169 protein-coding genes and 10 pseudogenes are annotated in these 180,352 nt (G+C 70.8%); 94 read left to right on the forward strand and 85 right to left on the reverse strand.

The features are described from left to right. From AB0K34_RS06805 to AB0K34_RS06815, 3 genes and pseudogenes are all read right to left on the reverse strand, one after another. Positions 1-97: pseudogene (locus tag AB0K34_RS06805) on the reverse strand (glyoxalase/bleomycin resistance/dioxygenase family protein); the annotation flags it as partial. Between the two features lie 108 nt (positions 98-205). Next, positions 206-607 (reverse strand): SgcJ/EcaC family oxidoreductase, encoded by a 402-nt coding sequence (locus AB0K34_RS06810; protein ID WP_301174091.1) that lies wholly within the window; start codon positions 605-607, stop codon positions 206-208. Between the two features lie 69 nt (positions 608-676). Next, complete coding sequence (locus AB0K34_RS06815) at positions 677-1,519, reverse strand: NmrA/HSCARG family protein (protein WP_301174092.1); 843 nt, start codon at positions 1,517-1,519, stop codon at positions 677-679. Positions 1,520-1,616: 97 nt separating this feature from the next. Between AB0K34_RS06815 and AB0K34_RS06820 the strand changes: the two genes are divergently transcribed. Beyond that, the gene (locus AB0K34_RS06820) at positions 1,617-2,276 is read left to right on the forward strand and encodes a TetR/AcrR family transcriptional regulator (RefSeq protein WP_138638571.1); all 660 of its coding nucleotides are present in this window, start codon (positions 1,617-1,619) and stop codon (positions 2,274-2,276) included. 158 nt (positions 2,277-2,434) lie between these two features. On the opposite strand, the gene AB0K34_RS06825 is transcribed toward AB0K34_RS06820, so the two are convergent. From AB0K34_RS06825 to AB0K34_RS06865, 9 genes and pseudogenes are all read right to left on the reverse strand, one after another. Next, positions 2,435-3,043, reverse strand: coding sequence for a recombinase family protein (locus AB0K34_RS06825; RefSeq protein WP_240808054.1), 609 nt, complete (start codon positions 3,041-3,043; stop codon positions 2,435-2,437). 115 nt (positions 3,044-3,158) lie between these two features. Then, positions 3,159-3,458, reverse strand: a complete 300-nt coding sequence (locus tag AB0K34_RS06830) for a Tn3 family transposase (RefSeq protein ID WP_205719416.1) — start codon at positions 3,456-3,458, stop codon at positions 3,159-3,161. Positions 3,459-3,464: 6 nt separating this feature from the next. Beyond that, positions 3,465-4,121, reverse strand: a complete 657-nt coding sequence (locus AB0K34_RS06835; RefSeq protein WP_301174093.1) for an IS3 family transposase — start codon at positions 4,119-4,121, stop codon at positions 3,465-3,467. Beyond that, positions 4,106-4,354, reverse strand: a pseudogene (locus AB0K34_RS06840) (IS3 family transposase); the annotation flags it as partial. The gene AB0K34_RS06835 and the pseudogene AB0K34_RS06840, both read right to left, overlap by 16 nt. Continuing rightward, complete coding sequence (locus tag AB0K34_RS06845) at positions 4,351-4,686, reverse strand: transposase (RefSeq protein WP_240808057.1); 336 nt, start codon at positions 4,684-4,686, stop codon at positions 4,351-4,353. The gene AB0K34_RS06845 and the pseudogene AB0K34_RS06840, both read right to left, overlap by 4 nt. Before the next feature lie 130 nt (positions 4,687-4,816). After that, complete coding sequence (locus tag AB0K34_RS06850; protein ID WP_138638572.1) at positions 4,817-6,604, reverse strand: serine/threonine-protein kinase; 1,788 nt, start codon at positions 6,602-6,604, stop codon at positions 4,817-4,819. Between the two features lie 282 nt (positions 6,605-6,886). After that, the gene (locus tag AB0K34_RS06855; protein ID WP_138638573.1) at positions 6,887-7,519 is read right to left on the reverse strand and encodes an isochorismatase family protein; all 633 of its coding nucleotides are present in this window, start codon (positions 7,517-7,519) and stop codon (positions 6,887-6,889) included. 230 nt (positions 7,520-7,749) lie between these two features. Continuing rightward, positions 7,750-8,046 carry an LLM class flavin-dependent oxidoreductase gene (locus AB0K34_RS06860; protein ID WP_356948722.1) on the reverse strand — a complete coding sequence of 99 codons (297 nt, stop codon included), beginning with the start codon at positions 8,044-8,046 and terminating at the stop codon, positions 7,750-7,752. A 34-nt stretch (positions 8,047-8,080) separates the two neighbouring features. Further along, positions 8,081-8,548: pseudogene (locus AB0K34_RS06865) on the reverse strand (LLM class flavin-dependent oxidoreductase); the annotation flags it as partial. 43 nt (positions 8,549-8,591) lie between these two features. On the opposite strand from AB0K34_RS06865, the gene AB0K34_RS06870 reads away from it, so the two are divergent. Continuing rightward, the gene (locus tag AB0K34_RS06870; RefSeq protein WP_138638574.1) at positions 8,592-9,056 is read left to right on the forward strand and encodes a MarR family transcriptional regulator; all 465 of its coding nucleotides are present in this window, start codon (positions 8,592-8,594) and stop codon (positions 9,054-9,056) included. Positions 9,057-9,196: 140 nt separating this feature from the next. Here the strand turns inward: AB0K34_RS06870 and AB0K34_RS06875 are convergent, their stop codons facing one another. Then, positions 9,197-10,078, reverse strand: a complete 882-nt coding sequence (locus tag AB0K34_RS06875) for an enoyl-CoA hydratase (RefSeq protein WP_138638575.1) — start codon at positions 10,076-10,078, stop codon at positions 9,197-9,199. A 545-nt stretch (positions 10,079-10,623) separates the two neighbouring features. Here AB0K34_RS06875 and AB0K34_RS06880 point away from each other — a divergent pair. From AB0K34_RS06880 to AB0K34_RS06920, 9 genes are all read left to right on the forward strand, one after another. Next, on the forward strand, positions 10,624-11,073 hold the full coding sequence (locus AB0K34_RS06880; RefSeq protein WP_138638576.1) for a cysteine dioxygenase family protein: 450 nt from the start codon (positions 10,624-10,626) through the stop codon (positions 11,071-11,073). Continuing rightward, entirely contained in the window at positions 11,067-11,606 is a 540-nt protein-coding gene (locus tag AB0K34_RS06885; protein ID WP_240808058.1) for an NAD(P)H-dependent oxidoreductase, read from the forward strand. The genes AB0K34_RS06880 and AB0K34_RS06885 overlap by 7 nt, the downstream gene beginning before the upstream one ends. Before the next feature lie 34 nt (positions 11,607-11,640). Continuing rightward, entirely contained in the window at positions 11,641-11,946 is a 306-nt protein-coding gene (locus tag AB0K34_RS06890) for a HEAT repeat domain-containing protein (protein WP_240808059.1), read from the forward strand. Positions 11,947-12,297: 351 nt separating this feature from the next. After that, entirely contained in the window at positions 12,298-13,125 is an 828-nt protein-coding gene (locus AB0K34_RS06895; protein WP_138638578.1) for an ABC transporter permease, read from the forward strand. Next, positions 13,098-13,889: an ABC transporter ATP-binding protein gene (locus tag AB0K34_RS06900; RefSeq protein WP_301174094.1), complete on the forward strand. Its 792-nt coding sequence runs from the start codon at positions 13,098-13,100 to the stop codon at positions 13,887-13,889. Before AB0K34_RS06895 ends, AB0K34_RS06900 begins: the two co-directional genes overlap by 28 nt. Further along, a complete protein-coding gene (locus AB0K34_RS06905; protein ID WP_138638580.1) occupies positions 13,886-14,872 on the forward strand; it encodes an ABC transporter substrate-binding protein in 987 nt (328 codons plus the stop codon). The genes AB0K34_RS06900 and AB0K34_RS06905 overlap by 4 nt, the downstream gene beginning before the upstream one ends. Positions 14,873-14,876: 4 nt before the next feature. Then, positions 14,877-16,034, forward strand: coding sequence for an LLM class flavin-dependent oxidoreductase (locus AB0K34_RS06910; RefSeq protein ID WP_138638581.1), 1,158 nt, complete (start codon positions 14,877-14,879; stop codon positions 16,032-16,034). Between the two features lie 119 nt (positions 16,035-16,153). Continuing rightward, positions 16,154-17,008, forward strand: a complete 855-nt coding sequence (locus tag AB0K34_RS06915; protein ID WP_138638582.1) for an FAD/NAD(P)-binding protein — start codon at positions 16,154-16,156, stop codon at positions 17,006-17,008. Next, complete coding sequence (locus AB0K34_RS06920; protein ID WP_138638583.1) at positions 17,005-17,478, forward strand: flavin reductase family protein; 474 nt, start codon at positions 17,005-17,007, stop codon at positions 17,476-17,478. The genes AB0K34_RS06915 and AB0K34_RS06920 overlap by 4 nt, the downstream gene beginning before the upstream one ends. 24 nt (positions 17,479-17,502) lie before the next feature. Here AB0K34_RS06920 and AB0K34_RS06925 read toward each other — a convergent pair whose 3' ends face one another. Then, positions 17,503-17,685, reverse strand: a complete 183-nt coding sequence (locus AB0K34_RS06925) for a hypothetical protein (protein ID WP_138638584.1) — start codon at positions 17,683-17,685, stop codon at positions 17,503-17,505. Between the two features lie 1,293 nt (positions 17,686-18,978). Between AB0K34_RS06925 and AB0K34_RS06930 the strand changes: the two genes are divergently transcribed. Then, a complete protein-coding gene (locus AB0K34_RS06930; protein WP_138641457.1) occupies positions 18,979-20,283 on the forward strand; it encodes an aromatic acid/H+ symport family MFS transporter in 1,305 nt (434 codons plus the stop codon). Positions 20,284-20,607: 324 nt separating this feature from the next. Here the strand turns inward: AB0K34_RS06930 and AB0K34_RS06935 are convergent. After that, positions 20,608-20,907 (reverse strand): annotated as a pseudogene (locus AB0K34_RS06935) (RNHCP domain-containing protein); the annotation flags it as partial. A 153-nt stretch (positions 20,908-21,060) separates the two neighbouring features. Between AB0K34_RS06935 and AB0K34_RS06940 the strand changes: the two are divergent. The 5 genes from AB0K34_RS06940 to AB0K34_RS06960 all read left to right on the forward strand — a co-directional run bounded on the left by AB0K34_RS06940 (position 21,061) and on the right by AB0K34_RS06960 (position 26,931). After that, positions 21,061-22,404, forward strand: a complete 1,344-nt coding sequence (locus tag AB0K34_RS06940) for an MFS transporter (protein WP_138641456.1) — start codon at positions 21,061-21,063, stop codon at positions 22,402-22,404. A gap of 151 nt (positions 22,405-22,555) precedes the next feature. Continuing rightward, on the forward strand, positions 22,556-23,482 hold the full coding sequence (locus tag AB0K34_RS06945) for a 2-dehydropantoate 2-reductase (RefSeq protein ID WP_138641455.1): 927 nt from the start codon (positions 22,556-22,558) through the stop codon (positions 23,480-23,482). A gap of 4 nt (positions 23,483-23,486) precedes the next feature. Beyond that, a complete protein-coding gene (locus AB0K34_RS06950; RefSeq protein WP_205719677.1) occupies positions 23,487-24,581 on the forward strand; it encodes an enolase C-terminal domain-like protein in 1,095 nt (364 codons plus the stop codon). 107 nt (positions 24,582-24,688) lie between these two features. Further along, the gene (locus AB0K34_RS06955; protein ID WP_301174096.1) at positions 24,689-25,672 is read left to right on the forward strand and encodes a fumarylacetoacetate hydrolase family protein; all 984 of its coding nucleotides are present in this window, start codon (positions 24,689-24,691) and stop codon (positions 25,670-25,672) included. Then, positions 25,669-26,931 (forward strand): RidA family protein, encoded by a 1,263-nt coding sequence (locus AB0K34_RS06960; protein WP_138632213.1) that lies wholly within the window; start codon positions 25,669-25,671, stop codon positions 26,929-26,931. The genes AB0K34_RS06955 and AB0K34_RS06960 overlap by 4 nt, the downstream gene beginning before the upstream one ends. Positions 26,932-26,986: 55 nt before the next feature. Here the strand turns inward: AB0K34_RS06960 and AB0K34_RS06965 are convergent, their stop codons facing one another. From AB0K34_RS06965 to AB0K34_RS06975, 3 genes are all read right to left on the reverse strand, one after another. Then, a complete protein-coding gene (locus AB0K34_RS06965) occupies positions 26,987-28,636 on the reverse strand; it encodes an FAD-dependent monooxygenase (RefSeq protein ID WP_171068774.1) in 1,650 nt (549 codons plus the stop codon). After that, positions 28,633-29,286, reverse strand: a complete 654-nt coding sequence (locus AB0K34_RS06970; RefSeq protein WP_171068775.1) for a TetR/AcrR family transcriptional regulator — start codon at positions 29,284-29,286, stop codon at positions 28,633-28,635. The genes AB0K34_RS06965 and AB0K34_RS06970 overlap by 4 nt, the downstream gene beginning before the upstream one ends. 170 nt (positions 29,287-29,456) lie before the next feature. Then, positions 29,457-30,074, reverse strand: coding sequence for a PadR family transcriptional regulator (locus AB0K34_RS06975; protein WP_138632219.1), 618 nt, complete (start codon positions 30,072-30,074; stop codon positions 29,457-29,459). A 191-nt stretch (positions 30,075-30,265) separates the two neighbouring features. Here AB0K34_RS06975 and AB0K34_RS06980 point away from each other — a divergent pair, with 191 nt between their 5' ends. From AB0K34_RS06980 to AB0K34_RS07000, 5 genes are read left to right on the forward strand one after another with little or no spacing between them, the layout of a single operon-like run. Further along, on the forward strand, positions 30,266-30,934 hold the full coding sequence (locus AB0K34_RS06980; RefSeq protein WP_138632221.1) for a cupin domain-containing protein: 669 nt from the start codon (positions 30,266-30,268) through the stop codon (positions 30,932-30,934). A gap of 4 nt (positions 30,935-30,938) precedes the next feature. Next, positions 30,939-31,664, forward strand: coding sequence for a dienelactone hydrolase family protein (locus AB0K34_RS06985; protein ID WP_138632224.1), 726 nt, complete (start codon positions 30,939-30,941; stop codon positions 31,662-31,664). Then, on the forward strand, positions 31,661-32,011 hold the full coding sequence (locus tag AB0K34_RS06990; protein ID WP_171068776.1) for a Rieske (2Fe-2S) protein: 351 nt from the start codon (positions 31,661-31,663) through the stop codon (positions 32,009-32,011). Before AB0K34_RS06985 ends, AB0K34_RS06990 begins: the two co-directional genes overlap by 4 nt. Next, entirely contained in the window at positions 32,008-33,084 is a 1,077-nt protein-coding gene (locus tag AB0K34_RS06995) for a mandelate racemase/muconate lactonizing enzyme family protein (RefSeq protein ID WP_138632230.1), read from the forward strand. The genes AB0K34_RS06990 and AB0K34_RS06995 overlap by 4 nt, the downstream gene beginning before the upstream one ends. 50 nt (positions 33,085-33,134) lie before the next feature. Continuing rightward, entirely contained in the window at positions 33,135-34,031 is an 897-nt protein-coding gene (locus AB0K34_RS07000; protein ID WP_138632233.1) for a fumarylacetoacetate hydrolase family protein, read from the forward strand. A 52-nt stretch (positions 34,032-34,083) separates the two neighbouring features. On the opposite strand, the gene AB0K34_RS07005 is transcribed toward AB0K34_RS07000, so the two are convergent. Further along, the gene (locus tag AB0K34_RS07005; RefSeq protein ID WP_171068777.1) at positions 34,084-34,875 is read right to left on the reverse strand and encodes an IclR family transcriptional regulator; all 792 of its coding nucleotides are present in this window, start codon (positions 34,873-34,875) and stop codon (positions 34,084-34,086) included. Positions 34,876-35,174: 299 nt separating this feature from the next. Between AB0K34_RS07005 and AB0K34_RS07010 the strand changes: the two genes are divergently transcribed. The 5 genes from AB0K34_RS07010 (at position 35,175) to AB0K34_RS07030 (ending at position 40,116) form a co-directional block, all read left to right on the forward strand. Further along, positions 35,175-36,053 carry a methylenetetrahydrofolate reductase gene (locus AB0K34_RS07010; RefSeq protein ID WP_205719033.1) on the forward strand — a complete coding sequence of 293 codons (879 nt, stop codon included), beginning with the start codon at positions 35,175-35,177 and terminating at the stop codon, positions 36,051-36,053. Beyond that, positions 36,050-36,946 carry a formyltetrahydrofolate deformylase gene (gene purU, locus AB0K34_RS07015; protein WP_240807036.1) on the forward strand — a complete coding sequence of 299 codons (897 nt, stop codon included), beginning with the start codon at positions 36,050-36,052 and terminating at the stop codon, positions 36,944-36,946. The genes AB0K34_RS07010 and purU overlap by 4 nt, the downstream gene beginning before the upstream one ends. A gap of 40 nt (positions 36,947-36,986) precedes the next feature. Beyond that, positions 36,987-38,414 (forward strand): aminomethyltransferase family protein, encoded by a 1,428-nt coding sequence (locus AB0K34_RS07020; protein WP_138632239.1) that lies wholly within the window; start codon positions 36,987-36,989, stop codon positions 38,412-38,414. Between the two features lie 238 nt (positions 38,415-38,652). Then, positions 38,653-38,982, forward strand: coding sequence for a hypothetical protein (locus tag AB0K34_RS07025; RefSeq protein ID WP_301174098.1), 330 nt, complete (start codon positions 38,653-38,655; stop codon positions 38,980-38,982). 504 nt (positions 38,983-39,486) lie between these two features. Beyond that, the gene (locus tag AB0K34_RS07030) at positions 39,487-40,116 is read left to right on the forward strand and encodes a PadR family transcriptional regulator (protein ID WP_138632246.1); all 630 of its coding nucleotides are present in this window, start codon (positions 39,487-39,489) and stop codon (positions 40,114-40,116) included. 64 nt (positions 40,117-40,180) lie between these two features. On the opposite strand, the gene AB0K34_RS07035 is transcribed toward AB0K34_RS07030, so the two are convergent. The 4 genes from AB0K34_RS07035 to AB0K34_RS07050 form a co-directional block, all read right to left on the reverse strand. Next, complete coding sequence (locus tag AB0K34_RS07035; RefSeq protein ID WP_138632249.1) at positions 40,181-42,412, reverse strand: xanthine dehydrogenase family protein molybdopterin-binding subunit; 2,232 nt, start codon at positions 42,410-42,412, stop codon at positions 40,181-40,183. Further along, the gene (locus tag AB0K34_RS07040) at positions 42,409-43,281 is read right to left on the reverse strand and encodes an FAD binding domain-containing protein (protein WP_138632252.1); all 873 of its coding nucleotides are present in this window, start codon (positions 43,279-43,281) and stop codon (positions 42,409-42,411) included. The genes AB0K34_RS07035 and AB0K34_RS07040 overlap by 4 nt, the downstream gene beginning before the upstream one ends. Further along, positions 43,278-43,775: a (2Fe-2S)-binding protein gene (locus tag AB0K34_RS07045; protein ID WP_138632255.1), complete on the reverse strand. Its 498-nt coding sequence runs from the start codon at positions 43,773-43,775 to the stop codon at positions 43,278-43,280. Before AB0K34_RS07045 ends, AB0K34_RS07040 begins: the two co-directional genes overlap by 4 nt. Before the next feature lie 80 nt (positions 43,776-43,855). Further along, positions 43,856-44,860 carry an asparaginase gene (locus AB0K34_RS07050; protein WP_138632258.1) on the reverse strand — a complete coding sequence of 335 codons (1,005 nt, stop codon included), beginning with the start codon at positions 44,858-44,860 and terminating at the stop codon, positions 43,856-43,858. 176 nt (positions 44,861-45,036) lie between these two features. On the opposite strand from AB0K34_RS07050, the gene AB0K34_RS07055 reads away from it, so the two are divergent. From AB0K34_RS07055 to AB0K34_RS07090, 8 genes are all read left to right on the forward strand, one after another. Next, complete coding sequence (locus AB0K34_RS07055) at positions 45,037-46,002, forward strand: MBL fold metallo-hydrolase (RefSeq protein ID WP_205719035.1); 966 nt, start codon at positions 45,037-45,039, stop codon at positions 46,000-46,002. Between the two features lies 1 nt (position 46,003). Then, positions 46,004-46,654, forward strand: a complete 651-nt coding sequence (locus AB0K34_RS07060; RefSeq protein ID WP_138632265.1) for an SRPBCC family protein — start codon at positions 46,004-46,006, stop codon at positions 46,652-46,654. Further along, positions 46,651-47,745 carry a mandelate racemase/muconate lactonizing enzyme family protein gene (locus tag AB0K34_RS07065; RefSeq protein ID WP_138632268.1) on the forward strand — a complete coding sequence of 365 codons (1,095 nt, stop codon included), beginning with the start codon at positions 46,651-46,653 and terminating at the stop codon, positions 47,743-47,745. The genes AB0K34_RS07060 and AB0K34_RS07065 overlap by 4 nt, the downstream gene beginning before the upstream one ends. An 8-nt stretch (positions 47,746-47,753) precedes the next feature. After that, the gene (locus AB0K34_RS07070; RefSeq protein ID WP_138632271.1) at positions 47,754-49,109 is read left to right on the forward strand and encodes a dihydroorotase family protein; all 1,356 of its coding nucleotides are present in this window, start codon (positions 47,754-47,756) and stop codon (positions 49,107-49,109) included. 330 nt (positions 49,110-49,439) lie between these two features. Beyond that, positions 49,440-49,631: a hypothetical protein gene (locus tag AB0K34_RS07075; RefSeq protein ID WP_138632274.1), complete on the forward strand. Its 192-nt coding sequence runs from the start codon at positions 49,440-49,442 to the stop codon at positions 49,629-49,631. 287 nt (positions 49,632-49,918) lie between these two features. Then, a complete protein-coding gene (locus AB0K34_RS07080) occupies positions 49,919-50,794 on the forward strand; it encodes an endonuclease/exonuclease/phosphatase family protein (protein ID WP_138632277.1) in 876 nt (291 codons plus the stop codon). 500 nt (positions 50,795-51,294) lie between these two features. After that, a complete protein-coding gene (locus tag AB0K34_RS07085) occupies positions 51,295-57,423 on the forward strand; it encodes an RHS repeat-associated core domain-containing protein (RefSeq protein WP_138632280.1) in 6,129 nt (2,042 codons plus the stop codon). A gap of 137 nt (positions 57,424-57,560) precedes the next feature. Beyond that, a complete protein-coding gene (locus AB0K34_RS07090) occupies positions 57,561-60,551 on the forward strand; it encodes a VCBS repeat-containing protein (protein ID WP_364546243.1) in 2,991 nt (996 codons plus the stop codon). A gap of 41 nt (positions 60,552-60,592) precedes the next feature. Here the strand turns inward: AB0K34_RS07090 and AB0K34_RS07095 are convergent, their stop codons facing one another. Next, positions 60,593-61,348 (reverse strand): helix-turn-helix domain-containing protein, encoded by a 756-nt coding sequence (locus AB0K34_RS07095; RefSeq protein ID WP_138632283.1) that lies wholly within the window; start codon positions 61,346-61,348, stop codon positions 60,593-60,595. Between the two features lie 491 nt (positions 61,349-61,839). Here AB0K34_RS07095 and AB0K34_RS07100 point away from each other — a divergent pair, with 491 nt between their 5' ends. Further along, positions 61,840-62,547, forward strand: a complete 708-nt coding sequence (locus tag AB0K34_RS07100; protein WP_240807046.1) for a response regulator transcription factor — start codon at positions 61,840-61,842, stop codon at positions 62,545-62,547. A gap of 308 nt (positions 62,548-62,855) precedes the next feature. Continuing rightward, complete coding sequence (locus AB0K34_RS07105; RefSeq protein WP_364546245.1) at positions 62,856-63,929, forward strand: hypothetical protein; 1,074 nt, start codon at positions 62,856-62,858, stop codon at positions 63,927-63,929. 237 nt (positions 63,930-64,166) lie between these two features. Here AB0K34_RS07105 and AB0K34_RS07110 read toward each other — a convergent pair whose 3' ends face one another. From AB0K34_RS07110 to AB0K34_RS07125, 4 genes are read right to left on the reverse strand one after another with little or no spacing between them, the layout of a single operon-like run. Then, positions 64,167-64,652 carry a flavin reductase family protein gene (locus tag AB0K34_RS07110; RefSeq protein ID WP_138632289.1) on the reverse strand — a complete coding sequence of 162 codons (486 nt, stop codon included), beginning with the start codon at positions 64,650-64,652 and terminating at the stop codon, positions 64,167-64,169. Further along, positions 64,642-65,748, reverse strand: coding sequence for an LLM class flavin-dependent oxidoreductase (locus AB0K34_RS07115; protein WP_364546247.1), 1,107 nt, complete (start codon positions 65,746-65,748; stop codon positions 64,642-64,644). The genes AB0K34_RS07110 and AB0K34_RS07115 overlap by 11 nt, the downstream gene beginning before the upstream one ends. 20 nt (positions 65,749-65,768) lie before the next feature. Next, complete coding sequence (locus tag AB0K34_RS07120) at positions 65,769-66,542, reverse strand: TetR family transcriptional regulator (protein ID WP_138632295.1); 774 nt, start codon at positions 66,540-66,542, stop codon at positions 65,769-65,771. Positions 66,543-66,582: 40 nt separating this feature from the next. Then, positions 66,583-69,345, reverse strand: a complete 2,763-nt coding sequence (locus AB0K34_RS07125; protein ID WP_138632298.1) for a LuxR family transcriptional regulator — start codon at positions 69,343-69,345, stop codon at positions 66,583-66,585. Positions 69,346-69,520: 175 nt separating this feature from the next. On the opposite strand from AB0K34_RS07125, the gene AB0K34_RS07130 reads away from it, so the two are divergent. After that, on the forward strand, positions 69,521-70,201 hold the full coding sequence (locus tag AB0K34_RS07130; protein ID WP_205719037.1) for a carboxymuconolactone decarboxylase family protein: 681 nt from the start codon (positions 69,521-69,523) through the stop codon (positions 70,199-70,201). A gap of 34 nt (positions 70,202-70,235) precedes the next feature. Further along, the gene (locus AB0K34_RS07135) at positions 70,236-71,723 is read left to right on the forward strand and encodes an aldehyde dehydrogenase family protein (protein ID WP_138632301.1); all 1,488 of its coding nucleotides are present in this window, start codon (positions 70,236-70,238) and stop codon (positions 71,721-71,723) included. 105 nt (positions 71,724-71,828) lie between these two features. On the opposite strand, the gene AB0K34_RS07140 is transcribed toward AB0K34_RS07135, so the two are convergent. The 3 genes from AB0K34_RS07140 to AB0K34_RS07150 all read right to left on the reverse strand — a co-directional run bounded on the left by AB0K34_RS07140 (position 71,829) and on the right by AB0K34_RS07150 (position 74,354). Further along, on the reverse strand, positions 71,829-72,692 hold the full coding sequence (locus AB0K34_RS07140; protein WP_138632304.1) for an SDR family oxidoreductase: 864 nt from the start codon (positions 72,690-72,692) through the stop codon (positions 71,829-71,831). 83 nt (positions 72,693-72,775) lie between these two features. Beyond that, positions 72,776-73,399 carry an FAD-dependent monooxygenase gene (locus AB0K34_RS07145; protein ID WP_138632307.1) on the reverse strand — a complete coding sequence of 208 codons (624 nt, stop codon included), beginning with the start codon at positions 73,397-73,399 and terminating at the stop codon, positions 72,776-72,778. After that, positions 73,377-74,354, reverse strand: a complete 978-nt coding sequence (locus AB0K34_RS07150; RefSeq protein WP_138632310.1) for an aromatic ring-hydroxylating dioxygenase subunit alpha — start codon at positions 74,352-74,354, stop codon at positions 73,377-73,379. Before AB0K34_RS07150 ends, AB0K34_RS07145 begins: the two co-directional genes overlap by 23 nt. Positions 74,355-74,718: 364 nt before the next feature. Here AB0K34_RS07150 and AB0K34_RS07155 point away from each other — a divergent pair, with 364 nt between their 5' ends. Next, positions 74,719-74,967, forward strand: coding sequence for a hypothetical protein (locus tag AB0K34_RS07155; protein WP_171068780.1), 249 nt, complete (start codon positions 74,719-74,721; stop codon positions 74,965-74,967). Between the two features lie 695 nt (positions 74,968-75,662). On the opposite strand, the gene AB0K34_RS07160 is transcribed toward AB0K34_RS07155, so the two are convergent. The 3 genes and pseudogenes from AB0K34_RS07160 to AB0K34_RS07170 all read right to left on the reverse strand — a co-directional run. After that, complete coding sequence (locus tag AB0K34_RS07160) at positions 75,663-76,001, reverse strand: hypothetical protein (RefSeq protein WP_138632316.1); 339 nt, start codon at positions 75,999-76,001, stop codon at positions 75,663-75,665. 128 nt (positions 76,002-76,129) lie between these two features. Then, positions 76,130-76,741, reverse strand: coding sequence for a TetR/AcrR family transcriptional regulator (locus AB0K34_RS07165; RefSeq protein ID WP_171068781.1), 612 nt, complete (start codon positions 76,739-76,741; stop codon positions 76,130-76,132). Positions 76,742-77,003: 262 nt separating this feature from the next. Beyond that, positions 77,004-77,255 (reverse strand): annotated as a pseudogene (locus tag AB0K34_RS07170) (helix-turn-helix domain-containing protein); the annotation flags it as partial. Positions 77,256-77,873: 618 nt separating this feature from the next. Between AB0K34_RS07170 and AB0K34_RS07175 the strand changes: the two are divergent. Further along, positions 77,874-78,077: a DUF1918 domain-containing protein gene (locus tag AB0K34_RS07175; protein WP_138632322.1), complete on the forward strand. Its 204-nt coding sequence runs from the start codon at positions 77,874-77,876 to the stop codon at positions 78,075-78,077. A gap of 85 nt (positions 78,078-78,162) precedes the next feature. Here the strand turns inward: AB0K34_RS07175 and AB0K34_RS07180 are convergent, their stop codons facing one another. Beyond that, entirely contained in the window at positions 78,163-79,518 is a 1,356-nt protein-coding gene (locus AB0K34_RS07180; RefSeq protein ID WP_138632325.1) for a nicotinate phosphoribosyltransferase, read from the reverse strand. A gap of 313 nt (positions 79,519-79,831) precedes the next feature. On the opposite strand from AB0K34_RS07180, the gene AB0K34_RS07185 reads away from it, so the two are divergent. Further along, a complete protein-coding gene (locus AB0K34_RS07185; protein ID WP_171068782.1) occupies positions 79,832-80,089 on the forward strand; it encodes a histidine kinase in 258 nt (85 codons plus the stop codon). 76 nt (positions 80,090-80,165) lie between these two features. On the opposite strand, the gene AB0K34_RS07190 is transcribed toward AB0K34_RS07185, so the two are convergent. The 3 genes from AB0K34_RS07190 to AB0K34_RS07200 form a co-directional block, all read right to left on the reverse strand. Further along, the gene (locus tag AB0K34_RS07190; protein ID WP_205719039.1) at positions 80,166-80,816 is read right to left on the reverse strand and encodes a CBS domain-containing protein; all 651 of its coding nucleotides are present in this window, start codon (positions 80,814-80,816) and stop codon (positions 80,166-80,168) included. Positions 80,817-81,009: 193 nt separating this feature from the next. Next, positions 81,010-81,855, reverse strand: coding sequence for a universal stress protein (locus AB0K34_RS07195; protein ID WP_138632334.1), 846 nt, complete (start codon positions 81,853-81,855; stop codon positions 81,010-81,012). Between the two features lie 133 nt (positions 81,856-81,988). Continuing rightward, on the reverse strand, positions 81,989-82,873 hold the full coding sequence (locus AB0K34_RS07200) for a universal stress protein (protein WP_138632337.1): 885 nt from the start codon (positions 82,871-82,873) through the stop codon (positions 81,989-81,991). A gap of 459 nt (positions 82,874-83,332) precedes the next feature. On the opposite strand from AB0K34_RS07200, the gene AB0K34_RS07205 reads away from it, so the two are divergent. The 4 genes from AB0K34_RS07205 to AB0K34_RS07220 all read left to right on the forward strand — a co-directional run bounded on the left by AB0K34_RS07205 (position 83,333) and on the right by AB0K34_RS07220 (position 87,280). Continuing rightward, positions 83,333-84,925 (forward strand): DUF1214 domain-containing protein, encoded by a 1,593-nt coding sequence (locus tag AB0K34_RS07205; protein WP_205719040.1) that lies wholly within the window; start codon positions 83,333-83,335, stop codon positions 84,923-84,925. A 196-nt stretch (positions 84,926-85,121) separates the two neighbouring features. Continuing rightward, positions 85,122-86,546 (forward strand): DUF1254 domain-containing protein, encoded by a 1,425-nt coding sequence (locus AB0K34_RS07210; RefSeq protein WP_171068783.1) that lies wholly within the window; start codon positions 85,122-85,124, stop codon positions 86,544-86,546. A 10-nt stretch (positions 86,547-86,556) separates the two neighbouring features. After that, positions 86,557-86,745, forward strand: a complete 189-nt coding sequence (locus AB0K34_RS07215; protein ID WP_364546257.1) for a hypothetical protein — start codon at positions 86,557-86,559, stop codon at positions 86,743-86,745. A 283-nt stretch (positions 86,746-87,028) separates the two neighbouring features. Next, positions 87,029-87,280, forward strand: coding sequence for a DUF1876 domain-containing protein (locus AB0K34_RS07220; protein WP_138632346.1), 252 nt, complete (start codon positions 87,029-87,031; stop codon positions 87,278-87,280). A 328-nt stretch (positions 87,281-87,608) separates the two neighbouring features. On the opposite strand, the gene AB0K34_RS07225 is transcribed toward AB0K34_RS07220, so the two are convergent. Together AB0K34_RS07225 and AB0K34_RS07230 are read right to left on the reverse strand one after the other, a co-directional pair. Next, positions 87,609-87,815 carry a hypothetical protein gene (locus AB0K34_RS07225; protein ID WP_138632349.1) on the reverse strand — a complete coding sequence of 69 codons (207 nt, stop codon included), beginning with the start codon at positions 87,813-87,815 and terminating at the stop codon, positions 87,609-87,611. A 482-nt stretch (positions 87,816-88,297) separates the two neighbouring features. Next, positions 88,298-88,594, reverse strand: a complete 297-nt coding sequence (locus AB0K34_RS07230) for a hypothetical protein (protein ID WP_138632351.1) — start codon at positions 88,592-88,594, stop codon at positions 88,298-88,300. A gap of 174 nt (positions 88,595-88,768) precedes the next feature. Between AB0K34_RS07230 and AB0K34_RS07235 the strand changes: the two genes are divergently transcribed. From AB0K34_RS07235 to AB0K34_RS07260, 6 genes and pseudogenes are all read left to right on the forward strand, one after another. Further along, positions 88,769-89,983 carry an NAD(P)/FAD-dependent oxidoreductase gene (locus AB0K34_RS07235; RefSeq protein ID WP_138632354.1) on the forward strand — a complete coding sequence of 405 codons (1,215 nt, stop codon included), beginning with the start codon at positions 88,769-88,771 and terminating at the stop codon, positions 89,981-89,983. A gap of 215 nt (positions 89,984-90,198) precedes the next feature. Then, positions 90,199-90,429 carry a DUF2945 domain-containing protein gene (locus AB0K34_RS07240; RefSeq protein WP_138632357.1) on the forward strand — a complete coding sequence of 77 codons (231 nt, stop codon included), beginning with the start codon at positions 90,199-90,201 and terminating at the stop codon, positions 90,427-90,429. A gap of 241 nt (positions 90,430-90,670) precedes the next feature. Continuing rightward, positions 90,671-91,072 carry a sigma-70 family RNA polymerase sigma factor gene (locus AB0K34_RS07245; protein ID WP_240807048.1) on the forward strand — a complete coding sequence of 134 codons (402 nt, stop codon included), beginning with the start codon at positions 90,671-90,673 and terminating at the stop codon, positions 91,070-91,072. A gap of 143 nt (positions 91,073-91,215) precedes the next feature. Further along, a pseudogene (locus AB0K34_RS07250) lies at positions 91,216-91,347 on the forward strand (DUF1722 domain-containing protein); the annotation flags it as partial. A gap of 214 nt (positions 91,348-91,561) precedes the next feature. Continuing rightward, positions 91,562-92,476, forward strand: coding sequence for a universal stress protein (locus AB0K34_RS07255; RefSeq protein ID WP_138632360.1), 915 nt, complete (start codon positions 91,562-91,564; stop codon positions 92,474-92,476). Then, positions 92,409-92,717 (forward strand): annotated as a pseudogene (locus tag AB0K34_RS07260) (hypothetical protein); the annotation flags it as partial. The gene AB0K34_RS07255 and the pseudogene AB0K34_RS07260, both read left to right, overlap by 68 nt. A 296-nt stretch (positions 92,718-93,013) precedes the next feature. Here AB0K34_RS07260 and AB0K34_RS07265 read toward each other — a convergent pair. From AB0K34_RS07265 to AB0K34_RS07290, 6 genes are read right to left on the reverse strand one after another with little or no spacing between them, the layout of a single operon-like run. Continuing rightward, a complete protein-coding gene (locus tag AB0K34_RS07265) occupies positions 93,014-94,141 on the reverse strand; it encodes a 4Fe-4S dicluster domain-containing protein (RefSeq protein WP_138632363.1) in 1,128 nt (375 codons plus the stop codon). Beyond that, on the reverse strand, positions 94,138-94,638 hold the full coding sequence (locus AB0K34_RS07270; RefSeq protein WP_138632366.1) for a hydrogenase maturation protease: 501 nt from the start codon (positions 94,636-94,638) through the stop codon (positions 94,138-94,140). Before AB0K34_RS07270 ends, AB0K34_RS07265 begins: the two co-directional genes overlap by 4 nt. Next, the gene (locus tag AB0K34_RS07275) at positions 94,635-95,906 is read right to left on the reverse strand and encodes a nickel-dependent hydrogenase large subunit (RefSeq protein ID WP_364546263.1); all 1,272 of its coding nucleotides are present in this window, start codon (positions 95,904-95,906) and stop codon (positions 94,635-94,637) included. Before AB0K34_RS07275 ends, AB0K34_RS07270 begins: the two co-directional genes overlap by 4 nt. 20 nt (positions 95,907-95,926) lie before the next feature. After that, the gene (locus AB0K34_RS07280) at positions 95,927-96,706 is read right to left on the reverse strand and encodes an oxidoreductase (RefSeq protein ID WP_138632369.1); all 780 of its coding nucleotides are present in this window, start codon (positions 96,704-96,706) and stop codon (positions 95,927-95,929) included. A gap of 2 nt (positions 96,707-96,708) precedes the next feature. Then, complete coding sequence (locus tag AB0K34_RS07285; protein ID WP_138632371.1) at positions 96,709-97,581, reverse strand: FAD/NAD(P)-binding protein; 873 nt, start codon at positions 97,579-97,581, stop codon at positions 96,709-96,711. Next, a complete protein-coding gene (locus tag AB0K34_RS07290; protein WP_205719041.1) occupies positions 97,578-98,060 on the reverse strand; it encodes a cyclic nucleotide-binding domain-containing protein in 483 nt (160 codons plus the stop codon). The genes AB0K34_RS07285 and AB0K34_RS07290 overlap by 4 nt, the downstream gene beginning before the upstream one ends. Before the next feature lie 712 nt (positions 98,061-98,772). Here AB0K34_RS07290 and AB0K34_RS07295 point away from each other — a divergent pair. After that, the gene (locus tag AB0K34_RS07295; protein ID WP_138632374.1) at positions 98,773-99,618 is read left to right on the forward strand and encodes a universal stress protein; all 846 of its coding nucleotides are present in this window, start codon (positions 98,773-98,775) and stop codon (positions 99,616-99,618) included. Positions 99,619-100,053: 435 nt separating this feature from the next. Here AB0K34_RS07295 and AB0K34_RS07300 read toward each other — a convergent pair whose 3' ends face one another. After that, positions 100,054-100,803: a hypothetical protein gene (locus tag AB0K34_RS07300; RefSeq protein WP_301174100.1), complete on the reverse strand. Its 750-nt coding sequence runs from the start codon at positions 100,801-100,803 to the stop codon at positions 100,054-100,056. A 380-nt stretch (positions 100,804-101,183) separates the two neighbouring features. Here AB0K34_RS07300 and AB0K34_RS07305 point away from each other — a divergent pair, with 380 nt between their 5' ends. After that, positions 101,184-101,924: a transposase gene (locus AB0K34_RS07305; RefSeq protein ID WP_138632439.1), complete on the forward strand. Its 741-nt coding sequence runs from the start codon at positions 101,184-101,186 to the stop codon at positions 101,922-101,924. 358 nt (positions 101,925-102,282) lie between these two features. Here the strand turns inward: AB0K34_RS07305 and AB0K34_RS07310 are convergent, their stop codons facing one another. Continuing rightward, entirely contained in the window at positions 102,283-103,161 is an 879-nt protein-coding gene (locus AB0K34_RS07310; protein WP_138632380.1) for a universal stress protein, read from the reverse strand. Positions 103,162-103,471: 310 nt separating this feature from the next. Between AB0K34_RS07310 and AB0K34_RS07315 the strand changes: the two genes are divergently transcribed. Next, on the forward strand, positions 103,472-103,921 hold the full coding sequence (locus tag AB0K34_RS07315) for an OsmC family protein (RefSeq protein WP_364546269.1): 450 nt from the start codon (positions 103,472-103,474) through the stop codon (positions 103,919-103,921). Positions 103,922-104,100: 179 nt separating this feature from the next. Here AB0K34_RS07315 and AB0K34_RS07320 read toward each other — a convergent pair whose 3' ends face one another. Beyond that, positions 104,101-104,706, reverse strand: a complete 606-nt coding sequence (locus AB0K34_RS07320) for a CBS domain-containing protein (RefSeq protein ID WP_138632383.1) — start codon at positions 104,704-104,706, stop codon at positions 104,101-104,103. Positions 104,707-104,847: 141 nt separating this feature from the next. Then, entirely contained in the window at positions 104,848-105,264 is a 417-nt protein-coding gene (locus AB0K34_RS07325) for an Hsp20/alpha crystallin family protein (protein WP_138632386.1), read from the reverse strand. Positions 105,265-105,502: 238 nt separating this feature from the next. Between AB0K34_RS07325 and AB0K34_RS07330 the strand changes: the two genes are divergently transcribed. Further along, entirely contained in the window at positions 105,503-105,841 is a 339-nt protein-coding gene (locus AB0K34_RS07330) for a universal stress protein (protein ID WP_171068784.1), read from the forward strand. Positions 105,842-105,910: 69 nt separating this feature from the next. Here the strand turns inward: AB0K34_RS07330 and AB0K34_RS07335 are convergent. After that, positions 105,911-106,096, reverse strand: a pseudogene (locus tag AB0K34_RS07335) (LuxR C-terminal-related transcriptional regulator); the annotation flags it as partial. 456 nt (positions 106,097-106,552) lie between these two features. Between AB0K34_RS07335 and AB0K34_RS07340 the strand changes: the two are divergent. After that, positions 106,553-106,804, forward strand: coding sequence for a dsRBD fold-containing protein (locus AB0K34_RS07340; RefSeq protein ID WP_138632392.1), 252 nt, complete (start codon positions 106,553-106,555; stop codon positions 106,802-106,804). Continuing rightward, on the forward strand, positions 106,801-107,103 hold the full coding sequence (locus tag AB0K34_RS07345) for a hypothetical protein (protein WP_138632394.1): 303 nt from the start codon (positions 106,801-106,803) through the stop codon (positions 107,101-107,103). Before AB0K34_RS07340 ends, AB0K34_RS07345 begins: the two co-directional genes overlap by 4 nt. 41 nt (positions 107,104-107,144) lie before the next feature. Here the strand turns inward: AB0K34_RS07345 and AB0K34_RS07350 are convergent, their stop codons facing one another. Beyond that, on the reverse strand, positions 107,145-107,699 hold the full coding sequence (locus tag AB0K34_RS07350; protein ID WP_138632397.1) for a flavodoxin domain-containing protein: 555 nt from the start codon (positions 107,697-107,699) through the stop codon (positions 107,145-107,147). Positions 107,700-108,239: 540 nt separating this feature from the next. On the opposite strand from AB0K34_RS07350, the pseudogene AB0K34_RS07355 reads away from it, so the two are divergent. Then, a pseudogene (locus AB0K34_RS07355) lies at positions 108,240-108,611 on the forward strand (ATP-binding cassette domain-containing protein); the annotation flags it as partial. A gap of 480 nt (positions 108,612-109,091) precedes the next feature. Here AB0K34_RS07355 and AB0K34_RS07360 read toward each other — a convergent pair. Together AB0K34_RS07360 and AB0K34_RS07365 are read right to left on the reverse strand one after the other, a co-directional pair. Next, positions 109,092-113,807 carry a lysylphosphatidylglycerol synthase domain-containing protein gene (locus AB0K34_RS07360; RefSeq protein ID WP_301174101.1) on the reverse strand — a complete coding sequence of 1,572 codons (4,716 nt, stop codon included), beginning with the start codon at positions 113,805-113,807 and terminating at the stop codon, positions 109,092-109,094. A 3-nt stretch (positions 113,808-113,810) separates the two neighbouring features. After that, positions 113,811-115,403 (reverse strand): polysaccharide deacetylase family protein, encoded by a 1,593-nt coding sequence (locus AB0K34_RS07365; RefSeq protein ID WP_205719042.1) that lies wholly within the window; start codon positions 115,401-115,403, stop codon positions 113,811-113,813. A gap of 161 nt (positions 115,404-115,564) precedes the next feature. On the opposite strand from AB0K34_RS07365, the gene AB0K34_RS07370 reads away from it, so the two are divergent. Beyond that, the gene (locus AB0K34_RS07370) at positions 115,565-115,861 is read left to right on the forward strand and encodes a hypothetical protein (RefSeq protein ID WP_138632403.1); all 297 of its coding nucleotides are present in this window, start codon (positions 115,565-115,567) and stop codon (positions 115,859-115,861) included. Between the two features lie 1,417 nt (positions 115,862-117,278). Here AB0K34_RS07370 and AB0K34_RS07375 read toward each other — a convergent pair. Beyond that, entirely contained in the window at positions 117,279-118,634 is a 1,356-nt protein-coding gene (locus AB0K34_RS07375; protein WP_138632406.1) for an MFS transporter, read from the reverse strand. Positions 118,635-118,778: 144 nt separating this feature from the next. Here AB0K34_RS07375 and AB0K34_RS07380 point away from each other — a divergent pair, with 144 nt between their 5' ends. Beyond that, positions 118,779-119,414, forward strand: coding sequence for a TetR/AcrR family transcriptional regulator (locus tag AB0K34_RS07380; protein ID WP_138632408.1), 636 nt, complete (start codon positions 118,779-118,781; stop codon positions 119,412-119,414). A 302-nt stretch (positions 119,415-119,716) separates the two neighbouring features. Here AB0K34_RS07380 and AB0K34_RS07385 read toward each other — a convergent pair whose 3' ends face one another. Further along, complete coding sequence (locus AB0K34_RS07385; protein WP_301174102.1) at positions 119,717-120,250, reverse strand: hypothetical protein; 534 nt, start codon at positions 120,248-120,250, stop codon at positions 119,717-119,719. Positions 120,251-121,135: 885 nt separating this feature from the next. Further along, positions 121,136-121,879, reverse strand: a complete 744-nt coding sequence (locus AB0K34_RS07390; RefSeq protein ID WP_205719755.1) for a helix-turn-helix domain-containing protein — start codon at positions 121,877-121,879, stop codon at positions 121,136-121,138. Between the two features lie 64 nt (positions 121,880-121,943). On the opposite strand from AB0K34_RS07390, the gene AB0K34_RS07395 reads away from it, so the two are divergent. Then, on the forward strand, positions 121,944-122,513 hold the full coding sequence (locus AB0K34_RS07395; RefSeq protein WP_364546279.1) for a TIGR03086 family metal-binding protein: 570 nt from the start codon (positions 121,944-121,946) through the stop codon (positions 122,511-122,513). Positions 122,514-122,776: 263 nt separating this feature from the next. Here AB0K34_RS07395 and AB0K34_RS07400 read toward each other — a convergent pair whose 3' ends face one another. From AB0K34_RS07400 to AB0K34_RS07415, 4 genes are read right to left on the reverse strand one after another with little or no spacing between them, the layout of a single operon-like run. After that, positions 122,777-123,220, reverse strand: a complete 444-nt coding sequence (locus tag AB0K34_RS07400) for an ATP-binding protein (RefSeq protein ID WP_338072566.1) — start codon at positions 123,218-123,220, stop codon at positions 122,777-122,779. Continuing rightward, positions 123,217-123,534: a hypothetical protein gene (locus AB0K34_RS07405; RefSeq protein WP_274704622.1), complete on the reverse strand. Its 318-nt coding sequence runs from the start codon at positions 123,532-123,534 to the stop codon at positions 123,217-123,219. Before AB0K34_RS07405 ends, AB0K34_RS07400 begins: the two co-directional genes overlap by 4 nt. Beyond that, entirely contained in the window at positions 123,531-123,842 is a 312-nt protein-coding gene (locus AB0K34_RS07410) for a hypothetical protein (RefSeq protein ID WP_205719324.1), read from the reverse strand. Before AB0K34_RS07410 ends, AB0K34_RS07405 begins: the two co-directional genes overlap by 4 nt. Before the next feature lie 5 nt (positions 123,843-123,847). After that, positions 123,848-124,114, reverse strand: coding sequence for a hypothetical protein (locus tag AB0K34_RS07415; RefSeq protein WP_205719325.1), 267 nt, complete (start codon positions 124,112-124,114; stop codon positions 123,848-123,850). 905 nt (positions 124,115-125,019) lie between these two features. Between AB0K34_RS07415 and AB0K34_RS07420 the strand changes: the two genes are divergently transcribed. Continuing rightward, positions 125,020-125,253, forward strand: coding sequence for a hypothetical protein (locus AB0K34_RS07420; protein WP_138637554.1), 234 nt, complete (start codon positions 125,020-125,022; stop codon positions 125,251-125,253). Between the two features lie 66 nt (positions 125,254-125,319). Then, a pseudogene (locus AB0K34_RS07425) lies at positions 125,320-125,733 on the forward strand (ISL3 family transposase); the annotation flags it as partial. Positions 125,734-125,847: 114 nt separating this feature from the next. Here AB0K34_RS07425 and AB0K34_RS07430 read toward each other — a convergent pair. Then, on the reverse strand, positions 125,848-126,567 hold the full coding sequence (locus tag AB0K34_RS07430; protein WP_138637555.1) for a TetR/AcrR family transcriptional regulator: 720 nt from the start codon (positions 126,565-126,567) through the stop codon (positions 125,848-125,850). Between the two features lie 130 nt (positions 126,568-126,697). On the opposite strand from AB0K34_RS07430, the gene AB0K34_RS07435 reads away from it, so the two are divergent. From AB0K34_RS07435 to AB0K34_RS07475, 9 genes are all read left to right on the forward strand, one after another. Next, positions 126,698-128,254, forward strand: coding sequence for a bifunctional 3-(3-hydroxy-phenyl)propionate/3-hydroxycinnamic acid hydroxylase (locus tag AB0K34_RS07435; protein ID WP_138637556.1), 1,557 nt, complete (start codon positions 126,698-126,700; stop codon positions 128,252-128,254). Positions 128,255-128,279: 25 nt separating this feature from the next. After that, positions 128,280-129,221, forward strand: a complete 942-nt coding sequence (locus tag AB0K34_RS07440) for a VOC family protein (RefSeq protein ID WP_138637557.1) — start codon at positions 128,280-128,282, stop codon at positions 129,219-129,221. Further along, positions 129,221-130,072, forward strand: a complete 852-nt coding sequence (locus AB0K34_RS07445; protein WP_138637558.1) for an alpha/beta hydrolase — start codon at positions 129,221-129,223, stop codon at positions 130,070-130,072. The genes AB0K34_RS07440 and AB0K34_RS07445 overlap by 1 nt, the downstream gene beginning before the upstream one ends. 104 nt (positions 130,073-130,176) lie before the next feature. Further along, entirely contained in the window at positions 130,177-131,058 is an 882-nt protein-coding gene (locus AB0K34_RS07450) for a VOC family protein (RefSeq protein WP_138637559.1), read from the forward strand. Positions 131,059-131,182: 124 nt separating this feature from the next. Continuing rightward, on the forward strand, positions 131,183-132,169 hold the full coding sequence (locus tag AB0K34_RS07455; protein WP_138637560.1) for a dihydrodipicolinate synthase family protein: 987 nt from the start codon (positions 131,183-131,185) through the stop codon (positions 132,167-132,169). A gap of 11 nt (positions 132,170-132,180) precedes the next feature. Then, on the forward strand, positions 132,181-133,698 hold the full coding sequence (locus AB0K34_RS07460; RefSeq protein ID WP_301175697.1) for an aldehyde dehydrogenase family protein: 1,518 nt from the start codon (positions 132,181-132,183) through the stop codon (positions 133,696-133,698). A gap of 11 nt (positions 133,699-133,709) precedes the next feature. Then, positions 133,710-133,994, forward strand: coding sequence for a Dabb family protein (locus tag AB0K34_RS07465; protein WP_171069082.1), 285 nt, complete (start codon positions 133,710-133,712; stop codon positions 133,992-133,994). A 49-nt stretch (positions 133,995-134,043) separates the two neighbouring features. Further along, positions 134,044-134,790, forward strand: coding sequence for a class II aldolase/adducin family protein (locus AB0K34_RS07470; protein ID WP_138637562.1), 747 nt, complete (start codon positions 134,044-134,046; stop codon positions 134,788-134,790). Positions 134,791-134,797: 7 nt separating this feature from the next. After that, positions 134,798-136,708, forward strand: a complete 1,911-nt coding sequence (locus tag AB0K34_RS07475) for an FAD-dependent monooxygenase (protein WP_138637563.1) — start codon at positions 134,798-134,800, stop codon at positions 136,706-136,708. Here the strand turns inward: AB0K34_RS07475 and AB0K34_RS07480 are convergent. The 9 genes from AB0K34_RS07480 to AB0K34_RS07520 form a co-directional block, all read right to left on the reverse strand. Beyond that, a complete protein-coding gene (locus AB0K34_RS07480; RefSeq protein WP_338072565.1) occupies positions 136,623-137,174 on the reverse strand; it encodes a Tn3 family transposase in 552 nt (183 codons plus the stop codon). The genes AB0K34_RS07475 and AB0K34_RS07480 overlap by 86 nt on opposite strands. A gap of 186 nt (positions 137,175-137,360) precedes the next feature. After that, the gene (locus tag AB0K34_RS07485) at positions 137,361-137,972 is read right to left on the reverse strand and encodes an amino acid transporter (protein WP_138637564.1); all 612 of its coding nucleotides are present in this window, start codon (positions 137,970-137,972) and stop codon (positions 137,361-137,363) included. A 596-nt stretch (positions 137,973-138,568) separates the two neighbouring features. After that, entirely contained in the window at positions 138,569-139,834 is a 1,266-nt protein-coding gene (locus AB0K34_RS07490) for a PQQ-binding-like beta-propeller repeat protein (protein WP_138637565.1), read from the reverse strand. A 4-nt stretch (positions 139,835-139,838) separates the two neighbouring features. Next, positions 139,839-140,435 carry a class I SAM-dependent methyltransferase gene (locus tag AB0K34_RS07495; protein ID WP_240807772.1) on the reverse strand — a complete coding sequence of 199 codons (597 nt, stop codon included), beginning with the start codon at positions 140,433-140,435 and terminating at the stop codon, positions 139,839-139,841. A 9-nt stretch (positions 140,436-140,444) separates the two neighbouring features. Continuing rightward, positions 140,445-141,881 carry an aminotransferase class V-fold PLP-dependent enzyme gene (locus AB0K34_RS07500; protein WP_138637566.1) on the reverse strand — a complete coding sequence of 479 codons (1,437 nt, stop codon included), beginning with the start codon at positions 141,879-141,881 and terminating at the stop codon, positions 140,445-140,447. 18 nt (positions 141,882-141,899) lie between these two features. Then, the gene (locus AB0K34_RS07505) at positions 141,900-142,733 is read right to left on the reverse strand and encodes an AraC family transcriptional regulator (RefSeq protein WP_240807774.1); all 834 of its coding nucleotides are present in this window, start codon (positions 142,731-142,733) and stop codon (positions 141,900-141,902) included. 10 nt (positions 142,734-142,743) lie between these two features. After that, the gene (locus AB0K34_RS07510) at positions 142,744-143,130 is read right to left on the reverse strand and encodes a hypothetical protein (RefSeq protein ID WP_138637567.1); all 387 of its coding nucleotides are present in this window, start codon (positions 143,128-143,130) and stop codon (positions 142,744-142,746) included. Between the two features lie 41 nt (positions 143,131-143,171). Next, positions 143,172-144,557: an amidase gene (locus AB0K34_RS07515; protein ID WP_301175698.1), complete on the reverse strand. Its 1,386-nt coding sequence runs from the start codon at positions 144,555-144,557 to the stop codon at positions 143,172-143,174. Next, complete coding sequence (locus AB0K34_RS07520) at positions 144,554-145,360, reverse strand: IclR family transcriptional regulator (RefSeq protein WP_171069488.1); 807 nt, start codon at positions 145,358-145,360, stop codon at positions 144,554-144,556. The genes AB0K34_RS07515 and AB0K34_RS07520 overlap by 4 nt, the downstream gene beginning before the upstream one ends. 104 nt (positions 145,361-145,464) lie before the next feature. Here AB0K34_RS07520 and AB0K34_RS07525 point away from each other — a divergent pair, with 104 nt between their 5' ends. The 16 genes from AB0K34_RS07525 (at position 145,465) to AB0K34_RS07600 (ending at position 160,904) form a co-directional block, all read left to right on the forward strand. Continuing rightward, on the forward strand, positions 145,465-146,397 hold the full coding sequence (locus AB0K34_RS07525) for a cyclase family protein (RefSeq protein ID WP_138641890.1): 933 nt from the start codon (positions 145,465-145,467) through the stop codon (positions 146,395-146,397). After that, complete coding sequence (locus AB0K34_RS07530; RefSeq protein WP_138641891.1) at positions 146,394-147,170, forward strand: SDR family oxidoreductase; 777 nt, start codon at positions 146,394-146,396, stop codon at positions 147,168-147,170. The genes AB0K34_RS07525 and AB0K34_RS07530 overlap by 4 nt, the downstream gene beginning before the upstream one ends. Further along, positions 147,167-147,895 (forward strand): DUF4286 family protein, encoded by a 729-nt coding sequence (locus AB0K34_RS07535; RefSeq protein ID WP_171069489.1) that lies wholly within the window; start codon positions 147,167-147,169, stop codon positions 147,893-147,895. The genes AB0K34_RS07530 and AB0K34_RS07535 overlap by 4 nt, the downstream gene beginning before the upstream one ends. Beyond that, complete coding sequence (locus tag AB0K34_RS07540) at positions 147,892-148,362, forward strand: DUF3830 family protein (RefSeq protein WP_138641892.1); 471 nt, start codon at positions 147,892-147,894, stop codon at positions 148,360-148,362. Before AB0K34_RS07535 ends, AB0K34_RS07540 begins: the two co-directional genes overlap by 4 nt. After that, positions 148,359-148,712, forward strand: a complete 354-nt coding sequence (locus AB0K34_RS07545) for a DUF4286 family protein (RefSeq protein WP_138641893.1) — start codon at positions 148,359-148,361, stop codon at positions 148,710-148,712. The genes AB0K34_RS07540 and AB0K34_RS07545 overlap by 4 nt, the downstream gene beginning before the upstream one ends. After that, a complete protein-coding gene (locus AB0K34_RS07550) occupies positions 148,709-149,860 on the forward strand; it encodes an alpha/beta fold hydrolase (protein WP_301175699.1) in 1,152 nt (383 codons plus the stop codon). Before AB0K34_RS07545 ends, AB0K34_RS07550 begins: the two co-directional genes overlap by 4 nt. A 31-nt stretch (positions 149,861-149,891) precedes the next feature. Further along, complete coding sequence (locus AB0K34_RS07555) at positions 149,892-151,502, forward strand: ABC transporter substrate-binding protein (protein WP_138639098.1); 1,611 nt, start codon at positions 149,892-149,894, stop codon at positions 151,500-151,502. Positions 151,503-151,507: 5 nt separating this feature from the next. After that, a complete protein-coding gene (locus AB0K34_RS07560; RefSeq protein WP_240808212.1) occupies positions 151,508-152,470 on the forward strand; it encodes an ABC transporter permease in 963 nt (320 codons plus the stop codon). Further along, positions 152,467-153,351, forward strand: coding sequence for an ABC transporter permease (locus tag AB0K34_RS07565; RefSeq protein WP_205719462.1), 885 nt, complete (start codon positions 152,467-152,469; stop codon positions 153,349-153,351). The genes AB0K34_RS07560 and AB0K34_RS07565 overlap by 4 nt, the downstream gene beginning before the upstream one ends. Then, positions 153,348-155,228: an ABC transporter ATP-binding protein gene (locus tag AB0K34_RS07570; RefSeq protein WP_240808210.1), complete on the forward strand. Its 1,881-nt coding sequence runs from the start codon at positions 153,348-153,350 to the stop codon at positions 155,226-155,228. The genes AB0K34_RS07565 and AB0K34_RS07570 overlap by 4 nt, the downstream gene beginning before the upstream one ends. A 15-nt stretch (positions 155,229-155,243) precedes the next feature. Next, positions 155,244-156,785: a long-chain fatty acid--CoA ligase gene (locus AB0K34_RS07575; protein WP_138639096.1), complete on the forward strand. Its 1,542-nt coding sequence runs from the start codon at positions 155,244-155,246 to the stop codon at positions 156,783-156,785. After that, on the forward strand, positions 156,782-157,969 hold the full coding sequence (locus tag AB0K34_RS07580; protein WP_138639095.1) for a lipid-transfer protein: 1,188 nt from the start codon (positions 156,782-156,784) through the stop codon (positions 157,967-157,969). Before AB0K34_RS07575 ends, AB0K34_RS07580 begins: the two co-directional genes overlap by 4 nt. After that, on the forward strand, positions 157,969-158,718 hold the full coding sequence (locus tag AB0K34_RS07585) for an SDR family NAD(P)-dependent oxidoreductase (RefSeq protein ID WP_138639094.1): 750 nt from the start codon (positions 157,969-157,971) through the stop codon (positions 158,716-158,718). Before AB0K34_RS07580 ends, AB0K34_RS07585 begins: the two co-directional genes overlap by 1 nt. A gap of 53 nt (positions 158,719-158,771) precedes the next feature. Next, positions 158,772-159,233 carry a nuclear transport factor 2 family protein gene (locus AB0K34_RS07590; protein ID WP_171069235.1) on the forward strand — a complete coding sequence of 154 codons (462 nt, stop codon included), beginning with the start codon at positions 158,772-158,774 and terminating at the stop codon, positions 159,231-159,233. Continuing rightward, a complete protein-coding gene (locus tag AB0K34_RS07595; protein ID WP_171069234.1) occupies positions 159,230-160,081 on the forward strand; it encodes an NmrA family NAD(P)-binding protein in 852 nt (283 codons plus the stop codon). Before AB0K34_RS07590 ends, AB0K34_RS07595 begins: the two co-directional genes overlap by 4 nt. A 202-nt stretch (positions 160,082-160,283) precedes the next feature. After that, positions 160,284-160,904, forward strand: a complete 621-nt coding sequence (locus AB0K34_RS07600; protein ID WP_138639092.1) for a GrpB family protein — start codon at positions 160,284-160,286, stop codon at positions 160,902-160,904. A gap of 106 nt (positions 160,905-161,010) precedes the next feature. On the opposite strand, the gene AB0K34_RS07605 is transcribed toward AB0K34_RS07600, so the two are convergent. Further along, complete coding sequence (locus AB0K34_RS07605) at positions 161,011-162,039, reverse strand: phosphodiester glycosidase family protein (protein WP_138639091.1); 1,029 nt, start codon at positions 162,037-162,039, stop codon at positions 161,011-161,013. Positions 162,040-162,047: 8 nt separating this feature from the next. Further along, the gene (locus tag AB0K34_RS07610) at positions 162,048-162,311 is read right to left on the reverse strand and encodes a hypothetical protein (RefSeq protein ID WP_138639090.1); all 264 of its coding nucleotides are present in this window, start codon (positions 162,309-162,311) and stop codon (positions 162,048-162,050) included. A 120-nt stretch (positions 162,312-162,431) separates the two neighbouring features. Between AB0K34_RS07610 and AB0K34_RS07615 the strand changes: the two genes are divergently transcribed. Beyond that, on the forward strand, positions 162,432-164,642 hold the full coding sequence (locus AB0K34_RS07615) for a LuxR C-terminal-related transcriptional regulator (RefSeq protein WP_364546301.1): 2,211 nt from the start codon (positions 162,432-162,434) through the stop codon (positions 164,640-164,642). Here the strand turns inward: AB0K34_RS07615 and AB0K34_RS07620 are convergent. The 6 genes from AB0K34_RS07620 to AB0K34_RS07645 all read right to left on the reverse strand — a co-directional run bounded on the left by AB0K34_RS07620 (position 164,636) and on the right by AB0K34_RS07645 (position 170,562). After that, positions 164,636-166,207 carry a multicopper oxidase domain-containing protein gene (locus AB0K34_RS07620; RefSeq protein WP_301175701.1) on the reverse strand — a complete coding sequence of 524 codons (1,572 nt, stop codon included), beginning with the start codon at positions 166,205-166,207 and terminating at the stop codon, positions 164,636-164,638. The genes AB0K34_RS07615 and AB0K34_RS07620 overlap by 7 nt on opposite strands. Positions 166,208-166,580: 373 nt before the next feature. Continuing rightward, positions 166,581-166,979, reverse strand: coding sequence for a DUF3592 domain-containing protein (locus tag AB0K34_RS07625; protein ID WP_138641776.1), 399 nt, complete (start codon positions 166,977-166,979; stop codon positions 166,581-166,583). Between the two features lie 445 nt (positions 166,980-167,424). Beyond that, positions 167,425-167,931 (reverse strand): NUDIX hydrolase, encoded by a 507-nt coding sequence (locus AB0K34_RS07630; protein ID WP_301175702.1) that lies wholly within the window; start codon positions 167,929-167,931, stop codon positions 167,425-167,427. Between the two features lie 120 nt (positions 167,932-168,051). Then, on the reverse strand, positions 168,052-168,435 hold the full coding sequence (locus AB0K34_RS07635) for a hypothetical protein (RefSeq protein WP_301175703.1): 384 nt from the start codon (positions 168,433-168,435) through the stop codon (positions 168,052-168,054). A 1,356-nt stretch (positions 168,436-169,791) separates the two neighbouring features. Then, on the reverse strand, positions 169,792-170,229 hold the full coding sequence (locus AB0K34_RS07640) for a nuclear transport factor 2 family protein (RefSeq protein WP_138641779.1): 438 nt from the start codon (positions 170,227-170,229) through the stop codon (positions 169,792-169,794). A gap of 21 nt (positions 170,230-170,250) precedes the next feature. Then, positions 170,251-170,562: a TetR/AcrR family transcriptional regulator C-terminal domain-containing protein gene (locus tag AB0K34_RS07645; RefSeq protein WP_240808569.1), complete on the reverse strand. Its 312-nt coding sequence runs from the start codon at positions 170,560-170,562 to the stop codon at positions 170,251-170,253. Positions 170,563-170,847: 285 nt separating this feature from the next. Here AB0K34_RS07645 and AB0K34_RS07650 point away from each other — a divergent pair, with 285 nt between their 5' ends. Next, a complete protein-coding gene (locus AB0K34_RS07650) occupies positions 170,848-171,366 on the forward strand; it encodes a hypothetical protein (protein ID WP_138641780.1) in 519 nt (172 codons plus the stop codon). 371 nt (positions 171,367-171,737) lie between these two features. Here the strand turns inward: AB0K34_RS07650 and AB0K34_RS07655 are convergent, their stop codons facing one another. Together AB0K34_RS07655 and AB0K34_RS07660 are read right to left on the reverse strand one after the other, a co-directional pair. Continuing rightward, the gene (locus tag AB0K34_RS07655; protein ID WP_301175704.1) at positions 171,738-171,929 is read right to left on the reverse strand and encodes a hypothetical protein; all 192 of its coding nucleotides are present in this window, start codon (positions 171,927-171,929) and stop codon (positions 171,738-171,740) included. A gap of 45 nt (positions 171,930-171,974) precedes the next feature. After that, positions 171,975-173,537 (reverse strand): FG-GAP-like repeat-containing protein, encoded by a 1,563-nt coding sequence (locus AB0K34_RS07660; protein ID WP_301175705.1) that lies wholly within the window; start codon positions 173,535-173,537, stop codon positions 171,975-171,977. Between the two features lie 1,036 nt (positions 173,538-174,573). Between AB0K34_RS07660 and AB0K34_RS07665 the strand changes: the two genes are divergently transcribed. Next, a complete protein-coding gene (locus AB0K34_RS07665; protein WP_138642314.1) occupies positions 174,574-174,945 on the forward strand; it encodes an STAS domain-containing protein in 372 nt (123 codons plus the stop codon). Between the two features lie 325 nt (positions 174,946-175,270). On the opposite strand, the gene AB0K34_RS07670 is transcribed toward AB0K34_RS07665, so the two are convergent. After that, complete coding sequence (locus AB0K34_RS07670; protein ID WP_138642313.1) at positions 175,271-175,729, reverse strand: IS3 family transposase; 459 nt, start codon at positions 175,727-175,729, stop codon at positions 175,271-175,273. 658 nt (positions 175,730-176,387) lie between these two features. Here AB0K34_RS07670 and AB0K34_RS07675 point away from each other — a divergent pair. Both AB0K34_RS07675 and AB0K34_RS07680 read left to right on the forward strand, forming a co-directional pair. Beyond that, positions 176,388-176,930 (forward strand): hypothetical protein, encoded by a 543-nt coding sequence (locus AB0K34_RS07675; RefSeq protein ID WP_301175706.1) that lies wholly within the window; start codon positions 176,388-176,390, stop codon positions 176,928-176,930. Positions 176,931-177,229: 299 nt separating this feature from the next. Beyond that, the gene (locus tag AB0K34_RS07680; protein WP_138642032.1) at positions 177,230-177,655 is read left to right on the forward strand and encodes an SdpI family protein; all 426 of its coding nucleotides are present in this window, start codon (positions 177,230-177,232) and stop codon (positions 177,653-177,655) included. Between the two features lie 869 nt (positions 177,656-178,524). Here the strand turns inward: AB0K34_RS07680 and AB0K34_RS07685 are convergent. From AB0K34_RS07685 to AB0K34_RS07695, 3 genes are all read right to left on the reverse strand, one after another. After that, complete coding sequence (locus AB0K34_RS07685) at positions 178,525-179,148, reverse strand: DsbA family oxidoreductase (protein ID WP_138642031.1); 624 nt, start codon at positions 179,146-179,148, stop codon at positions 178,525-178,527. A gap of 106 nt (positions 179,149-179,254) precedes the next feature. Continuing rightward, positions 179,255-179,623 (reverse strand): antibiotic biosynthesis monooxygenase, encoded by a 369-nt coding sequence (locus AB0K34_RS07690; protein WP_240808606.1) that lies wholly within the window; start codon positions 179,621-179,623, stop codon positions 179,255-179,257. A 540-nt stretch (positions 179,624-180,163) separates the two neighbouring features. Beyond that, positions 180,164-180,352 (reverse strand): hypothetical protein (locus AB0K34_RS07695; RefSeq protein ID WP_364546308.1); only part of this gene is annotated, 189 nt, incomplete at its 5' end.

Here is a 180,352-nt window from a genome sequence, read left to right on the forward strand (position 1 = left end):
GAGTGGCCTCCTCGTCCTTGCCCTCGATCAGGACGAGCTTGAGCGGAGGCTCGGCGACGGCGAAGTTGGCGTAGCCGGGACGACGCTTGGCCGGCTCGGTCGTCCTGACGCTGGGGAGGACGCCGGGCCGGCTGCGGGGCCCGGGCACCCGAGCGACCGGCGGCACCCCAGGCCGCTGCGGAATGGGGCGGCGACGCGGTGATGCTCAATCGGCTCGGACCAGAGTGTTCTGGCCGGCGTGCAGCAGCCAGGCCCCGTCGTCCTGCTTGGTCATGATGTACAGCGGGGTGCCCTCGGAAGCGCCGTCGGGGGCGTGGTAGACCTGCCTGACCTTGACGGCCGCCACGTCCGGCCGCAGGAACCGGGTGTGGACGGCTTGGTAGGTGACGTCTCCGTCCCAGTCGGCCCTCGGTAGCACGGCGCGGGTGAACTCGGCGATGGCGTCCAGACCGACCAGGACCTTGCCTTGGGCGGTCGTCCACAGCGCGTCGGGGTGGAACAGTGCCAAGAAGCCCTCGGTGTCCTTGGTGCACTGGGTGTGTTCGACGGCGGCCACGACCCGTGCGATGGCGCTGACGTCGGTGGATGGGGTGGGATCGGGGTTCACGACGATCTCGCTTTCTGAATGCGGGGGCCGGGGGCGGCCGCTGCGGCCGGTACGGGCATGGCGGCGGGGTCAGTGGGGGGAGCGGTCGGGGATGAGCGCGTTGCGCAGGAAGGCGTCGAAGCGCTGAAGCCAGGGGAAGTCGGTGCGCAGGGTGGGGATGTCGGCTTGGTAGCCGTCCTCTGCGAACCACTGGTACATCCGTTCCTCGATCGGCTTGGGCGCCAGCCGCGTGGGGACACCGGTCACCTGCTGGTAAGCCGCCGCCACCTGCTCGAAGCTGACGGCGTCCCCGGCGATCGCCAGCCGGGCGCCGAGATAGGCATCGGGTTCGGCGAACGCTTTGGCGGCGATCCGGCCGATGTCCGAGGCCGCGATCATCTGCATCGGGCGGTCGGGGACCACCGGTAGTTCCAGGACGCGTTCGTTGGTGGCGTCGGCGTACCACAGCAGGTTGTCCATGAAGAACACCGGCCGCAGGATCGTCGCCGACGGGAGGGTGGCGGCAATGTGCTCCTCTATGCGGGTCTTGGACTCGAAGTGGTCGATGCCGGTGGCGCGTTCGGCGCCGTCGACGGAGCTGTAGACCAGGTGCGCGACTCCTGCGACCCGGGCGGCGTCGGCCAGGGCGATCCCGCGGCGGACCTCGGTGGCCAGTTCCTCCTCGGTGACGGCCAGCGGCTGGACGCTGAACACGCCGTGGGCGCCGGCGGCCGCCCGGGCCAGTGACTCCGCATCATCGAGGTCGCCGCGCACCAGGGTCGCGCCGGCGCGGGCCAGGGCGCGGGCGGGGACCGCGTCCGCGTCGCGCACCAGGGCCCGTACGTTCCAGCCGTCGGCGAGCAGCGCCCGGGCGGTGCCACCGCCTTGGTTTCCGGTCGCTCCGGCGACGAGCACGGTCTTGGTCGAGTGCATAGGGTCCTCGTTTCCCTTTCAGTGCGGAGCAATTCGCTCCGCAGATCGAGGACACTACTGCGGAGTCATTCGCTCCGCAAGGTCTAGGATGACCGGCATGGGTGTCTCCAAACAGCAGCAGGCCCGGCAGGCCGAGGTCGCCCGTAACGACGAAGCCCTCCTGCAGGCCGCCCGGCGGGTGTTCGCGCGCGACGGGGTGCACGCCTCGGTCAACGCGATCGCCGAGGCCGCCGGGGTCGGCGTGGGCACGCTCTACCGGCGCTACAACGGCAAGGCCGCCTTGTACGAACGGCTGCTGGTGCTGTCGAACCAGCAGTGGATAGCGACCGTGCGGACGGCCGCCGACCACCCCGACCCGTGGCAGGGACTGCAGAACCTGGTCGTCGAGAGCGTCGAGTACGGCCAGGGCACGCTGGCCCCGCTGGGGAGGCTGACGTCGCTGCCCCCGCAGATGGCCGGCCTCGCGGCCTCGGCAGACCGGGACTTCGCTGTCCTGGTGGACCGCGCGCACGAGTGCGGCGGACTACGCCGGGACGTGACGGCGACCGACGTCCTCCTGCTCATCGAGCAGTTGGGCCGGTCGCCATTGGTCGAGCAGATCCAGGACGTGGACGACCCCGCGCTCACCACCGAAGCGCGGGCCGCCCGGCGCCGCCTGATCGCGATCGCCCTGGGCGGCCTCGCCGCCCAGCCGCGCGCCGACCTGCCCGGGCTGCCCCCCGCGCAACGCCTGCTGACGGCGCGTTGGCGAACCTGATCCGCCCCTCGGCCCCTGCACCGCGCAGGGCCGGGTCGGCTAGCGCTAGCCGGGCTCGTCCTCGGCCAGCGTCCACCGCGTACCCGAACTCCGGCCCTTCCTCCTGCTCATCGAACATCGGTACTCACCCTTTGGTGTGGAGGGAACGAGACTGGCCGTCAGTTCGGCCCGGGCGTCGGGTCGTGGATGATGCGGTGGATGGTGGAACGGCCGACGCTGTACTCGGTGGCCAGGTCGGCGAGGGAGACCTCGCCCTCGGCGTAGCGGCGGCGGATGGAACGCCGCGCTGGCTCGGGCAGCTTGGGCTGCTTGCCCTTCAGCTTGCCGTTCTTCTTGGCCAGGGCCATGCCCTCGCGGGTGCGCAGGTGGCCCAGGTTCGCCTCGAACTCCGCCACCATCGCCAGGGTCTGCAGGAACAGTCGGCCGAACGGGTCGTTCCAGTCGTAGACCGACCCGCCGAGCCCGAACAGCACGCCGCGGTCGGACAGGTCGGTGAGGATCTGGTTGGCCTCGGCCATGTTGCGGGCGAACCGGTCGAACTCGGTCACGGTGAACACGCTCTCGGGCCACACCGCGGCCAGCGCCCGGTCCAGGCCAGCGCGGTTGCGGCGGGTGGTCCCGGAGAAACCCCGGTCGATGTAGATCCGATCCTCGGGCACGCCGAGCCCGAGCAGCTGATCGGTCTGGAGCACGACGTCCTGCTCGTCGGTGGAGCAGCGGGCGTAGCCGACCCGGATCGCGTTCGGCGCGGCGTTGACGGCGTTCACGGGCTCCAGTGTTCCGGATAGGGCCCCGTCACCGGGACAGTTCGCGGAACACTCTTACGGAACAGTTCGACCTGGATGTCCGTCTCGGCTGGCCGGTGTTCCGGTGGGGGATCCCCTAACGGAACAGCGCCGGGTGGGGACTCAGGCAGGCGGTGTACCGAACAGCACGCGCGGTTCCAGGTCCAAGCGCGTGGTCGGGTCTGATCGGGCGGGGTGAGGTTGAGGGTCCAGTTGCCGAACCGGCGGATGGTGTGGTGGTGATGTAGGGCGAGACGGTGGCCAGGTCCTCGGTGTCGACGGGGTGGCCCTCGGCGGCTAGGGCGTTGGCGGCGTCGGTGATGTCGCAGGCGTTGGAGTAGATGACGCAGTTGGCGATCAGCTCGTTGAACGGGGGTTCCCCCCGAAGTGTGGACACCGGTTGTTATGCGGCTTGAGCCACCTTATCGGTCTGTTGTTCGTAGTTGATCGGGCTGGTGTGGCCGAGGGCCGAGTGCCTGCGCGTGGTGTTGTAGCGCGTGACCCACCGGAACACCGCCAGCCGGGCCTGGCGTGGCCCGGACCAGCGCTTGCGGCCCTGCAGGGTCTCTCGTTTCAGGCTGGCGTTGAACGCCTCGGCCAGGGCGTTGTCGGCGCTTGTGCCGACCGCGCCCATCGACTGGACGACGCCCAGGCGGGCGCAGGCGGCGGCGAAGTCAGCCGAGGTGTACTGGGCGCCGTGATCGGAGTGGAAGACGGCGCCGTCCAGCCGCCCGCCACGGGTGCGGGCCGCGGCCTCCAACGCGTCGATGACCAGCTCGGTGCGCATGTGGTCGGCGATCGACCAGCCCGCCAGCCGGCGTGAGTACAGGTCGATCACGGTCGCCAAGTAGAGGAACCTGCCGTCTGCGACCGGCAGGTAGGTGATGTCGCCCACGTACCGCTGGTTCGGTGCCGGGGCGCAGAAGTCCGCTTGATCAGGTCGCCCACCTTCTGGTGGGAGGGCTCGGGCACGGTGGTCCGGACCTTCCTGCGCAGGTGCACGCCGACGATGTCGAAGGCGCGCATCACCCGCTCGATGCGCTTGTGGTTCACCCGCCACCCCTGACCGCGCAGCTCGGCCGTGACCCGCGGCGACCCGTAGGTGCCGTCCTGATCGGCGTGGATCCGGCGGATCTGCTCGGCCAGCGCCTCGTCGGCACGGCGCCGCTCGGCCCGGGCCCGGCGGGCCTCCCGCCACCGGTAGTAGCCCGACCGGGAGACTTCAAGGACATGACACAGCCGCTTGACGCTGAACAGCTCACGATGGTCCTCAACGAACTGGAAGCGACTCACCAGTTCGTCTCTCCCGCGAGATACTTGGCCGCCCGACGCAGAATGTCGCGCTCGGCCTCCAGCTCGCGCACCTTGGCGCGCAGCTGCCGATTCTCCTGTTCAAGCACGGCGTCGGAGGCTACCGGGCCAGCACCCGGCTCGGGCCGCCGGGCCGGCCTGCCACCCTCGGCCTGCCGCCCGCCGGTCTGCCCGGCACGGGCCTGCCGCACCCACAGACGCAGCGTCTCCCGGTTGACACCCAGATCCCTGGCCACCGACGCATACGTCCGCGACGGATCCGACAGGTACAACGCCACCGCGTCGGCCTTGAACTCCTCGGAGTAGACCTTCATCCTCACACGGGACCCCTCTTACCCCCAGACCTTCCATGATCCAGGGCGCTCAGGGTGTCCACACTCCGGGGGGAGGGCCCGTGCGGTCTTCGGCGCCGCGGTAACGCTGCGTCGGGTACGGCAGTCGATGTCAGGGGCGGCGCAGCTGGGCACTGTCGCCATTGCTTGCGTCCCCGTACCCCCAGGTCAAGCCTTGGGCTTCCAGCTTGAAAGCCTGCAGAGCCGGGTTGAGTGAACAGCCGGAGGTCCGGCTGATCAAGCGGGTGGCCAGGAAGATGATCGGATCGTCTGCCGAGACGAGCACGCCGGCGGTCTCGCAGGCGGGACCGCCTGGAGCGCCCACCCGGGTCCGAACGGCCTCGGTGCCGACGGCGCCGTCACCGATGTCGAACTCCCTATGCAGACCGTTTCCGTCGGACCCGACCCAGCGGCCGTGGAGATCGGCCGGTACCGCCGTGTGGCGAGCGCGTGAGAGATCGCCGGACACCTTCCCGGCGGCCCAGTGGACCTGCGCGCCTTTCAACGTCATCTTCTGCGGCGGGTCGTCCTCGCATCTGCCCGGCGGGATGCTTCTGGTGAGGCGTGGACGCAGATCGACGGCGGGTGAGCTGGACGCCAGCCTTCCGACGTACTCGCAGAACATCCCGGGCTCCTGGGCCACGATGATCCTGGCGACGTCCTGGCCGAGTGCCCCCTGGGAAAGGGTGATCCGGCGTTGCCACCATGTCTCGGTGCCGGCCTGTTCGACCTCTCCCTCCCACGTCCCGACCATGGCGGGCGGCACGACGCCGTTGACGCTCTCGTCTTTGGTGCCCTGTTCTTTGGTGCCGGTGTTCCGCCCGGCGGTAGCCTCTCCATCATCGCCGGTGAGCGCGATGACCGTGGTCGCCGCGATCACGACGGCCGCGACGGCGCCGAGGGCGGGGTACAGCCGGCGGCGCGGTGCCGGACGGCGCCGGAAGGAGGCCGTGCTGGTGTGGCCGCTCCCGGGAGGGCCGGGGTGCGGGGACGGTGCGGCGTGAGCCGCCTCCAGGTCGGGGGTCTCCAGGTCGAGCAGGCCGGCGGTATGCCGACCCAGTTCGGTGGCGACCTCCCCGGGCAACCAGATCCGCGGGAACGGGGGCAAAGATCTTAGAATCGCCTCGAGTGTGGGGCGATCTTCCGGTGCTTTGGCCAGGCATGCCTCCACCAGGGTGCGAACCGGTCCGGACAGCCTGCCCAACTGCGGGTCTCCCTGCGTGACCTGGAGGAGCACCGCGTGCACGTTGTCGACGTCGGCGCCGAACGGTCGACGTCCGGTCGCGGCGTAGGCCAGCACCGACCCCAAGCTGAAGATGTCGCCGGCCGGGCTCGGTTCCGCCCCCCGCGCCTGCTCGGGCGACATGAAGGCGGGCGAGCCGATCAGGGCCCCGGTGCGGGTCGCCACGCCGGCGTCCACCGACCGCGCGATGCCGAAGTCGATCACCCGTGGGCCGTCGATGGTCACCATCACGTTGGACGGCTTGAGGTCGCGGTGGATCAGTCGATGGGCGTGCACAGCCTGTAACGCGCGGGCCAGCCCCGACGCCAGCGCGAGAACGGAGAGCTCGGGCAGCGGACCGTGCCGCTCGACCGTGTCCGCCAGCGTGGGACCGGGAACATAGCCGGTGGCCACCCACGGCTCATCCGATTCGGTGTCGGCGTCCAGCACCGGTGCCGTCCACTGGCCGCCGACCCGGCGCGCCGCCTCCACCTCGTGCCGGAACCGCTGCCGGAAGACCGGGTCCGCGGCCAGGTTGGCGTGCACCAGCTTCACGGCCACCATGCGCCCGCCGCGGGACCGGCCCAGATAGACCTGCCCCATGCCTCCCGCACCGAGCCGACCAATCAGCCGATAGTCGCCCATCGTCCGCGGATCTTCGAGCTGTAGCGCCTCCATAAATCCCCCTTATTGAAGATCAGCTGAAGACTAATGAGGTGTCCTGTCCGGACGCCACTGGACCATCGACTATTCACCCGCCGGTACCGGCCGACCTTCCCAACCACGAGCCGAGCCGCCTTTTACACTCACGTCGCCGGTGTCAGCCCGGCGTCCACCGCCGACACGGCCGCGGACGAATACTCGGGCAACGCGCGAGGCCCGGCGCGGCTCGGCAGAGAGGTCGACCGGACCGGGCGGCCTTTTGCGGGAGCACGCCCGGCCCGGGGTGCGGTTAGGGGACTACTTGGTGGCGTACTTCGCGATGGCGTCGCTCGCCACGTGGTTGTGCCGCCAGGACGGCAGGTGCTCGTAGATAAGCTCCCCGAACGCTGGTGCGAGCGGCTGGTCGACCCAACCGCGGAGGATCTCCGAGCCGACGGCGAGCCAGTTGACGGGGATCGCGCCGGCCTGAACGAGTCGCATGACCGCCGTGTCGTGTGTCTCTTTGGTGGTCGCCGCAGAGGCGTCGACGACGATGTAGACCTCGTAGCCGCGGTCGAGAGCGGTCAAGGCGGTCAGGGCGAGGCAGACGTCGGTCTGGATGCCCGCCATGATCAGCTTCTTGCGTCCGGCGGCCTCGATGGCCGCAGCGAACTGGTCGTTCTCGAAAGCGTCGAAGACCGGTGGACGGTGGATGACGGGAGTGTCGCCGAGGACCTGCGCGAGCTCGGGGTAGAGAGGGCCTGCGGGAAAGTCCTCGGGAGCGGCGGTGACGATCAGCGGTAGGTTGAACAGCTTCGCGGTTTTGGCCAGCGCGAGCGTGCCGTTGAGGTTCTCATCGATCGTGTGCGATCCGATGAGGTTCGAGAAACCGACCTCGTGATCGATGAGGACGACCGCGCTGTTGTCGGCGGTAAGTGGCGTGTGCGGCATGACTTTCTCCTTGGTTGTTTCCCTTGTGGTCACCGTGACGCGGCTGGTGTCAGTCAGCCGGCCTCTTGTGAGTCGCCACGAGCGTGAGGATGTCGCTCACGGTGGTGGTCACGCCGCCTGCTCCTTCCGGGAGCCGACCTCGCGGCGTACGACGGGGGCGACTTCGGCGCCGAGCAGTTCGATCGCCTTGAGGACGTCCTGCTGCGGCATCCCGCCGAAGCCGATCTGGATCAGGGCGCGGTCCAGGCCGTAGAGCTCGTGGTAGGCCAGCAGCTTCTCGATGACCTCATGCGGGCTGCCGACGACGAGTCCGGCGTTGGGGGCTGGGCTTCGATGGCGGCCCGCGGCATCGCGAACCCGCGGCCACGCTGGTGGTTGTTGGCCATCATGCCCTGCGCGAAGTAGGGGTACATCGTGTCGCGGGCGTCCTGGCTGGTACGCCCGACGTAGCCGTGGAGGTTGATGCTGGTGCGCAGCGTGGCGGGGTCGTGCCCGGCCTGCTGTGCGGCTTCTCGGTACAGGTCGATGGTCTGCTGGTGATTTGGTGCAGGAGCCGCGGCCGGCGATGATCTCGGCCCGGCCTCCGGAGAGCTGGTCGAGTGTGGCGATCTGTTCCCAGACCCGCACCGGGTCGTCGGAGCTGAGCACGGTGACCGCGCTGGTCAGCCTGATGTTCGTGGCGGCCTGGGCGGCTGCGGTCAGGACGACGGAGGGGGCCGAGCCGACGACGTCGGTGCGGTGGTGCTCGCCGACGGCGAACAGGTCGAGTCCGGCCTCGTCGGCGAGCCGCGCCTGCTCGATGGTTTCCCGGGCGCGCTGGTGCGCGGAAGGAAGCGTACCGGTAGCTGGGTCGGCGATGATCTCGGCGAACGTCATGAAGCCGATCTCGAAGGGGGATCGCTCCCCGGCGACTGTGGTGGGCAACGTGCTCTCCATACGGTCCTCGTGCGGATGCCGTTCGGTGTTCTGATCATAACAAGGTGTCTGCGCAGATAGATATTCCTTCCAGTGTACTGCCTGCGCAGACATGTACACCGGGCGATGAGGACGGCGGTCACGGTATGCTGCGGGGGTGGCGACTCCACGTCTGAGCGACCTTGAGAACGAGGCCTGGCGAGGTTTCCTTTATGCCCACGACCGCATCTGGCGTGAGATCGAGGCGGGGATCGCGCCACTGGGCGTGAGCATGGCCGAGTACAGTGTCCTGTCCCTGCTCGGTCGAGCCGGTCGCTCCGGCATGCGGATGTCCGAGCTGGCCAGGGATCGGCTGATGTCCACCGGTGGTTTCACCCGGCTCGCCGACCGGCTGGAGCGCCGCGGGCTCATCGAGCGTCAGCGTGCGGCCGGGGACGGACGCGGCTACGTCGCCGTCCTGACACCCGATGGGCACAACCTCCTGCGCAAGGCATGGAAGCAGCAGCATGCCGACCTGCGCCGACTCTTCCTCGACCGTTTGGACGACGACGACCTGCGCGACCTCACGCGGATCTGGTCACGCCTCGGGCCGGAGAGCGACGAGGGGGCGAGCCCGCGGTGACCGCACCGGCCGCAGGTGAACCGCTTGCCGATCACCTGCGGCCCGGCGGACACCGGCACGGCCTCCGGGTAGGTGTTGCAGCACGCCCGGGCCCTGACTGGTTGGGCGGTCATCACCGCACTGCCGGTGGGGATGGAAACTCAGGCATCCGTTTGCGGCAGTTCCCAGATGTCAGCGACCAGCGGAAAGCCCGCGGGGTCGATGTAGGAGCCGTTGTTCACGATCCTGTTGTTGGCGTGGCCGAGGGTGTGCAGGCTGAAGGCCGCCTGCAGCGCGTTCCACTGGCCCTGGATCTCCAGGGTCTGATTCACGGCCCTCTTGGCCATCTTCAGCCCGGCGGTGGGGCGGGTCGCGATCCGCTCGGCGAGGGCCAGCGTGGCCGACTCCAGGTCGGCTCGGGGGACCACCCGGCTGACCATGCCGATTTCCTTGGCCTCTGCCGCCGTCAGGACGTCGCCTGTGAGCAGCAGTTCCTTCGCACGGCGCGCACCGAACTCCCACGGATGCATGAACAGCTCGACGGCGCTCATCCCGAACGCCGTGACCGGGTCGGCGAAGCGCGCGTCCTCACTGGCCACGATCAGGTCATTGGGCCACGTGATCATCAAGCCGCCGGCGAACACGCGCCCCTGAACCGCGGCGATGCTCGGTTTGGGGAAGTTGCGCCAGCGCCAGTGCAGTTGCAGGAAGACCTCGTTCTCCCAGGCCATATCGCCCTCGACGCCGCCGAGCCCCAGTCCGCCCTCCAGCGTCACCTGGTCCATGCCGTCGGTGCTGAAGAGCCCATCGACGTCGTGCCCGATCGAGAAGTCCTGGCCCTCCGCGGCGAGGACGAACACGGAGATCGAGTCGTCGGCCGCGGCGCGCCGGTAGGCGGCGTCCAGCTGGTAGAGCAGGTGGACGTCCTGCAGATTCCCGGTCTCGGAGCGGGTGAGTGTCGCGCGGGCGACACGCTCGGCGGGTACGTCGTAGGTCACGCGGTCACCGAGCTTCACCGGCTCGGGCAGGGTGCTGTCGGCCATGTCATCCGTCCTTTCACAGTGTTGCGGGCGCTGGGCCCCTCACGGTCACGGTGGCGACCGGCCTCCCGGGCGGGCGCCACCATGCCGCCGGCGTCGGGATGAGCGAGGAGTCCATCGAGATCGCCCTTCCTCATGGGTGAAGTGACGCGAACAACCTGTCTGTGCAGACACTTATTCCGTCATGGCGGCATCACCTGGTCCGGGTGATGCCGGCACGGCGACGGGAAGGGGGCCTGGGCATCCGGCGACCATGTCCCGGTCGTTGATGTCAAAGATCAGGTGCCGCTCGGGGGAGGCGAGCAGCGCGGAGGTTCAGCATGTGGGCGTCACCGCGCAGCTGCACCGTGATCCCTGTGCGGGGTGCATTGCAGATAATTCCGGTTGACTAGGTCGAGAATGCCGGCCATGCTGATCGCATGCACTCTGGGCTCTCTCCGTGGACGCGGCCGCATGTCGATCTGGGACGGCTGGCCGGTGGCCTGTGTCACCGCGCCTTGCCCAGGTGACACACGGCGCAGGATCCGCTGACAGAGGGAGAGCAGGCGATGACGAACATGACCGTTATGGCGGACGACGTGGCGTCCGCGACGTTGACCGAACTGGCGGAGGATTGCTATGCCTGGCTGCCGCGGGTGCGGCTCAGCCCGCAGGGCCGCTGGTACGGGCGGCTGCGCCGGGATGGCGACCACGAGATCTGGCTGATCAACTGGCCGCCGGGTCAGACCACCGGGCTGCACGACCACGGTGGTTCGCGCGGTGCGTTCGCGGTGGCGCTGGGCAGCCTGCAGGAGCGTGACCTTGGCGCGGTGCGGGACGTGACGCCGGGCGGGTCCCGCGCGTTCGGGGCCGAGTACGTCCACGAGGTGCGCAACGTCTCGGCCGCCCCGGCGGTGAGCGTGCACGCCTACTCCCCGCCGCTGTCGTCCATGAACCGCTACGACCTTGCCGACGGCCGGCTGGTGCGGCTGGTGACCGAGGAGGCGGGCCAGTGGTGACGCGGTCGGCCGCGCGCGTCGTCGTGTTGGTGGGCAACCCCCGGCCGCGATCGCGCACCCGCGCGGTCGCGGTCCTGGCCGCCGAGGCCGTCGGCGGGCGCATCGGCCCGGCCGACCAGGAGATCATCGACCTCTCGGCGCTGGCGGTGGGGTTGGGCTCGTCCTCGGTCCCCGCCGCGGTGGAGAAGGCGGAACAGGCGGTCCTGGCCGCGGATGTGCTGGTGGTGGCGAGCCCGACCTACAAGGGCACCTATACGGGGCTGCTGAAGACCTTCCTGGATCGCCTGCCCGGCGCGGCGCTGGCCTCGGCCGCGGCTCTTCCGCTGATGGTCATGGGCAACGCACGGCACGCGCTGGCCGTCGAGGTGCATCTGCGCGCGGTGCTGGTGGAACTGGGGGCGTTCGTCCCGACTCCCGGGGCGGTGCTGCTGGAGGAGCAGGTCGAACGGGCGGGCGAGATCCTGGACGGCTGGGCCGGCCGGGTCGCGCCCCAGGTGACCGCGGTGCTTGGGGGCCGGAGCGCCGTCGCGTGAACCGTGCCGCCGCTGGACGCCTTCGTCGCAAGGCGTGCCTGTCGGCCGATCTGAGCGGCTGGCGGACGACGCCGACGATCTGGTCCGGGCGGCCGCCCTGGAGGCCCTCGCGGGGATCGGCTGCCCCGCGCCGCTGGACGCGGCGGCGGCCACCGCGCTCGGCTCGCTCGTCAAGGCGCTGGACGGCCCGAACCTGGACGTGCGCAAGGCGGCCGTGATCAATCTGGGCCGCTGGGCCGGCACCGAGACCGACGCCGCCGATGCGCTCCGCCGCGCCTGCTCCGACCCCGACGCCGACGTCAGGGCGTACGCGCGGCGGTCACTGACCCCTGCGCCGTGACATCCGGCGGGCCCGCCGCTTCTGGCGGGCCGGGCAACCCTGCGCCGGTGCTCCCGGCCCGCTGCTCGTTTCGTGGTGTGCCGGCGTCGGGGCCGGTCCTCAGTGTGCCGGACGCCATATTCATGTATTTCCTATTGACTTACTAGGAAATATTGGCCAGAGTGACTGCCGTGAGTCCCCTCGTCCCCCTCGTCGCCCGTCTGCACGTCGATCTCCGGCTGCAGGCGAGCGCCCTGTGTCCGCGCTGACGACGCGATCCCGGCAGGCCCGGGCGCACCGCTCCGGCCGCCCGCCTGTTCGCTGACCGACCCTGTCCGCCGACCGGCTTCCCATGAAGGGGCTTGGAGTCCCATGTCCACATCCTCCGTCGATCTCGCGCGCCCGGCCGCCCGGGCGCGCTCCAGACCCCCATCTCCGCCGCGGCCCCGCCCCGGGCTGCGGGTCGTCAGCCCGCTGGCGCTGCTGATCCTCTGGCAGGTCGCGAGCAGCGCGGGCGTCCTGCCCGAGCGGCTGCTGGCGTCGCCCGCGACCGTCGCCGACACGGCGGTGGCCTTGACCGCCGACGGGACGCTCGGCGAGGCCGTCGCGATCTCCTTGCAGCGGGCGCTCATCGGTTTCCTCATCGGAGCGGTCGCCGGGCTCTCCCTGGCACTGCTGGCCGGGCTCAGCCGCCCCGGCGAGAGCGTCGTCGATCCGCCGATGCAGATGCTGCGCGCGCTCCCGCTGTTCGGCCTGATCCCGCTCTTCATCCTCTGGTTCGGGATCGGAGAGACCCCCAAGGTCGTCCTGGTGGCCTTCGGCGTGCTCTTCCCGATCTACCTGAACACCTACGCCGGCATTCGCGGCGTGGACGCCAGGCTCGCCGAGGTCGGGCAGGTCCTGCGGCTCGGCCGGACCGCGCTGATCAGGCACATCGTGCTGCCCGGCGCGCTGCCGCAGACGCTGGTCGGGCTGCGGCAGAGCCTCGGCATCGCCTGGCTCGCCCTGATCGTGGCCGAGCAGATCAACGCGAGCACGGGGCTCGGCTTCATGATCAACGACGCCCGCGAGTTCCTGCGCATCGACATCGTCGTGGTCGGGCTGCTCGTTTACGCGATCCTCGGCCTCGCCACCGACGCCTTGGTGCGGCTGCTGGAAGGGAGGGCGCTGTCATGGCGACGCGGACTGCTCGGAACGTGAACGGCGCCGACGCCGGCCCGCAGGCCACCAATACCGGCACGGCGGATTCCACCGCCACCAGTCCGGTCGTCCGGATCCGGGGGCTGACCAAGCGGTTCGGGGCCCGCAGCGTCCTGGACGGCGTGGACCTGGACATCGAGCGCGGGGAGTTCGTCGCCCTGCTCGGCCGCAGCGGCTCGGGCAAGTCCACGCTGCTGCGAGTGCTCGCCGGACTCGACGGCGGCGCCGCCGGCGACCTGCACGTCGACGGCACGGCGGCCGTGGCCTTCCAGGAACCGCGCCTGGTTCCCTGGAAGCGCGTGCTGAGCAACGTCACACTCGGGCTGCGAGCCCCCGACCCGGTCGCCGCAGCCGAGCGCGCACTGGCGGAGGTCGCGCTGACCGACCGCCGGGACGTGTGGCCGCTCACCCTCTCCGGAGGCGAAGCCCAGCGGGTCTCCCTCGCCCGCGCCCTGGTGCGCAACCCCGACCTGCTGCTGCTCGACGAGCCGTTCAGCGCGCTCGACGCGCTGACGCGCATCAACATCCACCGGCTCGTGCTCGACCTGTGGGCCAGGCACAGCCCCGGTGTCCTGCTGGTCACCCACGACGTGGACGAGGCGCTGCTGCTCGCCGACCGCGTTCTGGTACTGGACGGCGGCCGGATCGCGCACCAGTCCACGGTCGACCTGCCCCGCCCCCGCCGCCGCGACCAACGCGAACTCATCGACCTGCGCTCCACCCTCCTCGCCCGGCTGGGCGTGACCATCGAAGGAACGACATGACCAGACGGCATGCCGCTGTGCTCCTGCTGACCGCGCTTCTCACGGCGGTGACCTCCTGCTCCTCCGGCGACAAAGCGGCCGAGCCGGGGGAAGTGGTGCTACGCGTCGGAGACCAGAAGGGCGCCAGCGTGCAGGAGATGCTCACGGCCGCCGGCCAGCTCGACGGCCTCACCTACAAGATCAAATGGTCGCTGTTCACCTCCGGCCCGCCGATCCTCGAAGGCGTCAACGCCGGGGCCGTCGACTTCGGCTCCGTCGGCAACACCCCACCGGTGTTCGCGGCGGCGTCCAAGGCCCGCATCATCATCGTCGGCGCCACCGAGTCCCGCCTGACGGGGCAGGCCATCGTGGTGCCCAAGGGCTCCCCGTTGCGTTCGCCGACCGAGCTCAAGGGCAAGAAGGTCGCCGTCGCCAAGGGCAGCTCGGCCAACTACCACCTGCTGTCGGTGCTCAAGAAGAACGGGCTCGGGTTCGGCGACATCCAGACGCAGTACCTCCAGCCCGCCGACGCCCTCGCCGCGCTCACCGGCGGCCGCGTGGATGCCTGGGCGACCTGGGAGCCCTACACCGCCCAGGCCGAACTGGAGAACGGCGCCCGCATCCTGGCCGACGGCCGCGGCTACACCAACGGCTACGGCTTCCAGGTCACCTCCAAAGACACCCTCAAGGACAAGGAGCGGACCGCCGCCCTCAAGGACTTCCTCGCCCGCTACCAGCGCGCGATCCAGTGGTCCAACACCCACCCTGCGCAATGGGCGGGCATCTGGGCGAAACAGACCCGGCTGCCCGTACCGGTCGCCGAGCGCGCCGTCGATCGCCGCCTCGCCGACATCATTCCCATCGACGACTCGGTGATCGCCTCCGAACAGCAGATCGCCGACTCCTTCTCCGGTGTCGGCCTGATCCCCGGCAAGGTCACGATCGCCGACTTCTTCGACCGGCGTTTCAACGACCTCGCCACGGCGGCACGTCAAGGGAAGTGACACGATGACCCTGCGATTCCACTGGTTCCTGCCCACCACCGGCGACGGCCGGACACTCGTCGGCGGAGGCCACAGCGTGCCCAAGGGAGTAGGCGTGCCCGCAGGAGCGGCGGGCACCGCCGACCGCTTCCGCACTCCAGACATCGACTACCTCGCCCAGGTCGCCCGGACCGCCGAGCATCTGGGGTTCGAGGCCGTCCTCACCCCCACGGGCACCTGGTGCGAGGACGCCTGGCTGGTGACTTCGGCGCTCGTCCGTGAGACCCGCCGGCTGAAGTTCCTGGTCGCCTTCCGGCCCGGCCTGATCTCTCCGACCCTGGCGGCCCAGATGGCCGCGACCTACCAGCGCATCTCCGGCGGACGGCTCGCGCTCAACGTGGTCACCGGAGGGGAGGCGGCCGAGCAGCGGCGCTTCGGCGACCACCTCGACCACGATGAACGCTACTCCCGCACCGAGGAGTTCCTGTCGGTCGTGCGGGGCGCCTGGGGGGCCGAGCCCTTCGACTACACCGGCGAGCACTACCGGGTGGAAGGCGCCACCGTGCGGCAGCCTCCCGACCCCGTCCCGCCGATCTACTTCGGCGGCTCGTCCGGCGCCGCGGGCCCGGTCGCGGCTCGCCACGCCGACGTCTACCTCACCTGGGGCGAGCCGCCCGACCAGGTCGCCGCCAAGATCGCCCACATCAGCCAGCTGGCCGAGCGTCAGGGCCGCACGCTCCGGTTCGGCATCCGGTTGCACACCCTCAGCCGCGACACTGCGGAGCGGGCCTGGCGGGAGGCCGGACGGCTGCTGGACAGCCTCGATCCCGCCGCCGTCGCCAAGGCGCAGCAGGCCCTGGCCGCCAGCGAATCGGTCGGCCAGCGGCGGATGCGCTCCCTGCACCAGCGGTACCGGGACGGCGGCGGCGTGGACGCCCGTCAGCTGGAGATCTACCCCAACCTGTGGGCGGGTGTCGGCCTGGTGCGCGGCGGCGCCGGAACCGCCCTGGTCGGCAGCCACACCGAGGTCGCCGACCGGATCGAGGAGTACGCCGCCATCGGGATCGAGGAGTTCATCCTCTCCGGCTATCCGCACATCGAGGAGGCCTACTGGTTCGGTGAGGGCGTGCTGCCCGAACTCCGCCGGCGCGGTAGGACACCCGACCTGCGCGCCACCGCCTGAGTCGGCCACCGGTCGAGGCTTCAGGGCCCCGGCCGGCGGCGGCGAATCTTTATCTCTAATTCCCGTAGGAAATATGAACCATCTCGGTTGGGGCACGAGAACGCGACTCGGGAGGTCGGATGCGGACGGTGGCGATCACCGGTGGCGGAGCCAGCGGAGCGCTGGCCGCCGCGCATCTCGCGCGCCGGACGGCGGGACCGCTGCGAACGGTGCTGATAGACCGGGACGCGCGGCACGGTCTGGGGCAGGCCTACTCGACGACCGACCCGCGTCACCTGCTGAACGTCTGCGCGGGGAAGATGAGCGCCTTCGGCGACGTTCCCGACCACCTGCTGCGATGGGCCCGCTCACGGGGCATGGACGTCGCGGACGAGGACTATCTGCCCCGCATGGTCTACGGACGGTACCTGCGCGCGATTCTCGACGAGCACCGGGACCGGATCCGCCTGGTGACGGGAAACGTGACGGCCCTCGCCCCGCCGTCCGAGGGCAGGGCCGCACGCCTCACCTTCACGGACGGACGGAGCCTCGACGCCGACGCCGCGGTCGTGGCCACCGGGAACCGTACGTCCCCCGGTGCGCGGATGCCGGCGGGCGGTCGCCGCATCCCGGACCCGTGGGCGCCCGATGCGCTCGACGGCGTTCGGGACGGCGCCCCGGTCCTGGTGGTCGAAACCGGTCTGACCATGCTCGACGTCGCCGTGACGCTCGCCGAGGCGCATCCCGGCACGGTCGTCCACGCGGTGTCACGGCACGGTCTGCTGCCGCAACCCCACCACATACATCTACCTACTCTGAAAGTAGGCCGACCTGCGCAGCCCCGCTGGGTCGGCCGACAACCCGCGCACCCGCACCGGCGCGCCGCAACCGCTCGCGGCCGCGGCGCTGTCCGCCGGATGTGGCGGCCCGGCCGCCGAGCCCCGAGCCCGCCGCGCTCGCAAGCTGCTCGCCCGCTGAAAGAGGCACCGGCATGACCATGACGGAAATCGACCTGCGCCGCGTCTACGGCGCCTACCCCACCGGTGTCGCCGCGGTGGCGGGTCTCGTCGGCGGACGGCCCGTCGGCATGGCCGCCAGCTCGTTCGTGCCGGTGTCACTGGATCCGCCGCTGGTGTCGGTCTGCATGGCGCACAGCTCCACTACCTGGCCTCTGCTGCGCGACCTGCCGCACATCGGGATCAGCGTGCTCGGCGCGCACCAGGAGGAGGCGGCTCGGCGGCTCGGCGCCCGCGGCGGTGACCGCTTCGCCGGAATCGCGTGGCGCTCCACGCCCGACGGCTGCGTGCTCATCGAGGGCGCCGCCGCCTGGTACGACTGCGCGGTCGAGCACCGGGTCCGCTCAGGCGACCACGACATCGTGGTGCTGCGGGTCCATGATCTGGATGCCGCCGCCGAGATCCCTCCTTTGGTCTTTCATGCGAGCCGCTTCCGCCGGCTGCCCTGACCCGATGCACCGCCCCGGCGTGTTTCAGAAGATCCTGGTGAGGACGCCGGACTCGACCACGACGAGGCCGCCGATGATGACGAAGAAGGCAGGGACGAGCCAGTGGCCGTAGGCTTTGGCGATCTTCTTGTGGGTGCCGAGCCCCGGAAGCCGCCAGGCACCACGGGGCGACTCCGATGGCGAACACGCGCCGTTGGCGATGGTCACTCGAACTGCACCACTTCGGCTGGAACGCCCGCAGCAGCGCCTTCGCCTACGCCGGCCACCACACCGAGGGGCCGGAGCGGCGTTACCTGCTGCCGCCGGGACTTCGGTCCTCGAACGTGACCCCGCCGGCCTGACCGATGATCCCGGCCCCGTCCGAAGACACCTCGAGCGTGGCATGGCGACCTGTAATCTCCATGTGAAAAGTGCCTTCTGAACTGGCGCGGACAGGACCTCGACAAGCCCTACCCTCCCAGCTCGGAGGCACTTTTCTTGTCTGAACGGTCACTCTCGACCCCCGCGTTCCGCGTAATTCGGCGGGCTGGAGACGCGGATCTTGGCTCTGAGCTGGGCGGAGATGGGTGGGGCCGCCTGGAGGGCGCTTCTCTAGGCGGTGGTGTTGATGCTGGTCAGCGGGGTGTGGGCTGGAGGTCGATGATCTGCTTGGGCTGGGGCGACCGGCAAGACGAACTCGTCGAACGCCTCCAAGCCCCCTACAACCCCCGCATCCTCCGGACCGTCCGCGCCCCCATGAACCAACCGGGCAGCCTTCAGGATCGAGTCGACCAAGTCGCGGACCTCGCCGACCGCCTCGGCCCAGTACGCCAGCGCGCACCACAACCCCTCCCGCCCATCACCTCAGACGACGTCCGCTTGGTCTGCTGGGTCGCCATCACGCCTCCCTTGGACCCCTAGGCCCTGTTTAGAAAGTGGTGTTGGCCAGGGCTTGTAGCCAGATGTTGATGGCAGCGACCTGGACAGTGGCTTGGTAGCGGACGGCGTGTCAATCCCCTGAAAGCGTGGAGACGGAGATTCTTCTCAGCGGCGATGCTCATATCCTCGCCGCGGCGTGGAGCGGTCCCGGACCGGCTCCGCGACGCCGTCCGCCGCCGTGCCGTCACGCGGGTCTCGCGGCCGCGAGCACCTCGCCTTTGCGCGGTCGTGCCGTCGTGCCCGCTCGCGGCTCTGAAAGGTCTTGACATCGGGCCACGAAGCTGGCGTACTTCAATACACACTTACCTAAAGAGTAAGTGATATCGCCATGACGTAGGAGGTGAGGGAGCATGCGCGTCAGCACTCAAGGTCGTGACTCCTGCGATGTGGGCATAGTCGGTGCCTTCCAGGACCCGTTCGCCGTCTGCGTGCCGGACCGGGTCGCCTGACCGAACGGGCGGTGCGTCCACGCCCCCGCCCCGCGCCCACTGCGTCCTCCGTGCCCGCCGCCCGCTCCGGCTCCCGTCACTCGTGCCCGTACTTTCCAGCCCACCCCTGCGATCGCCGAACGAGGAGCCCGCGATGCAACGTGCCACAGCGTCCCCGCGACACGAAAAGGACCATCATGGAACGAGCGGCAAGGCAGCGATCCTCGTCACCGTCCTGTGCTGGCTCGCCGTCGTCGCCGACGGCTTCGACCTGATCGTCTACGGCAGCGTCCTGCCCACCCTCGACGACGAGCCCGGATGGAACGTCGGGGCCAAGGGGCTGAGCGTCATCGGTGCGGTCACCTTCCTCGGCATGCTGATCGGCGCGATCGTCACCGGCCTGCTGAGCGACCGCCTCGGCCGGCGGCTCCCGCTGATCACCTGCCTCGTCTGGTTCTCGCTCTGCATGATCGGAAGCGCCCTCGCCCCCTCGCCCGAGGTGCTCGGGATCGCGCGCTTCCTTGCCGGGCTGGGGCTCGGCGGGCTGCTCCCCACGGCGTCCGCCCTGCTGATGGAGTACGCGCCACCCCGGCATCGCGTGCTCATCTACGCGATGGCGATCTCCGGCATCCCGCTGGGCGGGGTGCTCGCGGCCATGCTGTCGCTGCCGCTGCTGCCCGAGCCCGGCTGGCGGGTGCTGTTCATGATCGGCGCCGCGCCGCTGGTCCTCATCGTCCCGGTCGCCCTGCGCTACCTGCCGGAATCCTTGGAGTATCTGGTGAGCCGCGGACGGACGGAGGAGGCCGCGGCGGTCGCCGGCCGGTTCGGCGTCCCACTGCCGTCGCAGGCCCCGGCCGAGGACGCGGTCGGGCCGTCAGCCTCCCTGTTCCGCGGCCGCAACCTCACCGCCTCGCTGTGCTTCTGGGTCGCCACGTTCCTGGCCCTGCTCACCTGGTACGGCCTCGGGACGTGGCTCCCCGGGATCATGCGGGAGGCCGGCTACGAGCTCGGCTCCGCGGTCGGGGCGCTGCTGGTCCTCAGCATCGGCGGGGTCATCGGCTCGTGCCTGATCGCGGCCGTGGGGGACCGGCTGGGATACCGCTCCGTCGCCATCGCGTCCTTCCTCACCGCCGGGACCTCCCTCTTCCTGCTCAGCATCCCGGCCGGGACGCTCGTCCTGTATCTGCTGTTGGCCGTCGCGGGCTCGGCGGCCGTGTCCACCCAGGTGCTCATCAACAGCTTCGTCGGCGTCTACTTCCCTCCGCAGCGGCGCGCCGGCGCGCTCGGCTGGACGCTCGGCGTGGGCCGCACCGGCGCCATCGTCGGCCCGCTGTCGATCGGCCTGATCGTCGACACCGGCATGTCGTACCAGTGGAACTTCTACCTGTTCGGGGCGTGCGCCCTGCTGGGCGCGATCGCGATCACGATGGTGCCGTCCGGCGCCGGCGGACACGCCTGAGCGGGGGCGGCGCGCCCGAGCGGGAGGCGGCGTCCCGCCCGGCGGCAGGCACCGCCGGGCGGGGACTCCGCCGGGTTGGACGGCCAACGGGGCGCCGGCCCGCAGACGGTCGCTCGACAGGGCCGCGGCGCGATCCGCAGCAGAACGAGCGCGTTCGTCGTTCCCGTAACGCGGTTGGTGCTGAGCTCGCCGCACGACAGCAGTGATGGATGACCACCCATTCGCCGTCCGGCCGCAGGGTGGGGCTTGGCGGCGCCATCCGCACGCCGCCCGTTCGGGCCGTCCCTGCGCCGCCGGGCGCACGGCCATCCGCATCAGGATGAGCTGGCTGTCGTCACCGCGGACGGGGCTGGACGCGAGCCCGCCGCATCGCGCGCAGCGGCGGACGGCCATCCAGTCGCCGTTGCGCGGCCCCGCGATGGAGATCGGCACCATGTGCGTCCCGCACTGCGAAGGCCCGCCCTCGCGGTCGAGGACGTGCCGCGGGTACAGGCGGCTCGGGCACGGCCGGGCCGACGGTTCACGGCCGGCCTGCCGCCCGGCACCCGCTGCCGGCCGGCAGGCCGCAGGCCGCCCCGGAATGCCGCTCGGCCGGGATTCTGTGATACCGAATCTCGTGGTCAGGCCACCATCGCGTTCCTAGCATCGTCCCGACCGAGGCCCCCGGAGCCGCGATGAGCGCGGTCCGCGGAACACGGCGCAGACACTTCATATGGCCCTCGTATTCAGCGTCACCTTTCCTAGTCCACATCGATAACTCGGGGGAAAGGAGTGGTCATGTCAGTCACGACACCGCGGGAGCCCAGCCGCTCCAAGCGCGCCGGCGCCCAGGCCGCCGACCCGGTCGAACGGCATCCCGTGTCGCGGCGCGCCGTCGTCGCGAGCAGCTTCGGGAACTTCGTCGAATGGTTCGACTACTCGGTCTACGGCTTCTTCGCGACCGTCATCGCCGGGGCGTTCTTCCCTTCGGAGAACGAGACGGCGTCGCTGATGGCGTCGTTCGCCGCCTTCGGGCTCACGTTCGCGGCCCGGCCGCTCGGCGCGTTCGTGTTCGGGCACTTCGGTGACCGGCTCGGGCGGCGGACGGCGCTCGCGGTCTCGGTGCTCATGATGGGCTTCGCGTCCCTGGCGATCGGCCTGCTGCCGTCCTTCGCGACGATCGGCCTGTGGGCGCCGGTGCTGCTGGTGGCGGCACGGCTCACGCAGGGCTTCTCTGCGGGCGGAGAGGCCGGCGGCTCGTCGTCCTACCTCGCGGAGTCGGCTCCGCCCGGGAAACGGGGGCTGTACACGAGCTGGCAGCAGTTCACGATCGTCCTCGGCCTGCTCGCCGGGTCGGGCTCCGGCGTCCTGCTGTCGACCGCCCTTTCCGAGGACGCCCTGCAGGCCTGGGGCTGGCGGCTTCCGTTCCTGCTCGGCGGGCTGATGGCCGTCATCGGGCTCTACCTGCGGCTGAACCTGGACGACACGCCGGCCTTCCGCGAGCTGGCGGACGAAGGGGAGGTGGACGGCGCGCCGCTGCTGACCATCTTCCGCACCCATTGGCGGACCTTGCTCAAGGCCGTCGGGTTCTTCGTCTCGACGTCGGTGACGAACTACACGCTGTTCGTCTACATGCCGTCCTACGCCAACACCGAGCTGGGCGTGCCCATGTCGCGGGCGCTGCTGTCGAACTCCATCGCGCTCGGCCTGGTCGTCTGCCTCATCCCGTTGGTGGGCATCCTGTCGGACCGGCTCGGCAGACGTCCTCTGCTGCTGTTCTTCAACGGCTCGCTGGTGCTCGCGACGTACCCGCTGTTCCTGTTCGTCTCGGCGGGCACCTTCCCCACTCTGGTGGCCGCGCAGCTGGTCTTCGCCGTGCTCGCCTCGTTCGGGTTCGGCGCCGGGACGGCCCTCTACACGGAGATGTTCCCGACCCGCGTCCGCTATACGGGAATCGGCGTGAGCCTCGGCGTCTCGGCCGCGATATTCGGCGGGTCCGCCCCGTTCATCTCGACCTGGCTGGTGTCCGCGACCGGCGACCGGATCGCCCCCGCGTTCTACCTCATCGCCGCCGCGCTGGTCTCGTTCGTCGCCGTCTACCTGATCGCCGAGACCTATCGCTCGCCGCTGAGAAAGAAATGACCCTTGCAGTCATCGGCCGGTCCGGCGCGCCCGACGCGGGCGTGCCGGACCGGCCGCCGCAACGACGAAAGGCAGGACCATGACCGTTTCCAACGGCGGCGCCCCCGCGGCGGCGTCCGGACCCGCGGGCGCGCCGTCCGGGAGTGGTGCGATGAGGATCGCGATCGTCGGCGCCGGGGGAGTGGGCGGGTTCTTCGGCGCGCTGCTGGCCCGTGGCGGGGCGAACGTGACGTTCGTCGCCCGCGGCGCGCATCTGGCCGCGATGCGGCGGGACGGCCTGCGGGTCGAGGGCGGCGCGCATCCCGTCCACATCCAGGACGTGCGCGCCACCGACGACCCCGCGGAGGTCGGCGCGACCGACCTGGTGATGCTGTGCGTCAAGTTGTGGGGTGTCGAGGAGGCGCTGGAGCAGATCCGGCCGCTCGTCGGGCCGGACACCACGGTCGTGTCGTTCCAGAACGGGGTCCTCAAGGACGGCTACCTCATGGCCGCGTTCGGCGCGGAGCGCGTGATCGGCGGGGTCGGCTACGTCGCCACGCACATCGCGCGGCCGGGGGTGATCGCGCAGACCGGCTCGTTGCAGCGGCTGGTCTTCGGCGAGTTCGACGGGCGGACGTCGGCCAGGGTCGCGGCGTTCCACGAGGCGTGCGCGGCGGGCGGGATCAACGCCGAGGTCAGCACGGACATCAGGCGGGAGATCTGGCAGAAGTTCGTGTTCCTCACCGGCCTGTCGGCGACGACCGCGACCACCCGGCTGCCCATCGGGCCGGTGCGGGAGAACCCGCAGACCAGGGCGTTCCTGCTCGATCTCATGCGGGAGGTCGTCATGGTCGGGCGGGCGTCCGGTGTCGCCCTCCCCGAGGACTACGCGGGGGAGTGCCTGAAGCTCGTCGACGAGGTCGCCTACGACATGACCTCGTCGCTGTTCCACGACCTCGACCGGGGACGTCCCCTCGAAGTGCGGTGGTTGTCCGGCGGCGTCGCCGAGCTCGGCCGGAAGGCGGGGGTCGCCACGCCGCTGAACCGCGCCGTCGCCGACATCCTCGCTCTGCACGCCGACGGCCGGGCCGAGGGGTGACGGGGTGGAGCGGGCACTGACCATCGAGTCGGTCGAGACGGTCCCCGTCGAGGCCCCCATGCGGTTCCCCCTCGGCACGAGTGTCGCGACGGTCCGCTCGGCCCCACTGCTCCTGTGCACCCTCAGGACGCGGGAGGGCGTCGACGGGCGGGCGTACCTGTTCTGCTACTCCGCTGCGGCGATGCGCGCGATCGAGATCGTGCTCCACGACGCCGCCGGATCCGTCGCCGGGCGTCTGGTCACCCCGGGACAGGCGGCGGGCGAGCTGGCCCGCCGCGCGACGCTCGTGGGGGTGACGGGCGTCGTCCGCATGGCGCTGTCCGCGATCGACATCGCCATGTGGGATGCGCTCGCCGTCGGCGCGGACCGGCCGCTCGCGGAACTGTTCGGCGGCGCCCGGGCGTCGGTGCCCGCGTACAACTCCGGCGGGCTGGGCCTGATGGCGCCGCGGGCCGCGGCCGACGAGGCCGCCGAACTACTGGACGGCGGCTTCCGCGCGCTGAAGGTCCGGCTCGGCCACCCGTCGCCGGCCGAGGACTTGGCGGTGCTGCGCGCGGTCCGGGACCGCGTGCCCGGCGCGGAGCTGCTGGTCGACTACAACCAGGTGCTCACCGTCGAGGACGCGCTCTGCCGTGGCCGAGCGCTGCAGGACGAAGGCATCGCGTGGCTGGAGGAGCCCGTCCGACACGACGATCTCGCCGGGAACTCCCGGGTGGCGGACGCGCTCGACGTCCCGGTCCAGATCGGGGAGAACTTCAACCGTCCCGAGGAGCTGGCCGAGGCGGTCGACCGGGGCGCGTGCGACCTCGTCATGCCGGACGTCGCACGGATCGGCGGGGTCAGCGGCTGGCTGCGCGCGGCGGTGCTCGCCGAGGCGCGCGGCACGCCGATTTCCTCGCACCTGTTCCCGGAGATCAGCGTTCACCTGCTGGCGGCGAGCCCCACCGCCCACTGGCTGGAGTACGTGGACTGGGCGGCCCCCCTGCTGCGGCACCCCCTGGAGATCCGGGACGGCGAGGCGGTCGTGCCGCGACGTCCCGGGATCGGGCTGGAGTGGGACCCGGACCGCGTGGCGTTCCACCGCTGCGACCGGCATTGACAGATGGCCGCATCGACAGAAGGCCGCATCGACAGAAGGCCGCATCGACAGAAGGCCGCATCGACAGAAGGCCGCATCGACAGAAGGCCGCACTGACAGGAGAAGAGATGAAACTGCTGACCATCGACGCGGGCGCGGCCGGCCACGCCGGGGTGCTCCTCGGCACCGGCGAGGTGCTCGACCTCGTCGCGCTGCCGGCGTCCGGCTCGAACGCCCGGTGGGTCCCGCCCTCGGTGCGCGGCATCCTGGAGGGCGGCGACGAGGCGCTCGGCCTGCTCCGGAAGATCGTGGACTCCGTCGAGTCCGATGACGCCGAACTCGCCCGCCTGCGGGAGAAGGGCACGGTCACCCCGTACGGGGAGACTCCGCTCCGGGCCGTCATTCCGGATCCCGCGCTGGTGCTGTCGACCGGCATGAACTACCGGACGCACCTTCAGGAGATGCGGAACGTGCCCGCGCCCCGGTTCCCGTACGTGTTCGTCAAGGTTCTGGAAACCCTCACCGGGCACGGCCGACCGATTGTGCTGCCCCGCCGGTTCCCCGACATGGTCGACTGGGAGGGCGAGTTGACCGTGGTGATCGGGCGCACCTGCCACGACGTCCCGGAGGACGAGGCGATGGCGTTCGTCGCCGGGTACACGGCAGCGAACGACGTATCCGCGCGCGACTGGGCCGCGGACTTCTACGGCGCCGAGGGCAGGGTCGACGTCGTGGCGGGCTGGGGACGCGCGATCAACGGCAAGCTCTTCCCGACGTTCCTGCCCTGCGGGCCGGTGATCGCCACGGCGGACGAGATCGCCGACCCACACGACCTCCGGCTCACCACCACGGTGAACGGGACGGTCATGCAGTCGGCGAGCACCGGCGAAATGATCTTCAGTGTCGCGCGGCTCGTGTCCTACTGCTCGCAGTGGTACCGGCTCCGCCCCGGCGACATGATCACGACGGGCACCCCCGCGGGTGCCGGCTACGCCCGCGACCCGCAGGTCTTCCTGCGGCCGGGCGACGTCGTGACCGTCGGGATCGAGGGGATAGGCGAGCTGAGCAACCCCGTCGTCGCGGCGGGCGGGCGCGGCGGGGAGGGCGCATGACCGGCGTCGTGAAGACCGTCGTGCCGGACCTCGCCGGGACGGGCGTCCGCTACGCCCCCGCCGTCGCCGCAGGGCGGTGGGTGTTCGTCACGGGACTAGAGGCCGTCGACCCGTCCACCGGTGCGATGGACGGGAGCACGCCCGGGCTCGGGGAGTCGCGGCTCCGGCGGGAGGGCGAGTTCGTCCTCGCGGAGATGCGGCGGCTGCTCGGCGACCTCGGCACCGACTGGTCGCGGGGCGTGCGCGTCGACCAGTTCTATGCGAGCCCGGAAGCGGTCAACCCCTACCACCGGGCCCGGCGGCACGTCTGCGGCGACCACATCCCGGCCAGTACGTCGGTCATCGTGGACCGCTGCTTCGCCGCGACGAGTTCGGTGTCCGCGGGGCTGATCGCCGTCCGCCCCGACGCCGGGCACGATGCCGAGGCCGTCCGCCCGCCCGGGTCCGAGGCCGGCGGCTGGCAGGGCGTCGCCCCGGCGGTGGCGTGCGGGGACTTCGTCTTCGTGTCCGGCCAGATGGCGAGCGCTGGCGGTGAGTCGCTCGACCCGCGCGCCGCGGTCCCCGCGGGGATGCGCTGGGGCGCGAGCCCGATCCGGCGGCAGACGGAGCACCTCATCGTCCACAAGCTCACCCCGGTCCTCGACGCGGCCGGGTCGTCGTGGGACGCGGCCGTCAAGGCGCAGGTCTACCTCGGCGACGCCGATGATCTGCCGGAGTTCCTGGAGGTGTGGTCCGAGCACCTCGGTGGCGTCCCGTGCGCCCTCACCGTCGTCCCGGCCGCCGGGTTCCGGATCGCCGGAGGGCGCGTCGAGATCAACCTCGTCGCGCTGCGGGACGGGACGGCGCGGCGCAAGGCGGTCGTCGACGCCGGGCTGCCGCGCGGCGCCGCCTTCGGCCCGTGCGTGCGGGCGGGCGACTTCCTCTTCCCCTCGGGGCTGCTCGGGGTGGCGGCGGATGGTGCCGTCGCCGGCGCGGGAACGTCGCAGGCCCTGGACGGCCTCGCGCACGCGGGTCACGTCCAGGCCGCCGCGATCTACGACCATGCCGACGCGCTGTGCGCGGCGGCGGGCACGTCCATGGCGAACGCCGTCCGCGCTCAGTACTTCGTGACCGACGTGCGCGACTTCCCCGGAGTCACCGCCGCCTGGGCCGCGCGGTACGGGGACGAGCCGCACCCGTTCTGGTGCCTCCAGGTCCCCGGACCGCTCCCGGCGCCCGGCGCCGCCCTGATCGGCGACTTCTGGATCTACGCGCCCTGAGAGCCGGCGCTCGCGGCCCACGGGGCCGGCCGCGAGCGCCGGCGGCTTATCGCCGTCAGGCGGTCGGTGCCTCGACGGGCGCGGGGGTAAGCCAGGGGGCGAGAAGGCCGTCCAGGTCGTCCGGGGCGTTGGTGCGGAAGGCGAGGTAGCCGTCGGGCCGGATCAGGAAGAGGTCGCCCGGCCTCGCGCCGAGTTTGTGGAGCAGCTCGCGCCTCGCGTCCAGGAGCGTCGGGACGTCGCCCGTTTCCGGCAGCCCCTCGCCGAGAACCATCAGGCACCGCAGCACTCCGGCGTAGCGGTGCTTCAGCGCGGTCAGCTCGGCGACCATCGCGACCCTCTTCGCCTTGGCGGTGTAGGACGACGCGTAGCCGACCAGCGTGTAGCCGGGTGCGCGCATGAGGTTGTAGAGGCGGACGCCGGGCCCGCCCGCGTCGGCGAGGTCGAGGTCGGGGACCCGGTCCCCGGCGTTGAGGGCCGCCTTGCGCACGCCGCCGAAGCGCTGCGTCTTCGACAGTGCCGCGTGCCGGTAGTTCACCCCGGTCTGGGTGACGCGGCCGCTCATCCGGTTCTGCACGTGCCTCCTGGAGAAGATCGTGGACAGTACTCGGCTGCTGACCTTCCGGTACGCCGCCGACCGCGCCTGGCTGATGAAGATCCGGAAGAGCCTGTCCGAGATCCTGCGGGTCTGCGCGCCGACGGGGTGGCGCTCGTCGTGGTAGCTGTCGAGAAGCGACTCCGGCGCCCGGCCCTGGCACACGTACGCCAGCTTCCAGGCGATGTTGAAGGCGTCCTGGATGCCGGTGTTCATGCCCTGGGCGGCCACCGGGATGAAGATGTGCGCCGCGTCGCCGGCGAAGAAGATCCGCTGCGCGCGGTACGTCTCCAGCAGCCGGTGCTGCGAGTGGAACCTGGTGATCCACTGCGGGTCGCTGAGTCGGAGCGGGTAGGGGACGATCGCGTCCACCGTCTCCTGGACGTCCGCCAGGTCGAGGGGCGTCGTGTGGGGGACGTCCATCTTGCCCATGTCGAAGGCGATGACCCGGACGTACTCGTTTTGGAACGGCAGCAGCGCCAGGCCGCCGCGCTTGTTGGTGTGCAGGCTGACGAACCCGCGCGGCAGGTCGCCCTCGACCAGCACGTCCGCGATGAGCGCGGATCCGCCGAACAGCTTGCTCCGCTCGGTCGTCCCGTACTCGCCGCTGAGGACGCTGTGCGTCCCGCTGCAGTCGATCAGATACCGGGCGCTCAGCGTACTGTGCGCGCCGAAGGCGTCGGTCACCTCGGCGATCACCGCGTCGGGCCGCTGCTCGGCGCGCACGAGCTTGAGCCCGCGGCGGATTCCGCCGCCCGTCCGTTCGAGGTGCGCGGTGAGGACTCGCTCCATCTCCTCCTGCGACAGGGTCAGCATGAATGGGAAGCCGCTGCCGGTGTGGTACATCTCCACGATGATCGGTGTGCGGTCGTCCGCGCCGAAGTTGAACCCCGGGGCCAGGTACCCGTCGCGTACCATCCCTTCGGTGAGCCCATGCATGTCGAGCAGCTCCATGGACCGCGCCTGCAGGACGAGAGCCCGCGAGTACCGCGCCGGCTCGGTCCGCTGGTCGATCAGGATGCAGTCGACGCCCTGCCGGCGCAGTTCGAGCGCGGCGGTCAATCCGGTGGGCCCTGCCCCCACCACCAGTACCTGAGTGTCGTGAACGGTCACGGGCGCTCCTCCTTGATGGTGGTACAGGCGAGGAAGTAGTCCAGGTGTGCCTCGACCTGGCGTTCGGCGGCCGCGAGTTCTTCGTCGGACGCGTCGGGACGCAGGCGTAGGAACCAGATGACGTCGAGGGGGGCCATGAGCTCCCACACCAGTTGCCCGGCGGGCTGGTCGGCGCGCATCAGGCCGGCGGCCTGCCACGCCTTGAACGGGCCGGCCAGCCGGTGCCGCGCCGCCTCGATGGCCTCGGCCAGCCCGCGGGCGCCCTGCCGGCCGGCGCCGTCCCGGAGGATGACGCCGGCGTAGCGCCGTCCGCGTGGGCTGAGCCACACCCGCAGGAGCCGCTCGACCAGCGCGCGGATGGCCTCGTCGGGGGGCGTGGCCGCGATCGCGTCCAGGTCCGGGCAGAGCGCCTCGAGGGAGGGCGGGCCCATCTCGTCGAACAAGGCCGCGTACATGGCGTCCTTGTTCTCGAAATGGAAGTAGATCGCGCTGTCGTGGACCCCGGCGAGGTTGGCGATCTGCCGCACGGTCGTGGTCGCGTACCCCTGCCGGGCGAACAGGTCCAGCGCCGCGTCGAGCAGCAGCCGCCGCGTGTCCTGCTCCTCGCCCTTGCGCGGCCGCCCCCGCCGCCGCCTGCCCTCCGCGCTCATGCGGTTCATAAAATAAGCGGCTGCTGAATTTGTCAATGCCCGGTGTGCCGCCGCGGCTCCGAACGGTGATCAAAGTCTGGCGTTCGGGGAAGGTCGAGCGCAGCGCCGCACGCGCCGTCGAACTCTGTTCGAGGCGTCAGTCAGGCGGTGTCGGTTGAGGCGGTGCCGGGTCAGGAGTCGTCGCGGGGCCCGGTGCCGGCGGCCTCGGTGCGGTCGAGGTCGTCGATCAACTGGAGGCCGCGGCGGGCCCACGCGATCTCGGCGTCGGCGTGGGCGACCTGGCCTTCGAGCGCGAGCGCCTTGAACGCGATGATGCGGCGGCGCAGTTCGGGACGGCTCTTGTCGAGCCGTGCGCGCATCAGCGGGAACTGCTCCGACCGGATGGTCTCCAGCAGCTTCACCCACTGGTTCCGCCGCCAGGTGTAGTGGTCGAGGTGCTCGTTCAGGTGCTTGCGGACGTTCTCGAGGCTGGTGAACTCGCCGTAGGTGATCTGGAGCCGGTGAACGTCGCGCTCCGGCGGGTAGGGCAGCGATTCCCCGGTCCAGGCGCGCAGCCGTGCCCGGCCGCGCGGGGTGATCTTGTAGAGGCGCTTCTCGGCCCGCTCGCCGCGCGGGATCGTCTCCGCGCGGATCAGCCCGTCGGCCTCCATCCGCCGCAGTTCAGGGTAGATCTGGCTGTCCGACGCGGCCCACATCAGGCCGACCGTGTCGTCGAAGTACCGGACGAGTTCGTAGCCGGTCATCGGCTGAGCGGCCAGGAGGGCGAGAGCAGCGTGGCGTAGTGACACCGATCCCCTTGCGTGGTCACCGCGTGTTTACCGGGCGAGCATACCTCGCCGGCGTCCCATCCCCGGCCCGGCCGCGACCCGTCCCGTCCGCTCGTCCCGCGGTCTTGACAGGCGGGGGACCCGCGTGGCCTTATTTAGCTAAGCACTTACCTAAGCAGTGAGTGAATCAGGTCGATCTACGAGGTGAGACGATGGCCGCACAGGGCAATGGCGCGGACGAGAAGTCCGGCCGGGCGATCAGCATCGAGGAGTACCGCGAGCTTCTGCCGAAGATGCGCTCGGTCCGGGAGAGCAACGAGACGGCGAAGGTGCTGGACGCCGACGACTACTTCAAGGTCGTCCGCAAGCAGGACACCCGGCCCGCGTTCTGGAAGTTCTCCGACGTGAAGGCGACGCTCGACCGGCTTGCCGAGGAGCCGCTGCGGGAGGCGGAGCGGCGCTTCTGCACGACGGTCAACGGCGACACCGGCGAGCTCGTCGGCGCGTCCCCGTTCATCTTCATCGGCTGGCAGCTCGTCCACCCGGGTGAGGAGGTGCCCCCGCACCGGCACAACTCCGTCGCGATCTACCACATCCTGCAGGGCAGCGGATACACCGCAGTCCAGGAGGCCGGGTCCACATGGACGAAGTTCCACTGGGAGAAGGGCGACACCCTCGCCTGCCCGTCGTGGGCGTACCACGCGCACTACGCCGAGGGGGACGAGGACACGCTGATGTACGTCGTCCAGGACATGCCCATGATGGCCGTGAGCCGGACTCTCTTCTGGGAGGAACCGCTCGGCCAGGAGAACATCCGGCACATGGTGACGGGCACCAGCCCGTCCTGGAGCGTCACCCGCGACATGGGCGGCGAGGGCTGACCCGATGCGGCACGAGCGGTTCACCGAGGTCCGGTTCAACGCCGACGGAGCAGGCGGAGTCGTGGTCGGCGCAGACGGCGGGGAGCGGCCCGCGGTCCTGCTGACCACGGCCATCGCCGGCGTGAACGATTACGTCCTGCGTCAGGCCGGCCGGCTGGCCGACGCGGGGTACGCCGTCGCGGTGCTCGACTACTACGCCCGCGAAGGCGGCCAGGCCCCGGACTTGAGCAGCCCCGAGAAGATCATGACGGCGGTCGGCGCGCTGGCCGACGAGACCGTGATGGGCGACATGGCGGATGCCGTGGCGTGGCTGAAGGAGCAGCCCGGCGTCACACGCGTCGGCGCGCTCGGATTCTGCATCGGCGGCACGTACGCGTTGCTCGCCGCGTCCCGCGTCCCCGGCCTGAGCTGCGCCGTGACGTTCTACGGCATGCTCAGGTACGGCAAGCTCAGCGACAACAAGCCGGTGTCCCCGATCGACGCCGCCGAGAAGGTCGGCTGCCCGTTCCTCGGCCACTTCGGCGAGACCGACCACCTCGTGCCAGTCGCCGACGCCCGCGAACTCGCCGACCGGCTGCGCGGCAGGCCGGCCGAGATCTACACCTACCCGGGCGCCGGGCACGCCTTCCATGAGGACTTCCGGCCGGAGGTCTACCGTCCCGTCGCGGCGACCGCGGCGTGGGCTCGCACGCACGAGTACCTCAGGTACTACCTGGGAGAAGGCGCGTGACCGCGACCGACAGGGCGCGGGCCGCGGAGTGGGTGCGGCTCGCTCCCGCCGACGCGTTGCCCCGCGGCGAGGCGGTCGCCGTCGACATCGGTGGCGAGCGGATAGCCGTCTTCCACACCGAGGACGGCTATCACGCCCTCGCCGGTCACTGCCTGCACATGGCCGGCGAGCTCAACGAGGGAGAGGTCGACGGCGGCGAGGTCGTCTGCCCGCTGCACGCCTGGCGGTACGACCTCGCGACCGGGGCCCGGACGGACCGCCGGGGCCAGTCGGTGGCGGTGTACCCCACCGACGTCAGGGATGGCTGGCTGTACCTCGCCCTGCCCGCATCGGAACAGGGCCAATGAAGATAGACAACGTTGCCACCAGGCTGGTCATCGTCCCCCTCGGCGCGGCGCGGGGCGGGTCGGGGGCCACCAGCCTGCAGGTGCTCCACGTGACCGTCCGCGACGTCGACGGCCGGACGGGCACCGGTTTCACCTACGCGCTGACCGGAGGGGCGGAGGGGGCCCGGGCGATCGTCGACACGACGTTCGGCCCGCGCCTCACCGGCCTCGACCCGCTGGACTGGGACCGCGTCTGGCACGAGCTGTGGGCGGCCACCCACCGGGTCGGGCGCGGTGTCGCGCTGCCCGCGCTGTCCGCCTTGGACATCGCCGTCTGGGACCTGCGCGCCCAAGCGGCCGGGCTGCCCCTCTTCCGGCTGCTCGGCGCGCAGCGCGACAGCGTCCCGGTGTACGGGAGCGGCCGCGCCACCCACCAGATGAGCGACGACGAACTCGTCGCGGGCGCGCTCGCTTACGTCGAGGAGGGGTACCGCGCGGTCAAGCTGCGGGCCGGCGCCCTCGGCATCGAGCGGGACGTGCGGCGCGTCGCGGCGGTGCGGGACGCGGTCGGCCCGGACGTCCGGCTCATGGTCGACTGCAACGAGCGTCTCGACCTCGCCGACGCGCAGCGGCTCGCCCACCGGCTGGACGAGCTCGACGTGGCCTGGCTGGAGGAGCCGCTGCCGTCCGACGACGTCGACGGCCACGCGCTGCTCGCCGCACGGTCCCCGGTGCCGATCGCCGTGGGAGAGCACCTGCAGGGGCGGTTCGAGTTCAAGCGGTACCTCGACCGGGGAGCCGCCGCGATCCTCATGCCGGACGCGCCGCTCACCGGCGGGGTGAGCGAGTGGCTGCGGATCGCGACCCTCGCCGAGGCGGCGAGCGTCCCGGTCACGCCGCACTTCCTGCCGGAGCTTCACATCCAGCTGGCGGCGGTGGCCAAGTCGGCGACGTACATCGAGCACTTCCCGCTGCTGGACGACCTGCTGGCCGAGACTCTCACCGTGTCCGGCGGCGTCGCCGTCCCGCCGGACCGGCCGGGGCACGGCCTGGTCTGGGACCAGGACGCCCTCGACCGGTACACGTCCGCCTGACCCGCCGGCCGGTGCCCGGATGGCCCGGCCCGCCTGAACGGAGCGAGACCATGCGGCTTGCGATCTTCGACGACTGGCGGCTCGGCGCCGTCGGCACCGACCACGCCTCGATCACCGACGTCACGGACGCGCTCCCGGAGCCCCATTCCGGTGAGCCGTTCGGGGCGGGCTGGTGGGTCCGGCTGTGCCGCGACTTCGCGCAGATCGGGCCGCGCCTGGCCGCCGCGGCGCGCGGCGGAACGGCGCGGCCGCTCCACGAGGTGCGGCTCCGCGCCCCGGTTCTCAACCCCGGCAAGATCGTCGCGTGCGCGTCCAACTACACCGCGCACATCGCCGAGATGCGCGAGTCCGTCATGCCGCGCGAGACCAGCGGGACGGGCGCGTGGCTGCTCGACTTCGACGTCTTCCTCAAGGCGCCGAGCTCGATCAGCGGCCCGGACGACCCGGTGCTGCTGCCCGAGGCGCCGCTGGCCGCCGGCCGCGAGATCCACCACGAGAGCGAGCTGTCCCTCGTGATCGGCCCAGGCGGCAAGGACATCCCGGAGGAGACGGCGCTGTCCCACGTGCTCGGCTACCTCATCGGCCTCGACTTGACCGAGCGCGGCACCGGCGACCGGTCCCGCCGCAAGAGTTACGAGACGTTCACCCCGCTCGGGCCGTGGCTGACGACGGCGGAGGAGGCCGGCGCTCCGGACGCGTTCGACATCGAACTGCGCATCGGCACGGTGGTGCGGCAGAAGGTCAGCACCGCCGACATGATCACGCCGGTGGCGCGCATCATCGCGCACGCGTCCCGGCTGATGCGGCTGGAGCCGGGCGACGTGATCATGACGGGCGCGCCGCCCGGGGTGGGGCCGATCGCGGCGGGCGACGTCATCGACGTCGCGATCAGCGGCCTCGGGGCCATGAGCCTGCCCGTCCGCAAGACCGGATCCTCCGGCTCCTGATCGCGTTTCACGGCGGGCGGGGCCGGACCGAACCGGGCCCCGCCCGCCGCTGTCATGCCGTGGAGGCGATGGCTTCCCCGGGCGCGGGCGCCTCCGGGTCCCCTTCGATCTCCGCCTCGATCCGGGCGCACGCCTGCCGCATGTACCGGACGGTCCGGTCGAGTCCCGGCCCCACCAGGCTCGAGGGGCCATGCGTGGTGATGGTCATCGCGCCGAGCGGCGCGCCCGACCGGCTCCGGATCGGGATGCCGATCGCGGTGATGGTCCGCTCGCACTCGCCCTTGGAGATCGACCAGCCGGTGCGCCTGACCCAGCCGATCCCGTCCATGAGCCGGTCGAACTCCGCGACCGAGACCGCGGTGTTCACGCCCTCGGCGAGGTACATCCTCTCCAGGTCGGGGTCAGCCAGCAGCGACAGCATCGCCTTGCCGCTGGCGGTCCGGTGGGCGGGCAGGACCGACCCGCGCCAGTCGTAGGTGCTGCCGGGCACGGTGGCGCTTGCCAGCACGCGGACCTCGCTCCTGACCCGGATCGCGAGGTTCGTCGAGTTCCCCACCAACTCGCCGAGGCGGCTCATGTGGGGCGCCGCGGTCCGGCGGAGGCCGCGGCTCCACGCGATGCCCGCCGCCCCGGCCGACATGGCCGGCCCGGGGACGTAGGCATGGGTCTCGTCCTGGACGAGGTAGTCGCGGTACACCAGGGTCTGGAGCAGCCGGTGCGCGCTGGACGCCGCCACGCCCAGCTCCTCCGCGGCGTCCGTCACCCGGATGCGGCCCTCGTCGCGGACGAGCTGGATGAGCCGGAGGCCGCGGTCGAGTGCGTTCGTGGGGTATGCCGGAGGCATTCTCTCCGAAGAGGACATCCCGATCCTCCTACGAGCGGCCGGCCCCTCGACCGAATCTGTCACGAGATTACCTGGAAACTACCGCGCCACCGGCGACACGGTCAACGTCGTCGCTGGTCACGAGCACGGTCGCGGCTGGCGCCGCGCACCGGCCAGGCGCCGCGAAAAGAGCCGGCCCATGACAAAAGTAGGTGCCCAATGCGGGCGGCGGGCGGTGATTCTGCGATACCGAATCTCGCGCTCGGGGAAACCGTGCCGTCCTAACGTCGAGCCGAGCCGCTTTCAGGAGGTTGTGGACGGTGGAGCTCGACAGCATCGAACCCGAGAGAAGCGGACGCCGGACGGCTTTGGCGGACGGCTTCTCGCTGGAAATGACGGGCAAGGACGCCGGGGCATTGGTGGACGCGGCCGGGCTCATTCCGCCGGGGACACGGGTCAACGTGACATTCCTCGCCGGTGAGGACCTCGCGACGCGGGTGTCGGCGGCGCGGGCCGTGCGTGAGCGCGGACTGCGTCCCGTTCCGCACATCTCGGCCCGGCGCCTGCGCTCGGAGTCGGAGCTGGCGGAGTACCTCTCCGCGCTCGCCGAAGTGGGGGCGGCCGAGGAGATCTGTGTCGTCGGCGGTGACCCCGCCCGGCCCGCGGGTCCGTACGCGGACGCGCTGGCGGTCATCAGGTCGGGCGCGCTGGCGCGGTCCGGTGTCCGGCACGTCAGCGTCGCCGGCTACCCGGAGGGGCACCCGCACATCGACACGCCCACCCTATGGTGCGCGCTGGAGGAGAAGCACGCCGCCCTTTACCGGCAGTCGCTCGGCGCGACCGTGATCACGCAGTTCGGGTTCGACCCGGCGCCCGTCGTGGCCTGGCTGGACGAACTCCGGTACCGCGGCGTCGACGCGCCCGTCCGAATCGGCGTGCCGGGACCCGCCGGCGTGAAGCGACTCCTGCGGTACGCGCGCCGGTTCGGCGTGCAGTCGTCGGCGGGGATCGTCCAGAAATACGGGTTCTCGTTGACGAACCTGCTGGGCACCGCTGGGCCCGGCCGCTTCATCAAAAGGCTACAAGAACAGATCGACCCCGTCCGGCACGGAGATGTCTCACTGCATTTCTACACCTTCGGCGGCATCCGCGTGACGGCCGAATGGGTGCGGGACGACGAATCGATGGTGACGCAATGAGCCCTGTTCAGAGAATGGACACCGACCCGAACCTGCTTGCGCGGGACCGCGCGAGCCTCATGGTGTACGGCGACGACAAACCCGGAATCGTCGCCGCCCTGGCCGGAGTGCTCGCCCGCCACGGCGCGAACATCGTCGCGCTGGACCAGCACAGCGACAACCCGGAGGGCGGCGCGTTCTTCCAGCGGACCGTCGTACATGTCGCGGACCTCGCCGCGACCATTCCGGCGCTGGAGAAGGACCTCGCCGCCATTGTCGGCGAGGAGCTCGGGCTCCACTGGCGGCTTCGAGACCTCTCCGTCCCGCCGCGGGTCGCCGTCCTCGCCTCGAAATCGGACCACTGCCTGCTCGACCTGCTGTGGCGGCAGCGGCGCGGCGAACTGCCGATGACCGTCCCGATGGTGATCTCCAACCATTCCGACGTCGCCGACGACGTGCGCTTCTTCGGCATCCCGTTCTTCCACGTGCCGGCCCGAGGGCGGGACAAGTCGGCCGCCGAGATGGAGATCGTCAAGCTGGTCGCCGGCAATGTCGACCTGATCGTCCTCGCCCGGTACATGCAGATCCTGACCGGGTCGTTCATCAACGAGGTCGGGGTGCCGATCATCAACATCCACCATTCCTTCCTCCCGGCGTTCATCGGCGCCGGCCCTTACCAGAAGGCCAAGGAGCGCGGCGTCAAGCTCGTCGGCGCGACCGCGCACTACGTCACCGAGGACCTCGACGAGGGCCCGATCATCGAGCAGGACGTGATCCGCGTCTCGCACGCCGACACGGTCGCCGAACTGACCAGGCGCGGCGCGGACATCGAGCGCCAGGTGCTGGCCCGGGCCGTGCTGTGGCATCTCCAGGACCGCGTGATCCGGCACGGGAACCGGACGATCGTCTTCTGACCGGCCGCCGCCGGCGGCGATATCGAGAACAGGAGCTCGAATGGAAACGGGAAACGGAAAGTCTCTCCAGGACCTGGTCGACGAGACCCCCGATCTGGTCGACTACTTCTACAACGAGACCATCGCCCCGCATTTCCGCGCGCGGACCAGCCTGACCGCCGCGTTCATCCCTCCGGACTTCACCAACTGGCGGGACGAGCAGCGGGCCTGGCGGGAGACCGCGATCCTGTTCGATCAGTCGCACCACATGCCCGAACTTTTCCTCAAAGGCCCCGACGCGCTGCGCCTCCTGACACGCGTCGGCATCAACAGCTTCGCGGACTTCACCCCCGACCGGGCCAAGCAGCTCGTCGTGTGCACGCCCCGCGGGCACATCATCGGGGACTGCATCGTCTACTGCCTCGGCGAGAACGACTTCGAGCTCGTCAGCGGAATGAGCGTGCTGAACTGGGTCGAATACCAGGCGGTTACGGGAGGATTCGACGTCTCCATCGAGCGCGACGCGCCGACCCCTTACAACCCGAAGGGACGGCGGGTCCGCTACCGCTTCCAGCTGGACGGTCCGAACGCGGGGAAGATCTTCGACGAGGTCACGGAGGGGACGACGCCGGAGATCCCGTTCTTCCGGACCGCGCGGGTGACGATCTCCGGCAGCCAGGTCCTGGTGTTGCGGCACGGCATGGCCGGCCATCAGGGCGTGGAACTGTCGGGCCCCTATGACGAGCTCGGCACCGTCCGATCAGCCATCCTCGCCGCGGGGGAGAAACACGGGATGGTCCAGGGCGGCACCCGCTCGTACTTCAGCACGATCTTCGAGAGCGGATGGATCGCCTACCCGCTCCCCGGCATTTTCACGGGCGAGGAGCTGCGCGGATTCAGGGAATGGCTCCCCGCGGAGAGCTGGGAGGGGAACACGCAGCTCGGCGGCAGCTTCTGCTCGTCCGATATCGAGGACTACTACGTCACGCCCTGGAACCTGGGATACGACCGCTTCCTGAAGTTCGACCACGACTTCATCGGCCGTCCGGCGCTGGAGAGCATGGCCGGCGGACCGCACCGCAGGAGGGTGACCCTCGCCTGGAACAAGGAGGACGTCCTTCGCGTGATGGGCTCCCAGTTCGGGTCGGGCCCCAGGTACAAGTCGATCGAGTTCCCGACCGCGTTCTACGGGTTCCCGCATTTCGACGAGGTCCGCGGAAAGGACGGCCGCATGGCGGGCCTTTCCTGCCACTGCGGATACAACGGCAACGAGGGTGTGGCCCTTTCCCTGGCCATGCTGGACGAGGAGCACGCCGTTCCCGGTACCGAGGTCGTCCTCACCTGGGGCGAACCGAACGGCGGCTCCCGGAAGCCGCACGTCGAACGGCACGAGCAGGTGCAGATCCGCGCGACCGTCGGGCCGGTGCCGTACTCGAAGCACGTTCGCGAAGTGCAGCGCGCCGCAGTGGGCGGCCTTCGGAGGCCGTAGCGTTCGCGGAAGTAGCCGCAGGCGCCATCCCCGGTCCGAGTTCGTGGCGTCGAGATGATGGATCTCGGGGTACGAGTTGGGCTCCGCCCAGGCCGGGGCTAATGCTGCTGGCAGACGGCCCGATGAGCTCACCTCACGCGATGTCCTCCACGACGAGCCGGTCGTCAGGCACGTTGTGGGCGTCCATGGCCTGGAAGAGTTCGTGCTGGGCGGCGGTAGCGGCCCTTCAAGGTGAGCGATGTCGGCGGGGGAGAACTCGCGGTGGGTCGCGGCCACCCGTTCGACGCGTCCGTCCGGCAGGAGCAGGGCGACCGCCGCCCAGTCACCGAGCGCGGGCACCGCCGGCCGGACCAGCAGCCGCAGCACCTCGTTCGCGTCCCGGGTGGACGACAGCACGGTGGTGATCTCGGCGACCAGAGCCAGCCGGGAGTTGGCCCGCCGCGCCTGCTTCGTCCGGTCGTGCCGCCCCCGCTCGATCCGGAGTCGCCCGGTCGCGTCCTGCAGCACGGTGACCGCTCCGGTCACCGCACCGGCTCCGCAGCCCTCGGTTCCCGGCTCGTCGGCGTAGATCGGAGCGGATGCCCAGGTCCGCGCCGACCCGGTCGTGCGGCTGCCCGCTCATCTGTTCCTCCTGGTCGGACGTCACGATCACTGCCCCTCGCGGCCGCCGGAACACCTCGGTCCCGTAGATGCGCGGGCCGATCTGCCGCCGGTCCGCTCCCCGAAGGCGTCCCCGGTACCGGTGCACTGCGCGGTCGCGTCCGCTCGGCCGGTTCAGGAGACGATCAGAGAGACGACGGCGCTGACCGCGCAGACGCGGTCGGCGCGCGGGGCCGGCTCGCACTGTGGGCGCTGCCCATGGAGCCGAGTGGCGTGGCAATCGTAGGTGGGACCGTGGCCGAGGCTGAGGCTGCCTTCACGCCGTCGGCTCGCCGTTACGCCAGGGCAGCGGGATCCGCGCCCACGTCAGATGAAAGGGGATCTCGAAATGTCGTCCGGCGGCCGACGGCCGAGCCGATGAGTAACTTGATACCGTTATGGATAACTGTCCATTTCACTAACGGGGACGTCGATGTCGCTGCGCCACGCCCTTCTCGCCACGCTGACCGCCCAGCCCATGACCGGGTACGAGCTGGTCAAGTACTTCGACGGGAGCGTTGCGTACGTGTGGAGCGCGCCGCACAGCCAGATCTATCCGGAGTTGCGCCGGATGGAGCGCGACGGGCTCGTCACGGTCGAGGTCGTGCCGCGCGGCGAGCGGGCGGAGAAGCGGGTCTACTCGATCAATGAGGCGGGCCTGGCCGAGCTTCAGCGGTGGGAGCAGGCGCCGATCCCTTACCAGTCCGATCGGGACCCCTACCGCTTGAAGGTCGCGCATTTCGAGCAGTCGACGTACGAGGCGGCGCGCAGCCAGCTCGAGGCGCACCTGCACCACTTCACCCGGGCGCTGCGGGAGTGGGAGCAGATACTGGCCGACATCGACGCCCGCCGTGTGTCGCTGTTGCGCCGGCGGTTGGGGCAGCGTCCGGAGGAGGAGCACGAGGCGATCATCGCCTTCCGCAAGCTCGCCTTTCGGGGCGAGGTCCTCAAGGCCCGGGCCGAAATCGCTTGGGCGGAGGAGGGACTGGCCGTGCTGGACGAGCTGCAGGCCAAGGGCGTTCCGCTGCGCGGGGAGGAGTTCGCCAAGCCGGCCGGGCACTGAACCACGGCGCGCGGCCCGAGCGCCTCGTCGAGCTCCGGCCGCACGCCGCGGGTGACCGGCCGCGTCAGCGGAGCAACGCGCGGACCCGGCCGGGGGTGAGCGGCAGGCGGGTGACCGTCGCGTCCTCCCCGAGCGCGTCCGCCACCGCGTTGGCCACCGCCGCCGGGGTGGCGACCATCCCCGACTCGCCGACGCCTTTGGCGCCGAGCGGGTTGGACTGGGGCGGGCGGTGCTCGATCAAGATCGTCTCGATGTCCGGCAACTCGGACGCCGTGGGCATCCGGTAGTCGCCGAACGTCGTGGACAGCGGCTGCCCCTGCGAGTCATAGAGGAGTTCCTCCAGGAGCGTGCCGCCGATCCCTTGGGACGCGGCCCCGGCGAGCTGACCGCGTACCAGGGCCGGGTTGATGGCCCGTCCGACGTCGTGCATGACGATGTGGCGCAGCACCCGCACCCGCCCGGTGGGGCGGTCGACCGCGACGACGGAGAGCGCACCGCCGAAGGAGAACGTCGGGTGGGGCTTGTCGAAGCGGCCGCGTCCCTCGCCCACCTTCCCGACCGGAAGCGAGACTCCGGCGACGTGCACGGAGCCCTGCCCGAACTCGACGGCGTCCGCGTCGGCGCCCAGCGCCTCGGCGGCCCTGTTGCGCAGGTCGCGCGCGGCAAGCAGGGCGGCGTTCCCCGCGACCGGCGTCGATCGGCTCGCGAAGGCTCCGAAGCCCATGGGCACATCATCGGTGTCGGAAAAGGCGACCCGCACGTCTTCCACGGGGACGCGCAGGACATCCGCGACGATCTGTGCGAACACCGTCTCGATGCCCTGCCCGAGGGAGCCCGCCCCGATGTGGACGGTGAACCCCCCGGCGGGGCCCGGAACGACACGTGCCTCCTCGAACGGTCCGATCGCTCCGATCTCGATGTAGACGGCGAGGCCGAGGCCCACGCACTCCCCGGCGGCTCTGCGGGCGGTGACCTCGCGCCTGAGGCGGGCATAGTCGGCGGCGTCCAGCAGGGTGTCGAGCGCTGCCGGATAGTCTCCGCTCTCGTAGACGATGGCGGGGACGGCGGATCCTTCGCCCATGGCGAACGTGAAAGGCATCGCCGCGGCCGGGATCAGGTTACGCCGCCGCAGCTCGGCAGGGTCCAGCCCGACACGGCCGGCGAGCATGTCGAGCAACCGCTCCCGGGCGAACGTCACCTCGGTCATGCCAGGCCCCCGGTAGGTGCCGACCGGTGTGCGGTTGGTGATGACGCCGGTCGATTCGACGGAGAACGCCTCCCACCGGTAGGGGCCGGCGACCTGCTGTGCGGGCAGCAGTTCGGGCAGGATGCCCTGCGACCGGACGTAGCCGCCGTGGTCGGCCCAGGCCCGGTCGCGGAAGGCGAGGAGCCGGCCGTCCGACGTCGCGGCGATCTCGAGCTCGTGCTCCTGCTCGCGCGCGTGGTTGGTGGCGACGAAGTGCTCGGCGCGGTCCTCGACCCATTTCACCGGGCGGCGCAGGCGGAGCGCGAGATGGGCGACCAGGAAGTCCTCGGGGTAGGCCTCGCCCCGCACGCCGAAGCCGCCGCCGACGTTCACCTCCGCGACCCGGATCCGCTCGGCTTCGATGCCGAGCATCCGCGCCAGGGCCTGCCGGACCGAGTGCTTGACCTTGGCGCCGCCCCACAGCGTGAGGCGCCCGGTGACCTCGTCGACCTCCGCGAGAAGCCCCCGGGTCTCCATCGGCACCGCGGTGTGCCGGTGCATCCGGAACCGCTCCCGGACGACGATGTCGGCGGCGTCGAACGCGGCGTCGACGTCGCCGTGCCGGAGCGGCACGGTGTTGACTACGTTCGTCCCCGCTTCGGGGTGGATCGGCTCGGCCGTCAGCGCCTCCGTGAGGTCGGTGACGGGGTCCAGTTCGTCCAGGTCGACGTCGACCAGTTCGGCCGCGTCCTCGGCGATGTAGGGGTCGGTCGCGACGACCGCGGCGATCGGCTCGCCGACGTACCGGACGACCCCGCGCGCGAGTGGCGGCTGCAGGAAGCGGTTGGCTTCGGGGGTCTCGAACATCGGCAGCCGGATGGGGATCCGGACGTCCGGCAGGTCATCGGCGGTGAGCACGGTCACCACGCCCGGATGTCCGGCGGCCTCGGTCACGTCGATCCCGGTGATCCGCGCGTGCGCCACGGGGCTGCGCACGACACGGACGTGGACCTCGCCCTCGCGGTGAAGGTCGGCCACGTACTGCGCTGTGCCGGCGAGGAGCGCCGCGTTGGCCGTTCTCCGCACGTCGCTGCCGATGATGCCGGTCATGGCCTGCCTCCTTGGTCCATCAGCCGCGTGAGAGCCCGCACGACGACTGTCTCGACGAGCTCACGGCGAAATTCCGGTCCGGCGAACGCGTCTTCCCCCGGGTGGGTCTCCGCCGCGGCCACGCGGGCGGCCAGCTTGGCCGCCTCCGGGGTCAGTGCCACGCCGTCGAGGGAAGCCTCGGCATCGAGCGCTCTGAGCGGGAGCGGCCCGACCGAACCCAGCACGATGCGGACCTGTCGCACTATGCCGTCCTCCCCGGTCGCGATGGCGACCGCGGCTGAGGCGAGCGCGAAGTCGCCGGAGCGGGCCGTGAACTCCTCGAAGGCGCTGCGCAGTCCCAGCGGCGGGGTGGGGAAGTCGATGCTCACCAGCGCCTCGGCCGGTTCGATGACCGTCATGAACGGCCCGGTGAAGAATCCCGCCGCCGGGACGGTCCGGGTACCGGCGGCCGAGCGCAGCACGAACGCCGCGTCGAGCGCGGTGGCCACGACCGGCAGCTCGGCGGACGGATCGGCGTGCGCGATGCTGCCGCCGATCGTTCCGCGCTCCCTGATCGGAAGGTGGCCGATCTGCGCGGCCGCCTCGCGGATCGCCCGCCACGGCCCGGCCAGTTCGGCCGCGCCTTCCAGTTGGGCGTGGCGGACGAGCCCGCCGAGCGCGAGGCCGCCGCCTGTCCGGTCGATGCGGTCCAGGCCGGGGAGGCGGCCGATGTCCACCAGGTGGGTGGGCCGGGCGAGCCGGTAGGACAGCAGTGGCAGGAGGCTCTGCCCGCCGGCGAGGAACTTCGCCTCGTCGCCGCCCTCAATGATCATGTCGAGTGCCTCGTCCAGCGTCGCGGGACGCGCGTAGGCGAACGGTGGCGGCTTCACGACGCGCTTCCCGTGGACGGCCGGGCAGCCAGTTCCCGCTGGGCGGCGAGGACGGCGTTCACGATCGGCACACCGCCGGTGCAGCGGCACAGGTTGGAGCTGATCACCTCGCGCACCCGTTCGGGGGACGCGCCCGGCTCGTCGCGCAGCAGTCCCGCCGCCAGCATCAGGAAACCGGGAGTGCAGAAGCCGCACTGGAGCGCGCCGCCGGTGTCGAAGGCCTGGCGCAGCGCGCCGAGTTCCGGCGCGTCCCCCTCGATCGTCTCGATCCGCGAGCCTTCCGCCTGTACCGCCAGCGCCAGGCACGACCGGACGGGACGGCCGTCCATCAGCACCGTGCAGGCCCCGCAGACCCCGTGCTCGCAGCCGAGACGCGTTCCGGTGAGTCCGTGGTCGCGCAGGGCGTCGGCCAGAGTTCGCCGCGGCGGGACGCTGACCGTCTCCGCACGGCCGTTGACGTCGAGTGCGCACGTCACAGGATCGTCCTCAGCCATCCAGCGCTCCATCACTCACTTCTCCTCATAAGTATCTTCTTCTGTATCACGGTACATAAATGCCCAGGTCGGCGCAACGGTCAGCCCGAGAGTTGCTCGATCGCGTCGGCGATCCGCCCGGGGTCCCAGCCGGCCGAGAGGGCGAGCGAGAGCAGGACGCGCATCTTGTAGGGGTCGAGGGCGCCCCCACTGAGCAACCCCTTGGACAGCAGGTCGATCTCCGAGCCCGGGAAGTCGTAGGTACCGCGGAGCCCCTCTCCGGCTCCGGTCCGGGAGGTCAGGACGACCGGCATCGCGTCGGCGAGGCGGGCCGCGGCGTCGACCATCCGCTCCGGCAGGTGCCCCGCGCCGAACGCGGCCAGCACGACGCCCGCGTAGCCGAGGTCGACCAGTCGGTCGAGGACGCGGCCGTCGTCGCCGAGCGCGACGCTGACGAGCGCCACCGGCGGCGGCTGCGCACCGGGCAGTGGGACGACGCGCACGCGGTGCCCCACGCGCAGCGGAATGCGGACGCGTTCCTCGGCGATCCACCCGATCGGCCCGACTCCGGCACAACCGAACGCCGACGGCCGCGACGTGTGCCCCTTGCGCACGAAGCGCGCCGCGTGGATCTCATCGTTCATCGCCACCAGGGTGCCGAGACCGGACGCCGTCGAGCTCGCGGCGACCCGGACGGCGCCGAGCAGGTTCGCCGGGCCATCCGCGCCGGGCATCGTCGGGTTGCGCATGGCGCCCGTGACCACGATCGGGCGATCGGATCCGCACAGCAGGTCCAGGGCGAATGCGGTCTCCTCCAGCGTGTCGGTGCCCTGGACGACGACCACCCCGTTCACGCCGCCGTCCAGCAGGTCATCGATCCGCGCGGCGACCGCCTGCATGTCGCTGAGCCGCAGATGCGCGCCCGGCACCGGGCGGAAGGCGTCGAAGCCCACCTCGGCGACGGCGGAGATCTCGGGCGCGGAGGCCACCAGGGCACGTGCGTCGAGAGCAGGCCGTACGCCGTGCCCGTCGCCGGGCGAGGTCATCGCGATCGTTCCGCCGAGTGCGAGCACATGGACTCTGTTCCTCGTCGCAGTGGGGATCATGCGGGCCACCTCCTGTGGGCCGGGTCCTGGACCGGCCTTGACGGCCGCGACAGCACCAGGCTAGCGTTTACGTATATCGATACCTAAATAAGAACACACTTCCCGGCGTGCGGGAAGGTGCGTCCAGGAGAAAGGACAGCGAAGTGGTCTGCTGGCCGTTGCCCGTGATTCATGAGATGAGCGAACGACAGGAGGACTTCGTCCCCCCGAACCTCAGCCCGCGCGGGCTGAGGTTGCAGCCGACCGAACTCGCCGATGGCGTGTACGCGCTGATGGCCAACCAGATTCCCAAGGACAACAACGGGCTGATCGTCGGCGACCGCGCCGCGATGGTGATCGACTCAGGCATCACCCCGGGCGTCGGCCGCTACCTGCAAGAGGTCGTCGCCGATCTCACCGACAAACCCGTCCGGTACTTGGCCAACACCACCTTCCACGGAGACCACACGTTCGGGAACGCCGCGTTCGGCGACGACGTCGCGCTGGTCTCCTCCCGGCTGAACAAGGCGTCGATGGCGACGATCTCGCTGGAGCACGAGAAGGCTCTGCGGCTCAGCAGCATGTACGGCGACGAAGGCCTGGACGAGGTCGTCACCTGGCGGCAGCCCGACCTGGTCTTCGACCGCTTCTGCGAGATCGACCTCGGTGGGCGCGTTGTCCATCTGTGGCATTTCGGGCCCGGCAATGGATCAGGCGACACCGTCGTCCACGTCCCGGACGCCAAGGTGGCCTGGGTCGGCAACTTCCTCCGCCACCACGGCATCCCGCCGATGCTGCTGGCCGGCGATCCGGTCGGCTATGCGCGCTCCATCCAGGCGCTGAAGGCGACCATCCGGGTCGACACGCTCGTCCCCGGGCACGGGCCGCTCGCCGCCGCCGAGCCTGGTATCGCCTGGCACCTGCACTACCTGCACCAGGTCGCCGCATCGGTCTCCCGGCTGCGGGACGAGGGCGCGAGCGTCGAGAAGGCTCTCGACGAGGTCCTGCTGGACGACCCGCTGCCGCTGTCGGAGGTCGTCCCGGACGCCGCCGCCGAGGAGAACGACCGGTTCGCAGCGCTCGTGCGGTCGAACCACAGGCTGAACGTCCTGCTGACCTATCGCTGGCTGGCGGGTACCGCCGCTGCCGGTCACGGAGGCTGACATGCGGATTGAGAACACCTTCACAGTCCCGGTCGCGGTGGATGAGGCGTGGGCCGTCCTCCTCGACGTCGAGCGGGTCGCGCCCTGTATGCCGGGCGCGACGCTCGAATCGGTGGACGGCGACGTCTTCACCGGCCGGGTCAAGGCGAAGGTCGGGCCCGTGACCCTCACCTACAAGGGCCGGGCGGAGTTCACGTCCCGGGACGCCGCGACGCGCACGGCGACGCTCACGGCCAAGGGCAAGGACGCCCGCGGCGCCGGCACCGCCGCAGCGGCGGTCACCGTCCGGCTCGCCGGCGAGAACGGGATCACCCGGGTCCAGGTGCACACCGACCTGGACATCACCGGGAAACCCGCGCAGCTCGGACGCGGCGTCATCACCGATGTCGGCAACAAGATCATCGGCCAGTTCGCGGACGCGCTGGCCGAGCAGCTCACCGCCGAACGCCCGGTGGCGGACCCGAGGGCCGCTGCGGCGGCGCAGACGACGGCATCCCCGGCGGGCGCGGGCGGCGGGAGGCATGCCCGCCCGGTCGACGACTCGATCGACGTACTGGGGCTTGCCGGGCAGTCGCTGCTGAAGCGCCTGCTCGCAGCGCTCACGCGCCCCTTCCGGCGGCGCCGCCCAGCCCAGGAGAGGAGCACCTCATGACCCGCGGAACGACGGTCACCGAAGTCCGCACGGACTTCCTGTCCATCCCGCTCGACCGGCCGCTCGTCACCGCGGCGTTCCCCATCCCGGCGATCGACACGGCCCTGGTGCGGGTGCGGACGCGCGACGGCCACGAGGGCGTGGCCTGGAGCTTCGCCTTCGGCCGTGGCCGTGTCGCCTCCCTCGTCGCCTTCATCGAGGACCTCGCCAAGTCCCTCGTCGGCGAGGACGCCCTCGCCATGGAGTCCCACTGGCGGCGGATGTCGAACGCATCCGGGTTCATCGGCCGCAGGGGCGTCGCCGCCCTGGCGATGTCCACACTGGACACCGCCTGCTGGGACATCGCCGGACAGGTGGCAGGACTCCCCGTGCACAAGCTCCTCGGCGGGTCCCGTACACGCATCGAGGCTTACGCGAGCCAGGGCCTCTGGCTCGACCGGACAGTGGACGAGCTCGCCGCGGAGGCGCGGGACCTGGTCGACCAGGGCTTCACGGCCGTCAAGATGCGGGCCGGGCTGCCCGACCCGCGCGAGGACGTCCTGCGCGTCCGTTCGGTGCGCGAGGCCATCGGCCCGGACGTGAAACTCATGATCGACGCCAACCAGGCGTGGGACCTCAAGCAGACCCTCCGCATGGCCCGGCTGTTCGAGGAGCACGACGTCTTCTGGCTGGAGGAGCCCATTCCGCACGGCCAGGTCGAGGACTACGCGGTCGTCGCCGCGAAGATCCCGATGCCGCTGTGCACGGGCGAATCGAACTACTTCAAGGACGAGCTGCTGTCGCTCGCCCGCACCCGGGCCGCCGACTACGTGATGCCCGACCTGATGCGCATGGGCGGCGTCACCGAGTGGATGAAGGCCGCGCACGTCTGCGAGGCGTTCGGGCTGCCCGTCACCCCGCACCTGTTCATGGAGCACTCGGCGCATCTCGCCTGCGCCGTGCCGAACGCGGTGTGGCAGGAGTACCAGCCCTGGTGGCAGCCGATCATGGAGGAGCCGGTGCGGATGGTGGACGGCCACATCGAGCTGTCCGACACACCCGGCTTCGGGATTCGGCTGGATGCTTCCGCCGTCGACGAGTACCGGGTCTGAGGGCTTCCGTGACCTTTCTCGACCTTGTGATCGCCGGCGGCACCGTCGTCACCTCCGCGGGCCGCCGCCGCGCCGACGTCGCCGTGAGCGACGGCCGGATCGTCGGACTGAGCAACGGCGGACTGTCGGCGCAGCGGACGGTCGACGCCTCCGGGCTGCTCCTGCTTCCCGGAGGCGTCGACACCCACGTCCATCTCATGGACCCCGGCGCCACTGACCGGGAGGACTTCCCGCACGGTACCCGCGCCGCGGCGGCGGCCGGGACGACGACCGTCATCGAGCACGCGCACGGGAACCCCGTCCGGACATGCCGGGACCTCCGGGCGAAGATCGACCATCTTGGCGGGCGCTCCAACGTGGACTTCGCTCTCGCCGCGCACGCCTGGCCGGGCGCGGAGCAGGAGGTCGCGCCGCTGTGGGAGGCGGGCACGGCGTTCTTCAAGGTATTCACCTGCACCACCCACGGCGTGCCCGGTCATGACGCAGCCGCCCTGTGGCGGCATCTGCGCGCCAGCTCCGCCGCCGGCGCCGTGAGTCTGCTGCATTGCGAGGACGAGTCGCTGACCGAATCCGCCGGCGCCGTCCTGCGGGACGAAGGCCGCGGTGACGGCGGACTCATCCCGCAGTGGCGAAACCGCGAGGCCGAGGTCGTCGCCGCGATGGTCGCGGGAGTGCTCGTGCGGAAGGCCGGGGCGCGGGCGGCCGTCGCTCACGTGAGCCATCCCGAGGTCGCCGAGTACCTGCATCGGGAACGCGAGTGCGGCGCCCGCCTGTTCACCGAGACCTGTCCCCAGTACATGCTGCTCCGTGAGGACGAGGTCCTGGAGCACGGCCCGTTCCGCAAGTTCACGCCGCCGGCCCGTGCCCGGCACGACGCCGACGAGCGGGAGATGTGGCGGCTACTCCGTGACGGCCTGCTCACCCATGTCTCATCCGACCACGCTCCCTCGACACGGGAGCAGAAGACCTCCGGCGGCATCTGGGACGTCCACTTCGGGCTCCCGGGGCTGGACACCACGATGCCCGTGCTCCTCGACGCGGCCGCCCGGCAGATGATCGCTTACGAGGACGTCGCGCGACTGTACGCGGAGGTCCCGGCCCGGCTGTACGGGCTGTGGCCCCGGAAGGGCCGCATCGCACCGGGATTCGACGCCGACATAGCCCTGGTCGACCCGTCCCGTGAGTGGACCGTCCGCGACGCCGGCGTCCACTCCAAGGCCGGCTGGACGCCCTACGCCGGCCGGACGCTCACCGGCCGCGTCGTCCGCACCTACTTGCGCGGCGAGGTCGTCGCCGAGAACGGCGAACCCGCCGACGGGCGCACCGGCCGATTCCTCCCCGGCCCTGGCCTGCGGCCCGGCTGACTCCGGATCCCCGTCCCAACAGAGGAATGGACCATGAAGTTCGACGGCCGACCGCTCGCGTGTGGAGTGGACGTACGTCGAGCACAACGACTCGACATTCGAGGGCCGACACTACCGGTTCCAAGTTGCGGGATGGGCGTCGAGCCTTTCTGCGGCACGCTGTTCGTCGGCAACACGGTCGGAGAGATGGTCGACCAGAATCGACTTCCGCTCGGCACGTTCTCCCGGCCTTTCCGGCTTAGGCCAGTCCAGGGAGCCGGTCCTGTAGGGAGTGCGTCTGCGGGCCTTGGGGTTTGCCTCCCGGGTCGCCTGGCCCGGACGCCCGCGATCGTGCTCGCCGTCGCCGTGCTCATGCTGGTGACCCACCTGCCCGTCTTCGACCCAGGCGGGGTCGCCGCACTGAACCGGCACGGCGGGTACGTCAGCGCGGGTGCCGCGACGGGCGGGTACCGGCGCCTCTGGACGGATCCCGAGCCATGGGGCTCGCCCGGGGCGCGGCGGCGGTCCAGGCTCGTTCCATGACGAACTCCCGCGCATACGGGGAGTCCAGAGCGCCGATGCCGCCCGAAACGATCAGGATGCCGTGACCTGCGGAGGTGCCGCTTTTTCGGCGCTTGGGAAGGCGTCTACCGATACTCGATAAGGCGTCATGTCGATGCTCTTTCGTGGCACGATCGGTCCGTGCGCGAGTGAAGACTCCTTGACATCGCGCGACCGCCTGCTTGCATACTGAACCGTCTTGTACGCCCGCTTCGGGAGGTGGCATGCGCCGGTTTCAGGCCACGGCCGTAGTGCTCATAATCACGGCCATGATGATGCTGACGCCGCACTCTGTGTTCGCGTCCACAACGGCGAACTACAAGATATGGCACTGGAACATCGCCGGCCATGCCATTCACAAGGGCCTTACCAACACGGGCATCATCGAGGCCATGCGCGGATCCATCGGCGGTCGCAATCCAGACTTCGTGTCGGTCAACGAGATGTGCTACAGCCAGTACCGAGCGCTGATCGAGGAACTGCGCGGGATAGGGTGGCCGGAGGACCCCACTAACTTCGCCCGCTTCGAGACAATGCGGCCTAGTGGTCTCTGTGCCGGTACGGCGTACGGCATGGCGATCTTCAGTCGCCATGCGCTGGGTGTTTCGATGCGCTACACCCTGCCCTACGACGGGACGGACAAGGAACGCAAGTTGACGTGTGTACCCCCCAAATCTCAGCCGTCGGTGAAGTTCTGCACGACCCATCTCAGTATCGTGACGGAGTACAAGGGCCCGCAAGCTGATTACGTGCACAACGTCCTCGAGGGATTCCGCACCGACGGTGACACCGTCATCATCGCCGGAGACTTCAATCTCTTCCCGAATGCCTCCGTGTTGAACAAATGGTATTCTCCCGCCGTCGACACTCCCAGTAACCCTAACAACTACGGCTCCTATCACGAGTTGGACGACCAGGCCCAGGAGTGCCCCGGCTGGGGGGAGGCGACCACCGAGGAGGGAAGTATCTCGGACTACTCCTGCGGCCAGTACTGGAAACTCGACCTGACATTCGCCAACGCCGACCGGCTCATCTCCTACGACGCCGACGCGCATCCGATCGGCGACTTCTGCGGCGCATACCGTGACCGGCCCTGCTCCGACCACAGGATCCTGACCTCCAACGCGACGGTGACGATCGGGTAACCGACCGGACGCCGGCTCCTGGCCGCCTGCCGCACGCGGTGCCGTGCGACAGGCGGCCGGTCCGCTGCCGTGGGGAAGCGGGCCATGCCGCGCGGACGAACGAACGCCTGCCGGGTCATCGCGATGCTGTGCGTGGAATCCCCGCGGAAGACGTGAGTTCTTCACGGGTGCGGGCCATGGCCCTGTCCCAAAGGCGTCGGATACGTTTCCGGATGCCAGGCCCCGGTGGGGCCTGCGGCTGCTTCCCCTGGGAGAGGTCGATGCTGGACAGAATCGTCGGAGTTTCGCGGCGGGCACGACGGCTGCGCGGATTTTCCACACTTCTTTTCTTTGCGCTTTTGGTGGGTCTTATCGCTGGAGGGACGGCATCGGCCGACGACCTCTCGCTCCCGAAATTGCGCGACGAGAAGCCCGTGCGAGTCGAGAAGGTACGTCACAAACCGCTCCGGCGTGTCGATCAGGCGGCCGGGAACGCATGGGAGAGGCCGCGACCGGCGGCAATGCCCAAGCCCGGCACCGCGCAGGGAGCGCTTCCGGCCACCGCCGGGCAGGCGACCAGACTGGTCGCGGGCTCCCTCCCCGTGTGGATCGGGAAAGCAGCGGGAGGCCGAGGATCCGCCGCCCAAGCGGGGCCCGCCGGGGCGCAGGTGCAGGTGCTCGGCCAGGACGCCGCGCGCAAGGCCGGTGTCCAGGGGGTCCTGCTCGCGGTGCGCGGCGTGGGCGGCACCCCGGGAGGTGTCGGCCTGAAGCTCGACTACCGGGGCTTCCGGCACCTCTATGGGGGCGACTGGGCGTCGCGCTTGAACCTCCGCCAGCTGCCCGCCTGCGCTCTGACCACTCCCGGCACCAAGGGCTGCGGGACGGGCACCCTGATCCGGGCGGCCAATGATCCCAAGGCCGGCACCCTCTCGGCCGCCGTGCGACTCGCGAAAGTGGAGCCGAAACCGGCCAGGGGAGAGAGGGCCGCGGCGCCGGTGACCGGAACCCGCTCGGCGGTGACCGGGTTCGCGGCCGAGGAGGGCACGGTACTCCTCGCGGTCACGTCCGCGGCGTCCGGTGCGACCGGCGACTTCACGGCGACGACGCCGAGCGCCTCCGGAGGCTGGACCGCCGGTGGCTCCACGGGCGCGTTCACCTGGTCCTACGACCTGGCCTTCCCCGAAGTGCCCAGCGAGTTGGACCCGGAGTTGAACCTGTCGTACTCCTCGCAGTCGGTGGACGGCCGGACGGCGTCGACGAACAACCAGGCCAACTGGATCGGTGACGGCTGGTCCATGGAGGCCGGCTCGATCACCCGCCAGTACGTGGCCTGCGACGACGACAAGACCGACGGCAACAACTCGGCGCTCAAGGTCGGCGACCAGTGCTGGAAGACCGACAACGCCACGGTCACCTTGAACGGCTCGACCCAGGAACTGGTCAGGGACGACGCCACGAAGCAGTGGCGTCTCAAGGACGACGACGGCACCAAGGTCGAGAAGCTGGCCGACACGCAGCGGGGAAACGGGGACGACAATGGCGAGTACTGGCGGCTGACCACGCCGGACGGCACGCGCTTCTACTTCGGCTACAACCGGCTGCCCGGCTGGGCGAGCGGCAAGGAGGAGACCGGCTCCACCTGGACGGCCCCGGTCTTCGGCAACCAGTCGGGTGAGCCCTGCCATGCGGCCACCTTCGCGGCATCGTGGTGCCAGCAGGCATGGCGGTGGAACCTCGACTACGTCGAGGACCCGAGCGGCAACGCGATGGCCTACTTCTGGGAGAAGGAGACCAACCGCTACGGCTTGAACGTCAACGCGGACACCGGGAAGGGCACCGACACCACGTACGTGCGCGGCGGCTACCTCAAGCGGATCGATTACGGGCTGCGGTCCGACGCGGTGTACGCGGCGAACGGGGCGGCGGCGGTGGCCGAGTTCGGCGTCTCCGAGCGCTGCCTCACCGACTGCGGCACCTTCGACAAGGCCCACGCCGCGAACTGGCCGGACGTGCCGTTCGACCAGTACTGCACGACAGCCGCCGCGTGCACCAGCTACTCACCCTCCTTCTGGACGCGCAAACGGCTGACTTCGATCACGACCAAAGTGCTGGTCGGCTCCGCCTACGAGAAGGTCGACTCCTGGGCGCTGACCCACCAGTTCCCCTCGCCGGGGGACGGCACCGACCCCGCACTGTGGCTGGCGTCCATCACCCGCACCGGCCACGGCGCCGCCACCCCCGTCACGCTGCCGCCGGTGACTTTTCAGGGCCAGCAGTTGAAGAACCGCGTCGACGGTGCCGTCACCGACCCCGTACCGCCGCTGGTGCGCTACCGGGTGTACGGGATCGAGACCGAGACGGGCAGCACCGTCGGCGTCACCTATTCCGCCGAGGACTGTTCCGCCGCGGACCTGCCGTCGCCGTCGACCAACACCCGCCGCTGCTATCCGGTGGTGTGGTCACCGCCGGACGCCCCTGCCCCCGACTACAAGCCCTACCAGGACTGGTTCCACTCCTATGAGGTCAAGGAGGTGCTGGAGTCCGACAACGTGGGCGGCGCCCCGGTGAAGACCACGTCGTTCTCCTACCTCGACGGCTTGTCCTGGGGGAAGGACGACGACGAGCTCACGAAGAGCGAGGAGCGCACCTACAACAAGCGGCGCGGCTACGGCAGAGTCCAGGAGCGCGTGGGTGCGGGTTCCGACGCCAGGACTCTCACCGAGCACCGCTACTTCCGCGGGATTGATGGCGCCCAGGTCGCCGACGGGGAAGGCAACACGGCCGCCGACCACGAGGCGTTCGCGGGGATGACCCGCGAGGAGGCGACCTACGACAAGGACGGCGGCCGGATCGTCGACGCGGCCGCGTCCACACCCTGGCGTTCGGCCGCCACGGCGACCCATGCCCGCCCCGGGCTGCCGGACCAGGTCGCGTACAGGGTCGGCACCGCGAGCGAGACGACCAGGGAACTCAAGGCGGACGGCGGCTGGCGGCGTGCCAAGGTCACCAATACCTTCGACTCCATCGGCCAGGTCATCGCGGTCTCCGACAGCGGCGACCTCGCCGCGTCCGGCGACGAACGCTGCGTGACGACGTCCTATGCGCGGAACACGGCGGCGAACATGCTCGACTACGTGTCCGAGGTGCGGACGGTCGCCAAGGGGTGCGGTGACGACCCGGACCTGCCGCGGGATCTGATCTCCGTCGAACGCACCTACTACGACGGATCCGGCACGCTCGGCGCGGCCCCGACCAAGGGCGACGCCACCCGCAAGGACGAGCAGGACGGCGAAGGCACGGGCTACATCACCACCGAGACCAGCACATACGACCGGTACGGGCGGCCACTGACCTCCACCGACGCATCCGGGACCACGACGACCACGGCGTACACGCCCGCTACGGGAGCCGCTCCGACCCGCACGACGGTGACCAACGCGCTCGGCCACACGCACACCGTCCTGGAAGACCCCCGGCGCGGTGCCCCGGTGGCAGAGATCGATGCGAACGGAAGGCGTTCCGACGCCGAACTCGACGCGCTCGGCAGGGTCGTCCGCGTCTGGGAGCAGGGCTGGCCCAAGGCCGACCACGCCGACCAGCCGTCGGCGCAGTACACCTACACGGTGGCCAAGACATCGCCGACGGTGGTCGCGGCCAAGACGATCCAGCACGACGGGAGCTACCGGAGCGCCTACACCATCTATGACGGGCTGCTGCGCGAGCGGGAGTCGCAGGTGCCGGCGATCGGCGGCGGCAGGATCGTGAGCGAGACCCTCTACGACACACGGGGTTTCGCGTGGAAGACCTACAACGGCTACTACACCTCCGGGAACCCGTCCGGCACGCTTGTCAAGGCGTCGGACAACACGATCCCGAACATGACCGAGAACGTTCATGACGGCCTCGGCCAGGTGGTCGCGGCGATCAGCCGCAAGTACGGGGAGGAAACACGGCGCACGACGACCGCCTACAGCGCCGATCGCGTGACCGTGACTCCGCCCCGGGGCGGAATCAAGCAGACCACTGTCACCGACGCGCGGGACCGCGTCGTCGAACTGCTGCAGTACACCGACCCCGCCGCGGGCACGGCCCAGAAGACGACCTACGGCTATGAGAAGCACGACCAACTCGCCACGATGACCGACCCGGCGGGCAACACATGGACCAACACCTACGACGCCCGCGGCCGCAAGATCACCGCGAAGGATCCGGACAAGGGCACCGCCCGCTTCACCTACGACGACACCGATCAGCCGGTCACCGTCACCGATGCCCGAGGCGTGACGCTGACGACCAGCTACGACGACCTCGGACGTAAGACCGCCCTGAAACAGGGATCCATCGTGCGGGCCACCTGGACGTACGACACCCTCCTCAAGGGCGAACTGTCCTCGAGCGCCCGCATCGACCACGGTGAGACGTACACGACCACCATCGGCGGCTACAACGACCGTGACCAGCCCACGTCTCTCACCATGACGATCCCGGTCGGTGGCGGAACCGAGTCGTATGCCTACTCCTACGGCTACAACACCTACACCGGGCAGCGGGAATGGGTGCTGCGCCCGGCGGCCGGCGGGCTGCCCTCCGAGCGGGTGACCACCGTCTACGGCGAGGGCGGCCTGCCGAGCCGGACCACTGCCGGACAGACGATCGTCGTCGGCGGCACCGTGTACGACTCGTACGGCCGGATACAACGCACCGAGCACGGATCGTTGGGCTCCAAGGCGTACAGAACGCTGGACTATGACGAGCACACTGGGGACCTGGTCCAGCAGATCATCGACCGCGACACCGCCCCGCAGCGCGTCGACGACACGTCCTACCGCCGCGACCCCGCGGGGAACATCACCTCCATCGCGACCGTCTCCGGCTCGGGCGACGGCCAGGTCACCGACAGGCAGTGCTTCAAGATGGACGCGCTGCGGCGGCTCACAGAGGCATGGACGACCACGGCGGGAGCCTGCCAGGAGGAAGGGCCTTCGGCTTCCGTGGTGGGCGGCACAGAGGGCTACTGGCACTCCTACGAGTACGACGCGGTGAGCAACCGCAAGAAGGAGACCAGGCACGCGGTCCCCGGCACCGCCACGACCGAGGACACCGTCCGCACCTACACCCTTCCCGCGGGCGGGGCCGACCGCCCGCACGCCGTCACCGCCGTGGACAACCAGGGCGGTGCGGCCGACGGGACGCGGGACGCCTTCGGCTACGACGTGGCGGGCAACATGACGGACCGCAAGGCCGGGAACCGGGAGCAGAGCCTGACCTGGGACCCCGAAGGCCGGCTCGCGAGCGTCACCGAGGCGGGCAAGACCACCAGGTACGTCTACGACGAGAACGGCGAGCGGCTGCTCACCCTCGGCCCCGACGGAGCGAGGACCCTCTACCTTCCGGAGGGCGACGAGCTGACGACCGGTTCGAACGGTGCCGAGAGCCTCACCCGCTACTACTCCCACGGCGGCGGGACCGTCGCGGTCCGTACCGCCGCCGGCCTGTTCCACACCTTCTCCGACCATCAGGGCACGTCGCTGACCGCCGTCCGGGCCGGCGACGGCCAGGGCGTCATCCGCCGCAGGCAGCTGCCGTTCGGAGGGGACCGCACCGAGCGGCCCACCGGCTGGCCCGGCACCCGCGGCTTCGTGGGCGGCGTGGAGGAACCGACCGGCCTGACCCATCTGGGCGCCCGCGACTACGATCCGGCGCTGGGGTCGTTCCTCTCCGTCGACCCGCTGATCGACCCTCAGGATCCCGCCCAGACGAACGCCTACGCCTACGGTGCGGGCAGCCCGGTCACGTTCTCGGACCCCGACGGACTACGTCCGATCGGGCCGACCGACCGCGGCTACCTCAGCGGCGGCGACGCCGACTACGACCGAAAGCGCCGCCAGAAGTCCCGTTGGACGTACAGCCGCAAGAGGGGCTGGGGCTACGTCGTCACGAAACACCACAGCACTTACAGCTACGGAAGACCTTCAAATGGGCGGCGATATGTGTACAGGCGGTCCCTGTCGGTCACTTATTGGAGCAAGGGCGGCACAAGCGTCAGCTATAGCGGAAGCTGGGCAAGGCAAAAGGCGCAGCAGCGCGCCGCGGCCAAGAAGAGGCAGAAGAGCAACACAATCTGGGGAAAGATCAAGAGTGGCGCGGGCAAGGCCAAGAAGGTCGGCGCCAAGGCAAAGGACATAGGCGCCGACGCGGGTAAGGCAATAGGGCGCGGAGCTGAGAACGCCGGCAAATGGGTCTGGAAGAACAGGAGCACGATCGTCACCGTGGGGGCGACGGTTTCGTGCATAGCTCCCGGCGTCGGATGGGCGACCTGCGTCGCCGCTCAGAGCTTCGCGTACGGGGTTCGATCATCGGAGAGGATCTACGAGCAAGGATTCGACGCCTCGCTCGAGGATAACGCCGTTGACATGGTCTTCACGATCTCTTCGCTCAAGATCACGACCGCGATGGAGTACGCCAAGTTCGGACAGCTCAGCCGGTGGCGCAGGCCTCCTCACATTCAGAACCTCGCCCCTCCGATCTATAGACCTTCCGGCTGGCAGATGAGGGGGCCGAACGCCACGGGAGTCGGGGCCTGGCACGGTGTATACACCCTTACAAATGCGGTCCCTGCAGGACTCAATGCTTTTCGAAATTACGGCTGAAATATTCCAGAGGAACGTGTATGAGAAAAGTGCGAATCGCGACGGAAGGCGCTTCGCGACGTCGAAGGAACATCGCGGCAGCGCTCTCCCTTGGGATTGCCGCAGGACTTCTCCCGGCTCTGACCTCAGCGCTCGGCATGCCGCTGCGCGTGGACGCGGCCGCCGAGACCCTGTCGCCGTCCGGGACCGGCCGACAGGGAACGAACGCGGAAGAGTCGGCGGCACTGGCGAAGGCCAGGCAGAGCGGTGCGCGGGTCGAGGTGATGGGGAAGCGGACCGAGACCTCACAGGTGTTCGCCAATCCGAACGGCACGTTCACCCAGGACAGCTACGTGGTGCCGCAGTGGGTGCGGCAGGGCGGCAAGCTGGTGCGGATCGACACCACCCTGCATAAGAACAGCGACGGCTCACTATCGCCCAAGGCCGCACAGATCGGCGTTCGCTTCTCCGGGGGCGGCGCAGGTCCGCTGGTGACCGTGGTCCGGGATGGGCGGTCCATGTCCTGGACCTGGCCGAAGCCGCTGCCGGCGCCCGTGGTGGCGGGCGACACCGTCACTTACCCGGGTGTGCTGAAAGACGTGGACCTGAAGCTGCAGGCGAACTCCGGAGGCTTCGGCCAGCTCCTGGTCGTGAAGAACGCGCGAGCGGCTGCCGACCCGGCGTTGAAGGAGATCACCTTCGGCGTCAAGACGAGCGGGCTCACGGTCGGCGCCGACGAGCACGGGAACATGAGCGCCAAGAACCCCGCCGGTCAGACGGTCTTCGCCTCCCCGACACCATTGATGTGGGACAGCACCGTGGCCGCGCCTCCGCCGGGCGCTCAGCGGACCGGACCGCCGCGGACCGACGAGTTCGAACAGCCGTACGGCGCGCGAAACGCCAGGATGGGACTCAAGGCAGGGGGCGGCAAGCTCTCCCTTACCCCGGACGCCGAGATACTCAAGGGCAAAGCCACCCGCTACCCGGTGTACATCGACCCGTTCGTCTCCGGTGCGCGCGAAGCATGGACCATCGCCTACAAGAAGTATCCCGATGCCACGTTCTGGAACGGCGCCGGCTGGGACGGCGGATCCAAACTCGCCCGGATCGGCTATGAGAATGAGACGAACGGGCTGGCCCGCTCCTTCTTCCGCATGGACTCCAACAACCTGTGGAACACCAACAAGGTGATCAAGGGCTCCACTTTCAGGATCAAGAACGTCTGGTCCTGGTCATGCACCGACAAGAAAGTGGAGGTCTGGCTCACCGGAGCGATCAGCTCGTCCACAAGTTGGAGCAAGCAGCCGACGTGGGCGGACCAACTGGACTACAAGGTCGAGTCCAAGGGCTGGAGCGCCGCCAACTGCCCGGCCGGCAACCTTGCCTTCGACGTGACCGCCGCCGCAAAGAAGGCCGTCACCAACAAGTGGAACAACATCACCCTGGGCATGCGCGCCAACTACCTGGAGGAGGACGACGTCTTCACATGGAAGAAGTTCGACGCCACCACGGCCGTCCTCTCCACGGAGTACAACACCGTCCCGAACGCACCGACGCAACTGGACACGGTGCCCAGCACCGATGGCTGCCATGTCGCTCCTCCCTACGCCCTGGTCGGCAACACCGACATCTACCTGACCGCGAAGGCCTCCGATCCTGACGGAGGCACGGTGAGCGCCCAATTCACGCTGTGGCCGTACGACCACTACGACAGCGGGGCCGGTGTCATCTTCGACCAGACCGTTTCGGTGACCTCCGGGACGGTGGCGAGGGTGAAGGTTCCAAAGACGACGCTCATCCCGCACCTGGACGTGGCCGACGGCAACTTCTCGTGGAGAGTCCGGATCAGCGACGGTTCGCTGTATTCGGCGTGGACGCCCATAGCAGGTTGCCGGTTCGTCTTCGACCCACTCCGCCCGAGCTCTCCGCCGGGCGTGGCGTCCCAGCAGTTCCCCGACGGCTCGGGGGGCTGGCCGGCCGGCACCGGGTCGGTCCGTACCGAGGGGACCTTCGCCGTCTCCAACGGCGGTGTCGACGATGTCGTCAAGTACGAGTACTGGACGAGCTGGGACTCCACGCACCGCACGGCGGCCCCCGCGTCCGCCGGTGGCTCGGTGGAGGTCAAGCTCACCCCGACCGTCGCCGGCCCCAACCGGGTCTACGTGAGAAGCCACGACCGGGCCGGGAACGTCTCCGACACCTTGACCTATCTCTTCTACGCCAACGGTCCGCGCGTCCCGGACAAGCCAGGTGACCTGAACGGCGACGGAAAAGCCGACATCTGGGGTGCGAACTCGGCCGGTGAACTGCGCCGCTTCTATGGCAACGGTGACGGCACCGTCTCCCCGGTGGCCGACGCCGCGAGTACGGACGGCTGGAACGGAACGAAGATCACCCACCGCGGGGACTGGACCGGCGACGGTTATGAGGACCTGCTCGCGCTGCGGCGGGACACCGCCCTGAACGCCGACCGGCTGTGGATCCATCCTAACGACGGCACCGGGTTCGCCTGCACCTCCTGCACGGGCGTGGGGAAGCAGGAACTCACCGTCTACGATCCCGCGAACGACCACTGGAAGGGAGGAGTCAGGCAGATCCTGGCCATCGGCGACGTCGACGGGCCGCTGGACGCCGACGGCGACGGAACCGTCGACGCCGAGGGCTTCCCGGACCTGCTGGTCAACACCGGCACGGCGCTGTGGCTGTACTACGGGTCGCCTGACTACCGGCTCGACTCCTACCGGGATCCCGTCCTGCTCGCCGCGGGCGACAACACCGGCCTGGACGACGTCACCCTGGCCGCGCCCGGCGACTTCACCGGCGACGGCCAGGTGGACATGATCGTGCGCTTCGACACGGCCGGCGGCCTGTACGTGTACGACCTCATCAACCCCGACGCGCCCGGTTATCCGGGTTATGTCGGGGCCGACCACCGGTTCCCGATCGGCAGTGGCTGGCAGACCTCCAACGCGCCCCTGCTCACCACCGCACCCGACGCCAACGGCAATGGCAAGCCGGACATCTGGGTCGTCGGGTCCACGGGAACACTCCGGGTCGTCGGCGACTACGACGCGAGCACCGGCTCCTATCATCCGGCCATGTCGAAGGTCGCCTCGACGGAGTTCACCGGCTACACCATCCTGGGGTAGCCGCCGGCCATGAGTCCGGGACGCCGGCCGGCGTCCCGGACTCAGTCCCGTGCGGCCGGTGCCGGTCCGCCGCCGGATCGGCCGGCCGTTCCGCGCCACCGGGTGCCCGCCAGGCCGGGGCGGGACCCGCGCCTGGCATCGGACACGCGAACGTGGCCCGCCTGGACGGCGGTGAAGCGCTGCCGGATCTGCCGGAACCAGCGGACGTTGATCGCGGGGCCCTGCAGCGGCGCTGCGCCCGCCCCGGCCGCGGAGCGCCGCAGCCCGGCGATGTACACGTCGAGCTGCCGATGGGCGAGGGCACGGTCCTCGGGCACGATGTCGCCGGGCAGCGGGCGGGACAGCCGCGTGATGGCGAACACGATGTCCCCCAGGACAACGTCCCCGCGCAGCGAACCGTCCGTTCGCGCTCTGGTCATCAATTCCTGGATGGGGTCGACCGGGTCGTCGCCGTTCTCCGCAAGGATCTCCTCGATCGTCAGCCAACCGGACATGATCGGCAGAATCGCCCAGAGTTCGATGTCGAGCGCGCCGTGCATGAATCGCCGGAGGGCCTCGAACGGCTCGTCCTCCTCCCGGGTGCTCGCCCGTGCGATGTCGTGGAGTTCGTTGAACGCGGCGACGACCTGGGCCCGGACGAGGTCTCCGCGGCTGGGGAAGTGGCGGTAGACGGTCGCGATTCCGACGCCGGCACGCCGTGCGATCTCCTCCATCGAAGCGGCCGGCCCTCGCTTCAGGAGGGCATCGCGCGCGGCCCGCAGAATCCGATCGCGATTGCGCAGCGCGTCCGCCCGCATGCAGTCCTCCCGTGAATCAGTGCCTTTCGACATCCCCGGCCGGTCCCGCGGCCGCTCGGAGCGGAGGATATCACGGACAATTTCTATCACTTCAGATGCAAAAGAGGGCATGTTCTAGGTGCCCTTTATACTGCGGTGGTAGAAGAAAGCCCTTTATTGGCGGGAGGGTGACCGTCGGGCGATGCGCAAGGCGACGAGTGCGGCTCTCCTGTCCCGGCCCTCCAGCACTTCCAGGCATCTTCCAATCCCGTCAGCGGCGGCCTCGTCCTTGCCATGCCGCCTGCCGTCCGGCTCGCCGTGGCCAGATTGGACGTTTCATGGGTTCACGTACTGAGGCCGTCTCCCCGGTTCCGCCGACCGCACCGGCACATTCTGGTACCTCGGTCGGGTTCGCGCACGGCATCGAGGTCACCGCGCCTCATCGGCCTCTCGCGGCGGGGCTCCCGTACCGGGCGGACGCCACGAGGCTGCTTCTGGCCGGGAGCCGCCCGTTGCTCCTGGACGGACTCTCCGCCATATTCAACGCCGCCGGCGGGTTCGACGTGGTCGTCGCCCCCATCACGGAACGGCCCCTGTGCACCGCGGCCCTCCACCACCGTCCGGCGGTCGTCGTCCTCGGACTGGTGGGAGTACTGGACGTGCGCGTCGTCGCAGCCCTCCGCCGCCTCAAGGCGGCCGCCCTCGACTGCAAGGTCGTCGTCGTCGCGACCGGGGCCACCGGCGGTGCGGTCCGCCGGGCGATGGACGCCGGGATCGAGGGGCTGCTGCCGATGAGTGCGAACGCGGCCGATCTCGTCATCGCCGTCCGGACCGTCGCCACAGGCGTGCCGTACCTCGACCCGGTACTGGAGCGCCTGGCCGGGGGCCCGGCCACCGGCCCGCTCACCGCGCGGGAACACGAGGTCCTGGCTCTGATGGCGCGGGGAGTGCACGCCAAGGAGATCGCCACGGAACTCGTCCTCTCGGTCGGAACCGTCCGCAACCACATCTCGGCGATCATGCGGAAGCTCGATGCGAAGACGCAGCTCGACGCCGTGCTCATCGCCGAGCACGAAGGCTGGATCGAACTGGTCGGCCGCAAGACCTCTCCCCGGTGCGATCCGGCCGGGTCGGTGACCCTTCCTTCCCCGCCACGGCGGCGGGCCGCCCCTGGGCAGGCCCGCTCATCTTCCGAGGCAGGTCGTCCGACAGATGCGTGACGCGCCCCACCCTCCTAGAGGCGCCGCATTCGCGCCGCATGCCTCGCCATGGTGCCATGGCGCGTCCTCGAAGGCGGGAATGCGACTGTCACCGGCCCATGTGCAGCATCTTCGCGCATGGGTTCAACTGGGGTACTGGACGGGCTGGGCGAGTGCGAAGCGCGGCTTCGCAGCCCCCAGACCCCAGCCCCCTACCCGTCGGACTGATCGTCCACGCGAACGAGCCTCCGGGGCGTGGTAAAGGTACGCGGGGAACTGCTGACACGAGTGCTGGCGACGAGTCTGGACGAGGTCGGAAGGGTGGACGGGTGAAGGCACTGGGGCGGCTGTTCCGGCGGCGCACGGACGACCTGGAGTCGATCCACGCGGAGATCACCGATTTCGGCGAGGCCCTCGCACGGCACTCATTCGTCCCGCAGGAGCACGGTACCGACGCTGCGGTGCTGGCTGACTACGAGCGGGCTCTGGACGCTTACGAGCAGGCCAAGCGGGAGATCGACGGTGCCCGCGACCGCGCGACCGCGGCTGGAGCGTTGTGGGCGCTGGACGTCGGCCGCCTCGCCTTGGCCGGAGTCGACGCTCGGCTGGCGGGGGAGGTGCCTCCGCCGCCCCGACCGTTGTGCTTCTTCGACGACCGGCATGGCCCCTCCACCGCTCGGGTCCGCTGGACGCCGCCTGAGGGTGCGCCGCGGATGATCGACGTGTGCGCCGCGGACGCGATCAGAATCAACGAGGGTACGCCCCCGATCGTCACCAACCGCCGGGGCGCCCGCGGGCCAGCGGTACGACGGGGGCATGCAAAGCGAGCGCCCTCCCGTGCCGCCAAGAATGTGGGCCAGTTCGATACGTGGCCACCCGATCTGGACGAGGCGCAGCGCGCCACGGGGCTGGGCGACGCCCTGGTCAAGCTGCGCAGGCCCGATTCGTGCGGCCCGGCCGTGCTTGTCGTCCGCGTCAATGGCCGTGCGTACAAGCGGGTCGACCTGGTGCAGCCGGCGATGCCGCTGCTGGGCCGTGAAGGTTCGGTTCGCGCCGTCGTTCCCGTGCCGGCGGACGGGAAAGCGGATGTTCAGGTGCGGATCAGGGCTGTGGGGTCCTGGTCGGCGTGGCTCCAGCCGGTGGACACCCTGCCGTTCGCATCCCGTCGGTTGGGGTCCAGGGGCACGTTCGTCTTCCGCTACCACGGCGGCCCCACGTCAGTCACCATGGAACACCAGGGCAAGCGCGGATTCTCCCTGACGGCGCTGACCGAGCGGCTCGACGAGGACGAGAGGGTGCTGTCGGGCAAGGGCGCCTCCGTTGCGCACGGATGGCTCGACGGCCCGGCACTCCTGCACGTCCAGGCCCGGGGCCAATGGACGATCACCTTCGGCAAGCCGTAGCGCCCGAGCGGCTGGACCGATCAGGCCAGCGGCATGGACCGCGCCGCTTCCGCCAGGCGCGGGGTCCTGGCGACACGGTGAACACTGGGATCGGCCCCCAGCGATCGGCTGTGGGCGGCACTGGAGGCGGCGGCGGTCGTCCGAGCGGAACTGGGCGCGGACGTCCCCATCTCGATGAGCCACGAGACAGGGACGCTCGGGCGCACCGCGGCCCTGGTCGACGAGGCAGCGGCCGTGTCAGGGATCGGGCCAGAGAGCCGGGCGGAACTGGCGGTTGTAGTAGAGCGTGGGGGTGCCTTCGCCGACCTCCGCGCGGTGGACCTCGCCCAGGAGGATGGTGTGGTCCCCGGCGGGGTAGCGGTCGCGCGTGCCGCATTCGAAGACGGCCAGCGCGTGGTCGAGGACGGGCAGGTCGCCCGATCCCGTGCCGAAGGGCAGGCCCGCGAATTTGTCGCCGCCGCGCTGGGCGAACCGCTCGGCCACCTGCTCCTGCCCCCGGTTCAGGACGTTCACGGCGAACCCGGGGGAGTCGAGGAACGCCTCGTAGCACTGGGCGGAGCGGGCGATGCAGACGAGTATCTGCGGCGGGACCAGGGAGACTGAGCTGAACGACGTGGCGGTGAACCCCCAGCGGCGTCCCGCGCCGTCCACGGTCGTCACGACGGTGACGCCGGTGAGGTAGCGCGACAGGGCGGCCTTGAAGTCCTGGACGTCAACGCTCATCGCCGGCTCCGGCGAACGGTGCGCGCAGGCCGAGCCGCTCCAGCCGGGGCAGCACCTCGTCGCGCAGGACGGGCAGGTCGTCGAGGTAGTTCACCATCGCGACGGCCATGCCGGTTAGGCCCGCGTCGCTGAACCGCTTGAACGTCTGCGCGACGTCGTCGGGGTCGCCCTTGACGAGGAAGGTGCCGCCGCCGCTCAGCATCCGCTCCCGGATGCGGTCGGCGACCTCCGGCGGCATCGACTTCTGGCCCTTGCCGAAGATGGTGCGCCTGACCTCCTCGGCGGCCTCCCAATCGCCCTTCTCATGGACGATGTGGTGGTAGTACTCCTCGGTCTCCTGCCGGGTCTTGCGGCAGATCAGATGGCCGCTGCCGTACAGGGGCACGGGGCGCCCGGCGTCGGCGCGGATGGCGGTGATCTGCCCGGCGAGGTCGTCGGCCGTCAGGATCGGCATGAACAGGGAGTCGGCGTGCCGGACGGCGAACCGGCGGCCCGCCGGAGACGAGCCCGCGCTGATCAGCATGGGGCGCCCGCCGCCGAACGGGGCGGGCCGGGCGCACACCCCGTTGAGGTCGAAGAACCGGCCGTGGTGGTCGAACGGCTCGGGCTCCTCCCAGAGGCGCTTGAGCAGCGTCGTCCACTCCTCGGTGTAGGCGTAGCGCTCGTCGTGGTCGCGCATCTCGACGCCGAACATCCGGAAGTCGGGTGCCGCCGACCCCGACACGATGTTCAGGCCGAACCGGCCCCCGCCGATGTGGTCGCAGGTCATGGCCTGCTTGGCGACGTACAGGGGGTGGACGAACGGGGTGTGCACGGTGGCGAACACCGTGATCCGCTCGGTCGAGGCGAGGATCCCGGCGGCCCAGGACATGGCCTCGTAGGAGTGGCCGTCGGTCGGCGACGCACCCTTCAGCATCCCCCACTGGGCGAGCGGCAGGATGAACTCCAGCCCGGCCTCGTCGGCGAGGCGCGTGATGGCGGCGTTGTTGTTCCAGGTGGCGTCCCAGCGCTTCTCGGAGGTCGTCTTGGTGAGGCCGCCCCAGACGTTCGGCGCGAACACGCCGAGCTGGAAGGTGTTGTCGCTTATGGTGCGCATTGGGGGTTCTCCCATCGTGGTCATGGACGGACGGCCCGCACGAAGGACTCGGCGAGTTCTCGTGCGGTGGTTCTTCGCTGGTCCGCGCTGGGCCGCTCCCCGGCGGCGGCCCTGGACAGCGCCTCGGCGGTGATCGGCCCCCCGAAGACCGACACGAGCAGGCGGTGGGGCAGGGGCCGGACCACGCCGCGGCGCACATGAACGTCCAGCCACCGCGCGATGAGCCCGACGCCCTTGACCACGTACGTCTCGCGGACGTAGCGCGCCAGCGGGCTGTGCGGGCTCGCCAGCGCCTCCGCCGCCATCGCGGCGATCGCCGGGGTCTCGTGGAGGGAGTCGAGGATGACGAGGTAGAGCGCCTGCGCGTCGGCGGCGAGGTCGTCCGAGGGGCGCGACAGCACGGCGGCCATCCGGTCCATGGGGCTGTACCGCGCGAAGACGGCGATCAGCAGCTTGTCGCGGCCGCCGATCTGCGCGTGGATCGCCTGGACGCTGCACTGCGCGGCCGCGGCCACGTCCTCCAGCGTCATGCCGCCGACCCCGCGCAGGGCGATGAGCTCGGCGGCGGCGGCGACCGCCCGGTCGGCGACGCGCTGCTGCGGCGCCTCCGCGACGCCGAGTTCGGCGAGCGCGGCGTCGAGCCGCCGGCGGCTGCCGATCTGGCGCAGCAGCGTCGACCGGGACACCCCGTGCAGCGCCGCGAGCTCCTCCAGGCCGAGCGCGCTCAACGGGCCCGCGCCGGCCTCCTCTGCCCTGGCCAGCAGCTGCCGGGCGACATCCTCAACCGAAGCCATGACACTGATACTAGATATTGAATCAACATAAAATCAAGTGTCAGTTGTCGGCGGTTCCCCCGAGATCGAGCCGGGACAGCTCCGCGCGGGACGCCACGCCGAGCTTCGGATACGCCTTGTACAGGTGATAGCCGATGGTCCGCGGGCTCAGGGCGAGCCGCACGCCGATCTCCCGGTTGCTCAGCCCGCTTCCCGCCAGCCGGACGATCTGCAGTTCCTGCGGGGTGAGCCGGTCGAGCGGGCCGCAGGCGTGCCCGGCCGCGGCCTGCCCCTCGCCCGCGGCGCGCAGCTCCGCGCGGGCGCGGTCCGCCCACGGCCGGGCGCCGAGCCGGTCGAAGATCTCCGCGGCGGAGCGCAGCCGCCGCCGGGCGTCCGCGCGGCGCCGGGCGCGGCGTAGCCACTCGCCGTAGAGCAGTTCCGTCCGGGCGCGCTCGAACGACCGGCCGCCGCGCAGATGCGCCCGCAGCGCCCGCTCGTAGAGCCGCTCGCTCTCCTCGCCCGAGGCGAGCATCGCCCGGCAGCGCAGCGCGACCGCCTCCGCCCACGGCTGCGGGGTCTGCGCGGCCCACACCCGGACGCTCTCCGCCGCCGCGTGCGCGAAGTCGTCCCAGCCGGCCCGCACCGCCGCCTCCAGCAGGTCCGGCAGGCGGTGCATGACCATGACGGTGCGCGCCGCCGGGCCGAACACGCCGAACTCCGCCGCGCGGCGCAGCGCCGCCTCCGGCCTGCCGAGCGCGAGGTCGAGCAGGTTCAGCGAGACGCACCGCAGGCCGTTCGCGGCGGTGTCGCGCGTGGACCCGATCTCCTCGGCCAGGACGAGGCACCGCTCCTCGTCGCCCTCGACGGCGGCGATGTACATCATCACGCCGAGCTGGAGGGCCGCGTACTGCCGCTGCCCGGTCTGGCGGGCGACGCGCAGCCCCTCCCTGGCGCTGGCCAGCGCATCGGCGTGCATCCCGAGGAACATCTGGGAGCGGGCCAGCAGCGCGAGCGCGAGCGGCAGCAGCCCGTCCGCGCGCCGGGCACGGCATTCGCGCTCGATCGCCGCGGCCCGCGCGTACGACGCGGTGTCGTCGCCGACCACCAGGTCCCAGATGGCGAGCCTGGCGCGGTCCTGGAGCGCCTGCACCCGGGTGCTGTCGCGCGAGCCCCCGATCAGCTCGCGCAGCCAGGACAGGTCCGTCGGCGACTCCTCGGCGGCCAGCCGTCCCATCCCCGTCAGCGCCCGGACCAGCGGGGACGGCCCGCCTGCGACGTCCAGGTCCGACACGCGCTGGGCCGTGCTGGCCATCGCGGCGTAGTCGCCGCCCGTCCACGCGGGGATGAGCGCCTCGAAGTACAGCGCGACGGCGGCGTCGGGGGAGTGGCCGGCGACGGCGTCGGCCGCGCCGGTGAGCAGCCGGTGCGCGCTCTCCGGATACCCCTCGGCCATCGCGACCATGGCGCGGGTGCGAGCCAGCCCCGCCAGCGCCGTGGGGTCGGCGGCGTCCGGCTCGGCCTCGGCCGCGAGCGTGGTGGCGCGGGCGAACTGCCCGGCGTCCGCCGCCGCGGACGCCGCCGCGGCCAGCCGCCGCGCGGACTCGCCCGGGTCGGGGGAGAAGCGCGCCGCGCGCTCGTACAGGGCCGACACCTCGGCGTACCCGCCCTCCGCCCGCACGTGCTCGGCGCCGAGCTCCAGCGCCGCCGCCGTCTCCTCGTCCGGACGGGTGGTGCCCGCGGCCAGGTGCCAGGAGCGGCGGTCCACGTCCGCGGGCCGCCCGCGCAGGGCGTCGGCGAGCGCGCGATGCACCGCCAGCCGCCGCGCCATCGGCGCCTGCCGGTAGGCGGCGACGCGGGCGAGCGGGTGGCGGAAGGCGATCCGCCCGTCCGACGCGTCGACCAGCCCGGCCGCCTCGGCGGTGTCCACGTCCGCGATCCCGGCCCCGAGTTCGTCGGCCGCGCGCAGCACGACGTCGAGGGCGCCGGTGTCGTCGGCGGCCGCGACAAGCAGCAGCGTCCGGGACCGGGCTGGCAGCCGCGCGATCGGGTCGCGGAAGGCGCGCAGGACGCGGTCCGGCACCGGGCCCGGCGCGACGCCGAGGTGGCGGATCGGCAGCTCGTCGGCGCACTGCTCTGGTGTCAGCAGCGCGGGCAGCTCGCGCAGCGCCAGCGGGTTGCCGCGCGCCTCGTCGAGCAGCCGCTCCCGGGCCCGGGGTGCGAGGCCGGGGGAATGGCGCGCCAGCAGCCTCGCGGCGGACGCGTCGTCCAGGCCGCCGAGCCGGAGCTCGGGCAGGCCCTCGGCGGGGAAGGCGTTGTAGTCCTCGCGGGCGGCGAACACGAGTGCCACGCCCTCGGCGCCGAGGCGGCGGGCGACGAACTGGAGCACGGCGGACGAGCCGGGGTCGAGCCACTGCGCGTCGTCCACCAGGCAGACGAGGGGGCGCGGCTTCGCGAGCCCCGCCAGCATGGACAGGACGGCCGATCCGACGCGGAGCCGATCCTCCTCGGCGGACTGCTCCAGGCCGAGAGCGCCGCGCAACGCCCTAGCCTGCCGGGAGGGCATGTCCGTGATGGCGTCGAGGGTTCCGCGCAGCAGCAGGTGGAGCCCGGCGAACGGCAGGTCCGCCTCCGACTCGAACCCCGCCCCGCGCAGCACCCGCATGCTGCCGCCCGCCCGGTCGGCGGTCTGGTCGAGCAGCGCCGTCTTGCCGATGCCGATGTCGCCGCGCAGGACCAGCGCCCCGCTGCCGCCCCCGCGCGCCCGCGCGAGCAGCCGCTCGATCACCGACTGCTCCGCGGTCCGTCCGACGAGCCGTCCGCCCATCCGACGATCGTACGCAGGGGGCCCGCCGAGCGAATCTGTCGGACGACTGGTCCGCGGGCGGGCGGACGGGGCGGACGGGGCGGCAAACCGTCCCACAAGACCGGTCGCGTGACAGATTCGCAGGTCGACGGTCCGGGATTAGCGTCGGCCGGGGGCACTTCTACCGAAGGAGTTCATGATCGTGAAGCTCGCGGCGCAGGACAAGATCACCGCTCTGGACGCCGATTTCGGCGCCATGGCCGTGAAGCGGGGGCGGTACGCGTGGGGGCTGCCGGACCTGACGATGAGGGAGAAGGCGATCGTCTTCGTGGCGGCCGACCTGTGCTCCCGCGGTCTCCAGTTCCCGTTGCAGGCGCACGTGACGATGGCGCTGTCGAACGGCGTGGAACTGGAGGTGATCCGCGAGGCCGTCCGCCATCTGGCACCATACGCCGGGTATCCCACGGCGGCCGAGGCGCTGATGCGCCTGCGCGAGATCGAGGCGGCGACCGGCGGGGCGGGCGCCGATGCGGGCGGCGCGGACGCGGCCGACGCGGCGCCGGTCAAGGTACCGGACAACTATCTGCGGGACGCGGAGGCGCTGGACGAGCACTTCGCCGCGTTCCTGCGGGAGCAGTTCGAGGAGCGATGGGGGAGGCCGACCCTGACGATGGCCGAGCGTGCGCTGTGCACCATCGCCACCGACGTGCTGAACGGGGAGCTGGAGGTCCTGTTCCGCGAGCACGTCCGGCTCGCGCTGGACGGCGGGGCGGGCGAGGAGAAGATCCGCGCGGTGCTGCTGCTGGTCGCCGAGTTCGGCGTGGCCAAGGCCAGGCGCGCGTTCGCCGCGCTGCGGGACATCCTGGCCGATGCGTGAAGCGGCCTCGCCCATTCAGATCAAGGAGGACGCCATGACGATCACGGCCGAGAACCGGGCCCGGCTCCTGGAGCCCGCGGCGTGGCGGGGGAAGATCTACGTTGGCGGCGGCTGGTGCGAGGGCGGCGGCGCCGACCTGCCCGTCCTCGACAAGTCGAGCGGCGACACCCTCGCCGAGGTCGGGACGGGCACCCCCGCCGACGTGGCGCGGGCGACGGCGGCGGCGAACGAGGCGCAGCCGCGCTGGGCGGGCATGCCCGCCGCGCGGCGGCGGGAGGTGTTCATCCGCGCCGCCGGGCTGGTCACCGAGCACCATGAGGAGCTGGCGGACTGGCTGCTGCGCGAGACCGGCGGCATCCGGCCCAAGGTGGAGTTCGAGCTGTTCAAGAGCCGCGAGAACCTGCTGCACGCCGCCGCGACGACAACCCGCCCGGTCGGCGAGGTCCTGCCCGCCGCGCCGGGTGTGCTGAGCATCGGCCGCCGCGTCCCGCGCGGCGTCGTCGGCATCATCACGCCGTGGAACTTCCCGTTCGTGCTGGCGCTGCGGACGCTGGCCCCGGCCCTCGCCGCCGGGAACGCCGCCGTGCTGAAGCCGAACCCGCACACGCCCGTCACGGGCGGTGTCCTGCTCGCCAAGCTGTTCGAGGAGGCGGGGCTGCCGCCCGGCGTCCTGCAGGTGGTGCCCGGTGACGGCGATGTGGGCCAGGCGATTGTGACCGACCCCGGCACCGCGTTGATCTCCTTCACCGGCTCCACCCCGACGGGACGCAGGGTCGCCGAGGCCGCCGCCCCGCTGCTGAAGAAGTGCGTGCTCGAACTCGGCGGCAACAACGCCTACATCGTGCTGGACGACGCCGACGTCGACGCGGCCGCGTCCGCCGGGGCGTTCGCCGCGTTCATGCACCAGGGGCAGGTCTGCATGACGGCGGGCAAGCACATTGTGCACCGTTCGGTCGCCGAGGAGTACGCCGGAAAGCTCGCCGCCCGCGCGCGGAGCCTGCGGGTCGGGGACCCGGCGCGCGAGGAGGGGGTGAACCTCGGCCCGATCGTCAATCAGGTGCAGATCGACCGCGTCCAGCGCATCGTGGACGAGAGCGTCGCCGCCGGCGCGGCCCTGCTCACCGGCGGCGGGCACGAGGGCCCGTTCTTCGAACCGACCGTGCTGGGCCAGGTCACCGCCGCGATGCCCGCGTACGGCGAGGAGATCTTCGGGCCGGTCGCGCCCGTGATCGCGGTCGACTCCGACGAGGAGGCGATCGCCCTGGCCAACGAGGGCGAGTACGGGCTGACGGCCGCCGTCCGCAGCGGCTCGGAGTCCCGTGGCGCCGCCGTCGCCGACCGGCTGCGCAGCGGCGTGGTGCATGTCAACGACCAGACGATCGCGTACGAGGTGTGGGCGCCGTTCGGCGGGATGGGCGCCTCGGGCAACGGCGACGCCTTCGGCGGCCCGGCCGACGCCGACGCGTTCACCGAATGGCAGTGGATCACCCGCCGGTCCGAGCAGCTGACCCACTCGTTCTGATCGGCTCCTTCTGATCGGCTCATGCTGACCGACGCCTGAGCCGACAGGGCGGAGGACACGGACCGGTGTCCTCCGCCCTGTCCCCTCCGGCGGCGCACTCCCTTGTCAGGCCGGGGGCTGCGCTTTGGTCGGCAGTCCGAAGAGCTTGGCGCGGACCGTGTCGAAGGCGCGGTCGGGCAGCCAGCGCGCCATGAACGCCAGTTTCCGGGAGTCCTTGCCCGCCAGATACCGGGTGGACGGCCTGGCGCTTGTGAGCGCCCGCTGCACGACGCGGGCGACGACGTCGGGATCGCTGCCCGCCTGCTCGCTGGAATGGGCCTTCGCCACCATGGACCGCAGGCTCTTCTCGTATCTCGCGCGGTGCTCGTCGCCCATGAGCGCCAGCGCCCGCTCCGCCTGCTCCTGCACCTTGTGGGAGGCCGTCGTGCGGATCGTGGCGGGTTCGATCAGTACCACCTGGATCCCGTCCGCGCGCAGCTCCATGCGCAGCGCCTCGGTGATGGACGCGAGCGCCCACTTGGACGAGGTCAGCGGCGCCCCGAACGGGATGGTCAGCCGGTCGCCGACCGTCCCGATGTTGATGATGCGCCCGCGCGAGCGGCGCAGCGACGGCAGGAACTCCTGGATCATGGCGAGCTGCCCGAACACGTTGACCTCGAACTGCCACCGCAGCTCGTCCAGCGGGATCGCCTCCATCGGCCAGGCGGTGCCGATGCCGGCGTTGTTCACCAGCCCGGCCAGCGGCAGGCCGGACTCGCCGACCCTGGCCGCGGCCGCCTGCACGTCGGCCTCGGCGGTGACCTCGAGGATCAGGGGGGTCAGGGTCCCGTTCGCGGCGCCGACCAGCGCGTCCCCGTCGGGCTCCTTCCGCACCCCCGCGAAGACGTGGTAGCCGGCCCCCGCGAGCCGGAGAGCGGTGGCACGGCCGATACCGCTCGACGCGCCGGTGACCACAACGGCTTCGCTCATGGATGTCCTCCGTAGACTCGATGGCCGTTACGACGCTAGGACGGGTCGGCCGGGCACGCATCTGTCATGCGACCTGCCCCGGGTCAGCGATCGACCAGTCGGCTGAACCGGTAGATCATTCTCCGGTTCACCGGAGGGAGCGCCGGGAGCGGCAGGACCCGGTCGCGGCCGTGCCCTTCCACGCGGTGCGCTCGGTGGCGAGCCTGTTGAGCAGCTCGGTCGTGCCGACGGCGTCCTTGACCCTGTGCTGGATCTTGGTGTTGGACTCCTAAGGGTGGCGATGTTGCGGTCGCGGTCGCCGGAGAAGATCCGGATCTGGCGGGCGTGGTTGTCGCCTCGGCCGGCCGCTCGCCGACCCCGATCTGCCGGAGCATCTCTAGCGACCGGGGCGGCGTGCCCACAGCGCGCGAGTAGTTCCCGCCCTCCTCGGCGCGGTCGATCAGGCAGCAGTCGACGCCGGCGAGATCGGGCCGAGCAGCGGGCCTGGGCCTGGACGTCGCCGAGCGGGTCCAGGAAGTACCGGACCAGCCGCGCGCCGAGCCGCGCCCGGGCGTCGCTCGGGCCCCGTCTGCGTCCCGCCTTCGGCATCGCCCCGCCCCTCGCACGACCACTCTGATTCCTCGGTTGAAGAGTTTTTGTTCCTCATGCGGGAAATTAGGCGGCCAACCCACTGGGCGGCCCGAATCAGGCGACCGTTCCGACCCCATCGATCCTGCCGAGGTAGCGGCGCAGCAGCAGACCGGCCGCGTCCGGGACCTTCAGATGCAGTTCCTCGCGGAGGTCGACGGGGATCTCCTCGGGACGGACGCTCGACACGACCGCCTTGTCCTGGTTGAACACGTCGTCGAGGAACCGGCTGTACACGGCGTCGTACTCGGGGTCGAGGTCGGCGTCGCGCACGCACGTCACGAAGAGCCGGGAGGTGCCGGCGCTGACCGGGCACGGCAGCAGGGAGACGCACAGCCACCGCCCGTCGGGGACCTGCCGCTTGAGATGGCAGGTGAGCGGCACGTGGTAGAAGTACTCGAGCGAGACCTTCTCCCGGCCGCCTTCGGGCTTGGCCTGGACGGTCGAGTAGAAGTAGTGCATCGAGAACTCGTCGTGGTCGATGTCGTGCTCGCTCACCAGCGGGCTCTCCCGGAACCCGAGCAACTCCTCGTGGACGAACGGGAAGTGGGCCACGTCGAGGAAGTTCTCCACCGCGCGCCCCGCTCCGACCGTCCAGTCGTAGGCGGCGACGACATGGGAGCGGTACCGGTCGTCACCGAACCGGCATGCCTCCGGCCATTCCGGGAACGGGGCCACGGGTTCGTCGAGCGCGACCCAGACCAGGCCCGCCTCCTCGCGGACCTGGTACGCCTGCGCGCGGGCCTTGCGCGGAATCGAATGGCCCTCGGGAAGCGCGGGGATCTTGACGCAGGCGCCGTCGGCGTCGTACTGCCAGCCGTGGTACGGGCACTCGATCCGCCCGTCGACGACCTGCCCGAGGGAGAGCGCGCTGCCGCGATGGATGCACAGATCCTTCAGCACGGCGGCGCGCCCTCCCGCGCGGAAGGCGACAAGGTGCTCGTCGAGGAGGGTGAAGCGCCGGGGGCTGTCCGTGACCTCCTCGCTCATGGCGATCGGGTGCCAGTAGGGCCGGTACGCAGCCAGGTTCGTCATGCCCGCCGCCCTTTCCGCATTTATGCAGAAAATTAGGTATGTAGATACCTAAAGCTAGGCCAGTCTTCTCGGGGCGTCAATGGGTCCGCCCACGCTGCCGCGCTTCAGTTCGCGGACGGTCCTCAGGTACGGGACGGTCGCGCGGACCCGCACCTGCTCGTGCCGCTCGACATGCGGCTTCCTGGACCGGCCCCACCCCCGGCGGCGCGCCCGTCATGATCACGTCGCCGGGCTCCAGCCGCATGACCCGGGGCATGCGTACGCCGTCAACGAATCCGCGCCGGATCTTGTTCGAGGGTATGGCCGGACAGCACGCGACCGTGAGGATCCGTTGGACCGCGTGAGGCGCCTGCGTCAGGTACCAGTGCGCGAACTCGTGCCATTGCGGCAGCGGCACCTGCCCGGCGGCGAACCGGCCGTCCTCGGCATCTGCCACGATCCCGTGGGCGCGCAGCCGCTGATCGGCCTCGGTGACCGCCGACCGCGCAACTGCGAGGTTGCCGTGCCGGCGGGCGTCGACGGCGAAGACCGGGCGCCGTCCGGGCCGGAAGCCGCGAAGAAGGTGCGGACCACCGCCAGCTCCTCATCCTGCCATCCCGGACCGACCACGTAGTCGCGTCCCACCCTTACCAGCTCGTCGATCCGGTCGGCTGACACCGTGCATTCCCCCAGGTGAGGTCTGGCCTGGCCCGGGGAGGTGAAGCTGTTGTACCGCCCGAGTCGGTGCGGCACATCCGGCCATGGCGTATAGACGGTCCCGTGTCGCCGCGCTGGTGTCTCACCATCACCCGGGTCGGCGCCGATCACGGCCTCGGTGTATTCGCGGGTCAAGGCGTCCAGTTCGTCGTTGGTCACGTACTTGCTGAAGGAGAGGGGGAGTGTTGGGCTCCCGAGCGCCCCACCCGTGAACCTCCAGGTCGAACCCGAAGAGCAATGCCTCGGGGTCGATCGACGACAGCTCGACGCCACCCCCGGTGCCCACCGTACGACGCCGGTCGACGTGCCGCCTCGCCCCGACCGTGGCGGTGCCCCTCTTCTCCTGGCCGGACTCGTCCAGAATCGCGACCGCATCACCGTCATCGTGTCCCACTTCGCGCGTTGCAGCGGGTCTGCATCTTGTCCGGTGTCGCATCGCCCGCATGCTCGGACGAGATCCGCGACCTGCTCCGGCGAACGGGAGATCTAGATGCGGCTCCTACGGCCCGCGCTCGAATGACCGGCCGCCGCGCAGGTGCGATCGCAGCGCCCGCGCCGCATCACCGAAGACCGCGAGCTCCGCGATCTGGCGTCCCGCCTGCGCGCCGCCGGTTAGGGCGCACGCGACGTCTTGAAGAGGCTGAGGAGGTGCTGCGCCGCCTTCTTCACCTCTCGCCCGGCGCCCATCGGCGGCCGCGTGCCCACGTACCGGCCCCAGCCGGGAGACACGTTGTACTTGGTCCCGTTCATGGTGAGGCAGACGACCTGGCCGCGGCTGAAGCGGACCGGGGCGGCGACGATGGCGCCGAGCGGCGCCTGGTCAATCGATTCCTGCCGGTTGCCGAGGAGCATGAGCATCCCCTCCCCCACGACGATGTAACCGTGCTGGGCGAGGGGACGCAGGCCGATGCCGATCTGCACCTCGTCGAAGACGAGCGTCTGGTTGGTCATCCGGGGGGCTCCTGGGGTTCGGAGGTCGCACTCCGTGCTCTTGCTGGTCGACGCCGGCCGGGATCCGGCCGGAACATCGATCCTAGGGAGGGGACGGGACGCGGCGAATCTGTCGGGCGACTGGTCTTTCAGCGCGCCGCTGCTCGCCGTGCCATCTGGTGCAGGGAACGCCGGAAGCGTTTCCGGACGCCGAGATCGTCGGCGCGGCGGCGGACGCCGTCCGCCCCGACGATGCCGCCCCTGGTGAAGCTGTGAACCGCCCAGACGATCTGCCAGGTGAACAGGTCCGGGTCCACCTCGTCGTCGAGCGCCTCGCCCATCAGCTCGCTCATCAGGATGATCGGCGGCGTGCCGTACCGCGGCTCCAGGTCGGGGAAGTCGGTGGCGTCCGACATCCAGCGGTGCATCCAGATGGATGGCAGCTCCGGGTGGTCAAGGCAGTAGTCCAGGTAGCGGTCGATCAGCCGGACCATCCCCTCGGCGTCCGGGGTGAAGGCGGACGCGGCCGGGGACAGGTAGTCCATCCGCTCCCGGCTCAGCCGCTCCAGGACGGCGAGGAACACCCTGCCCTTGCCGCCGTACTCGCCGGCGACCACGGCGGCGTCGACGCCGCAGGCGTCCGCGATGATCTGCGTGGTCACCTCGTCGTACCCCAACTCGGAGAACAGCCGGGCGGCCGTCGTCAGCACCTGGTCGGGAATCCGCGCGCCGGCCGCCTCCGGTGCGCCGCGCTCCGCCATCTTCAACCCCTCGTATGCCGCATATTCCCTGCTCGAGCCCCTATTCCCGGTCTGCGGCCGGGCAACCCCGCCGGAACGGTTTGACTCAGACAATAAGTATTGAACTTTCGATGTCTTGATGCCCGGGCGAGTCCTGCAGCCGCGCGACGAGCAGCCCCCCTGACAAGGAGGAGCACTATCAGAAGCTGGGCGGCGAATGGCCGGGGCTGTCCACCGACGAGGCGGGGGCGCTGTTCGAGAAATGGCGGCAGCGCGAGGCCCGCTAGCCGGCGGGCCTCGGCTGTGCGAGAGCGCACTGGACGAGACCGAGAAACCGGAGCCGAAGTACGGCGAGGCGCGGCTCCGGGTGATGGCGGCGGGGGTCAACCCGGTGGACGTCTTCACCCGCCAGAGCATCGCGTACAACAAGATGGCTGAAGTGGTGGTACATGGCGCCGCGCGTCACCCCGGCTCGGTCGCAGATCGCGTTCAGCGACGTGCCCGAGTACCACTCGGCGGCGAACAATTCGCGCGCCGCCGCGACGAGGCCCTCGTGGTCGCCCTCGTGCGCTCCTGCTGGGTACGGCGTGCGACGTCCTTAGCGACCACCTGGAGCGCCCCGGGTTGGGTGGCCTGGACAGCTGCAACATCACCGGCGCCGGTTCCGGGTCGAGCGTCGATCTTGGACCCGGCTTCTCTTCCGCCGCCCGTGGACGCCTACGGCACCGGCCCCGTCGTCAGCCTCCGCGGCCCGGCTTCTTCCCCGGCCAGATGCTTCCGGCCGCCTCCGCCCTGTTCACCGCCGCCAGCCCCGGCCTCGCGCAGCGGCCCGGCAGGGTGGTGACGGCGTCCGGGTTGTCGAGCGGGGCGTGCGGGTGCCTCGGCCAACGCTTCGGAGACCGAACCATCCCCGCGTGCGCAGGGCCAGACACTTGTCAGACGCTGCAGCTGGGCAATGAGTCCGCCTCACGTGCGAGGCGGACGAGCGGCGCGGCGCGGTGAGACCGGACGGGACAGGCCGCATGCTCGGCGCGCCGGGGTGGGCGCCGGCGGAGTGGACCCCTTGAAGACGTAAAGAAAGTCCTTCGCCCCTGCCGCGGACGGCTGCGCCTGATGAGACTGGTGGTAGGACGATATTTCGAGAGGATCTCCGATGAAGGCGAAGAAGGGTGACTGGGTGATAGTCCGCGGCCACCAGGTCGGGGAACCGGACCGCAAGGCGTTGATCACCGAGGTGCACGGCCGGGATGGGGCACCGCCCTATGTCGTCGAATGGGACGACGGGCACACGAGCACGTTCTACCCTTCCTCGGACGCCGTCATCGAACAGCACCCGGCGACCAGTTCTCCGAGCTGAGAGCTGCCGGACCGATGCGCGGGAGGCGCAACGGGGCGCGTCCCCCCGCACGTCTCCGGCGGGTGTCTCGTAGGCACGGGGGCGGTCAGGATGCCGTGCCGCGCCGCGGTCGTCTCGCGGGCGGCATGCGGGAGGTGAGCTCCGCGCGGAGGCGGTCGCGGCAGCGCCTGAGCTCCTGGCTGAGAGTGACGGTGACGGTTTCGGGACCGCGGAACCGGATGACCTGGTCGGGCAGTGCGGCGACGTCGGCGGCGCGCCGGTCGCGGGCGGCCTGCAGCGACTCGGTGCGGGCGATGCGACGTCCGGACTCCATGACGGGGACGAGCAACGGCTCCATGTCCGCGGGGGCGGGTTCGTCGAGGAGCGTGACGAGGTCGCCCAGCGCTCCTCGGTACACCTGCTTCGCACCCGGCGCGGTGGCCTTTCCGGCGGACAATTTCATTACGGGCCTGTCACCGTAAGCCACCAGCTTGTAGGCGCTGTCCACATAGGGGGCGTCTGCGGACACCCCCATTTTCGTGCCCACACCGTAAACGTCGATGGGTGCTCGGGCGGCGGTGAGCTGGGCGATCCGGTATTCGTCCAATCCGCCGCTGGCCACGATGCGCGTCAACGCCATGCCCTCCCGGTCCAGCAGGCGCCGAGCCTGGACGGCCAGGGCGCCGAGGTCTCCGGAGTCGAGGCGGATCCCGGCGAGGTGTGCTTGTCCAGCGCGGCGGGCGGCGCGGATGGCCGCCTTGATGCCGCCGATGGTGTCGTAGGTGTCGACCAGCAGTGTGGTGCGGTCGGGGAAATCGGCGGTGAAGGCCGCGAAGGCCGCGTCTTCGTCGGGGAACGCCTCGATGTAGGAGTGGGCCATGGTGCCGGTGGCCGGTATGCCGTACCGGCGGGCGGCCTCGACATTGCTGGTGCCGGCGAAGCCGGCGATGTAGGAGGCGCGGGCGACCGCGAGCGCGGCGTCGATTCCCTGAGTACGGCGGAAGGCGAAGTCGACGACCTGTGCACCACCGGCCGCCTGCACGCATCGTTCGGCCTTGGTGGCGATCGTGGTCTGGAAGCTGATGTGGTTCAGCAGGACGGTCTCCACCAACTGCGCCTCGGCGATCGGTGCCGTGACCTCCAGCAGCGGCTCGCCTGCGAACACCACACGTCCTTCCGGGACCGCCCGGACATCACCGGTGAACCGCAGCCGTTCCAGCGCCCGAAGCGCCGTGTCGTCGAAACGCTGCTCCGTCGCGAGGTAGTCGAGATCGTCCTGGGCGAAGCGGTAGTTCTCCAGGAATGACAGGCAGTCGGCCAGCCCGCAGGTGATCAGGAAGCCGCGGCCGGGCGGAAGATTGCGGACGAACAAGCTGAATGTTGCCGGCCCGCTCAAACCTCGCCGCAGGTAGCTCGCCGCCATCGTCACTTCGTACAGGTCCGTCAACAATCCGCCCGGCATCGGCCTCAATCCTCCTCAGGGAGTAGGTGGTCCCGCCGCGCCCTCGTACGCGTCCCGTTGGAGCCTGCCCCCTTGGCGCAGGGGCAACAGCTCCGTCGGTCCCCGGCCACGGGGATTGGCTTGGCACGTGTCATCTCTGTCTCTCAAGATCGCCAAAATAGGGCAAATTGTAGTCAAGTTGACCCGTTGAGGAGGTAACGGTGTATGAAGGGATGAATGGGACATCGGAAGGCGGTTCACGATGCCTGAACGACCACGAGTTCCAGGGTCCATCTACAAGCCGTACGAGGCGGTACGGAAGACGGAGGGCGCCGTGGCCGCCACTGCCGAAGTGGCCCGCCGGCCGGGAGTTGACCCGCAGCACATCGCCTGCGACCTGACCGACCGGCTCAATCGCCGTCTGTTCGGCGTGGCGTTTCGCTTGCAGGATGCGCTAGCTCACATCCAGGACCCTTACGCCGCGCAGCAGGTCCAAGCAGCTCTGGACGACTTGGACGTCGCCATCACCGAACTGCGTCGCGACATCTTCGACCTGCATACCGCATTTGAAACGCTCGTGCATCAGCGTTGATCATCTTTCCTGGCCGCCCCCGACTTTGCCATTCATTGCTCGGCTTCCAGTTCGCACCTCCCGCCGCGCCGGGTCTCTAGCGTCGCAGGTCTGTGCGACGCCGATGCGGGCGTACGCTGTCGTCCTCGTCGTAGTCGAGCTTGTTGATCACCCGGATGACGCCGTCGACGGAGGCTGTGAGGCGTTCGGCGATCGGGACGAGGCTCGCCAGCGGCACACGGCCTCGCAGGGTGACCACGCCGTCGCGCACACTGACCTCCACCTCGGCGGGGTCGAGCCAGAGACTCTGGACGACGATCTCGTGGGTCACCTCGTTGCGGATCTGCGCGTCCGTCTGCAAGAAGACGCGCAGCACGTCGGCGCGGCTGACAATGCCCACCGGCCGGCCGTCGCGGTCCACGACCGGGAGCCGCTTGAAACCGCGGCGGCACAAGGATCGAGCCGCCTCGGCGATCGAGGTGTCCTCGGTCGTGGTGACCGCAGGCGAACTCATGGCCTCTCCGGCCGTGGTGGCCTTGGGCGGTTCCCTCATGAGGCGCGATGTCCGGTGCGGCTCGCCGCTCTGGCCGGGCGCCGCCTTGCGGAGTAGGTCAGCCTCGGTCACCACGCCGATGACACGGCCCTCCCCGTCCACGACGGGTACCCCGCTGATCTCGCGATCGGCGAGAGCGCTGATCACGTCTTTGAAGGAGGCGTCGGGCGATACCGTCACGACATCGGAGGTCATGACCGTCCCCACTGTCGGTCGCTTCATCTTGAACGGTCTCCCTTCCAGGATGTCCCTTCGTAATCGAGGCTGGTCGGACGCCGCTGGTAGAACCAGAGGGCGAAGGTCCCGGGGCACGGGGGACATAGGCCCTGCCGGGAGCCGCACACCGGCTGCGGGCCTCCAGGCGAGCGACGCACGCGCGAGTTGAAGATCAGCGGGCCGGAACGACCGCGACCGGGCACTGCGCGTGATGCAGGACTCCGTGCCCTACGGAACCGAGTTGGGGCGAGCTCCAATGCCAGTCGTGGGTACCGACCACCAGCAGGCGGGCCTCGCGCGAGGCCTTGGCCAGCGCGGTCACCGGATGCTCCAGAACGATTTCTTCGACGACGTTGACTCCCGGATACCGCCCCCGCAGTGGTCGGCACGCATTGAGGACCTCCTTCCTCAGCTCCGCTTCGACGTGCTCGGCGTCGGAGTAACCCGCCTCCAGGAAGGTCGCGAGCGTCTGCCACGCGTGGACGATGCGGAGCCGGACACGATGGAGCGCGGCGGAGTCGAAGGCGTAGCCGAGGACCGCGCCGAGATCCCGCACCGGGTCGACACCCACGAGGATCTCGCCGCGACCGGCTGCGTCTCCGCGCACGACCACCACCGGGACGGTGGAGAGTTCGGCCATGCGCAGGCTCGTGGAGCCCAGCGGCAGTCCGGAGAAACCGCCCTGACCACGACTTCCCAGCACCAGCTCGAAAGCCTTCTCCGACTGAGCGCCCAGAGCCCGCCAGGCCTCCCCGCTCACCAGAGCGGTCGTCGTCGCGAGGTTCGGCCACCGTTCCCGGACGCGTTCGCGGGCGGCCGCCAAGATCTTCCTACCGGCCCGGGTGATGAGTTCGGCGATCTCGGCCTGCGCGATGGGCGCCGTCGCGGACGGCCAGCTCTGGAGGGCGTGGACTATGTGCAGCGGACGTTCGCGCAAGGCCGCCTCGGCCGCCGCCCAATCGAGTGCACGCGCCGACTCGTCCGAACCATCGGTGCCGATGGCGATCGGTGCGGACATCGAGCTCTCCTCATTCCGATCTGTGTAGCGGACCGTCCGGCAACGTCGGCTGTCGTGTCGTCCTCCGGTCCAGTCCCCGTGTAAAGATCCCGGCCGCGCCTCCTCTGCTTCGCTCCTCCGAAGTTCCTTCCGGCTATTCGGCCTGCTGTACCGGGACAACCGCGACCGGACAGGGGGCCTGTTGCAGCGCGGCCTGAGTGACCGGACCGAGCAGCATCTGAGGCACCGCGCCGATTCCGCGGTCGCCCACCACCAGCAGGGCGGCGCCTTGGGCGGCATCGACCAGGGCTTGACGCGGCGGGTCGACGACGAACTCGGTTTCCAGCGGCACCTTGGGGTGCTGGCGTCGCCACGGCGCGACGGCCTGGTCGAACCGCGCCATCGCCTCGCTCCTGATCACCTGTGGATCCGTGAAGGGGACGCGGTCCGGGCCGGGGAGCACTGCCGGGTCCCACCAGCTGCATACCGCCGTCACCGACGCCTTCCGCAACGCGGCCTCCTGGAAGGCGAAACCGAGGGCCGCCGCACTGGCCGGCGAGCCGTCCACGCCGACCACCAGCCGCCCACCGTGCCCCCCGGCCTGCGGTAGGCCTGACCGTACGACGATGACTGGCCGGGCAGCGAGGGCGGAGACCTGCACAGCGGTGGAGCCCACTGACAGGCCCTCGGACCCGCCGTGGCCCCGCGCCCCGAGTACGACCAGTTCGGCGTCACGGGCGGCCTGCTGCAGCACGGCGCCAGGCCAGCCGCGCTCCAGCCGCCAGTGGACGTCCATGTCCTCGGCCTGGGCATGGGCCTTGCGCACGCCCTCATCCGCCACGATCGCGGCCGCTGCACGGAAGATCTCGAGGGTGTCGTCGTCCGGCGGGCGAGACGGGTAGGGCCAGTGCCAAGCATGGCAGACGGTGAGGGGAGCGCGGCGGAGTTCAGCCTCCGCCACCGCCCAATGCAGGGCCTGCTCGCCGGCGGGTGAGCCGTCGTACCCGACGAGGACGGTTCCCCCGTGATCATCGCTCATTCGTCGCCTCCTCCCGGGGGATGTGTCCAGCCTCGCCTGACGGAAACGGACTAGACGTCCGCCCCCGATGCCGCGAGGGACTCCTTGACTCGGCCTTCCGCCTTCGAATTGGATTGTCACCGGCCCCGCAGCCGTGGCGGTGGGCTGCGATGTGTCGGTCTGGTAGGACCAGGGCCACGCGCTCGGCCCACGACCACGCCGCCCGGCACCGACACCGAGGCTCTGTCGCGACCGCTGGGCCGGGTGCCGGTCCCGGACGACCGCATGACTCCCTGGCGCACCCGGTAAACACCGAGCATTCTTCTTCCGACATCACTCCTTGCTGCTTCGGGCTCGGCATCCCCACAGCCTGTGGAGTAACAAAAGATCAATGGCTCAGGAAACCGCGTTTATTAGTGGTCTGCGGCAGGTACGGCTCGTGGTCGAGAGGTGACCTCTCCAAAGAGACGGAGCGATGCCTTGCAGCAAGCCGAGCGGATCTCGCCTCAGGTCATGGAGTCGCTCTCGACGCCCGAGCGGGTAGAGACGCATCTGGGCACTCTGGAGTTCCCGCTGGGGAGGCCCACCGAAGAGACCGCCGACCGCGTCTACGACCATCTGGACCACATGCACGCCGTCCGGGGGTTCCTCGACGCGTACTCCGGGGTCAGCATGTGGGCGGCGCGCAGGGGCTTCCTTGAGGCCGGGGTCAGAGACCACGACGTCCTGCTCTTCTCGGAGTTCATGGATCCCGAGACGCTCGTGCTGACAGGGAATGCGGACACCGTCTATTTTGTGACATTTCTTGACCTGACTGAGGGGCCGCTGGTGGTGGAAATGCCGCCTCTCTCCCTCTGTTTTGTCAATGACATGTGGTACCGCTGGGTCGCCGACCCCGGCATGGCCGGGCCGGACCGCGGGGCAGGCGGCAGGTACCTCTTCGTGCCGCCCGGTTACGAGGGTCCTCTTCCGGAGGGCGGCTTCTTCATACGGCCAACCCGTACCACGCGGCTCCTTCTGGGCGGGCGAGCGTTCCTGGAGGGCGACGACCCGAAGCCGGCGGTCCAGCGCATCAAGGAGGGGCTGCGCATCCACCGCTACGTCCCCGGGTTCTTCGGGACCAGCATCGGGGAGATCGTCACAGGGGGCACGGCCCCTCCGCCGCCGTGGACCGCCCAAACGTGGACCGCCGCGCTCCGCAGGCCCGACCCGCCGCGCTTCGTCGAGGGCACCGGGTTCCCCGTGAACACGGTCCCACCCTCCGACGCGACGTACTTCGACTTCGCGAGCGAGCTCGTGCACGATCAGCCGGCCGAGGCGCTCGATGCCGAGATCGCCGGTGCCCTGGCCGCGATCGGGATCGCGAAGGGCCGTCCCTTCCAGCCGGATCCGCGAATGCGGAAGATCCTCGCCGAAGCGGCCGCGGTGGGGAACGCCACGGCCCGTACCCTCGCCTGCCGCCCCCGCCCGGCTGAGGGGGCGCATTTCTACGGTGCGCCCTCCCAGTGGATCAACGGCCTGCTGGTGTCCGGCCACGATTTCATGACCCCGCCCCCGGACATCACCGACTGCGGCCTCGAACTCCGTGCGAGCGACGGCGCCCGCAAGCTCAACCTGCGGACCTGGTGGTGGTATCTGGGCGTGGGCATCAGCCCGGCGTTCACCGCACCGTTGCCCGACATCGGCTCGCAGTACCTGTTCGCGTTCGCGGACCGGCAGGACCGCGCCCTCGACGGAGGCCGGCACTACCGCTTGGTGCTTCCGCCGGACATTCCCGCTGCCCGTTTCTGGTCGTGCACCGTCTACGACAACCAGACCCGCTCGATGCTCTCCACGCCGCAACGCTTCCCGCGGGCCGGCAGCCAGGACTATCCGACCCCGGCGGCGGCCGCCGCCGCGGATGGCACGACCACGGTGCACTTCGGGCCCGACTGGCCCGACCGCGTGCCGGAGGGCAACTGGATCCAGACCGTGCCGGGCAGAGGATGGTTCGTGGTCCTGCGGTTGTACAGCCCCCTGCGGCCATTCTTCGACAAGACCTGGCGGCCGGGTGAGGTCGAGGCGGTGGGCTGACCCGGCGCGGTGATCCGAAGACGTGACGGTCCGGACGGTGAGGTGCCAGGAGCATGAAGCCGCTGGGCGTACACCGGCATCCACGGTGCCTAGAGGGCACGCGGGACGGCCGGGAGGTCCGGTTGGACGTCAGCGCGAGAACGACTGGAACGCAGCTCTCAGAGAAGTTGCTGTAGAGAGGAGCGCAGTGCCTCACATGAGCGACGCGCCCAGCCCGGGCATATCAGTTGAGACCCTCGCGTCGATCAGCGTCCCGGATCGGCTGGAGACGGTCTTCGGCGCGATGGACTTCTTCGACGGCATGCCCCTGCCCGACACGGTCATCCGGAGCTATGACGGGCTCGACCTGCTGCGGGGGATCGAGGTCTTTCTCAACTGCCTGCCCGGCGCCGCGATGGTGGCCATGCGGCGCGGGCTGCGGAGCCTCGGTATCGACTCCCGCACGATCGGCTACACGGCCCCGCGGTGCGGTTCGGCCCCCCTGTTGCTCACGGCGAACACCGAAACCGCGTACGGGCTGGCCTTCCTGGCGCTCGATCGGGACGGCCCGACGGTGATCGAGGTGCCGGAGGGCTCGCTGAGCGTTGTCGGCGACTTCTGGCAGCACTACGTCGCCGACATGGGGATCGCCGGACCCGACGAGGGCAGGGGAGGCAAGTACCTCTTCCTGCCCCCCGGCTATGACGGCGACGTCCCGGACGGCTACTTCACCTCGCGGTCGCCGACCTTCGCCTGCTGGGCGACGTTTCGCTCGCTGGGCGGTGTCGAGAGCCTCCTCAAGACGCGGATGTACCCGCTCTCTGCCGCGGCCGACCCGGCCGAGCAGCGCTTCGTCAACGTCGCCGACTCCGTCTTCAACACGGTCCCCGCCAACGACTTCTCGTTCTTCGGGGAGGTGGACGAGATCGTTCAGGAGGAACCGCCCGAGGCACTGGACCCCGAGCGCGCGGGACAACTCGCCTCGATCGGCATCGTGCCAGGCGAGCCCTTCGGGCCGGACGACCGGATGCGCTCGATCCTCGCCGCCGCGGCGCGGGTCGGGTCGGGCCTCGTGCGGACGCTGACCTTCAAACCTCGCGACCCAAGTTTCTATTACTACCCGGGCAGTTCGTGGAAGAACATGTTCCCCTCGGGGAGCCACGAGTTCCTCTCGCCGCAGGGTGCGCGCCTGCTGGACGCCCGCGCCATGTACCATCACGCGGCGATCGTGGTCACGCCGGCGATGGCGACGGCGGCGGTCGGGGCCGGATCGCAGTACGCCTACACGGCAGAGGACTCCGCCGGCGCCTGGCTCGACGGCGGGAAGAGCTACACGCTCACCCTACCCAAGGACATCCCGGCGAAGGACTTCTGGGCCGTCGACGTCTACGACCCCCAGACCCGGTCGCTGCTGCGCACCGACGACCCCTACCCGAGCGTGAACAGCCTCTCGGACGCCGTGCGGGCCGAGGACGGCGGCGACACGGTCGTCCACTTCGGCCCGACCGCGCCGCCGGGCAGAGAGACGAATTGGATCCAGACGGTCCCCGGCAAGGGATGGTTCGTCGTCCTGCGGCTCTACGGTCCGCTCGAAAGCTGGTTCGACCAGCGCTGGCGGCCGGGCGAGGTCGAACCGGCGTGAGGTGGAGGCCGTGGGCGAGGCGATCGGTCAGGTGCTGTCGTACGGCGTCGGAGTGGCGCTGAGCCCGTTCCCGATCATCGGTGTGATGCGATGGACGCCGGCCCGAACGCGGCTCGTCGAAGGGACCGTGAGCAGGCGCTCCAGCACTGTTTCGACGTTCTCGCGCGTCACCCCGCCGGGCAGAAAGGATGCTCCGTAATGCCACCGCCGAGGGCTGATGGCAGCGCAAGCGCGACGTCGCCGAGGCAGAGGAGGAGGGCGCATTCCGCACAGGGCCTTCGGGTCGGTCGGCGAGGACCATCGGGTGCTTCTGGCGCCGTCAGGACTCGAAGGATGCGGCGGGGCCGTGCGGGCTCGTCTGCGGCCATGGTCTTCGACGGGGCGTTGGTCGCCCGTGCGGGGGACGTTAGCCCCTGGGGCGGTCGGCGGCACCTGCCGACGATGGAGATGGAGGCCGATGCGTTCAGGTGAGGAGGTTCATCATGGAGACCAAGGAGTGGAGCGTGGAGCTCTACATCAGCGAGGACGCCACGGACACCGACGTGCGCGCGGTGCTGTTCAGCGGCCGTGACCAGAAGACCACTGGGCACGGGCACGCTCGCCGCAACCCGGCCGACCGCCGGATTCCGGAGATCGGTGACGAACTGGCCGTCGCCCGGGCGCTGGCGGACCTCGCCGATCGTCTGCACGGGCTCGCCAGCGAGGACATCGCCGAACTCGCAGGGCCGGTGTGAAACCGAGCTCACGGGAACATTCCGGACCGGGCTCGGCTAGGCCGCCCGAGAGGGCGACGCGGCGGCCCGCCTCTTGCGGTGCCCGCCGTCGCGACGCGGGCACCGCGAAGGCTCTCTAGGGGAGCTTCCCTGAACGCTTGCGGACCTGGCGAGCAGTTCGCGAAAGCCGCGCGTCGCTGCGGCCAGTACGACATCGTTGACCGACTCCCTGGGCATGCGCCGGATGCGGTCGATCTCGTCCATCCCGGCCATGCGCCCGGACCACCGCCGGGGAGGCCCGGTGGGCCCGTTGAGCGGCGGCGTGTGAATGGGCGAATGCGGAACCGGCTCAGCGCCTGCTTTGAACCAGGGCGGCGGGGCGCCGATCACCGGAGAGACGGCGCTCCGGCCGGCCAGGGAAGAAGAATGACCGATCCGGAATCAGTGAGGACGGCGCGCAGTCGCCGTCGGTGACCAGGATGTTTGCCGGCCTCGGCGGGCCCCAGGCCTTCCAGCGCACGCCCATGCCGCCCCGGCCGGGCTCCTCGACGGTCATGAACAGGCTCTCGGAGCAGGCCGGCGGAGGACGAATTCCCGATTGAGCGAGGGGCCAAGGTCACGGCGCGATGTGCCGGGCGTCTGCTTCCGGCGCTGGTGGGCACGGCTGAAGAGGAGGGTAGCCGCTAGCTTCTGAGGACGCCGCCACTCGGACGGCGGCTGTGCTCAAGCCGCTCACGAGGTGGAACACTGATCGTCGTACCGAGCCCACTCGTCCTCCTACAAGTGGTACCGGCGCTGGTTGTGCACGGTCCCGCGTCGCGAGGTGGATCGCCGCCGACAGCCTGGACAGACCCGCTCCGATCACGACGACCGGACCGCTCGCCGCCATCAACGCCCGCCACGTGGACCGTGCACACGATGGCGGGAGTACACCGTTCCTCCATCGTTGTCCGAAAGGTCCTGCACCGTTCTTCGGAACCGGGCGGCCAATCGGTGACACGGTCCATGAAGGCGCGGCCGGGTGGGGCTCGCCGCGATTCACCGCATGGTGGCGGATTGCGATGCGGAAACCCTTTCGTCCGAAGAGATCTGCCGCCCGGATGCCTCGCGTGCGGCCTGATCCCGCGTTTCCTCCATCCGAAGGGCGATGCCCATGGCGAAGAAGGTCGGGGCCCATTCACCGACGAAGATGCCCCAGCGGTCGGCGCGCTCCAGCCCCGCGTCCTCAAGTCGCTTGGACGCCGCCCAGGAGGCGAAAGCCAGGCCGACCGAGGCGATGCCCGCCGTGTACATGAAATTGGACCGGATGCCCATCTTGTGCAGTGTGTTGATCATTTCTCCCCCTTGGTCGATCCGCCCGTACCCCCCTCTTACCTGCACAAGCGCGACCCAAGTAGATTTTGCCCACCATGCACAATCCGATGGCACCGCCTCCGGCGGCCGGGGTAGAGGCGTTTATCGCGGGCATGGTGACGGACGGATCGCGGCCACAAAGGAAAGCGGGGGCGAATGTCCGATGGCGTGATCGTCGTGGGGGCGGGTCTGTCCGGGCTGGCCTGTGCGGTGCGGCTGCACCGGGCCGGTATGCCGGTGCGGGTGCTGGAGGCGTCGGACGGAGTCGGCGGCCGGATGCGCACGGATGTCGTGGAGGGCTTCCGCCTGGACCGAGGTTTCCAGGTCTTCAACACCGCCTACCCGGAGGCCCGGCGCGTTCTTGACCTCAAGGCCCTGGACCTGCGGTCGTTCGCTTCCGGGCTGCTGGTCTTCCATGAGGGAGGGCGCGAACGCGTGATGCTGCCGTGGAGGCATCCCGAGCACGCGCTGAGCGGCGCCCTCGCCGACGTGGGGTCCGTCCGGGACAAGGCCGCGCTGGCGGCGATGACCGCTCGCGACCTGGCCGTCCCGGGGTCCTGGGTCCGTGACGGTGCCGAACGCGACACGAGCGAGGAGCTCCGCCACTGGGGCATCTCGGAGGAGATGATCGAGAAGCTGCTGCGCCCGTTCTTGGCCGGGGTGCTGCTGGAGCGCGAGCTGGAGACCTCCAGCCGCTTCTTCCATCTGATCTGGCGGTCCTTCGCGCGCGGCACCATCTGTGTCCCCGCGCGGGGAATGGGCCGGGTACCGGAGCAACTCGCCGCCCGGCTCCCGGACGGGGCGGTGTCGCTCGGCACGCCCGTCCGGCGGATCACCGACGAGGGAGTGGAGACCGGCAGCGGCGAGGGGATCGACGCCGGCACCGTGGTCATCGCAGCCGACCCGGCCGGCGCCGCCGAACTCGAACCCGAGATCGAGGCACCGGTGATGCGTCCGGTCACGACCTTCTACCACGTGGCCCCCGAATCTCCGCTGAAGGAGCCCGTCCAAATCCTGGACGCCGAAGGGATCATCACCGACACGCTCGTCCTGACCGACGCAGCACCCGAGTACTCCCCAGACGACCGCGCGCTCATCTCGACGTCCGTGCTCGGCATCGACACCGGCGAGGCGCTGGTGCGTGACCGGCTGACCGAGATCTACGGCGACACCGCAGACTGGCGGCACATCGCCTCGTACCGGGTCGAGGCCGCCCTTCCGGCGATGCCGCCGCCTCTGCCGCTGCGGCGTCCGGTCCGGTTGCGCACCGGCCGGTACATCTGCGGCGATCACCGCGATACCGGGTCCATCCAGGGCGCCCTGGTATCGGGACGGCGAGCCGCTGAAGCCATCCTGGCCGACCTGACCTGAGCCGTCCACCGGGGTCCGGCTATCGCGCAAGCGCCGCAACCTCCTGCGGGCGACGGTGCGACCGTGGACGGATCGGCGACGGTGAAGGTCAGCCACGAATGGGTGTCAAAGGCGAACTCAAAGCGTTCGGCAGCGGATTCTGGAGCATCTCAAGCCCTTGTTGACCAGGTCTTTCGTGGTGACTGCCGCGCCCGGGGACGGGTAGAGCGACGCACATGGAAGACAAGAAGAAGGAACCCGCCGTGGGCGACAAGGTCACATGGCGCAGCCACGGCTCTACGCCCGAGGGCTGGGTGGAGAAGAAGGTCACCGACCGTCGTGAGGAGGTCGGCCGCACCGTCGCGGCCTCACCTGAGGAACCGCAGTATGTAGTGCGGAGCGAAAAGAGCGGCAAGAAGGCCGTCCACAAGGGCTCGGCGCTCCGCAAACGCAAGGGCTCCAACTAAGCGCCGACGAGGAGGCGGCAGCCGAGTTCGGCAAGGCCGTGAACACGGCGGCCGAGGGATCGGCAGCTGGTGCACGCCACCTCCGGTGATGGCCTTCTCCGAAGTCGTCACCCAACTGACGGGTCCCCGCTCGCCTGGCGTTCGGTGCAAGGTTCGTTCGCATTGCACTGCCCTGCCACGGCTTCTCTGCGCCTTGCCCATGAACGAGTTCTGAATCGGTTTCCATGGGCATCGGGACCGCATGACACTGGAGCAGCGGCTCGCGCAAGGCAGTGAGGCGGCGCTGAACGAGTGCTATGCCGCGCTCGGCCCTCTGGTCCGTCGCCGTGCGGGAAGGCTTGTACCCGACCATGCTGTGGACGACGTCGTCCGGTTGGTCTTCCTGGAGGTCTGGCGATCACTCGGGCGCTTCGACCCGGCACGCGGCCTTGAGCCGTGGGTCCTGGCCTTCGCCCGGAGACGGGCCATCGACCAGCTGCGGGTCGAAGCGCGGCACTCCCGGCGCTCGGTGCCGCTCGAGGACACCATCGGCGTGCCCGACGCCACCTCCGCCGTGGACGCCGCCTGCGACGCGCTCGCCGGACTGCCGGCCCCGCAGCGGCAGGCGATCGTGCTCGCTCACTTCGGACAACTGACCCAGTGAGAGATCGCCGACCGACTGGCGACCCCGCTCGGCACCGTCAAGGCATGAACCACCCGCGGGCTGCGGCGGTTGAGGGATCTGCTGTGACGTCTTCAAACCGCCGCCCGGTCCGGCGCCGGGGGCCGTCCGCGTCCCCGGCTGGCGTGCCAGGTTGCCTGCTGGGCGCGCCCGTCGCGTACAACGGCGGCTGCAGCCGCGACCGGTTCCTGACCAGACCCCGCGCCGGCCACGTCGACTGCCTGCCCGCCTGCCCGGAGATCGAGATCGGCCTCGGCGAACACGTGGTTCGTTCTCTGACTACCGCCCTCAGCGCCCGCTCTGGATGGACGCCGTATCCAGGAACGTTGTCATCGCGCGCGCAACCGTTCGTCCCGCGTCGACGCCGGATGAATCGGCGAGGTGGTGTGTTCGAGTTCCTGGCCGTTGACGGCGGCAGTGGCCGACTTCAGAGCTGCAAGGCAGGGGAACCGGAGACAAGCCTGGGGATGTATGGATCCGATCGAGTCCGGGGACGTGGGGGAGAACATGGATGCAAGCGCGATCAACGGTGTCGTGGTGGGGTACGACGGTTCGCAGAACGGCATCCGCGCCCTGGACTGGGCCGCGGACGAGGCCCGGGCCCGCGGCCTGCCCCTGACCGTGATCCACGCGTGGGAGGCCTTCATCGGAGGCTCGATGGCCATGGCGGTGGTGAACCTGGAGCCCTTGGCGCAGCAGATGCTGGACGGTGGAGTCGAGCACGTCCGGAAGCAGGCGCCCGATGTGCCGGTCCAGGGCGTCCTCGAACGCGGGCAGTCGGCTGCGAAAATGATCGAAGCCGGAAGGAACGCCGCCCTGATCGTGCTGGGGCCGCGGGGCCTCGGCGGGTTCACCGGCCTGCTGCTCGGGTCGGTCAGCGCTCAAGTGGTCGCGCATGCCTCGTGTCCCGTGGTGATCGCCAGGGACGCCCTGGACCGGCAGCCGGGGACGGAGCCGGGCCGTGCCGTGGTCGGCGTGGACGGTTCACCGGCATCCCAGGCCGCGCTGGCGACGGCGTTCGCCGAGGCCGAACTGCACGGACTGTCCCTGCACGCGGTGGCGGCCTGGGAGCCGGCGCCGTTGAAGGATCTTCCGCCGCTGGTCGACGAGACCGGCATGCGGGAGGCGGCCACGGCACGGCTGGAGCAGTTGACGGCCCCGTTGCGGGACCTTCACCCGGGAGTGGACGCGCAGGCCGAGGTCCTGGTCGGCCATCCGCGTGAAGTACTGCTGAATGCGGCGCAGGGCGCGCGTCTGCTCGTCGTCGGCTCGCGGGGGCTGGGCGGCTTCCGCGGCCTCCTGCTCGGATCGGTCAGCTATGCCCTTGTACGGCACGCGCCCTGCCCGGTGGCGGTCGTCCACGCACCCCGCAACTCCCACGGCTAGCACTCGCCCATGCCGCATCCGCACGCAGGTGATTGTCAGCGGGGCGTACCAGGGAGTTGCCGTGAGAACGGTGAACGACGGGATCTCGGCCTTCCACCTGTGGCCGCTGCCGGACGGCGGGACACGGCTGCCCGTGAGCCTGCCCAAGCAGGCGCACGACTGCGCCGGCGACCCCCATTACTTCGATCTGAACACCCTCAAAGGATCACGACTCGTCGCCGCCGTCGCCGAGTTCACCGACCGGCCCGAACCCGATCGGCCCGACCGCGTCCGCGCCCTGCTCGCCCAGGCCGGAATCATCTGGCGGCGTTGCCGTCATGGCGGGACGCCCTGGTCGAGGAGCCGATGGTCCATGACGCCGTCGCCAGTGACCTGGAACATGGTGCAGGAGGACGGTTGCCGTAAGCCCGTCGGCGGGAGGTTGGGCAGGGAGCCTTGTGACCGTCCTGCCAGCGCGTTCGACCACCGAGCGTCTCGTCCATGCGCTGCCGTCGGCGGTGCCCGCGCCGGAAGACCCCCCGGGAAGCGCCGCCTACCTCACCCCGTGGTGTCCGCCGCGGGGTCGGCGGTTTCGGCGCGCAGCGCGGCCACCTCGACGGTGAGGTCGATGCCGACCGGGCACCAGACGATGCAGCGGCCGCAGCCCACGCAGCCGGAGGAGCCGAACTGGTCGTGCCAGGTGCCGAGCTTGTGGGTGAGCCACTGCCGGTAGCGGCTCTTCGCGGACGCCCGGACGTCGCCCCCGTGCAGGTGGGAGAAGTCCGGGTCGAAGCAGGAGTCCCAGAGCTGCCAGCGCTCGGCGTGGTCGCCGGTGAGGTCGGTGGTGTCGGTCACTCTGGTGCAGAAGCAGGTCGGGCACACCATGGTGCAGTTGCCGCAGCTCAGGCAGCGTTCGGCGACATCGTCCCAGCGAGCCGCGTCCAGGCTGCCCGCCATCAGGTCGCGAAGGCCCAGGGCGGGCATCTCCCGGCCCATCCGGTCGGCGGCGGCCGTCACCTCCGCACGGGCCCGGTCCACGTCGGCGGGCTTCGCGGGTCCTGCGCGCAGGTCGTCCATGATGAGGGCGCCCGCCTCGGTGCCCACGTCCACGATGTACCGCGGCCCGTCCTCGCCGATCAGTTCGGTGAACGCGAGATCGTATCCGGGGCCCGCTTCCGGGCCGGTGCCCATGGAGACGCAAAAGCAGGTCTCACCGGGCTCGGTGCAGTTGACGGCGATGATGAGGGCGTCCCGGCGCCGTCCCGCATAGGACGGGTCGACGTGGCGGCCGCCCATCAGGACGCGGTCTTGGACGGCGATGGCGCGCAGATCGCACGGCCGGACACCGAGCAGTGCCAAGCGGGCCGGGTCGGGTGCGTGGTCCTCGGCCTCGAAGCCGTCCTCGGTCCGGCGCGCCTCCCACAGCTTGACTCTTGACCGGTGCAGGAAGGGTTTCCAGGACTGGGGCCCGGCAGCGTGAGCGAAAGCGGCGCCGTCCCCCCTGCGGCGCAGCCGGTAACCGCCGGGGCTCAGCCGGACGCCCCATCCGTACGGCAGGTGTTCGACCGAGTCCAGTTCCGCCAGGACGATGGCGTCGTCGCGGACGGTCGGGCCGATGACGGTGTACCCGGCTCGGCGGAGCGCGGCATGGAGAAGACTGAGGTCGGTCAGTTCCAGTGTGTTCATGGCGAGTGGTCCTCCTTCCAGCGCGGGTGTCCGGCGGTCGATCCGGCCGGCTCCTTCCCGCCGGGTGCCAGTGCGACGGCCAGCCGGTCGGCGACGGCGGTGACAGCGGCCGCCACCCCGGGGCTCAGTCCGCGGCCGAAGCCGAAATCGAGCCCCTCGATCGCCAGGACGCGCAGGCGGGCGGGCATGTGGCCGACGGCGAGCCCGAGCGCGACGGCATCGGCGAGCCCGAGCGCGTGACCGGTGACGGAGCGCGCGGCCAGAGCCGCCGTCTCCGCGCCGAGGTCGTGGATCCGCCCGGGAACGGGCGGCTCGGCGTGAACCGCGTCGACGACGATCGCCAGGTCGGCGCCCGCCCACAGTCCGATGAGGCGGGCCGGCTCGCCGTCGGTCACCGCGAGAGTCGCCCGCACCCTGCCCCGGAGCGCCTCGATCACCGCCGGCCCGGCACCGTCGTCGCGGCGGAAGTCGTTGCCCACGCCGATGACGACGGTCATGACCGCTCCACGGTGAGATCGAGGAAGTGGGTGGAGCAGGAGATGCAGGGGGCGTAGTTGCGGATCGCCTGCTCGCACTGATGGGTCAGTGCGTGGTCGTCGAGATGCAGGTGGGCCGCGACGAACCGGCGCAGGTCGTCCTCGATGGCGGCCTGGTTCTGGGACGTCGGCGGGACGATCCGCGCGGCCCGGATCAGGCCGTCCGGGCCGAGGTCGTAGCGGTGGTAGAGGACGCCGCGCGGCGCCTCGGTGACGCCGTGTCCGGTCCCCTCCCGGGGCGGCACCGGCACGGCCGGGCGGGGCGGCGGCTCATAGGCGGTGATGATCCGTAGCGCCTCGTCCACCGCGTAGACGATCTCGACCGCACGGACCAGGATGCTGCGGAACGGGTTGCGGCATTCGATGCCGAGTCCGGCCCGGTCCGCGGCCTCCAGCGCGAGGGGCGACAGCCGGTCGCGGTTGAGGGAGTAGCGGGCGAGCGGGCCGGTGAGGTACGGGCCGCCGTCGGTGAAGCGGGCGTGCAGGGCGGTCGAGTGGGGGACCTGCTCCTCGACGATGTTCCGCTCGAACTCCGCGGCGGAGAAGGAGCGTCCCGCGCTGCTGCGCAGGACGCCGCTCTCCAGCGGGTACCGTCCGGTGGACAGGGCGAGGTATTCGTGGTCATGGGCGAAGTCGGGGAACTCGAAATCCGCCGCCCATTCCACGGTGGCGAGCGCGTCGTCGCGGGCTTGGCGGAGCAACTCGGCGAGCGGGGCCAGTTCGGGGCGTGCCGACGTCCGGTGGAAGCCGCCGACACGGACGTTCACCGGATGGATCGCCCGGCCCCCCAGCACTTCCAGCAGCGTGTTGCCCGCCTTCTTCAGCCGCAGGCCCCGCTCGACGACGGCGCGGTGGTCGCGGGCCAGCTCCACCGCGCCCGGGTAGCCGAGGAAGTCGGGCGCGTGCAGCAGGTAGATGTGCAGGGCGTGGCTCTCGATCCACTCACCGCAGTACAGCAGTCGGCGCAGCTCGCTGAGGGGGCCGCCGACTGTGACTCCGCAGGCTGCCTCGATGGCCTGGCACGCGCTCATCTGGTAGGCGATGGGGCAGATGCCGCAGATCCTGGCGGTGATGTCCGGCGGTTCGGTGTGGGCGCGGCCGCGCAGGAACGCCTCGAAGAACCGCGGCGGCTCGTAGATGTCGAGCCGGACCTCCTCGACGGCCCGGCCGCGCGCCCGGACGTACATGGCGCCCTCGCCCTCGACCCGGGCGAGGGCCCCGACCTTCAATGTCCGGTCATTGCGGTGCGTCAATCCTCCGCCCCCTCCCCGGGCCGCTGCTCCTCGCGGAACGCAGAGACGTTGAAGGTCGAGAGCACCCGGTGCGTCTCGTCCTCGGTCATGTCGAGCCACGGCAGCAGCCCGCGGGTGTTGGGACGAGTGCCGCTCCAGGCGGGGGAGGGGCCGAAGCAGCCGTAGCAGCCCCGCCCGTACGCCGGGCAGATCGCGCCGCACCCCGCGTGGGTGACGGGCCCGAGGCACGGGGTGCCGTGCGCGACCATGACGCACACGTTCCCGCGGCTCTTGCATTCGAAGCAGACGCTGTGGCCGGGTACGTCGGGCCTGCGTCCGGTCAGGTGGGCCGCCAGCACCTCGATGAGCTGGCGCCGGTCGATCGGGCACCCCCGCAGTTCGAAGTCCACCGGTACGTGCGCCGCGATGGGCGTGGACCGCGCGAGCGTGGCGATGTACTCGGGACGTGCGTAGACCACGGAGGCGAACTCCTCGACGTCCGCGAAGTCACGCAGTGCCTGGACGCCTCCGGCGGTCGCGCATGCCCCGATCGTGATCAGCTTGCCCGACACCGCCCGAACGTGCTGGATGCGGTCGAGGTCGGCCGGCGTCGTGATCGATCCTTCGACCAGGGAGACGTCGTACGGGCCGTCCCCGGCGGCGGCGGTCGCCTCCAGGAAGTGTGCGATCTCGATCCGCCCGGTGAGGGTGAGCAGCTCGTCCTCGCAGTCCAGAAGGGTCAGCTGGCAGCCGTCGCAGGAGGCGAACTTCCACACGGCCAGGGTCGGTCGTCTCATGGCTACAGCTCCCTGACGGTCAGGAGCGGCACCGCGCGCTCGTACGGCAGGACGGGCCCGTCGCGGCAGAGCAGCAGCGGCCCGAGCTGGCAGTGCCCGCACCAGCCGAGCCCGCAGCGCATATTGCGCTCCAGAGACAGCCGGACGTCGGCAGGGCGCATCCCCAGCCCGATGAGCGCCTCGGCGGTGACGCGCATCATCACCTCCGGCCCGCAGATGAACGCCGTGGCGTGGGCCGGATCGATCTCGGCGGCGCCCACCAGCGCTGTGATCAGGCCGACGTGACCGGCCCAGCCGGGGGTCGGCCGGTCGACCGTGACCTCGACCTGGGCGCCGTTCGCCCGCCACATGTCGAGTTCACCGGCGAACAGCAGTTCATCCGGGGTGCGCGCACCGATCAGGATCGAGATCCGGCCGAAGGCGCTCCGGTCGGCCAGGGCGCGCAGCACCACCGGCCGCAGCGGGGCCAGCCCGATCCCGCCGGCGGCGAGCACCAGATCGCGTCCCCGTGCCTCGTCCAGCCTCCAGCCGGTGCCGAACGGTCCGCGCAGCCCGATGATCCGCCCCGGCCGCGTCCCGCACACGGCGCGGGTGACGGCGCCGACGGCGCGGACGGTCTGCTCCAGTACCGGCCCGCTTCCCCGCGGGGTGGAGGGACTCCGAACCTCCTCGAACGGCCCGACGCGGCTGACCGAGATCGGCACCTCACCGATGCCGAACACGTACATCATGGTGAACTGGCCGGGAACGGGCTCGGAGACGGCCGCCTCGACGGGCTCCAGCGCCAGCGTGACCGTGTCCGCCGTCTCAGCGTGGCGGTCCGTCACCCGGTACGGGACGGGCGCCATGGGGCTGTGCACGGCGGCGGGGGTCATCGGAGTTCCTCCGGGTGCGCGTACAGGTCCAGCATCCGGACCCTGGTGGCCATCAGCCGGTCCAGCATCACGGCCCCGAAGCGCAGGAGAAGGTCGTAGCCGAGGCGGAGGTCGGCGGCGCACAGCTCCCGCACCCGCCGGCCATCGAATCGGAAGGCCGTCACCGGCGCAGCGGCGACCGCACCGAACCTCCAGCGGTGCGGCGGGAACAGCCACGACCACCCCAGCATCGACGAGGCCGGCAAGGTCTCCACCACCACCGCGCCGCGGCCGGGCACCTGCAGATCCAGCGCGACCTTGCCAGAGCGGAGCAGCCAGAACCGCTGGGCAGGATCACCCTCCTCGAAGAAGCGGTGTCCGGCCGGGGCGGCGACGGCGTCGGCGGTGGCCGCCAACGCGGCGCGGTGCGGCTCGGCCATCCCGGCGAAGAAGCGCTCTTCGGCCAGCGCGCCGGCCGTGACGGGCTTCGTCTCCTCCAACTGGCCCGACCTCCTCTGAGAAAGGGTTCACACCGGGGCCATGGTCGAGAACCGATGCGGGACATGCGGCCGTGCCGACGATCCACAGTTCGCGCAGGGCGCGGTGACGGATCATGGACACGCTGCACGGGTCGAGCCGATGCGGAACCGGCCCCGACGCAGAGCCACAACGCCGCCCTCACGGCCGTTTCATCAGCACTTGTGGCCGGGCCGTCGCAGTCCCCCCTCGCGACGGCCATGCCACGTACCCACCTGCTACGGCATCGGTCCAGTACCCGCAGTGGCTCCTCGCTGAACCACGGCCTGAGCAATCCCACCTACGGGTAGACGGCTGACGGTTGGGGATGGACGCTAGTGGTCGATCATGGCGATACGGCTCCGCACCGTGCAAGCGGTGGAACCTGCAGGTGTGGAAGCGGCTGTGAAACAGGCCACGGCCCAACCAGACCGCCGGGACGAGTGTCGGCACCGTCACCGGTAGCCAGATCAGGTCGCCGGCGGGCGCCCCTGCCGTCCGGCCCCGCGCGAAGAGCACTCGCCGTTCCATCGAAGCCCGGACCTCCACGCCTTCCACCCAGGACCGGTGCTCCCAGGGACGGGGACTCTTCGGCACCGGGCACAAAGACCGTCCGAGCAGGGACTCTTGACTCTAGGATCACGCGCGGCTGGGAAAGAGCCTGGAGACGGGAGTCGACAGCCGAAGGAGAACACGATGTCCGAGCCGATCGTCGTCGGCATCGACGGCTCCGAGGAGTCGGACCGCGCCGTGCGCTGGGCCGCGGCCGAAGCCGTGCTGCGCGAACGTCCCCTGCACATCGTCCACGTGCTGGAGAGCTGGCCTTACAAGGCGCCGGCGTTCATGCCGGCCGAAACCACCGAACGGATGACCCGCGTCGGGCACCGGCTGCTGACCGCGACCCGCGAACGCGTCAAGGAGCAGTGGCCCGCTCTGAAGGTCACGACCGCCCTGGTCGCCGAGGAGATCCCGCAGGCCCTGCACGCCCAGTCGGACAAGGCGTTCGAGCTGGTGCTCGGCAGCCGGGGCCGCGGCGGGTTCGCCAGCATGCTCCTCGGCTCCACGAGCCTGCGCATGGCCGCGCGCCCCACCGTCCCGGTCGTGATCGTGCACGGGGACGCCGCCGACCGCGGCGAGGTCGTCGTCGGCATCGACCTCCTGCGGGACGTCGGCCCCGTCCTGGACTACGCCTTCGAGGCCGCGGCGCTGCGGGACGCCCGGCTGCGCGTCCTGCACGCCTGGCAGACGCTCGGCATCATCGACGCCGGCCTCGCGATCGATGCCGAGCAGATCGAACTCGATCTGCGCACCGAGGTCACCGAGACCTACCAGCCGCTGCGTACCAGGTATCCGCGCGTGGACGTCGTCGACGAGATCATCCTGGAGCATCCGGTGACCGCGCTGTCCAACGCCTCCGCCAACGCGCGCGTTCTCGTCGTCGGCGCCCACCAACGCCACTGGACCGCGCCCCAACTCGGCTCGATCGCCCACGGCGTCATCCACCACGCCCAATGCCCGGTCGCCGTCATCCCCTCCACCTGACCCGGCTCACAGCATCCGGAACACCGCCACCGTGCTCAAGCACAGCAATGAGGGATGCGCGGCGTAACTGTGCTATCGCACAAGCGGTCACGGTGACACAACGGCCCTGTCGCCCGGGACGACGTCCAACTCGATGCCGTCCTTGTCCATGTGGAGCCTCCTTGAAAGTCCAGCGGTGCGGTCAGGGCCAGGGGCCGCAACAACGGTTCCCGCCGCCAGTCCGCTGGTCTTGAGGTCGACTTCGACCTGGGGCACCTCCGAGCGGCGCCTTGAGTTGCGGAACTTACCCCGCCAGCACGGCACGTCCAGAGCGGGCGACCTGGCCAGGTGGCCAAGGACAGCCGTGAGCGGACTGGGTGCGGGCGCAGGCATGAAATCGGAGATGAGCGAGCCGACAGCGATCGGACATGATCGGGCAGAAGGTGGCTGCCAGCTTTAGGAGTGATATGTCCTGGGATCTGCCTGGCGCCATCGGATTGGATAGTCCGGCGGATCTGCCAGTCCAGCGATATAGAGCTCCTTGTAGGCTTTCGGGTCCGGATTGACGGCGCTTACGACGTAGGGTCGTCTTTGGTCTCCGATGTGTACGCTGCTTGTCTTGGAATCGGCCACGACATCCATCTTCAAGGTGAAGGAACAGTAGTGGCGCACGGTCCGAGCTGCAATTTCAAGCGCGATCGTCTCGCCACGCTTGAGTGATATGGAATTTTCCCTGAAATAATCCCCTTGCATCGTGCCATCGTCGGTTACGAATTTAGCATGCGGACTTGGAGTGTCCAGGTCGAATTCTACTCGCGTGCTCTCCTCTGCACCTGCGGTGGGGTCGAGGAAGAGTGTGCCTGTCAGTGGTTCGGTGCACTGCGCCAGTGCTGTCATATCGACAACCCTGACCGGATCACTTCTATTTCCTCGGAGCACGAGTTTGATGATCGAGACATTAGGGTCCACGCCGCCGTTTCGGCGAAACCATGCCTCCTCGGCGTCGGTAGGGGTAGCCGACTGCTTGTGCATCTGATTGAGTGCTGAGAGTTCAGCATCGGTAAGCTGCATCGGCTGGCGAAATACCCAATCTCCCGCCTGTTCGCCCTCACTGCGCTGGACGCGGGCCAGTTCGACGGTGACAGGATTTCCCCTTGGTCGATTTCCGTAGGAGTTGATGCCTTTTTGGATGCTCCACGCGCCCACGCCGACCAATATTGGAGTGATGATCGCGGTAGCGATCCATTTGAAGGCCGGTCGCTGCCACCATCGATCAGGGGTCCGATTCTTCTTGGAGTTTCCTGTTGGGTTCGAGTTTGACATCCGTTCTTCCGATGTGCATGAGATCATAGTTCGTATTCGTAATTGACTGAACGGCATCGTTCCCGGTAATGGTGGGTTAGGCGATGTCGGCGACCGAACGATACCCAGGTCTGGTCTGGGCAACCTGCAACAGGGCAAGGTGGGCTTGCGGCTTCATAGATTTTACGTTCTCCAATCTCCTAAAGGCTGTCCCGTAACGCCAGCCGGTAAAGATCGTTGATCTCGATGTGGAGCGGTTGATCACGGGCGATCGGGACGAGTGGATGCCGGTGTTCACCGGCCTGTCGGTGCGGCAGTTCCGCCGTCTGGTGCGGATCGTCGCAGGTCGTGGCGGCGAGCAGACCGGCACCGGGCGACGCTGGAGCCTGCCGCTGGCCGACCGGGTCCTGCTGATCGCGGTGTACTACTGCACCAACCTGACGCTGCGGCAGGTCGCCCTGCTGTTCGTGGTCTCCAAGTCGGCCGCGCACCGTGTCGTCGACCACCTGGCGCCCCTGCTCGCACTGGCCCCGGTCACCCGCCGGCACGGCCCCGAGGCCGTGCTGATCGTGGACGGCACACTCGTCCCGGTCCATGACCGGACGATCACCGCCTCGTCCAAGAACTATCGGTACTCGGTGAACATGCAGGTCGTAGTCGACGCCAACACCCGGCTGGTGGTCGCGGTGGGACGTCCGGTACCGGGCAACCATAACGACTGCACGGCCTACCGCGACTCGGGCGCGGACCGAGCCTGCCGGGGTGCGCACGTGATGGCCGACGGCGGCTACCAGGGAAACCGGCAGGTCATCATGCCCTACCGGCGGCCCCGCGACGGCAGCCAACTGCCGATCTGGCAGCACGAGTTCAACACCGTCCACAAACGGGTGCGCGCCCGCATCGAGCACACCTTCGCACACATGAAGTGGTGGAACATCCTGCGCAACTGCCGCCGCAAACGCGACGGAGTCCACCACGCCACCCGCGGCATCGCCCTCATGCACAACCTCACGATGGCCGGCTGACCCGGCCCAGAGGGCGCAAAACCACCGGCCGCACGCCCGGCCGCGCTTCTCTACCATTACGGGACAACCTTTAGGCTATCCGATTCGCGTATTTCATTCACTTTTCCGCCTGTATTGGCACAAGCGATGACTCTGGAGCGAATGATCGCCGGTCCGGGGACGGCTCCGGGCAGTAGACGGCTCGGGGGCCGCCGGCCGAACGCCGGCGCAGCGGCAGGCGGTCCCATCGACACCGACGACCACGTGCCGGGCCATGACCACCTTCTCTCCACGATCTACAGCTGTCCCAAGCGAGGACCGGTGCCCGGCAGACCAGTCCCGTGCGATGCCTGCTTCGCCGCATCTCTCCAGGTGGCGGTCATACTCGGCCGCGTACGATGACGACGGGGCAGTGCGCATGGTGCAGGAGTGCCTGGCTGACCGAGCCGAGGAGCAGGCCGGTGAAGCCGCCGCGGCCACGGGCCCCGGCGACCAGGAGCCGAGCATCGCGGCTGGCGTCGATGAGAGCAGGCCGGGTCTGGGCTCGCAGCAGACGGGTGTGCACGGCGACGTCGGGATACTTCTCAGGCCAGCCCGCCAGCGCTTCGGCCAGGACGCGTTCCTCCTCGTCCCGCAGCGTGTCGATGGCGGACACCGCCGGCAGCGGATCGCCCGGGCGGGTGGAGACCGGCTCGGTCCGCGTGCTCCCAGCATGCAAGGCGATCAATTCGGCCCCGAGCATGGAGGCCTCGGCGAACGCGAAGGCGATGGCCGCCTCACCGGCAGTTGAGCCGTCTACGGCGAGCACGACCGGTCCGCCGGGATCGGCCCTGCCGCGAACCACCAGCACTGGGCAGTGAGCATGAGCGGCCAGATGCACCGCCGTCGAACCGACCAGCAGACCACTGAAACCGCCCAGACCCCGGCTGCCGACCACCACCAGCGCGGCCTCACGCGACTCTTCCTCCAGCACCGCCACGGCCGTGCCCGTCGCCACCCGAGAGGTGACGGGTACCTCCGGCGCCACCGACCGTGCCCGGTCCACCGCCTGGCTCACGAAACGATCAGCCATGTTGCGGAACCCGCCGGTCCGCGGGCCGAGCGGCGAAGGCCCCAGCGGCACCCGCAGCAGCGGCCAGACGAAGGCATGAACCACCCGCAGCGGCGCACCTCGCAGCCTCGCCTCCCCAGCGGCTGCCTGCACTGCGGTCAGGCCCGACTCAGAACCGTCCACTCCCACCACGATCGGATTGCTCATCAGTGCCCTCCTCGGCAGCTCGCGGAGACAAGGCCGCACGCAGAAGTACTTGCCAGATGCCCCTGCTCCTTACGGCATGCCTGCCCATGTCCTTACTCACAGGCTCGTCGGCACTCCCTGCCACTGACAGGGGCGAACGTCCCGCAACCAGTAGCCCGGCGCCCTAACCCCGTCGGACATGCGATCCGGCACTGCGTCCGCCGCCCTGTCGCCTGGTCGCCTCGGCTGACGGCCGGGGCACGGGTCTTCCAGCCCGCCCAGGCGGGACCTTCGGCACTCATACGCCACGCGGTCCGTGGTGAGGCTGTGAATGAAGGACGAAATCAACGAGGGAGGCGACTTTCCGATGGAGGAGATCAGGGTCGTCCACCGTGAGAATGACGCCTTCACCGTGCTCATCCGGGACCACGTGATGGACGTGGATCAACCGTACGTCTCGGGCGGCATGGACGAAGGCCCGACACCCGTCGAACTGTTCGTCGCGGCCCTGGCGGCATGCGCGGCCCACTATGCCCGCCGCTACCTCGCGGGGCGTGCGCTTCCGGCAACCGGAGTGGAGATCACCGCCGGCTTCGTGATGAACCCCGGCGTTCCGACTCGCGTCGCGCGGATCCGCCTCCACCTGCGACCCCCGGTCGATGTTCCGGCGGAGGCGCTGAGGGGCTTGGAGGCCGCTGTGGGCAGTTGCACCGTGCACAACTCGATCCTCGATGCGCCAGAGGTCGAACTGGACGTGCTCAGCACCGTGTCCGAGGTTTGAGTGGGCAGGCCATGACGGAAGTTCCATGGCGGCCGCTGTGGTGGATGGAGCCGGGCCGGGGCCGGCGTTCCGCCTCTGGCTGGCCGAGGCGGTGGGGAGGCATCTTCCGGCCTGGGCAGGTCGGCCTTGCTCAGTCCCATGGCGTTGCCGGGCTAGGCCGGTGAAGGCCGGCCGCACCGTCATCGGGAGGGGCTGATCAGGACGCGTGTTGCCCCGGGCACTGTGCGGGCCAGTACCTCGACGATCCGCTCGGCCTGCTCGTCGTCGCACCCGCTCAGCCGGACCACACCGTCCTCGACTGTGACCTCCCAGGCGCCGCCGTCCGGTGCGTAGGCGGCGATGGAGGCCAGGACGTCGTCGCGGATGCGGGCGTCGCCCCGGGCGAGCGCCGCGATCAGGTCGCGGCGGCTGATGACACCGACGATCGCGTCCCCGTCGAGGACGGGGACGCTCTTGATCCTCGTCCGCAGCATGGTCTCCGCCAGTTCGGCGACGTCGGTGGTGGGGCGTGCCGTGCGGACGTCGCGCGTCATGACCTCATCGACGTGCCGGGGCTCGGGCGCTCCCGGGGTGCCGCTCAGCGGCCTGGCGAAGGCTCGGGGATCGGCCTCGAACGCGCCGCGCAGCAGGTCCATCTCGCTGACGATTCCGACCAGTCGGCCCGTCGCGTCGGCGACCGGCAGCGCGGTCACGTCGTGCTCGAGCAGCACCCGCATGGCCTGGCGGACGGTGGCCGACGGCGTCACCGTCACCGCAGGCGCGGTCATGGCTTCGCGGACGAGCATGGTCATCTCCTCTCACCGGGCCGCCCCTCAGGTGAGGGCCGGAGAAGTGCGCCATCGCGTCTCATCTCACTTCGAGCACGAACGAGAACGGAGAGCATCGAACCGAGCACTCGGATGCGATGCCCTCCGCTCGCCGGTTCATCACTTCTCAACGGTGATCCGCTTGGCCTCGGCCTTGGCTGCCTTGGGCATCGGCACGCGGACTATGAGAATGCCCTTGTCGTAGTAGGCCTTGATGTCATCGATCTCGGTGGCGGCCGGGAGGGTGAAGGACCGGGTGAAGGAGCCGTAGCGGAACTCCGACCGCTGCCCCTCCCTCTTCTCCTCGTGGCGCTCGGCGTGGATGCGCAGGACGCCTCCGGTGACGGTGATCTCGATGTCCTTGTCGGGATCGATGCCGGGCAGCTCGGCGCGGATGACGTGGTCGCCCTCGTCGACGTAGTTCTCGACCCGCATGGCCTGGCCGGTCCCGGTGCGGAAAGCGGTGAACGGCGACTCGATCCAGTCGAACAGTTCGGGGAAGATGCCGCGCGTTTCGCGCCGCTCCAGTGCGCTCATGGTGCCTCCCTCGGCTCGGATCTGAGTGATGCCCAGGGTGAGGATCCGATCCGCATCCGGATGCTTCACGCTCCTCATCGTGGGATCCACCTTCATGCTGGCGCCGGAAGCGGATCGTCCCCACGGCCATGGGTCACCCGTTGCAGGGACCAAAGTCATCCCGTGTCGATCCCTGCGAGGTCAGGTGCCTGGTGATGTTGTCCTGCCGTGGAGTGGGCTCACTTGGGAACCCGGCGCGGTGCCCGACTTCGAGCTGCCCCTGTTCACCGACAAGGACAGGCTGTTCGAGGTGCGCACCGCGATGCTGGACGAGGCCGTCCGGCCGTGGAGGCGGCGTTATCCGGAGGTTGCCGTGCGGGTGTCGCTGCTGCTGGAGCGTCCTCGCGAGGCCCTGCTGGCGGCGGCTGACGCCGATCTGCTGGTGGTGGGGGACCGCGGCGCGGGGGGCCTGGATCCGCTGCTGCTGGGCGCGACGAGTTCGGCGATGCATGCACCATGCCCCCGTGTGCGGTGGCGATCGTGCCGCAGCCCCGGCCCACCGCCTGACCAACGCGGTCTTGTCCCCACAACCACATGACCATCGTCGGCCGCCCCCGGGAGAACTACCGAGGCCCGGAGCGCGTTCGGCTCGCCGGTCGAGGCGACCTCAACGCCTCACTCGCGCCGCTTCCCCAGTGCGGGCCGAGTCGGCTTTGAGCTGGGCGGCGAGCGCGGTGGCCTGGGTGCGGCGGCTCATGCCGAGCTTGGCGAAGATGCTGGAGATGTAGTTCTTGACGGTCTTCTCGGCGAGAAAGAGGCGCTCGCCGATCTGCCGGTTGGTGAGGCCCTCGCCGCTGAGGCCCGTTCGGTGGGGAGGTGTCCGCCCGGCCGAGGACGATCAGCTTCGGCGATGAGGCGGACGATTCTGACCTGACCGCGGAAGGCCGATGGCTCAAGGTCCCGCCCCGGGCGCCCGCACTACCCGGCACCGCGCCGGTCGCGGGCGGGCGGGCTGGACCCTGGGCCTTTGCCGCCGCTCGCCGCTGCGCGTCGCGCACGCTCGGCAGGTCCCCGCGGGTGTCGCCGAGTCCGGGTGCGCCGTTGGCGAGCGCTCATCGTTCGGGCCCAGGCTCGGCTCCGTCGGCCACGGCGTGATCCGTCACGCTGAATGCCTTGTCGCGGTCGTCGGCCGGGTCCCGTAAGAAGGGCCGGGCCGTTCGCCTCGACGAGCGGGGGACCTCCGCCCCTGCTTCACCAGCCGGTGTCTTCGAACGATGGAGAGGCAAGCGGCCAGGCGAAGGAGGTCGTCATGGAGGCCGAGCAGCGGGGTGTGGAGCTCTACATCAGCGAGGACGGCACGGACACTCTCGTGCGTGCGGCCCGGTTCACCGGTGGCGAGAGGAAGCCGGTTAGGTACGGCCGGGCGCGCCGCAACCCGGTCGACCGCAGGCTTCCGGAGGTCGGTGAGGAGCCGGCCGTCAGCCGGGCCCTTGCGGATCTGGCCGATCGGTCGCACGGAATGGCCAGCGAGGACATCGCTCAGTTCGCCGGTCCGGCATGAAGGCCGGACGCGGCACGAAGGCCGGGCCTCCGGCTCCCGCCGTCTCGGCCAGGCCGGCCGGGCGGTGGCGGTATCTCGCGCTGCCCGCCTTCGGTGTGGCGGCTGCGTCGGGCGCCATGTCGCTGGGGGCGCCCGCCGATGTGGTGTTGTGGACCGCTGCCGGCTTCACCGGCGTCCTGCTGGCGACGTGGCTCGTGATCGGCTTGGACGCTGTCCGGCCCGGCAGGCGGGCCGATTCCGCGTCTCCGTTCTTCGGCGAGCCCCACGGTGGAGACAAGTCGGAGCGGTCCGGCGTCTGAGTGGGTGCTGATCGACGGCGTGCGGGGTGAGGCCAGGCGGTCTACGGAGGACCCGGACGCGGTGCGGATTCCGCCGCGGGTGCTGACCCGGGCGGCTTAAGCTCACCCGCGATCTTCGTCGCCCAGGCGTCGATCTCCGGCCAGTCCCGGTAGTCGCCGTACCGGAGGCCGAGCAGTCTGCAGACCAAGCGCCCGGCGAGAGGGATGTGCTCGCGCCGGAAGACCCCTGAGAAGAGTCGGTGTTCGCGGATGGCGAGCATCCGGTGGAGGTCGTCCGCGAGCAGGGCCTCTTCCTTGGGGCCGTAGCCGCGCCAAGGGCCGCGCAGCGCGGCCGGCATCCCGACGCTGAACAGCCACACTGGCCGCTCGGCGAGGGTGTTGCGCTCCCGTTCCAGGAAGCCGGTCGCCTCGTCCAGCCAGGCTCGGCTGTGGACGGCGCTGCCGAGCACGAACGCCTCGTAGGAGTCGGCGTTGCGCACACTGCTCATGGTGCGGACCTCGACCCGCTCACCGTGCTCGGTCAGTACCGCACCGACCCGCTCGGCGATGCTCCGCGTGGAACCGTGCACACTTGCGTACGCCACCAGAACAGTCATGTCGTCACCCCCAGTCCCGTGAGCGCCGCGGCGCCTCGGCAGTTCGTCGGCGGACGGATCGCCGCCAGTCTCCGGGCATCGCAGAAGGCCCGGGCGAACGCGTCGATCACTCGGGCCAGTTCGATCCCGAAGCGGCCGGCGGTCGGCAATGTCCAACTCGACGGCCGCCACCCGAGCCACAGCGGTCCCGTGTCCTGGCAACATCGTGAGCTGCGCGGACGCTCTCCGCGAGATGGCGCTTAGACCCATGACGATCCTCCCCGTGGACCCTGCCGGTGACACCAGGCTCCGTCGCCGTCCACGGTGCTGCCAGAGCCGAACGTCCCGATGGCATCCCGGGCAGAAGACCACCGGTTCGGGATCAAGATCGAGGTGGTGCACCGACCGGTGCCGAAGGGCGGACGGTGAAGGGACCATTGGCCGCTGTCGGATGCCGATCACGTCTCCAGCTTCAGGAACGGGATCGTGAGGAGGTGCGCGGTGGTCGCGTCGGCGATACGGACCGAGGGTTTGACCAAGCGTTTCGGACGGGTGGTCGCGGTGGACGGCCTCAACCTGGGCGTCGAGCGCGCCCACCGGCACGTCGGCTACGTCGCCGGCTACGTCGCCGGGGACGTAGCGGTATGGCCGCAGCTGACCGGTATGGAGACGCTGACGTATCTTGGGAACCTGTACGGCCATGTGGACGTGCCGTTCCGGGACGAACTCATCGAGCGGCTGCGGTTCGACCCGGGAAAGCGGACCCGCTCCTACTCCAAGGGCAACCGGCAGAAGCTCGCGCTGATCGCGGCGTTGATGACCCGGCCGGACGTGCTGCTGCTGGACGAGCCGACGTCCGGCCTGGACCCGCTCATGGAGGCCGGGTTCCAGACGCTGGTACGGCAGGCGGCCAGGCGCGGGCAGACCGTCCTCCTGTCCTCCCACATCCTTGACCAGGTCCAGGACGTTTGCCACCGGGTGGCGATCCTGCGCGAGGGGCGGCTGGTCGAGGTCGCCGCGCTGGAGGACCTGCGCGGGCTCGGCGGGACGGTGCTGGAGGCGATCGTCGACGGCCTGATCCGGCGCGGCGTCGGCTGGCTTGTGGCGGTCGTTGCCTTCTATGTCGCGGTCGAGGTCTTCTCCTACGAGCAGACCTATCCCGATGCGGCCTCCCGGCAGAAGCTGGCAGCCCTTTCGGACGATCCCGCGATGCGGATGCCGCAGGGCATTCCGCACGCGGTCGACACACCCGGCGGATTCGCCGCCTGGGACGCCGGCTGGTTGCTGGCCGCGATCATCGGCATCTGGGCCGCTGCTCGTCGCGGGACGGCTGCTGCGCGGCGCGGGGGAGTCCGGCCGCGGTCGGCGTTCTGCTCACCGCGGTCGGCGTTCTGTTCTTCGAGCGTCGAGACCTCACCGGCGACTGACCGCGCGGAACGCCAGGGCGGCGGGCGGGATCGGGAGCCAGAAGCTGAGGAACCGGTAGATCAGCACGGTCAGGACGGCCTCGGTCGGGCCCGTCCCGAGGGCGACCAGAGCCAGGACGAGGACGGGCTCGACGATGCCGAGCCCACCGGGCAGTGGACCGAGGAGACGCAGGGGGACAAGCAGGAGATGGACCGCCGCCAGGACGACGGGGGAGAGCGGTACGTTCATCGCGTGGCCCACGGCGACGAACGCCAGCACGGAGCAGCTGGTCACCGCGGAGTTGCCGGCCAGGAGGGCGATCAGGTGCCGGGGTCGGCGCAGCAGCGGGGGCAGGCCCGCGGCGGCCGCCTTCAGTGGCAGGATGATCTCCGCTCGGCGGCGCCACATCCCTGCCGTCCCCAGAGCGGCGACAGCCGAGACGGCCAGGATCAGCGGCCGGGACCAGGCCGGTGAACGGAGCGTCTCCCCTCCCTGCACCGCGGCGGAGGCCAGAGCGAGGGCCAGGGCGACCAGGTGGACGAACGCGCCCGTCAACCGGGTGAGCGCGACGGTCGCGGTGGCCTCGTGCGGCCCCGCGCCGTGCTCGCGGAGGTAGGCGCTGAGGACGGCGGTGCCACCCCGGCCGGCCGGGTGCCGGCGGGACGCGTAGGATGCGGCGACCTGCCGCACGCAGGCGTGTCCGAAGGCGAGGCCGCGTGGGGAGGCGCCCATCAGGGAGAGTGCGCCCGCCGCATAGGTGGCCGCCACCAGCAGCACGGCGACGAAGAGCCAGCGTACGCCGGTGTCCGCGAGGACGGCCACGGGAGAGCGCAGGCCTGCGATGCCGATGAGTGCGTGATAGGTGACATAGCCGGCGAGGATGAGCAGCAGCAGGAACCACGGCCGGGACGGGATCCGCGACAGGGGGCGAGGGGCGGCGCGAGTTGCGCCCGCGCAGGTCAGGGCGGCGCGGAGTTCGTCCAAGAGCCCGGGGGCGTCCCGGAGTCTCATCCGGGTGGACCGGGCCAGCGCCAGAGGTTGCAGGTAGGGGACGGCGGCGTCGACGGCGGACGCCCCGAGGACGTCCACGGCGGCCTGGACGGACCGCCGCGGATCGGTCACGAGTGCCGTGGACACGAGGAGTTCGGCCACGTCCTGGGCCAGCCGCTCGTCGCTCGCGGCGTCCTCGGCGAAGCCGAAGTCGACGAGCACCGGGTCGCCGCCGGTGTCGATGAGCACGTTCGCCAGGCGCAGGTCGCGGTGCGCGATCCGTGCCGCGTGGAGTTTGGCGACCTCGCCCCAGAGGCGGCGCAGGCGGGCATCGTCAAGTGCGGCCGAGGCACCGCCGGTATCGACGGTTTCCTCCGCAAGAATCCAGGTGCCTGCTCCGGCAGGTGCCACGCCGAGGACGGCGGGGACGCGTGCGCCTGCGGATGCCGCGCGCATCAGCATGTACGCCTCATGCTCCACCTGGCGTTTGGGGCTCGCCATCATCGTCTCGTCCTCGACCTCGCGGTAGAGGAGGAAACGCGAGATCTTGAACAGTAGATCCGCGTCGCGTTGGTCACGGCCGAGTGCCTTGACGAAGACGGTGTGCCCGCCGGGGCAGCGGGCGGTGAAGGGAACCGAGCCGCGCGCGTCCGCCTTCACCGGTTCGACGACGGGCTCGGTCAGGCCGCAGCGGGAAAGGCCGGCGGCGACCTGCGCCGGCGTCGGGACGTGGTCGGGCGTGCCGCGCGCGAGGTGCACGGCGCCGCCGACCGCCCAGCCGAGGGCCGCGCCGGCGACGACGTCGAGCGGGAAGTGGGCGCCCACGTAGACGCGGCTCAGCGGTACGGCGACGGCGACGGCCCACAGGGCCCACCGGACCGGTCGTCGCACGTGCGCGGCGGCCACGGTGGCGAGAGCGGCGGCCACGGCCGCGTGGCCGGAGACGAAGCCGAGCCCGCCCTCGTGCGCACCGCGCAGCACGACCTCCGACAGCAGCGCGCCGGGACGTCCGCGGTCGGCGACGTCCTTGACCAGCTTGGCGAGCAGCCAGGCCAGCGAGCCGGCGAGGGCCAGGTCGACGGCGAGCCGGACCCGGCGGACGGTCAGGGCCGCCGCCGCCATCACCCCTACGGCACCGAGTGCGCCCGCCTGCATCACGACGTTGACCGGCCAGAACAACCAGCCGGGCAGATCGTTGACGAGCCGGAAGACGCCGGCCTCGGGGCGCAGCAGGAACCCGTCCGCCGCGAAGATGGCGAGGGAGAGGCAGACGGCGAGCCCGGCGGCGAGCCGGATCACGTCGCCGGGGTGCCGTGCGGTGGCGGGCGCGTCCGGTGGGAACGGACTGGACAGAGCGAACACCCGTCGGCGCCCCGGCCATCGCCTGCCGGCCGTCTGCCGGGCGGACACCGCCGGGCCGACGGCATCCAGGGCGGCGGCCGTCGCCCGGTCGCGGGTCGTGACCGCGGAGGTCATGGCGACCAGCCTGGCCGCGTCCTCGTCGAGCAGTGCCGGTGCCGTGTCGGTCTCCGCCCGTCCCCAGCCGACGATCCAGGGGCGCCCGTGCGGATCGATCAGGACGTTGTCGGCCACGAGGTCACGGTGGGCGATGCGGTCGCGGCGCAGCGCCGCGCACTGCCGCCACAGATCCTCCAGTGCCACCTGCGTGAGCGTGTCGGCCGTGCCGAGCGGACGCGCGTCGATGTGGTCCATGACCAGCGCCCAGTCGCCCGGACCGGCCTCCGCCACGAACCGGAGGGCCGGTACCCGCGCGCCCGCCCGGTGAGCGCGCATGAGCAGGTACCCCTCCTGCTCGGCAAGGTGCTTGGCGGTGGCGAACGGTGGCTCGCCGGGCCTGCGCCGCCACAGCCGGCCGAACCGGTGGAGGACGTCGGCGTCGCGCTGGTCGCGTCCGATGGCCTTGACGAAGAGGCGCCCGGCGGAGGTCGTCACGGCGTAGGGCGCGGCGCGCCTGAGGTCGCCGGGCACCGCGCGCACGTCCGTGACTGTGAACCCGTGGCGCACGAGCGTCTCGCGTATCGCCGTCAGTCGGGGACGATGCGCGGACGTCCCGATGAGCAGAAGCGCTGCCGCGCCCACGGCCCAGCCCAGGGCGGCACCGCCGAGGACGTCCACGGGGAAGTGCGCTCCCACGTACACCCTGGCCACGCCGACGGCGGCGACCACCAGCCAGAGGACGCGCCTGTACGGGCGGGGAAGATAGGCGCCGGCCACCGTGACCAGCGCCGCGGCGACCGCGGTGTGGCCGGCGATGAAGCCCGTGCCGGACGGCGTCGCGTCGGACCGCAGCACGACATCGTCCAGCAGCGCGGCGGGTCGCGGCCGGCCCGACACGTCCTTGACGACCTTGGCCAGCAGCCACGCAAGCGTCCCGCCCATGGCGAGCGTGACGGCGAACCGGAACCTGCGGAGGGCCGCGGCGGCCGGCGCCGCGACGGCGACGGCGCCGACCCAGCCGGCCTGCATCACCAGCCACATCGGCAGTTCGACGGAGTCCGGGAGAAGGTTCACCAACCTGAACAGGTCGATGTCCCAGCCGGGCACGCCCCGGCTCACCGCGACCAGTACCAGCAGCGCACCGAGGGCGAGCACCAGCCGGACGGCGTCCATCGGGTGACGGAACGCGACCTCGTGCGGCCGGGCGGCGGCCGTCGGCCGGAGCCACCGCCACCACGCCCACGCCGCGCCGCCCGCCGGAAGGTAGAGCAGGTAGGTGAAGAAGCGGAACAGCAGGACACCGGCGGTGGCGGCGGGCAGGTCCGCGCCGGTGAGGTCGAGCCCGCCGATCAGCGCGAGTTCGAGAACGCCCGCGCTGCCGGGAGTGAGGGGAACGGCGGTGACCTGCCGGGCCACCGTGTAGACGGTGAACGCCTCCAGCACCCCGACCCGGGACACGCCGGCCGCCTGCAATGACACGTACAGCACCGCGAACACGCAGACGTGGTAGCCCACGGCCGACAAGGTCAGCGCCGGCCACCGGGCGCGGATCAGTTCGCGGGCCTCGCCCTGGAACCGTCCGACGTCACCGGTGCGGTCGCTGATCCGGCGATGCAGCAGCCGCGCGACGGGACGCGCGGCGCGGAAGAGGCCGGCCACGATCGCCGACGCCGCACGGTCGCTCCACAGCATGACGGCGGTCAGCATGACGAGGACGGCGGCGAGCCACAGCCCGAGGGCGCCCGCCCCGCGGACACCGGGCAGGACGTCCGATGCCATGGCGAGCATGCCGAGCGCGAGCAGCGGCAGCGTCAGCCGGGCGACGAGGTTCCAGATGCCCGTCACCAGCACCTGCAGCGCGATCGGGCCGGCCCGGAAACCGAGGTCCCGGGACATCCTGACGTTCAGCGCCGCACCGGCGGCGCCCCCGCCGGGCAGGGCGTAGGAGAGGGCGGTGGTCACCACGTTGACGACGGACGCGGGCCCGAGCCGCAGTCCCGGCAGCGCCGCGCTCAGGCCGATCGCCGACAGCAGCACCGACAGGGCCGTGAACGCCGACAGCACGATCAGGTCCAGGGCGCTCACCCGCGTCCGCAGGATGTCGGTGACCTCCTCCAGATCGACGAGGTCGGGCAGTACCTTCCCGAAGATCGCGGCGACGAGGAGCAGGGCGAGGACACGGCCGAGCCAGGTCCGGCCGCGTCCCCGTCCCGCCCTGCGGCCCCCGACGGCCGGCGGGCCGGTGGGGCGGCCCTTGGAGGTCTGGACGCTCACCGGTCAGGGGATGAGCGCGTCGAGAGTGGTGAAGGAGTAGCCGGCGGCGCGCAGGCCCGTGATGATCGCGGGAAGCGCGTCGGCGTCCAGCGTCGTGCCGTCGTCGGGGTTGGCGCCGACGTGCATCAGCACGATCATTCCGGGCGTCTTGGCGGCCAGGACCCGGGCGATGACCTTGTCCGCGGTCTGCCCGCCCGAGGTGCCCTGCCAGCCGAGCGAGTCGACCGACCAGCCGACCGGGACGTACCCGAGGCCGTTCAGCAGCGTCACGTCGGAGGCGGTGTAGGCGCCGTAGGGGAAGCGGAACAGCGGCACCGCCTGCGCGCCGTTGGCGTTGAAGATCGCGGTGCGGGCGGTCGCGACCTGCGCCTTGGCCGTCGCGTCGCTGATCTTGGTGAAGTCGGGGTGGGTGTCGCTGTGGTTGCCGATCCGGAACCCCGACCCGGCCAGCAGGTTGCTGTAGACGGGGAACCCGCGGGCGAAGTCGCCGACCAGGAAGAATGTCGCCGGGACGTTCTCGCGCTGCAGGGCGGCGCGGATCGAGGAGACCCCGGAGGCGTCCCACGCGGAGTCGAACGTCAGCGCGGCGACCTTGGACGTGGTGGGGACCTTGGTGACGTTCTTGCCGCGCAGCGCGGACGGCACGCCGGGCGGCGGCCCGGGCACCCAGGCCTTCACATCGGTCGTCCAGGCGGCGCCGGTGATGGTTCGGCTCCAGAATGCACCGTCGCGGCCCCGTCCGACCGACACGGTCTTGCCGCCGGCGAAGGCGGCGCCGGGCCCGTCGACGTACAGCCCGCCCATGATCTGCCAGTCGCCCCACGAGCCGGTGTAGGCGCGGACGCGCAACCGGTGGGTGTCGGCGTTGCGGACGAACACCCAGACCTTCCCGGTGGCGCTGTCGGCGGCGATGCCGGGAGTGCTGTGGGTGCTCTCGCCGAGGGACGTCCAGTCCGACCAGGAGGTGCCGATGCGGGTCCGGGTCCAGACGGCGTGATCGCGGCCGGCGACCACGATGCGCACGGTGTCGGCGCCGGTCACGGCGACGGCGGGTGCCGAATCCGCCGTCATGTCCAAGGCCGTCCAGGTGCTCCAGCCGGCGCCGGGGGTGTAGGTCTTGGTCCGCAGCACGTCGGCGGCGTCGCGGACGAACACCTCGACGCGCCCGTCGGGGTGCCCGGCGGCGGCCGGTGAGGTGCTGATGAGCAGGTCGTCGACCTTGGCCCAGGGCTGCCACGTGCCGCCGGCGCGGACGCGCTCCCAGAGCCTGCCGTCGACCCCGCGCCCGTACACGCGGGGATCGCCGCCGGCGAAGGTGACGGTGGCGCCGCCGATCAGGCGTCCGGCCAGGTTGAGCGGAGTCGACCAGATGCCGTCGACCAACCGCCGGTACAGCACGTTGGCGGTGGAGGCCCGGTAGGCGACGTCGAACCCCTTGCCGCTGGGCCAGCCGGCGATGCCGGGCGTGTAAGTGGGGACGTCCTCGGTCGCCGCCGCGCGGACGGCCGCAGTGGGGGAGGACGCCGCCAGGGCGGGTGCGGTCACCAAGGTCGCCGGGAGCAGCACCGCCGTCGAGAACGCTGTGAAGCGTCGCATCGGAGTTCACCGTCCTTCGGTGGGGACTCCAGCGTCCGCTCCCATGTCCGCCCGGAGGAGTGACGAAGGTCCTGCCACCGCTGCCGAACGTCGGCGTGTCAGAACTTGGAGGTGTCGTGGACGTCGGCGAGGGCGAAACGGTTCTTCTTCTCCTGCGAGAAATGCGGCCGCAGGACGTGCACGTGCTGCTCGTCCAGCCGCCGATCGCGGCGAGTTCGTCGTCCGGCATCGACCTGCTGCGGGACGTCGGCGCCGTCCTCGACTACGCCTTCGAGACCGCCGCGCTGCGGGACGCCCGGCTGCGCGTCGTGCACGCCTGGCAGACGTTCGGCACCCTCATCGAGGCCGGCTACGCCGTCCATGGCGAGCAGAGCGAACTGGACCTGCGCGCCGAGGTCGTCGAGGCCTGCAAGCCGCTGCGCGCCATGCGGGGGGACGCCATCACTGGACGTGCCTGAGGAGCGCCTACCGCACTTTGTAAAGCAGAAGCAGCTCTATGACCGCATGCCGGTGGGCATGGCCGCGCGACCGCGCCGCAGCAAGCACGGGGATGCCGTCGCCACCGACATCTGCGGCGGTGCGCAGTACCGCAGGCCACGTCGTCCACCCCCATCAACCCGGAACCTGTGGTGCAGCGGTGCCCTTGCGCCAGCTTGTCGCCCCTGTCCGAGCCAACCGAACGAGTTCAAGGATCACCCATGCCCGCATTCCATGTGGGCCAGCGGTATTACGTTCGGGCTTCAGGAGCGACGATCGGAGAAACGGATGGCCGGAAAGGTCGAAATCAAAAGGTAGCCAGAGGGAGATACCAATTGCTCGTGATCGCGGACATCGGGTTGCCCTCTGGCCTCCTCCGCTACGGAGGCACATCAAACTGGACCAGCTGTGCATTGCACAGCCGAGTGTGCAGGTAGCGTCGGTGAAATGACTACACAACGTTAGGGTGGTTGGTAGAGGCGCGAGGTGTTGATTATGGGAGATCGTAACGGACCTGATCTTCCTTGAGGTGCTCTGTACTGCACTCAAGGTTCCTGTCTGACCTGCACTGATGCCGGAAAGCAGTGAAGCCGGTATATGATCGGTCGTGTTCACACCGAAGAGGTCACTGGTTCGAACCCAGTATCGCCCACCCCTTACGACACAGGCCCTCCCGCTCACTCGCGGCAGGGCCTTCCTGGTCCACTGGGGCAGATTTGGGGCATGATCTTGCCCCGCCTCAAATGTGTTCACGAGATCGCCGTCCATGTTGCTCACTCTGCGTAGCAGAAGCGGCCGTCAGCCAGCGGGTTCCGCATGCCGACGCCGACATCGAGAGCGTGGCGGCACGGTTTCTGAGTGCAGCCGGTGGTGGTTCTCACCGGCGGTGACCAGGAGTCATCCGGCGGTGCCGGTGCCGACGCCGTGGACGGCCACCAGGCGCGGGTTGATGTCGGTGGCGAGGAGGTCCAGAGTTCGTTCAGTTCGGTGATCTCGATGGTGAGTTGCTGGAGGCCGCGCGCAGTTGACTGCGCGGATGGTCGGGGGCGGTGACGTTCAGGGCCTTGATCTGCCGTTGGGCGTCGGCGCGGTGCTGGGTGGCGCAGCGGCGGGCGATGCACAGGTTTGCAAGGCTTCGACACGGCGGTCACGTTGTTTGAGGTAGCCGACAAATGCGCCGTCGGCACCGCCCACGACTGCAGACTGGTGGTCTGGGTTTGCACGGAGCTCTCGGGTGCTGTTGAGCACGGCGAGACGGGCGCCACCGTCGGAGAACGCCATACCGCTCACATGGTGCTCCCCGCGCCTCCCCGCGCGGGAACGGCTCGATCACCTGCGCCGGATGGGAGAAGTCGGGCACGTACGCCCAGCCCCCGCTCGTCCCCCACGCACGGAACATTACGCTCCGTAACGATCCTTGGCGGTCGGCGGGGTCGCGGTGCGGAGGGCGCGGGGGTCGAGCTGCGCCAGGACGCTGACCGCGGCGAGGGCGGCGGCGGCGCCGAGCGCGGCACGCATCCCGGGGACCCCGTAGCCGGTGAGCGACCAGGTCGCGGTGGCCAGCGCCGGGCCGAGCGCGACGCCGATCTGGCGGGCGAGGCTCGTGGTCGCGCCGGTGGTGCCGAGCAGGTCGCGCGGCGCCTGCGCCATCGCGAGGGCCTGGTTGGGGCCGGCGAACAGCCCGGCCCCGGCGCCCGCCACGGCCAGCCGCCAGACCAGGTCGGCGGGTCCCCAGCCGGCGCTGACGGGGAGCAGCAGGACGAGCCCGGCGGTGACGGCGGCGGCGCCTGCGAGCGCGACGGCGCGGGCGCCGAGCCGGTCCGCGAGCGCGCCGGCCGCCGGGCCGGTGGCCAGCACCGCCGCCGGGAAGGCGAGCATCGTCAGGCCGATCTCGGCGGGCGAGGCCGTCCCCGACCGCTGCAGGTGGAACGGGATGAGGAACTGCGCGCTCATGACGGCGGCCATCTCCGCCGCCAACGCGAGGTGCGGGCCCGCCATCCCGGGCGATCCGACCAGCGCGCGGACCGGGCGGCTGTCGGGGAGCCGCCGCCAGGCCAGCGCGAAAGGTACGGCGGCGGGGGCCAGCGCCAGCCAGGCCGGGCCGTGCCCGGCGCTCAGCGACAGCGCGAGCAGCAGGGTGGCCGCGGCGCCGCCGAGCAGGGCCGTCTCGGCGAGGCGGGCCCGGCCGGGCAGGCGCAGCCGCTCGCCGGCGGCCAGCGCGGGACGGCCTGCGGCGATCACCAGCAGGCTCACCGGCACGTTCAGGAAGAAGATCCAAGACCAGCCGAGCCGCTCGATGGCCAGGCCGCCCAGGGCGGGTCCGGTGACGCCGCCGAGCGGTCCGAGCGTCATCACCACCGCCATCGCCCGGCCGCGCGCCTCCGGCCGGACCGCGATCGTGGTGAGCACCGGGACGAGCGCGAGCAGCAGGGCCGCGAACGCCCCTTGGACGACGCGGGCGCCGATCAGCCAGCCGATGCCGGGCGCGAGGCCGACGGCGGCGCTCGCGGCGCCGAACCCGGCGACCGAGAACGTGAGCGCGGCGCGCTGCCCGACCAGGTCGAGCCAGCGCCCGGCGGGCAGCGTCAGCGCGATCAGCGGCAGCATGTAGCCCAGCACGACCCATTCGGCCACGCTCGGCCCAGTGCCGAACCCGTGCTCGATGGTCGGGAGCGCGACGTTGACCACGGTCACGTCGAGTTGGGCCATGAAGACCGCGATCCCGGCCGCCGCCACCAGCCGCCAGCGGTTCATGGCGCACCCCCAGAAACTTGACGTCGTGTCTACTTGTTAACATAGACACGGTGACAAGTTCGTGGCAAGTAAGGGTCCGGCAAGTCAGGCAAATCCGGCGCGCCGCGTCATCGGATGAGCCGCGTCATCGAGTGAGCGGAGACCATGGCGAAGACGATCGAGGGGCCGCAGAACGCCCGCAGCCGGCGGACCCGCGAGGCCGCCCTGGCGGCCACGCGGGAGATCCTGGAGCGGGACGGGTTCGAGGCGCTCACGATGGCGGCGGTCGCCGAGCGCGCCGGGGTATCGCGGCAGGGCCTCTACCTGCACTTCTCCTCACGCGGCGACCTGGTGACCGCGCTGTTCGGCTACATGGCCGAGCAGGAGGGCCTGCAGGCGTCGCTCGCGCCGGTGCGCGAGGCGCCCGACGCGGTCTCCGCGCTGCGTGCCTGGGCCCGCCACCTGGCCTCCTACCACCCGCGCCTGATCGCCGTGGACCGCGCGATCGACCGCGTCCGGCACACCGACCCCGACGCCGCGCGGCACCGGGCGACCGTCGACGAGAACCAGCTCGGCACGTGTCGCCGCCTCGCCGAGCGCCTCGCCGCCGAGGGCCGCCTCGCCCCGCACTGGACGCCCGCAACGGCCGCCGACATGCTCTGGGGCCTCATCGCCACGGACGTCTTCGAGCGCCTGCTCGCCGGGCGCGACTGGACGCCCGAAGCCCTTGCGGACCACCTCGCCGCGATGTACGAAGCGACGTTCGTGAGCGGGCCCGGCGGCCCCGCCGCGGGGGGCTAGGCGTCGCCGAGTTCGAGCGATGGTGCGTGCGGCATGGCTGGTCGGGCTGGTTGCAACGATCTCGACCCCGGCGTTCTCCCTCAGTCCTGGGGAGAAGTAAGACATCGAGTATGACGCCAAATATGCGGTGACGCTGTCTGCGACCTACGTGGTGGTGTTCTTTCGCGTGTGGCGGTCGGCAAAGCAAGGACCGTCGCCGGAGAAGGTCGCGAAGTGGATGGATCCTTCGTTGGGGACGGTCGACCGGCACTACCGTCGGCGGTGAGGTAAGGACGTTCGCGCCGGAATCCTGTGGCTGCGCACTACCAGGTTTCGGTCAACTGGCCCAGGTGGCGGGCGATATCCGGGGCGTTGGGGTCGGTGCGATTTGCTGAGACGGCGCGGATCAGGGCTTCGAGGTCGTGCGGGGGAGGAGGGCGCAGGGGATCATCCGAGGTTCCGAGCGGCAGGCGGATCGCCGCTTGGCCGGGGGGGCGGACGATCAGCAAGCGCGGCTCCGGCCGACCGCTCATAGTGATCGCCGACCTGTGCAACGCGAATCGGGCGGTGCGTAGATCGCACTCCGCGTATCCGCGTACCCGTCGCTGGATGAGCACCGGCCCGTCCAGCCAGAACGCCTTCCGACGCTCTTGAAGGCCCCGCACCAGCACGGCCGGACCGACGACGGCGGGGAAGGCCAGCAGCACGAAAGCCGCGGTGCCCTGCCCGATCAGCACCAGGACGAGCGAGATGACCGGCGGTACGAGAGCAAGAGGTGCCAGCAGCGTCCAGAAGATGGTCCAACTCTTCGACGTCGCCCCTATCGACAACCGCTGCCCGCGCGTCACATCCCCCACCGCCCCTTCTCACCTTTGGGGATGGGACGCAGCAAGGCAGCACAAGGTTCATCGACGATGGCAGCGCGAGAACTGAGCCGCCCATCGCCCGACCGCCGTCCCTCACCGTTTCCGCGCACACGGCTAGCGCGGGTCGGCGAGTCTGCCGGCGCTTAGGACTCGGACGGTGTCGGGTCTGGGGTGACGTGCCATGCGCTGGTGGGTGGGCCCGGTTGCCTACACCAGCGTCCTCCCCGAGGTCGCCCGCGAAGCCGCCGAAGCCGCCGCAGCCCTGGTGCCAGGGAAGATCCCGGCTGAGGTAGACCGGCCTTCCGTCCTCCCCGCGTCCTCCCAAGGTGAGGAAGAGTAACCCCTCACCGCGGGCACATGACGTGTGTACGCAAGCCACATAGGCGATGCGTTGAGTGGGTCGCGTGGGATTCGAACCCACAACTTACGGATTAAAAGTCTGGAGCTCTCGTATCAGATCAGTGCTCTCAGTGTCAGGCTATACCGCTCTGGCACGGGGCCGACCAGCTCTCCGATCTGCGCGGCCCGCGACCGCTCGAACCGTCCCCGCGCACGCGGGGATTGGTTGCGGCCGAGAGAAGCAGGAACGTTTGTGCGTCGGCTTGAGCGACGACGGTCAGGGGTCTGCGGGGGGCGGTGATGTTGATGAGATTCAGCGACGGTGAGAGGGTCCGACCTGCACGGTAGGCGGATTGCCTCTACCGCGGCGAAGGCGACGATCCCGAGGCGGCCGAAGGCAACCGGGCCGTCAGCCCCTATCGCACCGACCTGCGCGGGACCCCGCCTGGGCCGATCTGAACGCGGTCGCCGGCCCGGCGCCCTCGTACATCGGAGGCTCCTGTTCCCTCGCCGGGACGTCGAATCCAGGGAGGCGGACTAATACCGCTGTGCGTACCAGGTCGGTTGCTCGCCGAACATGCCTTTGAAGTCGCGGATGAAGTGGCCCTGGTCGGCGTAGCCGAGGTCGGCTGCCAGCGCGGCCCAGTCGATCGCCCCGCCGGCTGCCATGCGTGCGGTCACCTCGTGCAGGCGGTAGCGGCGGATCACCCACTTGGGCCCGATGCCGACGTACTCGGCGAACAGTCGTTGCAGCCCCCGCATGCTCAGCCCGAGCTCGCCGGCGAGGTGTTCGACCCTGGCCACGGTCCTGTCCTTGGCGATCAGCTCGACCGCGGCCACCGCCTGGCTCGCCCGGGGGTCGTCGTCCGGCAGGTGTTCCAGCAGGAATGCGTCCACGGTCGGCGCGTCGAGCGTCGTGGGCAGGTCCGGGCCGAACACCTCGATCGCCGGGACGACGCGGTCGGTGATCGTCGAGACGCAGGCGCCGAGGAACAGGCGGAAGCAGCCTGGCCGGAACGCGACGCCGAAGACGTGGTCGCGGCCCTCGAGGACCTTGATCTGGTAGCCGCTGCACACGCCGTTGACGTCCGCACGGCCGCCGCCGAACGACAGGTGCACGTTCGGGTACGGCACGATCTTCTGCCGGTAGGGCTCGGCGTAGTCCCAGCGAGCCTCCCAGTACCGCTCCACCCATGGCGCGAGCGCCGGCGACGGGTCGTGGAACGTGTGGCGCTGATACCTGGTCCACCCACCACGCAGCTCACGAACGTCCCGCTCCACATGCCAAAGCATATGTCGCCTTTGTCCAATACCCCTCCGGCGCGGGCCACCTAGTGTCCCTGCCATGTCACATCTGTCCAACGCTGCCGAGGCAATGGCCGCGGTCGTCCGCACCATTAACGACGACCAGCTCGCCAACAAGACTCCATGCACGGAGTACGACGTCCGGGCACTGGTCAACCACCTCCTGTTCTGGGGCCCATCACTCGCCGGCGGCGGCCGCAAGGAGTCCGTTCCGCAGCCGGCGGCTGCCGAGTCCGATGTGGACCTGGCGGCCGGCGACTGGCGCGGCCGCCTGCTCGCGCTGCTGGACGACATCACCTCGTCGTGGGCGCCACCGAGCGCCTGGGAGGGCGAGACGAGCATGGGCACGCCGCAGACGCTGCCCGCGCCCGTCCTGGGCGACATGATCACCGGCGAGCTGGCCATGCACGCCTGGGACCTGGCAGTCGCGACCGGGCAGCGACTGGAACTACCCGCCGACCTGCTGACGCATCTGCACGACACGGTGTTCGCCAGCGTGGAGCAGGGACGCGAGATGGGCATGTACGGACCACAGGTCACGGTGCCCGCCGACGCACCCACCTTGGACCGCATCCTCGGCCTGACCGGCCGTGATCCCGCCTGGGCGTGATCACCGACTGGTGACGTCGGATCGACCGGGCACATCACCCGCCCCGCAGCCTGAATCACCGGCGCTCACGACGCTGAAACACCACCACAAACCAGACCCAAGGGGTGAGGCGCCCTCCTGGCGCCTTTCCCCTCGGTCCCAGCAGTCACAGAAGACTGACCTCCACAACGACAAAGACCCGAAATCTGCCAGCTCCGGGGTCGTTTCGCCACCGTTGGGCTACGACTTTCGTCCGTGCCCCCTTGGGTGAGCTGTGGCGGGGGTCAGCCGGTAGCGTGCTCCCGGGCTCGGGTCTGGGCGAGCCGGTAGGCGTCGGTGCCGGTCTCGATGATGGTGCCGCCGAAGGTGAGGCGGTCGACGATGGCGGCGCAGAGGCGCGGGTCGGTGAAAGTCTTGGCCCAGCCGCTGAAGGCTTCGTTGGAGGCGATGGCCAGGCTGTTCTTCTCCTCGCGCTCGGTCAGGACCTGGAACAACGGCTCGGCGCCGCGGCGGTCGAGTTCCATGTAGCCGAGTTCGTCGATGCAGAGCAGGTCGACGCGGCCGTAGCGGGTGATGGTCTTGTTGAGCTGCTTGTCGTCGGCGGCCTCGACCAGCTCGTTCACCATCTTGGTGGCCAGGGTGTATTTCACCCGGTAGCCGGCCATGGCGGCTTCGGTGCCCAGTGCGATGAGCAGGTGGGATTTGCCGGTGCCGGAGTCGCCGATCAGGCAGAGCGGTTCGCCCGGTGGCGGGGTCGATGTTGGGGTTGGCGTCGAAGTCGAACTCGCGCAGCGTCTTTTGCCGGGGGAAGGCGGCGGCTTTGATGCGGCGTTCGGAGCGGCGGCGGTTGCGGTCGTCGCACTCGGCCATGACCTATCTCGGCCAGGAACCCGCGGTAGGTCATCTGGTCGCGGACGGCGGCCTCGGCCAGTTCGGGGAACTTGGCGCGGACGGTGGGCGGCCGCAGCATCCGGCAGGCGCTGTCCACGGCTGTTTCGGCGGCTTGTTCGGTCAGTCCGCGATTGCGGTTGATGCTGGTCATCGGGCCTCTTCCTGGCTGGTCGGTCCCTGACTGGCGGGCGGGCGGCGGCGCAGGAGCTGGTCGTAGTGGGCCACCGACGGCAGCGGCCGCCGGTCGGGCGGCAGCTGCGCCGGCCACCGCTCGGTCAGCGAGGCCACCGTCGCGGCCTTGGCCGACGCCGCTGGTTCGGGGGCGCCGACATCGCCGGAGTCGTCGGCCTCGGCGGCCTTGCGGGCCTCCAGCGCGACCGCGTCGGCGGCGAGCGCGCCGGCCCGCAACGCCGCGGCGATCCCGGCGACGATGTGCTCGTGGTTGATCTGCAGCAGCACGTCGATCAGGGCGCGGGTGCTTCGCGGTCGCCGTGGGCCTTGCTGGCTGCCGCCCACCAGGCGTCGTGGACGGGGGTGAACTTGCCCGCGGCGCGGGCCTGTTCCAGCGCGAACCCGCCCGGCAGCGCGCCGGGCTTGCGAACCAGGGCCCCCAAATAGTGGTCCAACTCCAAGCGCCGGTCGCCTTTGGCGCGGAGCCGCTCGTGCCGGGCGACTTCCTCGCGTCCGTCGTAGACGACGAGCTCCGAGGCGTGCAGCACGACTTGGCCCATTTAGCCGATCAGCCGTACCGGCACCGAGTAGCGGTTGGTGCGGAGGCTGATCTGAAGCCGATCGAGGGAGCGTCCCGTAGTCAGATACACGACTAATCAGAGCAGGCTACGCGCAGGCTGCCTCGCTGGGATGACTACTCAGCGCTATGCCAGTCGGCAGGGGGCGAGGTGTTAATCGTGGGAGATCGCAACCTTGATCTTCCCTGAGTTGCTCTGTGGTGCACTCAAGCTCTCTACCTGACCTGCGCTGATGTCGGAAAGTGGTGGAGGCGGTGAATGATCGGTCGTGTCCCTACCGAAGTGGTCACATGTTCGTGGATCGTCACTCCAGGTCAGTCGCGCTTCGGTGACTCGGAGTGCGTGTGTTGGGGGTCATGGGGCAGGTCTGGGGCGCTGACTCTGCCCCGGTTCGAATGTGGTCAGATGGACGGCCTGAGGCTGGTCCCTTGGTGTGCTGGTGAGACGTGTGCTCTGCCGTCATCCGGCCCCCGTGCCAAGAGGTTGCCATCCGGTTGACCTGGGACGATGACGGTCTGCCCTCCCGATGCGCATCGGCATCACCTTCCCGGTGGATCCCAGGAGCCGGAGGAGTGGCGCTGTTGGTGGACGCCGCTGCACAGCGTGCCGTTCACGGCCTCGCAGGAGGCCAGTGCGTGCAACTGGGAGGAATCTGGGAGGACACCTTTATGTCAGCCCGAATGGAGTCACCAGATCGCATCCGACGTTATGTCACTCTCTGTGATCTTTGAGGTTGGATGTGGTGGTCCTGACCTAGCGTGGGGAGACGTTCGGCGTGGCGGAATACCTCGATGCAGTGCCGCTCCCAGATCGGCGCGCCTCGCGATGTGGTGATCTACAGCGTAAAGGATCGAGCGCCGTCTCCGAACACAGCCTGCAACAGTGTCTTGGTCGCACCGATCAACAGCTTCGGCGTAGAGTCCCTGCTTCACCAGCCAGATGCTGAGTCGATCAGCGACTCTGGGGTCGGTGCTGCCTGCGGCGACGGCTTCGCGGTAGGCGGCGACGGCCGCTTCCTCGTCTCCGTCTTTCTCGGCACGGTGTCCGGCATCCTCGGCCAGGACGGCGAGAGGGGCTGCGTCATTCTGGCTCGCTGCCAGGGCCTTCAACTCGACGCGTAGACGTTCTCCACGGTGGGGATGTGCGGTGTTGTGCTGACGTAGTCGAACAACTCCGTCCACGCCTAGGTCGTCTGCCGGGACGGCGCCGCAGGTTACGCCGACGCCGTGCACCAGGCCCTGCCCGGCGCCCTGCAGGTCGGGGATCGGTGGCATATCTGGCACAACTTCGCCCAAGCCGGCGGCAAGGAGGTCGCCGTCCACAGCGGCTGCTGGGCCAGTGCCTCCCGGGTACGCAGACTCGACGGCGGAAGGGCCACCACCCTGGCCCGGTGGCAGCAGGTCCACGATCTACTCGGTGCGGGTGTTGGGCTCCTGGAATGTGCCCGGCGGCTGAACCTGGCCCTGAACACCGTCAAACGCCATGCGCGGGTCGACGAGCCCGAGCAGATGCGGCGGGCGCCCCAATACCGTCCCACGCTTGTCGATCCCAACCGGGAGTACCTGCGTAGACGTCGGGCCGAGGACCCCGCGGTCCCGGTCCCGCAGTTCCTGCGGCCTTTGTCCGCTACCTCGCGGAATCGATGAACACGCAGGTGGGCGATTGCGGCGTGCGGGGGGCCGGGGCGGGCAGTGTTGTCGAGTTCCAAGCCTGGTTCACTTGTATGTCGGCGCGGCGGACCGCAGCCTTGCCGCGAGCCGCTCTCCCATCAGTGCGATGGTCTCGGCCAACAGTTCCATGTCATCGGCCATCGAGCGGCCCTCCTCAGCCTGAACCGCGAGGAACGTGCCGTCGATCCCGGCCATGCCGATGTACTCGAGTCTGTCGGCGACCGCCCCGGCGATCTCCGGGCCCTCGTCGTGGAAGGACTCCCGGATCATGTGATGCATATGGCGCCTGCCCTCGCGGCGCACCTTGTCGATCGTCTCCTTCACCTCGGCCTCGGCCTCGTCGTTGTCCTCGCTGAGGATCAGGAACATGTGCAGGCGGAGGAACTCCTCCCGCTCGGTCAGCACTCCGGCCGCCCGGCCGAGAAACCAGCTCAGCCGTTCCTGGGGGGTGCCGCCGACGGGCGGGTCGGCGTGCGCGGCGCTCATGGCCCGGAAGAAGTCGTTCATGCCGCGCTCCATCACCGCCGAGAGCAGCCCGCCCTTGGTGTGGAAGTGGTGGAAGATCACACTCTTCGCCAGCCCGATCTCGCTGCTGACGACGGAGAGCGGTGTGGCTGCGTAGCCCCGCTTCCCCATGATGCGTGAGGCCGCTTCAAGGATGTCCTCGCGTGAGCGCTTCCCCCGCCGGTTGCTGACCCGCTGCCTGTCCACCCCCGAAGCATACGGCGGCCGAACACGTCGCCTGGCAGGGCGGACAAGCCACATGCGGGCCCGCTTGCCAAGGGAATTCCGCAAACCAGAAACCCCGATCTGGCGGTTGACCGAAACCCGCTGCGACCGTGACACTCCTCACCAAGAAATCGACCGCTCGGTCGAACTCTTGGAGGAGCATCGCATGCCTGAAGACTTCGACGCCGACGTCGCGATCATCGGTTATGGTCCGACCGGCCTGGTCGGCGCACTGTCGTTCGCCACCAAGGGAGCGTCCGTGATCGCCTTCGAGCGGGACCACGACATCTACGCCCGCGCCCGAGCCGTCACGATCAACGACTGGACGATGCGGATCTTCCAGGACCTCGGCATCGACGAGCAGATCGAGAAGGTCATCGAGCCGCAGGACCAGCTGCGCTGGAAGACCTACGACGGCCGGGAGATCCTCCGTGCCAAGCAACCGCCCTCAGCGCTCGGAACGCGCAACACCAAGCCGCGCTTCTTCAGCATCTACCAGCCGACGATGGAGGCCGAGCTGCGCCGCTGCGCGGAGGAGGCCGGCGGCATCGAGGTGCGCTACGGCGCCGAGGTGATCGGCGTCGAACAGGACGACACCGGCGTGACGGTCACCGCTCGTGATGGCGCGACCGGCGCGGAGACCACCACCCGGGCCCGATACGCGCTCGCCGCGGACGGCGGCTCCAGCCTGACCCGGAAACTGCTGGGCATTCCGATGCTGGGCGACACCGACCCGCAGCTGTGGATCGTGATCGACTGCCGCGTCAAGCGCTGGTGGCCGGACCGCGACCTGCTCACCTTCTGGAGCGACAAGGAGCGGCCGGTCGTCGACATCGCGCTGTCCGCGGGCAACCACCGCTGGGAGATCCCGCTGAGGCCGGGCGAGACCGAGGCCGACTTCCGGACGCCGGAGCAGGTCTGGCCGCTGCTCGACGCGATGGGGATGACGCCCGACGACGTGGAGATCCACCAGCACGCGTTCTACCGACACCATGTCCGCGCGGCCGAGACCTGGCGCCTGGGCCGGGTCTTCCTGGCCGGCGACGCCGCCCACCTGATGCCGCCGTGGGCCGGTGCGGGGATGCAGTCCGGCATGCGCGACGCCCACAACCTCGCCTGGAAGCTCACCCGGGTCCTGCGCGGGGAGATGGACGTGGCGATTCTCGACACCTACGAGGCCGAACGTCGCCCCAACGTCGAGTTCTTCACGCAGCTCGCCGTCCAGTTCGGCCGCGTGATCAAGCAGCAGGTCTCACCCGAGGAACTCGAGGCGATGAACGCGGTGCCGGAGAACACCGTGACGCCCTACGAAGAACCGATGATGGCGCCGCCCGTCCTCGACGCCGGGGGCTGGCTGCGCGGCGAGGTGGAGGACGCCTCCATCGTCGGACGGATGATCCCGCAGCCGGTGGTCGGCGACACGGTGGGCCTGATGAGGCGGCTCGACGAGCTCCTCGGTGACGGCTTCGTCCTCCTGGGCGCCGACACCGACCCCCGGACGCTGCTCAGCGCCGAGGAGAAGGCGGAGTGGGACGCGCTGGGCGCCCGCTACCTCACCATCCGGCCGAAGACCGCCTACACCCAGGGCCCCGACGAGCTGGTCGATCTCGAAGAGGTGCTTCTCGGCTGGTTCGCCCGCTACGGCGTCCAGGCGATCGCCCTGCGACCGGACAAGTTCGTCGCCGCGTCCGACAAGGCCGGGCTCGCGGTTCCGGCGTTCTGACCCCCACACCCGAGAGAAGGAACAGATGTCTGGAGTCAAGGAGCTCGCGTACGTCGTGTACGAGGTCAGCGACCTCGCCGACTGGGAGCACTTCGCCGCGGGCCTGCTGGGGATGCAGGTCGGCCACAAGGACGCCGGCTCGATCAGCTTCCGCACCGACGAGAAGGCGTATCGCTGGCTCTGCACCGAGGGTCCGGCCGACGACCTGGCCGCCACCGGCTACGCGGTGGAGAGCGGCGGCTCGCTCGACCGGATCGTGGAGAAGCTGCGCGGCGCCGGTGTCGAGGTCACCGAGGGCGGCTCCGCCCTCGCCACCGCCCGACAGGTCGACCGCATCGTGATCACCGCCGACCCTCTCGGTAACCGGCTCGAGCTGGTCACCGGCTTCGCCGACGCCGAGACTCCTTTCCGATCGGACGCGCTGCTCGGTAAGTTCGTCACCGGTTCCGGCGGCGCGGGCCACGAGGTGCTGGTGTCCAAGGGCGTCGGCCGCGAGGAGTACCTCGCCTTCTACATGGACATCCTCGGCTTCAGGATCAGCGACTTCATCGTCGAGGAGGTCGCTCCCGGGATCGTCGCCGACGTCGTCTTCCTGCACTGCAACCCGCGCCACCACTCCGTGGCCTTCGGCAACATGCCGCACCCGAAGAAGATGCACCACTTCATGGTCGAGGTCAGCGACATCCGCGACGTGGGCATGGCCTACGACCGGTGCATGGACGCCAAGCAGCCGTTCGAGATGACGCTCGGGATGCACCCGAACGACCGCATGTTCAGCTTCTACGTCCGTACCCCCTCCGGCTTCTCCGTCGAGTACGGCTGGGGCGGGCTGCTCATCGACGACGAGACCTGGCAGGTCGAGACCCTCGGCAAGCTCAGTAGCTGGGGCCACCGTCCGCCGGAGATGGTTCACGGCCTGCTCGGCCAAGCCCCCTTCACCAACATGCCCCCGGAAGGTGCCCGCTGATGGCTCTCACCGAAGCGGACGTCGCCAAGGACGTCCGGACCAAGAGCTGGAACATCCACTACAACCAGGCCGGCCCGGCGGACGGGCACCCCGTCCTCCTGCTGCATGGCGGCGGTCCCGGCGCGACCGGCTGGAGCAACTACAACCCGAACATCGAGCCCATCGCCGCGGCCGGCTTCCGGGTGATCGCCCCCGACCTCCCGGGCTGGGGCCAGTCCGACGAGGCCGACTTCGCGACCTACGACCACGTCGAGGTGATCTGCGAGTTCCTCGACGCGCTCGGCATCGACAAGGCCGCCTTCGTCGGCAACTCGATGGGCGGCCATGCGTCGCTGCGGATGGCGATCGAGCGGCCCGAGCGCGTGTCTCACCTGATCACCATGGGCGCCCCGATCCAGATGAAGCCCATCCTTTTCGGTGCCGGCGGCGGTCCGACCGAGGGGCTCAAGGTCATGGCCAGGAGCTACGCCGACCCCAGCCCCGAGCAGATGATGCGGCTGGTCGAGATCATGGTCTACGACAAGGAGCGGTTCGCCACCCCCGAGCTGTCCGAGCAGCGTTCGGCCGCCGTGGCCAAGCGCCCGGAGCATCTCGCGAACGTCGCCAAGCACGGGCCCAAGGCGCCGATCACGATCTGGGCCGACCCCAGGCGGCTCCCGGAGATCTCGGCGCCGGCGCTGCTGATCCACGGCCGCGACGACCGGGTCGTCTCCTTCGAGACCGCGCTCCTCCTGGCGGCCGGCATCCCCGATTCGCGGGCACACATCATCAACCGCTGCGGCCACTGGGCCCAGCTCGAGCACGCCGACGAGTTCAACCGGCTCGTGGCTGACTTCGTCCGCAATCACTGACGGGGCCCAGAGGCGGCCCCCCGAGTCCCATGGGCCGCCTGTGAAGGAAGGTCTCCCGGCCCCCGCCGTACGCCTTTCCGCAGAGCCCGAACCGGAGGCTTCCCATGGTCCGTGTGCAGACCCTCAACAACATCGCCCTAGCGGTGCCCGACCTTGACCGAACGGAGGACTTCTACGTCGATCGCTGGGGCTTGGCCCTCGTCAACGGCGACGGCGACTCCCGGCGTCGGTACTTCCGCGCGCTGACGTCCCCGCACCACGGCCTCTCCCTGGAACAGGCGCCCGCCGGGGCAGAACGGGGCGAGCTCGTGCACATCTCCTTCGACGTCGCGACCCGTGCCGACCTCGACGGGGCCGTCGAGGCGGCCGTGGCCGCGGGCGGCCAGGTGGTGCGTGAGCCCGGGGAGGCCGTCGGACCCGGCCACCAGGCCGGTGCGGCCGTCCGCGACCCGGACGGCAATGTGGTGCAGCTGCTGTACGGGGCGGAGTTCACCGAGGAGAGCCACCGGGCGCGGATCGTCGCGCCCCGCAAGCTCGGCCACGTGGTCCTCAACTCCCCCCAGCGAGCAGTACTGGAGCGCTTCTACGCGGCGCTCGGGCTGAAGGTGAGCGACCGGACCGCGCGCGGCATGTCGTTCATGCGCTGCAACCGAGATCACCACAGCCTCGCCGTCTGCGACTCCGAGCGCACCGGCGTTCAGCACATCGCGTTCGACGTCGTCGAGATGGACAGCGTCATGACGGCACTCGGCGCGCTCACCCGTGAGGGCACGGCCTGCGTGTGGGGTCCGGGGCGTCACGGGCCCGGGCGCAACATCTTCACCTACTACGCCGACCCGGCAGGCGTGTTCATCGAGTACTACGCCGAGCTCGAGCAGGTCGAGGAGGAGATGGGGGGCCCGCTGGAGGCGAGGTTCTGGGGCGAGGAGTGGAAGGGCGACACCTGGGGGTACGCCGGCCCGCCGCCACCGGACTTCACGAAGTGACCTGGTCGCTCTGTGAGCGACCGAAGGAACAAGTGCGAATCACGCCGTAGGGCGTGTGAGAGGGAGTGTCGATGTCGACGAAGCAGCAGACGGCCCGTCCGGCCGCCGGGAAGGGAGCCCGACCGTGATCACGGCGGCGGAGATCAACGGCATGTACGGCATCATCCCGACCCCGGCGCTGCCCGGCGCCGAGCGGCTCGACGCCCGGAACACCGTCGATGTCGACGAAACGGCCCGGGTCGTCGACCGGCTCGTGCGCGACGGAGTCTCCGGGATCATCGCCGTGGGCACGACGGGCGAGTGCCCGGCCCTGAGCGAGGAGGACTTCGACATCGTCGTCGACACGGTCGTCGAGGCGGTCGCCGGCCGGGTGCCCACGTTCGTGGGCGCGACCGGTGCCGGCGGCCATGGCACGGCCCGTCGGCTGCGGAAGGTGGCGGACTCCGGCGCCACGGGCGCCCTCCTCGGCCTGCCCATATGGCAGCCGCTGACCACCGAGATGGCGGTGGACTACTTCGCCCAGGCGAGCGAGGCGTTCCCCGATCTCGCGCTCATGGTCTACGCCAACGCCCGTGCCTTCCGCTACACGTTCCCCGTCGAGTTCTGGCAGGGGGTGTCCGCCGAGGCGCCCACCGTCACCTCGGCGAAGGTGTCCCGGGCACCGCACCTGGACCGCATGCTGGAGGCCACGGGGGAGAAGGTGAACTTCGTCCCGAGCGACATGGTCGTGCACGACTTCGCCGCACGTGCGCCCAAGACCACCACCGCCTGTTGGGCCACCGCCGCGGGGATGGGACCCGAGCCCTCGATCGCCCTGATGGAGGCGCTCACGCGTGGCGACGCGGAGGCCGCCGGCAAGGCGGCGGCCGACATCGCGTGGGCCAACGAGCCGCTGGCGCACCTCTTCGCCGACCAGGAGGTCTTCGCCTCCTACAACACCCAGATCGAGAAGGCCCGCATCGCCGCCGCCGGCTACTGCCGGCCCGGCCCGGTCCGGTCCCCGTACCACCACCTGCCGGAGGAGTACGCCGCCGCGTCCGCCCAGTGCGCAGAGCGCTGGCGTGAGCTGCGCGCGCGGCTCACCGGGGTCGGGACGGACACCCAGAAGTGACGAGGAAGCCCATGTCAACCACTGCCACGACGCCCTACTCGGACGAGTACGCGCCGCACCGGGCGACGCTCGAGGCGATCCGCTCCCGCGATTGGGGCCTGCTCATCGACAACGAGCCGCGCCCGGCCGCGAGCGGAGCGACTTTCACCACGTTCGACCCGGCCACCGAGCTCCCCCTGGCGGAGGTCGCGGACGGCGGTGAGGCGGACGTCGAAGCCGCCGTACGGTCGGGCCGGCGCGGTTTTGAGAGGTGGCGCCGCTACTCGCCCCAGGGGCGGGCCTCGGCGCTCCGCGAGCTTGCCGCGCACATCCGGGCCAACGCCGACGAACTCGGCCTGCTCGACGCCCTCGACGGCGGCAGCTCGGTCACCGCGATGCGCAAGGACGCGCTGTGGGCGGCCGATCACCTCGAGATGTTCGCCGACTGGGCGCTGATGATCAAGGGCGAGACCTACCCGGGCGCCGGGACCGGTCTCCACTACTCGCGGCCCGAGCCCTACGGGGTCGTCGGCCGGATCATCCCGTTCAACCACCCGGTCTTCTTCGGGGCGGGAAAGCTGGGCGCGCCGCTGATGGCGGGCAACGCCGTCATTCTCAAGCCGCCGCCGCAGGCACCACTGTCGGCGATTCGGCTCGGCGAGCTGATCGCGGAGGTGCTGCCTCCCGGCGTGGTCAACATCGTCAACGGCGCCGGCCCGGCCCCGGGCGTGGCGATCGCCGCCCACCCGGAGATCGAGCGGATCGCGTTCATCGGCAGCGAGCGCACCGGGCGGGACATCCAGCGGGTCGCCGCAGGGGTGGGCGTCAAGCACGTGAGCCTGGAGCTCGGCGGCAAGAACGCCATGGTCGTGCTGGAGGACGCCGACGTCGAGGCGGCCGCCCAGGGCGCCGTGTTCGGCATGAACTTCACCGCCACCCAGGGCGAGTCCTGCGGATCGAATTCGCGGCTCCTGGTGCACCGGTCGATCGCCGACCGGGTATTGGCGCGCGTCGTCGAGCTCGTCGAGCAGATCGAGGTCGGCGTGCCGGTCTCCGAGTCCACCCAGATGGGCGCACTCGTCTCCCGCGAGCACTTCGAGCGGGTCAGCCGCTACATCGGCATGGGCCGTGAGGAGGGAGCCGTCGTCGCCATCGGCGGTGGCCGCCCCGCTCACCTGCCCGAAGGTCTGTTCATCGCGCCCACCGTGTTCTCCGGCGTCACGCCCGCCATGACGATCGCGCAAGAGGAGATCTTCGGTCCGGTGCTCTCGGTGCTCACCTTCGACACCGACGACGAGGCGGTCGAGGTGGCCAACGGCGTCCGCTACGGCCTGACCGCCAGCGTGTGGACCCAGGACGTCGACCGGGCGCACCGGTTCGCCGAGGATCTGCGGGCCGGATACGTGTGGATCAACGACTCCTCGCGTCACTTCCCCGGACTGCCGTTCGGCGGTGTCAAGGCCTCGGGCCTGGGCAAGGAGGAGAGCCTCGAGGAGATCCTCTCCTTCACGCAGTCCAAGACGGTCAGCGTCCCGCGCAGAGGGCGATGATGCTCCACCACGTGATCTCCCTGCGTTTCCACGAGGGCACCACGGACGAGCAGATCCAGCGGATGGCCGACGGCCTCCTGGCCCTGCGGAACCAGATCGGCACCATCCGGTCGATGCGGATGGGCAGGGACCTGCGGATCCGGCCGGACAACTTCGAGTTCTCCTCGCTGACCGAGTTCGACGACGAGGCCGGCTATCTCGAGTTCCGTGACCACCCTGCCCACCAGCAGGTGGTGCGCGAGCTCATCCAGCCCATCATGGCCGAGCGCGCCGGCGTGGTGTTCCTCAGCTCATGACCGCACAGCTCATGACCGCACGTGACGAACCACCCGGAGTACCGACCTCATGACCACGCTCACAGCGGCACAGGCAGCGGACCTGGTCGCCGCGAACCGCATCCTTGTCCGCCAGGGCGTCCTCGACGCCTTCGGGCACGTCAGTGTGCGGACCGCCCCGCGCGCCGACACGTTCTGGCTGTCACGGAACCTGGCTCCGGGATCGGTGACCGCGTCCGACCTGCTCGAGCACGATCTGGACGGGCGCACCGACGACCCGCGCCGCCCCTACCTGGAACGCTTCATCCACGCGGAGATCTACCGCCGCCGCCCGGACGTCATGGCGGTCGTGCACAGCCACTCGCCCTCGGTCGTGCCGTTCAGCGTCATCGACACCGGATTGCGGCCGATCCTCCACATGGCCGGGTTCCTCGGGGGACGGACGACACCGGTCTTCGAGATCAGCGACGTCGCCGGAGACGCCAGCGACCTGCTCATCACCTCGTCGTCGCTCGGTGCCGCGCTCGCCAGGACGCTCGGGGACGCACCCGTCGCGCTGATGCGCGGCCATGGCTCGGTCGCCGTCGGCGGTTCGCTGCAGGAGGTCGTCTACCGGGCGGTCTACACCGAGGCCAACGCGCATGCCCAGGCCACGGCGCTCGCTCTCGGAAACCCGCGGTACCTCTCGGCCGGTGAAGCGGCGGCGGCGAACGCGACCATCAGCGGCCAGGCCGTCCGAGCGTGGGACGTCTGGTGCGAGCGGGCGCGCCCTGGCATCCCGGCAGCGGACCAGGCGCCCGGCACCGGGCGGGAGTGAGCCCGGCATGCAGTTCCATCACTTCGGATACGTCTCGGGCGATCCCCGCGTCCAGCCCGCCGCCGGTGTCGGGCTGAACCGTCCCGACGGCCTCCCCGACGAGGTCGACGTTCTCATCGTGGGCACCGGACCGGCCGGAATGATAACCGCGGCCCAGCTCTCACAGTTCCCCCGGATCAGCACGCGCATCATCGAGCGCCGCGTGGGGCGCCTGCGGACCGGTCATGCCGACGGGCTCCAGGCGCGGAGTGTCGAGACCTTCCAAGCGTTCGGCTTCGCGGACCGGCTGGCCGCCGAGGCGCACCACGTCACCGAGTTCGCCTTCTGGCAGCCGGACCCGGACGATCCCACGCGCATCGCCAGGGCCGGCCGGTCGCCCGACGACCCCAAAGGTCTGAGCGAGTTCCCGCACATCCTCGTCAACCAGGCGCGCGTACTCGACTACTTCGCCGAGTTCATGGCGAACTCGCCGACCAGGATGCGTCCGGACTTCGGCGTGGAGTACGTGAGCCATAAGGTCCTCCCCGGAATCGAGCACCCGGTGCTCGCCACCTTGGCCTACTCGGCGGGAGAGACCGCCGGCAAGGAATTCCAGGTCCGTGCGAAGTACCTCGTCGGGGCCGACGGCGCGCACAGCAGGGTGCGCCAGGCCATCGGCTGCCAGTTCGAGGGCCACAGCGCGAACCATGCGTGGGGCGTTCTCGACATCCTGGCCGACACCGACTTCCCCGACATCCGACTGCTGTCGACCATCCAGTCGAGCAGCGGCGGCAACATGATGGTCATTCCCCGCGAAGGCGGGTTCCTGTTCCGCCTATACGTCGACCTGGGTGAGGTGCCCGCCGACGACGCGGGAAAGGTGCGCGGTACGCCGGTGGAGGCCGTCATAGCGAAGGCCGCCGCGATCCTGCGTCCGTACTCGCTGGACGTGAAGAAGGTGGCCTGGTTCAGCGTCTACGAGGTCGGACACCGGCTCGCCGATCAGTTCGACGACGTGCCGCCGGCGGAGACCGGCGACCGTCTGCCGCACGTGTTCATCCTGGGCGACGCCTGCCACACGCACAGCGCCAAAGGCGGCCAGGGAATGAACGTCTCCCTGCAGGACGGATTCAACCTCGGCTGGAAGCTGGGCCACGTCCTGGACGGACGGGCGCCGGAGGCGCTGCTCGCCACGTACGGCGCGGAACGCAAGGTCATCGCGAAGAACCTGATCGACTTCGACAAGGCGTGGTCGTCGATGATGGCCAAGAAGGCCGACGAGTTCGCCGACGCCGCGGAGTTGCCGGAGTACTTCAAGGCCACGGAGGAGTTCCGCACCGGATTCCGGACGGAATACGCCCCATCGATGATCGTCGGCCGTCCGACGCACCGTGACCTGGCCAAGGGCTTCCCGATCGGGCAGCGCTTCGCCTCCGCGAGGGTACGACGCGTGGCCGACACCAATCCCGTGCATCTGGGGCATCAAGCGACGGCCGACGGGCGCTGGAGGATCTACGTGTTCGCGGACGAGGCGGCACCCGGCGGTGGCGGCTCCGCGGTCGCCGAACTCGCGGAATGGCTCACGACGTCCTCCGACTCGCCGTTCACCGGGCTTCCGGAAGGCGTCAGGCCCCACGACTGGTTCGACCTTGAGGTCGTCTACCAGCAAGACCACCACGCGATCGAACTCTCCCAGGTGCCCGAGGTCTTCAAGCCGAGGGTCGGTCCCTTCGCCCTGGCCGACCTCGATCGGGTCCACGCCACGATTCCGGAGGACGACATCTTCGAAGCGCGCGCGATCGACCGTGGTGGTGCCGTTGTCCTCGTGCGACCAGATCAGTATGTCGCGCATGTCATGCCTCTGGCGGCGACCGACGAACTGGCCGACTTCTTCGCGCGGCTGCGGCGCCGATCGGGGTCGGGTGGCCCTCGCGGCTGAACCTGCACGGCAGGTCGTAGGGGCGAACCTGGTTCGTGATGAGCGACTCGGCGACGCGGAGCCCGTCCGGCCAGTGCGTGGCGATCCGCTTGAGGTCCGCTTTGTTGCGCGCGACGACCTCCAGCGGCCCGTACCCGGCCGCCGGCGCCTTCCCATCGGGCAGGTCGGCTCGCCAGAACCTCTGGTCCTGAAGATCGCGGAAGCGGGGGGCCGAAGCGGAAGCCGAGCATTGTGCACAGACCGACCTGGACGCCGCCGTCGTCCATCTCCGGGCCGAGGGCCGTGAGACCAACGACGAGGACGTCGTCCGGCTCTCCCGATCAAGGACGGGCACATCACCATGACTTGACCGGAGCCGGCGAGCCACACCGAACGCGAACTCCACCGCTGCCAAGCGGACTTCCATCAAAACGCCCAGGACAGAGCGGAGATCCTCAAGGGCCGCTCTGACTGAAGGTGCCTGCATGTCTTGGGTCGGGGACGAGACGCCGTGCGCTGTCTCCAGCGCCGGTCTCCTCGTCCCCGCCCGCCGAACCGGACGTGGTTACGGGGCGCTGAGAACTCCTAGATCGGGAACGACGCATCACGAGATCACGTCTGAAGTCGCCAGAGGCGACGAAAGGATCCTGAGGCCGGGTTTCGGTGCTCCCTTTCAACCGATGAGCTGATCCTGCCAAGGGTGCGTACCGAAGCTCCGAGACAAGGCCTCGTTCAGCCAGTGTCGCCGCTCGGCGGTGAGGAAGGGCAACGCCGCGAGGAAATCGATCTGGTCCTTCGGCCGAGGCTGTTCGGCTTTGTAGTACAGCTGAATCTCGGGTGCTAGGTAGGGGATGCCGTCCGGGCTGATGTCCCCGATGCCGGCCAAAGGGCGGCGGAGACCCGGGTCGCGTCGCGATGCCCATTCGCCGTTTCTTGTCTCGTCGAGCATCACCTGGATTCGCCAGAGTTCGTCCGGGCCCGGGCGGCACCAGATGTCGTGGACCGTCGGCGGCAGGATCTCAGCGGGCCCCCAGGGCCGCAGGACGCCCGAGGGGTCGGCGGCCCAGCATTCCCAGCCGCGCAGGACGCCGTGCAAGTGGTGCTGGTCCGGGCGCAGCATCATCACGTCGATGTCGTCGTGGTCGCGGACGCGATGACCCACGGCGAGCTCGATCGCGTATCCGCCGGCCACCCACCATGGACACGGCATGGCCGAAAAGAGCGAGGCGACCTGCGCAGGGGTTGCCGGCTCCCAGCGACCGTATGGAGCGACGATCGGATCCATGACAGTGCTCATCTCCTCGGCTCACCTGAACGGCCTGTAAGTCAGGCCCTTGCTCTCCGAGCTTCGTCGCCCGTCCCGTCACGTTGAGTTGTACGCGCCTCTGCGCTTTGCGGATACGCCGGCCACAGCCATGTCGAGGGCGCCAAGGCCCTGGACGTCCCGGTCGGCGCCGTGCGGTTCCGGCCGCTCGCGCCCGCCGCCTGCGCGATGCGCTGGGCGCCGCTGAGTCGACCCTGGTCTCGCGGGAGGGCGCCCTGGACGAGCTTGAGACGTTGCGCACGGCACAGTCCGACGTCCCGCGCCGAACAGGGGATGACGCTCGACGACGCCTACGCCCACTGGGCCGCAGGGTGCGTCGGTGTGTCGGAGCAGCCAGGCCCGGGACGTCTCCTCCGCCGGGGCTTCGGCGGGCAGCGCGGCGATGGCCTCGCCGAGTTCGGCCGGCCAGGGGCCGAGCGCGCCTGCGGCCCGGATATGCGCTTCGGTGACGGCCACCCGCCGGCCGCGTTCGGCCGCTTCGATGGCGGCGGTGAGCCCGGTGTCGACCCCAAGCACCTTGGGATAAGAGGCCGGGGTCGCCGGCGCGGCGCAACCCCTCATTCCGCGCCGATCAGGAGCACGTACGGGCGGGCCTTGGATTTGCGGCCCGGGTTCGCATGGACGTCCTCCACGACGAGCGTTCCGTAGCCGCCGCCGATGACCGCGGGGGTGCCGCGCCGGAAGGCGGCGGGAAGGTCCAGCCGCCCGGCGACCTGTCCCGCTTCGCCGAAGGCGACGACGCGGGCGCCACCGTCGAACTCGACCGCGTAGACCCGCCCGTCGACGACCGTGGAATGGCGAAGCTGACCGCGGTCGTCCTCGGCGCGGTACCGCCAGAGGCGGCGGCCGTCTCGGGCCCGGTAGAGGCTCACCTCCCGGCCGTCCAGCGTGGTGCTGACGACCAGGCCGTCGCCTCCCGAGGCGATGGCCCGAACGTTGGGAAGCCGCCACAGCGTTCTCGCCGTTCGCGCATCGACGACCCGGTACCCGCGGGACTCCTCACGCTGCAGGAGGAGATGGTCGCCCACGGGGACGAGGCGACCGCGGCCGAAGCGCGCGAATCCCGGTACCGGCCGGCCGGACGAGGCGTCGAGCAGCGTCGTGTAAGCCGCCGAGTAGTCCACCACCGGACGGTCCCGCGCGTCGGGGGCGAGCTCACAGCCGACCGTCAGGGACAGTGCGGCGGTCGCCGCCGCTCCCGACGGCTCGTTGAAACCGCAGTGCGCCGGCGCCTTCCAGGACCACAGGCGGCGGCCGGAGGCGGCGTCGTAGGCGTCGACGCCGCGGTTCTGGATGACGGCGGCGATCGGGTGCCCGGCCCGGTCGGCGAGCCCGACCACCGCCGCGTCGGCGGAGGTGCCGCCGTGCGGCGTGCGGTCCTGCGACCGGTCGGGCAGCTCCGCATGCCGCCGCCGGCCGGTGGCGACATCGATGATGGTCAGGCGCCGGTCGGTCCAGACGATGGCGGCCCGTGCGCCGTCGACCGCGCCGACCGTGCTCGCCCGCACGCGTCCCGGTCTGCGCAAGGCCCACCAGGTCCGGCCGGTGCGCGGCTCGACCGCTCGGACGCCGCCGCCGTGCCGCTCCACCAGCATGCCCGCGACGAGGACGGGGGCCGTCGCCGTGCGGGACCGGGCGATGCCCTTGACCGGCACTCCGTCCAAAGGCCGGGGCGCCGCACCCGGTGGCCCCTGGAAGGACTCCCAGGGGCTGAACCACCAGAATGCGAACACGGCCGACGCGACCACGGCCACCACAACCGTCAGAGCGGGCAGTGACCGCGCGAGTCGCGGGGCGCGCCGGCCCACGGCTGTCTCGCCCATCTCGTCAGCTTCGTCGGCGCAGCCGGTACCACTGCGGGGACGTCCGGTTCATCGGCCAGCCCAGCCCGGCGGTCTCAGCGGGCCGGACGTCGAGCATCTCCCAGTCGGGGAACGCGGCTTCGACCTCCGCCTGGGACACCCCGCCGATGCGCGAGCGGAGCCGGGTGACGCCGAAGGCGAGCATCAGCAGCGTCGCGGCGGGAGCGGCGAGTGCGGTGACGCCACGGCCGACGGCGTGCCGCTGCTCGGCTTCGAAACCCTGGAAGCAGCCGATGTCGAGGAAGAACTCGAACGTCCCGAGGTCGGCCGCCGCCAGGTCCGTCACGTCGCCGACCACGTAGGTGGTCCCTTCCGCGGGCTTGCGCCGGGCGGCCTCGATCGCGGCCGGGACGTAGTCGATCCCGACGGCCTGCCAGCCGCGGCGCCCCAGCTCGGGGGTGAACTGGCCGCGGCCGCAGCCGAGGTCGAGGGCGCGGCCGAGGGGCCGCGAGCGGTCCGCCTCCTCGCGGTCCAGGAGCGCGGCGATGCCGGCCCCCGCGGCCTTGCCGTAGCGCTCCCAGGGGGTGATGCCGAAGCGGTACATGCGGGCGTAGTTCGTCATCTGTTCAGGTCACCTGTGGTCGTCAAGGGTCGTAGAAACGCTCTTCCGGGCCTGCTCGTGGATGAGGGCCAGTGCGCGCTGGAGGTGATCCGCGCGGGTGCGGTGGCTCGTGGGGTTGATCCTCAGCAGGAGCCGGTCCTCGACGCGCGTGCTGGACACGAAGATCCGGCCGGTCGCGTTGACCCGCTCCAGGAGGCGGAGTGTGGGTTCCTCGCCACCGCGCATCCGGAAGGTCACGACGGTCAGGTCGGGTTCCCACGGCACATCGAGCAGCGGGTCGTCGGCGAGGTCCGCGTGGGCGTGGCGGGCCAGGTCGAGCTTCTCGTCCAGCGCGGCCCGGAACGCCGCGACGCCGTGCAGGTGCAGCGGGAGCCACAGCCGCAGGCCGCGGAAGTCGCGGGTCAGTTCGGCGCCGAGGTAGCCGTAGTCGGGCAGGTCCCCGACGGCCCGCACGTCCTGGACGTAGTGGCCGCCGCCGCGGTGCGCGCGGGCGAGCGCCCCGGCGTTCCGTACCAGCAGCACGCCCGTCCCGTATTGCAGGAACAGGCTCTTGTGCGGGTCGAGGACGATGGAGTCGGCGTGCTCGATCCCGGCCATCCGCGCGCGGCCGCGTCGGGTGAGCTGGAAGCCGCCTCCGTACGCGGCGTCGACGTGGAACCAGAGGTCCTCCGCGCGGGCGAGCGCCGCCAGTTCGGGGAGCGGGTCGATCGTGCCCGTGCTCGTGCTGCCCGCGGTGCCGACCAGCAGGAACGGGCGCAGGCCCCGGGCCCGGTCAGCCCTGATCATGTCCCGGGCGGCGGACGGATCCATGCGCAGCCCGCTGGTGGGGACGATGCGCAGGCGGCTGTCGGGCAGCCCGGCGATGCGCGCGGCGCGTTCCACGCAGAAGTGCGTGTGCTCGGTGGCGTAGAGCGTGCCCGAGGCGATGGCGTCGCCGAGCCGGTCGTGGCGGGCCGCGACCAGCGCGGACAAGGTCGCCATGGAGCCGCCGGTGGTGGTGATGCCGACCGAGCCGGGCGGCAGCGCGAACTCTTCGCACAGCCAGCGCAATACGCCGTGTTCCATGGCGACCAGGGCCGGAGCCAGGTCGGCGACCCCGGTGAACCGGTTGTAGATCTGCGCGAGCAGCTCGCCCAGCGCGGAGCTCACCAGCCCGCCCGCGGGGAAGTAGGCCAGGTAGCCGGGGGACGAGGTGTCCACGCCCTGCCGGGCGGCGCCGTCGAACACGTCGAGCAGCGCGTCCAGGTCGCCGGGCCCCTCAGGGGGAGGGCGCAGCAGGTCGTCCAGGGCGGGGCCCTTCTCCGCGGGGTGGCTCGCCGGCGCGTGCGCGGCCGACTCGGCGTAGGCGGCGACGCGTCCCAGCACGGCCCGCCCCATCGCCTCGACGGCCGGGCGATCCGGCTCCAGCGGCAGGCCACGGGCGATCAACTCGCTGTCCTCTCGCATGGAGGCCAACCTAGGGAGTCATCGGGCGCCCGGGCTTGTACGATCTTGCACTCCGCAGGCGGCACGCTGGTAGGCGCCCGGCGGGACGCCGACCGCCCGCCGGAAATGGCGGGTCAGATGCGCCTGGTCGAAGAAGCCGACCTCGGCCGCGACCTCGCCCGGCGGCAGCCGCCGCTCCAGCAGCCGCCGCGCCGCGCGGACGCGCAGCTGGATCAGCAGCGCGTGCGGCGGCAGGCCGTAGGCGTCGCGGAACGACCGCAGCAGGGTGAACGGGCCGACCCCGACCTCCGCAGCGAGCTCCTCCAGGCTCGGCGGATCGACCATCCGAACCTGGAGGATCTCGCGTGCCATCGCGGTGTGCCGTCCCCGGAGACGGCGTGCCGGCTCCTCCGCCCGCACGGTGCCGTGCCTGTGCAGGAGGGCGGCGAGGGCGAGGCGCACCGACGTCTCCGCCGTCAGCGCGTCCTCGGTCTCCGTCGCCGTGTGCGCACGGACGAAGAGGCGGGCCAGGTCGGCGGCGTAGGTCACCCGCTCGCGGAACCGGGGGGTGCCGCGCGTCCCGCCGAGCCCGGCCATGACCTCGCCCGCCGGGTACAGCACCCGGTAGCGCCAGCCGCCGCGGTCCGGCGCGGTCCCGGTGTGGACCTCCTCGGGGTGGATGACCACCAGCCCGCCGGGGCCGACCCGCTCGACGCCGTCCCGGAACCAGATCTCCTCGGTGCCCGCCTGCACCGTGCCGATCGCGAACGTCTCGTGGCCGTGCCGGGAGAACTCGTGCCGGACGAAGTGGGCCCGCATCAGGTCCAAGCCCCCGAGCCCCCGGAGGCGCCACCAGATCGCCGCCGTTTCCACCCTCGGCACGTTACCGGGCGCTTTCGTCAAGGCTCCTCCGGGTGCGCTTCCGCTTCGTGAGAGCGGGCCGCGCGTGTGATGACGGCGGCCTCCTCGCGCCCGACGACGTGCACGGCGACGGGCAGCCCGTCCGGCGGGCCACCAGCCCCACCGCGATCGCCATCGCCGTCCCGACAACCGCGGCCGATGAGGTGAACAATGGCCGAAAGCCGTCGTCGGTCAGGACCGCCTCCCGCCCGACCCAGCCGAAGAACAGGTCGGCCGCCACGACTGCTCCCGGGACCAGCACGACACCCGTCGGAACGAGCAAAGTGACGAAAATGCGGACCGTCACCGCGTAGGCCGCCCCGACCGCACCCGTCATCGTGGGGCGTGCCGCTGCGTCTGTGACCGCCAAGTTCTCACCTCCTTTGCGAAATTCACCTATTCGGCTTGGCTTTACGGGAACGGTTTGGGCTGTTGTCCCCGGGAGTGGCTTCCTTCTGTTGCCCTCACAATGGGACGTCGTTCGGATTCGTATCGGGCTGCGCACTCGATGACGGTTGCTTCGTCGCGGCCCACGAATTGAACGCCGATGGGCAAGCCTGTCGCTGAGGTTCCGCACGGAACGCTGATGGCGGCCAGAGGACACCAGTTGACCGGGGCGCACAGGCGCAAGAGCGCGGAGGGGTTGTAGGGATGCTCCGGCCGCGAGAGTTCCTGTCTTTCCGGTGCGGTGCGCTCGACAGTGGGCAGGAGGAGGACGTCGCAGGCGATCAGGCAGTCCATGAAACGTTCAACGAGCCGTGCCGTCGTGCGCAGAGCCTTGATGAGGTCCGCGGTCGTGAAGGACGTCGCCGTGTCGAGCGCCGCGCGCGTGTCAGGCCCGTACAGCGCGGCCCGGCGCGGGTACCAGTCCCGGCCAGCGTGGGTTTCGAGCATATCGGCGAGCAGAGGGATGATGCGAGCCGGCGCCCAGTCGTCGAACGGGGGCGGCGACACGGGGGTGAGTTCGATGTCGCTTCGCGTGCCGAGGACGGAGGCCGCCTTGGCCGCCGCTTCAGCGACCTCGTCGGAGACGGCGCCGAGGGTGTCGTCCGTGGCCACGCCGACGCGCAACGTGCCCGGAGCCGTGGGCGGGGTGGTGGGGGAAAGGGCCCGCCACAGCAGATCGGCATCGCGGACGTCGGCCGCCAGGACGCCGCACGAGTCCAGCAGAGGCGACAAGGGGACGACGCCCCGCATCGATACGGCGCCGGCGCGGGGCTTGAGCCCGACCACGCCGCACAGCGCGGCGGGCACCCGGACCGAGCCGCCGGTGTCGGTGCCGAGCGCGCCGAGGACCTCGCCGGCGGCGACGGCGGCGGCGGACCCTCCGCTCGAGCCGCCCGCGATGCGGTCGGGGTGGGTCGGGTGCCGGGTCTGCGGGGTGACCGCGCCGAGCGCGAACTCGTGGGTGTGGGTCTTCCCGATGACCACCGCGCCCGCCGCGCGCAGCGCGGCCACGGCGGCGGCGTCGGACGCGGCGGGCGGGGCGCCGCCGAGCACCGGCGATCCGGCGCGGGTCGGCAGTCCTTCGACGTCGAGGAGGTCCTTGACCGCCACCGGGACGCCGTGCAGCGGCGAGCGCGGTCCCGTGCGGAGCAGTTCGTCCTCGAGCAGCCGTGCCTCGCGCAGTGCGCGCTCGCCGTCGACGGCCGCGAACGCCGACACGTCCGGCTCGCGGGCCTCGATGACGCGCAGGCAGGTCTCGGTCAGGTCGACCGGCGACAGCGCCCTGGAGGCCACCAGTTCGGCGGCGGCGCTGATCGGCGCGGGCGGGGCGGGCGCCGGGCGGCCGTTCATCGCCGCTCCGCGGGGGCGGTGCGGGCGGCGGCGTCCCGCCCGAGCAGCCGGGAGATCTCCGCCGCCGCCTCGCGCACGAGGCGGACGTTGTCCTCGAAGGAGGACTCCAGCACGGCCGGGCGGGGGCCGCTGAGGGAGATCGAGGCGCGGACCCGGTCCTCGTGGTCGAAGACGGGCGCGCCGATCGAGGCGATGCCCGGGATCACGTCCTGGTCGGAGAGGCTGTAGCCGGCGTCGCGCGTCTCGCGCAGCTGCCGGTAGAGGCCGTCCGGCGTGGTCTCGGTCGCGGGGGTGAACGCCGTCAGCGGCGCGTGCTCGGCGTACCGCCGCCAGAACTCCTCGGGCTCGAAGGCGAGCAGGGCGCGCGCGTTGGCGCCGCCGTGCAGCGGGATCGTCCCGCCGACGGGCAGGATCATCACGCCGACCTGCTGGCCGTCGATGCGTTCGACGCACAGCGCGTCGAACCCGCGGCGCACGGTCAGGAACACCGTCTGCCGGGTGGCGTCGTTCAGCCGCTCCATCGCCGGCAGTGCCGCGGCGCGCTCGTCGCCGAAGCGGCGGGCGACGGCGTTGCCGAGCGTGAACAGGTGGAGGCCGAGCTGGTAGCCGCCGCGCCGGGCGCCGGCCTGGACGAGGTCGTGCTCCTCCAGCGCGGCGAGCACCCGGTACAGGGTGCCGCGCGGCTCGCCGAGGCGCTCGCTGAGCTGCGCGGGCGTCAGCTCGCCCGCCTCGGCGAGGGCGTCGAGCACCGCGACCGCCTTCGTGAGCACCTTGACCGAGCCCTGCGCCTGCTCTCTTGACATGCTCTCCGTCCTCGACCTACGTTGTCCGCTATGCAGACTAATTGCCCGCAATGTGGACGATATAGCGCCCCGGGAGCCCCGGTCAAGGCCGCCGGGGGCGCCGCATGACGGCCACCGACACCGGCGGCGTGCTCCGCCAGCGCGCCCTCCCCGGGGTGGACTACGCGCCCGAGGAGCTGGGACGCGGCTGCCGGCAGCGCCCGGAGGACGTGCTCGCCGCCCTCGCGATGCCCCGCACCGGCCGGATCTTCGACCTGGACGCCGGGCGCTGGGCCGGGATGCCCGTGCTCGACGCGCACCCGCCATTCGTGATGACGACCTACCGGACGCCGCGCGGCGGCCGGATCGACGGCCCCGCGGGCCGGCCGGACGCGCAGGGCGCGCCCACCGGCGTGATGACCGAGTTCATGGCCGCCTCCACCCACACCGGCACGCACGTCGACGCCCTGTGCCACATCACCGAGGGCGAGGAGTGGTACGGCGGCGGCACCGAGGCCGAGCACCTCGGCGACCACGGCCCGGTGCGCGCGGAGGCGTCCTCGATCCCCCCGTTCGTGTGCCGCGGCGTCCTGCTCGACATCGCCGCCCTCCGCGGCGTCGGCGCGCTCCCCGCGGGCGAGCGCGTCACGGCCGGGGACGTCCGGGCCGCCGCGGAGCGGCAGGGCGTCGAGCTGCGCCCCGGCGACGCGGTGCTGATCCGCACCGGCTACATGTCGGTGTGGGACGCGGGCGCCGAGCGGCGCGGGGCGCACTTCGGCGCCGGGATCGACCTGAGCGCGGCGGAGGCGCTCGCGGACGCGGGCGCGGTGCTGGTCGGCGCCGACACCGAGAACGTCGAGTGCTTCCCCGCCCGCGACGCGGGGCCGTTCCTCCCCGTCCACGTGCGGCTGCTGGCCCGCGCCGGGGTGCACATCGCCGAACTGCTCTACCTGGAGCAGCTCGCGGAGGCGGAGGCGAGCGAGTTCCTGTTCCTCTGCCTGTCGCTGCGGGTCCGGGGGGCCACCGGCTCCATGGTGCGTCCGGTGGCGATCGTATGAGCGGCCGTTTCGAGGGCCGGGTCGCCCTGGTGACCGGCGCCAGCTCGGGGATCGGGGCCGGCGTCGCGCGGCGGCTGGCCGGCGAGGGCGCGCGGGTGCTCCTCGTGGCGCGCGACGCGCGCCGCACGGCCGCGGCGCACGAGGACCTGCTCGCCGACTCCGGCCGCGGGCACCGGGTGTTCGAGGCCGAACTGGAGGACGCCGGCTCGATCCGGGCGCTCGCCGCGAGCGTCGGCGAGGCCGCCGGCCGCCTCGACGTCCTGGTGCAGAGCGCCGGCGTCTTCGGGCCGCGTCCCTTCCAGGACATCTCCGTCGCCGAACTCGACCGCATGTGGGCCGTCAACGCGCGCGCGCCGTTCCTGGTGGCGCAGGCACTCACGCCGCTGATGGGCGAAGGCTCCTCGATGGTGCTGGTCTCGTCGGTGTCCGGGCACGTGGGCATGGCCGGACAGGCCGCCTACGGGATGACCAAGAGCGCCGTCGACGGGCTCGCGCGGACCCTCGCGGTCGAGCTCGCGCCGCGCGGCGTCCGCGTCAACGCCGTCGCGCCCGGCTTCACCGCGACCCCGATGAACGAGCACCTGCGCGCCGAGCCCGGCCGCGTCGAGCGGCTGGAGTCCGCGACCCTCGCGGGCCGGCTCGGCACCGTCGACGACATCGCGCGGGCGATCGCCTACCTCGCCTCCGACGACGCCGCGTTCGTCGTGGGCACGACGCTGACCGTGGACGGCGGCTACCCGACGTCCCACATCCAGACCGGGCGGGTGCGATGACGATCTTCACCGTGGTACGCGCCGACGTCGCGCCGGAGGCCGGTGCGCGGGAGGACGAGTTCGTCCGCTGGTGGGCCGAGGAGCACCAGCGCGAGTACGTGGCCGAGCCGGGCTTCCGCCGCTGCTGGCTGCTGCGGCGGCTCGACCACCCCGGCGCCGTCGGAGCGCGGCCCCAGCGGTACTCGGCGGTCTACGAGGTCGACGGCGTGGACGAGTTCAACCGCGTCCTCGACGCCGCGCCGCCCTGGGGGCCGTGGCAGCGGTACGTCGACACGTGGCTGCTCAACTGGGAGCGGACCTACCGGACGCTGCTCAGCACCCGCTCGCGCGACGGCGCGCAGGGAGCGCACTGGGCGATCGTCACCGCCGACGTCGACCTGCCGACCGACCGGGACGAGCGCGACTTCCACACCTGGTACGAGGAGCGGCACGTCCCGGAGCTGCTCGCCAATCCCGGCTTCCACCGGGCCGTCCGGCTGCGGCTCGCCCCGCACGACCGCGACCTCGGGAGCCGCGGCCACCGGTTCTGGGCCGTGTACGAGGTCGACGACCCCGACGACTTCGCCGGGGCGCTGCGCCGCCGGCGGGAGGCGGGCCAAGCGGCCTGGGAGCACTGGGCGGACGCGGTCACCGACTGGTCGGTGTCGCTGCACCGGGTCGTCAACCGCATCGACGCCGACCCCGCGGACGGGGCCGGCCGCACGGACGAGGGGGCGCGGGCATGAGCGAGGCCGACGGCTGGTGGTTCCAGCGCACCTGGAACGACTTCCGGCGCGGCACCGCCCGCGCCCGGCTGAGCTGGGACGGCGGGTCCGCGGGCGTCCTGCTCTACGACGAGGGCGTGCCGCGGACCGCCGCCGCCGTCCGCGCCGCGCTGCCGCTGCGGACGCAAGTCGTCAACACCGCGTGGAGCGGGGAGATGCTGATGGCCACCGAGACCTTCGGCCTCGCCGCGGGCGCGGCCGAGAACGCGGTCCGCCTGGTCCGGCCGGGCGACCTCACCTGGGACGGGAAGTACGGGGAGATCTGCGTCGTCTACGGCGACGCCGAGTGCCGCCTGCCCTCCGGACCCAACACGGTCACCGTCTTCGGCCAGGTGACCGACAACCTCGAAGGGCTGGCCGCCTTCGGGCGGAGGCGCCGCTTCCACGGAGCGGGCGCCCTCCGCCTCGCCGCCGAGGAGGGCGCATGAACACCGCTGCCCGCTGGCTGCTCGTCGTCGACGTGACGGTCGAGGAGTCGGTCGAGGACGACTGGAACCGCTGGTACGACGAGGTCCACCTGCCCGAGATCGCCGGCTGCCCCGGCTTCGTGTCGGGGGAGCGCTACGTCTCCGCCGCCGGCGGCGGCCGCCGGTACCTGTCGCTGTACGAGATCGACGACCCCGCCGTCCTCGACGGCGCCGAGTTCCGCCGCCGCCGGGGCTGGTCCCGGTTCGCGCCGCACGTGCAGGCCACCGTGCGCGTGTACGGGCGGCGCGCGGAGAGCGGCACGGAGGAACGCGCGGAGAGCGGCGCGGGACGCGCGGAGGCGCGGTCATGAGCCGGCCCGGGGACGCCACCGCCGGCTTCGGGGCGTTCGCCTACTGGCCGGACGACCTGGAGTGGTCGACGCAGTTCATGCGGCTGCTCGGCTACATCTACGTCGGCGGCGCCGACTTCAGCGAGGTCCACGCCGTCGCGCGGGACCTGCCCCCCGGGGACGAGCGCGCCTGGCGGGCCGGGTTCTCCGCGCTCGCCGACGCGGTGGAGGGCGACGCCCGCGCCGCCCACGCCGGCGGCCACCCGGTCACCGCGCGGGACGCGTGGCTGCGCGCGTCCGTCTACCACCGGATCTCCGGGCAGCTCCGGGCGATCGGCGGCGCCGGGACGCCACCCGGCGTCGAGGCCGCGCGGCGCTGCTTCCGCGCCGCCATGGCGGTCACCGACCCGCCCGTGGCGGCGGTGGAGATCCCCTACGAGGGCACGACGCTGCCCGGGTACCTGGTGCCGCCGCTCCGCGCGGACGGCCCCGGGCCGGCCGTGGCCGTCATCGGCGGGATCGACGCGTTCGCCGAGGAGATGTACCTGAAGATCGGCCGCGCGCTCGGCGAGCGCGGCTACACGGTGCTGCTCTTCGACGGGCCCGGCCAGGGCGAGGCGCGCCGGCGCGGCGTGCACGCCCGGCACGACTCCGAGGTGCCGGTGGCCGCCGCCGTCGACTTCCTCCAGCGCCGCGACGGCGTCGACCCGGACCGGATCGGGCTCATCGGGTCGAGCCTCGGCGGCTACTACGCGACCCGCGCCGCCGCGTTCGAGCACCGGCTGCGCGCCTGCGTGGTCTGGGGCGCGAGCGAGGGCATCGACGCCGCCAAGCTCGCCCCGGGCGGGCCGCTCGCCGGCCGCGCCCGCCAGGTGCAGGCCCTCTTCGGCCTCGACGACCCGGCCGGGCTCCCGGCCCGGGTGGCGGGGTTCCACCTGCGCGGCGTCCCCGAGCGGATCCGCTGCCCGGTGCTGATCCTTCACGGCGAGAGCGACGTGCTGGTGCCCCTTGAGGTCGCCCACCGGACGTTCGACGCCGTCGGGCACGAGGACAAGCGCCTCATCACCTACCCGCCGGGCACCCCCGGCTGCACGCACTGCCAGCTCGACGCACTGTCCGTCGCCCACCGCGACATCTGCGACTGGCTCGACACGCGCCTGCGCGCCTGAAGACGCGCCCCACCCCGGCGAAGGAGAGACAGTGACCATCTTCGACGAGCCCCACCGCATGACAAGACGCGGCCTGCTGGCCGCCGGGGGCGCCCTGGCGGCGGGCGGGCTGCTCGCAGGGTGCGGGCGGGCGTCCGGCCGCGCGCTCGGCGCCCTCACCGTCAGCGTCCCGCTGCTGCCCGACCGGCTGCACACCACCCGTGCGGTCGGCCCGATCCTCGGCGTCGTCCTGCTGGGCCTGGAGCCGCTGATGCTGCTGGGCCCGGACGGCGCCGTGCGCCCCAACCTCGCCCTGTCCCACGAGCAGCCGAAACCCACCCGGCACGTGTTCCGGCTGCGGCCGGGCGTCCGGTTCTGGGACGGCTCGCCGCTCACCGCCGACGACGTCGTCGCCTCCTTCGAGGCGCACTTCGCCAAAGGCTCGGACTCGGCGGCCGGCTCCTACTGGACGACCGTCGCCCGTGTCCGCGCCGAGCGCCCCGACGTCGTGGTCGTCGACCTGCACCGCCCCCAGACCGACTTCGTCTACACCGTCGCCCGCACCGGGGTGTTCAGCGCCGCCTACGCGCGGCGCCACGGCCCTCGGCTGGGGACTCCGGGCGTCCTCAACATGGGCACCGGGCCCTACCGGTTCGAGACGATGACGCCCTACTCGCGCGTGCTCATGACCCGCAACGAGCGGTACTGGGGCGGCGTGCCCCGCGCCGGCCGCATCGACGCCCAGGTTCTCGACAAGAACGGCCTCCTGCTCGGCGTGCAGGCCGGCGAGATCGACGTCGTGTTCAACGTCCCCAACACCCACCTGGCGTCGTTCTCCGACCTCCGCGACGTGACGCTGACCAAGGTCGTCGACGCCGCCGTCTACAAGTTCAACTTCAGCGCCGGAAAGGAACCCTGGAACGATCCACACCTGCGCCGCGCGTTCGCGCACACGGTCGACCGCGCCGCGATCGCGCGGGACGTGATGCACGGCGCCGTCCCCGCGGCGGCGCCCGCCCCGCCCGCCAACTTCTCCGGCACGATGCCCGAGGCGAAGGTCCAGGCCGCCTACGCGGAGCTGGACCGGCTGCTGCCCGCCCACGACCTCGCCCGCGCCCGGCGTGAGCTCGCCGCGTCGTCGCGGCCGGACGGGCTCGACGTGACGGTCCTCGTCCTGCCCAGCGACCCGAGCCTGTCGTCCATCACCCAGACGGTCGCGCAGAGCGCCGCGAAGATCGGCATCAACGTCAAGGTGCGGGAGGCCGACGAGGGCACCTACACCAACGCCGTCTACCTCAAGCACGAGACCGAGGGGCTCAGCATCGACAACTTCGGCGCGGGCAGCCCCGATGTCCTCAACGTCCCCGACCTGGTGTTCCACAGCCGCAACAGCCGCCCGGACGGCTTCACCAACGTCGCCGACCACCGCGACGCCGGGATCGACGCCCTGCTGGACGAGGGCGCGCGGCTCAAGGCCGGCGACCCCGCCCGCGCGAAACTGTCGCTGGAGGTCCTGGCCCGCGGCGCGCGGGAGCTGCCCTACCTCCCCGTCGCCTACCCCAACCTGTATCTGGCCTTGAAGGACCAGTACAGGTTCACCGGATTCAACGCCTACTGGTGGATGAACCGCTGGCCCGACCAGCTCCACCCGGCGGGGGCGTGAGCGCGATGCCCGTCCTCGCACGCTTCCTCGCCCGCCGCGTCGCGTCCGCCGCCGCCGTCCTGCTGCTCGTCACCATCGCGGTGTTCCTGCTCGTCCACCTGGCGCCCGGCGGTCCGGAGCAGGCCGTCGGCGGCAAGTTCGCCACCGTCGAGCAGCAGCGGGAGATCCGGGCCTCGCTCGGCCTCGACGACCCGCTCCCCGTCCAGTACGGCCGGTTCCTCGAACGCGCCGCGCGGCTCGACTTCGGCACCTCCTTCACCACCCGGCAGGACGTGACGGAGGCGATCGGCGAGGCGCTCCAGGTCTCCGGCCCGCTCGTCCTCGTCTCGTTCGCCCTCATCACCGTGATCGGCACGGCCGCGGGCACGCTGGCCGCGCTGCGCGCCGGCGGCCCCCTGGACCGCCTCGTCGTCGGCGGCGGGCTCCTCGGCGCCGCGTCCCCGACGTTCGTGACCGCGCTGGTGCTGCTGACCGTGTTCGGCGTGAAGCTGCGCTGGCTGCCCGTCTTCGGCGACGGCGACGACCCTGCGGACCGGGCGCTGCACCTCGTCCTGCCTATCGCGACCCTCACCATCGCCGGGACCGCCGCGATGCTCCAGATCACCCGCACCCGGGTGCTGGAGGTGCTGCGCGAGGACCACATCACCTTCGCGCGGGCGCGCGGCCTGCCGCACCGCCGGATCATCGGGCGGTTCGTCCTGCGCAACGCCGGCATCCAGGTCGTCACCCGCAGCGGGACGATCCTCGTCGGGCTCGTCTCCTGGGGCCTGCTCGTCGAGATGACCTTCGGCCTGAACGGCGTCGGAGCGCTCCTGGTCAAGGCGATCAACGAGCGCGACGTCCCCACCGTCCAAGGAGTCACCATGCTGATCGCCGCGTCGATCGTCGCGGTCAACGTCGCCGTCGACCTGCTGTACTTCACCCTCGACCCCCGCGTCCGGCTCACCGGGCGCACCTCCGGCGCGTGAGCGCCGCGAAGGGCGCCGCGCCCGCCCCGGCTGCGGCCGGGGCCCGCGCCCGCCGCCGCGGCCGCGGCGACCGGATGCCGCCGTCGGTCGCGCTCAGCATCGCGTTCCTGCTGGTCGTGCTGCTGTGCGCGGCGGTCCCCGCCGTGCTCGCCCCGCTCGACCCCGCCCGGATCCAGGCCGAGGAGGCGCTCCAGGGGGCCTCGTCCGCCCACCTGCTCGGCACCGACGACCTCGGCCGCGACATCCTGTCCCGGGTCGTCGCCGGGGCGCGCAGCGCGATCCTCGGCCCGGCGATCGTGGCCGTGGCGACGGCGGTGCTGAGCACCGCGCTGGCGCTGGCCGCCGGCTACTACGGGGGCCGCCTGGACGACCTCATCGGGCGCGCCGCCGACCTCGTCTACGCCATCCCGGCGCTGATCCTGGCCATCGTCGTCGTCGGCCTGTTCGGCGGCGGCTACCCGCTCGCCATCGCGGTGCTCGTGGTGTTCAACACCCCCACCGCGCTGCGGATCCTGCGGGCCACCGTCATCGAGCACCGCCGGCTGCCCTACGTCGAGGCGGCCGAGACGCTCGGCGTCCCGCCGCGGACCATCATGCTCCGCCACCTGCTGCCCAACCTGGAGGCAATGCTCGTGACGACCGTGTTCCTCGGCTTCACCTACGGGATGGTCGAGCTGTCGGCGCTGTCCTTCCTCGGGCTCGGCGTCCCGCCGGGCTCCTCCGACTGGGGCCGGATGCTCGCGGAGAACCGCGTCCAGGTCTTCCAGAACGTGTGGGCGGCGCTCGCCCCCGGCATCGCGCTCGTCGGCACCGTGGTCGCCGCCAACCTGCTCGGCGACTGGGGCTACCGGCGGCTGGAGCGGCGGAGGGCGGAGCGGTGAGCGCACCCGTCACCGGCGGAGGCGAGCTGCGCGTCCGCGACCTGGAGGTGCTCCTCCAGCGGCCCGGCGGCCCCGTCGCCATCACCACCGGCGTCGACCTCGACGTCGCGCCGGGCGAGGCGGTCGCGCTCGTCGGCGAGTCGGGCAGCGGCAAGTCGCTGACCACCCGCGCCGTCCTGGACCTGCTCCCCGGCGGCATGCGCGCCGCCGGGCGGATCGGCTACGGCGGGCGGGAGCTGGCCGGGCTCGGCGGGCGCCGGCGGCACCGGCTGCGCGGCCGGGAGCTCGCCCTCGTCATGCAGGACCCCTTCACCATGCTGAACCCGATCGAGCGGTGCGGCGCCCAGATCGTCGAGCCGCTGCGCGACGGGCGGGGGCGCCGGCCGCCCGCCGCCGAGCGCCGCGCCGAGGCGGTGCGGCGGCTCGCCGAGGTCGGGATCGACGACCCGGCCGTGGCCGACCGCTACCCGTTCGAGCTGTCGGGCGGCATGCGCCAGCGCGTGGCGATCGCCGCCGCCGTGGCCGAGCGCCCGCGCCTGCTCATCGCCGACGAGCCGACCACCGCGCTGGACGTCACCACGCAGAAGCAGATCCTCGACCTGCTGGGCGAGTTGCGCGTCCGGCACTCGATGGGGCTCGTCCTCATCACCCACGACCTGCGCGTCGCCTTCAGCGTCTGCGACCGCGTCCACGTGATGTACGCGGGCACGGTCCTGGAGTCGGCCCGCTCGCGCGACCTGGAGGAGCGGCCCCGGCACCCCTACACGCTCGGGCTGCTGCGCGCCGAGCCGCCGGCCGACCGGCGGCTCGACGAGCTCGCCGGGATCCCGGGTGCGGTCCCGGCGCCGGGGGAGCGGCCGGACGGCTGCCCGTTCGCGCCGCGCTGCGACTGGCGGACCGACGCCTGCGAGAGCGGCCTGCCGCCGCTGCTGGACCTGGCGGACGGGCACGCGGCCCGCTGCGTGCGCGCCGGGGAGATCGGCGACGAGCTGGCCGCGCTGCGCCGGGCCGCCGTGGAAGAGGGCGCGGCGGACGGCGCGGCCGTGGACGGGGAGGCCGTGGCACCGGCCGCCGCGCCGCTGGCCGTGCTCCGGGACGTCCGCAAGGTGTTCCCGCCGCCCCGGCGCGGCGGCACCGCCACCACCGCCCTCGACGGGGTCACCGTCCAGATCGCCGAGGGCGAGAGCGTCGGGCTCGTCGGCGAGTCAGGGTCGGGCAAGACCACCATCGGGCGCATCGCCGTCGGCCTGGAGCGGCCCGGGTCCGGGACGGTCACCGTCGGGGGCGTGACCGTCGGCGCGCGGATGGCCAAGGCCGACCTGGCGCGGCTGCGCGGCATCGCGCAGATGGCCTTCCAGGACCCCTACTCGTCGCTGAACCCCGCGCTGACCATCGGCCGCACCCTGCGGGAGGCGGCCCGGCTCGGCGGCGGCCGGGGCGGGGCGGCGCCGCCCGCCGCCGAGCTGCTGGAACTGGTCGGGCTGCCCGCCCACTACGCCCGCCGCCGCCCCGCCGGGCTGTCCGGCGGGGAGCGGCAGCGCGTCGCGATCGCGCGGGCGCTCGCGCGGCGGCCCCGGCTGCTCGTCTGCGACGAGGTCGTCTCCGCCCTCGACGTGTCCGTCCAAGCGCAGATCCTCACGCTGCTGCGCGACCTGCGCGCCGAGCTGGGGCTGGCCTACCTGTTCATCACCCACGACCTGGCGGTCGTCCGCCAGATCACCGACCGGGTCTACGTGCTGCGCAAGGGCGAGGTCGTCGAGTCCGGGCCGACGGCGTCGGTTCTCGACGACCCGCGCCGGCCGTACACCCGCGAGCTGATCGCGTCGATCCCGCACCGCGGCCCGGCCGACCCGGGCGGCGCGGACGACCCCTGCTGAGCGAAGGAGCCTGCCATGTACGAGTCCTCAACGCGCGACCAGGGGATCGGCCGGTGGTTCGCCCGCCGGGCGGAGTTCTCCCCGGACCGCACCGCGCTGGTCTTCGGCGACCGGAGCTGGACCTACGCGGCGTTCCAGCGGCACATCGACGCGCTGGCCGCCGCGCTCGCCGAGGGAGGCGTGCGGCGCGGCGACCGCGTCGGCCACCTCGGCCTGAACCATCCGGACTATCTGCTCACCCTCTACGCGGCGGCGCGGCTCGGCGCCATCTTCGTCCCGCTGAACCACCGGCTGACCGGGCCCGAGCTGCGGTTCCTGATCCAGGACGCCGGGATCCACACCCTCGTCCACGCCGCGGCCTTCGACGGCGTGCTCGCCGGGATCCGCGACGACCTGCCCTGCCGGCGCTACCTGCGGGCGCCCGGCGACGAGCACGGCGAGCTCGTCACCGAGGCCGCCGGCGCCACGGGGGCCGAGCCCGAGCACCACGTCGGCGCCGAGGACGTCGCGCTCATCATGTACACCTCCGGGACGAGCGGCCGGCCGAAGGGCGCGATGATCACCCATGCCAACCTGCTCGCCTCGATCCACGGGCTCGGGCTCGCCTTCGAGACCCGCGCCGACGACCGGACCCTCGTCGTCGCGCCGCTGTTCCACATCGGCGGGCTCAACGTCACCACGCTGAGCGCGCTGCTGGCCGGGGCGACGGCCGTGCTGGAGCACTCCTTCGACGCGGGACGGGTGCTCCGGCTGATCGGGGAGCGGGAGATCACCACGATGTTCGCCGTCCCGACCATGCTGGTCGAGATGGCGCGGCACCCGTCCTTCGCCGCCGCGCGGCTCGGGTCGCTGCGGCTGGTGGTGTCCGGCGGGGCGCCCGTCCCCGCCGCGCTGCAGGCGCGGTACCTGGAGCGCGGCGTCCGCGTCTGCGCCGGGTACGGGATGACCGAGGCGACGCCGCTGATCACGATCACCCCGCCGGAGCGGGCCGCGGACAAGGCCGGCACGGTCGGGCTGCCGTCGTTCTTCAGCGAGGTCCGGCTGGTCGGCGCCGACGGCCGCGACGCCGCGCCGGGCGAGCCCGGCGAGTTCCTCGTCCGCGGCCCCAACGTCATGAAGGGCTACTGGAACCGGCCGGAGGCCACCGCCGAGACCCTGGCCGGCGGCTGGCTGCACACCGGCGACATCGGCGTCCGCGACGAGGACGGCTTCTACCGCGTCGTCGGCCGCGTCAAGGACATGATCATCACCGGTGGCGAGAACGTGTACCCGGCCGAGGTCGAGGCCGTGCTGGCCGAGCTCCCGGACGTCGCCGACGCCGCCGTGTTCGGCGTCCCCGACGACACCTGGGGCGAGCGGGTCGTGGCCGTGGTCCGGCCCGCCGACGGCCGCGAGCCGAGCCGCGAGGAGATCCTCGCCGCGCTGGGCGCGCGGCTCGCCCGGTACAAGCTGCCCCGGCGCATCGAGTTCACGCCCGACATCCCGCGCAGCCCCAGCGGCAAGGTCGTCAAGAGCGAGCTGCGCGACCGCTACGCGTCCCCGAGGAGCACATCGTGACCGAACGCGTCTTCGTCATCGGCGTCGGCATGACCCGGTTCGAGAAGCCCGGCGCCCGACACTGGGACTACCCCGACATGGTGCGCGAGGCGGGCGGCCGGGCGCTGGCGGACGCCGGCGTCCCCTACGAGCGCGTCGAGCAGGCGTTCGCGGGCTTCTGCTACGGCGACTCCACGTCCGGCCAGCGCGGCGTCTACGAGCTGGGCCTGACCGGGATCCCGGTCGTCAACGTCAACAACAACTGCTCGACCGGGTCCACCGCGCTGTACCTGGCGCGGCAGGCGGTCCGCGGCGGGCTCGCCGACTGCGTCCTCGCCGTCGGGTTCGAGAAGATGGAGCGCGGCTCCCTCGCCATGAAGTACGAGGACCGGGCCAACCCCCTCGGCCGGCACCTCGACCGGATGGACGCGCTGCGCCCGCCCGAGGAGACGCCGTTCGCGCCCGCGATCTTTGGCAACGCCGGCCGCGAGCACATGGAGAAGTACGGCTCCACCCCCGACCACCTGGCCTGGATCGCCTGGAAGAACCACAAGCACTCGGTCGCCAACCCCTACGCGCAGTTCCGGGAGGAGTACTCGTTCGACGCGATCCGCGACTCCCGGATGATCCACGCGCCGCTGACCAAACTGCAGTGCTCGCCGACGTCCGACGGCGCCGGCGCGGCCGTGCTCGCGTCCCGGTCCTTCGTCGCCCGGCACGGGCTCTGGGGACGGGCCGTGGAGATCACCGGGCAGGCCCTGGTGACCGACACCCCGGCGTCGTTCGAGGAGGGCTGCATCGCGGTCGCGGGCGCGGAGATGTCGCGCCGGGCGGGACGGCTCGCCCTCGACCGGGCGGGCGTCGCGATCGAGGACGTCGACGTGATCGAGCTGCACGACTGCTTCAGCGCCAACGAGCTGATCACCTACGAGGCGCTCGGGCTCGCGCCCGAGGGTCAGGGCCACCGGCTCGTCGACACCGAGGCCACCACCTACGGCGGGCGCTGGGTCGTCAACCCGTCCGGCGGGCTCATCTCCAAGGGCCACCCGCTCGGCGCCACCGGCCTCGCGCAGTGCTGCGAGCTGACCTGGCAGCTGCGCGGCACGGCGGGGGAGCGCCAGGTCGAGGGCGCCTCGACCGCGCTGCAGCACAACATCGGCCTCGGCGGCGCCGCCGTCGTCACCGTGTACCGGAGGGAGCCCTGATGCGGATCGACGGCGCCGCCGCGCTGGTCGCCGGCGGCGCGTCCGGCCTCGGCCGCGCCGCCGCGGACGCCCTCCGGGCGCGCGGCGCGACGGTCTACGTGCTCGACCTGCCCGGCGCGCGCCCCGCCGTCGAGGGCGGCGGCCTGCGCTTCGTGCCCGGCGACGTCAGGGACGAGGACCAGGTCGCCGCCGCCGTGCGGCAGGCCGCGGACGAGGGCGAGCTGCGGATCTGCGTGAACTGCGCCGGGATCGCCCCCGCCGCGCGGATCGTCCGCGACGGCGTCCCGCACTCCCTCGCGGACTTCCGCCGGACCGTCGAGGTCAACCTCGTCGGGACGTTCAACGTGCTGCGGCTGAGCGCCGCGGCCATGGCGGGCCTCCCCGAGACCGGCGGCGAGCGCGGCGTCATCGTCAACACCGCCTCGGTCGCCGCCTACGACGGGCAGGTGGGCCAGGCCGGGTACGCGGCGTCCAAGGGCGGGGTCGTGTCCCTGACCCTCACCGCCGCGCGCGACCTCGCCGACGCGCGGATCCGCTGCGCGACCATCGCCCCCGGCACGTTCGAGACGCCGATGCTCGCCGGGCTGCCCGGCGGCGTCCGCGCCGCGCTCGCGGCGTCCGTCCCGCACCCGCGCCGCCTCGGGCACCCGGACGAGTACGCGGCGCTGGCCGTGCATATCGTCGAGAACCCCATGCTCAACGGCGAGGTGATCCGGCTCGACGCCGCCCTGCGGATGCCGCCGCGCTGACCCTCGCCCCTTGGGAGCACGCAATGCCGAACGACTGGAATGGAGAGACGAAGATGTCCCGCGACGAAAGCGCCGGAACCTCGCCGCGCGCGGTGCTCGACACGGCCCTCGACCTGCTCAGGCGCGGCGCCATGATGGACTTCGCGGACCTGTTCGCCGCCGGCACGCTGATCGAGATCCCGTTCGCGGCCGACGAGCCGTGGCGCCGGATCGAGGGCCGCGAGCGGCTCCGCGAGTACGTGTCCGGCTACACCGACCACCAGGTCGTGGAGAGCTACCCGTCGCTGCGCGTGCACGAGACGGCCGACCCCGAGGTGATCGTCGCCGAGGTCACCGCGCGCGGCACCACGGTCAAGACCGGGCAGCCGTACACCACGTCCTACGTGTGGATCCTGCGGGTGCGGGACGGCGAGATCCACGAGTTCCGCGACTACTGGAGCCCCGTGGAGACCGCGAAGGCCACCGGCTCGCTCGACGCCCTGGTCGAGGCGCTGCGCGGGCGGGCGGCGCGATGACGGACCCGCTGCGGATCCTCGTCACCGCCGGGACCGGCCAGACCGGGTCGCGCGTCGCGGCACTGGTGTCCGCCGCGGGCGCGCACGCCCGGATCGCGGCCCGGCACGCGCCCGCGCCGGACGCGCCCGGCGAATACGTGCGGTTCGACTGGCACGACCCCGCCACCTACGCGCGGGCCGTCGAGGGCGTCGACCGCATGTACCTCGTCCCGCCGCCGCTCGACGCCGACCCCGCGCCGCTGGTCGAGGCGCTCCAGAAGGCCGCCCGCGCGGCCGGGGTGCGCCGGGCCGTCCTGCTGAACTCCAGCGCGTTCCCGGCGAGCGCGCGGGGGCTGCACCGCGTCCGCGACGTCGTCCGGGAGATGCCCGAATGGTCGGTGCTGCTGCCGACCGGGTTCATGGAGAACTTCATCGGCGCGCACCCGACCGCCGCGGGCATCCGCGCGACGGGGGAGATCGTCACCTCGACCGGCGACGGCCGGATGGCGTTCATCTCCGCCGCCGACGTCGCCGGGGCGGCGGCCGCCGTGCTCCTCGCCGACCGGCCGACGAACGCCGATCACGTGCTCACCGGCCCGGAGGCTCTCGGCTACGCCGACGCGGCCCGCGCCATCACCGCCGCCACCGGCCGCCCGGTCCGGCATGTGCCGGTCCCGCCGGACGAGCGGCGGCGCGCGATGGCGGCCGCCGGCGTCCCCGCCGCGTTCGTCGAGACGCTCCTCGGGGCGGACGAGCTGGTCCGCCGGGGCGCGGAGGACCGCGTCACCGGCGAGGTGCGCGACCTCACCGGACGCCCGCCGATCGCGTTCGAGCAGTTCGTCGGCGACCACAGGGCGGAATGGTCGTAGAGACCACCCGCTCGGCCGTCCGGAAACGCGGACGTCGGGAATGCAGGCGGCCTCGGCCGCCTCACCGATGAGGCGGGAGGGCCCCTGCTCGATGGCTTGACGGCGGGCCGTCGGCCGGGGCCGTGCGGGCGTCGAGAAATGGGCATTCCGCCGCCTATCCGAGCGACATGAACCGAGGCTCGGCAGGTGTATAGTTCGTTGAATGCCAGAAATCATTCTTGAGCCGTACAACCCGCAATGGAAAGCGGATTTCCTAGAGGTCGGATCGGCCCTGCGCGCGGCATTGGAACCCGTACTCGGCGACCGTTTGACGGGTGTTCACCACATCGGTTCCACCTCGGTCCCCGGAATCGCGGCCAAGCCGATCATCGACGTTCAGGTGTCGGTGCGCGACCTGCGCCCTTGGACCCGGGCCGACCTGGTCGCCCCCGACGAGCCGGTCGAGCGCCCCTCGCGCGAGCACATCGGGGAATCGGAGGCGCTCATCGACGCGGTGGAGTCCACCGGGCTGCGGTGGCTCGGCGATTGGTGCATCGACTACCGCAAATGGTTGTTCAACCGGCGCGGAGATCTCTCGGTCAACTGCCACGTCCGCCGGGAAGGCTGCGTCAGCCAGCAGCAGGCCCTGCTTTTCCGTGACTACCTGCGCGTCAACAATGCCGCCCGGCGGCGCTACGAGGACGTCAAGCGGAAACTGGCCGCCCGCGACTGGGAATTCGTCGACGACTACGCCGATGCCAAGGGCGACTGCGTGTGGGCGATCCTGCGCGAGGCCGACCGGTGGAGCCAATCGGGCTGGCGCCCGTCCGCCACCGACGCCTGATCGCTTTACGGCCCACCGGCCCCGGCGGGGCCGCCCGCTCCCTCTCATTGTCATGCGGGCGCCCCACGACGATGCGTTCGACCCGCTCCCGGCGCGGGCGGGCTGGTCAGCGTGGGACGGCGACCAGGGCCATCGGCAGGGGCGGGCGCCGGAAGTCGACCAGCGGCCGCAGCAACTGAAGCCGGCCGTCGTGCACGGCCGTTTCGTAGCGCCCGCAGAATTCCCGCCGGTACCCGCCGGCGGAGACCTTCTGGCAGGCGACCGGTCCGCCGTCCAGGTTCAGGGCCAGGCGGAGGCCGAGCCCGGCCCTGGGCAGGAACGCGGCGAGCGAGGGCAGGGAGAAGTAGGCGTCACGGGTGGTCCCGACGATGATCCGCCCGTCGCCGTCCTGTCCGAGGAAGCTGCGGTTGGCCAGCCATCGCTCGTCGGCGCCGAGGGTCCGGGCGCGCCCGTCGGCGCCCAGCAGCATCGGGTAGGACACCATCGCCTGGCGCGCGCCGTCCGTGACCCACCGCCAGTCGAGGCCGGCGAGGTCCACCAGCCGGGCTCCCGCCGGGCCGCCGGCCGTGAACGCCCCGTGCGAGGCCTGGTAGGACGCGGGGCCGAGCCTGCGGCCGTCGCTGACCACGGGGGTGTCGGCGTGCCCGTCGCGGGCGTAGTAGCTGCCGTTGACGACCAGTGACGCGCCGGTGGCCGACATCCAGTCGCCGACGTCCCGGTCGCCCGCCGGGCGGTTGAGCACCCGGAACCGGTACCGGGCCGGGTCGATCCGGCTGAGCAGCAGGGCGTCCACGCGCTGCCCGCCCACCCGGACGGGCAGCTCGGCGACGTCCAGGCCCGCGGCGGCCTGCCGCCAGCGCACCGGTTCGGCCGGATCGGGCGTGCGCCGCCCGGCCAATGACAGCCGCATCCCCGGGGACAGCCGCGAGTCGTCAGGGGCGGTGTCCACCCAGATGTTGGCGCCGCGGCGCAGCATCACGTTGACGCCGTACCAGCCGCCCTTCGCATAGGCCACCGCGACCGCCACCGACGCCGCCACCACGGGAGTCAGCGTCAGCGCGACGAGCCACCGCCACCGCCGCGCTCGCGGGCCCCACCGCCGGAGGCGGCCCGCCTCCGGCGCAGCACTCTCCATCCGGACGATCATGATGGGTTCCCACCGTGCCATGGCGTGCCGTCGCCGGCGGGGCGGCCCGGGCGATGCCCGGGCCGCGGGCTCGGGGCGCCGATCGTCAGCGACGACGCGGCCGCGGAGATGAGGATCAGGTAGCGGTCCAGCGCGCGCTCGTAGCCGGAGCTCCGGTGCCGGCGGCCGCCCGCCGCGCCCGCCGGCCGGTCGTCCAGGAGCACCTGGCCGACGTCGCCGACCGCCTCGATTCCGACGGGGACGTCCCGCGGGCGGGTCACGAGCACATTGTCCACCGAGGAGAACCGCACCGTGCATCGCCCGCGAGGGCGGCCCAGCGCGATGCGCGCGTGAGCCAGACCGCTGTAGAAGGCCAGTGAACGCTGGAACGGCTCCCCTCCGTGCGGCGGATCGACGTGCCGCCGTTCGACCGGGCGCAGACCGCCGAGCTGCTCGCCGCGCTGAGCGGCGGGCGGCCGCCGGACGCGCTGGTGGACCGCGTCTACCGGGCGTCCGGCGGCAACCCGCTCTTCGCCGGAGAGCTGGCGCGGACCGAGGACGCGCGGCTGCCCGGCGGCCTGCGCGACCTGCTGCTCGACCGGTTCGGTGAGCTCCCGCCGGACGCCCGCGACCTGGTGCGGACGGCCGCGGCCGGCGGGACGCGCGTCTCGCACCGGCTGCTGGCGGAGGTCGCCCGATTGGCCGAGCCCGACCTGGTGGCCGCGCTGCGGTCGGCGACCGACGCGCAGGTGCTGGTCGCCGACGGCGACGGGTACGCCTTCCGGCACTCGGTGATGCACCAGGCCGTCGCCGGGGACCTGCTCCCGGCCGAGCGGACGGCGCTGCACCGCGTCTACGCCGCCGCGCTGGAGCGCGAGCCCGGGCTCACCGAACCGGGCCGCGCCGCGGCCGAGACCGCCTTCCACTGGGGTGAGGCCGGCGACACCGAGCGGGCGCGGTCGGCGTCGCTGCGCGCCGCCGACGCCGCCGAGGCGATGGAGGCCCAGGCCGAACAGGCGCAGCTCCTGATGCGGGCGCTGGACCTGTGGCCCCGCGACGGCTCACCGGAACGGTTCGAGGTCGTCGAGAAGGCGCTCGCCGCGGCCGGCTGGTCGGGCGAACCGCTGCGGGTCCTCGACCTCGCCGACCGGGAACTGGTGGAGGAGATCGACCCCGGCCGCACCGCCCTCCTCCACGGGCACCGCGGCATGGCATTGCACAACCTCGGCCGGGACGGCGCGCTCACGGCCTTCGACGAGGCCCTGGAGACCCTCGCCGGCGCGGACACCGCCCCGCTCGCCCGCGCGAGGGTCCTGGACCTGGTCGCGGCCGGGCTCATGCTGCGCGGGCTGCCCGAACGCGCCCGCGACACCGCCGCCGAGGCGATGCGCATCGCCTCCGACCTGGGCGAACGGCGGCTGCTGAGCAACGCGTCCACCACCGCGGCGACCGTGCTGGCGCAACTCGGCCGCTACGGGGACGCGCTGGCCGCGCTGGACGCGACCGGCGGCCCGGACGGCACCGTCCAGACGGCGCGCGTCCACCTCAACCGCGCCGAGGTGCTCGCGGCCCTGGGACGCCACGAAGAGGCGATCAGCGCCGCGCGCCGGGGCCTGCGCGCCATCCGGTCGGCCGGACCGGCGCGCACGCTCGGCGCCCTGCTGGCCTTCCGCCTCGCCGCCGCGCTCACCACGACCGGCCGCTGGACCGACGCCGAGGCCGAGATCGCCACCGCTCTCGACCTGGACCCGCCCGGCGGCCCGGGCGGGATTCTGCACGCGCTGCGCGGCGAGATCGCGCTCGCCCGCGGCGACGCCGGCATGGCCCGGGAGAGCCTGGCGCTCGCCCGCTCACTGACCGGTCCCGCGCAGGGCTGGGAGAGCGTCCCCGTCGACCGGCTCGACGTCCGGATCGCCTTGCACGACGGCCGCACCGCCGACGCCCGCCATGCCGTCGCCCGCGCGCTCGGCGCCCCCGCCCTCACCCCCGCGCAGTTGTGGCCGCTGCTGGTGGACGGCGCCCGCGTCGAAGCACGCGACCCGGGCGGCGACCCGCTGCACTTGGACGACCTGGCCGAACGGCTGCCCACCGACGGCGCACTCTGCACCGCCTACGCCACCGAGTACGCCGCGGTACGCGCCGTCGCGCCGGGCGCGTCCTGGGCGGCGGCGGTCGCCGCGTGGGACGCGGCCGGCGACTCGCTCGCCGCGTCCCACACCCGGTTGCGCGCCGCCGAGGCCGCCGCCGCGTCCGGGGACCGCGACACGGCCGCCCGCCTGCTGCGCACCGCCGTCCGGCAGGCCGCCGATCTGGGCGCGCAGGCCCTCACCGAGGAGATCACGCTGCTCGCGCGGGCCGCCCACCTCGACCTCGGCGGAGGCCCCGCCCCGGACGCCGCCCCCGCCGAGCGGCTCGGCCTCACCGGCCGCGAACTGGAGGTGCTCCGCTTGATCAGCGCCGGCAGTTCGAACCGCGCGATCGCCGAGAAGCTGTTCATCAGCCCGAAGACCGCCAGCGTCCACGTGTCCCGCATCCTCGCCAAACTGGGCGCCGCCTCCCGGGGCGAGGCCGCCGCGACGGCCCACCGCCTCCGGCTCTTCGACGGTCAGTGATGGTGCGCTCCCCGGTCGCCCCGCCCGGTCGCCGCCGCGGGCCGCTGCCCCGGGCCGAGGACGACGAACTGCCCCATCATTCCTTGATCCTCGTGGTACAGCAGATGGCAGTGGAACATGAACGGCGTGGCCGGGTCGGGAGCCACGTCGAACCGCACGGCGATGCGCACCTTGCCGTTCGGCTTGACGTAGACCGTGTCCTTCCACCCGCGGAGCTCCGGCGGAGGGGCATGTCCGTCCACGGCGACCACCTGGAAGCGCGACGCGTGGACGTGGAAGTTGTGCGGCTTGCCGTCCTGGTTGTAGAGCTCCCAGATCTCGGTGACGCCTCTGGCCGCCCCGAAGTCGATCCGGGACATGTCCATCTTCTTGCCGTTGATCTGGTAGCCGGACAGCACGAACGTCCGGTCCACGCCGCCATGCGTCACCAGGCCCGGTGCCTCGGCGAGCGTGCTCGGGAGATCGGGGGAGACGGCGAGCCGCTCGGCGGCGCGCAGCTCCAGCACGTCGAACGCGTCATCGCCGCCGCTGAACCGGCTCGTCCAGGCGTCGGTGCCGAGTTCGGGCCGGCGGCTGCGCAGCACCGCCCGCTCACCGGCCCGCATGGCCACCACGATCTCGGCGCGCTCGCCCGGCGACAACTGCACGTGGCCGGTCTCGTGCGGCGCCGGCAGGAGTCCGCCGTCCGTGCCGACCAGCATGAACGGCCTGCCGTCCGACATCACGAACCGGTAGGTGCGCGCGTTGGACGCGTTGAGGATCCGCAGCCGCACCTGCCGCGTGACCACTGGCAGGAAGGGCGCGTAGGTGCCGTTGACCAGGATGGTGTCGCCCATCAGCCCCAGCCCGCCGATCAGCGGCTGACCCTCGTCGAACCGGTGGTCGGGACCGAGATTGCGGTCCTGCACGATCACCGGGATGTCGTCGACGCCGTACCTGTCCGGTAGGCCCGCGCCCGGCTCGTCCACCAGGAAGAGCCCGGCCAGCCCCCGGTACACGTGCAGGGCCGTGCGGCCGTGCGGATGCGGGTGGTACCACAGTGTCGCGGCGGCCTGGTCGATCGTCCAGGACGGCGCCCAGGTCCCGCCCGGCCGGATCGGCTGGTGCGGTCCGCCGTCCATGGCGGCGGGCAGATGCATCCCATGCCAATGCACCGATGTCGTCTCCGGCAGCGCGTTGGTCACGTTGACGGACACCGTCTCGCCCCGAGCAGCCCGCAGCGTGGGACCGAGATACCCGCCGTTGTACCCCCAGGTCGGCGTCGCCCTGCCGCGAAACACCGTCCTGCCCGCCGCCGCCCGCAACTGGAACACCCGGCGCCCGTCTCCGTCCACGCGGGACGGCGCGAGCGGCGGAACGGCCAGCCGGTTGCGGAACCGGACCTGCCCGACGGTGTTCACATCGGCCTTGGCCCACAGCACCCCGGCTGCCCCGCCTCCCCCCGCGACCACGGCGGGCACACCGATGAGCGCGGCCTTGAGCAGTCCTCGCCGGCCGATGCCGCGCCGGCTCTTCCCGGCCGCACGCCGCTCGACGCCGGGGGCCGTGTCCTTGGCAGATGTCATACGGCGATCATCGGATCCCGGCGCCGTGCCCAGCGTCCGGCGAATGCCTTACCGCCCCCCTCAAACCCCTCACGCCCGCTCTACACCGCGGCCTGCCGCTACTGGCCGAGGCTGCCATTCTCGTCGTGCTGACGCGTCGCTGGATGTAAGCCGTCGTCGACGGGGCGACGCGGGTGCGAACCAGCACGATCGTGTGCAGCGCGCGGTTGAGATGATGGAGGTGGGTGCTCCGAGCCCCCGGGTAGCTCGGACGACGTTTAGGGTGGATACGGCAGCAGCCTGCGGTGGTGTCGGGGTTTGGAGCCACGAGGTGCCGGAGTGCAGAGGTCCGTCCGTTAAGGGCGGCGATCCGGTGGTGGCGAAGTCGCCCGAGTCAACCTGCCATCAGGATCGCGACGGCGACACTCAAGAAGACCAATCCAAAGAACATGAGGTACAACGCCTGCGAGGTCGTGAACCGCCGCATGTCCACCTTGACCTTCTCCGGATTGTCCGCCAGGTAGACCACGGGCACCTCCCGCCCGGTCGGCAGCTCATACCCCTTGCCGCCCACGCCGGGCTGGAAGGTCACAGTGTGTCCGTGTTGGTCGGTGAAGGAGATGACGGGCTTCCAGTAGTGCCCCGAGTCGGTGCTCTCGCGCGTCTGGTCGACGACGAGGCCGCTGGTGCGTATCCCGTGCTGTCGTAGTCGCCGAACCAGTAGGGCGTTGTGCAGTCCGATCAGGAAAACCACCGTCCCGCTCGTCGCGCACACAACGAAACCCAAACCCATGTCGCTGCATCCTCCGTCTCGGCGGCTCTTCGTTCGCTGGAAAGTAGGACGCACCTCGACCGGAGGGAGTTGTGGCGCAACCGGCGACACCTGGGCCTCGCCTCAGCGTCCCGACTCGGCGATCGCCCTTCTCAAACTCCTTGCCGGCCTTCGGCCGCGCGGGTCCTGAGCCCTGCCGGCCGCCGGAGGCAGATGTCGCGGCGGTCGCGCGCCATTCGGCGTATCATTGCATTCGCACAGCCTCGGTCCACTCGTCGATCTGTTCCACCATCAGCACCGCCCCGACCAGCGGACGATCGCGGCCGACTGTGCGCCGCCGTCGTCGACCGGTTCACCTTCAACGGTGCCGTCATCGAGACGGCACTGGCTCATACCGGCGCGTCCGCACCCGTGCTCAACAAGTCGCCAGTTCGCCTGGCCTGAAGGGCTTGCACGTCGGTACAACTTACTGAGGCGGAGCGGCTCTCCCCGAGCGGCAGGTACGTTGCGCCAGGGTCGCGTCAAGGATCTGGATATCGGCGGGAGGCGGGCGGGTCGCGTCCCACCAGCGGATGGCGCTGATCTCCTGGTTGGGCGTGAAGTTGTGGTGGCGGCTGGTGACGTGGCCGGCGCAGATGGCGGCGTATTCGTCATGGGGTGGGGTTGCGAGCCGGAAGCGCGCGTACCCGGCGAGGGCGAGGGTCGGTAGACGCAGGCCGCTCTCCTCGCGCAGTTCCCGCACGGCTGCTTGGAGGGGTGCCTCGCCAGGTTCGATCCGGCCGCCCGGTAGTTCCCACTGTTGACGGAAGCGGTCGAAGACCAAGAGCAAGTGGCGGCCGGACCAGACCACGGCCAAAGCCGCGGGCATCGGTGCGTCGTCCGGCACGCCGAAGACGCGCGCGGCCGGCAGGAACGCCGTCAGCGCATTCCCGGTCTTCTTATCTGAAGCCAAGGCCGCGTCCATACCGTCCATCGTGAGCGCTCCACGGACAAGAAGTCCACGTCGAGCTACCTGACGTTGACCTGTCCGGACAGGACAACCGCCACGCCTTACGGGCACTCCTGAGGCAGGAGGGGGCGCTTTCATCCGTGATCAACCGTGCCCGCGGTGATCACGTGGAGCCAGAACTCGTCGGCGCGCCGCAGGGTCCTTGACCAGAAGCCGCAGGACCGCCCGCTCCAGTTCCACGGGCACGTGCGGGCGTAGCCGACCGGGCGGGACGGGAGTGTCGTGCAGGTGCCGCCGGAGCATGTCCGCCTGGGTGTCGCCGGCGGGGCTGGGCGGGACCTTACGGGCCAGTTCGGGAGACAGGTAGCCGGCGGTTCCCATGATCACGCCTGGAGCCGGTTCGGTTCCCTGTGCGGGGGAGTGCATGTCCGTGGGGCTGGCAATGCCGAAGTCGGTGAGCTTGAGGGTGCCATGTCGGCCGGCAGCAGGTCGCCGGTCTCCATCGGCGGCCACGTCATAGATCCGCACGACGTTGGGGTGTGCGCCAGTCGCGCGGCGCCGCGGGCCTCCCGCCACACCCGTTCGCTCGTGGTGTCCGCTGCGTCCGCACGGGTCGTGCTCGCGGGCCGGTCGGGGACGGGTGCGGGGTCCAGTAGTTTGACCGCCACCATGCGTCTCAGCGCCGCATCCTCGGCGGCCCACACTTCGCCCATGCCGCCCCGGCCGACCGGCTCGATCAGCCGGTACCGCCCGGCCAGCGTCACCGAGGCTTCGGCCGCGCGTCCATGCCTGCCCATAACCCCAATCCCGTCACCCGCCGTTTCGCCAACAGCCGTCATGGCGCTCTTGCCCGGGACCGGCGGGGTCGGGCGCCTCTGCCTTGGGGCTGGGCAGAGCCCCGCCCCATCGGGGGCATAGGGGCGGGGCTTGCGCCACGGGGCGCTCGCAGTCCGTTCGAGCACCCCGCCGACGGCCCGGAGAGGTGGGGTGTCCGTGGCCGTCGTCTACTACTCCAGCGCCCTGGAAGTCCGAAGCGTCACATGTGTCCTCCGCGTTGACCGCCAACGGAAGCAGCATCGGCGGGCCGGACATCCCGACAGTGCTGTACCTCAGCGTGGGGCGAGGTCGGCGTCTCGGGTCAGGGGCGGTCCAGCGTCCGTGTGACGAGTTGGGCGATGAGGAGGTAGATCAGCGCGGCGAACCCGTAGTTCAGGACGACCCCGAGTGGGCCCGAGTGCCCGAAGTGCGGTTCATCTGCGTCCGCAACGCTGGACGCTCCTAGACTCGGCCGCGCACGTCAGCATCGCCATGAGCCGCGCCGGATCCGCCCTGGCGCTGGATCCCACCGATGCCGTCATCGTCCGTCACCTCTCCCTGCGGGCCCTGCCTAGGAAAGTGCGGAACTTGGGTTTCGAGGCGCTACCAGGGCGGATGCGGGGCCCGAATTGAGCCGCCGGGCCGCCACGGGGCAAACCGGAACATGTCGGGCGGTGGATAAGCCGGACAATCCCGCATTTTCCCTCGTCAGTGCTGGTGCGCCGTGTGGGTCTCGAACCCACAACCTACGGATTAGAAGTGCGGACATCAGCCCGGCCGCCGCGGGGCGCGGAGGTCGGCGGGCAGCATCTCCGGCCGTTCCGGCTCCTCGGTCGGCCGAGGGGCTGGGCGGGCCGGTTCAGGGTGGCCGGTTCTTCGACGCAGCAGGCGAACGGTGCACTCGATGCCTGAGGGGCGCGGGGCGAAGATGTCGCCCGCCGCCGCCTTGCGGTGAGCATAACCGTGAGCGCGACGGTCGGCTCGGCGTTGTCCGGGACGACCGCCAGTGAGGGGAGCCGCTGCGCTCCTGGGGAAGCACGCACGGCCCGATGCCGATTTCTCCGAGCCCTATGGCGAGGTCAGAGTGGCCATCACTCGATCCGGTTCCCAGTGGGCGCGGAACGAGGTGATCAGGCCGTCGTCATCGACCGTGTAGACGGTCAGGCAGTCGATCGTCATGGTGGTCCCGCCGTCCAGCGTCGCGGTGATGGTGACGACGTTGGCGCAGGCGGGTCCGTTGGCGAACGAGTCGCTCACCCGGAAGCGGAACTTGCGCACCCGGGCGATGTTCTCGTCCCAGAACCGCTCGATCCCGTCCGGCCCACGGTGCCCCTTGCCTTCGGGATCGAGCATCGAGGGGCCGACGGGGTCCTCGATGACGGCGTCCGGGCGGAACAGGGCGAGCCACTCCTGCTTGCGCCCGTCGGCGGCCGCGGCCATCGCCGCGCGTACCGCCCGGCGCGCAGGGTGGTCACCGTCGGGCGCGTCCCAAGTGACTGCGGTCATGACAGAAACTGTAACGCGTTCTCATTTCCGGTCAACGGCCCTATCGGCCCGTCCGGCGGCTGTCGGGCCGCCGAGTCGTCCCCTCAGACCGTCGAGGAGGGCATGGAGACCGAACTCGAAGGTCTGGTCGGGGGAGGCTGCGTAGTCGGCCGCCGCTGAGGTCTCCAGGCGGGCGCGCAGACGCGGGTAGTGCATGGCGATCTGGTGGGCCTTTGCCATGGCGTCGTGGAGTTGCTCGTGGGCGGTGCCGCCGTCCTGGTCGAGCTTGCGGGTCAGTGAGGCCGTCGCGGCGGCGCCAGCCGCGTTGCCGAGCACGTACAGGTCGGTGGCCATGGCGGTGGCGGCGGCGCGCCAGCCGACCGCCTCCGGGTCGGGCAGCGTGAGCTCGCCCCAGACCCGGTCGGCAGGCCTTCGAGTCCTTCGGCGTCCAGAAGTTCGACAGCGGTGCGGACGATCTGGTCCCGGGTCAGGGTGTCGCGTGGCATGGCATGGCATGGCCTCACAGTACGGAGCCATTGCACTTTGTTCAAATGAGGTCTTGAACTTTGTTCAAGTGAGGGTTAGCGTTCTCGCCATCCAGCCACTTGAACGAAGTGCAAGACCTGAGGAGAGCCTTCCATGAACACCCTCGCCGCCGTCATGCAGCTGCTGGTCGCCGCCGCGTTCGTCAGCATCCCGCTGGTCCGTCACCGCTACGGCCCGGCCGCCAAGGCCGCCGCGGTCACCGAACTCCGCCGCCAGAACGTCCGGCCGGAGGTCCTGGAGGAGAACAAACTCCGCTTCGACGCCGGCGGCCACGAGACCGCAGCCCCGGCCACCGTCGCCGCGATCATGATCGTCATCGCCGCCCTCAACATCACCGGCACCGGTCCGGCCCAGCCGCTGACGTGGATCTTCTCCTCGCTGGTCATCCTGATGAACGCCGGCATCGTCTACAGCAACCTCACCGCGGTGAAGTCCGTCCAGGCCGCCTTCCGCCGCAAGGGCGACCCGGAACTGGCCCGCATCGAGGTCGCTCCCTTCCTCCAGGCCGCCGAGAACGCGTTCCCCAGCTGGGTCCGCGCCCAGACCTACATCCGCAACACCGTGGTGTTCGCCGGCTCTGCCATCGCCCTGGCCGCCGTCTCCGTCGCCTGACTACACACTCTCGATCCGCCGGCGCTCAGCGGATGCCGGGTAGGTGCTCCGGGCCGCATACCAGCCGACCGAACTTCGCGAAGCAGGCTCACGGGGAGACCGTACGGAAGCCACCCTGGATCAGGGAGCCCAGCGTCGCCACCGCCGCATAAGGCCCCCTAGGAACCGTTACCCTGCTCGGTCTTCATGGCACGGCGCGGACTACTCAGGCACCGTCCACAGCACCGGCCGGCCCCCAGGGCGATACGTGGGTGGGTTAACGGCCGCGCCACCATCGCCTCACGGTTCGCGTCGTCGAGCCGCTCCGCGAGATCACCTGGACTGGCAGCGGTGGAGACGGGCCAGCGGGTGTGTGGGCGGGCAGGGCGAAGTCAGTCATGGCCGGCGTCCTGGCCGAGGCGCTGCTGGAGTTGTGTGTTGAGGCGCGCGGCTTCGGCGAGTTGGTGTTCAAGGAACATCGGCCCGCCCCGGGTGCGGTGGATTGCCGGGGTGGTGCGCAGGGTGTACCCCTGGCCGCGCCGGACGGCTTGGCCGTGGTCGAGGCGTCCAGACCGTCCGCCCACCCTACGCGCCGGGCCCCGCCCTCCGGGTAGCCCGGGCCCAGCGCCTCAGGGAAGCAGGACCCGTCCGAAACCGCCCATGGGCCGCTGGTTCAGGCCCAGCTGCGCGCCGCTGATGGTCGTGGCGCCCGTGGCGCGGCCGCCGGGCAGGATGTAGAGGCGCCCGCCCGACGGAGTCCGCCACTCGGGGTCCCCGACGACGAGGGCGGGCTTGCCGTCGCCGGTCAGGTCGCCGATCGACAGACTGCCGTGGTTCAGGCGCGGGTGAGTGCCGGACGGGTGCGGCAGGCTCGCCGTGTCGATGATGTAGGCCTTCTCGGACTGGATGCCGCCGGGGCCGCCGCGCAGGACCGCGATCCTGCCGCCGTCGGCGAGGGCGACGTCCGCGGTGCCGTCGCCGTCCACGTCGCCGACGGCGAACCCGATCAGCGCCGTCGTCATGTCCGGGGCCCCTTCCAGGCCGTCCATGCGCTCCTTGACGGGTTCGAAGGGCATGGCGGACTTGCGCAGCTCCCCGAGCCCGGTGGAGGTCCCCGGCGCCACCGAGATCGTCCGCTCCGCCTCGTCCAGCATGACCAGGTCGGGCCGGCCGTCACCGGTCACGTCACCGACCCTGGTCTCGAGCGAGGTCCGGTTCATCCCGAACACGCTCGCCCGCCCGCCCAGCCCCTCCGGGGCTCCGAGCCGCACCTCACCCCACCGGTAGCGCGGCTCGGCCTCTGACAGCCAGTCGACCATCACCACAAGGTCGGCGCGTCCGTCGGCGTTGAAGTCGCCGACCCGCAGGGAGCCGAACGAGTCATCCGGCTCACCCACGTCCGGCGGGCTTTTGATCAACTCGCTCCGCTCGGCGGCGACGGGGCGGTCCACCACGTCCCGGAACAGGTACAGATTGCCGAATGCTCCCTGGGTGGCGGCGATGTCGAGGTCGCCGCCGCCGTCGAAGTCACCGATCGCGACGCTGTCGAAGTAGCCCTGTTCCTCCTTCCCTCCCAGGAACATCTCCACCGCGCGGCTGGTGAGTCCGTTCGGGCCGCCGTAGACGATCGTCAAGGCGGGGGGACCGAGCATGTTGTATCCGCCGTCCTGCCCGGACACCAGCAGGTCGTCGTAGCCGTCGTGGTCGAAGTCGGCCGACCCCAGGCTCGTGCCGAACGTGAAGTTCGGCTTCTCGCGGGTCGGCACGTCCAGGCACTCGTGGGTGACGATGTGCCGTCTGGACGGGTCCGGGCCCTGCGGGCCGCTGTACACGACGGCGACGTACGCGCCCGCCAGCCTTCCCGAGAGTTTCCTGTCGGGCATGTCCGTCATGCGGAAAGGGGCAGAGGCCGCGATGTCACGGCGCCCGTCGCCGTTGAAGTCGCCGCCGTGCTCGACGCCCCCCTTGACCGGCGCTTCGGCCGGCCCCTTGGCGGGACGGCCCGTCCCGCGTGATGCCGTCGCGCCGGGGGAGGGCGCTGCGGAGGTCTGGCGGGCGGGCGGCGGGAGGGCGCAGCCCGGTTCAGGCGCGGCGCCCCGCGCGCCCGGGGCACTCTGCGTGATGTCGCCGCCGACGGTGAGCAGAGCCGCCACCGCGACGACGGTCGCGGCCAGCGCGCTCCTCGCCCGCACGTTCCCCCCGCGAAAACGCGTCACCTGACACTTCCCCTCCGGAACTCGACCCGTCGAAAGTAAATGATCATGCGGCATCGGCGCGGGATCCGCCACTCGGCCCCGCTCGGCCACAGACCCGCGCGCCGAGTAACAACAGCAGGCCACAGCGAACTGACCCGCAAACGCGATCACAACCACACCGCAAAGAGCGGGTCGGCCAGCCCTCGGTCATGCACAGCCACCACACGCCGCGCGGCCGCTACTGAACCTCATCGACATCTCCAGGACGGACGCCCCGCTGGCATCCACCGAACACGTGAACAAGCGTTGCTGCTTCTGACCGACACACTCAGACCCCATACCGTCGATCATTGCGTCGCGGCCGAGTGAGGCGACGGGGTGGTGGCGATGGTCTGGGGCGGCTTGGAGGGTGGGGTAGACGGCGAAGCACTCGGTAAAGCGGTGATCGCAAGCATTTGCTTAACCGGCCGGGAGGCTCCAACGAGGGGGGTCACTGGCCGCTTGAGCGCGCGTGCGAGCTGGTCGGCGTGTACCAGGACGGCCAGTCCGCTGGAGTCCGTGAAGGTCAAGCCGAAACGTCGAGGATGAGGTGTGGGCTGGCTTGGCGAGGGCCTGCTGGCACTGGCCATGTGCGCGGTCGGCGGTGGCGTAGTCGAGTTCACCGACAAGGGTGATCACGGTGAAGATGCCGTGTGTCGCAGCCGATGTGCGCAGTGGCTCCATCGCCTAGCTCGCCTCTGCCCGGGGGTGGGAGGGCTACATGCTCTGTCAGTGAGGGCCTGGACGCAAGTCTCGACGCGGGGAGGCCACGGCGGCGCGCTGACCGTTCTTGCGCACCGGAGGCCGAGCCGAGCCCGTGCACCCACTGGGGCGTAGAGCAGACATCGGGGATGGCCTGGGCGAGACCGATTCGATGCCCACGGTCGTGGTGGGCCTCCAGCGGTGGAGCCCTGCTCGACGGTGGTGGGCGGGATGGCGGCTCGGCATCCGGGCATGAGTTGAGAGCTGTGCTGTGTCGGGGGATGGAGACGAGATGACCGGGTTGCCGCACGCGGAATCATCTGTCCGACGGCTGAGTGCGGTCGTCGAGATGGATGGAGGGTGGCTCACGGTTGAGCTACGGGGGCAGTTGGACGTCGCTACGGCTCCAGCGCTGGTCGATCGGGTGGGCAAGTTGATCGTGCAGGAGACACCACCGCGTATCGCCTTGATGCTGTCGCAGGTGAGCTTCTGTGACTCGTCGGGGCTCAACGCCTTCGTGCGGCTGTGCAGGCAAGCAGAGGCTGCTGGTGGCGAACTGGTGCTCGTGGGGCCGGGTCCCCGGCTGACCGAGAGGCTGAGATGGACCGGGCTGAACGGCCGTATCCGTGTCTGCAAGGTGCTCCCCAAGCTTCCCGAGCGGTGATCTGGCCAGCTACCCAGCACAGGGCATGGCCGCCGGCTGCTAGCCGCCTCTTCTAGCTGCCGGTGGATTCGGAGCCGCCCGAGGGGCGCGGGCAGACCCGGAAGGGGTCTGGAGTAGTCCAGGCAAACTGGCCTGTCGTCCAGCGCGGTGTTCAGCGAGATGAACAGGTGAGGGTTGAAGGCCACCGGGTTCGATGAAGACCGGTTTCTCTGGCACCGGTTGGCGTTCAGCGACTCGGCCATCGCGTTGTCATATGAATCGCCGACCGAGCCGACCGAGCCGACCGAGCCGACCGAGCCGACCGAGGCGGTCACGCCCAGGTCGGTCAGCCTGGTAGCGGAAGCTGACGTACTGGCAGCCCCGGTCGGAGTGATGGATCAGGGCGCCCGCCCGAACTGGCCGTTCGCGGCCGCGTTGCCACAGCGCCATCTCCCGTGCGTTCCAGCGGCAGGTCGGTGCGCAGGTGATCGGCCAGTTGCCAGCCCACGATCCGGCGGGGAGAAGGCGTCCGGCGTAAAAGCCACGTACATCCACCCCTCTCAGGTGCGCACATAGGTGATGTCGGCCAGCCGCAGCCGGTCTGGCCGGTTGGCGAGAACTGCCGATTGACCAGGTCCGGCGGCCGCGGCGCCGACTCGTCGGGGGCGGTGGTGCGCCGCCGGTCGCGGCGGTGCACGCCTTGCAAGCCATGGGCGCGCATCAGTCGTTCTACCGTGCAGCGCGCCACCTGCACGTCTTGTCGGCGCAGTTGCTTGTGCACGCGGTAGGCGCACGTAGGTGCCATAGCTGGCCTGATGAACTGCCTCGATCTGCTCGCTCAGGACCGCATTGCGCTGGCCGCGGGCTGAGGGTCGGCGGCGTTTGCGGCCGCAGTGGGTGCCCGGGCACAGGTTCAGGACCCGGCAGACGGGCTCGACCCCGAAGCGGTCACGCGGCTGGTCGACCAGCATGACTCCTTCGTCCGGGGCTGGCCGAGCTCGGTGGTGAAAAGCGCGCTTGCGCCTTCAATATCTCATTGGCCCGCTTGAGCACGGAGTTCTCGCGGCGCAACCGTTTGGCCTCATCACGCTCGGCGGTGGTCAGTTGCGGAGGCAGGGCGGGGGCGGGATGCGTCGGCGCGCTGGTCGGGCAGGGGGTGATCTTCGACCGGGCGGGGACACCGGCCGAGCTTTGCCCCGCCGTGCCGCCCCACCGGACGGTGGCCGGGGTGCGCGACCCGCATGATCGTGCCGTCCGGCAGCCGCGGTCGAAGGCATGGTCGCCCCCCGGCCGACCGCCGACTCGGCCACTGCCGTTTCCGGCCGGGCTGGGCTTTATCCGTGCCGACCGATCCGCCGACGCCGCGACTTGCTCGTCCTTCAGCGGGTCGGCCGCCGGATGAGTACCTGCACGTCCCGGCTGCCCCACCGGAAGGTAAAGTGATCACTTTTCCCGGCTGACTGATGCGAGTTGCGTTGCTGACCGATTTCTTGCGAGACCAGTACTTCACGACGGCCTGGTTCGGCCTGATGGCCTTCGCGTGGTTTGGATGGTCGCAGGAGAACCCGCCCCGGCCATGGCGGATCTGGCTCGGCGCGGGGGCGGTGGCGGGCATCGGGCTCGCCGTGGTGTTCGGAGTGCTGACGGCCGCGAACTGGGATGAGCCGACCGCGCTGGAGGGCCGGTACCCGTGGTTCGGCGCTCTGGTCGCCGCCGAGGTCATCGCTGCGGGTGCCGGCTGCCTGCGCCTGGCCGGGCGTGCGGCGTCGCGGTGGATGGCGTGGTGGGTGGCGGTCGTCGTCGCGGCGCACTTCCTGCCACTGCCGCTGCTGCTGGAAGACGCCGGAGTGGCGGTCGTCGGCATCGTCCAACTGGTCGCGCTCGGTTCGGTGGTGCCGCTCCTGCGCCGCACCACCGCACCGACCAGCCGATCGGCGGGCCCCATCATGGGCGCAATCCTGCTCCTGAGCGCCGCGATCAGCGCGGCCATCTCAGGCGCGAACTGATAGCCACGCCTTGGGCGACGCGCGTTCGCTCCCACCCAGATTCCGCCGGACAGCAGCATGCGCACCGGCGACCCGAGCGCGGCGCCATGCACAAGGCAGCGGCGGCAGCGAGAACCCGGTCATGGCCTGGCACGACCCGCTCGGCCCACCGTCACCTGATGTCGCAACATCGAGGCACCCCGAAATCACCGCGAATATGGCCCTTGGCGTCTTCTGTGCACCTGTCTGTTATCCTGACGGCAGGACAATGATATAAGGCTTCGCCGCCTATTTTGACCAACGAATGAAAGGTTGAAAAAATGGAAGAGCGAGGCGCTCTCTTCTTTGCCGCGTTGGGTCTTCTTGCATTGTCTGGCCTGAGTCATTTCATCAGAAGTTCCATTGCGAGCGGAACCCTCGACAGAAACTCTGCTATCGGATTGAGGACCAAAGCCACCCAGTCGTCGGATGTCGCATGGGTGGCGGGCCATAAGGCCGCGGGGCCCTGGCTGTCGGCCTGTGCGGGTCTTGGATACCTCATGGGTGCCGCGACGGCTGTGGGGGCCCTCGTCACGATCGCCACGGATTCCATTCATTCCTCAATTTGGTTTCTTCCTGCTGTGGGGTTTGCGGGTGTTGTCGTTCTCCTCGTCCTCGCCACGGTCATCGCCGATCGGCACGGAAAGAATGTCGCAGGGGTCGACCATGGGACAGGACCGGCGCCGCTCGACAGGAGCGCTGAATAAGGCGAGCACGCTGGACGCGTCGATTCTTGAGTCGAGCCGGTCAATGCCGAGCGGAGGGGCCGGGGCCGATTGGGCCGGGTGTGAGGAAGGCCGCGTCGCGGCCGACCGCGATCAGCGCGGGGGAACGCCGCACCGTTAGCCGCCGGCCTGGCCCGCCCGGTCGGACTGGTGGCGGCGGTGAACTGCAGGCAGAAGCGGCGCCCGCTCTGAGTAGGGCAGAATCGTGACTGGAACGTAGGATCAGGTCGCCCGGCAGGCCGCCGCCGACACGGCGCCGTGCGCCCAAATGCTTGCTGAGGAACCCCCGAGTTCGCTCAGCAGACGCGTGCCCTGGCTGAGTTGCGCAGCGCCGAAGCCAGGCCCCGCTACACGGTAGACCTGGGGGTGATCGTGTGTTGCGTGATCATCTCGCGCCGGCTCGAAGAACAAGTGGCATAGCCGTTTGGTCACGCCGCCTACGGGTTCGATCGCTGTTCGCGGGCATAGCCATGGTAAAGGGGGAAATGCGAGGGCTCGCCCGCCGGGTACGGTGAGCATGCCCAGCCGGTTGGGAGGAACGTCGTCCAGGACCTCATCGGGAGCTCCGGAGAAAACCGCGGCGTGGGCAGCACTCTGGGTCGCGGTGCCCGTAGGCGCCGTCGCGCGCATGATGGGCCATCAGATATCGATGGTCCGCCCGGAGGGCGGAGCAAGCGTCCGTTCCGGTCGAACTTTGCCGGGCCTGATGCGCTGACCTGTGGGACGAGAAGTGGGTCCGCACAAGGTCCCGATCTTGTTCAGATCTATCCTGCATTTTCGGTGGGTGCTGAGCGTGGAGCCGTCGTCAGTAGATGCGACGAGATGTCGTGAATGGTGGCGACAGGTTCTCGTCAGCCGGTGAGGCTGCGCTCCAGCAGTCGGCGCAGCTCGCTGGCGGGCTGGACGCCTGGGACCGGCGGCCCGCCGTCGATCACCAGTGAGGGGACGCTGGTGACACCGTACTCGGCCGCGCGACGCCGGTCGGCTCGCACCTGTTCTGCGTATTCGTCACCGATGAGAACGGCGCGCACTCGGGCGGCGTCCAGTCCCGCCTCCTCGCCCAAGCGCTGAAGGACCTGCGGGTCGGCCACGTTCAGTCCTTCGGAGTGATAGGCACGAAGCAGGCGCTCCATCATCCGGTCGGCCGAGCCTCGGTCGGCGGCCAGCCGGCAGAGTCGGTGGGCGTCGAAGGTGTTCACCGGCCGGGCCAGATGCAGGTTGAGCTCCAGCCCTTCGGCGGCGCCCAGAGCCTGGATCCGGGCGATCCGGTCCGGCGCCTGAGCACCCCACCATCCCGCCATGGCCTCGGCGGCCGTGGGGCCGGGGTCCCGGCCTTCCTCGGGGGCCAGTTCGTAGCTGCGCCAGGCGATCTCCACGCTGGCGCGGTTGGTGATGCTCTCCAGTGCAGCAGCCAGGCGTCTCTTGCCGATGTAGCACCACGGGCACAGCACATCGGCATAAATCTCGACTTTCATGGGTCCTCCGATCTGAGTGGCGGCTTGGGGTGAGGGTGCGCCCCTGTCCCAGGCGCGCCCTGCCTGGTTCGGCGAGGAGCGCGCCAAGTGAGGGTTTCCGCTTTGATCAAGAGTCCAGGCGCTGTGGCCCTGGCCCGACCTCTCGGACGACGGTGTAGGTGGGAATCCCGCTCATGCGCGCTTCCGCCTTGCCGGACAGGGCCTCCAGTGCCTTGCCGATAGCGGCCATCCGGCCTTCGGTGTCGGAGGTCTCCACGAAGTTGCGGTAGTCGGCCTCGTTGGCCCAGTGCACGATGTTGTAGACACGCGTGCCGTCAGTGCTCACGTGGAAGCGGGCCGACCTGTAGCCGGGATAGAAGCGCACCCACCGCTCCTGAATCTCGGCGAAGGCCGCCACGAGCTCCCTTTGGGTGTCGAACCCATCGACGGTGTAGTCGATGATCGAGTAAAAGCCGGCATCCGTGCCCACGAACATCCTCCTGATGATCAAGCAGCCGGGGCAGTGCCCCTGGCTGACGATCCTTGAACCTCAACTGCGGTTGAGGTCAAATCGTGTCTCAGCGTCCTCGATCAATGCCGACATCTGATGGCCCGCCCGGAAGGCGGAGCAAGACCTCCGACGGTGCTAAGCCGTCAAGTAACGGCCGTGACAGGTGCCGAGCACGCGCACCGTACAGGTCGGTGGGCATAGGAACTCCCAGATTCACCCTCGGCCGGGACGGGCAGCGCCGAGTTGGTAGCAGGCACCACCTTCCGCCCGGAAACGATCACGTTGGACGGGAGCGCGACCGGCTGCGGTCTCCGGCCGAAGAGCTCAGTGCTGTTCCGGTCCGCCGAGCGGACGGAGCGGTACGGCCTCACCGCGTGACCGCCTTGGTCCCCTCGAAGGAGCCACTCCCTTCTGCTTCGTCCAGAGGGGCCGGTTCGGTCGGCTTTGCCTGGGTGTGCCTGAGTTGCCCAGCAGGGCCGTGTGGGCGCTGGGAGGCTCACACGGCCCTGCATCGGTTTGGTCCGGTCAGTCGCGGGGTGTGTCTGGGCAGGTGTGTCCGGAGGTGGAGACCCCCGCCGGGAGAGCGTCGACGGTTGCGGTCTTGGTCACGGCGACGTCTGCGGTCGTGGTTGCGGCGGGCAGGGTGTCGCCCGTCGCCGTGCCGCGCCAGCCGAGGAAGCGGTAGGTCTTGGCGTCGAAGATCAGCTCCTCGCG

The sequence above is a fragment of the Actinomadura sp. NPDC049382 genome, from assembly GCF_040677125.1.
Classification (GTDB): domain Bacteria; phylum Actinomycetota; class Actinomycetes; order Streptosporangiales; family Streptosporangiaceae; genus Spirillospora; species Spirillospora geliboluensis.

Coding starts and splice junctions, on each gene's coding strand:
- AB0K34_RS06815 (WP_301174092.1), bottom strand. CDS start 1,519: ATGCACTCGACCAAGACCGTGCTCGTCGCCGGAGCGACCGGAAACCAA.
- AB0K34_RS06820 (WP_138638571.1), top strand. CDS start 1,617: ATGGGTGTCTCCAAACAGCAGCAGGCCCGGCAGGCCGAGGTCGCCCGT.
- AB0K34_RS06845 (WP_240808057.1), bottom strand. CDS start 4,686: ATGAAGGTCTACTCCGAGGAGTTCAAGGCCGACGCGGTGGCGTTGTAC.
- AB0K34_RS06850 (WP_138638572.1), bottom strand. CDS start 6,604: ATGGAGGCGCTACAGCTCGAAGATCCGCGGACGATGGGCGACTATCGG.
- AB0K34_RS06855 (WP_138638573.1), bottom strand. CDS start 7,519: ATGCCGCACACGCCACTTACCGCCGACAACAGCGCGGTCGTCCTCATC.
- AB0K34_RS06875 (WP_138638575.1), bottom strand. CDS start 10,078: ATGGCCGACAGCACCCTGCCCGAGCCGGTGAAGCTCGGTGACCGCGTG.
- AB0K34_RS06880 (WP_138638576.1), top strand. CDS start 10,624: ATGACGAACATGACCGTTATGGCGGACGACGTGGCGTCCGCGACGTTG.
- AB0K34_RS06895 (WP_138638578.1), top strand. CDS start 12,298: ATGTCCACATCCTCCGTCGATCTCGCGCGCCCGGCCGCCCGGGCGCGC.
- AB0K34_RS06900 (WP_301174094.1), top strand. CDS start 13,098: ATGGCGACGCGGACTGCTCGGAACGTGAACGGCGCCGACGCCGGCCCG.
- AB0K34_RS06905 (WP_138638580.1), top strand. CDS start 13,886: ATGACCAGACGGCATGCCGCTGTGCTCCTGCTGACCGCGCTTCTCACG.
- AB0K34_RS06910 (WP_138638581.1), top strand. CDS start 14,877: ATGACCCTGCGATTCCACTGGTTCCTGCCCACCACCGGCGACGGCCGG.
- AB0K34_RS06915 (WP_138638582.1), top strand. CDS start 16,154: ATGCGGACGGTGGCGATCACCGGTGGCGGAGCCAGCGGAGCGCTGGCC.
- AB0K34_RS06920 (WP_138638583.1), top strand. CDS start 17,005: ATGACCATGACGGAAATCGACCTGCGCCGCGTCTACGGCGCCTACCCC.
- AB0K34_RS06930 (WP_138641457.1), top strand. CDS start 18,979: ATGCAACGTGCCACAGCGTCCCCGCGACACGAAAAGGACCATCATGGA.
- AB0K34_RS06940 (WP_138641456.1), top strand. CDS start 21,061: ATGTCAGTCACGACACCGCGGGAGCCCAGCCGCTCCAAGCGCGCCGGC.
- AB0K34_RS06945 (WP_138641455.1), top strand. CDS start 22,556: ATGAGGATCGCGATCGTCGGCGCCGGGGGAGTGGGCGGGTTCTTCGGC.
- AB0K34_RS06955 (WP_301174096.1), top strand. CDS start 24,689: ATGAAACTGCTGACCATCGACGCGGGCGCGGCCGGCCACGCCGGGGTG.
- AB0K34_RS06960 (WP_138632213.1), top strand. CDS start 25,669: ATGACCGGCGTCGTGAAGACCGTCGTGCCGGACCTCGCCGGGACGGGC.
- AB0K34_RS06970 (WP_171068775.1), bottom strand. CDS start 29,286: ATGAGCGCGGAGGGCAGGCGGCGGCGGGGGCGGCCGCGCAAGGGCGAG.
- AB0K34_RS06980 (WP_138632221.1), top strand. CDS start 30,266: ATGGCCGCACAGGGCAATGGCGCGGACGAGAAGTCCGGCCGGGCGATC.
- AB0K34_RS06985 (WP_138632224.1), top strand. CDS start 30,939: ATGCGGCACGAGCGGTTCACCGAGGTCCGGTTCAACGCCGACGGAGCA.
- AB0K34_RS06995 (WP_138632230.1), top strand. CDS start 32,008: ATGAAGATAGACAACGTTGCCACCAGGCTGGTCATCGTCCCCCTCGGC.
- AB0K34_RS07000 (WP_138632233.1), top strand. CDS start 33,135: ATGCGGCTTGCGATCTTCGACGACTGGCGGCTCGGCGCCGTCGGCACC.
- AB0K34_RS07005 (WP_171068777.1), bottom strand. CDS start 34,875: ATGCCTCCGGCATACCCCACGAACGCACTCGACCGCGGCCTCCGGCTC.
- purU (WP_240807036.1), top strand. CDS start 36,050: ATGAGCCCTGTTCAGAGAATGGACACCGACCCGAACCTGCTTGCGCGG.
- AB0K34_RS07020 (WP_138632239.1), top strand. CDS start 36,987: ATGGAAACGGGAAACGGAAAGTCTCTCCAGGACCTGGTCGACGAGACC.
- AB0K34_RS07025 (WP_301174098.1), top strand. CDS start 38,653: ATGTCGGCGGGGGAGAACTCGCGGTGGGTCGCGGCCACCCGTTCGACG.
- AB0K34_RS07030 (WP_138632246.1), top strand. CDS start 39,487: ATGTCGCTGCGCCACGCCCTTCTCGCCACGCTGACCGCCCAGCCCATG.
- AB0K34_RS07035 (WP_138632249.1), bottom strand. CDS start 42,412: ATGACCGGCATCATCGGCAGCGACGTGCGGAGAACGGCCAACGCGGCG.
- AB0K34_RS07045 (WP_138632255.1), bottom strand. CDS start 43,775: ATGGCTGAGGACGATCCTGTGACGTGCGCACTCGACGTCAACGGCCGT.
- AB0K34_RS07050 (WP_138632258.1), bottom strand. CDS start 44,860: ATGATCCCCACTGCGACGAGGAACAGAGTCCATGTGCTCGCACTCGGC.
- AB0K34_RS07055 (WP_205719035.1), top strand. CDS start 45,037: ATGAGCGAACGACAGGAGGACTTCGTCCCCCCGAACCTCAGCCCGCGC.
- AB0K34_RS07060 (WP_138632265.1), top strand. CDS start 46,004: ATGCGGATTGAGAACACCTTCACAGTCCCGGTCGCGGTGGATGAGGCG.
- AB0K34_RS07065 (WP_138632268.1), top strand. CDS start 46,651: ATGACCCGCGGAACGACGGTCACCGAAGTCCGCACGGACTTCCTGTCC.
- AB0K34_RS07080 (WP_138632277.1), top strand. CDS start 49,919: ATGATGATGCTGACGCCGCACTCTGTGTTCGCGTCCACAACGGCGAAC.
- AB0K34_RS07085 (WP_138632280.1), top strand. CDS start 51,295: ATGCCCAAGCCCGGCACCGCGCAGGGAGCGCTTCCGGCCACCGCCGGG.
- AB0K34_RS07090 (WP_364546243.1), top strand. CDS start 57,561: ATGCCGCTGCGCGTGGACGCGGCCGCCGAGACCCTGTCGCCGTCCGGG.
- AB0K34_RS07095 (WP_138632283.1), bottom strand. CDS start 61,348: ATGCGGGCGGACGCGCTGCGCAATCGCGATCGGATTCTGCGGGCCGCG.
- AB0K34_RS07110 (WP_138632289.1), bottom strand. CDS start 64,652: ATGAGCGTTGACGTCCAGGACTTCAAGGCCGCCCTGTCGCGCTACCTC.
- AB0K34_RS07115 (WP_364546247.1), bottom strand. CDS start 65,748: ATGCGCACCATAAGCGACAACACCTTCCAGCTCGGCGTGTTCGCGCCG.
- AB0K34_RS07120 (WP_138632295.1), bottom strand. CDS start 66,542: ATGGCTTCGGTTGAGGATGTCGCCCGGCAGCTGCTGGCCAGGGCAGAG.
- AB0K34_RS07125 (WP_138632298.1), bottom strand. CDS start 69,345: ATGGGCGGACGGCTCGTCGGACGGACCGCGGAGCAGTCGGTGATCGAG.
- AB0K34_RS07130 (WP_205719037.1), top strand. CDS start 69,521: ATGATCGTGAAGCTCGCGGCGCAGGACAAGATCACCGCTCTGGACGCC.
- AB0K34_RS07135 (WP_138632301.1), top strand. CDS start 70,236: ATGACGATCACGGCCGAGAACCGGGCCCGGCTCCTGGAGCCCGCGGCG.
- AB0K34_RS07140 (WP_138632304.1), bottom strand. CDS start 72,692: ATGAGCGAAGCCGTTGTGGTCACCGGCGCGTCGAGCGGTATCGGCCGT.
- AB0K34_RS07145 (WP_138632307.1), bottom strand. CDS start 73,399: ATGGGGTCGGAACGGTCGCCTGATTCGGGCCGCCCAGTGGGTTGGCCG.
- AB0K34_RS07150 (WP_138632310.1), bottom strand. CDS start 74,354: ATGACGAACCTGGCTGCGTACCGGCCCTACTGGCACCCGATCGCCATG.
- AB0K34_RS07160 (WP_138632316.1), bottom strand. CDS start 76,001: ATGACCAACCAGACGCTCGTCTTCGACGAGGTGCAGATCGGCATCGGC.
- AB0K34_RS07165 (WP_171068781.1), bottom strand. CDS start 76,741: ATGGCGGAGCGCGGCGCACCGGAGGCGGCCGGCGCGCGGATTCCCGAC.
- AB0K34_RS07175 (WP_138632322.1), top strand. CDS start 77,874: ATGAAGGCGAAGAAGGGTGACTGGGTGATAGTCCGCGGCCACCAGGTC.
- AB0K34_RS07180 (WP_138632325.1), bottom strand. CDS start 79,518: ATGCCGGGCGGATTGTTGACGGACCTGTACGAAGTGACGATGGCGGCG.
- AB0K34_RS07190 (WP_205719039.1), bottom strand. CDS start 80,816: ATGACCTCCGATGTCGTGACGGTATCGCCCGACGCCTCCTTCAAAGAC.
- AB0K34_RS07195 (WP_138632334.1), bottom strand. CDS start 81,855: ATGTCCGCACCGATCGCCATCGGCACCGATGGTTCGGACGAGTCGGCG.
- AB0K34_RS07200 (WP_138632337.1), bottom strand. CDS start 82,873: ATGAGCGATGATCACGGGGGAACCGTCCTCGTCGGGTACGACGGCTCA.
- AB0K34_RS07210 (WP_171068783.1), top strand. CDS start 85,122: ATGAGCGACGCGCCCAGCCCGGGCATATCAGTTGAGACCCTCGCGTCG.
- AB0K34_RS07220 (WP_138632346.1), top strand. CDS start 87,029: ATGGAGACCAAGGAGTGGAGCGTGGAGCTCTACATCAGCGAGGACGCC.
- AB0K34_RS07225 (WP_138632349.1), bottom strand. CDS start 87,815: ATGACCGTCGAGGAGCCCGGCCGGGGCGGCATGGGCGTGCGCTGGAAG.
- AB0K34_RS07230 (WP_138632351.1), bottom strand. CDS start 88,594: ATGATCAACACACTGCACAAGATGGGCATCCGGTCCAATTTCATGTAC.
- AB0K34_RS07235 (WP_138632354.1), top strand. CDS start 88,769: ATGTCCGATGGCGTGATCGTCGTGGGGGCGGGTCTGTCCGGGCTGGCC.
- AB0K34_RS07240 (WP_138632357.1), top strand. CDS start 90,199: ATGGAAGACAAGAAGAAGGAACCCGCCGTGGGCGACAAGGTCACATGG.
- AB0K34_RS07245 (WP_240807048.1), top strand. CDS start 90,671: ATGACACTGGAGCAGCGGCTCGCGCAAGGCAGTGAGGCGGCGCTGAAC.
- AB0K34_RS07255 (WP_138632360.1), top strand. CDS start 91,562: ATGGATCCGATCGAGTCCGGGGACGTGGGGGAGAACATGGATGCAAGC.
- AB0K34_RS07265 (WP_138632363.1), bottom strand. CDS start 94,141: ATGAACACACTGGAACTGACCGACCTCAGTCTTCTCCATGCCGCGCTC.
- AB0K34_RS07270 (WP_138632366.1), bottom strand. CDS start 94,638: ATGACCGTCGTCATCGGCGTGGGCAACGACTTCCGCCGCGACGACGGT.
- AB0K34_RS07280 (WP_138632369.1), bottom strand. CDS start 96,706: ATGAGACGACCGACCCTGGCCGTGTGGAAGTTCGCCTCCTGCGACGGC.
- AB0K34_RS07285 (WP_138632371.1), bottom strand. CDS start 97,581: ATGACCCCCGCCGCCGTGCACAGCCCCATGGCGCCCGTCCCGTACCGG.
- AB0K34_RS07295 (WP_138632374.1), top strand. CDS start 98,773: ATGTCCGAGCCGATCGTCGTCGGCATCGACGGCTCCGAGGAGTCGGAC.
- AB0K34_RS07305 (WP_138632439.1), top strand. CDS start 101,184: ATGCCGGTGTTCACCGGCCTGTCGGTGCGGCAGTTCCGCCGTCTGGTG.
- AB0K34_RS07310 (WP_138632380.1), bottom strand. CDS start 103,161: ATGAGCAATCCGATCGTGGTGGGAGTGGACGGTTCTGAGTCGGGCCTG.
- AB0K34_RS07315 (WP_364546269.1), top strand. CDS start 103,472: ATGAAGGACGAAATCAACGAGGGAGGCGACTTTCCGATGGAGGAGATC.
- AB0K34_RS07320 (WP_138632383.1), bottom strand. CDS start 104,706: ATGCTCGTCCGCGAAGCCATGACCGCGCCTGCGGTGACGGTGACGCCG.
- AB0K34_RS07325 (WP_138632386.1), bottom strand. CDS start 105,264: ATGAGCGCACTGGAGCGGCGCGAAACGCGCGGCATCTTCCCCGAACTG.
- AB0K34_RS07340 (WP_138632392.1), top strand. CDS start 106,553: ATGGAGGCCGAGCAGCGGGGTGTGGAGCTCTACATCAGCGAGGACGGC.
- AB0K34_RS07345 (WP_138632394.1), top strand. CDS start 106,801: ATGAAGGCCGGACGCGGCACGAAGGCCGGGCCTCCGGCTCCCGCCGTC.
- AB0K34_RS07350 (WP_138632397.1), bottom strand. CDS start 107,699: ATGACTGTTCTGGTGGCGTACGCAAGTGTGCACGGTTCCACGCGGAGC.
- AB0K34_RS07365 (WP_205719042.1), bottom strand. CDS start 115,403: ATGCGACGCTTCACAGCGTTCTCGACGGCGGTGCTGCTCCCGGCGACC.
- AB0K34_RS07370 (WP_138632403.1), top strand. CDS start 115,565: ATGCGGCCGCAGGACGTGCACGTGCTGCTCGTCCAGCCGCCGATCGCG.
- AB0K34_RS07375 (WP_138632406.1), bottom strand. CDS start 118,634: ATGAACCGCTGGCGGCTGGTGGCGGCGGCCGGGATCGCGGTCTTCATG.
- AB0K34_RS07380 (WP_138632408.1), top strand. CDS start 118,779: ATGGCGAAGACGATCGAGGGGCCGCAGAACGCCCGCAGCCGGCGGACC.
- AB0K34_RS07395 (WP_364546279.1), top strand. CDS start 121,944: ATGTCACATCTGTCCAACGCTGCCGAGGCAATGGCCGCGGTCGTCCGC.
- AB0K34_RS07405 (WP_274704622.1), bottom strand. CDS start 123,534: ATGACCAGCATCAACCGCAATCGCGGACTGACCGAACAAGCCGCCGAA.
- AB0K34_RS07415 (WP_205719325.1), bottom strand. CDS start 124,114: ATGGGCCAAGTCGTGCTGCACGCCTCGGAGCTCGTCGTCTACGACGGA.
- AB0K34_RS07430 (WP_138637555.1), bottom strand. CDS start 126,567: ATGTGGCTTGTCCGCCCTGCCAGGCGACGTGTTCGGCCGCCGTATGCT.
- AB0K34_RS07435 (WP_138637556.1), top strand. CDS start 126,698: ATGCCTGAAGACTTCGACGCCGACGTCGCGATCATCGGTTATGGTCCG.
- AB0K34_RS07440 (WP_138637557.1), top strand. CDS start 128,280: ATGTCTGGAGTCAAGGAGCTCGCGTACGTCGTGTACGAGGTCAGCGAC.
- AB0K34_RS07445 (WP_138637558.1), top strand. CDS start 129,221: ATGGCTCTCACCGAAGCGGACGTCGCCAAGGACGTCCGGACCAAGAGC.
- AB0K34_RS07450 (WP_138637559.1), top strand. CDS start 130,177: ATGGTCCGTGTGCAGACCCTCAACAACATCGCCCTAGCGGTGCCCGAC.
- AB0K34_RS07460 (WP_301175697.1), top strand. CDS start 132,181: ATGTCAACCACTGCCACGACGCCCTACTCGGACGAGTACGCGCCGCAC.
- AB0K34_RS07470 (WP_138637562.1), top strand. CDS start 134,044: ATGACCACGCTCACAGCGGCACAGGCAGCGGACCTGGTCGCCGCGAAC.
- AB0K34_RS07475 (WP_138637563.1), top strand. CDS start 134,798: ATGCAGTTCCATCACTTCGGATACGTCTCGGGCGATCCCCGCGTCCAG.
- AB0K34_RS07480 (WP_338072565.1), bottom strand. CDS start 137,174: ATGCAGGCACCTTCAGTCAGAGCGGCCCTTGAGGATCTCCGCTCTGTC.
- AB0K34_RS07485 (WP_138637564.1), bottom strand. CDS start 137,972: ATGGATCCGATCGTCGCTCCATACGGTCGCTGGGAGCCGGCAACCCCT.
- AB0K34_RS07490 (WP_138637565.1), bottom strand. CDS start 139,834: ATGGGCGAGACAGCCGTGGGCCGGCGCGCCCCGCGACTCGCGCGGTCA.
- AB0K34_RS07495 (WP_240807772.1), bottom strand. CDS start 140,435: ATGACGAACTACGCCCGCATGTACCGCTTCGGCATCACCCCCTGGGAG.
- AB0K34_RS07500 (WP_138637566.1), bottom strand. CDS start 141,881: ATGCGAGAGGACAGCGAGTTGATCGCCCGTGGCCTGCCGCTGGAGCCG.
- AB0K34_RS07515 (WP_301175698.1), bottom strand. CDS start 144,557: ATGAACGGCCGCCCGGCGCCCGCCCCGCCCGCGCCGATCAGCGCCGCC.
- AB0K34_RS07520 (WP_171069488.1), bottom strand. CDS start 145,360: ATGTCAAGAGAGCAGGCGCAGGGCTCGGTCAAGGTGCTCACGAAGGCG.
- AB0K34_RS07525 (WP_138641890.1), top strand. CDS start 145,465: ATGACGGCCACCGACACCGGCGGCGTGCTCCGCCAGCGCGCCCTCCCC.
- AB0K34_RS07530 (WP_138641891.1), top strand. CDS start 146,394: ATGAGCGGCCGTTTCGAGGGCCGGGTCGCCCTGGTGACCGGCGCCAGC.
- AB0K34_RS07535 (WP_171069489.1), top strand. CDS start 147,167: ATGACGATCTTCACCGTGGTACGCGCCGACGTCGCGCCGGAGGCCGGT.
- AB0K34_RS07540 (WP_138641892.1), top strand. CDS start 147,892: ATGAGCGAGGCCGACGGCTGGTGGTTCCAGCGCACCTGGAACGACTTC.
- AB0K34_RS07545 (WP_138641893.1), top strand. CDS start 148,359: ATGAACACCGCTGCCCGCTGGCTGCTCGTCGTCGACGTGACGGTCGAG.
- AB0K34_RS07550 (WP_301175699.1), top strand. CDS start 148,709: ATGAGCCGGCCCGGGGACGCCACCGCCGGCTTCGGGGCGTTCGCCTAC.
- AB0K34_RS07560 (WP_240808212.1), top strand. CDS start 151,508: ATGCCCGTCCTCGCACGCTTCCTCGCCCGCCGCGTCGCGTCCGCCGCC.
- AB0K34_RS07575 (WP_138639096.1), top strand. CDS start 155,244: ATGTACGAGTCCTCAACGCGCGACCAGGGGATCGGCCGGTGGTTCGCC.
- AB0K34_RS07585 (WP_138639094.1), top strand. CDS start 157,969: ATGCGGATCGACGGCGCCGCCGCGCTGGTCGCCGGCGGCGCGTCCGGC.
- AB0K34_RS07590 (WP_171069235.1), top strand. CDS start 158,772: ATGTCCCGCGACGAAAGCGCCGGAACCTCGCCGCGCGCGGTGCTCGAC.
- AB0K34_RS07595 (WP_171069234.1), top strand. CDS start 159,230: ATGACGGACCCGCTGCGGATCCTCGTCACCGCCGGGACCGGCCAGACC.
- AB0K34_RS07600 (WP_138639092.1), top strand. CDS start 160,284: ATGCCAGAAATCATTCTTGAGCCGTACAACCCGCAATGGAAAGCGGAT.
- AB0K34_RS07605 (WP_138639091.1), bottom strand. CDS start 162,039: ATGGAGAGTGCTGCGCCGGAGGCGGGCCGCCTCCGGCGGTGGGGCCCG.
- AB0K34_RS07620 (WP_301175701.1), bottom strand. CDS start 166,207: ATGACATCTGCCAAGGACACGGCCCCCGGCGTCGAGCGGCGTGCGGCC.
- AB0K34_RS07625 (WP_138641776.1), bottom strand. CDS start 166,979: ATGGGTTTGGGTTTCGTTGTGTGCGCGACGAGCGGGACGGTGGTTTTC.
- AB0K34_RS07630 (WP_301175702.1), bottom strand. CDS start 167,931: ATGGACGGTATGGACGCGGCCTTGGCTTCAGATAAGAAGACCGGGAAT.
- AB0K34_RS07640 (WP_138641779.1), bottom strand. CDS start 170,229: ATGACCGCAGTCACTTGGGACGCGCCCGACGGTGACCACCCTGCGCGC.
- AB0K34_RS07645 (WP_240808569.1), bottom strand. CDS start 170,562: ATGGCCACCGACCTGTACGTGCTCGGCAACGCGGCTGGCGCCGCCGCG.
- AB0K34_RS07650 (WP_138641780.1), top strand. CDS start 170,848: ATGAACACCCTCGCCGCCGTCATGCAGCTGCTGGTCGCCGCCGCGTTC.
- AB0K34_RS07665 (WP_138642314.1), top strand. CDS start 174,574: ATGACCGGGTTGCCGCACGCGGAATCATCTGTCCGACGGCTGAGTGCG.
- AB0K34_RS07670 (WP_138642313.1), bottom strand. CDS start 175,729: ATGGCACCTACGTGCGCCTACCGCGTGCACAAGCAACTGCGCCGACAA.
- AB0K34_RS07675 (WP_301175706.1), top strand. CDS start 176,388: ATGCGAGTTGCGTTGCTGACCGATTTCTTGCGAGACCAGTACTTCACG.
- AB0K34_RS07680 (WP_138642032.1), top strand. CDS start 177,230: ATGGAAGAGCGAGGCGCTCTCTTCTTTGCCGCGTTGGGTCTTCTTGCA.
- AB0K34_RS07685 (WP_138642031.1), bottom strand. CDS start 179,148: ATGAAAGTCGAGATTTATGCCGATGTGCTGTGCCCGTGGTGCTACATC.
- AB0K34_RS07690 (WP_240808606.1), bottom strand. CDS start 179,623: ATGTTCGTGGGCACGGATGCCGGCTTTTACTCGATCATCGACTACACC.